A 230,686-nucleotide genomic window follows, 5' to 3' on the forward strand; every position below is an offset into this window, starting at 1 on the left:
GGCTTCTTGGCCGCAGGCTTCTTGGCCGCAGGCTTCTTGGCCGCAGGCTTCTTGGCCGCAGGCTTCTTGGTGGCCACGCTCATTCCTCCATTGGGCGTCCCGATCCTGGCGTCGGGATCTCGCGACCGATTGTAGGGCCGAGGTCAGGTCCAGCGGGGAGCTTCAGGCGCATTACTCCATCGGCTCATCTTTGCGGCGCGCGGCCTTGAGTTGGGCGCCGGGTTGGGCCTAGACTCGGAGGATCAAGCAGGCACCAGAAGGAAGGTCACACGTGGCCCGGACACCCCTCATGCGCGCGCTGCAGCAGATGGCCGCCGATCACGCCGAGGCCGAGCGACGAGGCGTGGATGTCCACCGGATCCGCGAGGAGCGGCTCACCGCGGGCGAACCACAGCGCGACCGGCTGACGCGCCGGGAGTTCCTCACTGGCAGCGCGGCCCTGGGCGCGGCTGCCATGTTCGGTGGGCGCCTCCTGTTTCCCACCCGGACGAGAGCGGCAAGCCCGCGGATCGCAATCGTCGGAGGCGGCATCGCCGGCCTGACCGCCGCGCTCACCCTGGCCGACAAGGGCCTCTCCTCCACCGTCTACGAGTCGTCGACGGAGCGGGTGGGCGGGCGGATGTTCACCGATCACAGCGGCTACTGGGACGCCGGCCAGATCACCGAGTGGGGCGGCGAGCTGATCGACACCGGCCATAAGACGGTCCGGTTCCTCGCCCAGCGGTTCAGGCTGAAGCTCGTCGACCTCGTCCGCGCTGAGCCAAACGGATCCGAGCCGACTTACTTCTTCGATGGCTCCTACTACCCGAAGGCGCAGGCTGATCGGGACTTCCAGCCCGTGCACCGGGCGCTTTCGAGGGACACCTGGGCGGCGAGCTACCCCACGACCTTCGAGATCAACACGCCGGAGGGGGTCGTCCTCGACAACATGAGTGTCTACGACTGGATCGATTCGCGCGTCCCGGGCGGTCACGGCTCGCCGTTGGGACGGCTCCTCGACGTGGCGTATGACATCGAGTTCGGGGCCCCCACCACCGACCAGTCCTCGCTCAACCTCATCTACCTGCTCGGGTACAACGCGTCACCGGGCAACTTCGCGCTCTTTGGCGGGAGCGACGAGCGCTACCACATCCTTGCCGGCAACCAGAGCCTACCGGATGCAATCCGCGGCGCCCTCCCGCCGGACGCGGTTCAGATGGGCTGGCGGATGACTTCGATCGCCCAGGGCGGCGGGGCGTATGCCGTGGATTTCGAGACGCCCCTGGGACCGCAGACCGTGACAGCCGACCACGTCATCCTCGCCTTCCACTTCGGCGTCCTGCGGACTCTGAACTACAGCGGCGCCGGCTTCGACGCGCTGAAGGTGCAGGCCATCGAAGAGCTGGGCCTGGGCCACAACGGGAAACTCAACGTCCAGTTCACCGACCGCTTGTGGAACACCGACGGTCCGTGGCCTGCGATCAGCAACGGGGAGTCGTACGCGGACACCGGCTACCAGAACACGTGGGACGTCACGCGCGGCCAACCGGAGGCTCCCGGCATCCTGGTCAACTACACCGGCGGCAACGTGACCGATGCGATCGCCGCCGCGGGACCGTACACGCGCGCGTCGGAGAGCGCGCAGGTGATCACGGCGACGCAGACGTTCCTTGGTCAGCTCGAGCCGGTGTACCCCGGCATCGGCAGCCGCTGGAATGGGCGCGCGTCGTTGTCGCTCCCCCACCTCGACCCGAACTACAACTGCTCGTACTCGTACTGGCGGGTGGGTCAGTACCACACCATCGCCGGCTACGAGGGGGTCCGCCAGGGCAACATCCATTTCGCGGGCGAGCACACATCGGTCGATTTCCAGGGCTGGATGGAAGGCGGCGCGATCACTGGCGTACGTGCCGCGAATGAGGTCTTGGCCGACCTGAAGTAGCCGGCTAGCTCCCGAAGAACCGCAGCTCCGCCGCGCCGCGGAGGTCGATCCGCGCTCCGGACGGGGCGAGCACGTAGCGCATCACGATCCCGTGGCACGTCGAGCAGCGCAGCACGGTGCCTGGGCCGTGAACGTAGGCGAGCAGGGTGGCCATCGGCCCCCGATGACCGCAATGTGCGCAGCGGTGCACGACCACCGTCAGGTCGATCCCGAACAGCTCCTCGAGGTCGCCCGCGACCGCGTTCGCGTCCAGGACCAGGCGTTCGTCGATCATGGCAGCACCTCAGCTCGTGGGCCCGAAGCGCTCGGTCCGGATTCGGCCCGGATCCACTCCAAGCTCGACCAGGCCGTTGGCGGCCGCCTCTACCAGGAGGGTCGGCCCGCAGATGTAGGTCAGCGGCTGGGAACCGAGGCCGTCCAGCGCCTCCTCCAGCATCGGTCTATCGATGCGCCGTGCGAATCCGGTCCAACCGGGAGGCTGGGCACGGGTCAGGGTGTGGAGGATCCGGAGCCGGTCGTCGGTCGTCGCCAAGCGGTCGAGCTCCTCGCGATAGATGACGTCGTCCCAGTTTCGTGAGCTGTACAGAAGCGTCGCGGAGGCGGCCACGTCGGCCGCAGCTCGTTCCCGCAGGATGGCCATCAGGGGCACGACCCCCGACCCGCCTGCGATCAGCAAGAGTGGACCCCCGAACGCAGGCTCCCAGACGAAATAGCCCCCGATCGGCCCCCGCACCTCGACCTCGTCCCCGGTGACGAGGACGTCGTGAAAGTACGGGGAGACCTCACCCTCAGCGATGCGCTCGACCGTCAGGTCGACGCGGCCATCGGGTCCCGGGGCGGAGGCGATGGAGTAGCTGCGCTGGGCCTGGTAGCCGTCCGGGGCGCTGAGTCGGACGTCGACGTGCTGCCCCGGGCGATGGGTCCGCCACTCCGGCACGAGCAGCGAGAAGGACTTCACCTCGGAGGTCTCATCGCGGATCTGGGCGACCGTGGCGATCTTCCATTCCAGCAGTTGCGACGGCATCGGTACGGATCGGGTTCAGTCGCCGGAGTAGCGCTCTTCGCGCCATGGGTCCCCCCGGTTGTGGTAGCCAAGGGACTCCCAGAAGCCCGGTTCGTCCTCCTCGATCAGCCGCAGTCCGCGGACCCACTTCGCGCTCTTCCAGAAGTACAGGTGCGGCACGACGAGCCGGGCCGGGCCGCCGTGCGCCGGCTCGAGCGGGGCGCTGTCGTACTGATACGCGACGAAGGCCTGGTTGTTGACGACATCGGTAAGGGGCAGGTTGGTCGTGTAGCCCCCGAACGAGTGAGCGGTGACGAATTGCGCCCGCGGGTCAAGCTCCACGGCCGCCAGCAGATCGTCGACGCTCACCCCATGCCAGCGCGTGTCGAGCTTGGTCCATTTGGTGACGCAGCTGATGTCAACCGTCCAGTCGCGCGCGGGCAGGGCAAGGAACTGCTCCCAGCTCCAGCGAACCGGCGCCCGCACCAGGCCCTCAATCGTGAACGCCCACTGGCCGAGTGGGATCTGTGGCGTGGGACCGGCGGACAGGACCGGGAAGCCGTCGGTGAGGTATTGGCCGGGTGGGATGCGCCCGGCGCGGTCGGCGTCCGTGTCCCGTGGGCGGCCGAGAAATCCGCGGGAGACGAAGCGGCCCGTCACGCGCCGAGTCTAGTCCCTGGCGCTACCGAGCCGCAGCCGCCTCGATCTCGTCCACGGCGTCCTGGAGGCGTGCCGCCATGTCCGAACCGATGCGCTCGTCCTGCTCGAACTCGTCGATCGCGCGGCGAATGTTGCGGAAGGCGCGATTGACGTCGCCCCCGGTGCCATCCTCCACCTCTTTGGCAACATCATCGGCGAGCTCATCGAGGTCGTGGGCGGCCTCGGATTCGATCAGACCCTCCTCCTCGCCGCTCTCCACCAGGTCCTTGAACGCATCGATCGCTTCGGAGAACGTGAGCGGGGCGGGCACGGGCGTCGGGGATGGACTGGCCGTAGGGGATGGGGATGGAGATGGCGATGGAGATGGGGTAGCGGACGCGGTTGGGGAAGGGCTGGACCCCGGCCCATCCGGAACCGTGACGGTCGCCAACAGCAGCACCAGCGCGACGAAGATCCCCAGCGCCGCGAGCACGACCGCCGTCGTCGGTGGCACGCTGCGTGGCCGCCTCGCTTCCCGGGCACCAGGTCCCGAACCGGCGGGCGCGGACGGGATCGGGGCTGCCTCGGGGGCGGCCGGAACAGGCAGGACGGGAGGTATGACCGGAAGGGGGATAGCCGGAAGGGTCGGCTCGTCGGGTGCGCTGTCGACGGCCCCTGGGGCCGCATCGGTCTCCAGCCAACGTCGCAATTGGGCGGCCAGCGCTCCCGCGGACGACGGACGACCATCCGGATCCGGGTCGAGGGTGGGGCGCACGATCTCCGATAGCGACGGCGGGGCGCCCTCGATCACCATCGGAGGCGTGCGCTGCGCCTCTGCCAGGGCGACCGGCGAGCTCACTTGATAGGGAGGCTGTCCGGTCAGCATCTCGGTCAGCAGGACGCCGACCGCATAGACGTCGGCCGGCGGTCCGGCCGGCTCGCCCCGCAGCTGCTCGGGGGCCAGATATCGCAGCGTGCCGGCAATCGTGCCGACATCGGTCAGCCGTTGGGCCTCGTCCGCCAGCAGGCGAGCGATCCCGAAATCCGCCAGGCGCGCTTCGCCATCCCCGCCGAGCAGCACGTTCGCAGCCTTGACGTCCCTGTGCACCACGCCGCGTTCGTGCGCGTGGGCCAGTGCCTCAGCGACCTCGGCCGCAATCCGCACCGCGGCCCGCGCCGGCAGGGCGCCCTCGCGCTTGAGCCGTTCGGCCAATGATTCGCCCTCGACCAGCTCGAGGATCACGGCCGCCGACGCCTCTTCGTCGATCGCCACGTCGTAGACGGCCACGATGCCGGGATGCGAAAGGGAGGCCGCGGCCCGCGCCTCCTGGATGAGGCGAGTGCGGGTGGTGGGATCGGCCAGCAGGTGGTGGTGGAGCACTTTGACGGCCACCGGACGCTCCAGAACCGTATCCCGTCCCCGCCAAACCTCCGCACTGCCGCCAGTCGCGAGCCGCTGTTCGAGGACGTATCGCTCAGCGAGGGATTCCGGGAGGCGTGGCGGCTCGGGCGCGGTCACCCGCACATGCTACGAGACCGGGACACTACCGCCGGTTCGAGGAGAGATGTCGCTGGTACTCTCACGCCATGAAGGGAGATCGGGTCGAGGCCGTGGTCGACACCGGCCAGGGCACGCAGACCTTCGTGATCGAGGCCACTCGCGCCGGCCGTCGCCTGGAAGTGGCCACCAGCCGGGGCGTGGTCGAGGTCAGCGAGGTGACCCGATCCGGGACGCCGGTGCGCACCGGCCGCTTCATGGCCAGCCGCTTGATTGCGTTGGTCGAGTTCCCGGCCCACGAGGGGAAAGAGTCGCAGGTCGAGGTCTCCACCCGCCGCCGGATCACGACCGTCGGCGAGGAGTGACCCAACCCGCCGACCTGGTGCTGGTCGGCGCGCGCGTCGAACCCATCGCTTCCCGATCCCAGGTCGCGGATGCGGTCGCGGTGAGCGCGGGGCGCATCAGCGCCGTCGGGACCGCCGCGGACGTGGAGGGGCTGGTCGGCCCGGAGACGCGCCTCATCCGCCTCCACGGGGAGACGCTGCTCCCCGGATTCCAGGACGCGCACGTCCACCCGGTGTACGGCGGTCTGACCCTGCGCAGCTGCAACCTCCACGGCCTTCCCGACCAGGATGCCTACCTGGCGGCCCTCGCCGCCTACGCCGGCGGGCACCCCGAGCTGGAGTGGCTGACCGGGGGCGGATGGACCTATGGTCCCTTTCCCGGCGGCATTCCGCGCCGGGAGACGCTGGATCGAGTGGTCGGCGACCGGCCGGTTTTCCTGACCGCATACGACGGACATTCGGCGTGGGTCAACACCCGGGCCCTGGAGCTGGCCGGTATCACGGCCGAGACCGCAGACCTCGAGTACGGCCGCATTGAGCGCGACCCCAACGGGACGCCGGTGGGGCTCCTGTCCGAGACGGCCCAGGGGTTGGTCGAACGCCTCGTCCCGGAGCCAACCCACGCTGAGCTGGTGGAATCCCTCCTTCACAGCCAGCGGCACCTCCATTCACTCGGCATCACCGCCTGGCACGACCCGGGCGTCAACCCCGAATGGCTGCCCGCCTATCGCGACCTGGCGGAGTCCGGCCGTCTCACCGCACGGGTGGTGGCCGCCCAGCAGTGGTGGCCGTGGGGCGAGGCCAAGGAGCCCGATCCCCTGCCCCGGCTGTTGGCGCAGCGCGAGGCGCTGCGCATCGGTTCATTGCGAGCGGACGTCGTGAAGTTCTGGCTGGACGGGGTGTTCGAGAGCGGGACCGCCGTCGTCCTCGAGCCATACCTGGGGACCGATGGAGCGGCCACTGATAATCGCGGGATCCCGAACTACGGCGTCGAGGAGCTCAACGCGGCGGTCATCGAGCTCGAGCGCCACGGGTTTGACAGCCACTTCCACGCCATCGGAGACGGGGCGGTCCGCCAGGCGCTGGACGCCGTGGCCGCCGCGCGGGCGACCAACGGCCCGCGAGACGTCCGGCACTCGATCGCCCATATCGAGCTGATCCATGCCGACGACATCGGCCGCTTCGCGGCGCTTGACGTGGCCGCCAACATGCAGCCCTTCTGGGCGACCTACGACCAGGACACACGCGAGATCCTGATGCCGCGGCTGGGCGCTGAGCGGGTCGGGGCCCGATATGCGTTCGCTGATCTCCACCGGTCAGGGGCCCGACTGGCGGGCGGCAGCGACTGGACGGTGACCACTGCCAATCCCCTGGAGGAAATCGAGGTCGCCATCCGACGGATCGACCCCAGCCAGCGCGATGCCGATCCTTTCCTTCCGGACCAGCGGCTGGACCTGGACACCGCGTTGGCGGCCTTCACCATCGGTTCGGCGTGGGTGAACCGATTGGAAACCGATACCGGGACGATCGAGGTGGGCAAGCTGGCTGACCTGGTCGTCCTCGACCGCGATCTGCGAGCCATCCCGGATGGGCGAACGGCGGACGCGAAGGTGGTGACCACCTTCGTCGCGGGGGCTGTCGTCTTCGGAGCCTAGAACCGGGCTACGGCGTGAAGGTCACCGCCAGGACGGCCATGTTGGTGACCTTGGCCGAGGTCCAGCTCATGGTCACCATCGGCGCGCCAGCCTCCTCGGACCCCGCGCCGCGGAGGTTCTCGAGGCTCTTCGTGGTGTTCGTGTCCCAATGCTCGGTTTGGCCCGCCCCGGCGGTGTAGGACGTCGTGCTGTTATTGCCGTATAGGACGTCAAGGACCACGCCGCCCGTCTGGGACGCCACGTTGACGCTGATGGAGGTGCTGTTGGTCGCGGCGCCGACCGGAGTCCCCACCGTCCCTGCACCGGCCAGGGCGTGGACGCCCATGACGCGCTTGGCGTTGGCACTCAGGACGTGATTCACGCTGGATCCGCTTACCGTGGGAGTCGGGTTGGCGAGTGTCCAGACTTCGACCGATCCGCCGGCGGGAGCGGTCTGGCGGCCGACGAACATCATCGCCTGGTCCTGGGCGGGGTTGCCCGCGTTGGGCCGCCACGTAACGGAGGTGAGCTGGGTCGACGTCGAGCTGATGCTGACCATGGCCACCAGGCGGTTGCTGCCCGCCGGCAGGGTGAAGGCGACCGAGCCGGTCCTGCTGGAGGCGGAGGCGAAGTTGCTGACCGTGCCGCCGGTGCGGGTCACCGGGGCGCTGGCCAGGGGCGTGGCCGACTGCTCGTTCGAGCGCGGGCCGGGGCCGACGCTGTTGACCGCGGCCACCTGGTAGAAGTAGGCCGTGCCGTTGGTGACGGTCGTATCGGTGAAGCTCGCCACGTTGCCGACCGTGGTCAGCAGCACCTCGGACCCGCTGGTCTCCCCGCGCCAGACCTCGTAGTTGGTGACCAGGCTGCCGCCGTCACTGGCGGGTGGGGTCCAGGCCAGAGCCACGCTCGCGTTGCCGCCGGTCGCGCTGGTCAGGTTCGGGGCGCTGGGCACCACTGGGACCGGGGCCTGCGGCGTGGCCGACTGCTCGTTCGAGCGCGGGCCGGGGCCGACGCTGTTGACCGCGGCCACCTGGTAGAAGTAGGCCGTGCCGTTGGTGACGGTCGTATCGGTGAAGCTCGCCACGTTGCCGACCGTGGTCAGCAGCACCTCGGACCCGCTGGTCTCCCCGCGCCAGACCTCGTAGTTGGTGACCAGGCTGCCGCCGTCACTGGCGGGTGGGGTCCAGGCCAGAGCCACGCTCGCGTTGCCGCCGGTCGCGCTGGTCAGGTTCGGGGCGCTGGGCACCACTGGGACCGGTGGTCCGCCACCGACGGCCTGGGCGGCTCGGAGGGCGTTGACCAGCGGTTCGGGGATCCCATCCGGGTCGTCGACCCAGGTGCCCTGCCCGCTGCAGGAGGCATCGACGCCGGACACGGAACCGTTGGGGCATTCGCCGGACTGGCGGAGCAGGGTGAGGACGGCGCCGGGACTCGGTGTCGGCGACAACGCCGCCATCAGCGCGGCCACTCCGCTGACGTGCGGCGTGGCCATGCTCGTCCCGCTATTGGTGGAGTACCCACCGCCGGCGTACGTCGAGTAGACACTGACGCCGGGGGCCATGACGTCGACCGACGCGCCATAGTTGCTGAAGAACGCGAAGGTGTCGTCGCAGTCGAACCAGCCCAGGTCGGGAACCAGGCCACATCCCGCCAGGCCACCGGGGGCGGCGTCGAAGTCCGCGAGCGCGGAAACGCCGATGACCTCGCTGAACGCGGCCGGCACGAAGCTGCCCGCATTGACAGCTGAGTTGCCGGCGCCGGCGACCATGGTGATCCCCGCCGCGTAGGCGTTGCAGACGGCCGTGTGGAGCGCATCGGTGACGCAGTCACCCCACGCTCGCTGCTCGCCAAAGCTCATGTTGAGGACGTCGACGTCGTTCGACGGGTCCCCATCCGCGTTCAGAGACAGGACGTGCTCGAATCCACACAGGACCAGGGACTCGCTCGAGTTGCCCGCATCGTCGAACACCTTGACGGCCACCAGGCGGGCTTCGGGCGCCACGCCCACGACGCCGACCCCGTTGAGCGGCGCGGCGGCCGTCCCGGCCACGTGGGTGCCATGCCCATACCCGTCATTCGGAGGCAGCGCAGGCGCCACGCAGTTCTTGCCCAGACCCTGGTCGATGGCGTTGACCAGGTCGGGGTGGTCGAGGTCGATGCCGGTGTCCATGATGGCGATCCGCGCGCCGTTGCCTCGGAAACCCAGGTGGAAGGCGCTACTGGATGGGGTGTCGTTGTCGAACGCCGAGATGCGCTCGATCCCGTTCGGAAGGGACTCGGTCAGGAACACGTCGTGATCCGGCGTGACCGACGCCACGTGCGGGTTGTTCCGCAGCGCCTCGGCGGCCTTTGCGGAGCCACGGAACTGGAAGCCGTGGAACGCATAGTGGTAGACGTGGCCCACGTGCCCGCCAGCCCCCCGGGCCAGGGAGTTGGCGTGACCAGCCGGGCTCCAGCCCGGATCCAGGGTCACGATCCACGAATCATGAGACGGGCCGCCGCCCGCCGCATGCGTCGCATCGCCGGGCCCGGAGCCGGCCACGGCAAGCGGCACCAGGGGACCGGCCAGCAGGGCCAGCCCCACCAGCGCGACGGAAAGAGTCCTGATGAATCTGCGCATATCTGGAGTGGGCCATTGTGCGACCCACGCAGCCCAAAAAGAAGGGGGCGGTGCTGCAAGGCACCAGAACATCGGAGCACCGCGGGTAGTGCTTTCGCCGCGGACCAACGCCGGGTCGGCCGCTCAGGAGCTATGCGGAGGCCGGGCGAGTGACGTACCGAACGGCGACCGTGGAGACCGCGATACTGAGCGCGACGGCAGCCAGGATGGCGGTGTACAGGATGGGGTCGATCACACCCGCCGCCAGCCCGACTGAGGCGAGTACGAAGCTGAACTCGCCGATCTGGCCCAGGCCGACGGCCAGTTGGCCCGCGTGCGCGTCGAGGCTCAGAACGCGTGCCAGGACGTAGATCACGGCCATCTTGCCGAAGATCAGCAGCCCCAGGACGGCCGCCAGCCAGGGCAGGGCCTCCGGTAGTCGGGCTGGGTCGATCAGGCTGCCGACCGCCACGAAGAACAGGATGGCAAACAGGTCGCGGAAGGGGAGGATCCGCCGCCGCGCCTCGGCCGCCTCGTGGCTCTCGCTGATGGCCAGCCCGCCGATGAAAGCGGCCAGGGCCATGGGGATCTGGAACACCAGGCCCCCCACGCCCGCGATCGCCAGCCCTGCCCCGACGGTCACGACCAGGAACAGGTCCTTGTCGGAGTGCACCACCCGCAGGACGCGCGGCAGGATCCAGGCTGTGAGCAAGGCAAGGCCGATGAACGCCGCCAGGCCGAAGACCGTCAGATACCAGGGCCGGCTGTCAGCGCCGATGGCCGCCACCAGGATCCCGGTCAGGATGATCCCGGTCACGTCTTGGAGAATGGACCACCCGACCAACGCCAATTCGGTGGGTGGATCGGTCGTTCGCCGCCGGCTGCGCGTGATGTTGATGACGACCACGCTCGACGAGAAGGCGACCGCCAGCCCCAGGACCGCGCCGGCCAGCAGGCCGATCCCGGTCACGAGCCCGATCCCGATCCCGGCCAGGGCAGTGATCCCCATCTGGAGGGGGGCCGCCCACACGAGCGCCCGCTGCTCACGGCGCAGGGTGAAGACGTCGATCTCGATCCCGACCTCGAATAGGAGCAGGATGACCCCGATGTCGGCGAGCAGGTACAGCTGTCCGGGGTCGGCCACGAATCCCGGCGTGAAGCCCGACACGGCCAGGCCGACGGCCAGGTAGCCGACGACCGCAGGCAGGTGGACCCGTCGCGCCGCCCAACCGGCGGCAGCAGCGGCCAGCAGGAGCGCGCCGATCTCCAGGATGGTGGGGGCGGTGAGCTCCACTCGGCCGCCCCGCAGCTACCGCTTGCGGGCCAGCGTCAGGCCGTCGGCGATTGGCACCATGGAAAGGCTGACACGCTCGTCGGTGGCGAGGATGCGGTTCAGCTCCCGGATGCCACGCACCGAGACGTTGTCGACCTCGGGCTGAGCGACTTCGCCGCCCCAGAACACGTTGTCGATGGCCATCAGCCCGCCGCGCCGAAGCAGGGTCAGGATGCGGTCGGCATAGGCGGGGTAGTTGTCCTTGTCCGCGTCCAGAAAGGCGAAGTCGAACGTCTCGGCTTGCCCTTCGGCCACCATCGCGTCCAGGGTGTCCAGGGCGGATCCCAGCCGCAGCTCGATCTTGTCGGCCACGCCCGCCTGGGTCCAGTAGCGGCGGGCGACATCGGTCCATTCGCGGCTGAGGTCGATGCACACGAGCCGGCCGTCAGCCGGCAGGGCCAAGGCCACGCTGAGCGACGAGTACCCGGTGAAGGTGCCCACCTCCAGACAACGACGGGCGCCGGTGAGCTCCACCAGGAGCGCCATCAGCGCGCCCTGCTCGGGGGCAATCTGCATGTCGTGCTCCGGCATGGCGGCCGTCTCGGCACGCAGCTGGCGGAGGAGATCCGGCTCTCGCACGCCCACGTCGAGCAGATAGGCGTGGAGCTCTTCCGGCAGGCCCAGGGTGGCGTTCGACACGGTCGGTGCTCAGCCCCCGGTGAGGGGCTCGGTGGGCGTTGCGACCTGCGCTCCCCACGACGGGGCAGCGGGTGGATGTCGCCGCTGCCAGGCCTCGGCCGCCGCCACGGTCATGGCCCCCAGGCCCAAGACGATGACGCACAGCTTGACGATGCCCCCGATCTCGGGCAGCGAGGTCGCTGCCACCACGATCAGCGCCCCAACGACCAGGAGGAAAAGCTCCTGCCATCGGCTGTGCGCCCAGCCGCGCGCCACCAGCTGGGCCAGGGCCAGGCCGACCACCGCATCCACGACGAACGAGGCGGCGACCACCAGGGCGAGGGTGCTGATCATCAGGTCGACGATCCCGGCCCAGATGGCGATCCCGGCCAGCCCATCCAGCGAGATCGATCCCAGGGCGACCGCGACCAGGATCATGAGGAGGATGACGGCGATGAACTGGATGATGTAGCCGACCAGGATGCCGATCCCCATCCCGACCGACGCCAGCGGGCGACGGCGGAGCGCGCCCTCCGAGGCACGGAGTGCGCCGGGGATGAGCCACAGCCCCACGGCGCCGAACAGGACGACGGTGAGCAGCTGGCGGAGGGCGTCGCCCGCGATTCGGACCGGTTCCGACGGCGCCGGTTCAGACGGCTCGGCGCCGGTTTCAAGGGTCACGTTCTCGCTGCCAACCACCGATCCAGTACGCGAATACGTCGTGGCACTGCCGTAGACACTTCCGTTGACAACGCCGGCGACCCGGACGTCACCCGCCCCGAAGATCAGGTCTTCCCCCACGCGCCCGTCGTCACCGATATCAATCTGGCCCGCTCCGGCCAGCAGGTCCTCCCCCACCAGGCCGGTAATGGTGATCTGGCCGGCGCCTACCCGAAGGTCGCCATCGACCACGCCGTTGACGTGCAGCTGCCCCGTGCCGGCCACCACGTCGCCTTCCACCAGGCCGTTGATGGTCACCGAGCCCGAGGCCACGACGAGGTCACCTTCGACCGTCCCGTCCACGATGACGTCCCCACCGAACACGTACAGGTCGTGCGGCACCACCTCGCCCGCGTCCACGGTCAAACTATCGCCGGTGCGCAGCTTGTCCGCGACGTCGCCACCGGCCAAAGCAACGCCGACGCCGGCCACGATCAGGGCTAACACGCCAAGAGCGGCAATCCGAACGCTTCGCGCCAGCATCAGGTCGTCACGACATGCCGATCGTACCCGGTTGGAAGGCCTCTCCTCCAACTGGTCCGCGGCCCGCCCGCGGACTACCCTGCACCAGTCGGTGTTGTAGGGGCGATGGAAACGATCGGGAGGGTGTCGTGAGCCTGGACATGATTGGCCAACTCAACTGGCTGGCGGTCATCGTGGGGGCCGTCATCTATTTCGTGCTGGGGGCCATCTGGTATGCCCCGCCCCTGCTGGGCCGAGCGTGGCAGCGTTCGATTGGGTGGGATCCGGAGGCGACGCCTCCCCAGGTCAAGATCACGACCTACGCGATCCCGCTGCTGGCGTACCTCGTGATGGCCGTGGCCACCGGCATGCTGGCCGCAGCCACGGGTTCCGACACGCTGGAGAGCGGGATCGTGCTTGGTCTGGTTGTGGGCATCGGATACGCGTTCGCGCGGACCGCCGTGGATGCCACCTTCACGCCCAATCTTCCCCAGCCATGGCTGTGGTTGGCGATCACCGGTACCTATCACCTGGTGGGGGCAGTCATCATGGCGGTGGTCGTGTCGGTCTGGGTTTGAGGGCCCCGGAACAGTCGACCTGGACCCCGACCTCGAACGTCGCGGCATGCCCGTCGCCGTCCTCGGTGACGGTGAGCAGGGTCTGCCCTCCGGACTGGTTGTAGATCGCGTCGCTGGCATCCGGCACGTCGGGTGATCCTTTCGACGCATACGGGTCGCGGGGGTAGACCGCGGCCGACTGGGCGGGTCACGCTAGCCCGCTAGCGGCATAATCCGTGCCGACGAGCTCCATTCGGTCCTATGCCGACGGCGGAGAGGTGTGCCTCCATGGGGTGGGGAGTCAGTCGGGCGATTGCGACCGCGGCGGTGGCCGCGGCGGTGGTGATAGCCGGATGCACGTCCTCGCCAAGTCAGGAAGGACCTTCCCCTTCTGTCTCTGAAACCGCCGCGAGTCCGACGCCAACCATCCCGTTAGGTGCCGCATTCGTGCGATTTGACTTGCATGTTCGCGCGGATCCCGCTCAGCCCCCGTTCGCGGTCATCGAGCCGTACAACCCGTACAACCAACTTGGTGTGCCCGTGTACGTTTGGCAGGGTCCCATTCCGCATGCGGGGAGCGATTGGTATCGGATCCAGTTCTCCTACATGGGTAGTTGGCCGGTGGCTGACGCGCAATCCATCTTCGGCTGGGTGTCAGGTGTGGAAGCCGCCACGGCATTGGTCCCGGCGCCGGCTGGCTGTCCGACGGATACGCTCGGCCTTACCTCCGTGTCGGACGAGATGCGCCTCGAATGCGCTGGTTCGACAGAGCTCACCTTGGCCGGCGAAATCTTCATTCAGGCCTCGGGTCCACCGCCCTATGTCGGTGAGCCAAACTGGCTTGCCGGAAAGACCTATTTCAGCCTCGGCGGGCAGGCGGGCTGGCTCCCAATCCATCTTCGGCACGACGAGCGCCTCTGGCGTCTCGCGACCAGCCTGGACGTCCGCGGCGGGGCAGAGGTTCAAGTCGTTGGCCATTTCGACGATCAAGCCGCCGGCGGCTGCACGTTGGAGCCGCGACTCGAAGGCTTCGTCGCGATGTCAACCGCCGAGCAGGAGCAGTGGTGCCGCCAGCGTTTCGTGGTGAGCGACATCGTCATCGTGGGAGAGCCGAGATGGTCGCCGGAGCCTGGCTGGCTTCCTCCGCCGGGGCTCCAGCCGTCCGGCGGTGATGGTTGGAGGATGCTGGCCTCTGCTAACTCGCCTCAAATCGCAATCGTGCCGGGAGACGCCGTGGACGTCGCCTTGAATCAGCAGAGCTACGAGATCCTGTGGTGGGGAATGGGATTGCCCGGCGAACCAGCTCTGATTGATTTCAATCAGGAGATCGTCGTTCGGTTCATCACGGGCGTGAGCGGCACCTGCCCGGAGATCGTCTTCGACGGCATCGGCGTGGCCCCCAGTGACCACGTGGTGTACGGGATGTTCTCGTATCCTGGCCCATTCCCCACGCCTCCGCCCGGCGTCACGTACGGCTGCACGACGGACTGGCACCCGCACGGCTTCCTGGTGGCCGTCTCGAGGGACGCGCTCCCGGGCAATCAGTTCACCTTAAGGCTGAGGAGAGACCCAATCTCGGTGGGGGAAGGCGGAACCGGCCTCGAAGAACTCGAGGTAACGCTGGACGACTAATTGGGCGGAAATGCCGATCGAGCAGCTCGACTTCATCTACATGCCCAGCACCGACGTCGCCGAGGACGTTCGCTACTTCACCGAGGTGTTGGGCGGGAGCCTGGTGTTCGCGGTCGAGGGAATGGGGACCCGGGTGGCCATGGTGGAGCTGGGCGACAAGTCGCCGCGGCTCCTGCTGGCGGGCCATCTCCACGGGGAGCGGCCAGTCCTCGTGTATCGGGTTCCCAGCCTGTCAGAGGCCCTCGAGGAGATGGAGGCGCGGGGCTGGCAGCGGGAAGGGACGTTCGAGATCCCCCACGGTCCGGTGTGCTCGTTTACGACGCCCGGCGGCCACCGCCTCGCGGTCTATGAGCTGACCCGCCCAGAAGCCGAGGAGCACTTCGCGGGCCGCCGCGACTTCTAGCCAGGCCGTCAGTAGCCGAAGCGCACCACCACCAGCTGGTCGGCGGCAGACTCTGCGCCCCATACCTCGCCCGGCCGGCCAAGGAGCTGGCGCACGTTCGCCGGCTGGCTCTGGAGCGGGAACGATTGGAACGTTTCGGTCTCGGGGTTGAAGCGGACGATGGCGTTGGCGCCGAAATCGGTCAGCCAGACCGCATCGGTCTCGTCGACGTACACCGCGTACGCCTGCGGCGCAGCCCCGGGCAGGGGCCACTCCTGCCACGCGCCGGTTGAGGGGTCGTAGACGGCGACCTGGCCGACAAACCATTCCGCCACCCAAATGCGCCCTCGCGAGTCCGACCAGGCCCGTCGCGCCCCCGCGCCCGCAGTTGGGGGATCCAGGACCGTGACGGCCCCGGTCGTCGTGTCGACCGCACCCAGGTAGCTTCCCGCCAGCGAGCTGTAGTAGATGTCCCCGGACGGCGTGGCCGTGATCCCATACGGCCCCGTCCCCTCCGGAGCGGCAAAGACCTCTATCGCGCCGCTCGCCGGGTCCAGGCGACCGTAGAAGCCGGCCTGACCCGTGAACCACAGGACCCCGTCGCCGTCGAAAGCAGCCGTGTTCAGGTTGGCTCCCGGCGTCGAGCCCGGCAGTCGGTAGATGGCAACCGCCAAGGTCTCCGGGTCGACGCGGACGATGGCGTTCAGCCCGCTGTCCGTGACCCACGGCGCCCCGTCGGGGCCGACGATCACGCCGTGCGGGGCCGAACCCGGCCCCAGCGCCAACTCGCGCACGTCGCCGGAGTCCGGGTCCAGCCAGCCAAGCTCGCCGCTGTGCTGGGCCGTGTACCAGACCCCGCCGTCGGCGGCGGGGGCGACGTCATGCGGCGCCGATCCTGCGGGGACCGGATAGGTCGTCACCGTGAACCTCAGCTCACCTACCGGCGTCGCGGATGGGCTGGACGTCGCCGCCGGACTCGGGGTGGGGACCGATGCGGAGGCCGAGCTGCCCGGCGTGGGCGACCCGGTCCCGGCCGTGCATGCCACGAGCGCGAGGCATGCGACGAGGCAGGACCAGGAAATACGCTTCATGACCTGCATAGGGTATTTCAGAGGCCACTCGCCAAGGACATCATGACCTTCGCGTCCACGTCAGAGTTGGTAGCGTTACCGGGGTGACGATGCGCACGCAGTCTCCCAGCCGCCTCTCTAAAGCTGCAGCCCTGGTGGCAGTCCTGATTGCGGCAGCGTGCACCTCTCCGGCCGGAGCGCCCCTGGACCAGCCGGACTGGCCCGCCCCCAACGATCCCTTGGCGCGAGCCGAAGCCGCGGGCCTGACCCCCGAGGCCGACGAGTTCCTCATTACCCACACCCATGCCCATCTCGACGTCTTCGTGGACGGCGAGCGGGTGGAGATCCCGGCCGCTATCGGGATAGACCTCAACGGCACCGGGATCGAGCCGGAACTCATGGACGACGAGGTCAACACCGCGTACTTCCTGACCAGTCTGTGTGACAGTCCATGCCTGTCGCCGCTGCACACCCATGACCCGTTTGGAGTAATCCACACCGAATCCAAGGTGGCCAACGCGCCCAGCTTCACGCTGGGTCAGTTCTTCACCGAGTGGGGAGTTCGGCTGGACGCCAGCTGCCTCGGGGAGTACTGCGCTCCCGACGTCCCCATCCAGGTCTACCTCGACGGCAAGCCGTTTCGAGGGGATGACCCATCGGAGATTGAGCTCACCAGCCACCTCGTGATTGCGATCGCGATCGGCTCCGCGCCCGGACTCATTCCGGAGACCTGGCAATGGGGCGACGAGCCGTGATCGAGGGGTGACCGAGACCGGTCGCCTGGAAACTTTTTCGGACGGGGTCTTTGCCATCGCGATCACCTTGCTGGTGCTGGGCATCGGGGTGCCCGAACCTGACAAGCCGCTGGTGGCTGCGCTGGTCGATCAATGGCCGGCCTTCATGGCGTACGTCGTGAGCTTCCTGACCATCGGCATCATGTGGATCAACCACCACCAGCTGTTCACCCTCATCGGTCGGTCGAATACGACGTTTGCGCTCATCCACGTCGTGTTCTTGATGTTCATCGCCTTCCTGCCCTACTCCACCGACGTGATGGCCGAGCGGCTGGGGAGCGGCGTGGACGAGGTGGCGGCCATGGTCCTGTACGGCGGCACCACCGTCGCCATCGCGGTCATGTACAACGTCATCTGGCTCTACGCTTCCGGCAAAGGCGGGCACCTGCTGCGCTCGGGCATCGACAATGAGATCCGGGAGGCTGGGGCTCGCGGCTACCAGTACGGCCCCCTCGTCTACCTGGGGATCACCCTGCTGGCGCTCGTCAACCCGCTCGTCAGCCTGATCGGCTTCGCGGTCTATGCCATCTATTGGGCCCTGCCGATCAGCGGCCCGCAGAGCCGACCCGAGGGCTAGGCTGGCTGCCCGGCTGGCAGCAGCGCGACGTCGAAGATCAGCTGACCGTGGGCTAACGGCACGACCAGCTCTTGCTTGACGCCGCTGATGGTGTCGTCGTCGAGGTAGGGCCCACCCGCGATGTATGCCTGGGTGACCAGCGACCGATAGCCATCGGCCGAGACCTGCAGGTGAATGTGGGCCGGGCGCCACGGATGCCGCTCGAGCGCGGCCAGCAGTCGACCGACGGGCCCATTGTCCTTGACCGTGTAGTGGCTGGGGCGGATCGTTTCGACCCAGTACCGTCCGTCGCCGTCGACGCGCTGTCGGCCGCGCAGGTTCCACGGCGGCAGTTGCCCGTCCTCGTTCGAGTACAGACCTTCGCCATTCGCCTGCCAGATGTCGACAATGGCTCCGGCGGCCGGCTGCCCGGTATTGGCGTCCGAGACACGACCCCCGAGGGTGATCCGGGCTGAGTCATCGGTCGGATCGACGATGGACCCCGGATTCTCGATCCACGGCGCGCCGGGCCGGTAGAAGGGACCCAGGACGTTGCTTGGCGTTCCACTCGCCGACGCGTGGGTCTGGTCGTCGACGATGCGGGACACGCCGAGCACATCGGACAGGAGGACGAACTCGTCGGCACGGCCCACCTCAGTCAGGAACGCCACCACGGCCATGAGCTCATCGTTGGTCAGATCCTGCTCACGAGCCGCCCGATGGAGGGCCTCGAGCAGTGCCGGCATCACGGTGGAGAGGCGATCCTTCGTGGTCATCGCGGTCGGCCTTCGGGGTGCCGGAAGGCATCGATTGGCTCAGCGCCGCCATCCGCGTCGGGCAGCGCCTGGCCGAGCAGGTCGGCCCGCGCCTTGGCGATATCGGCCTCGTACTTGAGTAGGACGTGAAGCGTTTCGGTCGCGTCGCCCGGTCCCACGCCGTCCAGTCCCAGCAGCACCAGCGTGCGGGCCCAGTCGATCGACTCCGAGATCGAGGGCGCTTTCTTCAGGTCGAGGCTCCGGATCCGATGCACGATTCGGGCCACCTGGCTCGCGAGATCCTCGGACAGCCCGCTGACCCGCGCCAGGAGGATGTCCCGCTCGCGTTCGGGAGACGGATACCCCAGGTGCAGGAACAGGCACCGGCGTTTGAGCGCCTCCGACAGGTCGCGGGTGTCGTTCGAGGTGAGGAAGACCATGGGCCGCGTCGCGGCCACAATGGTGCCCAGCTCGGGGATGGTGACCTGAAAGTCGGCCAGCACCTCGAGCATGAGTGCCTCCGCCTCGACCTCCACGCGGTCAATCTCATCGATGAGCAACACGACTGGCTTTGAGGCCCGGATAGCGCTCAGGAGGGGTCGCGACAGGAGGAACGACTCGCTGAAGATGTCGTCCTCGAGCTCCGACCAGGCCTCCCGCCGCTCATCGGCCTGGATCCGCAGCAGCTGCTTCTTGTAGTTCCATTCGTACAGCGCCTTCGATTCGTCGATGCCCTCGTAGCACTGGAGCCGGATAAGGGGAGCACCCGTTACGCGGGCGACGGATCGGGCAAGCTCAGTCTTTCCTACGCCCGCCGGACCTTCCAACAGGATGGGCTTTTCGAGGCGGTCGGCGAGGAAGACGGTGAGGCCGATCTGCGGGTCCGCCAAGTAGTCGTCAGAGCGGAGCCGTTCGACGACCTGCTCGGGTGACTCGAACCGGGCCGCGGCCGGCGCGTCGCCGGTCACGAGCGGTCCTCCGCCGGCACCAAGCGGCGCTGAATGCCGAACAGGGAGATCGGCCAGCGGGCGGTGACCAGGCCCCACAGGCCGCGCCGGGCAAACAGAACGACGACGATCATGACCAGTCCCAGAATGATCAAGTACGCACTCCCGAAGTCGGCCAGGGCTTCCTGGAGCCCGAGGACCACGATGGCGCCAATGATGGGGCCCTCGATACGTCCCAGGCCACCGATGACGACGACGAAGATCATCTGGACCGTCCAGTCCACGCTGAACGCGGCCGTCGGCTGGATTCTGAGCAGGTTCATGTAGTACACCGCGGCCGCGACCGCGCAGCCCACCGAGGCGATGACATACACCATTCGCTTGGTGCGGAGGACGTTGACCCCCAGTCCACTGGCCGCGACCTCGCTGTCACGAATCGCCCCCAGTGCCAAACCCAGGCGGGAGCGCATGACCAGGATGACCACGACTACCGCCCCGAAGCCAACTCCCAGGGCCAGCCAGTAGACGAGGTTGAGTCGCTCCTCGGGAGGCATCTGGACAAGAGTCTGGATGGTGACCCCGGTCCCGAGGCCGAGCGTTTCGACCTGCGAGACGACGATGCGGAAGATCTCGGCAATGACCCACGTCCCGACCGCGAAGTAGCCATCCCGAAGGCGGAAGGCGAACAGCGAGGTCAACAACGCAATGAGCACCGCGACAGCCGCGGTGGCGCCGATGGCCGCGATCGGTGGCAGGCCGGCCAGGTCGGTGAAATAGAACAGGCCATATGCACCGATTCCGACGAACGCCTGCTGACCAATGGAGACCAGGCCGGCATAGCCGGCCAGGAGGTTCCACATCTGGGCCATGGCCAGGAGCACGAAGAACTCGATGAGCAGGCGGAGGACGCCATCCGGGCCCCAGAAGGGCAGGACCGCCAGGCCGATGAAAAGGCCGATGCCCACGATCGCGGTCACCCGACTGGCTCGCGTTGCCCAGCGTGTCCGGAATCGATGCGAGCGTGGAGTCGCGGGCGTCACAGTTGCCGCGCTCCGCGTCGCGAGAACAGACCGGTCGGACGGAACAGCAGGACAGCGAGGAACACCAGGTGGCCGGCGAGCACCTGGTAGGCCGGACTGATTTGGCCGCCGACCGTCTGGGCGACGCCCAGGATCACGCCGCCGACCAGGGTGCCCCAGAGGGAGCCAAGGCCGCCGATGATGACCGCCTCGAACGCGAAGATCAGGCGAGCGGGGCCGTCCCCCGGACCAAAGGTGGTGCGGATCCCGAGAAAGACGCCCCCGATGGCTACCGTACCCAACGCGATGGCCATTGCGATCCCGTAGATGTGTCGGCTGTCGATCCCGACGATGCGCGCTGCTTCACCGTCGTCTGAGGTGGCCCGCAGCGCCCGCCCGAGCCTCGTTCGGCTGATCAGAAGTTGCAGCCCGATCAAGATGGCCACGGCGACCACCAATGTCAGGAGTGGCAGCCAGCCAACCGTGATCTGGTCCGTGATGGGCAGGCTCGCGATCTCGATGGGACCGGCGTCAAGTCCCTGCGAATCGGCGCTGAAGATCGTCAGCTGCGCGTTCTGGATGATGACCGAAAGTCCAAAGGTCACCAGCAACGGCGGCAACACGCCGCCGGTCAGGGTGAAGTTCAGCAAGCTGCGCTGAAGGACGTACCCGAGGACCATCATTACCGGCACGACGACGACCAGGCTCTCCAGGGGCCCGATACCGGCGACGCTCACGATTACGACCGACACATAGGCCGCCAGCATGCCCAGGTCCCCATGGGCCAGATTGACGAGGCGCATAACCCCGAAGATGAGGGACAGGCCGGTGGCCAGCAGGGCGTACAGCCCACCGAGCAGGACACCCTGGATGACGGCGTTCGCCCATTCCATGGTCAGAGGCCGAAGTACGCAGCCACGATATCCGAGCGGACGAGTTCGCTCGGCCTGCCCGTCAGTGAGACTCGGCCCTCGAGCAGGCAATAGACCCGATCAGAAGCGACCAGCGCCTGGTTGGTGTTCTGCTCCACCAAGAGGATGGTGGTCCCTGCCGCGCCGATCTGTGGGATGGCCGCGTACAGCTGACTGACCACGATCGGCGCCAGCCCGAGGGATACCTCGTCCATCAGCAAAAGCCTGGGGTTGGCCATCAGCGCTCGCCCGATCGCCAACGCCTGTTGCTCACCGCCGGACAGGACCGCGGCGCTGCGGCGCCCGACCTGTCCCAGCATCGGGAACAAGTCCTTGACCGCCGCCACCGTCCACGGCCCGTCTCGGTTGGCGTGCGATCCGACCTGCAGATTCTCATCCACGCTCAGGCTGGGGAAGATCCGACGGCCCTCGGGCACGAGCGAGATTCCCTCGCGCACGCGCCGGTGAGCAAGGACCTGACCGATTGCCCGACCGTCGTAGGCCAACCGACCATTGCGGAGTGGGTGCAGGCCGGCGATCAGGCGAAGGAGGGTGGACTTTCCTGCGCCGTTGGCGCCGATGATCGCCACCGTCTCGCCTTCATCGACCTCCAGAGACACGTCAAACAGGGCCTGGAAGTCGCCGTAGAACGCGCTGGCATCCTCAAGCTGGAGGAACGTCACCCGAGATCCTCCTGTCCCAGGTATACCGCCCGAACCGCGGGCCGCGAAAGGACCTCGCGCGGCTCACCTTCGGCCAGCTTGCGACCGACATCCATGGCAAGCAGTCGGTCGACGACGGACATGAGTGCTTCGACAATGTGCTCTATCCAAAGAATCGTCAGGCCGTCCGCCTTGAGCGCCAGGATCGTGCCAGTAAGTTCCTGAACTTCCGGCTCGGTCAATCCACCGGCGATCTCGTCCAGGAGCAGGAGCCGGGGCTGGGCGGCAAGGGTGCGGGCCAACTCGAGGCGCTTGCGGTCGAGAAGGGGCAGGGACCCGGCCATATGGTTCGCCTGGCCGAGCAGCTGGGTCTGTTCCAGTGCGTGGACGCTGATCGCGGTGGCATCGGTTCCGTTGTGCTGCTCGGGACTCGCATAGGTCGCCGCCAGCAGCACGTTCTCGAACACGGTCATCCCGGCGAACGGGAGCGGAATCTGGTACGTCCGACCGATGCCGAGCTTGGCGCGGGCATGGGCGGGGAGTCGGGAGATATCGGCGCCATCCAGGAGGATCCGACCCCGGTCAACGGGGATCCCGCCCGTAATGAGGTTCAGAACGCTGGTCTTGCCGGCCCCGTTCGGGCCGACGATGCCCAGTGTTTCACCCGAATCGATGGAGAACGAGAGGTCGTCCGCCACGACCACTCGACCGAAGGCCTTATGAAGCCCCTCGAGTTCGAGCAGCGCGGTCAATCGCCTTTCGCCCTCCCCGCTTCTGGTTTCCGCGGTCAGCTGCCCGGGATCGGCTCCATGGTCGCCGCCGTCGGGATCTCGGGATGGTCCTTGTTGCTCACGATGACGAGGTCGTAGTCAAAGTCGGTGCCTCGGACCCACTGGCCGCCGACGACCGGGGTCTTGGCGACGTTCGTCGCCGCGAACGGGGGTAGACCAGCGCCGTCCCACTCGATATGGCCGACGACCGTGTCGAGCGCTGTTGCCGTGATGGCGTCGCGGATCGCCGCGTTGTCATCGACGCTTGCCGCGCGCGAGAGGACATCGGCAGCGACCTCGAACACCGCGTGGGCGAAGCCGATCGGCTGGGTCCATTGCCTGCCCGTCTCGGCGGTGTAGCCGTCGGCAAGCTCCTTGGCGCTGGCGCCGGTCAGTGACGAGCTGAACGGATGGTTCGGGCTCCACCAGACTTCGGACGAGAGTCCAAGGCCGAGGTCGGGCCCGAGGGCATCGACGGACGCCGGGAACAGGAGCGCCTTGCCGATGGAGGCAGCCTTCGGTATGAACCCCTGCTGCGCGGCCTGTGTCCAGAACGTCGTGAAGTCAGGCGGCAGCGGAACCCCGGTCATGATCTCGACCCCTGCCCCCTTGAAGCCCTCGATCATGTTGCTGTAGTCCTGGGTCAGGTTCTCGTACCGCCCAGGGTCCTCGATCGTATATCCGGCCGGCGTCAGCGTCGCTGGAAAGCCGACGTCCGGACTGCTCCAGGCGTTTCCGTCGCCGTCGTTGGGCATGAAGAAGCCGACGGTCTTGTTGTTGGGGACCTGGTCCCACATGTCCGTGAAGGCGATGATGATGTCCTCGAGCCCCCAGAAGAAGTGATACGTCCACTCGAAGGGCTGCGTGTCGGGCGGAGCGACGCCTGGCTGGCGGCCCAGGAAATAGGGCTGCCATGGCGCAACCGTCGAAATGCACGGCACGGCGTTCGCCTCACACTGGTCGGACACTGGATTCGTCGTTTCGGGGGTCGAGGCCACGAGCATGAGGTCGATCTCCTCGTCGAGGATGAGCTCACCGGCGACTTCCGCGGCGCGGGTCGGGTCGCCCTGGCTGTCCTTGACCAGGATTTCGATTGGGTACGTCGTTCCCCCGTTGACGATCCCCTTCCCGATGGCTTGCTCCACGCCGTTGCGGACGTAGTCATCCGCTTCGGCGAAGGCGGCGAAGGGGCCGGTGGTCGGCGTCACGTAGCCGAGCTTGAGCGTCCGCCCGGTCGGGGCGGCCGACGCACCAGCCGAGCCGCCCGGCGAGGGAGATCCTGAGGCGCTGATCCCACAGGCCGCGAGGAAGGCGCCCAGCGCCGCGCTGGCCCCCCCGTATGCGGTCAGGCGCAGGAAGTCGCGACGACGCATCGAGCGTTTCATCGTGCTCTCGAGCGAGAACAGTCGATCTTCCCGATTACCGCCTTCTTCAGCCATGAGTCTGCTCCTCCTTCTCCCGGCCGGGTTGGCCGGGCTACGCGGTGCTCGACCGCTGGATGACGCGGTCGAATGACGGTCGACGCCCCTCGAAGGCGTCACTCAGCAGGGATCGGACGGACGGCAAGTCCGCCGGCTGGGAGCTTGCGGAAACGGCATCCACGATCAGGCCGGCCGCCTCATCGAGGCGATCCGCCGGCAAGCCGATCGCGGCCAGGGAAGTCGGCGTCCCGAGTGCCACGGCCAGGTCGTATACGGCGCCGGGCACGTCAGGATTGCCCATCGCAGCGGCAATCCGGGCCATCGCCTCCGGCTCGGTGGGGGCGACCAGCGCCAGGGCGTGGGGCAGGATCACGGTATGGGTCTCGGCGTGGGGCAGATCGTAGGCGCCGCCCAAGACGTGACACATCTTGTGGTGAATCCCGGACCCCGCGGCAGCGAAGGCCGCGGCCGCCAGGTACGCCCCGAGCAGCACTTCGCCGCGCGCCTCGAGGTCATCCGGTGAGTTGGTCACGCGCGGCAGGCTCACCGCCAGGACCCGGATCCCCTCCTCGGCCATCAGCGAGGTGACCGGGTTGGCGCCGTCGGCATACAGCGCCTCGGCGCAGTGCGCCAACGCGTTCATCCCCGACGGCCCGGCGATGGCCGGAGGGAGGGAAAGGGTCAGGATCGGGTCGTAGATCACGGTCTTCGGCTGGACCACCGAATCACGACCGGTTCGCTTGCGGGCGCCCTCGGTTAGACCCCAGATCGGCGTCATTTCGGATCCGGCGTATGTGGTCGGGATAGCCAGGATCGGGAGGGGTAGTTCGAGGGCGACCGCCTTGGCCAGACCGGTGGTCGACCCACCGCCGATCGCGAGCATCGAATCGACCGCTGATTCGCGCGCCAGGGTTCGGGCGGCGGTCGCGCGTTCGATCGGAACATGAACTCGAACGTCGTCGATGCGGGCGACAACGCGATCGGCCAGCTGCTCCGTTAGGCGTTCCGCCCATGACTGCGCGGACCGATCCGCAATCAGCAGCACCCGACGGGCACCCAGCCGGTCGAGCTCGTCCGGGACTCGGTCGAAGGCGCCGTTGGCGAAGACGACTCGACCGGGGAGCGCGTCGTAGACGAAGCGTCGCATGGCGGTCTCTATCCGGCGCCCCTATGCCCGCTTGTAGAACGGCGGAATCTGGGCATCCACGTTGACCCACACCGACCGGGACTGGGTGTACTCATGAATGGCGTCGAAGCCCATTTCCCGGCCGTAGCCCGATGGACCGATTCCGCCGAATGGAGACCCCGGATTCACGCGTTTGTACGTGTTGATCCACACCATGCCGGCGCGGAGCTGTCGCGCCACGCGGTGGGCGCGCGACAGGTCGCGCGTCCACAGGCCGCCACCCAGCCCGTACTCCACGCCGTTGGCGATGTCGATCGCCTCTTCCTCGGACCGGAAGGTGGTGACCGTCACGAACGGCCCGAACACTTCCTCGCGGCAGACGCGCGCGTCGGGATCGGCCCGGACCACGGTCGGTTGTACGTAGAAGCCGTTGGCGAGCGTTGGCTCGGTTGGGACCTTCCCCCCGCTGAGGACCTCGCCACCGTCCTCGCGGGCCAGCTCGACGTAGTGCAGGACACGCTCGCGATGGGCGGCGGACGTGAGCGGGCCCATCTCGGTCGCGGGGTCCAGCGGGTTGCCGATCTTGATCGACTCGGATAGCGCGATGAATCGGCCAAGGAAGTCCTCGGCGATCGACTCATGGAGGATCAGCCGCGAGCCTGCGATGCAGGCCTGGCCCTGGTTGTGATAGATCGCGAAGGCTGAGCCGCCGACTGCGGCCTCGAGATCGGCGTCGGCGAAGATTATGTTGGCGCCCTTGCCGCCCAGCTCGAGCTGGACGCGCTTCACGTTCGAGGCCGACAGTTCGACGATCCGTTTCCCAATTGCTGTCGAGCCCGTGAAGGCGATCTTCCGCACATCGGGGTGAGCCGCCAACCGCTCGCCGGCCACCGCGCCCGGCCCGGGCACGATGTTGACGACCCCAGGCGGGAACCCCACCTCGACCATCAGCTCGGCGATCCGCAATGAGCTGAGAGGTGTCAATTCGGCAGGCTTCAGCACAACCGTGTTGCCGGCCGCCAGGGCCGGACCCATCTTCCAGCTGCAGAACATGAGCGGGAAGTTCCAGGGAACGATCATGCCCACCACGCCAACTGGTTCGCGGAGCACGTAGTTCAGAAAGCCAGGCTCCACCGGGATAACGTCGCCCTGGATCTTGTCGGCCATTCCCCCGAAATACCTGAAGGTGGCCGCCGTTCGGATGACGTCCAGGTTCCGGCTGTCGCGGATCGGATGACCCGTGTCCAGGGTTTCGATGGTCGCCAACTCGTCGGCCAGCTCCTCGATCCGGTCGGCTAGCTGGAGGAGCAGCCGGCCACGAGCCGCCGCCCCCGTGCGCGCCCAGGCGGGAAAGGCGTCCACCGCCGATGCAACGGCACGGTCGATATCCGCGGGTCCCGCCCGGGCCACCTCGGCCAGCTTCGACCCGTCGTGCGGATTCAGGCTGATGAAGGTGGCTCCATCGGCTGCGTCGACGAACTCGCCCCCGATGAACAGCCGATCCTGGAGGCGCAGGTCGATGGCGCCCTGGGCGATGGCCATGGCAGCGATCGACCCGGCCTCGCTACAGTTGGACGGCGGTCGAGGGCAGCTGGCCGCTCGAGATCAGTCCAGGCAGCTCGGGGTCGGCGTTCTCCCAGACAAGGAGCATCGAGCGCTTCGGGGCGTAGCCCTGGTGCCGGATGTCGGCCGGCATGGCGGCCACGTCGCCGGGGCGCATGACGACCTTCGCCCGCGCCGCGCCGGTGTCACGGTCCTCGACGTTCCAGTAGATCTCGTCTGAGAGCTGGACGAACCACTCGACCCGGTCATTGCCGTGGATGATGGGCAGGATGTATTCCTCGGTCGTCGGGCAGTAGAGGCTGTCACCGCACACTGAGACGACCGACGGATTCCACGTGACCTGCGAGCGCGAGAGATACGCGAACAGGTTGAACGCGATCACCTCGCCCTCGAACCCCGGCTCCGGGTGGAGCTCCGGCTCACCCTGGGGGACGTCCGCGAACTGGCGGTTGACGGGGTGTCCGTTGTCGTCGTTGCGGAGCGGCTCGTCGCCCGGGACGTTGACCATCCGGCGGGCGGTGACCCGGTGGCGCGTGATCGCCGGCCGGTTGTCGCCCGCCTTGATCCCGAACGCCGTCCCGGTCTCGGTGGGGCTGGCGAACGGATCGAATCCCGTGTTCGTCCAATTGTCGAGCATCTGCTCGAAGGTGGCCTTGATCAGCGGCGTCTCGAAATTCTCGAGGTGGTCCAGCTCGGCCTTGCGGTAGGCGTCGTTGTAGCGCCCGGCGAACAGGTCCACCGTGCCGTAGTGGTTCACCGTGCCGATCACGCCGTCGAAGTTCACGGTTCCGTAGAAGAATTGCCAGGCCACGTCCCGCTGCAAGGCGCGGAGGAAGGCATCCGCGGACATGACATGGCGACCGGTGGGCCACTCGACGTAGACGAAGTACTCGTCGCGGCTGAAGGTGAACTCGCCGAGCTTGAAGGACTGATAGCCGTACAGGTTGTCCTCGCTGGCGTCGACTCGGGCCGGAGCCTCGATGCTCATGTGAGCCTCCTGAACGTAGACGGTCGGGTGAAGACGAAGCCGGTCATGGCACGGTCTGGATGATCTCGGCCCATTTGTAGACCGTGTCCGGGCCATCCTGAGTCTGAAGCAGGATCACGGACGGGGAGTCGGCATGGAACTGGTAGGCCGCCCCGACCGGCAACAACGTCATGTGGCCGCGGCGTCCGACCACGCGTCCCATCGGCGGACCGCCGGGCTCGGCACTCAGTTGGTTCGAGCCACGTGGAGCGGTGGCTACCGGATCGTCGGGCCCGAGCTTCCGAAGCCGGATCTCGACCTCGCCGTCCATGACCAGGGCGAACTCGTCGTGCGGTGCGGTCCTCCAGCCGGATGTCCCCTCCGCGCGGATCGCCTCGAGGACGTACTGACGGTTCTTCCCGACCGCGATCTTCTCGTACGGACGCGATGTGGATGCCACTTCGAAGATGTTGGAGAACGCGTATCGCACCGGGTCGTCGTCGATCAAGTCGATTTCGCCCTTCCGATAGTCGTCGAGCGACCCGAAGACTGTGGTGTACGAGGGCAATCCTGGCATTCGTTCGCCTCCTGGTGCGATCGGTCGAGCACGATTGGGAGGGGCTGACGAGATGATTCAGGCGATACTGGTCTGTGCGAAGGGCCTTGTGTTCGCGTTGTGAACAGTTGTACGCTGGCCGAACCAGTATCCGGCCGGAGCAAAGCCGATGTCAAGGCAAACCAGCACACCGCGGGAGCCCATCAGCCCTCTCGAACCCGTGACGGTGGGGCGCTCCGAGCATGTCCAATCATTGGAACGTGGATTGGCCGTCCTGCGCGCTTTTTCGGCACCCGATGCCTCGCTGACCATCAGCGAAGTCGCCGATCGCACCGGGCTGTCGCGCGCCACCGCCCGGCGTCTGCTCCTTACGCTGCATGACCTCGGCTACCTGACCGCGTCCAAGCGCGCGTTCGCACTCACACCCCAGGTCCTCGAGCTGGCGAAGCCGTTCGTGTCCCACGACCCGTGGGAGTGGGCTCGGCCTTACCTGCAATCACTCACCGACCGGCTCGAGGAGTCGGCGTCCATCGCCGTCCTCGACGGATTCGACATCCTCTACGTGGCACGCACCCCGACGCGGCGACTCATGACGCTGGCCGTCGGCGTGGGGTCGCGCCTGCCGGCCCACGCCACGTCGAAGGGGCGCGTTTTGCTGGCCTTCCTGCCCGAAGCCGAACTGGCAACGTTCTTCCGGCGGGCGGCCATTGCGCGCTACACGGACCGGACGGTCATCGACGAGCAAGAGCTGCGCGGCATCCTGACCGAAATACGGAATCAGAGCTGGGCGATCGTCGACCAGCAGTTGGAGGAAGGGCTCTGCTCGGTGGCGGCGCCGATCATCGACGTCAACGGACGGGTCAGTGCTGCTCTCTCGGTGTGCGCTCACGCGGGGCGGGTCGACCCTGTCACCCTCCGCAACGAATTCCTCCCGCTGGTGCTTGAGACCGCGCGACGCGTCAGCGCCGTTTTGAGCCGCCGCTGATCCCAGGCTGAGGAGGCCGATCCGGGCGCCCACCCCAACCGACCGGTGGCGGCGGTGCTGGTGATCGCAAGGATCCCGGCCGGAGCACGTCGGTCGTTCCGACGGTCATGGCGGTCAGCTGCGCGATGACGTCGTGGACGTCGGGCGCCGCGGGGAGGATGCAGCGCACGTCCGTGACGCCGGCATGGGCGAGGGCGATCACCCGGTCCTGGCACTCCTCGAGCGTCCCGAAAATGCCGACTTCGGCCGGGTGGCCAAGGTGGCTGAAGAGCGGATCGCCATCGGCCCGCGCGCTGGCCTCGGCCCCCGTCCGCCCGATCGAGACGGGCACCAGGACTGCAACCCCCAGGCTGGAGGGATCACGGCCGGCCTCTGATGCCTCGGCCCGAGCCTCATCGGCGGCCGCCTCCAGGTCGGTGAATCGCCATCCGGGCAGCACGAGATCGTCGACGATCTCCAACAGCGCGCCGATCTCGCCAACGTCCATCGCCACCCCCGACAAGCGCGGCCGACGCTCAGGCAGGTGGGTCATCAGTGCCTCGCGGAGGTCCGCCAGGTAGCCCATCGTCGCAGGCCCATAGCTCAGAACGCCCAGCTCGAGAGTGGGCAACCCGGGACCATAGACCGTCGCTGCGGCCGCTGCCAGGACGGTCGGCGGGCGGTTCGCCAGGTCGACCATGGCTCCGATGCCACTCCGGCTCATCCGAGGCGACACGGCGGCAGCGCGCAACCACGCGTCGTCGTCCTCCGGCGGCCTTGGCCCGCCAATGCGGTCCATGAACCAGACGACCTCGATGCCAGCCCGCTCGCACATGGCGGCCAACGCGACGTGCTGCTCCGCCGGACTGCTGACGTGCAGGACCACCCCGAGTCGGGCCAGCCGACCACGGGGCGCGGGAGTTGGGTCGAAGGCAGGATTCATTGGCAATCCGGGGGGTGATGGACGGTGGCTGCGTACCGTACAGTCGGCAGCGATGGCCACGCAATCGGCCGCGTTACGACCTGGCGGCTTTGTGCTGCTGACTCCGTTGCTGCGGTTCGTCGGCCAGCTTCGCGAGGCGGGGATCCCGGTCTCGTCCTCGGAGGTCATCGACGCAACCGTGGCGCTGCGCACCGTTGACCTCATCGACCGTGGCCAGGTCAGGGGCGCTATGGCGGCAACCCTCATCAAGCAAGCAGAGGATCTGCTTACCTTCGATTTGCTGTTCGAGCTTCACTTCGCCGTGCGTCCGTTCACCCGCGACGGCGAGATCGCGGAAACCGGTGCGAACAACCCCGGCCTGCGCCAGATCACGACCAGCCTCGATCGAGTCAGCTTCGACCAGATGGGGACCGAGGGGTCGACCGCCTTGCTGGACGCCATCATGGAGGCCATCCAACGCGGGGATCCGGAGGCCTTGCGCGCGCTCGCCGAGATGACCGTCGCCCGCCTCGGCGGGATCGGCACTCAGCCCGGAGCGTCGGAGCGGTACTTCATGTATCGGATCCTGCGAGCGTTGGAGCTCTCCAAGCTGATGGGTCAGATGATCGCCACCGCCCGGGCCGAGGCCGGACCATCGGGGGTCGATGAGCGCGCCCTCCGGGAGCAACTCGCGGAGCGTATCGAGGCATTCAAGCAGATGTTGGCGGCCCATATCCGGGGAAGCCTGGCAGGCCTCCGTGGCGCCGAGGCATCGGTTCGAGCCATCGAGATGCTGGGCACCGACGAAATCGACTTCCTCGGCGCGTCACCCCGTCAAATGGCGGCGATGCGGGAGGCGATTCGGCCATTGGCTCGGGCGCTGGCAACCAAGATGGCGCGGCGCCGGCGCCGCCGTGACCGCGGTCGCCTCGATGTGCGGAGGACCGTCCGCCGCTCGCTGTCATCGGGCGGGGTTCTCCTCGACCCGGCGTTCAAGCGGCCGAAGGTGGCCCGTCCCGACCTGTACCTGCTGTGTGACGTGTCCGGCTCGGTCGCCGAGTTCGCCTCGTTCACCCTCACCCTGCTCCAGGCCATGACGACCGAGTTCAGCCGGATGCGGTCCTTCGCGTTCGTGGATGGCATCGATGAGGTGACCGACCATCTGAAGGATGTCGCGTCGTTCCTAGAAGTTCGTCACGTCCTGTACCGGGCAGACGTGGTACGCGATGAGGGGCACTCGGACTACGGCGCGGTGTTTGGTCGATTCTGGGAGCGATTCGGAAGCGGCATCGACTCACGCTCGACGGTGATCATCACCGGGGATGCCCGGTCCAACTACCGAGCGCCCCAGATCGAGGCCCTCCGCTCCCTCCACGCACGCGCGCGCAAGGTGTACCTCCTGAATCCTGAACCCGAGAACGAGTGGGACACCAGCGACTCGATCGTGTCGGAGTACGCCCCGCTGCTGGACAGCGTGTTCGAGGTCCGCAACCTCCGCCAGCTGGCCGAGGCGGTATTCCGCATCACATAGGTCGCCTGGAAACGGCTCACGCCGGTTCGCTCTTCGCGCCCTTGTTCGCTATGTGATCATTGGTGCGGCCAGCGAGCATGACCGGTCAAGAAAGCGGCAGGCCAGACCCACCTTGAAGGAGAGCGACGATGCGTGCGGTTCGGTTCGATGAGTACGGGGGCTACGACGTCCTGAAGGTCGTCGACGTCCCGACCCCTGAACCGGGGCCCGACGAGGTGCTGGTCAAATTGACCGCCGCGGCGGTCAACCCGTTCGACAACACCTGTCGCAATGGTTGGGTCGCCGCCGTCAAGCCGGGCACGATCCAGGGCAACGAGGGGTCCGGCGTTGTCGTCGGCGACGGGAGCGAGGCCTTTCCGACCGGGACGCGGGTGATGGTGGTCGGCACCTACGGCTACGCCCGTCCGGGTACCTGGCAGGAATACGTGACAGCGAACGCCAACGAGGCCATCCGCGTGCCGGACAACCTGACGGATGTCGAAGCCGCCGCTGTGCCTGTGGCGTACCTGGGGGCGCAACTCGCGCTGACGCACGGGGTGGGACTCAAGCCGGGCATGTCCCTGTTGATTCCAGGGATCGGCGGTTCGGTCGGGAACGCCGCCGTGCAGCTCGCCCGTATCCACGGCGCCGGTCGCGTCATCACCTCGGCCGGACGCACGGAGAAGGCAGAACGGGCCCGCGCCGAGGGCTATGAGGACGTCATCGACCTGTCGCAAGAGTCGCTCAGTGAAGGCGTAATGCGGCTCACGGACGGCAAGGGCGTCGAGGTCGCCCTGGATTCGATCGGCGGACGGATCACCGGGGAGGCCTTGAAGTCACTGAGTCCTGGCGGACGCCTGATTCAGATGGGGTATCCGGCCGGGACTGACTTGACCGTGGACTCGATCGTCCTCATCTGGGGCCCGGCGGGGACGGGTTCGACCAGCATCCACGGCTTCAACATCTACTTCCAGCCGGGCGAGGCGTGGTCCGCTGCGTGGGACGTCCTGGTGCCGCTACTGAGCTCCGGCCAGATCAAGCCGCTGCTGGACGATCACACCTATCCACTGGAGGAGGCGGCCGAGGCGACCCGCCACCTGATCGAGGACCGCCCGTATGGCAAGGTCGTGCTGACCATCGGGTGATCCGCCCGAAGACGGTGGGGGGCATTCGCCGGTACTCTGAGCGCCGAATGATCATCGAGGTCGACGGCCTCGCCAAGCACTTCGGCGAGATCGAGGCGGTCAAGGGCGTGACGTTCGGCGTGGAGCCGGGCGAGATCTTCGGCTTCCTGGGCCCCAATGGGGCAGGCAAGACGACGACCATCAACATGCTCTGTACCCTCATCGCCCCCAGCGCGGGGTCCGCGCGGGTCAACGGTTTCGACGTGCGGCGTGAGCGCAGCGAAGTCCGCCGCTCCATCGGTCTGGTCTTCCAGCAGACGACCCTGGACGAGTACCTGTCCGCCGAGCAGAACCTCCGCTTCCACGCCTATGCCTACGGCATCCCTGCCGAGCTGCGGGAGCAGCGCATGACCGAGCTGCTGGCCATGGTCGACCTGACTGACCGACGGAAGGGCGACGTGCGGAAGTACTCGGGCGGCATGAAGCGTCGGCTGGAGATCGCTCGCGGCCTGCTCCACCACCCGCAAGTGTTATTCCTGGACGAGCCCACCCTGGGCCTGGACCCGCAGACCCGACGCCTGATCTGGGACTACCTGCGCGCGCTGCGCGAGCAGGAGGGGCTGACCATCTTCCTGACCACCCACTACATGGACGAGGCCGAGCACAGCGACCGGATCGCGGTCATCGACCACGGCCGAATCGTGGGCCTGGACACGCCCAACGGGTTGAAGCGTTCCGTGGGAGGAGACCTGGTCACGATCGCGGCCGCCGACAACCAGGCCGCGGCGCTCGAGATCGGCGATCGGTACGGGACCGAGGCCGCCGTCCGCGACGGGACGGTGAGCTTCACCGTGTCCCACGGGCCCGAGTTCTTGCCCGAGTTCATTCGCAGCTTCAGCCAGCCGCTGGCATCGGTCACGGTGCGGCAGCCGACCCTGGACGACGTGTTCCTGCACCTGACCGGTCGCGAGATTCGCGACGAGGAGCTGGACTCACAGGAGCAGCTCGTGGCGCGCATGGCGCGCTTCCGAGGCCGCCAAAGCCGATGACCGAGATCTGGCGCGGAACCTGGGTCGTGTCCTACCGCGAGCTGCTCCGCTTCGTCAACGAACGGTCGCGGCTCGTCGGCTCGTTCGCCCAGCCGCTGCTGTTCCTGGTCATCTTCGGGGCCGGATTCGGGAACCTGATCGGCTCGCTGGCGCCGGGGGTGGATTTCATCCAGTTCATGTATCCCGGGATCATCGCCATGGGCGTGCTGACCACGTCCCTGTTCGCAGGCGTGAGCGTGGTCTGGGACCGCGAGTTCGGCTTCCTGCGCGAGCTGCTGGTGGCTCCCCTGGGGCGGGCCGGGATCGTGCTCGGCAAGGCGATCGGCGCCTGCGTGGTGGCGGTCCTCCAGGTGTTCCTGATGCTGCTCATCGCGCCCGTCGTTGGCGTGGACCTGAATGTCGGGATGGTGGCCCTCCTCGTCCCGGTCGTCTTCGTGCTGTCCATTGCCCTGTCCGGGCTGGGGATCCTGGTCGCCAGCTTCATGCGCTCGCAGCAGGGCTTCCAGCTCATCATCCAGCTGCTGATCTTCCCGCTCATCTTCCTGGCCGGGGTCTTCTTCCCGGTCAACCAGGCGCCGGATTGGCTCCAGGTGTTGAGCAAGTTCAACCCGCTAACCTACGGGGTGGACGCCATCCGCCAGGTGTTCCTGGGGAGCGACGCCGCCGCGTCACTGGGCGTCACGGTGGGCGGCCACGTCATGACCCTGCCCGAGGAGGTGGCCCTGATGGCGGTCTTCGCGATCGTGCTGCTGGGCGCCGCGGTGTGGGGCTTCAACCGCCAGGAGTAGTCGCCATGCCGCCACCCTCCACGCACCGCCGTTCCGCGCCCCGCCTCCGACTCGTGGCCGACGCAATCGACGCCAGCCTGCCTGCCTCGCGCGCAACTCCCCCGGAGGCTGACACCGACCCGCTCGATGCGTACTCACGCATCGTGACCGCCGTTGCGGAGCGCCTCCTGCGCCAGGTCGTCCTGCTCCGGGTGGAGGGCGGGAACGGTCGCCGGGCCCGATCCGGGGTGGGATCGGGCGTGGTGGTCAGCCAGGACGGGTTCATCCTGACCTCGGCCCACGTCCTGGCCGGCGCCCGGGAGGGTGTGGCGGCGTTCTCGGACGGGCGGGAGCTCAAGATCGAGATCGTCGGCCGCGATCCTCTGTCCGACATGGCGGTCGTCCGGGTGGATGGCGGCCGGCTCGAGGCCGCCGAGCTGGGGGATGCGGACCGGCTCAAGGTGGGCCAGCTGGTGGTGGCCGTGGGCTCTCCGCTCGGGCTGGCGGGCTCCGTCACGGCAGGCGTGGTGAGCGCCCTGGGCCGGTCATTGCCGACCCAGACCGGCAGCGCGACGCGGATTGTCGAGAACGTCATCCAGACCGACGCCGCCCTGAACCCGGGTAACTCCGGCGGCGCACTGGCCGATGCCGGTGGCCAGGTCGTGGGCATCAACACGGCGGTGGCCGCGATCGGGGTGGGCCTGGCCGTGCCCATCAACGCCGCGACCCGGCGCATCATTGGCGCCCTGATGCGAGATGGACGGTTCCGGCGCGCGTTCCTGGGGATAGCCGGAATGCGGCGGCCGCTTCCACCGCGCGTGGCGCGGGCCCTGGGTCGGGCGGCGGGGATCGGCCTGACCGAGGTCGTCCGCAGCAGCCCGGCCGAGGCAGCCGGCTTGCGCGACGGCGATCTGATCCTCGACGTTGACGGTCAGCCGGTGGGCGATGCGAGCGACCTTCAGCGCCTTATGGTGGGCGAGACGATCGGGCGTCCGCTGCCGATCCGTATCCTGCGCATCGGGGAGGTTCGCGATTTGACTATCGTCCCAGTGGAGCTGAAGCCGTGAGCGCCGCCGATCCGTTCCCGCGCCAACGGTTCGGGGCGCTTGTCCGGCGTCTGCCGCGCTACGCCCGCCTGGCGTGGACCCTCAGCCGTCATCCGAAGGTCACTGGCCGGCGTCGGGCGGCCCTGGTGGCCGCCGCGGTGTACGTCCTGTCACCGATCGACCTCGTGCCGGGTTTCATTCCGGTGGCGGGCCAGCTTGACGACGCCGCTGTCGTGCTGATCGGCCTCAGCCTGGCGTTGCGGAGCCTGACACCGGCGGAGCGGGCGGCCGCGCTGGCCTCGGCCAATCTGGCCGCGGGCGATATCCAGGACGACTTGGCCACCATTCGCGCCTGCTACACCTGGATGGGGCGTACCGGGTTTCGGCTGGGGCGCCGCGGGGCGGGCTTGCTGGCCAGGGGAGCTGGCCGGGTCGCGCGCCGGGTGGCATCCGGCGTGAGCGGCCGCCTGCGCCGAACCAACGAGGACGACGCGGGCTAGGTCAGCCGATCCCCAGCTCGTCCAGCGAGGCGTCCAGCTCGGCGGGGTCGCGGTAGACCCTGAACGCGCCGGCAGCCAACAGCTCGTCCCCGCCGTAGCCGCCGGTCAGCAAACCCACCGACAGCATCCCCGCCCGTCGCGCAGCAAGCAGGTCCCACACCGCGTCGCCGACCACGGTCACGTCGCGGATCTGGACCCCCATCCGCTCCTGGCAGGCGAGGAACAGGTCCGGCTCCGGCTTGGCCCGCATGACATCTCCACGCTCGACGACGACTACCCCCTGGGCCACTCCCAGCGCCTCGAGAGAGTCGTTGATCTCCGGCCGGCGTCCTGAGGTGGCGATCCCGTACGGCACGCCGCCCTCGGTCAGGTGGCGCAGTAGATCCGCGGCTCCAGGCAGCGGGCGTCGCTCGGGCAGCAGCTCGCGAAACAGCTGGCCGTGGCGCTGCTGGACGTCCTCGATTTCCTGGTCGCTGAGCGGGCGCCCCAGCTCGCGAGCGACGGCCCGCGTGAACAGCCCGCCGCTCATCCCCATCCGCCGATGGATCCGCCAGCCCTCGATGGGCATGCCGGCCTCGGCCAGCGCGCGCTGCCAGGCGAACACGTGGGCGTAGACGGTGTCGATGAGGGTTCCGTCCAGGTCGAAGATGAGCGCCCGCACGGCGACAGGGTAGCGCTCGCGGACCGATACGAGGTAGCCGAGACTGATCTAGCGCCGACCCGCGCCGGCGGTACCTCCCACGATCTCCGCCCGGCCTGCCGGAAGCAGGAGCGCTGCGGCACCGACGGCCGCGGTCAGCACCAGCGACAGACGGGCCAGCAGCGAAGCCGCGATCGCCGATTCGGCCGGCAGGCCGATGCCGACGAACAGCAACGTCAGGGCGGCTTCCTGGACGCCGAGGCCACTCGGGGTGAGCGGAATGAGGAGGCTGACCCGGGCGACCGCGACCGCGGCCAGAGCCGCCAGCGACGCCGCGCCCGGGTCGACCGCCAGGACGACGAGGAAGGTCAGGCCGACGCCCATCGCATGAAAGAGGACCCCGAGCGCCAGACCGATGCCCACCGCGCCCGCCAACCGCCGGCGGTCTTGCGCACCCGGGCCGAGAAGTCGATCACGCAGGGGCCGCAGCCGGCCGGGACCCACTGACACCAGACTGGCGATGCCGAGCACAACCCCGGCGAGGACCAGGGCGCCGATGGTCACGCCCACCGCGAAGTCGGTCGGTCGGGATGCGATGAGGAGCGCGGCTGCGCCCACGAGGCTGACCGCCAGGTAGCTCGTCGCGCGCTGGACCACGATCGGCAGTACTGCAGTCCGGACGCCCTCCCCCGAGCCGCGCACCACAGCCACCCGGTATGCGTCGCTCCCGAGGTTGGCCGGCGTGAACCCGCCCAGCGCCTGCGCCGCGTAGTAGAGGCGGACCGTCGGCCACCAGTCGAGTCGGAGCCCGACCAGGCGCCGCGCCAGGGTTCGCCATGTGGCGGCCCCAAGCAGGTGCAGGGATGACAGGCCGACCACCCCGAATAGCACCAACGGCAGGTTGGCGTCCCCCAAGCGGCCACCGATGCCCGTCGCGTCGAAGGTCAGGACCAGGGCCACCAGGATCGCGATCCCGATCCCCCAGCGCGCCAGGTTCCGCGCCGTCACGAGGCCGCCTTGCGGACCGGCACCAGTCGTCGGATGTGACCGATCAACGCCGCAGCGTCAGGTTCGACCGCCGTCTGGCCGCGCTCGGCCAGCCAGGTCCGACACTTGTCCGCGTAGGCGATCGGGATGGTCGGAACGCCGGCCCGAGTCGCGAACAGGAGGCTGTGGTACCGCATGCACACCGCGGCGGCCAGGTGCCCAAAGGCCGCCAGCACCTGCGCAGGATGGGGTGTGCCCTCGAGGACGCGGAGGCGCGGCTCCCGCGCCTGGAGCTGGCGCGCCATCAGGAGATCGTTGTGCCCGGCTACGAACGGGTGCTGGCTCATCGGGATGAAGCAGAACTGCAGCTCAGGAAGCGCGTCGATGCATTCCGCCACCGCGGCCAGCACCGCCCCGGACACCTCCGGATTCACGGCGGTCAGGCTCAGTCCCACGATCGGTCGCCGGGGGTCAAGCCCCGCGGATCGCAGCAGCGCGGCCCCGACGGCTGGAGGAGCTGCCGGCAGCCAGGCTGACAGGTCGGGGCCGACCGCGGCGTCGACCCCCCAATCGCGCAGCACCTCAGCCGAGCGTCGGTCCCGAACGAGGACCTGAGTGGCGCGCCGGGCGAGGTGCCGCAGTGCGAGTGCCGTGGTGGCAGGGAGGGCTCGGTCGACACCCACCCCGTGCAGCACGACCGTGACGCCGATCACGGAGGCAGCCAGACCGTACGCCGGCAGCAGTCGTCCCACCAGGCCCATGTCCGCGCCGAACAGCCCGCCGCCGCCGATGACCAGCGTCCGATGGCGGAGGAGCTCGCGGGGTGCCGCGGCGATGGGGACGGCCCGAACCTCGTGCATCGCCGCCGTCTCGGCGGGCAGGCGCGAAACGACGGTTACCCGCCGCCCGTCCAGGGTGCGTAGCAGGCTCGAGAGGATCGCTTCGTCACCGACGTTCCGGTAGCCGTATCCACCGACCACCAGGATCGGTTCCGGGAGACCCGTCGACCGCGACGCGGAACTCACCGTCGTGCGCCCGGCGCGAGGAGATCGTCGCGAACGAGGACGGCATACGGACCCGAGGTGTGCATCACGTGGAAGCCGAGGGCCTCGAGTCGCTGGCGCCGAAACGCGAACGACGGATCGGAGGCGAGCATGAGGGCTGCGCCAACCTGGTGAGTTGCCACCAGCCCCTCTGGATCGAGCACCCCCAGCCCGACCGACGGCCCCGACCCGGTCAACGCCGTGACGAGTACATCCAGGCGCGACGAGCCCGCGGTTCGGATCCGCAACCCGCCGCTGGTGGTCGGCTCGATGACCGCATCGGCCTGTACGGCAAAGATCCGCAGGCACGGATCCTGGGCGCCGATCCGGGTGAAGCAGACGCGTGCTCCTCGGCCGGTGATGTCGATCAGCGTGAAGCTCATGCCCTGCGGCGGCGACAGGACGCTCTCGAGCCCCACCCCACTCGTCAGGTCGGCGAGTCGCAGCGTAGCCCCGTCCTGCCACAGCCGGACGGTCCGCACCAGCGTCACCGGAGTGGTGCCCGCCACGCCCTGCCAGTCGGTGCGCATGCTGGCAACGCGATCGGTCCATTCTCGCCGGACGTCGACTGCCGTCAGCTCAGCCGCGGTTGCCTCGCCGTCGACCGAGAAGACCCGGGTGGCGGATGGCGGCAGGCGCAGCAGCTCGACGTACTCGCCGCCGTGGTTGGCGCCCAGCAGCAGGCCGGTGGGCACTGCCAGCTCCCCGGCCATGGCCTGGTCGGTGAACTTGAGGAAGAAGAACTCGTTGGTCAGGGCCGCGGTGGAGCGCAGCAGCGCATCCGCGTCGACGCTGCGCTGCCACTCGACCGGCCGGAAGGCGTACCGGACCGGCAGGCTGAAAAGCGCCTCGCGGCCGGTCAGCCCCTCGAGCCACTTCCCGTCACGGACCGCGGTCAGCACCGCCAGGTCGCTGTCAGGCAACGCCTGGTCGACCCACAGGACAGCTTCGGTCAGCGCGTCGGCGTCGCGCGGCTGGTAGGTCGTTGCCTGGCGGTCGTAGCGCGAGACCGCGAACGGAATGGCGGCCAGGACCACGACCCCGGCAGCCGCCAGGACCCATGCCGATGGCCGGCTGCGGGGCGCCACGGCATGCAGGTAGAGGCCGAACCAGCGGGCAAGTCCGAGGAGCGCGAGGGCGGACGCCACGACCAGCGGGGCCAGCAGGACCGGCGCGAAGCGGGGGTAGTCAGTCGAGGCACCGATCACGACCGCGGCCAGCAGCGACCCCCACGTGACGCCGGTCCAGGCCAGCAGGACCATGAACCGATCCACCGTGCGGCGGAGGGCTTCGGTCAGCGCACCGAGGCCCACGGTCGCCATCCCGACCACGATCACGACACCGGTCGGCCAGTAGTCGAACAGGGCACTGAACAGCCGCTCCGGGCCTCGATAGCCAAGGCTGGCCGGGTTGGTGACGTAGTCGCCGCTGGCGGGCAGGAGGACCACCAGCCAGTAGGCGGCAATGGCCGCCAGGCCGATGGCCACCGGCACCAGCGCATTGCGCAGCAGCGGCCAGCCCAGCCGCCGCAGCCGGAAGACGCCGACTCCTGCAACCGCGAGACCCACCGGCACCGCCACCGTTCCGGCGCCGACGTGCGAGAGGGCAGCCAAGGCAAGGGCCACGCTGCCGAGCGCCCACCACGACCGCTCCAGCCGCGGGCCACGACCAGCCCGCACGAAGGCGGCCACGCTGAGCGAGGTGAACATCACCGAGCCTGCCTGCAGGAGGCCACCGAACGCGAACAGCTCCAGGTAGCGGTCGGTCACCAGGAGGCCGATCACCACGGCGAACACCCCGGCCAGGGGACGGCGCCCAAGAGCCAGCCCGGCCACGAAGAAGCTCAAACCCAGGCCCGCCATCAGCAGCACGTTGACGATCTGGAGGGCCCACACCGGGTCCGGCACAAAGAACTGGACCATGGCCAGGAACAGCGGGATCATCGGCGGCAGCGCCGAGATCGTCCGGTATTCCGGGACGTCCTGACCCAGGTAGAAGCGCGAGGTCATGAGCCACTGGCCGTAGTCGCCCCGCGCCGCTATCGGGGTACTTGCCAACACCAGGGCCAATCCACCGAGGACGGCGAGCAAGAGGAGCGCAGAGGCGAGTGGCTCGACCCGCGGCAATCGGGCCATCCCAATCCGCCCGACCTGCCCGACCCGCGTGGTCATCGCCCGCGCGGTCATCGCCATGACAACCTCCGCAGTCGAGCCTCGGCCGACTCCTCGGGTTGTGCCACCTCGAGGTAGACCTGCTCCATGTCGAGGGCAACCCGATCCCAATCCCAGCGCTGCGCCGACTGGGTCGCGGCCGCACGCATGAGGTCCATCCGGAACTGATCGCCGAGGAGGGAGCGCAGCGCGCCGGCCAGCGCATCGGCGCTCGGATCGCACACCAGCCCATCCACCCCGTCACGAATCAGGCCCGGCGCCGCGCTGAACGGGCTGCGGATCACGATCGGCACTAGGCCAGCCGCCTGGCCCTCGACGGCCGCGATGCCAAAGCCCTCGCGCACCGATGGCAGGACCAGTATCCGAGAAGCCTTGAGCAGGGAGAGCTTCTCGGCTTCGCTGACGTGGCCCAGGAACCAGACTTGCTGCCCCAGGCTGAGCTCGGCGACCTGGGCTTCCAGCTGCCGGCGTTCGGGACCATCCCCGATCACGAGGCAGCGAAGGGTGGGGAACTGAGCTCGCAGGCGGTCCACCGCGTCGATCAGGAGATCGACCCGCTTGTCTTCGATCAGGCGACCCACAAAGACGATGTCGGAGGTGACCCCGGAGCTCCGCGCGGTGGCGAACGCCTCCAGGGGAAGTCCGTTGCCCACCACCCGGATCCGTTCCTCCGGCAACCCCGCGTCCGCCAACCGGTCCGCGGTGAACGGAGACACCGCCACCTGCTGGTGACCGAGGCGCACGGCTCCGGCCTCGGTCGATCGGGCAACCCGGGCCACAAGGCCCCGATGGCCGAGGTACTCCACCCAGTGGTCGCCCCAGAATTCGTGCCACGTCGCCACGATCCGCGTCTTCGTGAAGCGCGCCGCGAGCGAGCAGGCGTACAGGGGCACGTACGGCGTGGCGGCGCAATCGATCACGTCGTAGCGACCACTTCGGACGGCGGGCATGAGGCGAGCGGCAAAGCTGACCGCCTCGCGCACGGTCCGCTTCCCATCGGCCCCGTACATGCGCGCAGGCGTGCCCACCCCGTGCAGGGCGATCCCGTCCTGGGTCAGGTCCGCGGGGCCGTCCCAGAATTGCCAGGTGATGTAGTGAACCTCGTGCCGGGCGCTGAGCCGTTGGGCCAGCTCGAGAAAACGTCGCTCAGCGCCCCCCATCAGGAAGGGGTACAGCGCGTCGTAGACGTAGGCGATCCGCAGCCGCCGGCGATATAGGTCACTCACGGCGGGTCGATCGTCACGACCAGGAACGCGGCCATGCCCAGCTCGGCACCAACGATGAGCAGGGTCTGGGCCAGCGACGCGAGCTGGAGTCCGAGCGGGTGGTGCATCTCCGAAGCCCAGACCCAGAACAGCCCCGCGTCGACGGCGGCACCCACCAGGAGCATGAGGGCCGCCAGGGCGAGCACACCCTCGAGCCGAAACAGGCGCCGATAGAGCTTGACCCAGCGGTCCTCGTGGAGCAGGCCCATGGCGCAACCGTGCAGCTTGGCGATCATGCCCAGCAGCAATGTGTTGGCGCCGATGGCCAGGAAGATGGTGGCCGCGAACACCGGCTGCCACGTCAGCGAGCCGATCTGCACCCCGACCGGAGTGGCGAACGAGATGACGAACGTTGCCACGCCGAGGAAGGCCAGCGTCAGGCCGGGCAGGATGAACAGGAAGTCGGGCGCTGCCAGGAGCAGGAACCGGAGATGTCGCCAGCCATCCCGGACGGTGCTCAGCTTGCTCTCGCCGCGCCGCGTGCCGTACGAAGCCGGGACCTCGGTGATCTTCAGCCCGGCCCGGGCGGCCCGCACGATCATCTCGGAGGCAAACTCCATCCCTCCCGATCGAAGGCGGAGGCGCTCGGCCAGGTTGCCCTTGAAGGCGCGAAATCCGCTCTGGCTGTCCCCGATGTCTGCGCCGATGAACAGCCGGATGAGGTAGTTGATGATCGGGCTGCCGATGTACCGATGCGCCCAGGGCATCGCCCCATCCTGGATCCCACCCGTGAACCGATTCCCGAGGACGAGGTCGGAGCCATGGTTCAGTGGTTCCAGCAGGGGGGTGAGGTTGCTGAAGTCATACGTGTCGTCGGAGTCGCCCATCACGATGAACTCGCCGCGCGCCTCGGCGAAGCCGCGTTGGTACGCCTGTCCGTAGCCGGGCACCGGCTCCTGCACCACGCGTGCGCCGGCCCGGGCGGCCACCTCGATGGATCGGTCAGTGGACCCGTTGTCCACGACGATCACCTCGCCCAGGACTCCGGATTCCGACAGCCATCCGCGCGCCTTGGTGACGCACACGCCCACCGTCTCCTCCTCGTTGAGGCAGGGCATGACGATGGACACGGTCGGAACGGTCACCGGTGTATTCATGGGCACGGGTGTGTTGACGGGCACGGTCAGAAGCACCCCCGAGGGCTTGAGACGCCAGTGGCGCCCGGGAGGGCGCCACTGGGTGGAGATCGTTCAGCGCGCGGGCTGGACTACGGGCAGTCCCCGTACTCGTCGGCGAGGACATCGCCATGGCGCAGGTGCGCGGGCATGGCGTTCTCGGAAACGCTGATCTGGACGTACTTGTGGTTCGCCCAGTGGCAAATGTCGACTTTCCCGCCGGGAGCCGCCAGGGCGCTGGCGGAGAAGGCGATCATGACGATCACTGGCAGGAGGAGGGCGAGCAGGGCTCGCGGCAGCTTATGAAACAAGGGGGCCTCCTTTCCGCTGTGGGATCGGGACCCAACCTAGCAGCGCCCAGCAGACGGCCACAACCCTGACGCGGCCCGTACCTTTCTGCCCTAGGTCATCGGTTTCGGTTTTGGGGGTGACGACGGTTTGCCGCCTTACGTCCGGATTAGGTACATATGCCGCGAAAGCGCAGCAGCCGCGCGCTCAAGCGGGGCAAGATAGCCCGTGTCCCATAGCGTCGATCACCTCGCCAACCTCATGGACGAGGTGGCCGTGCTCCTGCGCGATCACGGCGAGGAGCACTGGGCGGAGTGGATCGAGGCGGATGCCCGGGCGGTCCGCGCCCGGGACGGATGGGGCCTGGACCACTTCCTGGCTGCCTTCGGATCCGCCGGCAGCCTGTACGACCTGGTCTTCCACCCCTTCAACGGCAACGCCGAAACCGAGGAGCAGGGCCGGGCCTTGACCGATCGGTTCCACGAACTGATAACCGAGGCGCACTCCATCGCGTTGGATCTCTCGCGCGAGCTGGCTGCCGCCGACTGACGCCCATGTCTGCCCAGCTGGCCGGCTCCGCGCGTCGCTACCTGTGGGCCCTGTTCGCGGCCATCGAGGTCAGCGTCGGGGGCTCCACCTGGCGCCAGGTGGTGTGGGTCTCCTGCCGTCCCGGCAGCTAGGACCCTGGCCAAGCCGGCCTACCGGAGCCGCCTGCCCGGGTTAGGCCTGGCCAGGCACAGCCGTCGTCCAACAGGAGGCCAGCCCTCATGTCTTTCAACGCTCGTTTCGTCGCTACGCTTCCGGCCGCCGACCTGGCCCGCGCCAAGGCCTGGTACGCGGACAAGCTCGGCCTAAACCCGAGCACCGAGTTCCCGGGCGGGATGAACTACACGACGCCCGGAGGGGAGTTCGCTATCTACGAGACCATGTTCGCTGGGACCGCCCAGAAAGCCGCCACCTGGATGGTGGAGGACTTTGACGCCGCGGTGGCGGACCTCCGAGCCCGAGGTGTTGTCTTCGAGGAGTACGACCTGCCCGGGCTGAGGACGGACGAGGGCGTCGCGACCGATACCGATGGTTTCAAGGCTGCTTGGTTCAAGGACTCGGAGGGCAACATCCACGGCGTCGTGCAGTCGCGACCTGGAATGTAGGCTGCCGTTGCCTCTGGTCCGACGCTACCATGAGCTCGCACGAATAGGAGGAGCGTTCAGGTGAACAGGTGGCGGAGATTCGGTGCCGTCGGCACTGTCGCAGTCGCGATCATCATCCTGGTGTCCGGGTGCCAGGCCGCAGCATCAGGCAGCCCGACCGGCAGCGTGGAGGCCAGCGCCGGGTCGGGCGAGGCGTCCCTCGAGGCGCCCGACGAAGTCGAGGCCGGAGCCGATTTCGAGGTGTCGTGGACCGGTCCCGACGGACAGGGCGACTACATCACGATCGTGGCGCTCGGTGCCACGGGGTGGACCGATGAGCCCTACTTCTACACCTCCTCTGGCAGCACCGGCACGCTGGTGGCATCGACCGAGGACGGCGACTACGAGCTGTGGTACGTCACGGGGGACGACGAGGAGGTCCTCGCCCGCCGGCCCATCACCGTCACGCCGTTCACGGGCGCCCTGACGGCACCCGGCGAGGTCATGGCAGGCTCACGTTTCGATGTCGGCTGGAACGGCCCCGACGGGCCGGGGGACTACGTCACAGTCGTGGCGGTTGGCGCCACGGCGTGGCTTGACGAGAGCTTCTTCTACACCTCGGTCGGACCAACCGGCACGCTGACAGCGGCGATCGATCCCGGACAGTACGAGATCTGGTACGTGGCCGGGACGGACCGCACGGTATTCGCCCGCCGACCCATCACCGTCACCGAGATGATCATCACGCTGGAGGCGCCGGTAGCGGTGGACGCGGGGGCCGACTTCCAGGTGGAATGGACCGGCCCGGACGGGCCCCAGGACTACATCACCGTCGTTCCAGCCGGCTCCCCGGACGGGACGTACCTGGACTACGCATACACCGCCGAAGGGAGTCCGATCACCTTGACGGCTCCGAACGAGCCGGGCAACTACGAGGTCTGGTACGCCTCCGACCGGGAGGACGGCACCTTCGCACGCTTCGACATCATCGTGAGGTAGTTCTCCGGGAGAGCGCGATCGCAGAGGTCGACCGGTCGGACGTCCACGTGGCGTTGCTGCGCGGGATCAACGTCGGAGGGAAGAACCGCCTGCCGATGAAGAGCCTCAGCGCGCTCTTTACCGATGCGGGCTGCACCGATGTCCAGACCTACGTCCAGAGCGGCAACGTCATCTTCCGGGCGACCCCGAGCCTCGCCCGTCGGATTCCCGCCGCCATCCAGAAGGCCATCTCGGTCCAATTTGGACTCACCATCCCTGTGGTCACCTGCACGGCAGCGGAACTTCACGATGCCGCGAAGAACAACCCGTTCCTTCCAAAGGAGTCCGACACCGGAACGCTGCATGTCGCGTTCCTGGCCGCCAGACCGACGCCTGCAAAGGTCGGAACGCTGGACCCGGACCGCTCGCCGCCCGACGAGTTTGCGGTTCGCGGTCGGGAGATCTATCTCCGCCTTCCCAACGGTGTGGCCCGATCCAGGCTCACCAACGCGTACTTCGACTCCCGCCTGGGGACGACCAGCACGCTGCGGAATTGGAGAACCGTCCTCAAGCTCGTCGAGCTGACCTGATGCGACCGACTAGGCGTTCATCGCCGATGGGCTTAGAGTTCACAGGAACGCGCAGCGAGGGGGCATGAGCCAAGCGACGCAGTCGGCCCTTCCAGCGGCCAGGGAAGCCATGGTCCGTCATGCCTGGGACGAGGCGCGCGACCTGTTTCGCGAAGCCGACAAGGCTGAGCCGCTTTCCGTGGCCGACCTCGAGCTGATGGCTGAGGCTGGGTGGTGGTCCGGCCACCCGGATGAGCGCGATGACGCCTTCGAGCGAGCGTACGCCGCGTACGTGGAGGCGGGAGACAAGAAGCAGGCGGCAGGGCTCGCGCTCCGGCTCGCCGAGTTCGCATTCCAGCGGCTGGCAGGCCCGATTGGCGCCGGTTGGATGGGCCGGGCCGAGCGCCTCCTCGACGGCGAGTCGGAATCGGCCATGAACGGCTTCTTCGCATGCCTGATGGCCTTCCGCATGATCGTGGGGGGCGAGCTTGAGGAGGGTATGCGCTTCGCCGACAAGGGACTCGAGTTGGGTCGCGCGTATGGCAATCGCGACGTGGAGGCCTTGAGTCTCAACCTGAAGGGTCGCGCCCTGGTCAAGCAGGGAGAGGTCGCCAAGGGACTGGCGCTCATCGATGAGTCCACCGTAGCGGCCATGGCAGGTGAGCTGCACCCCTGGGCCACGGCCAACGTCTACTGCAGCACCATCGACGCCTGTCGCGATCTGTCCGACTGGCGGCGCGCCTTGGAATGGACCGAGGAGGCGGATCGGCAGATGCGCCGCCAGCGCATTGGCGGCTACCCCGGCATCTGCCGGGTGCATCGGGCCGAGATCATGCGTCTGCGCGGAACCTGGCCTGAGGCCGAGCAGGAGGCCCGCGAGGCGTGTACCGAGCTGGAGCGCTTCCGCCTACTCGTGCCAGCCGGTTGGGGCTACTACGAGGTCGGGGAGGTCCGGCTCCGCATGGGCGACTTCGCCGCCGCCGAGGAGGCGTTCCAGCGCGCATTCGAATTGGGACGAGATCCTGAGCCCGGTCTTGCCCTCCTCCGGCTGGCCCAGGGGGACCAGTCCGCGGCGGCAAGCTCGATCCGGCGCGCCCTGTCGGAGACGGAGGAACCTCTTGCATTCACCGGCGACAGCGCCAAGGACCCACTGGGGCGCGGCCATCTGCTCCCCGCCCAGGTGGAGATCGCGTTGGCAACCGGAGACCCAGAGACCGCGAACGCGGCAGCCACCGAGCTGGAGTCCACTGCCGGTCACTATGGCTCCACGGCTCTCCAGGCCGCCGCAGCCACCGCCCGCGGATCCGTGCAGCTGGCACAGGGAGACGCCGCGGCCGCCATCGCGAGCCTCGAGCGTGGGCAGCAGCTGTGGCAGGCGATCGGGGCCCCGTATGAAGGCGCTCAGGTCAGGGCTCGCCTGGCCGAGGCCTATCGGGCCACGGGCGACGAGACGGCGTCCATCCAGGTGCTCGAGGCCGCCCGGTCGACCTTCGAACGGCTGGGCGCACAGCCCGATCTCCACCGGGTCGATGCGCTGTTGGAACGCCACGGCGCTGGTCAGGCAGCGACCGGAGAACGACAGGTCAGGACGTTCATGTTTACCGACATGGTCAGCTCCACCGACCTCATCGAGGCCATCGGAGATCAAGCCTGGGAGGAGCTCATCAGCTGGCACGACAAGACCCTCCGATCGCTGTTCGCTCGGCACGGAGGGGAAGAGGTCAGCCACGCCGGCGACGGATTCTTCGTGGCCTTCGAGGAGCCGCGAGCCGCGGTTGAAAGCGCGGTAGCCATCCAGCGAGCACTGACCGCTCATCGGAGAAAGCACGGATTCGCCCCGTGGGTGCGGATCGGGCTCCATACCGCCGAGGCCACCCACAGCGGAGTGAACTATCGGGGCAAGGCGGTCCACGAGGCAGCTCGGGTGGGGGCGCTGGCGGACCGGGACGAGATCCTGGTGACCACGCAGACCCTCCAGGCGGCCGGCGCCATTACCTTTTCGGTCTCTGAGACCCGGTCTGTGAACTTGAAAGGGATCAAGGGTGCGGCCGAGGTCGCCTCAGTTCACTGGCAGGTCTAGGCCCGGCCGCCGGAGGCGCGCACGTAGTCCGGCTCGATCACGAAGATCTCGCGGGGGCGTTCCCGGAATCGGTACGGCTGGCCCGTATAGCGCACGGACATCTTGTCGATGAATGCCAGCCCCTCGTCGGGGCGGGTATCGACAACTCGGCCGCGAATGATCAGGAAGCGCCAGTCGTCGTCGCGATCCACCACCGAGAGGCTGACCTGGGGATTGCGCCGCCAATTGGCGGCCTTGCGCGAGCCGACCATCGAGCTGGTCAGGACGTGCTTCCCGTCGTAGTCGACCCACATCAGGTACTGCGCGATCGTGCCGTCGCGCCGGATCGCGGATACGTGGCCCAGGACGTTCGTGGTCAGGAGGTCGGTGAGGTCTTTGGGGATCGATTCAGGCATGGCAGCCCGATGGTAGCCGCCATCGCCGTTCGTCGACCGGGACTACGCTTGGGACCAGGTCGTCAGCACGATCTCGGCGTCGTAGGGATGCATGCGGTAGCCCTCCGCCGCGGCATCCCAGACCAGGAGATCCCGACGAGCCACCCGACGCATCACCTTGTTGGGGCCGGCCACGATCCCGGCGAATGCCGTACCGGTGCTCTTCCCGTACCGCTGCCGCAGGGCTTCGTCCAGGACGAGGACCTCATTGTTCAGCGACAGTTCGGCGACCTCGCGCACCAGGCGGCGACTGTCCACCCCGCGGATGGCGTGCAGCACCTCCAGCAGCTGGCGACGGCGGAGCTCTGATTCATCAACGCCGGCTCCCGCAGGACCGTCATCGGGCTCGCGCCGTGGCCCCATCACCCATCGCCAGGCGAGGTTGACGAGCTCCTGCTCGGTATCGGCCTCGAACTCGACCCTAGGCACCTGTATCTCCTCTGCTAGGCACCTGTATCTCCTCTGAAAGACTAGAAGCAGATTTGTCACTAGACTATCACAGGCTACTTGTGCTATGATTCCCATCAACGGCTGCAAGGCTGCGAACCGTTTGATCTCATGACCTTCGAACGAAGTCGGTCACGAGCGAACTTCGCTTCGTATCGACTGGCCGAATCCCTACAAGGAGAACATCGTGAAGCACATTCGACTTGCGATCTACGACATCACCAAGGGCAGCTTCCAGGAGCTGGCCGGCCTGACCAAGGACGGCATGCTCCCCCGCTTCTCGACGGAGCCTGGCTTCATCGAGTACGGAGTCGCGGACATCGGCAGCCGCAAGGCCTGCTCTGTCACCGTCTGGGAGACCCGTGAGCAGGCTGAGAAGTCTGTCACCCTGTCCTCGACCTGGGTCAAGGAGAACGTCTCCGACCGGGTCCGGCTGATCACCAGCTACGTCGGCGACCTGGCCTTCCTGCACGGAACGCCTGTCCTCGCGTAACCCTAACCCCTGTAGGCCACGACTCCCCCGGAACGGGCAACCGCTCCGGCTCGGGAGTCGTGGCCTCCCCATGTCCGGGAGGCCCCTACTCAGCCACGGATAGCCCTTGGCGGACCGGGATCACCTTTGGTTCTGGTCCCTAACGGAAGCACCGTAGAGCGATGACCGAGGAGGCGCGCCATCAGGAAAGCCCACGCCGGCAGCAGGATTAGGTAGGCGATTCCGCCCAGGGACGTCCACCCGGTGTCCACACCGCCGAGCAGCAGGCCTGCCGCGTATAACACCCCGGCAACCCCGGCCGCCACACCCAGCCAACGCAGCTGGTTCAGCCATGGTCCCGCCAGCAGGTTGGCGCCCGCGATCCACAGACCGATATAAACGAGCGCCCCGCTCCCCACCCCGAACGCGCCACGGGCGGCGGTGTCCCAGTCGATGACCACCGCGCCAGCCATCTGGAGCACCTGGATCACGCAGAAAGTCAACACCGAGACCCAGCCGAGCGTCTGGGCCAACTGCGCGAGCCGGGTCGGCGTTCGACCACCCAGCTCGTAGAAAGAAAGCATGAGCGGGGCGAGGGCCGCGGTCAGCACCAGCAGGGCGCCGTCGTTCAGCGTCCCCCACGGCTGGTCGGCCATGAAGGACAGGCCGGCGGTCACCAGCCCCACCAGCCCGGCACCTGCGACGACGTAAGCCGCGAGGGAGGCGCTGCTCACGATTCGCTGGGTGCGACTCGACATGGATCCGCTCAATGAGGGCCGTCAGCCCACCATGTACTGGTCATGGCGAGCCCAGAGCTCGGTCCACTCCGCGTCGCTCAGCTGCTTGCCGGATCTGGCAATCTCATCAACCTCCATGAAGTAGCGCTCGCGGGGCGCGCCTGGGGCGAAGAGGATCAGCATCGAAGCCGGCTTGTCGGAGTCGTGGCTGAAGGCGTGAATTCCGCCTTTCGGCACATACAGGAAGTCCCCGGCGGTCGCGTCTACCCAACCCGTCCCGTCATAGAAGCGGACTGTTCCCCGCAGGACATAGAAGGACTCGGAGAAGGTCCGATGGATATGGGCATCGGGGCCGCCGGACCGCGCCTTCATGTCGCGTCGGAACATGCCGAACTGGCGTCTCGTCATCGATCCCGGCGCCACGAACAACATCGAGCTATTCGGGCCGCGAATGCGCGGAACGGCTGCCGCGGCTTGGTAGATCGCGCTGATCTCTCCGACGTTGCTCTCGTACGACACGCCGCCAGCCTATCAGCCGCGTGGGGCCGAGCAGGTGCCCGCCTCGCCTCGGCGGTCGAGGACAACGCAGAACGCCTGAGAGGACACCCCTCAACCCTGTGTTTGCCGATACAACGGCGGAGGCGTAGGCTTCGCGGCCAGCACATGACCAGTTCGCGAACGCACGCCACCTGCTCTTGCGCCTGTCGCTAGGCGGGAGGATCCCTCTCGCCTGACCCGCGCCGCGTGTGCGCGAACGTCGCTCCAAGCGACGCCCTGGCCTCTCCTCCCGCCCGCTCGAGACCGATCCCGGTCGGTTCGCTGCCTTCTCTCCACGTGCCCCAGCGAGGCGATATGCCCCCTTCAGTCCTTCGAACCGCAGATCCCTACCGCGACCTCGACGTCATCGACGCCCGTGCGCCGCGATTCAACCAGGCCGCCATCGGCAGCCTCTCGTTGCTCGCGGTGCTCACCGGCTGGTGGCCGATCCTGGCCATGCTCGCGCTGCAGCTCGCGATCGGCCTTCGGTTCGGGCGCCGCTATTGCGTGGCCTGCGTGGCCTACTTCGAACTGGTCCAGCCGCGTATCGGTGAGGGACCCATCGAGGACAGTCGCCCGCCCCGCTTCGCCAACCAGGTCGGCCTGCTGGTGCTGGGCACCGCCACCCTCGCATACGCCGTTGGACTGCCGGCCGTGGGTGCGGCACTCGGCCTGCTGGTAGCCGGGCTGGCACTGCTGGCCGCGAGCACCGGGCTGTGCGTCGGCTGCGAGATGTACCGGATTGGCGCGCGTCTGCGCGGGATCCGGGCCCACCAGTTCGACCGCATTGAGCTGGCGGACATGGGTGCCGCGTTCCCGGTCGGTGGCGAGCTGGTGGTGGCCTTCAGCCATCCGCTGTGCACGGACTGCCGCGACATGGTCGATGACCTCCAAGCCGACGGCCGTCACCTGGTGACCGTGGACGTTCGCGAACGTCCCGAGCTGGCGCGAAAATACGGAATCGCCCTGGTGCCGACCGCGGTGTCCGTCAACGCTGACGGCCGCGTGACAGCACGCCTGGTCGGCTGACCCGGCGCTCGTGGACGGGGAGGCTGAGGAGCAGCGGTGGCCGAATACAAAGTCAACAAGCGCGCGGTAACGCATGCCCGGAAGCTCATCGATGCCGGCCGCTATGTGGTCGATAGCGACTGGGGCGAGGCGCAGCCGACCGCCAGGGATGAGAACAGGTACCTGAAGTCCCACTCATGGGCCGAGTACGCCGCGTGGCACCTCGGGCTGACCGAAGGTGCCGAGGACGAGACCAAGGCCCGATACGGCTTCGTCTTTGGCGACTTCATCCGCATCCACCGCACTGGCCTGATCGCCTGCGTGTACCGAGCCGCCGAGTGGCGGCACAAGGAGGTTGAGCTGGCCGCTCACCGACTCCTGCAGCGACTGGACAAGGTCAGCAGCTGATCCAGTCGGCTGAGCTGGACGAGGGGATCAAGGACAGTCGACGCCGCCTCGGGCTCCGGCGCAAATATGCCCTTGGCATCCTTCTCGTTCACGGCATTGGCGAGCAGATGCGCGGCGACACCCTGACCGAGGAGGGTGATTACATTTTCAGATGGCTCAGGCGGCGAGTTGAGAGCCCGGGAGGGCCCGGCGGCGCCCAGGTGGACGTGCTCGACGTCGCCCTTCGGCAGGCATCCAGTGATGCCATCCCGACCGCCCATGCGGTGGTCCGGATCACACCGCCGACCGGCACGGGCGCGCCGGCACACTGGGTCGTCGCCGAATCCTCATGGGCCGACGTCTTCCGACCGGCAACCTACGCTGAGCTTGCTGGATGGGCCGTCACCGTCGGCCCGTGGGTCTTTGCCACCCAGGTGGCGGGCATCGTGCAACGAATGGAGATCGGGGAATCGGTCCCCCGACTTCTTCGCATCGCGCTCATCCCCATCACGCTGCTTGCCGGCACGGTCATGCTGCTGGGAGCCGCGATCGTGGGGCTGGTGGTAACCGCGCTGGCCATGGCATTCGTTCTGCTCGCGGTCACGCGTCTCCCCTTCATCGCGGAGTTCGCCCGCGCGCTGCAGCGAGGCCTGGCGAACGGGTTCGGCGACGCCTACGTCCTCACCCGGAGTCCCATGCGCTTCGGCGCCATGGCAACCCAGGTGCGGTCAGATCTGCAGGTCCTGCTCCGCGAATGCGCCACGGTCGCGGTGGTCGCCCACTCCCAGGGGACGGCCGTGTCCTGGTACGCCCTGAAGCATGAGCTGATCGGTCGTCCGCCTGTCGCCAAGGAGGGGTCGCCGAAGCCGGCGCCCATCGGTCTGTTCGTCACCTACGGCCAGGCCGTGCGAAAGCTCACGTTCGTCCTGACCATGGCACGGGGATCGCAGACGGGAGTGCAGACCCTTTCTGCGGTGGGCGGTGCGGCCTTCCTCGGGATAGCGGTGCTGGCGTTCTTGGCCGAGGCTCCCTGGCCGCTCATCGCCGTGCCCGTTCTCCTCGCCGTCATTGCCGAATTCGCCCTGCTCAACTCCGCCAGACGGATCTGGACCGAATCCGGGGAGGACATCGAGTCGGACTGGGCGAAGGTGGTTGCGGTGGAGCCGGGGCTGGAGTGGCTGGACCTGTGGGCATCGGCGGACCCGGCGCCGGTGGGGCCATTGGACGTGGCCGGGAAGCAGATCCGCTCATACAAGATCCGAAACCTCGCGTCGACGATTTGGGATCACGTCGTGTACTGGAGGAACCCCACCGAGTTTGTCGCCATCGTGGCGTCACGCCTCTTCGCGCTCGGCGGCCCGAAGGCGTACGCGGCACCACTCACGGACCCGCGACTCCAGGTCGCCGCCATGCGACGGCACGCGCGCGTGCTCCTGTTGCTGACGATGCGGGTGTTCGTGGCGAGCGGAATCGTGGCCGGATTGCTGCATGCCTCGCTGATTCCTGACTTCGGCAGCGGCGTGATGGCGTGGGTGGACAGCCTCAACCTCCCGCTCGCCGACGGGTTCTTTCACACGCCTCCCGAATGGGCATCCGCCGTAGCCGGCTTCGCCGCTGTCCTGCTAATGGGCGCCCTCGCCTGGTTGCCCGTCACGTTCGGCTGGAACGCGTTGATGAGCGCCGATGAAACAACCTACTTCCGCGGTCTCCGACGCCCACTGTGGACGCTTCCCTGGTACGCCCTCGGAGCTCTGGCAGCCCTCATTGCGGGCCCCGTCGTCGCTCTCCTATGGCTTGCCGATGATCCGACCATCGCCACGGGATACCTGTTCGTCAGCGTCTTCGCAGCCCTGCTCTTCCTCACGGTCCTCGCCAGCGGCGGGGCGACCTTCGCCGGCGCCGAAGACAACGAAAGCATGACGATCGCAACCAGCAAGATCACCGGCGCCACCGGATCGAGCTTCCTGGTCGCAGGCCTGATTGCCGCCCTCATCGTTGCGGTCCCGGTTGTGGTGGGATTCATTTGGCCCGATGCGCTCGGCTGGACGCTGGTCGTGGAATCCGTGGTCCTATCGGGAGTGCTTGCCGTCGAAGGGATCCGCGAGTATCGGCTGTTTCAGACGCGATTCAACGCCCAGAACGCGAAGCTTCCCAAGTCGGACGATGGCCATAACAAGTGAACACCTCGGACCTGAAGCGGGCGCGCATCGTGGTCGTGCCGTTCCTTCTTCCCGGCATCGCCGGGACGACCGTGGGTCGGTGGGTCCTGATCGCACGTGGCCATGAGCGCGACAAACGCTTGCTCGCGCACGAGCTCGTCCACGTCGGGCAATGGCAAGAGCTCGGCGCCGTGCGCTTCGTACTGACCTATCTCGGAGCCTACGTCAGCGGTCGGCTGCGTGGGCTGGGGCACCTCGCCGCGTACGAAGCGATCCCCCAAGAGCGCGAGGCGCGAGCCCTGACGGCGATTCGGACCGAAAAGGGGGCGTGATCCGATGAAGGCAGTTGTACCCCGCTGGAGGACGTGATCGAGGCAACCCGTTACGTTGAAACGGGCCAGAAAACCGGAAACGTCGTCCTGACCGTCACCGGCGCAGGCGACACTGATACGAGGTAGACCAATGTCTGAAGAACCCGAGCGTCCCCAACGACTCCCGCCACGCTGGTTCATCCGCTTCTTCTGGGTGATGCATCGTGCCGTGTACGCCATCACCGGCGGAAGGATCGGCTTGCGGAAGCCGACTGCCGAAAACTGGGGCATGATGCGGCTCCGAACGGTCGGCCGGCGCACGGGCGCGGAGCGGGTAGCCATCCTCGGCTACTTCGAGGACGGCCCCAACCTGGTCACGATGGCCATGAACGGCTGGGGCGATCCGGAGCCCGCGTGGTGGCTCAACGTTCAGGCTCGCCCGGACGTCACCGTCGACCTGACCGATGGATCGCGCCCCGTCCACATACGTGCCGCCGAAGGGGACGAGCGCTCTCGCCTGTGGGACCGGTGGGCCGTCTACGACAAGGGTCTCGATGAATTGGCCGCCCGCCGGTCACGACAGACGCAGGTCGTCATCCTCGAACCACGGGACACATGATTCAGCTCGCCGCTTGACCCCGCGGCGCACCATACCGATGAGCCGACGCGCAGTGTCGACAGTCCAAACCCGAGGAGACTGACATGGGCGACAAGGGACCTGGCTCAAAGAGCAAGGCCACGAAGAAGAAGAAGAAGAAGGACACCGCTAAGTCCGGGACCACGAAGAAGTAGACGCTCTCTCGCCACGGCGGCACCTGAGGCCATACTCAACCCGTGGCCTCAACGGATGAGCCCGTCGAGGAGACCGCGCACTACGCCAACGGCCGGATCAAGTACACCGGCTTCCGACTGAACGGCGAGATGCACGGCGCGTGGTCCTTCTATCGGACCGATGGCTCCCTCATGCGTAGCGGCGCGTTCGACCGCGGCAAGGAGGTCGGCACGTGGCGCACGTTCGATCGTTCCGGCACGGTCGTCAAGGAGACTTCGTTCGGAGATTAGGAACTCTAACCGCAGTCGCGCCGCGACCGGGATCCAGGACGCTGGTACCGCCGGGCTATGGGACCTAAGGCGCGCTAGGCCCAGCGACGGTGCGCGCGGACAATGCGTGGGTGACGCTCGAAGGGAGACGGGCAGCCAGCCGCGAACTCGCGCAGGTCCTGTCGGCCAAGTCCGGCCTCGGGCGTGCAGACCGCACAAGTTGGCGGGCGCTCGCCGCGGCAGCGCTGATCCCCCTCACCGGCCTCATGGCGTTAGTCGCGGTTCGCCTGACGGGCGGTTCGCCCAACCCGCTGAACCACCTGGGCTATCTGCCGATCCTCATCGCCGCCTACGCCTACGGCTGGCGGGGGGCGTTGCCGGTGAGCCTCGCGGTGTCGGTGCTGCTCGGACCGCTTGCCCAGTGGCTGAGGCTGCCGGGCGGGACCGAGCAGGTCGATGCATGGCTCATCCGTGCCGTGATGTTCGTGGCCGTCGGCGCGATCACCGGCGTCCTCTTTGACCGCGCCCGACAAGCGGCTCTCGGCTGGCGGACCGCGGCCATCGAAATCGCGCAGCGCGAGCGGGACGGCATGGTGGCCCTGGCCCGGGGAGCGGAGGCCAAGGACTCCGACACCGGCGATCACATTGTCCGCGTTCAGCTGCTTGCCGAGGAGGTGGCCACCGCGGCCGGCCTCAGGCCGGAAGATGCGGCGAATATCGGCTGGAGCGCGATGCTCCACGACGTTGGCAAGCTGCACATTCCCGACGCCCTCCTGCTCAAGCCCGGCCCACTTACCGCCGACGAATGGGTCCTCATGCGCCAGCACCCGATCTTTGGCGAGGCGATCCTGTCCCAGGGGGTCGGCTTCGAGACCGCGCGGCGCATTGCGCGCTGGCATCATGAGAACCTGGACGGCAGCGGCTATCCCGATGGCCTGAAGGGCGACCGGATCCCGCTCGAGGCGCGGATCGTCCGCGTCGTGGATGCGTTCGATGCCATCACCAGTCGCCGGCCCTACAAGCCGGCCCGCAGCGTCGAATGGGCCATGGCAGAGCTCCAGCGGCATGCCGGCCGACAGTTCGACCCTGAACTGGTCCGGATCCTGCGCGACCTGGTAGCAGCCAATCCTCGGCTCCTGAGCCGCCTAATCGCCCGCCGCGTGTCGAACCTGGAGCAGCAGCAGTCGCTCGCATCTGTGCGCTGACGCCTTGGCACCTGCGGTCAGGCGCGGACCCCGATGATGCACTGGGTCAGGTTGCTGAAATGGCGAGCCTGGCTGGGGTCGGGCCACATCGTGTCCTGGATCGCCTGCTGGGCTTGCCGCTGAAGGTCCGGGGTCAGCGATGCCGCGGTGACGCCGGCGAGCACGTCCCACGCGAAGGTCAGATTCGGGAAGTCGAACCCGGTCATCTCGGTTTCCACGCGTGCCTCGATGCCGACCCGTGCCAGCTCGTCAAGGAATGGCTGCGGATCCGCAAGCGCGCCGGGACCAACACCCCGAACCGGGGGCGGAGGGGCGAACTGGCTGACCGTCCGCTGGAAGAGGACGAGATCGCAATGTTCGGGCCCCGCCCACACCGAGGCGACCAGGCGACCGCCTGACCTCAGGACGCGCGCCATCTCCTGCGCAGCAGCGGCTCGGTCGATGACGAACATCAACGACAGCGATGCGAGGATCACATCGAAGGACCCGTCGGCTGCGGGTATGTTCTCCCCGGACCCTTCAGCCAGCTGGAACCTGACCGATGCCTGGTCGGCCCGTCGCCCGGCCAGTGCGAGCATCTCGGGGCTGGGGTCGACAGCGAGGACGTGCCCATCAACCCCCACCGCGAGGGCAGCCTTCTCCGCCACGGCCCCCGTCCCTGTCCCCAGGTCGAGGACCCGCTCGCCCGGCTGTAATCCAGCCCGGGCAAGCAGCTGGTCCACCACGGGCGTCAGCCGACTGTCGATCTCACGCCGATAGACCTGGGACATGCGATCCCAGACCCCAACCTGCCAGGCCAGTCCTTCTTCCAGGTCGCTCACGATCCGCTGGGTGCGACTGGACATGGATCCTCCCACTCCACCAGAGATCTGAATCTCCGTGTGCGCCGATGCTACCCTCTCGAACCCGACCCAGGAGACCGATGACCATGACACCCAAGTCGACCGTCGAGATGCTCCAGGACATGGTCGTGGCCTTCAATCGACACGACCTTGACGCATTCATGGTCTATTTCGCCGATGACGCCGTCTTCGAATCGCCACGCGGACCGGAGCCCTGGGGACGCCGCTACGAGGGCAAGCAGGCCGTCCGTGAGGCCATGGAAGGACGGATCCGAGACATTCCCAACGTCCACTACGGCCAGGACACGCACTTCGTCACCGGAGACCGCGGCGTCTCGGAGTGGACCCTGACCGGCATCACACCCGACGGACAGCGGCTTGAGTACCGCGGCTGCGACCTGTGGACGTTCCGCGACGGCCTCGTGACGCGCAAGGACTCCTTCTGGAAGATGGTCGTTCGCTGACGAGTGTGGGCACCCCACCGATGCCCAGTTGCTCGCCTCCGAGGACACCTGGCAAGGCCAATCCGGTGCCGCCAAAGTCTGGCTGGCTGATGTCGAGGTCGCGTCATCGCGGGCGTACACTGCACGACAGCTACGGCAGATCCTTGAGATCGTGGAGGACCACCGGGACGAGTTCCTGGCCAGATGGAATGACTATTTCGGCACGTAGTCTGCGTATCGAGCCGGCCTTGGCCACGAGCGTGCGCTTCACCCGCGCCAGACTGTTCGTGGCCCTGAGCGACGGGCGCGAGATCAGCGTGCCGCTGTCCCGCTTTCCGCGACTCCAAGGCGCCAGTGAAAGTCAGCGCCGGAATTGGAAGATCACGGCGTTCGGGACCGGGATTCGGTGGCCGGACATTGATGAGGACATTGGGGTGGCCGGCCTATTGGGGATTCCCGAGGAACTCGTCGACGAGGCCGCAGGCTTCACGATCCACCGCCCGTAGGCATTGCCCCCGCTGCTACCCTCTCCCCAGGCTCCGGCGCCCACCTGAGCCCATACCCGCAGGGCCCACGCGGGGGGACCGATGACCGAGCTCGCCACCAACGTCCCCCGTTCAATTCGAACCGCGACTCCAACGTCATCTTCCGCGACGAGTCCGGCAACCCGACCGATGCCCAGTTCCTGCCTTCGAGGCCACCTGGCCCTGTGCGCGTACCCGGCTGGTCGTAGTCGCTCAGATCTGAACGATGGGCTCGTCGCCCGCCTGCCGTCCCAGCTCAAGGCGCGCAACCGGACGGGCGGCCGCGTCTCGAGGGGGCGGCCCTCCCCAGATCAGGGTTTCTGGATCGATATCGAGGTCACGTCCCCAGACGATCGTTCCCCACCGGACACGAACCGTCCGGAACCGCTCGTAGTCGCGGCGAAGCGGCTCGAAGACCGGTCCCCACAGAGCGTCTCGCAGACCTCGCTCGACCTCCTGCCCATTGCTCAGCCGCAGCCTGACCCAGTAGTCGTCGAGTGGTGTCACAGCCTGGATGGTCAACACGGCCCGATGCTAGCCGAGCGGCGCAATCTTGTGCGGTGGCAGCTGTTGTCGCGCGAGTTCCCAGTCGGACTCCAGCTCCGCCTGGTGCATAACCGCCCACTCGATGACCAACCCCAGCACGCGGCCGGGCAACTCTCCGCGCAGCACTGACAACGAACGAATGTCGATCGCCGCACGACTGCCGGCGTACTCGGCATGGAAATGCGGTGGCTCGTGATCGTCGTAGTTCATCCGGATCACGATGCCGAAGAACCGGCTGACCTCGGGCACGCAGCCCATCGTCCGCATGGGCGCTGACCGCTCGATTACCAGCCGATCCCTTGCCTCCGCTGCTAGGCTCTCCGCACATACCCGCCAGGCCCACGCGGGAGGACCGATGAGTGAGCTCGCCACCACGCCGGATACCTGATTGGTCGCAGCGCGCATCTCCAACCCACGGCGTCTCGCGTTCACGGTCTTGGCCGCGCTCTTGGTTGTCCTGTTCGGGTTCATCTTCTTCGGCCTGACATCGCTGGTGATCGGATGGTTCGGTGACCTGGAGGGCGTCGCGGGGCCAGTCACCGAGATCGGCTATGGGGCGCTGGTGGGCCTCATCCTCACGGTTGGGGTGGCCTCCCAGCTGCGCCACCCGGAGCGCAGGATCGCGGGACTCCAGCAGGCGGCTCTGGTCATCCCATCGTTTGCCGCGGGCTCGGTGTTGGCCCGGGATTCCCAGAACCTGGAACCCCTCGTGATCCTCGTCCCCGCGCTGGCGCTGCTATGGGCGCTCCATCCCGCCCGCGCCGAATTCCTCCGGCCACCAAACCGGATCAGTCCAAGGCTATTGGCGATCGCGCTGCTCGGCGCCGTCCCCCTGATCGCCTACGCGGTGGCGATGGGCACGGCCGCGCAGGAGCTTTCGGGGCCTCCACACCACGTCCAGCGCCTGTCCGACATGGCGGCCCTGGCGGTTGGCATCGAGCTGACCGCCCTGCTCGCCGCGCTCCGCACGCCGGGCTGGCAAATCCCGACCTGGAGCGCCGCGACGGCCCTGAGCGTGTTCGGCGTCGCATCGGTCCTGTTCCCAGACCACCCAGCCGCCGTCGGCTCGGTGTGGGGAGGACTGGCCATCGCGGGCGGTCTCCTGTTCGTGGCGGTCGCCGAGTGGGAGGCGCGCCGCTCGACGGCTAGCTTGCCGGCTACCCCCGCGGCTTGAGCGCTAGCGCCTCGCGGTAGAGCTCGACCGCCTCGGCCGGCTTGCCCATCTGGCCAAACAGCTCCGCCCATTCGGAGAGCACCGGGCGCAGGCGGCCGGTGAAACCAAGATCCCGATACGCCTGCGCGGCTAGGTCGTACTCGACCAGGGCCTGATCGGTCTGACCCTGGGCAGCCAATACGCGAGCCCGGGTGTGGTGAATCGCGGCCGCCGCCTCGGGATTCCTCCCACCCTCGGCATCTCGCGCCGCTTCGGCCAGCTTGTCCAGCGCCACCTCGGGCTCCCCCCGGGCCAGCGCGATCTGTGCCTCGGTGTCCAGCACATGGGGCAGGAATGTCGCGTCCAGCATTAGGTCCGCATGCGCATGGGCCTGATCGGCGAAGTCGCGAGCGCGGTCCAGGTTGCCGAGCCGGAGCATGGTCAGGGCAAGGGTGTTCTCCAGTGAAGCGACTTCCTGTCTGGCCTCCAGCATCTTGAAGATGCCCAGAGCCTGGCTGCCCGCCCGGTACGAGGCTTCGTTGTCTCCCACGTCTCCATAGCTCCGGGACAGGTTCAGAAGCAGGATCGCCCTCCGGAAATCATCGAGGTCGGCGACCTGACCGCGGGCCTCCTCCAGGTAGGCGAGCGCGCGGTCGTGCTCTCCCTCCCAGTTCTCGACGTCCGCCAACGCGACCAGGACCCGGAATTTGAATTCGGGGAGCACATCCAACCCTTGCCGAACCCGGTCCAGCAGCCCCTTGAGGATGGCACGGGCCTCGGCCGAGCTGTCCGCCAGGTGATGTGCATAGGCCAGCCAGTAGCTCGCGTAGGCGAGATCGGCGTCCCGATGCAGCCGCTCGAAGATGACCACCGATTCGGCCGCCAGACCGATGGCCTCGCCGCCACGCCGGAGCCGGCACAGGCTCTCAGCCATGCCGCGCAGGATCTCCGCCCGAGCCCGTTCGCCGGTCGCCGAATCGAGCAGGCCCCGATATGCCGATAGGGCGCTCTCATGGTCGCCTGACGCCAGCCGGAGATCCGCCTCCAACCGATCCGCTAGACCCGGTTCCGAGGGCAGAAACGCGCCGATCGGGACCGCCAACCGTTCAGCGAAGTACTGGAGCGCGGCCATGGACGGCTTCGCGAGTCCATTCTCCAGGGCACTGACGTAGGCCGGTGTGAAGCGCGGTTCGGCGAGCCCTCGCTGCGTGAGCTTGGCCGCGGTCCGCAGTCGACGCACATTCGCGCCGATGGCCCGTGCCAATGGCCGGTTGTCGACCACGTTGATCACCCGAGCCTTGCGCTGGGTGGACCGGGGAGACCCCATCGACGCCACTATACCGCCACTTGATTGCACGTCTGCCCCGCGCCCATCTCCAGACTATAGAAATACTTGACACCGCCCGAATCATCCCCATACGCTGCCGCAGAGTGGTCGCCTGAGCGACCCCTCGAATCGGGGGCCGGGCCACGAGGCGCGCCGGGAAGGAGCCCGCCCATGGTCACCAGGATCCGGAAGATCCGTGCCATTGTCTTTGCGTGGTCACTTGCTGTGCTCATGGCGTTGGCCTCCGTGGCCACCGTCCTGGCTGACAACGGAAAGGGCAGCTGGCCATAAACCGGCACCCAAACCACGAGTTGATCCCCGCCCAATAGCAGCGGCGCGCGGCCCGGCCCCTCCTTCAGCATGTTGGGAGGTTCTCGAGGTTATTCGTGGGGGTGTGGTCCGGCGCGGTCGTGAGGTACGGGAACGTGAGACAGCCCTGGACCGGGCAGTAGGGAGCCTTGTGGATCCGCGCGTGTGTGCCTTCGGCTTCTGACCACCACTCTTCTCCAGCGTCGATCGCGCTCGCCACGTCCTGACGCGAGAAGTACGTGCCCTCGGCCGTGCACACGCCCGCAATGTGCTCGTGCTTCCCCTCGGGCGCCTGGACCATCCTGACCCGCGTCACGACAGGCATCAGCTACCCCCGCATCCATCCAGAGCCCCCGGAGTTCCCTGGAGTTCGTCGAGGTACAGTATCATCAATATTGACACGCGGGATCGGCCAAGGTGCGCCCAGACTATGGACCAGTCGGGCACCGCCAGCAGCGTTGACCCTCCTCAAAGGCCGGGAAGGCTGGTCGCAGTGGCGCCAGAGCGATGTCGATGCCTCATTCGAAGGAATCGGAGGGACGAGTCAGATGGCTACCGAATCAATCTCCCCCGAAGAGGTGCAACCAGGCGACAACTGTTCGTTTGCTCGTGACCGCCATGCCAACAAGCTAATGTGGCTGAATCTCTGGACGATCTTGTTGTTCGTGTTGGGCGCGGCAGTCGTGCTGCTCCTGATCGTGGCACTTGTCCTCTTCTTCCGTCAGGACCTGGCCTCCGGAGCCATCAGCGTTGCAGGCAGTGCAGTGAGCGGACTCGGAGCCGGGTACGTGATTGGACAGCGAAAGGTCGCAAAAGAAGAGGAAGAAACCGCTGACCGGATAGCTCGTCGTGAATGCAAGGACGTGCCTGCGTCGCCAGGCACACGAAATACTCGCGTGCGGCCGCTGGGGCTCGGCTGACGCCCAGCGACTGGGCGCGAACCTAGGAAGGCGCGGTGAGGATCTCGGGTCGTGCCGTCCGCTTCTCGTGCTGCTTGCGGCCATACTTGCTGGTGATGGTGAAACGTGAGACCCGCCGATCCCCGGTGGGTCCTTGCCGCCGCTGCTAGGCTCTGCCCAAACACCCGCAGGCCCACGCGGGGGAACCGATGACCGAGCTCGCCACCAACGTCCTCTACTACGGCCGACAACCTGGACATCCTGCGCCGCTACCTGCCCGACGCCAGCGTCGACCTGATCTACCTCGACCCCCCGTTCAACTCGAACCGCCACTCCAACGTCATCTTCAAGGACGAGCCCGGCAACCCGACCGATGCCCAGCTCCTCATCGTCGATGACACGTGGCACTAGCGTGGAGCCCATGTCGACGAGATCGAACATCCCGCACCTGGTGAATTGGGCCCCTATTGGCGCTTCCTTGGCAATCACAATCGGAAGCGCGTAGTCGAACGGAGGACCAATGGCGGATCTGCGGATGACTCTTGAGGTAGTTCGATCGCGGGTCGAGCAGCACTCGGGCAAGGGGATCGGCGAGCAGAACACCAAAGCTGTCCTCATCAATCCCATCCTTCGAGCTTTGGGATGGGACCTGGAGGATCTTGAGGAGGTAGTCCTGGAGTACAAGCGTAAAGCCATGGACAACCCGGTGGACTACGCCCTCATGCTGCAGAGGACTCCTCGGATGTTTATCGAGGCTAAACCCCTCGACGGCAACCTGAACGATCCGAAGTGGGTTGGCCAAATCATGGCCTACGCCACTGTCGCTGGGGTTCAGTGGGTTGCTCTCACGGACGGGAATGAGTACCGCATCTACAACTCGCACGCGCCGGTCCCAGTTGAGGAAAAGCTGTTCAAGAAGGTCCAGTTGTCAGATGACGACGTGGCCGAGACGCTGCAGCTGCTGTCGAAGGACCGGATGCAGCAGGGGCTAATCGGAGCGTTGTGGCATGCGCACTTCGTTGACGAACAGGTGCAGTCCGGAATGAACCGCCTTTTGAAGCCCGAGCCAACTCCTGGCCTTATCCGGCTAGTCCGGACGAAGGCGCCAAACCTTGGACCCGCCGAGATTCGGGACGGATTGGCACGCATGCAAGTCCGATTCGACTTCCCATCACCACCCAGTGCGCCTGTCGCACCTCCGTCGTCGGGCGCTCCCGCCAAGTTCCCAAACAAGAAAGCTCCCTTGAAGGTTGGCACACCGTGGCGAGACATGACTATGACCGACCTGTTCGCGGAAGGGCTCCTAAAGCCACCTGTGGAACTTAAAAAGCACTACAAAGGGAAGCTCCTGACGGGACGCATTGAGCTGGACGGCCAAGTGTCTTTCGGCGGCAAACGATATCAATCGCTATCTGTCGCGGCAGGTCAGGCTAGGCGGACAGTCATCGGGAGTCCGCAGGGTCGCGTCTATCCGCAGACCAATGGGTGGACCTTCTGGCATTTCCTCGACTACAACGGCAGGTGGGAGGAGCTCGACCAATTACGGCGTCGGCTGTGGGCTAAGAAGCAGCAATCATGATCGGCTGGCGGTGGTCCGATCCGCTCAGCGAGGACAACTCGCGGTCCAGGAAAGGAACCCTAGTTCTATGGATATGACAGCCAGCGAGCGGGAGCGATTGGACGAGCTTCTCAAGTTCTTGGGTGACAACGAGATTGAGAAGGACAGCCGGGCGCTCATTCAGTTCCTCCTAGATCTAAAGGATACGGACGTCGCGGGTGAGGCCTTAGAGCGTGCGCTTCCAATTCGCGACTGACCCGAACGCGCGCATCCGACCGATACCGGAGTTACCTGACTTTCCAGTCAGTCGGATCGAGGGCCGAAACGGCATAGGAAAGAGCCTGGCAATCAGGCTCCTCCAGTTGGTGACGGGAGATCAACCCTATTTGACCATGCCTGCTGCATGGAACTCGCTCAAACATGGACTGGCGCCTTTCGAGTTGGTGGTGACCAGCCTTCGTGGCGCTTCAGAAATTCGCTGTCGCGTCGATCCCGGGCGATGGCCAGAGAATGTGGAGGCAGTCGGTGATTGGGTCGCGGATTACCTCATCGACGGGCGCGCGGCCACGCTGAACGATGTCCGAGCCCTTCTGACTGTCTACCGAATTGCCGGCGACGAATCGCTGCTAGAGACCATTTCGGCTCGCATAACGGAAGACGCAGCACTTACGAGCCGGGTTGGCGGGTTGATTCGATCACGGGCAGACGCGGTGGATGTGTTGCTTGGCGGTGCGGCCTTCGAGATCGAACGTGCAAATCCACGCCACTACCTCGAGCTAGTACGACTGCTGGCAACCGAGGATCGGGAACTGAGCGCGCTGCGCGGAAAAGTCGAGCGAGCTAAAGCACAACACGACCAACTCGCCCGTGCGCGACAGTTATTGGCTGACTTGGAGGCCACCGAGGCTGAAGGCCCAGAGCTTGACGCGGCGATTGAGGTACACGACCGACGGATCGCGGAGTTGCGGAAGCGTGTTGAAGATCTGGACACAAAGAGAAGCAGATTCCAGGCATCCCTCTATCACGTAGAGGAACTCCAGACCCAGGCGAAGAAAGCAGCCACCTCCGCCAAGGCTGCTGCTACCCGACTCCGCAACCTCCGAGTGACGGTCCAGCAGATGTGTGCCGAGCTTGCGGTGCCATCCGATGCCGTCGCTGTTCTGGAGCACTCCGCAGCGGCGCGCAGTGACTTGATAGAAGCGGTTCGGGAGCGGGGTGAGATCGACGCAACACCCAAAGTGCTGCACGTGGTAAGAGCCCTGGGAATCGAGCTGAAATCGGCGCTGGACAGAGGGATTGGGGACCGCGAGGTCGCTGAGCTCTCCGACGCGAGGACCGTGTCCGCCGCTGAGCTTCGTGACGGAGTGACACTCGTTCGCCGAAAGCTCATCGGACAGCCGCCACCAGAGGAAGCGAAGCGCCTGGATGAGACGATCATCGCGCTGCGCAAGCGCCGCGATGCATTGGACGATCTACGGGGCAAGATCTTGGCATCGGGACGTGCGGAGAAGGCCCTTGAGAAGCACGAGAAGAGACTGGCGGAATTGCAAGGTGAACTCGACGCCCGGGACGCCGAGCGCCTGATCGTCCTCACGAGAGAACTGGAGAAGGCGCGCTCCGAACAGATCGAGGCCGAAATTGGCCGGGCCGACCTTATTCGGCGGCGAGCGATGCTTGCTGGAGGTCGCTCTAGGACTGACTTGCGCCGAGAACTGAGGAAACTGCTCGAACGGCCAAAGATGCCCCGGCAGGATCAACTGAATCGAGCGTTTCTAGTGGCATCGAGCGAATGGGAGACCCACCGAACCGAACTGGATGTGCGGTTGGCCGCGATGGATTCGCTGTCGGAAGAGCGATCCACCGTAGAGGAAGAGATGCGCACCCTATTACGCCGCCTTACCGTGGGTGACGAATACGGATGGCTGCGCGCCCGCTGGTCGACCACGAAACTTGCAGAAGACGACTTACTCACCGCGGCTACGAGCGTCGATCGCCTCGCCGACGCGATCGAACGCGCGAGAAACGCGGTCAGCGGTGCGGCAGCGGCCGTTCAGTCGCTGGGCCCCCCATTGGAGATCATGGCGACAGCGGTCTTAAGCGGCCAACGACCAAGTGCCCGCGTTGCTGAGATTGACGACCGTATTCAGGCACTACGCCCATGGTATGAGCTGAGTTTCGGCGACCACTTCCGAGAGCCGGCAATTCAAGCGGCGCTCTTCGAGAGTGGCGAATTCGTCAGACTTGACCTCGGTTACCCCAGCGTGACTTGGAGAACAGAGGACGGCCAGGAGCAGTCCAGGCCGCTGGAGGCTTTTTCGAGTGGCGAGCGTGTCTTTGCATACACGTTGGCGCGACTAGTGTCGTTCGCGCGTCCCCGAGCGGCGAATACCCTTATCGTTCTCGACGAATTCGGCGCCTTTGTAGCAGGTGACCGATTCTCTCGTCTTGAGCGGTACCTGCACCGAAGGGTGCTTGGGCAGATAGCCGACCAGGTGGCAGTCATCCTGCCGCTTAGAGTCGACTACGAATCGGTACCAGATCCGAGCCCCTCGGACACGGGTCGCGCGATTGCGATACGCGAGCGAGGTTACTTCGCCGAGCCAGTGAGTGCCGGATGAGCTTGCCCCGTCGACCGAGCGATCTTTTCGGTATTCCAACCGGCCTCGAACGCGAAGCGGCTGAACGGCTGCTGGTTGCGCTTACCGACGCCTGGATGGGTTTGGGAGCAGCCGTGCCGAGACAGGTCGACGAGGCCGTAGATTGGCTCTTCAAGCAGTATTTTGACCCGCTTGCGCGTGGAGCGAGGCTACGCAAGGCTCTGGAATCGATCCAGGCGCAAAGACGAGATGCGCCCTTCCTTACTGAACAGCTCGTAATGGACCTTGGCAACGGTCGAGGCCTCATCACTCCGGAAGGGCGAGTCGCAATGTGGGCGCTGCAAGAGAGCATCAGACCGACAGGAAGCACTGTCGTCCTGCGAGACGACACCATTCTGGCTGCGGAAAGCTTCCTCCTTGACCGATACCGTGGTTATGGACGCGCTCGCCTTGAACAGGTAGTCCGCCTTGGGAAGGGCACGGGCAACCCAATGCTGCCTGCGGCAGCAGCAATACCGCTATTGCTGCTGGTCAATCGGTCCACCAGCCCGGAAAGGTCGCTACGCCGGCCTACGCAGGCGGATCAGCGGCAGGAACTTGACCAGGCCGTCGGCAAGATCGTCGCCGCTTTCGCCGAGGTAATAGACGAGTCAACATCTCGGCGACATAGAGGGCGGAGTGCCGATCACATGTCCCTGTACGGTGGTTACCCGCTGACCGAGGCACGCCGCCGATTGGGTGCCCAGCTCTCGGAGGATCCAGGTGACCTCTTTGTCCGCCCAGGGCAACAAGACGCAGTGCTGCGGTTCGTTGCGTCAGATCTGGCCCGACGCAGACTTCCGCCCGAACAGATAGCACAAGCCTACGACGCACTGCTGGCAACTTATCGAGCCCAGATTCCCATATTGACCGCGCTACGAATTTCATTCGAACGCCCAGCCGATAGCAATGCCCTTCGCGCCCAACTACTGAACGAGTACCGCGAGGCGTGTCCAGCGTGTTAACACGCTCGCTCCTCCAATTGCTTGACAACCTCTTGTCGGAGGCTGAAAACGAGGCGGGAGAGGTGCGGGTGGTCCCAGTGCTGGTTTCGGACCTTCCGTTCCATCTAGCCACGCTCCGGGCCATCATCCATCACGCTGGAGGCGTATTTCTCAACGCCGAGGAAGCCGCGGAAGAGGGCGCCGACGGCCCAATCGACGCGAGAATCGCCGCCATTGTCGAGGCTGCCATCCGGATGCCACGTCCAGAAGGAGGTGAGCTAACCGTCCGAGTCGGGACGGACGACACCGGGCGGATCGCTGTCGAAGTGCAGGGCGCTACAGACGAAGTGCTCCCGCCAGGCTTAGCCACTCTCCGTGGCGTTGCGACCGCAGTTCTCGATAGGCGCCTTCAATCAGCGACGATCGGGGCCATCGCATATGGGGAAGCGGATCTGGAGCCAGCTGGTCAGATCGCGGCCTGGAGCCTGTTGACTGAGCAGCTCCCGCGGCAGCCATTGGGCAGCCTTCGCACGCTCGTGATCTTCTTGGGGGTGGGCCAAGTAGAGTATCGGCGACATCTTGGTGGTGACGTTGCCGCACGCTACCGGCTAAATAGCGCTGGCTGGTCTAGGCGCAACTCCCGGGCGGTGAGTGTCAACGCTGTCGTCCACACAACGAACAATCAAGCCCCTTGGAACGTTTTCTTCCTCGGCGCCGGATTTGCCGCTTCGTCTGAGCTCCCTCTCGGCGATGAGTTGCGCGACCATGCACTGGCCGATCTGCTTGGTGACGATGGTTCGGCAACCGCAGTAGGCCTTGCCGAGAGGTTCCACACCCAACTCGTTGAGAACGATCGTCTGCTCGTCGAGGAGCGAGCGATGCCCCGCCGGCAGTTCGTCGACCAGCTAACGGCAGAGCGGGTCCTGCGTGAGGAGCGCCGGTGGCACCAGCCGGCTGCTATGCCGACACTCATATATTTTCGGGATCGCAACGATACGGCGGTCGCAGACCGCGGTGAAGCTGTCCGTATGCTAGGGGAATGGCTCCGATCAGACCGCACGCCGCCTAGGTTGGTGCTTGTAACGGTCAACTTCGACACGCTAATTGAGGCCGAGGCCGGAGACATGGTCGAAGTATTTGCGACCGAGGCCAGGTTTGCCACTTGTGGAGACTATCTAACCGAATACCGAGCAAACGGCGGGCCCATTCCGTTGCTGAAGCTGCATGGGACGATAACTGATCCCCCTTCGGTCGTTGCAAATGTGGATGAAACGGTGCTAGGGCTCACAGCGTCTCGCCAGTCGTCACTACGAAGGCTCGCGGAACCCGCCGATGATCTTTCCCCCTGGACCTACGTTGGCTACAGCATGCGGGACCTCGATATCGTCCCCGTTCTGCGTGAGTTGGGATTCGCTGAAACCGTCGAAGAGAGGTGGGTAAGCCCGTTCCCAGACGAGAATGCCCGCCGTTTTGCCGAGGTTTATCGCTCTGACATTTGGATGCGGAATCAGCGCGCGAACTTCAGCGAGCGGACTATTGCTTTGAGCGCCGACGCCTTCTTCACCCGCCTGTCAGAACTCAGCCACGAAGGACAATGAGGCGTTCCGACAAGGCTCGATGGTGCCGACTGCCGTTGCTAACCCACCGCTCACCCCGGCTCCGGAGTCTTCGATCCTGGACTGCGTGGAGTCCGACCATCTCCGCCATTCGCGAGACGAAGGCTGGGGTGTCCACTAACACGCCGTATGGTGCGCTGTCGCCGACGACCCAGGCGAGAACGCCGTCCTTTTCCAGGTGGGCGCGGACATTCTTCAATACGTTCATGAGGTCTAGGAAGTACATCGGGATGAGACTGTCGTATTCCTTGCCCCGCGCTCGCCGTCTTCTCTCCCGGGACACGCGATCCCGCACGAGCAGGATCTCTCGTCCAAGGTTGCCCCACCCAGCAACGGCGTTTCCTGCATCCCGTGCTTTCGCGATCGATGTCTGTTGCGTGGAGGCAGTCACCATGTTTGCGCGTACGACTGTCGTCAGCTCGGCCCAGGACCCGACCGTCTTCCAGAAATACAATTCAAGGCGGGTCGCATCAGCGTAGTCATAGTTGTTGAGGTACGGCGGGGAGGAAACGCAAGCCTGCGCCAGAGTCGATCCCAGCAGTCTTTGCCAAACCGCTTCGTCTCGTGAATCGCCGCAGCTTACGAGGGCGTCCGGTGGTTCTGGGCTCAGAGCGAGGTCGTGGGCCATCTGCTCGGCCCGTTCAACGAACCTAGATCGTGGGCTCTTGTGAGGGGCTTGGCGTTCGACATCCGGGCGTTGGTAGGGCCAGCCGACCTTCACTGCCGCTACATCCCTGAGGGTGGCAAGCAGTGCCCACTTCAGATGTAATTGCCATTTCCTAGAGCCCTTCTCGATCGAGCTGCGCAACCCGACCAGTGATGCAAGGACCTCCGGGGCGAAGGACTTTTGGATCATGGCATGCTCCGCGGACCATTCGCCATCTGGAGCATCCTGCGCGATCGCTCGCGCCACGTCGGCGAGCTCGTTAGGGTCGCCAGGTCGGCTGAGTTTCAACGACGCAATTTCGGCAATCGCAGGGTGAACTTCGATACCGCGAAACCGCCATCCTGCGCGCGCCAGGGGAATTGCAGAGGTCGCCACACCTGCGAATGGATCTACGGCAAGGCCGGCCGTGTTCCCAATAGCTTGGAGCGTCGCCGAGAGAGCTTCGGGGCTGAATCCCGCCGGATAGCGAAACCACCGGTTGAACGCGGCATTTTCAGGTCCGTTGGCTCGGCCAGATCGCGCCATGGTGGGGGCTAGGTCGCCATGGTGCATCCGAGGAATTGTACGCTGCCTAGTGGCCCCTAGGTGGCGCCTCGGATCATTCCAGCGCCCGAACTGGTCGCCGCCCCGCCATCATCTAACTACACCCGCTCGTTGAGCCGCAGTTGAGGCACTTGTAGCAGCTTCCGTTGCGGACCATGATCGAGCCGCATTCGAAGCAGGCCGGCGAATCGGCTGTATCAAAGATCACGGTTGGCTGACCGGCTGACAAACGCTCCTCCCGGGCACGGGACCCGTTCTGGGCCACGATCTTCAACCCATCCATCAACCCCGGCAACGGCTCAGGTACTGCCTCGTCCTGAACATCGGTATCGGTCTGTGACTCGCTGACCCGGTCGGAACCACCAACGCCCCGTGCCGGAGCCGAGGCGGACTGTGGTTCTGCCGCCGCCGGGGCTGCCCCCTCGCTTGCCGAGGGGGTGCCCATGGCGGCGTGCTCCCCACTCACTGCATCCGCTTCTGCGAGGGTCATCTGCCGGTTGATCACCCCCACCTGGTCCTGCTCGTCCCGGCTCAGGAACTTGGTGGCCAAGTACCGGAAGATGTAGTCGATCAGCGACTTGGCCATGGGCACGTCCGGGTTGGTCGTGAATCCCGCCGGCTCGAAGCGCAGGTGGCTGAACTTGTTCACCAGGTCCCGCAGCGGGACCCCGTACTGGAGCGCGATGCTGACCGCGGTCGCGAACGCGTCCATCAGCCCGCTGATGGTCGACCCCTCCTTGGCCATGCGCAGGAAGATCTCGCCCGGCTGCCCGTCCTCATAGAGGCCCACCGTGAGATACCCCTCGTGGCCGGCCACGTTGAACTTGTGGGTGATGCTGGCCCGCTCATCGGGCAGGCGGCGTCGGTAGGGTTTGGGGGGAGCGGCGGCGGCCGTTGTGCCCGCAACGGCCGTGGTGCCCGCCGCTCCCTGGGAGCCTTCTTTCTTCACGTTCAGCGGCTGCGAACGCTTCGAGTTGTCGCGGTAGATGGCGATGGCCTTCAGGCCCAGCTTCCAGCCATCGATGTACACCTGGGCAATCTCCTCCGGGGTACTGGCCTCCGGCATGTTCACCGTCTTGGAGATGGCCCCGCTGATGAACGGCTGAACCGCGGCCATCATCTTGAGATGGCCGTTGTAGTGAATGGACCGATGCCCGTTGGCAGGCTTGAAGGCGCAGTCGAACACCGCCAGGTGCTCCTCGCGCAGGTGCGGCGCCCCCTCGATCGTCTCCTGCTCGTCGATGTAGGCGACGATTTCCTCCGCCTGCGCGGCGCTGTAGCCGAGGCGTTTGAGAGCGTGGGGGACGGTGTTGTTGACGATCTTCAGATAGCCGCCACCCACCAGGCGCTTGTACTTGATGAGCGCGATGTCGGGCTCCACCCCGGTCGTGTCGCAGTCCATCAGGAACGCGATGGTGCCGGTGGGCGCCAGGACCGATACCTGCCCGTTGCGGAAGCCGTGCTCCTTGCCCGCCGCGACCACCTCGTCCCAGGTGTTGAGGGTGGCGTCCAGCAGGTCGGCGGGGATGAGCCGCCGATCCAGCCGATAGGCCGCATCGCGGTGCATGCCCATGACCTTGAGGTACGGCTTGGCGTTGCGGGCGTAGCCCGCGAACGGGCCGCCCTGGTCGCGGCTGATCCGCGCTGACTGCAGCTCCGCCTCGGCCTGCATGAGGGCCGTGATGCCGGCGCTGTACGACCGCCCCTCGTCGGAGTCGTAGGCCAGTCCGCGGTTCATGAGCAGGGCGCCCAGGTTGGCGTAGCCCAGCCCCAGCGGCCGATAGGCGTGGCTGTTGTCCCCGATCCGCTGGGTGGGGTAGCTCGCGTTGTCGACGATGATCTCCTGCGCGGTGAGGACCACGCGAACCGCGTGCTTGAAGTCCTCGACCGCGAATTCGCCGCCATCGGCCACGAACTTCATGAGGTTCAGGCTGGCCAGATTGCAGGCCGAGTCGTCGAGGTACATGTACTCGCTGCATGGGTTACTGGCGTTGATGGGGGCCGTGTTGGCGCTGGTGTGCCAGCGGTTCACCGTGTCGTGGTACTGGATCCCCGGGTCGCCGCAGATCCAGGCCGCCTGGGCCATCTTGTTCAGCAGGTATCGGGCCTTGACCGTGTCCATCGCCCGCCCATCGGTCACCGCTTTGGTGGTCCAGTCGGCGTCCTGCTCGACCGCCTCCATGAAGGCATCGGTCACGCGGACGGAGTTGTTCGAGTTCTGGAAGAAGACCGAGTCGTACGCCTCGCCCCCGTTGAAGTTGCCGTCATAGCCGGCGTCGATGAGGGCCCAGGCCTTCTTCTCTTCCTTCATCTTGCAGTCGATGAACTCCTCCACGTCGGGGTGGTCGACGTTGAGGATCACCATCTTGGCCGCGCGCCGGGTCTTGCCACCGGACTTGATGACGCCCGCGAACGCGTCGAAGCCCTTCATGAAGCTCACCGGGCCGGAGGCCGATCCTCCACCCCGGAGCCCTTCGCGCCTGCTGCGCAGGGTTGACAGGTTGCTTCCCGTGCCGCTGCCGAACTTGAAGAGCATGCCCTCGGTGTGGGCCAGGGTCAGGATGGAGTCCATGGTGTCGTCGACGCTGTTGATGAAGCAGGCGCTGCACTGCGGATGGGCGTCGATGCCCACGTTGAACCAGACCGGCGAGTTGAAGGCCGCGCGCTGCTTGAGCAGGATGTCGGTCAGCTCGGCGTGGAAGGTGTCGGCATCTTCGGGGGTGGCGAAGTAGGCGTCCGTGCGGCCCCATCCGGTGATGGTGTCGGCCACCCGGCCGATCATCTGCTTGACGCTTGTCTCGCGCTCCGGCGTGTCCAGCGTGCCGCGGAAGTACTTGGAGGCGACCACGTTGGTGGCCAGCGCGGACCAGCTCTTGGGGAACTCGAGGCCCTTCTGCTCGAACACGACCTCGCCGTGCTCGTTGGTGATGGTCGCCTCGCGCGCGTCCCACTCGACCGTGTCGTACGGGTCCACACCGGGGCGCGTGAAGCGCCGCTCGACGCTGATCCCCTTCCAGGTGGGTTGCTCGCCCGACTGGAGCTGGTGGTAGCCGGCGGCCTTGCCCTTTTCGGCTTTGCCCGGTCCGGTCGCCCTGGCCTGGCCCGGTCCTGTGGCCTTGGCTGCCCCCTTGTGCCCGTTGCCATTTCCGTTGGTCTTGGACGGGACGGGGGCTGCGCTGCGTGCCATGGGTCCGGTGCCTCCTGTGGTCGGATAGGTGTCGGTTGTAGGACGGGCGGACCTCTCGGAGGAGTTGGGAGAGGTCCGCCCCGCTCGATTCGGGAGGCGCCGCGAACCGGTCCGGCCGCTTCGTCTCAGTGGCCTTGAAGTCTACTCCTCGCATAGGGCCGGGTCAAGGCAAAATCACAACATGTAGTGGTGGGCCCTCGAATCTGCCCCTACATCCTGCGTAATCGGCCAAACCGATGTGGACGGCCTGTGGACCGTCTGTTATCGGTCTGTGGACAGCCGTCTGCGCTGCCTCGGCGTCCGAGATTGGGCTGACCGATGTATGACACGGCCCTCGGGGGCAGGGGCAGCCGCGTTGGACGCGGGGCGGGGCCCCGGATTGGACGCGAGTCGGGCCGGGGGGTAGGGTGGGCGAGGTGACCGGGCGCCACATATTTCAGTGGTCCGCGGTCGCGGCGCTCGTCGGCGTCGCCGCCTGTAGGCCCGCGCCCGGGCAGAGCACGGAGGCATCGAGCCACATGAGCAGCGTCATCACTCAGGTCAGACTGACCAGTTCCGCATTCGCCGACGGCGAGGCAATCCCCCGTCAATACACCTGCGATGGCGACAACATCTCGCCCCCGCTGACCTGGGGGCCGGCGCCAGAGGGCACCGCGGCATGGGTCCTCATCGCCGAGGACATCGATGCGCGTCTGTGGGTCCACTGGCTTGTCGTCAACCTTCCCGCCGGCGTGATCTCGCTGCCGGAAGGCGCCTCCCGCAACATGCCTCAGGGAGCCGTGGAGGGCGGCACCGACTTCGGTCCGGCCACATGGGGCGGTCCGTGCCCGCCGTCCGGGGAGCATCGGTATGTCTTCACCGTGTATGCGCTGGCCGAGCCATTGGTGCTTGGGCCGGAGCTCGCCGCGACCCAGATCCGGGCCGACATGTACGGGAAGGTCCTCGCCGAGGCGAAGCTGACCGGGACGTATCAGCGCAAAGCCTAGGCCGGCGCGACTAGGTCTGCGCGGCGGGGCGGGCCAGTCGGGGAGCAGAGCGGGCTGGCGTAGTCGCCGGCGTCCGCGAAGCGCGGCGCGGTGGTGCGGCGGCAGGCGCCGGACGGAGGTATCGGCGCAGTTCGGCGGCGGGCATGGGGCGCGCGAAATGGAATCCCTGTCCGTATTCGCAGCCGATCTCCCGCAGACGGGCAACCTGCTCCCCGTTCTCGATCCCCTCGGCCACCACCGAGATCCCCAGGTTGCGGGCCAGGTCCACGACCCCGGAGATGAGCGACTCGGCGCGTGAGCCGGGGGACAGCCTCGCGACGAAGGAACGCTCGATCTTCACGATGTCGAACGGGATTCGGCTGAGCTGGCTGAGCGAGGCGTAGCCAGTCCCGAAGTCATCGATCGCCAAGCGCGTGCCGAGCCCCCGAAGCTGCAGCAGGTTGGCCGCAGCCGCCGCGTGGTCCAGCCGAACGGACTCAGTCAGCTCCAGCAGGAGCTGACGCGGGGCAAGGCCGGAGGAGGCCAGCATCTTGGCGACCTGGTCGGCGAACCCAGATTGCACCAGCTGGAGGGCGGACAGGTTGACGCTCATGAAGAGATCGGCCGCTCCCTGCCCCTTCGCGGTCCACCGAGCGGCCTCGCGGCAGGCCTCCCCCAGGATCCATCGGCCCAGCGGCACGATCGCTCCGGTGATCTCGGCCAGCGGGATGAACTCGGCCGGCGCCAGGAGCCCACGCGTCGGGTGGCGCCAGCGGACCAGGGCCTCGACGCCGACGACGGCACCGGTGGCAAGGTTCAGGACCGGTTGGTAATGCAGCTCGAACTGCTGGTCGCGGATGGCGCGTTCCAGGTCGCCTCGCAACTCCATGCCACGGACCACGGCCTCGTGGGCGGCGTCCTCGAAGACGGTGAAGCGGCCCTTGCCCTGGCCCTTGGCAACGTACATGGCGATATCCGCATCGCGCATCAGGTCCTCGGCCGTCGAAAGCGCGCTGGTGCCCAGGCTGATGCCGATGCTGGCGCCGATCGAGTGTTGATGGCCGGCGATCGATATCGGTTTCTCCAACGCGGAGATGAGGCGGCCGGCGACCAGGCCGGCTGCGTACACGTCGGGGTTGTCGTCCAGCAGCACGGCGAATTCGTCGCCGCCAAGTCGGGCGACCGTGTCTGCCGGTCGGACGGTGCGACGCAGGGAGTCGGCAACCGCCGTGAGAACCGCGTCACCGGCTTCATGGCCCGAGGTGTCGTTCACGGTCTTGAAGTCGTCGAGGTCCAGGAAGAGCACGGCGACCGAGTGGTTCCGGCGGGCCAGGGCATGCTGCAGGCGGTCACGGAACAAGACCCGGTTGGCGAGCCCGGTGAGGGGGTCGTGCAAGGCCCGCCGTTCCAGCTCCGCTTCGAGGATCTTGCGTTGGTGCAGGGTCGTCCGCAGGTCGCTGACGACGCCGCTCAGGCGGGCGACCACCAGGAGGAAGAGGACGACGCAGCCCACTGCGATCACCGGGATGTTGATAGGCACACCGGTCACCCCTTCGATCACCAGTACGGCCGGCGCCATCAGCGATGCGCCGGCCAACAGGACCAGGCGCCCGGCGGAGAAGGGCACGTCGCCCGGCTCGACCGGGTCGGCCACGTGGCGCATGGAAGGATGGAGTGCGGCGGCGCCCCAGAACGCCGCGCCCAGGAGCCGACCCGCATCCACCAGCTGGCCGGTCTCATAGGTGCCCTGGAGCGCGAGGAACGCATACGGGTAGTCAGCTAGCAGGAAGGCGACAACGGCCGCGATGAGGAACTGCAACGAGGTGACACGCCGGCCCGGGGCGAGGAAGAGTCGGGCCATGACGCAGAGCAGGAGGATGTCGAGCACCGGATAGGCGAGGGCCACCGCAATCTCGCCGAATGACTGGGACGTGTCGGCCACGATCGGAGCCATCAGGAAGACCCAGCTCGCCATGCCGAAGCCGACGGCCACGATGAGCGCGTCGATCACGCCGGCACGATCTCCGCCCGGGACGCGGCCACGGACCAGCCACAGCAGGGCCATGACGACCAGGCCCATGCCCGCGAGATAGAAGGCGTCGGCGACCGACGGGAACGGGTCGAGCCCGTAGACCCGCTCCAGGATCACCCAGGTCCAGTCACCCGCCGAGGAGAGTGCGAGGCCAACCGCCAAGATGAGCCACGGTCGACGATCCGGCGGCCGATGGATCGCGGCGCCGGCCAGGACGGCGAATGCGGCGAGCATCCCGGGCACCTGGTAGAGGAGGTCCTGGAGGTCCTGTGTGGGAAGCGCGAAATAGGCGACGACCATGGCCAGGCCAAGTGCCAACCACGCCTTCCAGGCGGCCACCCGGATGGTGCGTTGGTGCCGCTCGCCCGTGTCCGCCAGATCGACGCTCATTTGGCGATCCATGCTACGCACGGCCCGAGGCGTCGCCAGTCGCTCGATGGTCCCAGTCGCCAACCGAAATGGCCACCCTGGCCGCGGCCGGGACCGCGTCCCCCGAGGGGGTGGGCCGATATGCCCACGCCGGGGGCTACCCCCCAGGCGTGTCGCTACGCCGGCGCTTGGGTGGCCGGCTTGACCGCGCGGATGATGGCCGAGTACATGCCAGGCGCCGCGTCGTGGGTGGGGGTGACCGAGACATCGGTAAGGCCGACCTCGCGGAGCCCATCCGCGAACTCCGAGACCGATAGCGCGCCCGCGATGCAGCCGGCGTAGGAGCCGCGTTCCGCGCGCTCGTCGGGCGTGAGGGAGTCATCGGCCACGATGTCGGTGATGCCGATCCGGCCGCCGGGGCGCAGGACGCGGGCGACTTCCCGGAAGACGGCGGGCTTGTCGGCCGCCAGGTTGACGACGCAGTTGCTGATCACGACGTCGATCGAGGCCGCCGGCAGCGGGATGGCCTCGATGTGGCCCTTCAGGAACTCGACGTTGGTGGCGCCCGCCTCGGCCGAGTTGCGCTGGGCGAGGGCCAGCATCTCATCGGTCATGTCCAGGCCGAACGCCCGACCGGTGGGGCCGACCCGCTTGGCCGACAGCAGGACGTCGATCCCGCCGCCCGAGCCCAGGTCCAGGACCCGCTCCCCGGGGTTGAGGTCGGCGACTGCGATGGGGTTTCCGCAGCCGAGGGATGCGAGCACGGCCGCTTCCGGCAGCTCGTCACGCTCGAGGGTCGAGTAGAAGGCGACCCCGGCGGTCACGCCGCCGCAGCATTCGGCGCCGCAACAGGCCGCCTGGGCATCGTCGTCGAGGACCTCGAGGGCGGCCTTGGCGTAATGGTCGCGCACGATCTCGTGGATCTGGTTGGTCATCGGTTCTCCTTCGGGGTCACTGGCTACGCGAGCGGGACGAGGCCTGCTAGGGAGGTGCCGATCCCCGCCCAGCGGTGGGCGAAATCGGGCGCGAGCTCGTAGTAGATGTAGGTGCCGCGCCGTTCGGTCGTGACGACGCCCGCCTCGCGGAGCACCTTCAGGTGGTGACTCACGGTCGGCTGGCTGACGGGGCAGCAGTCGGTGAAGTCGCACGCGCACACCGAACCGGGCGAGGAGGCGAGTTGGCGGAGGATCGACAGCCGCACAGGGTCGGCGATTGCCTGGAGGAGCTCGACGTCGGGATCGGTGGCTTTCACAGCCGCAGTATATAGATCATTGTCAATATATGCGCCGCGGAACGCTTCCAGCAGCTCGCCGGCGAGGTGACTGGGCGGCTACGGCCGGGTCCTGCAACGACCGCAGCCGCCCGAATGAACATCCACAAAACGCAGAAATGGGCGCGGGATTACAGCTCCGATAGGAACCGGGGCCGAGGCAGCGGTGTAGGGAAGACGACGGAACCTGTATCTGAGGCTGTCCCCGTGTCTCGACTGACGCTGTCGTTCATCGCCGCCGTCCTGCTGGTGCTTGCCACCGCGGGCGCCGCGCTCGCCAAATGCCCTCCCGGGTCGACCGAGGAGCAATGCCAGGGCGTGATCGCCAATATCGACATGTCCGGACCTCTGCAGGCCGGCACCTCCACCGAGGTCGGCTTCTGGATCCACGAGGGTGGGGAGCCCGTTCGGGTCACCAGCGTGAACATCATCTTTGCTCGTGTCGCCGATGGGACGGTCCTCCGCTTCGAGGCCCTACCGAGCGGACCGGATGGCCGATACGCTGCCCAGGTCGAGCTCCCCGCCGGGGGCGGGTGGACGATGGCGCTCGAGGGCCGCGCCCTGGAGGGCTACACGTTCAGCTTGCCGCTGGAGACGATTCGGGTGACCGACTTGCCGACCGCGCCGGCTGACGACAGCTCGCCGACCCCGGCCGGTCCATACCCGATCCCGACCTGGGGTTGGGCGGCCCTGGCGGCCACGCTGCTGGCGGTGGTCGTCGGGACGGCCCTGATGGGGCGCCGGCGACCCGCCACCGCCTGACTCGCCGCTCCTCGCCGCTCGCTGACGGCTTGCCCGCGGCCTTCTAGAGGTCGCGGGCGAGCATGTCGTCGAGGGTCTCCCGCCGGCGGCTGAGCGACAGCTCCCCGTGGTCGAGCACCGCCTCCGCGGGACGCGGTCGCCCGTTGTAGACCGATGCCATGGCGGCGCCGTAGGCGCCGACCTGACCGATGCCGATGAGCGCACCCGTTCCGGCGTGCCGCAGATCCCCCGGGGATAACCAGCGGCCGATGTCACGGGCAAGGGTGTCCCCGGCCTCGCACACCGGCCCGGCCAGGTGCACGGTTGCCGGCCCCGTCTCGATGGCAGGTAGCGGCTTCCCCGGCTCGAGGAGACTCACCGGGTGGTCCGCGCCGTACAGGACCGGGCGGATCAGCTCGGCCATGCCGGCATCGGCTACCAGGTAGGTGAGCCCAGCCTCGGGCCGGGGCTGGACGCGGACCACCCGGGTCACGAGCCACCCCGCGTCCGCCACCAGGCTACGTCCCGGCTCCAGGATGAGGCGCGTGGGGTCGGGCAGATGGGGGCGCACCGCCTCGGCCAGGGCGGGTACGGACAACGCGATTCCCGCTCCCCCACCCAGGTTGACGCGTTCCGCGCCCGCGCGGCCGGCCGCCTGGGCCAGGCGCTCCGCGAGGGAGGAGTAGGTGCCGACGTCATCGATCGCCGACCCGACGTGCGCGCCCACGCTTTCGAGCTTGCGGCCGGCCGAGCGGCATCGGTCCAGGGCGTCATCAAGATCGGACCAGGCGATGCCGAACTTGCTGTCCGCCGCGCCGGTGGCCAGAAGAGCGTGCGTGTCCGGCGCGAGGCCCGGATTGAGGCGCAGGCCGATCCGCGGGGCGTCGAGCGCCAGCAGAGCGTCCAGCTCCTCGAGCGACTCCGCGTTCAGGAGCGCGCCGGCGTCGCGGGCCGCGGCGTGATCGGTATCGGTCTTGCCGACTCCGTTCATGACGATGCGCTCCGGTGAGCAGCCCGCCCGCTGGGCCAGCGCGAGCTCTATAGCCGTCACGACCTCGCACCCGGCACCCGCGGCCACGAAACGCGCAAGCAGCCGCGGGTCGGGGTTGGCCTTCAAGGCATACGCGATCAGGGCGCCGGGAAATGCGGCCTGGTATTCGGCGAGATGGGCCGCCGCGGCGTCAAGATCGGTGACGTACAGCGGCGTGCCCCAGCGGGCCGCCGCGTCCCGCAATGCGTCCCCGGGGAGCGTCAGGCGGGCTGCTCCGCGTCGACCGGGACCGCCGCCTGCCGTGGCGCGGATCCGGCCGCAGGCAGGGGCGGGGCGGGCGTGCCCTTGAAGGCCGCCCGGTAGCGGTCCACGAAGCCAGCGGCGCCGTTGGATGCAAATAGCGCCTCGGCATCCATCCCAGCCTGGCGTGCGTCCTCGAAGCGTTGCCCGAGGTAGGCGTCGAACTGGAGCCCGGCCAATGCCTTCCAGAATCCCATGCCCAGGGCGTCATAACCTCCCAGCGCGTTGCCATATGCCGCACGCGCCTCTTCCCACCGACCCGCCGAGACTCCGACCAACGCCGCGATCTGATCCTGTGCCGCCGCGATGACCCTGGTCTGCGGACGGGCGTGCAGGGCCGCCGTCAGCTCATCGGCCCGATCGGGCTCAAGGGCACCGATGGCGGTGACGGCGATGATGGGAGGTGCGTAATCCGGACTGTCTGCCAGGGCCGCCGGCATCGCCATCTCGGCCGCTCGCGCCATCTCGCCCATCCCGACCAGGGACAGCGCATGCCACGCCGCCTTGCTGGAGGCGTGGAAGGTGTCAACGCCTCGGACCAGCTCCTCCGCCTTCGCGAAGTTCCCCTCCGCCTCGGATCGCTCACCCCGGAACGCCTGGAAGGTGCCAAAGTCTATGAGGTACCAGGTCATGCGGAACGAGTCGAGATCCATGCTCGCGAGTTCTGCCTGGGCGGCATCTGCGTCGGACCAGGTTCCGGCCTCCGTGGCCGTGTCGACCAGCGACAAGAGCATCTGTCCGAGCATGTGGGAGTCGCCGCCCCGACGGGCAACTTCGGCTGACTCGGCGAGGTAACGCCTCTGCTCGTCCAGGGGGAGCTCACCCGCCTGAATGGACATCAGGTTATTCCGGGCTCGCATTAGGGTCGGGATGTGGCCCGCGCGTTCCGCCAGGGCTACGGCGCCGCGAAGGATGGCCTCCGCTTCGTCGGGCCGCTCCTGGAGGGCGGTCCCCCTGGTGACAAGGATGTCCGCGGTAATCCGTGGCAGCCGCCGGGGACCGATGGCCGCCAGGGCCCGGTCCGCCGTGGCTACCGCATCCTCGTCGCGTGCCGTGAGCATATAGGCGCGGGCTAGTTCGCCCATCGCCTCGGCCCAATCGGTCGCGTTCTCCGGGGTAGCAGCCAAAACGCCTTCCAGGGCGTTGACCGCATCCGAGCCGTGGCCGAGCGAGAGGTGTGCATGAGCAGCGACCACGGTCGATCTGAGCGCGCCGTCAGCGTCGGCGGCTTGCCCGTACAGCGCGATCGCCTGCTCGGCATGACCAATGGCCTCGTGCACATTGAAGAGGTAAGCCGAGTGTGCGGCGCGCTCGTGGAGCGCAGCCTGCTCACCGGCATCATCCGTAACGGTCAGCGCATCTTCCAGGTAGTGGACCGCGCTGGCGTGGGAGTGGAGCGCAGCGGCCCGCTCCGCGGCTCCGCGCAAAGCGATCCGCGCCTGGGCTCCCAGTGCATCGGCCTCGGGGCCGGCAGAGGTTGCCCGGTAGGCTTCGACGTAGTGGCTGGCGAGGACCCCGGCCAACTCGTCGTCCCCGAGAGACTCCAGGTGCCGGGCGGCAGCCAGGTGTTTCGTGCGGCGGTCCTTCTTGGCCAGTGATTCGTACGCGACTTCGCGGACGACGGCCTGGAGGAACCGATATTGGCCGCGCTCCGGGGAGCGGGGGTCGTCGTCGCGCAGCAGCAGCTCGCGACGGACGAGGCGATCGAGGCCCTGCTCCAGGTCGCTCTTCTCCCGGCCGGTCATGCCCGACAGCCCGGCCATGGTGAAGCTCAGGCCCAGCACGGCGGCATCGGTCAGGAGGGCGCGATCGGCGGGGTCATTCGCATCCAGCCGCGCAGCCACCAACGCGCGCAGCGTCTCGGGCACCTGGAGATCGGTCAGTGGCCCGGCCATGGCGAAGCCGTCGCCCTCCGGGCGGAGCCGCCCCGTGTCGAGCAGCATCCGGACCGTCTCGACCGCATACAGCGGGATGCCCTCCGAACGCGCCACGATGCCGGCCACCGCGTCTTCCGGCAGGCCCGGCACCAGCCCGCGCAGCAGCTCGACCACCGCCTCGGCGGGCAGGGGCTCGAGGGTGATGGTGACCCCGTTGCGGACGGTCGTGCCCCATCCCGGGCGGCGCTCCAGCAGCTCGGGCCGGGCCAGGGCGATGACGAGGATGGGGTGGGCGCGAGACCAGGTCAGGAGGTGTTCGATGAAGTCCATGAGGCCCTGGTCGGCCCAGTGCAGGTCGCCGAAAACCATGATCACCGGGTCGCGATCGGCGATCCGCTCGAAGAATGTCCGCCATGCCGCGAACAGCTCGTCTTTCTCGCCCGAGGGCATGGGCTCCAGGCCCAGCAGGCCCGCCAGCCGGGGCTCGATCCAGCGCCGCTCCTCGGCATCGGTAACGAACTCATTCACGCTGGCCGCCAGCAGGCGACGGGCTTCGTCGGGGTCGACGCCCTCGGCGATCCGCGCCCGCTCACGGACCATCTCGGCCAGGGCCCAGAAGCTGATCCCCTCCCCGTAGGCCGGCGAGCGGCCCGAGTGCCAGTACCCGGTCTCGCTGATCCCGTCGAGGTACTTCTCGAACTCCCAGGCCAACCGATGTTTCCCGATACCCGCCTGACCGATGATCGAGACCAGCCGCGGCTTGCGCTCGCGTCCGGTGGCGTGGAACAGGTCCTTGACCAGGCGCAGCTCCTCGTCGCGGCCCACGAATGGCGGCTCGAGCGTGCCTGTCCGGCCGGCTCCGCCCCGCAAGGCCTGGACGTGGAGGGCGTGCCATGCCTGGATTGGTGCCGCTTTGCCCTTCAGCAGCTGCTCGCCGGCCTTCTCGTAGGCGATGGCCTCGTTCGTCGCTCGCCAGGTGGCCTCGCCGACCAGGACCGATCCAGCCGGCGCGGCACCCTGGAGGCGTGACGCGGTGTTCACCAGATCGCCGGCAACCATGGACTGACCGGACGCGCCGATGGTGGCCGCGGCCTCCCCGGTCAGGACTGCCGCCCGGAGGGCGAGGGCTGCGCCGGCATCGGTCATGTTCCCAACCGCGGCGACGAGATCGAGGGCGGCGCGAACGGCGCGCTCGGCGTCGTCCTCGTGGGCAACGGGGACGCCCCAGACGGCCATCACGGCGTCGCCGATGAACTTCTCGACCGACCCGCCGTAGCGGGCGATGATTTCGTTGCACGTGTCGAAGTAACGCGTCAGGAGCTCGCGCGTCTCCTCCGGGTCACGATCCTCGGCCAGGGTCGTCGACCCGACGAGGTCCGCGAACAGGATCGACACGAGACGGCGCTCGGCTGAACCGGTCGCGGGAACCGGCTGTTTCGGGGCCGCGGGTACAGGGCCCGTCGCCGTGAGGTTGGTACCGCATTCGACGCAGAATTTCGCGCTTGCCACGTTCCGCGCTCCGCACGAGGGGCAGCCCGCCGCCAACTGCGTCCCGCACTCGGCGCAGAACTTGGTGCCGGCGATGGCGGGCGTCTCGCAGGACGGGCAGTTCACGCGGGCTGCTCCGCGTCGACGGGGATGGCCTTGGGACCCACCCCCATTCGCGTCGCCGGTGGGGCCGGCGTGCCCTTGAAGGCGGCACGGTAGCGCTCAACGACGCCTTGAGCGCCGCGCTCCGCGAACCAGGCCTCGGCCTCGGCGCCAGCGGTTCGCGCCTCCTCGAATCGGTCCCCGAGATACGAGGCGTACTCCAGGCTGAGCATCGAGGCGTCTAGATGGAACTCCAGGTCGCGGAAGGCGGAAAGCGCCTGCGGGTATGTGGCCTGGGCCTCGTCCCACCGTTCGGCGGTGGCGGCCGTGGCCGCTCGGAGTTGGAGGCGAACGGCGAGGGCGAGCGCAGATGCCCGGTGCTCCGCGAAGCTCTGGGTGATTCGCTCCACGGAGGCCCGGTCACCCAGCTGTGCCGCGGCCAACGCGCCGATCGATGCCATGAAGACGTCCTGTCCGCCACCACCGGGATATGCCTGGATCCGACGCAGCGCCTCGGCCGGGTCGCCCAGCAAGTGCAACGCGCGAGTGATCTCAACCTCGAGGCCGGCCCGCTGGGGCAGGGTGTCGATCGATTGGAGTTGCTCAACCGCCTCTTCGAGGGCTGCTCGACTGGACGAGGGGTCACCGCGCAGGGCCAGCAGTTGAGCGCGATAGCTGGCGGCGAATCCCGCCCGGTAGACCTTCGCGTGCTCGGACTGCTCGGCCGAGGCGATCTCCGCTGCCTCCCAGTCGCCCAGCGCGATAAGCGTCGGGAGCCGATGGGTAAGGAATTGGGTCAGCCACCCGAGATACCCGAACCTCCGCGCAAGCTCGAGCCCCTCATCCACGAGAGCGAGCATGTCCGATGCCGTGACGTCCTCGACAATGGTCGATTGCAGGTTGTTTCGCGCTCGCAGGGCCGACCAGTAGTGGCCGTTGCGGTCGGCGAGGATGATGGCCCCGCGGAGCATGGCTTCGGCTTCGTCGATGCGCTGGGCGTCGGCGATAGCCGGGCCACGGGTGACGAGCGCCTCTACGATGACCTCCGTCTCGCGCGCGGTAGCCGCCGCGCGAAGCGCCTTGTCGGCCATCTCGACAGCCTCCAGGTTGCGGTCGGTCAACATGTAGACCCGGGCCAGCTCGGCGAACGCGGCAGCCGCTCCCGGCTCGTCCTCGGACAGCCCGGCCGTCAGCGGCTCGAGGATGGCGATGGATTCGACGCCGTGCCCATAGTTGGTGTTGAACTTGGCGGCCAGGGTCGCGGCCCGGGTCGCGGCGGGCCGGTCCCCCGACTTCGACGCCAGCTCTGCCGACGTGCGCGCGTAGTCCACGGAGTTCGTGTCTCCGGAACTGTCCGCGGAGATCGCGGCGTCCCGGTAGAGCGCGGCCTGCTCGGCCGGATCGGACGTGATGGTCAGGGCATCCTGGAGGTGGCGGAGCGCAACGGCGTGGGAGTGGAGCGCCGTGGCGCGGTCGGCGGCCGCGCGCAGCGCGATGCGAGCCTGCGCCGCCAATGCGTCGGCCTCGGGTCCCGCCGGCGTGGCCCTCAGCGCCTCGAGGTAGTGGCTGGCCAGAATCCCGGCCACCTCCTCATCGCCCAGCGCCTCGAAGTACCGGGCCGCGGCCAGGTGCTTGGCGCGGCGGTCCTTCTTCGACAGGGTTTCGTAGGAGATCTCTCGCACGATGGCCTGCACAAACCGGTACTGGCCGCGTTCCGGCGAGCGCGGGTCGTCGTCGCGGATCAGGAGCTCGCGCCGAACCAGGCGCTCCAAGACGTCGGGCAGGGCGGCCTCGTCCTTTCCCGTCACACCGGCCAGCGCGGCCAGGGTGAAGCTCTGGCCCAGGATTGCCGCATCGGCCAGCAGGGCGCGATCCTCCGGGTCGTTGGCATCGATGCGGGCCGCCACCAGCGCCTGGAGCGTCTCCGGCACCGCCAGCTTCTCGATCGGGCCGGAAAGCACGTACCCGTCCCCTTCCGCGACCACCCGCCCCTGGTCGATGAGCATCCGAACGGTCTCAACCGCGTAGAGCGGAATCCCCTCCGCGCGCTGCAGGATGGTCGCGACCGCGTCGTCGGGCAGACCGGGCACCAGGCCATGCAGGAGCTCGCGCATCGGTCCATCGCCGAGAGGCTCGAGGGCCAGGGTTGTCGCGTTGCGGACGGCGCTGCCGCCCCACGCCGGATGGCGCTCGAACAGGTCGGGCCGGGTCATGGCCAGCACATAGATAGGATGGCTGCGCGACCAGGTCAGGACGTGTTCGATGAACTCCAGGAGGGCGGCGTCGGCCCAGTGCAGGTCCTTGAAGACCAGGACCACCGGGTCTCGGTCGGCCATCCGCTCGAAGAACGTGCGCCAGGCCGCGAACAGCTCCTCGCGTTGCCCGGTGGGCATCTCCTCCAGGCCCAGCAGGCCCGCCAGGCGGGGCTCGACCCAACGCCGCTCCTCCGCATCGGTCAGCCATTCCTCGGCGCAGGCGGCCAGCTTGCGGCGGGTGGAGTCGGGGTCATCGGTCTCGGCGATACCGGCTCGCTCGCGGATCATCTCGGCCAGCGCCCAGAAGCTGATCCCCTCGCCGTACGACGGGGAACGTCCTGCGTGCCAGTAGGCGGTCAGGGTCACGCCGTCGATGTACTTCTCGAACTCCCACCCCAGTCGGCTCTTCCCGATCCCGGCCTGGCCGACCACGGTCACCAGACGCGGCTTCCGCTCGCGGATGGTGGCGTGGAACAGGTCCTTGATCAGGCGCAGCTCGTCGTCGCGGCCGACGAACGGCGGCTCCAGGGCCGTGCGGCGCCCGGCGCCACCCCGCATGCCCATGACGCGGACGGCCCGCCAGGCGGCGATCGGGGCGGTCTTGCCCTTGAGCACCTGCTCACCGGCCTCCTCGTAGCTGATCGCCCCCGACGTGGCGCGGTAGGTGGACTCGCCGACCAGGACCGTCCCAGGGGGCGCAGCGCCCTGGAGGCGCGAGGCGGTGTTCACCAGGTCGCCCGCGACCATGCCCTGGCCGCTGGCGCCGATGGTTGCCGCCGCCTCCCCGGTGAGCACCGCAGCCCGGAGTTGGAGTGGGCTACCGGCGTCCGTCATGCCACCAACGGCTGCAACGAGATCCAGCGCGGCGCGCACCGCCCGCTCGGCATCGTCCTCGTGCGCGGTGGGTACGCCCCAGACCGCCATCACCGCGTCCCCGATGAACTTCTCGATGCTGCCTCCGTAGCGGCCGATCAGCTCCGAGGCGATGTCGAAGTAGCGCGACAGCAGGTCGCGGGATTCCTCCGGATCGCGGTCCTCGGCCAGGGTGGTCGAGCCCACCAGGTCGGCGAACAGGACCGACACCAGGCGTCGTTCCGCCCCGGCGGCCGAGGCGCTGGCGGGTGCCGGAGTCGGCGGCGAGGTCGAGGCAGGCGCCGCCGCGGTGGCCTCACCGAGCAGCGCTGTCCCGCACTCCCCGCAGAACTTCGTGTTGGGCTGGTTGGCCATCCCGCACGCCGGGCAGGCCGCGCTCAGGCGCGCGCCGCACTCGCCGCAGAATTTGCGGCCGGGCTCGTTGGACGTTCCGCAGGTGGCACAGTTCACGGTGGGTCCCCGATCGGTCCGCCAACTGTAGCGCGCGCGGCCACCGCCGAGGAATACCTGGCCGTCCCCAAACTAGACGCCCGCGAACAGGCTGGTCTCGGCCAATTCGTCCCGCGGCCGAGCGCCGTCCCACTCACGCAGGACGTAGACCTCCAGGCCCAGGGCCGCCGCCTGCAGGTCCTCGGGTAGCTCGAGGGCCCAGCCCAGGTCCTGGCGCTGGGTGCGGTGGCAGGCCATGGCCGCGCGCTTGGCGTCCAGCCAGCCGGTCACGTCGACCCGCGTGCTGAGCTGCGACTCGGAGGTCCCGAATCCCTCAGCCGGCTCTCCCTCAGCCAGCGCCTCCCCGACCTGGCGCAGGGCCTCGACGTCAGCGGGATACAGCTGGTCGAATTCGCGCCCGGCAGCCAGGCGGACCACTTCGTCCTCGAAGTTCCACGGCAGATCGATGCCGCGGGCGTTCATGGCGACCATCAGTCCCAGCCAGCGCTCGCGGCTGAAGGCGGTCTCGTAGCGCTTGCGGATCCGATGCGGTGGCCCGGCTTCGGGATACCGATCCGGGTCGGCGGCCGCCTCGCACGCAGCCACCGCGAGGCGGTGGGCCTGGATGTGATCGGGGTGCCCATATCCGCCGTGCTCGTCGTAATGGACCAGGACCGATGGTCGGACGGTACGGATGAAAGCCACCGTCCCGGCGACCACGGTATCCAGGTCGACGCGCCAGAAGCTGTCCGGATGATCGTTCGGCGACGTGCCCATCATCCCGCTGTCCCGGAAGCCAAGAAGATGCTCCTGGAGGACGCCGCCCGAGTCGGCGGCCGCCGCCCCGAGTGCCGCCAGCGAGCAGCGCAGCTCGGCCTCGCGGATCTCGCGCAGCCTCGGCTGCGCCTCGGCCGGGTCGAGGTCCGGGTCGTGGATCTCCCCCTCCTCCCCGCCGGTGCACACCATGAGGTCTACCCGCCGGCCCTCGGCCACGGCCCGGGCGATCGTCCCGCCGGTGGACATCACCTCGTCGTCGGGGTGGGCGTGGATCAGGAGCAGCCCGCCCTTCGGCCCGGACCCGGTCACGCCGAAACGACCGCGTCGGCGGTCTCTTCAGCGGTCTCGGTGCCGGTCTTCGAACGGGCGAGCGGCATCCCTGCCAGCGCTCGTTGGGCGGCCTGGTACCCGCGCCGGCGGGGAGTCTCCACGTCGCTGAATCGCACCCAGCTCACCCCGCGCAGGTTGGGCACGATCAGCAGGTCCGCCCTGGCATCCACCACCGGGTCCGTGATGCGCGCCGCGAGCAGGGCGGCATAGCGGCGCGCGCCCAGCCGCTCCCCCAGGCGCTCCCCGCGCGCCTGCGTCCCGAGCATGCGGGCGCCCACGCGCAGCGACCACGCGATGGGCGATGACGCGAACCAGCCCGGCTTGGGCGCGATGACCTGGACCCCGACCACCGGCTCGGACGACAGGCCGCGGGCCAGCGAGATGGGCACCACCTCCCACACCCCGGCATCGGCCCAGATGGCGTCACCGTCGGCCACCGGCGCAAAGACGACCGAGATCGCGCAGCTGCGGATCAGCGCTTCGGAGACCAGCCCGCTGGTGATGAGCTCGTGCCGCCCGCTCACCAGGTCGAACGTCGCGGCCCCGAACGGGATGGGCAGGTCCTCGATCCGCGGGTGGCCGACCTCGGCCACCACCTGCTCCATCAGCGGTCGGTGGTCGAAGATACCCAGCCGCGCCGGCCGGCGCGCCATCCGCCACGGGTCGAAGCGCGAGGCCAGTTCCACGATCCGCTCCGTGGTCAGCCCAGCCGCGAGCCCGGCCCCGATGACCGACCCCATGGAGGTGCCGACGATGCGCCCCGGGACGAGGCCTCGCTCGGCGAGCGCCTCGGCCACGCCCAGGTGCGCGAATCCCCGCGCGCCACCCCCGCCCAGGGCCAGGCTGAAGCCGGAGGCCAGGGCCATGGGGAGCGGCCGAGCGGATCGGCTCATGGAGTGGCGTGCTCGCCGCAGGCGCACATGGATCGGAGCTTGGTGTAGGTGAACAGGCCTGTGTCGTGGCCGTCCGCCCAGATGGGGGCCAGGGCGTATCGGCCAATCCATTTCACGCGTTCTACGGTCACCGCCGCCGGGGGGAACACCGTCTCGAGCGACACCACACCGGGCAGGTTGCCCTCGCCCGCGCACAGCGCGCACGGGCAGGCGCGGCGCAGCTCGGTCCAGCCCCAGACGCCCAGGTGGCCGTCGTCCCACCGGATCCGCATCAGGCGCGCCGTCTCGTCCAGCTCGACCGCGATGGGGTTGACGATGTCGCTGATCACGGCTTCCAGCGTTCCTGCACGCCGCGGAACATGCCGCCCATGGACCGCAGGTCCTGGGTCAGGCGCACCGCGTTGGACCCGGTCCTCACCTCCCACAGGTACAGGTCCTGTGAAACGCCGCCTCCCGACGTCCCTTGGCTGATGGTGAACACGATCTGGTTGTTCAACGACGACCAGCGGACGTGGCTGACATAGCCCGAGACCCCCGCGGAGGCCCGTGCCTCATTGGCCAGGCCGCGGACGGTGAGCGTGCTGTTACCCCCCGACTCGGTGACCTCAACCCGGAGCTGACCATTCGGCGACCACAAGATGGGCGCCCGGTCCGTCGTGCCCGCGGCACCCGTGGCCGGGTCATAGGTGTAGATCTGGGGCGCCCCTAGGATCCAGACCACGACCCGGCCGTCGTCCAGGACGTGCACCCGGTTGAAGCCGCCTTCGTCGGCGAACTGTGCTTCCAGAACCGCGGCCTGCAGGAAGGTGACGGGGTGGGGGTAGGTCCATACTGCGAGTGACTGAACCGATCCGCTGGCCATGTCGATGCCGAGCAGCTCGGCCCGATCGTTCGAACCGGCGAGCGTGGCGCGAATGGCATAGGCCGTCGCGGAGTTTGGGGCGAAGGTGATCCCGTCGAATCCGTCGCCCAGGTCGCGGGCCGAGTTGCCCGGGTTCAGGGCCAGCGGGTCACCCTCGACCAGAGCAATCCCCCACGCCCCGTTCGGCGACCAGGCGTATTGGTCGACTCCTCGGTCGTCGCGGGCCAGAGGCTCCGGGGTCTCCTGACCGGCGAAGTCGTGCGAGAAGAGGTGCACCGGGCCCGAAGTCGAGGTCCGCTGCATGAAGACGATCTCGAGGGCCGGGAATGCCGGCGTCGGCGCGGGGGTTGGGGTCGGCTCCGGGGTGACGGTTGGTTCGGCGCTCCGCTCCGGCGTGCGGGTGGGCCGCGGCGTCGGCGTCAATGCCAGTGACGGCTCGGGCGATGCGGATCCGAACGCGGGCAGCAGTCCGTCGGTGCTCGAGAAGATCAGGGCCAGCATCACGATCAGCATGCCGGCCAGGGCCAGCACCAGGCCGATGAGCCACGGCACGGCCTGCTCGGCGGTCGTGGGCCGGCGGCGGTTGCCATCGAGCTTGAGGTCCCAGGGAGGCTCGGCCCCGACGTCCTGCCCCGGCCCGATCCCGCTCACCGCCGCGCCACGCGGGTTGCGAGGCTCACCATCGCATCATATCGGAGGCCCACGATGGCGATCCCGAGCACGACCAGCCGGGTGCCCAGCAGGAGGCCCAGTAAGATGAAGGCCGCCGGCACGAGCCAGCGGCCTTCGGACGCGCGGTTCAGCACGCGCGGCAGCCTATCAGAGCGGTGGACGGATGACGATTCGGGTGGCGGCTTGTCAGATCGACCCCCAGCTGGGCGAGGTCGACCGCAACCTCGAGCACATCGAGCGTGTCGTGGCCGAAGCCGCGACCGCCGGCGCCAGGCTCGTCGTCCTGCCCGAGGCCGCGGTCACGGGGTACGTGTTCGAGAACCTCGACGAAGCCCTGACCGTGGCCCAGCGGGCGGGCGCGGTGGCCGAGCAGCGGCTCGCGGACGCCGCGGTGGGGGCCGGCGTGGCGCTCATCGTGGGCACCCTGGAGGCCGAGGCGCGCGAGGTCTTCAACACCGCGCTCATCTTCACCGGTGATGGTCGGCGCTTCCGGTACCGGAAGATGCATCTCCCCTACCTCGGGGTCGACCGCTTCGCCACCCCGGGACCGGATGCGCCCGAGGTCTACGACCTGGCCGGGATGCGGGTCGGGGTCCTGATCTGCTACGACCTCCGCTTCCCGGAGGCGGCCCGGATCTGCGCCCTGGAGGGTGCCGACCTGGTTGCGCTGCCCACCAACTGGCCGGTCGGGGTCCAGTTCCACCCCGGAATCTTCGCCCCGGCCCGCGCGGCAGAGAATCACGTCTACCTGCTCGCCTGCGACCGGGTGGGCGAGGAGCGCGGCACCACGTTCATCGGGCGTTCCATCCTGCTCGACTGCAACGGGAAGGAGCTGGCGGTGGCCAGCGATACCGAGGAAGCGATCCTGTTCGGCGAGGTCGACCCCGACCTGGCGCGCCAGACCCATCACCGCCGCATCCCGGGCGAGCACGAATGGGACACCATCAACGACCGGCGCCCCGGCCTGTACGGGCGCCTCCTCCTGCCGGCGCGCGACCGCCTCCACCCGCCGAGCGCGGACCTGTACTCCGGGGACACCGACTAGGCGTGAACCCGGATTGGTGGCAGCGCGGGGTCGTCTACCAGCTGTACCTCCGCAGCTTCGCCGACAGCGATGGGGACGGCGTTGGCGACCTGCCTGGTGTGATTGACCACCTGGACCACCTCAATGACGGCACGCCCGCGTCGTTGGGGGTGGATGCCATCCTCCTCTCGCCGATGTACCCGTCGCCGGGTTTCGACGTCGGCTACGACGTGTCCGACTACCGGGCCATCGACCCCGCTTTCGGCACGATGCACGACTTCACCAGCCTGCTGGATGCAGCGCACCGTCGGGGCACCGCGGTGATCGTGGACCTGGTCATGAACCACACCAGCCATCTCCACCCGTGGTTCGTCGCCTCGCGCGAGAGCCGGACCGGGCCCTACGCCGACTGGTACCTGTGGCGCGATCCAATACGGCGCGGCTGGCGCGGGCGGCGCCGCCCCCCAAACAACTGGGTCTCGTTCTTCGGCGGACGAGCATGGACGTGGGATCCCGGCCGCGGCCAGTATTACCTGCATACCTTCCTGCCCCAGCAGCCGGACCTGAACTGGCGCAGCCCCGACGTACGGGCGGCCATGCTGGACATGGTCGGCTTCTGGCTGAACCTGGGCGTTGACGGGTTCCGACTCGACGTGTTCAACGTGTTCTTCAAGGACCGCGACCTGACGTCCAATCCGCGGCACTTGAGGGGCGGGATACGGAGATGGGATCGACAGCGACACCTGCACAACAAGGACCAGCCGGAGCTGAACGAATTCCTGATGGAGTTTCGGTCCCTGCTCGACGCGGCCGCCGGTCGGATGAGCGTGGGAGAGCTCTTCTTCGGCGATCCGGCCGGCGCCGCGCGCTACGCCTCCCCGCGGCATCTCGTCTTTGACTTCCGGCTCAGTGAACCGGCGTGGCGGGCGGACGCGCTGGCGGCGGCCATCGACGAGCGCGAAGCGGCTTTCGGCCCGGATCGATGGCCCACGGTCGTGCTCTCCAATCACGATCAGCCCAGGCATGCGAGCCGGTTCTCGCGCGGACCGGAGCGCGACGCGGTGGCCAAGGCCGCAGCCGTGCTGTTGCTGACCCTGCGCGGGACTCCGTTCCTCTATTACGGCGAAGAGATCGGCCTTGGAAACGTGCGTGTGCCGCGCCGCGAGATCGTCGACCCGCCGGCTCGCCGCTACTGGCCACTCCCCGTCTGGCAGAACCGCGACGCATCCCGTGCGCCGCTGCCGTGGACCGCTGAGCGGCCCGCCCGAACCTGGATGCGGAGGACGCCCGACGCGGCCACCCGGAACGTGGAGCGTCAGGCCGCGAGTCCCGACTCGGTCCTGGCGTGCTATCGGCGGCTCATCTGGCTTCGGAAATCGTCACCGGCGCTCCAGACCGGGGGATTCGCGTGGGAGGTGCGTGGCCGGCTCGGCGTCCTGGCCTACTGGCGGACGGCTCCCGACGAGCGCCTGCTGGTGGCCATCAACACGCGGTCAACACCCGCCGCGGTTTCCGTGACCGACGGCGTCTGGGAGGTCCTGTTTTCCACATCTCCCGCCCGGGCCGGGCACACCGGGTCCGGGAAGGTGGAGCTGGATGCCTACGAAGCCGTCATCCTGCGACCGAATCCGGCTGACTGACCGATGACGACCGGGGTTCAGGTCGTCCGGGTGACCTTGCGGAGGTGGCGCGGAGCGTCGGGATCCAACCCCCGCGCGCGTGCCAGGTGCAGGGCATGGAGCTGGCATGGAACGATGCTGACGATCGGCATCAGCCACTCGGGGATACCGCCCGGGACGGCGAGCCACCGCGCGCCCGCCTCGCGCAACGCGCGCCGGTTGGACACGACCAGCAGGTCCGCCCCCAGCTTTCGCAACCGCCGCAGGACCGCGGCGATGTCCGCCGAGGCGGCGCCTCCCGAAACCACCGCAAATACCGGCAGGCCCGGCCCGGTCAGGGCGATCGGTCCATGCTGGAAGTCCGCCGCGGAGTAGGGCGCGGTCAGGACCTGGGTCAGCTCCTGGAGCTTGAGCGCCCACTCGCGCGCGGTCGCGTACTCGTAGCCGCGTCCAAGCACGACCGCGTGGCTGATCGAGCGCTGGGCGGCCGCCGCGCGTTCGGCATCCGCTTCCGCCTCGAGCGCGCGCCCCAGGGCCGCGGGGAGCCGGTCCATGGCAGCGCTATCGGCCTTATGCCCCAGCAGGGCGCTTGACAGCAGAGCAACGGCCGCCAGCTCGGCGGTGTAGGTCTTGGTCGCGGCAACCGCCCGCTCTGGGCCGGCGGCCAGGTCCACCATTTCATCGGCCGCCTGCGCCAGAGCAGAGCCCGGATCGTTGGTGATGGCAATCGTCGGCGCGCCCTGGGCGCGGGCCGCTTCGAGGATGCCCACGACGTCGGGCGAGGCGCCGGATTGGCTGATTCCCACCACGAGCGCGCGCCGGAAGCGCGGCGCCGTGCCGTACAGCGACAGCACCGACGGGGCGGCCAGCGCCACCGGCAGCCGGTGCCGGGTGCCGAGAACGTATTGGGCATAGACGGCCGCGTGGTCCGAGGTGCCACGGGCCGCGATCACGACCGAATCGATGGCTCGCCGGCGGAGGCGGGAAGCGAGCCTGGCCATTGGCAGGCGTTGCTGCTCCAGCAGCCGCGCGACGACCGCCGGTTGCTCGAGGATCTCGTCTCGCATTCCCATCGCCGACCGCCTCAGCCCGCCGCCCAGGCCGCCAGGCCATGGCCGGTCGGATGGAGCCCGGGGATCGCAGCCGGCAGCCGACCCCGGAATGGGAGATCACCCCACATGGCGCCGACCAGTGCGTCCAGCGAAGGCGGCAGGATCGAGTAGGTGCACACGTGGGTGGCGGCCGCCGGGTAGCGGGCCAGGTCCCACGGGACCCGGAGGGCGACGGTAACCACCGGAACGCCGCTGGTCAAAAACTCGTTCACCAGATCCACTTGCCCGCTGTCGAACCACGCGTTGATCGTCCCGACCACCACCAGCTCGTATTCGGCGGCCCGCTGCCGCAGGGCGGCGATCTCGGGCGGCGTTGGCGGCAGGCCGGTCACCACCTCGTCGACATGCGGGTGGCGGGATCGAATGGCGGCGGCCAGTCCCGGCGCCACGCTGGCCGAGGTGTCGGCCGGAGTCATGTTGGCCGGCTGTGGCATGACGGCCAGCACCCGACCATCGGCCGGGAGGCGCAGGGGCAGGAGTCCGGCATCGTTCCGGACCAGCGTCACCGACCGCTCGGCCACCTCGCGGGACAGGGCCACGTGCTCCGCGGAGCCCACGACCTCCAGATCCGGCTGGGCTGCCGACCTCAGCCAGTGGCGGAGCGCCAGGATGCGGTTCGTGCTGGCGGCCAGGACATCGGCGTCGAAGAGTTCACGCCGGGCCGCCAGGCGCAGCGCTTCCTCGGTCTGCTCGAGGCTCGACCGATCCGGCGCGCAGAGCAGCAGGTCGACCCCGGCCCGGAGGGCGGCGATCAGGTCCACGATCTGGGTCGCGCCCTGCGCCAGGGCGCGCATGTCGAGCGCGTCGCTGATGACCAGCCCGTCGAACCCGAGCTCATCGCGCAGCAGGTCGTGCATGACCGCCCGCGACACGGTGGCCGGCAGGGTCGGATTGTGGGTCAGGGCCGGGATCGCGAAGTGGCCCGACATCACGACCCGCACCCCGGCTTCGATGGCGGCGCGGAACGGCGCCAGCTCCACCGCGTCCAGCCGCGCCCGGTCGTGACCGATGGCGCCGAGCTGGTAGTGGGTGTCGACACCAACATCGCCCTTGCCGGGGAAGTGCTTGGCCGTGGCGGCCATCCCAGCGGCCTGCAGCCCGCGTACGGTCGCTGCCGCGAGGCGGGACACGGCCGCGGGATCGTCGCCGAACGACCGGATGCCGAGCCCGGGGCTGTCCGGGTTGGACGCGACGTCGCAATCAGGCGCGTAGTTCACGTTGACCCCCACCGCCCGCAGCTCGCGCCCAATGGCCTGGCCGACCCGTTCTGCGAGCTCCGGATCGCCGGTGGCGCCCAGCGCCATGTTGCCGGCGAACGGCGTCCCCTCGCCCAGCGCCATCAGCTGCCCGCCCTCCTGGTCCGCGGCCACGAGCAGCGGCGGGCCGGGCTGGCGCGCGGCCTGCAGCGCGTCGGTGAGCGTGCGCACCTGGCTCGCGTTCTCGACGTTCACGTGCCGGAACAGGGTCACCCCTGCCGCCGGCGCCGAAGCCAGCCGCTCGCTCATCCAGGGCGGGACCCCAAAGCCCTCGAACGCGAGCATCAGGCGACCCAGGATCGCGTCTTCAGCGGCGGTCCGGCCGACGCCGGTCGTCGAACCGGTCCCCGCCGGGTGTTGGGTCACGCCGGGATCACCCCTTGACGGATCCGGTCAGGATCCCGCGCACGAAGTAGCGCTGCAGGGCGAGGAAGACGATGAGCGGCACGACCATGGTCACGAATGCCGCGGCGGTGAGGATGTGCCACTGGTCGCCGCGGGTGCCGACCAACTCGTTCAGCCGGGCCGGCATCACCGCCACGTCGGAACTTACGCCCAGATAGACCAGGGCCACCAGCAGGTCATTCCAGACCCACAGGAACTGGAAGATGGCGAACGCGGCCAGGGCCGGGATGGAGAGCGGCAGGATCAGTCGCATGAACACGGTGAGGTGGGACGCCCCATCGATGAAGGCCGACTCCAGCAGGTCCTTGGGCAATTGGCTGATGAAGTTGTAGAGCAGGAAGATGGCCAGCGGCAGGCCGAAGCCGGTATGCGCGAGCCACACGCCGAGGAACGTTCCGTTCAGGTCCAGGTTCCCGTAGAGCCGCAGGATCGGGACCAGCGACATCTGAAGCGGGACCACCAGCAAGCCGACCACGATCGCGAACAGGACGGTGCGCCCGGGGAAGCGCATCCAGGCGAACGCGTAGGCCGCGAAGGCGGCGATGGTGATGGGGATGACGGTGGCCGGGACCGTGACGATGATCGAGTTGACGAACGCCTCGCCCATCCCTTCGGCCCCGAGGGTCGTGGCGTAGTTGGCCAGCGTCCACTGCTGGGCGGACTCGAACGGGTGCAGGACCGCGTCCCACCACCCGGTCTCGACAAGCGCATCCGAGTCGCGAAGCGACGAGATGAGGAGGCCGGCCGTCGGCAGCGACCAGAGGAAGACGATGAACACGATCGCCACGCGGACCCCGAGGTACCCCAGCCAGCGGCTCCCGGGGGACGGTCCGGCCTCGGTCAAAGTGGCGGGGAGTGCGCGCTCGGTCATGCGCCGATGCCCTGGCGGCGCAGGTTGCGGATGTTGATGATCATGATGGGGATCACCGCCAGGAACAGAATCACCGCCAACGCCGACGCGCGGCCCAGGTCCCGGAACAGGAACATCTCGTTGAACATCCGGTTGGCCACCACCTCCGTTTCAAACCGCCCCCCGGTCGTCACGTACACGATGTCGAAGACCTTCAGGACGGCGACCGCGATGGTGGTGGCGACCACGATGATCGAACCCCGGATCATGGGCACGATCACCCGGAAGAAGATCCGTGACTCGCCGGCGCCGTCGCAGCGGGCCGCCTCGATGACCTCACTGGGAATGCCCTTGATGGCAGCCGACAGGACGACCATGGCGAAGCCGGTCTGCAGCCAGACCATGATCAGGATGAGCAGGAAGGTGTTGACCCCCGGTGTCTGGAGCCACGGAACCGGCTCGTTGCCGAGGGCGGTCCAACCGGCGTTGAGCAGGCCGATCTGCGCCTCCTGGGGTGGCTGCCAGGCGTACACGAATCGCCAGATGACGGCCGCTCCGGCCATCGAGATGGCCAGCGGCAGGAAGATGAAGGTCTTGGCCAGCGCCTCGGCTCTGACCCGATCCACGAGGCTGGCGATGACGAGGCCGATGATGACGCTGCCCCCCGTGACGAGGACCAGCCACAGCGCGTTGTTGCGGAGCGCGATGAGCATGTCCGCGTCGGTGAAGACGAACCCGAAGTTTGCGATGAAGCCGTCCCCCTCGGTGAAGCTGGTGATGATCGTGGTGATCGATGGAAAGACGAGGAAGACCCCCACCAGCAACAACGCCGGACCGATGAAAACCCACGGGACCAGGCGGGACAGCCATCTCGGCCCCAGCAGCTCGAGCACCGAGTGGGCGCCGATGTAGATCAGCCAGATGCCGCCAACCCCGATCGCGAGGCCGACCACGGCGATGATCGCCTTGGACAGGATCGGGTCCAGCCCTTCCTGGGCCAGCGCCTCCGCCTGGCCGGTGAGGCCGAGGGCGTTGTAGAGCCCGATCAGCGCGTTCTGCGGCCCGTCGGGGTCCGCCAGGAATCCCAGGCTCAAGACCATGACCGCCACCGCCAGGACGGCGCCCACAGGTGCAGCCAGGCGCGCCGCGAGTCCGCGCCAGTCGGTGGGTCGCTCGATTGGGACGGCTGGACTGGTCATCGGTTCTAGTCAGAAAAATACAGATGGGGGCGTGCCAGGTGGCACGCCCCCATCATCGGTCAACTTATGGCCAGCTGGCCTCGATTTCGGCAAAGACGTCCTCGGTGTTGGCCCCATCGGCCGCCACCCAGTCGACCATGCCATCCCAGAAGCTGCGCTGCCCGACTTCGGCGGGCATGAGGTCCGAGGCATCGAACTTCAGGACCGTCGCAGTGCGCAGGATCTCGGCCAGGCCAGAGGCCGGGTACACGCTGTACCACTCCTCCGGCACGGCAAGGTTCGGGGAGACGAAGGAACCCGTGGCAATCCATGACTCGGCCGCCTCAGGCGTGGCCAGGAACTCGATCACCGCGCGGACTTCGTCGCGGTCGTTGAACATCATGAACATGTCGCCGGCGCCCAGGACCGGGCTTCCAAATTCGGGATCGATGGGCGGGAAGTAGAAGAACGACGAGTCGACGCCCGGCTCATTCTCCACGACTGCCGGTTCGGTCTCGGTCGCGGCGACATACCCCGGCCAGAATGTGTAGATCCAGGATGCCTGCTTGTGGAAGAAGCAGTCCGGTCCGCCCTCGGCGAACATCGGGTTCTGGGTGTCGCCCACAAAGGTGTTGTTGATGGCGGTGCTGCCGCCGTACACGTTGCCCTCGGTGAACCAGATCTCGGCCATCAGGTCGGCTGCGTGCAGCACGGCCGGATCGTTGAACGCGATCTCATGGTTGACCCAGGCGTCATAGGTCTCGGGCGGCGCCGTCCGGAGCAGGATGTCCTCGATCCAGTCGGTGGCCACCCAGCCGGTGGCGTCCCCGTGCTCAATGCTGGTGCACCATGGCGTGACGCCGGTGCCCCTGATCTCATCGGTGAGGGCGACCAGGTCATCCCAGGTCTCCGGAATTGTGTATCCGGCATCCTCGAAGGCGGCGTTCGGGTACCACACGATGGACTTCAGGTCCGCCTTGTAGGGGATGCCGTAGATGCCACCGTCCACCGTCACCAGATCCACGAACGAGGGGAAGTTCGCCTCGAATGCGGCCGTGTCGATGAACTCGGACAGGTTGATGAGCTTGCCCTCCCCCTGGAATTCGCGCATCCTGCCCGGCTGGGCGATCTGGGCGATATCTGGGGCCTGGTCGGCGTCGACCTGACGGATGAGATACGACTCGTAGTCGGTGACGCCCTCGTACTGGACGTCGATCCCGGTGCGCTCGGCGAAGGCCGTCAGGTTGGCCTCGAAGTTGTCGCCCTCGGCGTCAATCCACTGGGCCAGGATCTGGACCGAGGTGCCGTCGAATTCGCCGGCCTCCGCCCGCTCGAGGTAGGACCCGGTCGGCCCGCCGGTCGCCGACTCGGTCGGGGACCCGCTGGCGCTTGGTTGGCAGGCTGCGGCGAGCAGTGACAGCACCGCTACCCCGACAAGAAATCTGTGTCTTGGCATGAACTCCCTCTCTCCGTGTGCGGTGATCGCGTGGCGGGGCTGCGCCCCGTCCTGAAGGCTGCTCCCCCTGCACTACCTCCTTGCCCCAACTCTTTCCCGGCGCCGGCTCACCAATACCGGTCGGGCGCGCGTGGGTCTCGCTTGGGTCGTGCGCCAGGGTGGGAGTCCGAGTCTACCACCGCGCTCGTGATTAGCGAAGCAGGGCCACGCTCGCCCTAGCGGAGCAGCGCGAGCTCGGTGCTGGGGTCGAACAGGTGCAGCTTGTCGAGTCCCAGCCGGAACTCGACCCGGTCCCCTGGCTTCACCCGGTGGTCGGAGCTGACCAGTGCCAGCATCTCGCCGCCGGCCGCCTGGGCGTGGAGCAGCTCCTGATCGCCCATGAACTCGACCACGTCCACGCTGGCCGGGATTTTGACGGCCGGGCCCGCGACGCCGTTGCCCAGTTCCAGGTGCTCGGGCCGAAAGCCGATGGTCACCTCCGAGCCTGCGGGACGGTCAGCGACCACCTCGGCCGCCTTGTCGGCCAGCTCCAGCCGGAGCTCGCCGGCCACGAGGTCGGAGCCATCGGTCCGAGCCTTCATGAAGTTCATGGCCGGTGACCCGATGAACCCGGCCACGAAGACGTTGGCCGGATGGTCATACAGCTGCTGGGGGGTGCCGACCTGCTGGAGGACACCATCCTTCATGACCGCGATCCTGTCACCCATGGTCATGGCCTCGACCTGGTCGTGGGTGACGTAGATCACCGTGGTCTTGAGCCGCTGGTGGAGGCGCAGGATTTCGGCCCGGGTCTGGACCCGGAGCTTGGCGTCGAGATTCGACAGCGGCTCATCCATCAGGAAGACCTGCGGCTCGCGCACGATCGCCCGGCCCAGGGCCACCCGCTGCCGCTGGCCGCCCGAGAGCGCCTTGGGCTTGCGGTCGAGCAATCGCTCCATGTCCAGGATGGCGGCCGCCTCCCGGACGCGCCGGTCGATCTCGGCCTTCGGAACCTTCCGCAGCTTCAGGCCAAAGGCCAGGTTGTCATAGACCGACATGTGCGGGTACAGCGCGTAGCTCTGGAACACCATGGCGATGTCACGGTCCTTGGGCGCGACGTCGTTGACGACCCGCTCGCCAATCAGCAACCGGCCATCGCTGATCGTTTCGAGCCCGGCCACGCACCGCAGCGCGGTCGTCTTACCGCATCCCGACGGGCCGACCAGGACCAGGAACTCCCCGTCGCTGACCTCGAGGTTGAAGTCCTGAACGGCCACCATCTCATCGGTGAATCGCTTGGTGATGTGGTCGAACGTGACGGTCGCCAATGGTGTGATCCTGGGTGGGGTGGGCGACGATTATCGTCTGCTCGGATGCGTCTGGCTACCCCGTCCGACGAGTCTCAGTCGGAGATGGCCCACATGATGAAGCCGGTTACGAAGAAGCCACTCAGGAGCCCCACGAAGGCGGCCGCACCGAAAGGCCCCTCCCCTTCTACTGTCGGGAACACGGTGTTGATGACGGCCAGGCCGACGACCATGTAGCCCAGCCACAGCGCGCTGGACACCACCGCCAGGATCACCTTGCGGGAGCGCGTCCAGAAGGGGGTGCGGGTCATGCGTGGCGCATCCTACTCGTCCTCGCCGGCCCCCGACTGCTCGCGGATGGTGGCCACGATTCCCGCGTCGGCGAGGGTCGTGACGTCCCCCAGGACCCGCTGCTCGGCGATGTCGCGCAGCAGGCGGCGCATGATCTTGCCCGATCGGGTCTTCGGCAGGTCCGGGGTGAACAGCACCTGCTTGGGTCGCGCCAGCTTGCCGATCACGGTGGCCACGTGCTCGCGCAGCTCCTCGCCCAGCTCCTCGGACGGCTCATGGCCGACGCGCAGGATGACGTAGCTGAAGATGGCCTGGCCGGTGATCGGGTCGGAGCGGCCCACGACCGCGGCCTCGGCCACGGACGGGTGGGAGACGAGGGCCGATTCCACTTCGGTGGTGCTGATCCGATGGCCGCTCACGTTCATGACGTCGTCCACCCGGCCCAGCAGCCAGAAGTAGCCCTCGCCGTCGCGCTTGCATCCGTCGCCGGCGAAGTAGCGGCCCGGGTAGCGGGTCCAGTACGTCTGGCGGTAGCGTTCCGGGTCGCCGTAGATGCCACGCAGCATGGCCGGCCACGGGCGATCCAGGACCAGGTAGCCGCCACCGCCCAGGGGCACGGAATTCCCCGCCTCATCCACCACGTCGGCCTTGACGCCCGGGAACGGGAAGGTGGCGCTCCCCGGCTTGAGGGTCGTGATCCCGGGCAGCGGGGTGATGAGGATCATCCCGGTCTCGGTCTGCCACCACGTGTCCACGATGGGGCAGCGCCCGCCCCCGATGTGCTGCCAGTACCAGGCCCAGGCCTCCGGGTTGATCGGCTCACCCACGCTGCCCAGCAGGCGCAGCGCGGACAAGTCGTCGTGCTCGAAGGCGGACGCGCCGTACTTCATCAAGGCCCGGATGGCCGTCGGGGCGGTGTACAGGATGGTGACCCCGTGGCGGGCTGCGATCTGGGCCCATCGGTCCTTGTCCGGGAAGTCGATGGCGCCCTCGTAGATGACACCGGTCGTGGCGTTGGCCAGGGGTCCGTACACGATGTACGAATGGCCGGTCACCCAGCCGATATCGGCCATGCACCAGTACACGTCGTCGGGCTGGATGTCGAAGATGTACCGATGGGTGCTGGCCGTCCCGACCAGGTAGCCGGCCGTGGTGTGCATGATCCCCTTCGGCTTGGCCGTGGTGCCGCTGGTGTACAGCAGGTACAGCAGGTCCTCGGCGTCCATGACCTCCGGCTCGGCGGTCGTGGGCTGGCGGGCGACCAGTTCGTGGTACCAGTGGTCGCGCCCGTCCTGCCATGCCACGTCCTGCGCGGTGCGACGGACGACGATGCAGTGCTTGACCGATGGCGAGCGGCCCATCGCGTCGTCGGCGTTGTCCTTGAGGGGCACGGTGGCGCCCTTGCGATAGCCGCCATCGGCCGTGATGACCGTCGTGCACTGGGCGTCATCCAGCCGTCCGGCCAGGGCATCGGCCGAGAAGCCGCCGAAGACGACGCTGTGCGGCGCGCCGATCCGGGCGCAGGCCAGCATCGCCACCGGCAGCTCGGGGATCATCGGCATGTAGATCGCCACCCGATCGCCCTTGCGCACCCCGAGCTCGCGGAGGGCATTCGCCATCTGGCACGTGTCAGCCAGCAGCTCCGCGTAGGTGATCGTCCGCTGGTCCCCCGGCTCGCCTTCCCAGTAGTAGGCCACCTTGGCGCCCAGGCCATTGGCCACGTGCCGGTCGAGACAGTTGGCGCTGACGTTCAGCTTGCCCCCGACGAACCACTCGGCGAACGGCGGATCCCACTGGAGAACCTGGCGCCACGGCGCGATCCAGTCGATCCGGCGCGACTCCTCGGCCCAGAAGGCCTCGAAGCCCTCGTCGGTGGCGGTGCGGGCGTAGATGTCCGGGTCGTTGGCGATGGCACGGGCCGTGAAAGCCGGTGGCGGCGGGAAGGTGCGGTCCTCGACGAGGAGGTTCTCGATGGTCGCGGCGTCGGCCGGTGGCTGGGTCGTGGCCATGTCCGCCGATTCTAGCCGTCCGCGCTCGGCGGGCGGTCGCGGACGGAGGAGATGAGGATGGCCCCGGCAACATAGGACGCGGCCATCACCACGAAGGCCGGGGCATAGCCCACCCCGGCCACGATTGTGCCGATGACGATGGCCCACAGCGCGCCAATCCCAAACGCGGCGGTGAAATAGATCGAGAACGCCACGTCGCGCAACGGGCCCACGGCCCGATCGGCCATGAAGGCCTGCAGGACCGGTCCCTCGCTGAAGACTGCCGTCCCGAAGGGGAGCAGCAGCGGGGCCAGGAACAGCAGGTTCCCGCCGGCCAGGACCACGGCCAGGATCCCCACCGCCGACAGGAGGTAGTACACGATCAGCGTCCGCCGCCGCCCGTATCGGTCAGACAGGATGCCGGCCAGGACCGGGCCCACCACTGCGCCCACCAGGAGCAGGGCGTACAGCCACAGGACCGTGTCATCGTCGATCCCCAGCGGACCTCGGAAGTACAGAAGCAGAAACGGCGCCGCGATGTCCAACCCACGCCCGCCGGCGGACACCACCGCCGCGCCCAGGATCCGCATCAGGTCGCCGCGGCCCAGGACCTCGCGCACCTGTCCAATCCAGCTCCCCGAGGCCCGCGCCTCGCGCCGGTAGGCCTGGTGGTCCTCGCGGATGAACCACAGGACCAGCACGCCGACCAGCAGCGGCGGGAGCCCGAACAGCAGGAGCGTGGTATTCCACCCCACCGCGGCCAGCAGCGCTCCGCCGATGAACGGCACAAGCACGGTTCCCACGTTGCCGCCCGCGATGTGGGTGCTGATCGCGAACCCGCGCCGTTCGGCGGGGTAGGCATCGGCCAGGATGCCGTTCCCGACCGGGTGCTGGGGGCTGGCCCCGATCCGCGCCGCGCTGATGGCCGCCAGCAGCTGCCCGACGGTCGACGCCAGCCCCGCCAGGACCAGGCTGAGGCCGAAGACGATCTGTCCGACCCCGATCAGGACGGGGCGTGCCACGTACCGGGTCAGCAGCCCATATGACAGCTGCATGCCACCGCCGACCGCGGTGGTGACCGCGATGAAGAGGCCGATGGCCGCCTCGTTGAGCCCGAACTCGTCGATGACCGCGATGTACACCAGCGGCATGAGGGCGGACTGCATGTGAATCAGGGAGTGGGCGAGCGCCAGCAGGCCCAGGGTCAAATTGGGACGGGGGGCGGGACCGCTCACTCGGCCGGCACGCCAAACGGCCGCTGTATGTCTGAGCGGAACACACCCAGGCCCCAGGCGGCCAGGACCAGGAAGATGGACGCCAACACGGCGCCCAGGACGAATCCGGCCGGTGGCCCCAACAGCTGGGCCACCCCGCCCGCGAAGAGCCCGCCGAGGGGTCCCGAACCGGCGAATACCGTGACGTACAGGGCCATCACCCGACCCCGCAGCGCGTCGGGCACGGAGCGCTGGACCGAGGCGTTGATGGTGTTGACCATGAGCATCGAGAACAGCCCGACCAGGGCCACCACCGGGTAGGCGATGGCCGGCACGCGGACCAGCCCCAGGACGACCTCCGCGGCCAGGAACGCCACGCCGCCGCCCAGGATCAACCGCAGCCGCGGACGGCGATCGCCCATGAAGGCCAGCACCAGCGAGCCACCCAGCGACCCGATGCCCATCACCGCAAACAGGGCCCCAAAGCCGGTGGCGTCCAGCCCCAGCGTGAAGCGCGCAAAGAGCGGGAGCAGGACCTGGAAGTTCATGGCGAAGATGCTCATCCCGCCCAACAGGACCAGCAGCCACAGCACGTTCGGGTTGCCGACCGCGTAGCGCACGCCCTCGGCCAGGCTGAACCGGATGCTGGGCCGGACCAATGGGACCGGCACACGGTGCAGGGTCGTACCGTCGATCAGCAGCAGGCAACCCAGGACCGCGGTGTAGGTCAGAGTGTTGACCCCGAAGTTGAAGGCGCTGCCGAACACGGCCAGGGCGACGCCGGCGATCGCGGGCCCTACCACGCGCGCCAGGTTGAACGATGCGCTGTTCAGGGCGATGGCCTGCAGCAGGTCCTCACGCGGCACGACCTCGGCCACGAACGACTGACGCACCGGCATGTCAAAGGCGCTGGTCACGCCCAGGATCAGTGCCAGGACCTGGATGTGCCAGATCTCGACCACGCCACTGAACGTGAGCCCGAACAGGGTGGCGGCCTGGAGCATGGCAAAGACCTGGGTGAGGAGCAGCAGGCCGCGCTTGTCGAACCGATCGGCCAGGACCCCGCCGATCGGGGCCAGGAACAGCGCCGGCGCGAACTGGAGGGCGATGACGGTTCCCACCTGGAAGGCCGATCCGCCCAGCTCCAGGACGAGCCACGGCTGTGAGACGCTCTGCATCCAGGTCCCGATCAGGCTGACCACCTGGCCGGACCAGTAGAGCCGGAAGTTCGTATGCCGCAGCGCTCCGAAGCCGCGGCCCATGGGCTCAGGCGCCTCCGAACAGGATGTCGCGGATTACCGGCGTGGGCGGCGTGCCATGGGCCAGCACGGACTCCAGGAAGGGGCGCCAGCGGAAGGAGGTGCCCTCGGCCTGCGCCCGCCGCCGCGCCTCGCGCTCGAGTTCAGTGATCTCGGTGTAGCCCAGGAAGTACTCGCACAGCTGGGTGCTCGACAGGCGGGCCCGATCCCACTTGGCGGCCGCCTCGGACTCCTCCTGGAATCCCTGTTCGACCATGAGCTTCATCGCCTCCTCGCGCTCCATGGCGCCGGTGTGGATGGCGATGTCCATCATCGTGTTGGTGATGGCCCGCAGGTAGAACTTCCAGTGGACCAGCATGAGGGCCGGGTCGTCGGCCCCGTAGCCGACGTCCATCATGACCTGGGTCACGTACACCGCCCATCCCTCGGCGAAGACGCCGGACTGGAAGATGGCCCGCACCAGCGAGGGGCATCGGTTCGAGTACGCCAGCTGGAGGTAGTGGCCCGGCACCGCCTCGTGGATGGTGAGCAGGCGAAGCATCCGGGCGTTGTCCTCGCGCAGGTACGACGCGCGCTGCTCATCGGTCCAGTCGTCGGGCATGGGCGTGATGGCGAAGAAGCTGGACAGCCCGCGGTCCAGCGGCCCGGGCGGAATCAGCATGGCGCCTCCGAAGGAGCGCATGAACTCGGGGGTCCACATGATCTCCAACGGTTCGTCCGCCAGGCCGATGAGCCCGATCTCGCGGCAGAAGGCCTCGATCCGCTCGTTCTCGGCGCGGCAGTACTCGAGCAGCTCGTCGGCGGCCGGGTGGTCCGCGGCGATGGCATCCAGGACGGCGCGGACTGCGACGTCGGGGTTGTCCGGCATGGGCTCCTTGCCCTTCCACGTCGGCCACAGTTCGCGGGCCAGGCGCTGCATCTCGGACCGCACCGCCTCGAAGGCCCCCAGCGCCCGCTCGCGCAGCTCGGACGGCTCCATCTCGACCCGCAGCGCGTGCCGGAACTTGGACCGGTACAGCGCCGTTCCCAACCGGAAATCCCCGGTCGCGTTTGGCAGCAGCTCGTCGCGGAGCCAGGCCCCGAATGCGTCGAGTGCCGTCTTGGCGTCCGCGGCGGCCGCCTCCAGCTCGGCGCGGAGCTCGGCCTGGACGGCGGAGTCCTCGATCTTGCCCGTCTCGGCGACCAGGGAGTCGGCCAGGTTGACGATGCCGGGCAGGCGCTCGATGGCCTTCTCGGTGTGGAACTGGGCCACCGGGCGCTCCCCGGGCTGGGACAGCGTGGCGCGCGCGGCCTCGATCGCCGCCGGCAACCCGCGCAGCCGCGCAGCGCCGCTGCGCAGCCGCTCGGGGAGTGGCGCGAACGGCCGTGCCAGGAGCGCGAACAGGCCGTTCCCGAACAGGTAGACGAAGACCAGCGGGTTCCAACGCTCCTCCTGGAGCGTCCCCTCGCTGAAGCGCATCGCGTCAGCCGCGCCGACCAGGATCCGGTGGTCGATGCGGTCGTCCCGCGACAGGGTGGTCGGATCGATGGCGCGCAGACGCTCCAGCGCCCCTTCGGCGAACGCCAGCCGGCCCGCCCGCCCGGCATCGGTCATGTCCGGCCACAGGCCGTCGTACTGGTGGTGCCCGATGTCGGTGGCATGCACCGGATGCAGGCGGAAGTACTCGGCCAGAAGCTCGTCAACCAGGGCGCGGAATTCCATCGCTACCTCGCGTGCGGGACGGGCCACTCATGGTAACGGCGTATCCTCCGCCGATGCCAACCCCGGACGCGGATGACCTCCGGCGAGCGCGGGAATTGCTGGCCCGCCACCCCCTCATCGACGGCCACAACGACCTGCCCTGGACGATCCGCAAATACCCAGCGGCGCCGGGAGATCTGGACGCATATGACCTGCATCGCCCCGCCCCACCGCCTGGACAGACCGATCTGCCGCGTCTGCGAGCAGGTGGGGTAGGGGGCCAGTTCTGGTCGGTCTACGTCCCTGGGGAAGGCCCGGGCAGCCGCGCACTCCTCCAGCTCGAGCAGCTGGACCTGGCGCGCCGTCTGATCCAGCGCTATCCCGAGGAGCTGCAGCTGTGTCGCACCGCGGACGAGGTCGAGCAGGCCATGGGCGCGGGTCGGATCGCGTCATTGCTGGGAATGGAGGGTGGCCACGTCCTGGAGGGATCGCTGGGGGCGCTGCGGGCATTCTGGGAGCTCGGCGCGCGCTACCTGACCCTGACCCACAACACCACCAACGAGATTGGCGACTCGGCCACCGGCGAGCCCCAGCACGGTGGCCTGTCGCCGTTCGGGCGCCAGGTCGTGGCCGAGATGAACCGGCTGGGCATGCTGGTCGACCTGTCCCACGTGGCGACGTCGACCATGGCCGATGCGCTCGACGCCAGCCAGGCCCCGGTCATCTTCAGCCACTCGTCGGCGCGCGCGCTGTGCGACGTGGCGCGCAACGTGCCCGACGAGATCCTGCGCCGCGTGCCGGCCAACGGCGGGGTGGTGATGGTCACCTTTGTATCGGGGTTTGTCAGCCCTGAGGCGGCGGCGATCCTGGTTCCGGCCATCGCGGAGTTCTATCGGCGTGCGGCCGGCCTGACCGACCTGGACGCCCGCCAGGCGCTCGAGGAGGAGATCATCGACTCGCTGGAGCCACCGAGCCCGCCCCTGAGCATGGTCGCCGATCACGTGGACCATGTGGCCATGGTGGCCGGGCACGATCATGTCGGGATCGGCGGCGACTACGACGGCAACCGGTTCTGGCCCATCGGCCTGGAGGACGTCTCCGGCTACCCGCACCTGTTCGCCGAGCTGCTGCGTCGCGGCTGGACGGAGGACAACCTGGCCAGGTTGGCCAACGGCAACGTCCTGCGCGTCATGCGCGATGCGGAGTCGGTCGCCGGCTGAGCTCAGTCCGGGCGACGCTCCATCAGGAACAGCGTCCGCAGGCTGTCCGTAACCGGCGCCTCGTCAAGGGTGACGAAGCGCTCCCCGAACGCGGCCCGGAATCCGTCGAGGGAGTAGTCGGTGAAGATGTCACGCCGCGAGGCGAGCAGCTGCTGGACCATGGGGTCCTCGCGCGGCACGAACTCGACCACCAACCGACGCCCGGCCCGGGCGAGCACGTCCGCCAGGCGTGGGAGCGGCACGTTGTTGGCAATCACCAGGTGGTGGACGAGGGCCAGCGCCATGGCCACGTCGGCCGGGCCACGCTCGAGGAGGGACCGCCGCTCCTGGTGTGCCCAGCCCAGTGCCGGGCTGGGGTTTGTCAGGTCCATGACGAGGGGGAGGACCGAAGCGCGCGCATCGGGCGCCAGGTTGCGCCAGTGGTGCTCGACTACCGACGGGTCCTGGTCGAAGGCGATGACCTGGCGGCCCGGCCCAGCGGCCAGGTCGGAGTAGGTCCCAACGTTGGCGCCCAGGTCCCAGACGACCTGGCCGCCGGCGGCGGCCAGCATGCGCTCCACGATCTGGCGCTTCGATTCGGCCGCCTGCGGCGTGTACGTCGAGTGGCGGGTGTACGACAGCCAGTGGCCGCCCGGCTCCAGGGGGAGCCCTTCAACGGTGCGACGGAGGCTGTCCAGGAGGGCCAGGTGGCGGGTGGCGGACATCGCCCGGCCCCGGCTTGGTGCGCTGGGCCCGGTGGCGGCGCTGGGAATCTGCATCTTCTGCGCGCGTCGGTTGGCGCCGGCGTGGAGGTGGAGGTGGGGCAGGAGCCCGCCGAATCGAGTCCGGCCCGGAAGCAGGCCCGCCGCCAGGTCCAGCGGCACACCGTCGATGAAGTCGCGGAGCAGGAGGCCACACCGCAGGTCCCGGTGGGCCATCAGGGCCAGCGGGGCGAGGAAGTGCTTGCAAAACTGCTGGTAGGCCGGCCACGGGGCCGACGGGTCGGCCACCTCGAAAGAGAGGCTGTCAATCAGGATCGGTCGCCCACGGTCGAACTGGACGTTGTAGGCCGAGGCGTCGCGCAGCCACATCCCGACCCCGAGCGCTCGGCGCTGGACCTCGAGGGTCAGGAGCGCCGCCTCGCGGAGCTGCGAGAAGGCCCACTCGTACGGATACGAGATGAGCGCAAGCTCACGGGGCTGAATCACGAACGCCGCGCCGGGGAGGGGGGCCAGGTCCAGCGGCGCCGGCGCGTGGCTGACCAGGAGCCCGTCATTGATAAGCGCCGCCGCCAGTCCACGCTCCTCGAAGGCGGTCCAGTCGGCGGTCGCCATGGGCTGAATGGCGCGGTACAGGACACCGTCGCGGCGAAAGACGTACCCGGAGGGGTCGCGGAAGGATGCGGGGTCGATCATCCCCGGCTCAGCGTGGGCGCCCGGCGGCGCCACCGGCTGTCAGCTGTGGCCGGGATTTGGCTTGTCAGACGAGCGGACCTTGGAAGGCGCCGGCTCGTCCACACGCTCACCTCGCAACCGATGCCAGAATCCGCCGATCGTGCGCCGGAAGACAAACGGGAGGGCCAAGATGGCGGCCAGCAGGGCCTGCAGGAGCAGGCTGCCCGACCCGGGGTCGATGTACCCGATGGGTGGCATGGGCGATGAGGATGCCTCGGTGCGGCTAGTGTTTCGATCATGTTAACCCCAGCCCCGGCCACCGGCGCAAGTAGCCGCTGGTGGTCCTGGCCCTGGCATGCGCTCCTGATCGCCGCGTTCCCGGTCCTGTTCCTGTTTGCCGGGAACGCGACCCAGCAGGTGACCCTCGATCCACTGTGGATTCCGCTGGCTATCTGCCTGGTAGGTGCCGCCACGCTGCTCCTGCTGTGCTTCGGCATCCGCCGCGACTGGGCCCGGGCCGGGCTCATGAGCAGCGCCCTGCTGGGACTGTTCTTCTCATTCGGGCATGTGTGGAACGTCGCCGACGAGTTCCTCCAGCAGCGCTGGCTCCTGGTGGCGCTCTGGGTGGTGTGGGGGGCAGCCCTCGTCCGGCTGGCATGGCATGGTGGACGCTGGGTGCGCCCGGCCACGCAGTTCCTGAACATCGCCACCGCCATCCTGGTCCTGTTCAACCTGTTCCGGATCGGCGAATACGTGGTCAGCACCCGCCTGTTCCCCGACACCACCGGTGAGGTTCCCACGGTCGCCGTTGGCGAGGCGGGCCGGCCCGACATCTACTACATCATCCTCGACCGCTACGCCGGGGACGAGACGTTGCGCGACGTATATGACTTCGACAACGGCCCATTCCTCGAGGCCCTCGAGGAACGCGGGTTCACCATCGCCCACGACTCGTGGGCCAACTACTTCAAGACCGCCCCGTCAGCGGTCAGCACGTTGAGCATGGACTACCTCGACCCGGATCAATACAACCAGGTCACCCCTCACACGTTCGGCCCCATCCATGCGGCGCTCCAGCATCGGCTGGCAGCTCCGGCCGCCCTGAAGTCGCTGGGTTACGAGTACGTCCACATCGCCAATTGGTGGCAGCCCAGCTCCAAGAACGTGGACGCCGACGTCATTTATCGGTACACCCAGTTCAGCCAGTTCAGCACGATCCTGGCCGCAACCACCATGCTGCTGGCCCTGACGCCGGAGGTGGGCGCCTCACCGGAGGAAAGCGATCCGGAGTCCATCACCTACCCGGAGCTCGCGCGGCGCCACATCCTGTACGGCTTCGACGCCATCAAGCAGGCCTCCCGTCGGGCGGGCCCGACGTTCACCTTCGCCCACCTGACGATTCCTCACTCGCCGTATGTGTTCAACCCCGACGGATCCATGCCGACCGCCGCCGAGACCAAGGAGCGGAGCGACGGCGAGGAATATGTACTCCAGCTGGAGTACGCCAACCGCCGATCGTTGGAGGTCATCGACACGATCCTGGACGTGGAGCCGGGCCAGCCGGATCCGGTCATCATCCTCGCCGCGGACGAGGGCCCCTGGCCGCCCGGCTTCCGCGCCGACCAGGAGGACTTCCAGTGGCTGGAGGCATCCGATGCCGACATCGCGTGGAAGTTCGGCATCCTGAACGCGTACCGGATGCCGGGCGTCGACCTTGAGGCCGAGGGCTTCTACGATGGGATCAGTCCCGTGAACGCATTCCGGATCCTGTTCAACGCCTACTTCGGCACGCATCTCGAGCTGCTGCCCGACGTGACGTATCTGTCCCCCGACTACGACCACATGTACGACTTCGTGGAGTACCCCCGCTAGGGCGAGGCCGATGGCAGCGGGGTAGGAGTGGGCGGAGGCGGCGCGGTGGTGGGCCGCAGGAACGGCTGGCCCTCGGTGCCTGCCGCCACGTACCCGGTCACCGGTTCACCGCTCTGGATGACCACCGTCTCGACCCGATACCAGGCGAAGCCCTCGGCCACCTGGGCGGGCGCCAGGATGCGCACGACGTCGCCCGAGAACAGCGCGCCGATGACGGTGGCGGTGGGCGAGGGCGCGATCCGGACCCGGACGCCGTCGGCGATCACCTCCGCATAGCCCCCGGCCGACAGGTCGGTGGGCGGGGTGGGGCTGGGGTCGTGGGTGAGCTCGATGGTGACCCGCACCTCGGTCTCGCACACCCGCGGTGGCAGGCTCCCGAAATCCCCGGGGGCCTCGGCTGCGTCCCAGCCGATGACGGTCCAGGTCAACGACCCGCGCTCGAGGTCCGGCGGTGCCGGATAGGCGTCGCCCGGGACGGGGGCGAGGGTGTAGGTGAAGCTGCCCGAGGGATCGCTGACGAAGTCCACGGCCGTGCCGGTGAGGACGAGGGTCATCCCCGAACTCCCCGGGAAGCCGGTGCCGGCCAGGAACACTATCGCGTCCTCCGCAAGACCCGTCTCAGGGTTCACCACGATCGTGGTGGGCGTGACGCTGACCTCGCACGAGAATCCTGCTGGCGAGGTGGGAGACGGGCTGGGCGTGGCAGTCGGACCGCGAGAGGAAACGGCCAACGCGTAGCCGATGGCCGCGGCGCCAATGCCCAGAACGACGGCCAGGGCCGCCACCAGGACCCGCCGCCGACTCATCGGGGTGGCGGGAGCAACCCGCCGAATCGGGCTGGATCGACGGCCGCGGCGACCTGGATGGCGTTCAATGCGGCGCCCTTGCGCAGGTTGTCGCTGGCCAGGAACATCGCGAAGCCCCGTTCGCGGCCGGGAATGGCTCGCAGGCGCCCCACCAGCACCGGGTCGCGCCCCTCCACGTCGAGCGGCATGGGGTGGCGCTCAGAGCCATCGGCGGCCCTGTATTCGACTCCCGGCGCGTGGCGGAGCGCCTCCTCGAGCTCGGTCACGTTGGTCGGACGCCCGGTCCGGAAGTGGAGCGCGACGGAGTGGCCGGTGTGGACCGCGACGCGGACCGTGGTGGCGGCCACGTCGAGCTCGGGCAGGTCAAGGATCTTGCGCAGCTCGGCACTGACCTTGCGTTCCTCCCCGCTCCAGCCGTCCGGGTCGAGGCGGTCGATCTGCGGGACCACCGAGTCGGCAATCCGCCCGTGGAACGGCGAATCCGGCGCCGCAGCGCGGCCATCGCCCGCGCGCTCGGTGACGAAGGCATCCACGCCTGCTCGCCCGGCACCACTCACCGCCTGGTACGACGCCAGGTCGACGCTCTCCAGCCCGGCCAGGTCGCGGATCGGGGCGAGCGCCACGACGGCCGCCGCAGTCGTGCAATTGGGATTCGCCACCAGGTGTCCGGCGTAGCCCGCCAGGACGCCGGCGTTGGCCTCGGGAACGACCAGCGGGACGCCCGGATCGAGCCGATACGCGCTCGAGTTGTCGATGATAAGCGGCACATCGCGCGCCGGACCCTCCACCAGCTGCCGCGACACATCGCCGTCGGTGGCCAGGAACAGGACCTCCAGCTTCGCGGCCGCATCGGCGTCGAGGACCCGGACCGGAACCTCGGTCCCGAGGTAAGCGACTCGCCCCTCCTCCGTGCCGAAGGCACGCAGCGAGCCGGCCGGCAGGCCGGCATCGGCCAGGATCGAGAGGAACACGCCACCGACCAGCCCGCGGGCCCCGGCGACGCCCACCACCGGCCAGTCAGGCATGAGGCCAGCCGCCGAGGATGGGCCGCTCCCCACGCACCAGGCGCGCCAGGTCCGCGTACACCGCGCCCGCCGAGACGGGGCCCGCCCCAGGCCCGCGAATGGTGATGCTCTCCGCCCCCTCGAGCTCGATCTCGAGCAGGCACTCGACGCCTCGCAGCTCAGCCAGCGGCGACCCGGAGTCGAGGGCGACCGGCCCGACCGACAGCTCGTCGGGCGTAGCCTCCGCGACCAGCCGCACGACCTCGCCGGGCGCCACTGCCAGGCCCACGATTCCCGCCCGGCGCACCTCGCCCTCCGAGCGCCAGCGACCCCACGCCACCCAGGACAGCAGGGCGAGCTTCTGGGCTGCGTCGAGCCCGTCCACGTCCAGCGACGGATCGGCCTCCGCGTAGCCGGCGGCCTGCGCCGCGGCCAGCGAATCGTCGTATGACCGGCCCTCGCCCATGGCCGCCAGGATGAAGGTCGTGGTCGCGTTCAGCAGGCCCCGCAGCCGCCGGACCCGGCCGGACGCGGCCAGGTGCTCGGTGACCTCCAGCATCGGCGTTCCACCGCCGACCGAAGCCGATGCCAGCAGCGCCCCACCGTGGCGAGCGGCAAGCTCGGCCAGCTCACCACCGTGCGCGGCCAGGAGCGCCTTGTTGGCCGTCACGTACGGCAGGCCCGCGGAAAGCGCTGCCTCGGCCCAGCGACGCGGTTGGGACACGCTGCCGGCCAGCTCCACCAGCGCGTCGATCTCGTCGAGCGGGCCGGGTTCCCCGGCCACGGGCACGCCCTGGGGGAGCGCCAGCCCGCGCTCGCGGCGAGGCTCGCGGACCGCCACCCAGGCCAGCCGCATCGCCAACGGACCGCGTTCCACCAACGCTCCGAGCGCCGATCCCACGGTCCCCCAGCCCACCAGCCCGATGCGGAGCGGTTCCATCGACCCCACGGTATCCTTCGCGGGCCATGGGCGCCACCGAGACCATCGACCTGTTCCTGGAGCTCATCAACGACGATGAGCGCGAGCGCGCCGTCGACCTGTTTTCGGAGTTCGCCGTGATGGGCATCTCGACACCCGGCTCGGACGAGCGGACCAACCTGCGCGGCCGCGACCGGGTGGGCGGCTGGTTCATTCGGGCCGGTGACGGGTTCCGGATGTACGTCAACGACAGCCGCAATATGGGCGCGTCGCTGATCGCCGACGTGACCGTCATCCGGCCAGGCATTCAGCCGCTTCACGTGGAGGCCAACTTCCGGGTCGAGAACGGCGAAATCGTCTCGCTCTTTCTCCAACCGGCGCGTTAGGGGAACAGATCGCGGGCGCGGTCCATGATGAGCGGCCGGGCTCCCGGGTCTTCGCCCACCGGCCGCGCGTACGGGTAGCCGCGGACCAGCACCACCGGCCGGCCGGACGCTTTTCCGGCCGCCAGCTCGGCCGCGGAGGCCAGCTCGTCCGCCACCGCCACCACCGTCGCGTGCAGCTCACGCCCGTCCGCATCCGGCTGGCCGCGCAGGTCCGCCAGGACCTCGATCCCGGCCGCCCCGATTGTCACGTCTGTGATCCCGTCCCGCCATGGCCGCCCGAATGAGTCCGAGATGAGCACCGCCGGCCGCGCCCCGGCCAGCTCGCCCAGCCGCTCACGGATGAGCCGCGCCGATCGGTCCGGATCCTCGGGCAGGAGCGTGGCCCGCTCAGCCCCCCCCGGCCCCGTGTTCGAGAGGTCCACCCCAGCGTTGGCGCACACCAGGCCGTGGCGGGTGCGGCTGATGATCAGCCCGCCCTCGGCCATGCGCACGACCTCGACGCTCTCACGCAGCACGAGCTCCACCTGCCGCGGGTCCTTGCCCCAGCGCTCTCCCCATTCGACCGCCCGGGCCGACGGCTGCACCGATGCCAGGTCCAGCACTCGCCCCTCGGCCTTGGACACGATCTTCTGGGTCACGACCAGGACATCGTCTTCGGACAGGCCGATGGAGGCGGCGCCCAGCGCCGCCGCGATGAGCGACCCCAGGTCATCGCCCGGCGCCACCTCCGGGATGCCGTCGAGGGGAATGAGCTGGATCACGCGGCGTGACCCCTCGCCAGCCACGCGGCCAGGTCCTGCGGCGTGTCGACGTCGAACGCCAGACCCGGTCGCTCAACCACGGCGAACCGCGCCCCGGATCGTTCGGCGGCGGTCCGGTGGGCCGCGAAGCTGTCGCGACCGAACTGGAAGCCGATCACGTCTGGAGGCGTCAAGGCCAGGCCATTGGTCCCGCGACCGGCCGCGTCCGGCGCAATCGCAACTGCCGGCCCCCGGGGGCTGACCGCGGCCAGCATGGCGGTGACGTCAGCCGGGGACAGGTCCGGCAGGTCGCCGTGGAGCACGGCCAGCACCGCTACCCCATCCCGGAGCGCCTCGTCGCGGGCCTGCGCCAGTCCGGCGTTCAGTCCCAGCCCGTGCTGGACGGCCAGCTGGGCGCCGGCGGCCATCGCCAGCGGTTCCAGGCTCGCGTCCGGGGAGATGACCACCACCTCGTGCTCCGTCGCCACCGCCGCGTCCAGGACGTGGCGCAGGAGCCACTCGGCCAGCGCCGCCCGTTGGGCCGGGTCCAGCACGCCGGCCAGCCGCGTCTTGGCCTGCTCCAGCCCTCGGTGCGGAACGATGATCCGAGTTGACACGCGGGCAGGTTAGCCCGATGCGGCGTCGATCAGGAACTGGGCCAGCGCGGCGCGGTCGGCATCGGTCTTCATCACCGTCGGCGCCACCAGGGGCTCCATGCCCAGGGCAGCCACTCCGGGCGCCAGCTCGGCATCGGCTTCATCCAAGACGTATCGGTCGAGCATTCCCGCATACAGGCGGGCCACGCCCAGCGCGCTGACCTCGTGGCCCAGGGTAGCCAGCATCCGGTCGGTAGGACCCTTGAGCGCTCGGCCGGCCACGATGGGGCTGACACCAATCTTGCGACCGGGGGCGGTGGCCACCGCCTCACGCAGCCCCGGGATGGCCAGGGTGGGCTCGATGCTCACGATCGGGTTCGAGGGGCCGATGACCACCAGTTCCGCGTTCTGCAGCGCCTCGAGCACGGCAGCCGTCGGGCGGGCCTCGGCGGCGCCCTCGAAGCTGATGCCGCGCACCTCGTCGCGCTGGCCGCGCTCGACGAAATAGCGCTGGAACTCCAGGTCACCGTCATCGGTCAGGACCCGCGTCCGGAGCCGGTCGTCGGTGGGGGGCAGGATGCGGCTCGGGATGCCCAGCGCGGCCGCCATGTCCGTGGTGACCTGGGTCAGGGAGGCACCCCGACGGAGCTGCGCCGTGCGCCGGACGAGGGTTCCGAGATCGGCGTCGCCGATCCAGAACCAGGTCTCCTCCCCGTACCGCTCCAGCATGGTCAGGGCGCGGTCGGTGTCACCGGCCACACCCCAGCCGCGCACCGGGTCGACCAGGCCGGCCAGCGTGTACATGACGCTGTCCAGGTCCGGGCTGACGTGGAGGCCGAACAGCTCCAGGTCGTCGCCCACGTTGACGATGACGTCGAGCGCGCCGGCGGGCAGGACCTGCTGGAAGCCGTGCGCCAATTTGGCCCCACCCGTCCCCCCTGACAGCAGCGCGACCCGCACGACCGGTAGCGTACCTATTCGCGCCGCGACACACAGCGGCCGGGGCCCCGGCCGCGCCGTCGTCGGGTCAATGCGCGGGCGAGTCACACATGACTCGCATCGCTCGCCAAAGGCGCTGAGGGCGCCGATTCAGTCACTAGTGACTGGTGGCCCGTCGATTCAGGCCCCCGCCCTCGTTACCAGTCATCTCTGAATCGGATTCGCGGTGCGAGCGCGACCCCACGTCACCGCGGCAGCGTATCGGATGCGGTCAGACGGCCTCGACCATCGGTCTGACTTCGCCGGCCAGGCGCTCCATCGACTCGCGGTCGAACGGCGCCGGGAAGCCGCCGATCAGGTGGCGGTACCCAATCGCCACGAAGCGCACGAGCTCTTCGGCGACCTGCTCGGGCGTCCCGACCAGCTGGTTGGGCCACGCCCGCGCCCCACCGTTGTGAGCGGCCAGCTCCCCCAGCACGCGGCGCGCCTCGGCCTCCGTGTCGCGAATCACCACCACCCCCAGGTTCGCGGTGCGCTCGATCTCGGCTGGGTCGCGACCCACCTCGGCGCAGTGCTGCAGCAGGATCTCCTCCTTGCGCCGCACTTTCTCGAAGCCGCCGCCCAAGTTGTTGGCGTCGGCGTACTTGGCCACGATCCGGAGGGTTTTCCGCTCCCCGCCGCCTCCGACTAGGATCGGCAGATGGGCCTGGACCGGCGGCGGGTCATTCCGAACCGAGCGCACCGCATAGTGATCGGTCCCCGACGGCTTGGTCCCGTCGAACATCCCGCGCAGGATGATCACCGCCTCCTCCAGCCAGCGCAGCCGCTCCCCCACCGACGCGCCGAAGTCGAACCCAAAGTCGTGATGCTCCTCCCCGAACCACGCGGCGCCGATCCCGCAGATCATCCGCCCCCCGCTCATGTGGTCCAGCTGGGTGACCATCTTGCCGACCAGGGCGGGGTTACGGAACGGGTTGGCGCCGACCATCAGCCCGATCCGGATCCGGCTGGTGCCGGCCACCCAGCCCGCCAGGCTGAGGTACCCCTCGAACATCGGCCCGTGGTGGCTTCCGACGATCGGGTACAGGTGATCCCAGGTCCACAGGCTGTCGTACCCGAACTCCTCGGCCCGGATCCCTGCCGCTCGCAACGCATCCCAGTCGGTGTACTGCGGCCAAGGCAGGGCGCCCAGCTGGATGCTGCCCGATCCCCCGGTCACGGATGCCAGATGACGCGGTCGATGCGGATCAGGAAGGTCCGCCGATCCTGGCCGTTGAAGCGCTCCGGATCGGAGCCGTAGCGGACGGCCAGGGCCTTGATGTCGGCCAGGCCGCGGATGGGGTCCTCGACGACCCGCCCGCGGCCCTCTACTGCCAGGTACTGCCAGCCGTCTTCAAACAGCAGGGAGACGCGCGGATCGCGGCGCAGATGCTTGGTCTTGAGCCGCTCGTTGCGGCTGTTGACCAGGATGACATCGTCGCCTTCGGGTGCGAAGTCGTACCAGACCACGCTCTGCTTCGGGTTGCCCGCTGAGTCGAGGGTGGCCATCACCGGATACCGCAGCTCGGCCGCCAGCCAGGCGCGATTCTCATCGGTCAGGCGGTCGGCGACGTCAATCCGGACGGTCATCGGCTGCCCATCCTATCCGGGATGACACACCGATGCGCCCGCGGCCGATGGCCGCGGGCTAGTAGCCGCGGGCTGAGTACGGAGTGGATAACCTCGAGGCCCGCCGGCGGACCGGCGGGCCTCGAGTATCGGTTCAGGTCAGGTTACGGAGGCGGAATCTGACCGTCGGCCCTCTCAAACCCGTTCACCATCAGGCTGTACGGCGCATAGGTGCCGGCCTGGTCGTCCTCGGGCGTTAGAGCGGTGATGATCGCCACCACCTGGGTGCTTCCAGAGAGTGTCCCCAACTCAGCTCCGCTGAACGCGTACGTGTTGCCCGCGCCCAATGTCGGCCGAAGGATGACGACGTTTCCGCCGGTGAGGATGTCACCGTAGGCGTCGACGGTCCCGCTGAGCCCGACCAGCTGGACCAACCAGCCGAACCCGAGCGGGCTCGGGTCGTAGAACTGGATGTTGTTCCAGTCCAATAGCTCGCCGGGAGTCGGGTCGACGGGATTCACGCCGATCATGGCGTTCCTGACGAACCACCCGTCGAACTCGACGGATGGGTCGCTGATCATCCTGAATGCCAGGAGGAAGGTCCCGGTCGGCAGATCACAGGTCGAGCTGACCGGCAATAGCGCCGAGCCGACGTATCCCAAGCCAGTCTCGTCTGGGCCAGTGAACCCAGGCAGGTTGGCCACGATGGTGGCGATGGCATCGGGGTTGTGATCCGATGTCGTGCCAGTGCACGCCAAAGAGGTCCAGTTCGCCCCGCTGTCGGTCGAGACCTGCACGAAGCCGAAGTCCCAGCTGTTCTCCATCTGGTAGTAGTGCTCGAAGGTGAGCACATCGGTTTCGGCTGCGGTCACCTGACGCGCGATGCTCGCGTCGAGGTTCGAAAGGTACGGATCGCCGGCCGGATCCGGCGTCCAGTACCCACCCTCGACGATCCACTGCGGGCCGCCGGGGGCGGTGAAGAACTCCGAGCCATTGAAGTCGATCGACGTCAGTCCGGATGCTGGGCCGAGCTGGATGTAGTCCGACCCGTACGGCGGAGCGCCGGGCGTGTCGTTCGCATCTCCAGCGGCGTTGAAGAAAACCGTTGCCTCGGTGGTTGAGTTCTGCAGATCGGCCAGGAGTGCCCCAGTCACCGATGCACCGTTGTCGATGTATCCGTCAACCAGGACCGACGCGACGATGTCGCGGAACAACGAGTCAAACGTGTCACTGCTTCCGAAGGCGGCAAGCGTGTCGTTCAGGCCCGCGATGCTGTTGAGCGGGTTGTGGTGCCAGGCCGTGAAGAAGGACTGGCCGTAGCCCTGACTCTGCATGTAGGTCATGAAGAAGTAGGCGAACCCGTAATCCTCGAAGATCTCAGCTGGGCCGGGTTGGTCCTCCCAAACCGTCAGACTGTTTTCCGGGCCCGTGTCATCCGGCAGCGAATTCCAGTCGGGATGGAAGACGCTCAGCCAGCCCAGGAAGCCCTGGGTATGGGAGTCGAATCCCATTTCGTCGACGTGCAGGCTCGGGTCGTTGTAGCCGGTAAGGATCTCCGCGAAGTCGCTCATTCCCTCGTTGACCCAGCTCACCTCGTCGGCGTCGTAGTCAGCGTGGATGAGGTGCTGATACTCGTGCGCGAACACGCTCTCGTACAGAAATGGCCGAGCCGGCATGCTCAAGCACGGATCTGTGGATGGGCTATGAGGCGGGTTTGCCCCTGTCCGGTGTACCCAGTCGAACGCGTCAATGGTCATGACGTTTCGCTGGGTGTAGAACGAGAGGGTCGAGCTGAAGAAGCCCGCGATATAGGGCAACGTGTTGGCGTTGTCCGTGTCGAAGTAGTTGTCATCCCGGACGTTGTCCACCAGGATCACATCCCGCCCGGCGGGGTTGCGGTAGGCGTTCTTGTGAGTGGGAACCCCAATCCCATTCAACAGATCGACCAGCGGCGCGGAGTCGCCGCGCCGGACGTTCGGTTCTCCAAACCAGGCGGTGTCCGTGGGCCTGATGTTCCCGCTGAACTGCTGGAGCAGGTACGCCACCTGGGCGTTGGTGATGACGTTCCGAACGCCATCGTTCCGGCAGTCGTTGTCTGGCCCATCCGGATCAGGAAAATTGATGTTGTTGGCCACCCACAGCTCGGCATCCTTGCTGGTGCCGCGCAGGGTGAAGAACTTCAGGTAGAAGCCGGTGGCGTCGTTCAACGCAAGGAAGACGCGCTGGTCGCCGACCTTCGGCGGGCGGTTCTGGTCGCCCTGGGATTGGACCGGCGCCGGCTTCTTCCAGTCGACGTGAACGCCGGTGCCGCGCAGCTCCTCGCGCAGCTCCTTGATGTCGTTGCCCTCGAATGGGCTGCCGGCGGCCACGGGGACAGCGTTAGCCATCAGGAGGCTGCCGACCATGGCAGCCAGGAGGAGGGCACGGAGCCCTCGCTGTAGTGCACTTGATCTCATCGGTCTCCTCTCTCATTGCCACACATGGATGGAGACGGGCGCCGTGTAGAGCGCGCCGCAGGTTGGGCACGGTCGTGGGCGCGCTGATCCTAGCCCCTGGCAGGCCGACTGGCAAATCGTGGAGACAAATACGTGTTGACCGCTAACAAAGGGGAATCCGGCCTCAGTTCAGGTGCGATCTGCCCCTTGGCTAGCCGGCCGGCAAATCGTGGAGACAAATAAGTGTTGACCACCATCAACGGCGGGTCCGCCTCAGATTCACGCGCGACTCGAACCGGGGCGCGGCCGCTACGGCAGGAAGGCGAGGATCTCCTGGGTGGCATTGGCGTCGGTGGAGGAGACGAAGTACAGAACCTCGCCGGTCGCATACAGCGTCACCGGGGTCGGGAAGTCGAGGTTCGTATCCGACAGCTCCACCGACTTGCCGCCGATCGTCTCGGCATGCCACACCAGCGGGTCGGCGCCCTCGTCCGCAGTGGCCTTGAACTCGTCGACCAGGTCGGAAGCGGTTGCGCCGATGACCTGGAAGGCGAGGATGCTGGCCGTCTGCGTGCCACCTGCGTTGGCTCCGAATGCAATCGCCACCGACACTTCCTGGATGTCGGCCCCCAGGGATTCGATGAAGGTGACGAACCGTTCATCGACCTCGCCCGCGATAAAGTCGGGGCCGCTCATCGAGAACGCCTGGAACGTGATGCCGGCTGCCTCGCTGGGCAGCGTGGCCTCCAGGTCGGCCGCGCCGAAGAACGACGGGAGTGGGCCGCCGGACGTGGCCGGCTCCGACGGGGATGGGCTGGCGACCGGGGAGGCGGAAGCCTGACAGGCGGCGAGGAGCAGCGCCGCGACGGCGGCGCTCAGCACGTGGCGTGGTCGCATCGGTCTAGCGCAGGACCTCGCTGCGGGCGCGCTTGAGGAACTTGCCGTCGCCCTTGGCGCCCAGCCACTGATCCCCGTCCACGATGACCTTGCCGCGGGACAGGACGACGTCGCTCCCACCCTGGACCTCCCGCCCCTCGTAGCACGAGTAGTCGACGTCCATGTGGTGGGTCGCGGCACTGATGGTGTGGCGTCGGTTGGGGTCGTAGACCACCAGGTCGGCATCCGCTCCCACGGCCACGGCGCCCTTCTGGGGCAGGCCGAACATGCGGGCCGGGGCGGTGGACAGCACCTCCACCCAGCGGTTGGGCGTGAGGTGGCCGCCCACCACTCCGCCGTCGTGGAGCAGATCGACCCGGTTCTCGACCCCCGGCAGGCCGTTGGGAACCTTGCGGAAATCGCCGCGGCCCATCTCCTTCTGGCCGTGGAAGTCGAACGGGCAATGGTCGGTGGACACGACCTGGAGGTCGTCGTGGACCAGTCCCTTCCACAGCTCCGGCGCATGGTCGGCGGGGCGCAGTGGCGGCGAGCAGACGAACTTGGCGCCCTCGAACCCGTTGCCCATGTCCTCCAGGGTCAGGAACAGGTACTGGGGGCACGTCTCGGCGAAGGCGGGCAGCCCCTCGTCCCGGGCCTGGCGAACCTCGTCCAGTGCCTGGCGTGCCGAGAGGTGCACGATGTACACCGGCGCACCGGCGGCCTCCGCCAGCCGGATGACCCGGTTGGTGGCCTCCCCCTCCAGGACCGGTGACCGCGAGACTCCGTGGTAGTACGGGTCCGTATTGCCGGCTTCGGCGGCCTGCGCCGCCACGACGTCGATGGCCAGGCCGTTCTCGGCGTGCATCATGATCAGCCCACCGTTGCGCACGGTCTGCTGCATGGCCCGGAAGATGGCCCCGTCATCGGAGAAGAAGACGCCGGGGTAGGCGGTGAACAGCTTGAAGGTGGTCACCCCCTCGTCCACCAGGGTGTCCATCTCGGCCAGGACGTCGTCGCGGACGTCGCTGATGATCATGTGGAAGCCGTAGTCGGTGGTCGCGTTGCCATCGGCCTTGGCGTGCCAGGCATCCAGGCCATCGCGGAGGCTGCCTCCGCGGGGCTGGACCGCGAAGTCGATGATCGTGGTCGTCCCGCCGAACGCCGCCGCCCGCGTTCCGGTCTCGAACGTGTCCTTGGCGAAGGTCCCGCCGAAGGGCAGCTCCATGTGGGTGTGGACGTCGATGGCGCCCGGGATCACCCACTTGCCGGTGGCATCGATGGTCCGATCGGCGCCGGCTCCCGCACCCGCCGACAGGTCTTGACCGATGAGGGCAATCTGCTCCCCGTCCACGAGGACATCCGCCTTCGTCGTGGCGTCGGCGTTGACGATGGTGCCGTTCGTGATCAGGGTGCGCATGGACCGATGGTAGCGCCGACTGGAGGCCTAGGCCGAAGCCTCCGCGTATGCGGCCACGAATCCGGGGATGCCGCGCTCGACCATGTCGTCGGTCGCGGTCAGGCTGATCCGGAACCCGTTAACGCTGAGCAGCGGCGATGGCGCCCAACAGCACGGTCTTGGGCGGGAAATCCTCGCAGTACTGATAGCGGTGGGTCAGGACGAGGCGGCCGTCGGTGGCCACCACGAACTCCCCGGGGAGCTGCCACGGGGAGTCCACGACCGCCCGCTCCGTCCCTCTCCGCGGCTCCACGAACATCGTCCGCGCCGTCTCCGAGTCACCCGGCCGCCACGGGAAGTCGTGGAGGATCTGCGGTGCTTCTCCCTCCAGCAAGCCGTACGCGCGATAGGCCTCGCGCTCCGGGTCGCAGAGCAACGGAAACCGATATCCACGGCGGGTGGCGACGTGAGCGGCGCGTTCGGGCTCGGCCTGGCACACCGCCACCACTGTGCCGCCCGCCTCGGCATAGGTGTCCAACTGGTCGCGGAGGCCCTCCCAACGCTCCATCAAGCATGAGCAGCCGAAGTGGCGCATGAAGATGATCAGCGCCGGGCCGTAGGCCCAGAACTCCGACAGCCGCCGATGGCTGCCCGATGTGTCCGGCAGCTCCAGGTCCGGGGCGCCGTCGCCCGGCTGCACCGGCAGTCGGTCGTATCGGGTCCAGGTTGGCCCCGCCAACCAGCCCGCCACCCATCGGTCCTCGGCTGCCTGCTGCAGGCTGTCGACATCGGTCATGCCTGGCGATCTCGCAGGTAGCTGTACCCGGTCAGGACGACGCCCACCGCCACGATCCCGAAGACGACCATGAAGAACGGATCCCTGCTGATGGCGAACAGGAATGAGAAGCCGACCAGGAAGAAGACCCGGATGATGACCGTGGTCGTGTACAGGGCCTCGATCCGGAGCCGGATGATCTGGCCGACCATGATCGCCAGGCCGATGAGAACCATTCCCGCCAGCCGGGGGAACACGTCGCCGTAATCGCCGTTGGACAGCAGCAGCGGAAGCGCAATGCTGGGAACAAGGAACAGCGCCAGCCCGGCCACCGCGAGATAGCTCACCAGGTAGTAGAGGCTCAGCCGGGTCCGCGTCACGAGCCGTGCTCCTCATGGCCCTCGTGGTCGTGGCCCTCGTGGTCGTGGCCCTCGTGGTCGAGAGCCTCATGTTCGTGGTCGGCGTGGTGCTCGTGGTGCATCCACGGCGTGTACGCGATGCCGACCAGCAGACCCTCCGGACTGAGCAGGCGCGCGACGGTCTGGCCCCACGGTTCGACGCCCGCCTTTCGGAGGAGCCGATGACCGGCGGCCTCCAGCTCGGCGGCAGCCTCCTCCACCGCCTCGGGAGTTGCCACGTCCAGCTCCAGCCAGGCATGCGGCGCGGCCACGTCGGCCGGCCAGGCATCGGTTCCGAAGCAGGATTCGGCTGCCTGGGTGAGAGGCCACGCGGCGAAGGCGTTCACCCCGGGCAGGTTATCGGTCCCGAAGTAGTCGGGCGAGATTTCCTCCATCGGGATGCCCAGGTGACCGGCCCAGAATGCCCGGCTGTTGCCGGGATCAGTCGTAATCGGTCCGAACCCGGCGACGAACTGGATCCTCATGCGGACGCCCCCTCGCGGTTGGCGGCCATGCCTCGCAGCGCGGGCACGATCTCGCGGCCGTATCGGTCCAGCTGGTCCTCCTCGTCTCCGTTCATGAGGTACATGTTGAACTGGTCGACCCCCGCATCGGCGAGCTGGTGGAGCTTGGCCACGTGCTCGGCCGGCTCGCCCAGGACGCAGAACCGGTCGGTGACCTCGTCGCCGACGAACGCCGCGTTGGCGGAGCCGACTTCTGCGTGGTGGTGGTAGTCGTAGCCCTCGCGTTCGGTGACGTAGCCGGTCAGCGCCTCGGGGAGCTGCTCGCGCGGATACTTGTTCACCAGATCCACGACGTGGTTGCTGACCAGGGCGGGGAACCAGCGGGTCCGGTCCTGGCCAAGATCCCGAGGCCCTACGTGTGCGGGCGCGGCGGCCTGGACCTTGATCGAGCCCGGCGGGCGGCCGGCGGCGGCCTCGGCCTCGCGGAGCTGGGAGACGAACCAGCGGATGAGGTCCGGATCAGCCAGCTGAAGGATCAGACCGTCGGCCACGCGGCCCGTCATGGCCAGCGCCATGGGTCCGTAGCCCGCCACCCAGACCGGGAGCTGCCATCGCCCGGCCCAGGTCAGCCGGAGCTCGGTGCCCTCGTACGTGACCGCGCGGCCCTCGACCAGGTCGCGGATGACGCCGATGGCCTCTTCCAGGGTCTTCATGGTCGTCGGGGGCTTTCCCAGCACCCGCCGGGCGCTGTCCCCGCGGCCAATCCCCAGGTTCATCCTGCCCCCGCTGATCTCGTTCAACGCGGCGAGGGCAGAGGCGGTGACGGAGGGCTCGCGGGTGGCCGGGTTGGTGACGCAGGTTCCCAGCCGCATCCGCTCGGTGGCCCCCACCATGAGCGTCAGCAGCGGGTAGGGGTCGCGCCACAGGACGTGGGAATCGAAGACCCAGCCGTGGGTGAACCCGTTCGCCTCGGCGCGCCGGGTCAGGTCCAGCGTCCGGGCGGGGTCGTGCTCGAGCTTGAGGGTGAACGCGAAGTCCATGAAACCTACGGGCGGACGAGGTCGTCGTAGGCGTCCGGCCGGCGATCGCGGAAGAACTGCCAGGTCTGGCGCACCTCGAGGATCTGGTCGAGGTCCAGGTCGCGGACGATCAGCTCCTCATCGTGCGCATCCCCGACTTCGCCCACGAACTGGCCGCGCGGATCCACGAAGTACGACTGGCCGTAGAAGTCGTCATCCCCCAGCGGTTCGATCCCGACCCGGTTGATGGTGCCCACGAAATACCCGTTCGCCAGCGCATGGCTGACCTGCTCGACCCGCCACAGGTACTCCGACAGGCCGCGGGACGTTGCCGACGGGATGAACACCAGCTCGGCGCCGTTCAGGCCCAACGCTCGCGCGCCCTCCGGGAAGTGGCGGTCGTAACAGATGTAGACCCCCACCTTGCCGACCTTGGTATCGAACACGGGGTACCCCAGGTTCCCGGGACGGAAGTAGAACTTCTCCCAGAAGCCCTTGACGTGGGGGATGTGGGTCTTGCGGTACTTCCCCAGGTACGAACCGTCGGCATCGATGACCGATGCGGTGTTGTAGTAGATGCCGGCGGTGTCCGCGTCCTCCTCGTACATCGGCACGATGAGGACCATCCCCGTTTCCTTGGCCAGCGCCTGCATGCGCTTGGTGGTCGGCCCGTCGGGGATCTTCTCGGTGTAGCTGTAGTACTGCGGGTCCTGGACCTGGCAGAAGTAGGGACCGTAGAACAGCTCCTGGAAGCACATGACCTGGGCGCCCTGCTTGGCCGCTTCGCGCGCGTACTTCTCGTGCTTGGCGATCATGGTTTCCTTGTCGCCGGTCCACTCGGCCTGCAGCAGCGCTGCCCGGACGATGCGCGCCATCGGTGTATTCAACCCTCCGTGAGAGAGCAGAGTCGGGTGGGAAGGTGCGTACTTTACACCCGGCTGTAGGCCTGGCCGCTACCCTGTCCCTGTGCCCTGGAGCCGCCCGGCCAAGATCGCGTTTATCGGCTCGCACTCGGTGCGCAAGACGAATGCGGTCCATGCCTTTGCCAGCACCGTGGGCCGCGCCGGACGCTCCGTCGAGGTAGGCCGCGAGCTCATCCGCTTCAACCCGCTGGGCCTCAACGAGGGCGCCACGCCGGAGGCCCAGTTGTGGGTCCTGATGGCCCAGGTCCAGCAGGAGCTGGAGCTCCGGGGCCGGGCCGACATCCTGGTCACCGACCGCAGCGTGGTCGACAACTTCGCGTACTTCCTGCGCGTCACCGATGGCGCCGATCCGTTCGGGGTGGAACCTCTCGTCCGGCGCTGGGCTCAGACGTATGACCTGTTCGTGCGGCTGCTCCCCGACGTCGCGCTCCTCCCCGATGGCGTCCGCTCCACCAGCGACGCGTTCCGCGACGAGATCGAGGCCATCCTGGACAGGATCATCCCCACCTACGTCTCCACGGACCGATATTTCCGGCTCCCCGCCAGCCAGGTGACCGAGGCCTACGACTGGTGGGCACTCGCCGAACGCCTGGCTCAGCTTGTGGGCCAGCCCCTCCGCGACCCGGTCCAGGCATAGGCACGCCGGCGTCAGCCCTGGATTTGGTCCTCACGGCGGGCGGGGCGGAATCTGAAGTAGGCCCAGAAGAGAATCGAGAAGGCGCCGAACAGCGCGAAAACGCCGAGGGCCGCGATCAACGCTGGGACCGACAGGTCGGACAGGTAGCCGGTGTTGGGGCCGATCAGGATGTGAATGAAGCCGAACACGGACAGGCCGAAGAGGACCGCCCACACCGGCCGACGCCATCGGTAAACCACCCAGCCCGGCATGAACCGGAAGGGCATCAGGCCAAAGGCCACCGCCTCGAGGCCGGCGACCACCACCGCCGCCAGCGCCGTCTCGACGACGATCCGACCCAGGTCGCCTTCCGGGAGCCCCGCGGTTCGCACCCAGCCCAACCCCCACCAGGCGACCACGGCCACCACCAAGGTCCAGGCCGCACCGGCGGCAGCTTCCCGACCCTCGTCGCGCTGGGACACCGACTGCATGAAGATCACGCCCAGGACCACGCCGTAGAGGTAGCCGGGCTGGAGTTGGACGACCCTCGAGACGAGCACGAAGACGGCCGCGATGACGATGGCCCAGGGCAGGACCCGCAGGCGGCCCGTCTCACCGGCCAGGCGGCGGTGGAGGACCAGGCCGGGGAACTCAAGGCTGATCAGGACAATCCCGATCGCGAGGAGGAAGCCGAGGTAGACGGCCAGGCCCTCGAGGCTGAGGGACAGGTTGGGGTTCAGGAAGGCGCTGATCAGCGCCACCAGGGCAACGGCCAACAGGAGGCGGGCAGCGATCACGGTCCGGCCTTCCATAGCCCGCCCCAGGCGGCAGCCAGGCGACCGAGCCAACCCTTCTGCCACCAGCCACGGATCTCGTCGTAGTGGACCTTCACCGTGTTGTTGAACAGCTCCCCGATGAAGCCCATGAACAGGAGGAGGAGGAGGGCCAGCAGGGCACTGACGCCCATCGCGGCGGGATCGGTGCTCACGTCAGCCGGGCCATGAACCGATGTCGCCCAGCCTGTCGGGTCGTCAGCGATGTCCGGCGGCGCTAGTGAGGGCTGCGGCGCGAAAGTGATGCCAGCCACCGTCTGCTCCGGGGTAGCGCTGGGCCGCGGAGTCCGGGTCGGCGAAGCCGTTGGGGTGGGGCTCGGGGTGGGCGAAGCCGTCGGCGTCGGGCTGGGGGTTGGCGTCGGCGATGGCGTCGCGGTTGGGATAAGCGTGGGCGTCGGAGGAGGCGTCACTACCGGCGGAGGCGTCACTACCGGGGGAGGCGTCGGTGCGGGCGTCGGCGTCGGGAAGGCCCCGCCGAGGATGGTGCCCGTAACTGAGTAGTAGCAATCGGTCGATGGGCACGTTGCGCGGAGGTTCTGCACGAGCGTCCCATACAGCGAACACTCGCCGACCACCTCCGGTCCCCAGGTTCCCGGTGCGGTGAGCTGGGAGACCATGGTGTCGACGAACTTCCCGACGCCGTTCGAGTCCACACAGCCAACGGACTGGACTCGGACGATCCAATCACGGTCGCCGACATCCATGAAATACCCAACCTCGATGTACGCCGGGACCTGTTGGTAGACACCCGCCAGCGGACCGGTATTGGGGCTGACTCGCCCATACCGCCACTGGTAATTGACGCTGGTCGGCGTGCAGTCGAGGACGGCGCCGGCCGGGGAGCACTCCATGGTTCCGTCTGCCACCATGGCGGCAGCTGCTTGCTCCGCAGTCGGGCCATGAGTCGCATGCGCGAACGAGAGCGGTAGCACGACCAGAACGAACAGCAGGGCGAGGACCCGCAGGGCGAGACGGGTGGGCATTGGTCCGCCCAGTATCGGAGGGGGCGCAAGAGGTGCCGGAACGCACCGGCCGAGCCATGGCCGGCGAGGTGCCACCGCGCATCCCGTTGTGGTGTAATCGGCCGCATGACCGTCACGCCCACCCGCCGGTTGACCGCCGAGGAGGTCGTCGCGCTCAACCGGGAGTACACCTTCTTCAGCTGGTCGGCCCAGGCCAAGATCAATCCCATCGCCATCGACCATGGCGAGGGGATCTATTTCTGGGATCCGGACGGCAAGCGCTACATCGATTTCAACAGCCAGCTGATGAGCGTCAACATCGGTCATGGCGACAAGCGGGTGGCGGACGCAATTTCGGAGCAGGCCCATCAGCTGGCATTCGCTGCCCCTCAGTTCGCGACCGAAGTCCGGGGCAGGCTGGGCGAGCTGCTGGCCACCCTGACCCCGGGCAACCTCAACAAGTTCTTCTTCACCCTGGGCGGGTCGGAAGCCAACGAGAACGCTCTGCGCCTGGCGCGGATCACTACCGGGCGGCAGAAGGTCATCGCCCACCATCGGTCGTACCACGGCGCCACGGCAGGCTCAATCAGCGTGACCGGCGACCCTCGCCGCTGGGCCAACGAACCAGGCGTCCCGGGCGTGATCCGGGTCCTCGACCCGTGGCGCTGGGGCCAGACCGAGCCGGAGCCGGTTGATCGCCAGCTGGAGTACCTGGAGGAGGTCATCCAGTACGAGGGTCCGCACACCATCGCGGCCTTCATCCTGGAGACGGTCACCGGCACCAACGGCGTCCTGATCCCGCCCGACGGCTACCTGCAGGGCATCCGCGAACTGTGCACCCGGCACGGGATCCTGATGATCTGCGACGAGGTGATGGCCGGCTTCGGCCGCACCGGACGCTGGTTCGCGGTCGACCACTGGGACGTGGTCCCCGACCTGCTAACCATGGCCAAGGGCCTGACCAGCTCGTACCTGCCGCTGGGGGCGGTGGCCATGACGCCGGAGCTCGCCGAATACTTCGACGACCGCGTCTACTACGGCGGATTGACCTACTCCGCCCACCCGGTCAGCTGCGCGGCTGCCATCGCCGCGGTGGGCGTCCTGCGCGACGACGACCTGGTGGGCAATGCGGCCCGCCTGGGCGTGGTCATGCACGAGCTGCTGACCGATCTGCAGGCGCGCCACCCGAGTGTGGGCACCACCCGCAACATCGGCCTGTTCGGGGTAATCGAGCTGATCCGCAACAGGCAGACCATGGAGCCGATGACCGCCTTCAACGCCTCGTCCCCAGAGATGGCCGCCCTCGACGCCCGGCTGCGAGCGGACGGCCTGTACACCATGCAGCACTGGCACCAGGTCTTCACTAATCCCCCCCTGTGCATCACCGAGGAGCAGCTGCGCGAGGGCTTCGCGATCATCGATCGCGCCCTCGAGGTGACCGATGCCGCGGTCGCCTGAGCGACCGCAGAGCCTCTCCCCCGCCCGATGACGGACCAATGACCGCCGGGCCAGGTACTGGATCGCCGCGACTCAGCCGGCGCAGGAGGCTGACCTTCTTCCTGCTGTTCATCGTCGGGTTGATCGCGCTGTGGGAGGGGACCAAGCTGCTGGGCGGCGACCCGTACCGGATCGACGGGGAGGTCGTCTGGACGCCCCCGATGGACATCGGCATGGCCAGCGACGTCAACATGCCGCACTTCTGGGTGATCTTCGAGCGCCTCTTTCAGCCGTTGACCTCGGGCGCTGAGCAGACCCTGGCCGGTTATCTCTTCGACCAGGCCGTGTACACCCTCCGCTCCGCGTTCATCGGCTTCACCCTCGGGGGCCTGCTGGGAATCGGGCTGGCGGTGGCCTTCGTCCACTTCGGGCTCATCGAGCGTGCGTTTGTCCCCTATGTCGTCGCCAGCCAGACGATCCCCATCATCGCCCTCGCCCCGCTCATCGTGTACCTGGTTGGGCAGAACGTGACGAGCGTCGTCATCGTGGCCACCTACCTGAGCTTCTTCCCGGTGACGATCGCCATGCTCCGCGGCCTTCGCTCCCCGGACCCGCGGGCGCTGGAGCTGATGCGCTCGTATGCCGCGTCCCGGAGGGCGGTGCTCTGGAAGGTGCGGTTCCCGGCCTCGCTGCCCTACCTGATGACGGCCTTGAAGATCACCGCCACGGCCAGCATCGTGGGCGCCATCGTGGGCGAGGGATCTGGCAGCCTCCAGGCCGGGCTGGGGCGGGCCCTGGTGTTCTTCTCCCAGCAGTACACGGTCGCTCCGGAGAAGCTGTGGGGAGCGATCCTGTTCTCCTCCGCGGTCGGGATCGTCTGTTTCGGGCTCGTGCGCCTCGTTGAGCTCCGGGTGGTGCGGGCGCAGCCCGGCGTGGAGCTCTGATGACCGCGAGCGCGCCAGAGGCACCCGTTGTTCGGCTGACGGGCGTCAGCAAGGCATTCGGTGTCACCGGATCGTCCGCTGCGACGCCAACCGTGGCCCTGAGCGACATCAGCCTGGACATCCATCGCGGCGAGTTCGTCTCGCTGATCGGTCCGTCCGGCTGCGGCAAGTCGACCCTCCTCCGCCTGGTCGGCGACCTCACCGAGCCAACCGGTGGCACCGTCCAGGTCAACGGCAAGCCGGCCGGCCAGGCCCGCCTCGACCGCGATTACGGGATGGTGTTCCAATCCCCCACCCTGTTCGACTGGCGGACCGTGGAGGAGAACGTCCGTCTCCCGCTCGAGCTGTTCGGCTACGACAAGGCGGCGAAGACCGAGCGAACGAGCGAGATGCTCGAGCTGGTCAGGCTGACCGATTTCGCCCGCCATCGCCCCTACCAGCTGTCGGGCGGCATGCAGCAGCGGGTGGCCATCGCCCGAGCACTGGCCTTTTCCCCATCCCTGCTGCTCATGGACGAGCCCTTCGGGGCCCTGGATGAGATGACCCGCGAGCGAATGAACTCCGAGGTGCTGAGCATCTGGGCCCGGACCGGGATCACAGTCATCTTCGTCACGCACTCCATCCCAGAGGCGGTGTTCCTGTCGAGTCGGGTCGCGGTCATGAGCGCCCGTCCGGGTCGCATCACCCGGGTCGTGGACGTCGACCTGCCCCGCCCGCGGGGATTGGCGACGCGCGAAAGCCCCGCGTATTTCTCCTTCATCACCGAGGTGCGCGAGGCACTCCGTGCCGGGGAGGGAACCGAGACCGATCTCGCCTCCGCCGAGCGAACGGCGGCCGAAGGGCTCATCGGCTAGGCGGTCGAGGAGCCGAAGGCAGCACCGATGGATGCCCTGCGCCGATATCTCCCAGCCGCGCTCATCCTCGTCGGTGTCCTGGTGGCGTGGGAGGTCGGGGTCCAGGTCTCCGGGGTGCAGGGATTCATCCTTCCGGCCCCCTCCGCCATCTGGGCCGCCCTGGTCGAGAACTGGACCGAGGCCTACGCCATCCTGCCCGCCGCCCGAGTGACGCTCTTCGAGGCCATGGGCGGCCTCATCCTGGGTACGGTCCTGGGCGTTATCACCGCGTTTGTCGTGTCGCGCTTCCCGGCGTCCCGCGACACCGTGCTGCCGCTGGCGATCGCGATCAACGCCATCCCGATCATCGCCTTCGCTCCTGTCGCGAACAACTGGTTCGGGATCCTGAGTCCGCTCTCGAAGATGGCCATCGCGGCCGCCCTCGTCTACTTCCCGATCATGATCAACGTCCTGCGTGGCCTGACCCAGGTGGAGGCGTCGGCCCTCGAGCTGATGCGCTCCTACGCCGCCGGGCCGACGGCCGTCACGCGCAAGGTCCGCGTCCCCAACGCCCTGCCGTTCTTCCTCACCGGACTCAAGGTGGCGACCACCCTGAGTCTGATCGGTGCGGTCGTTGGCGAGTACTTCGGTGGCCTGTCGGCCACCCTCGGCCGGGTCGTGGTGGCGGCGGCCAGCGAGCTGCGGTTCGATGTGACCTGGGCGGCCATCCTGATCGTGTCGTTGATCGGGATCGTCCTGTACCTGGGGGTCGTCGTGCTTGAGCGTCTGCTCATCCCCTGGCATCCATCGGTGCGAGGCGAGAGACCAGCCTGATCACGACCTCACTTGCGCCGAGTGCTGGCCACAGTGGTCAGTCGCCCGTAGAATTGCCCTTCACGGACGGCCCCTGCCCGGGCCATCACATTGAGGAGTGGAGATGAGGGTTTTACGTGTCTTTGCGGCGCTGGGATTCAGCGCCTTGCTGCTCGCGGCTTGTCAGCCGAGCGCGAGCGAGAGCCCAACGGGGAACGGCACTGAACCGAGTGCCGACGAGAGCCAGATCACCTACGAGCCGGCCAGCGTGCGGCTCCAGCTGCAGTGGACAGACCAGGCCCAGTTCGCCGGCTACTACGCGGCGGTCGAGCAGGGCTACTACGACGACGTTGCCCTGACGGTGGAGATCCTCGCTGGCGGCGGGACCATCGTTCCGCAGCAGGTGGGATCGGCCCCGGATGGCCCGGAGTTCACGATCGCCTGGATGCCGAAGGTGCTCGAGGCGCGCGAGGCTGATTCAGACCTCGTCCACCTGGCGCAGATCTTCCAGCGCTCCGCCACCCTCTCGGTGGCATGGGCCGACAGCGGCATCACCGAGGTGTCCGACTGGGAGGGCAAGCGCATCGGCGCCTGGCCGTTCGGCAACGAGCTGGAGGTCCTGGCCTCGGCCCCGATCCTGGCCGACCTGGCCGACGGCGTGGACTTCACCCGAGTCGAGCAGGACTTCGACATGAACGAGCTCATCGCGGCCCAGGATGGGTGCGCGGCGAGCGACCAGGACTGCGTCGACGTCGCCGAGGCGATGATCTACAACGAGTGGGCGCAGCTGCTGGAAACGACCGACCCGAACACCGGCGAGCTGTTCCAGCCGGACCAGTTCACCGTCTTCGACTACAACGACCTCGGCACTGCCATGCTGCAGGACGGGCTGTGGGCCCGACAGTCGTGGCTGGAGGAGGGGAACAACGAGGAAGTCACGATGCGCTTCCTGCAGGCATCGTTCCGTGGCTGGATGTACTGCCGCGACAATCCCGATGACTGCGTCCAGTACTCCGTGGACCGGGGCAGCATCTGGGGTCGGGGCCACCTGGCCTGGATGATGAACGAGATCAACAAGCTGGTCTGGCCGGCGCCGGACGGCATTGGTGCGCTGGACCAGGACGTCCTGGCCCAGACCGTCGACACGGCCACCGCGGCGGGGATCCTCGCCGGGGCTCCCGACGACGCGGCGTTCCGCTCCGACCTGCGCGAGGCGGCCCTCGCCGGGATCGACGGCGACACGACCGGCGCCGACTGGGAGGCTCCCGTGGTGGAGATCACCCCCGCCGGCGAGTAAGCCCATCGCGGGCGGGCTCGCTGAGCCCGCTCATCCCAGAGACCGATGGAGGCCCCTCGTCCGCGAGGGGCCTCCGGCTATGTCACGACCGGAGGCGAAGCGGCGTCCGGTTCCGCGCGGCGGACCAGCCGCGGCATGAGGGGCGGGACCAGAAGGCTGGTGATGACGACCATCCCTACCACCACCAGGTAGAGATCCGGCCCAAATGCCCCGGCTGCCAGAGCCAGCCCGGCCACGATGATCTCGACCTCCCCACGCGGGACCATGGCCCAGCCGATGAGCGCGGCCCGGTGGCGCCCCGTCCGCAGTGCGCCCAGGAACGAGCCGGCGAACTTGGTGACCACCGCCAGGGCCGTGATTCCCACCAGCAGCGCGACGGTCGCACCGGAGCCGAAAACGGTCAGGTCGATCTGAGCGCCGACGAACCCGAAGAAGAACGGTGTGAAGAAGGCCGCCACGGGTGCTGTCTCGTTCTCCAGCGCGTCACGCTCGGCGGACTCCCCCACCACCATGCCGGCCAGGAATGCGCCGATGATGGCCGCCAGGCCAATGGCCGCGCTGAGCGCGGCAAGCCCGAGCATGACGATCATGCCCGGCAGGAACGGCGTCTCGGCGAAGCGCGGCGCGGTCAGGATCGACGGGCGGCGGGACAGGATGCCGGCGCCCGCCACAACCACGATAACGATGAACGCGGCCGCGAGCCCCAGGGTGACCAGGATCTCCCCCGAATCCACGCCGCCGCTCGCCATGCCCACCGCCACGGCCACGATCAGCATGGCCAGCACGTCGTCGATGATGGCCGCCCCCAGCACGATCCGCCCGGAAACGGTCTGCAGCGCGCCAAGGTGGTCCAGCGTGCGGGAGGTGATGCCCACCGATGTGGCGGTCAGGGCCGCGGCCAGGAACACGCGCCCCTCCAGCGGCAGGTCCAGGGCGCTGGCCACCGCGAATCCGCCCAGGAAGGGCAGGATCACGCCCAGGACCGCCACTGTGAAAGCCGTTCCCCCGACCCGGACCAGATCGCCAACGCGGGTGTGAACCCCCACCTCGAACAGCAGGAGGACGGCGCCGATCTGCGCAAACAGCTCGGTCTCAGGGGTAATGCTGTACCAGCCCAGCAGCGCCGGACCCACGATCACCCCGGCCAGGATCTCCCCCACCAGGGTCGGCTGGCCCAGGCGCTTGAAGATCTCGTCGCCGACCTTGGCCGCGGCCAGCAGGACGAAGAGCTGGAACAGAACCCCTGCGAGGTGATCCACGGCTGCCTTTCCGCCCAGATGCCAAGAGACTGCGCAACGGCTGCGCAGTCTCCACCTTGACCGGCGATACGGGCCCGGTCCGGCCCTATCTCGAGTCTAGACCGATGTCGGCGCGGGCGGCAAGGCCGCAAAGGCCTCTTCGAGGTGGGCACCGAGCTCGGCCAGCGAGTCGATCACCGCAGCCGGTCGCGCGCCATCTGGGAGACGTTGGATCAAGCCCCATGGACCGCGCCGGATCCAGATCGATCGGAAGCCGGCGGTCATGGCCGGGATGACGTCGTTGTCGACCCGATCTCCCACGTGGGCCACCGAAGCCGGATCCGGGTCACCCAGCAGCTCGAGGACGCGGCGGAAGTAGGCGGGCGCGGGCTTGGCAACCCCCATCTCCTCCGACATCGCGATCACCTCGGCCGGCAGGTCCAGCGCCCGCAGCTCCGAGGTGCGATGGGCAGGCTGGTTGCCGAAGATCGCCAGCCGATATCCGTCCGCGCGCATCGCGGCCAGGGTGGGCCGCACGTCGGGATACAGGTCCTCCTCGCGGAAGCCGCCGTAGGCCGCTTCCAGCTGGTCGCGATGCCGCTCCCAGTGCGGCGAGCCAACGGCCGCGAACACCTCCGGGTGCGCGCCCCCGCGGGCAATGACTGCGCCCAGGAGGGCCATGAACGTCAACCGGGGCACGCCGACGACGTCGGCCCACATTCCCCACACCCGGGTTTCATCGACGAGCGTCTCGCCGACGTCAAAGACCACCCATCGGTTGCCACCATGAGTCATAGAAGAATGGTATCCGGCTGGATTGGCCCGTCCGTCCGCCTTTGAATCACGTGTGACTGTGAATGCCAGATATCGGCCCTTCAGTCTGGTTCTCAGTTACGTGAGAATCGAATTCGGCGCCGGTCCCTTCGTGCCTACCGGGACGACCTGACGCACCGCCCGGTCCGAGCGGGTAGCATCGGCGGCCCATGACCCTGGTCGTCGACAGCATCACCAAGCGCTTCGGCGAGATCGTGGCCCTGGACGGGGTCAGCTTCTCCGCCGAGCCGGGCCGCATCTTCGGCCTGCTGGGGGCCAACGGGGCGGGCAAGACGACCAGCATGCGGATCGTGCTGGACATTCTCCGCGCCGATTCGGGGACGGTCACCTGGCAGGGGCGCGCCAACACCGAGGTCCCGCGCCGGACGTGGGGCTACCTGCCCGAAGAGCGCGGGCTGTACCTCCAGATGACGGTGATGGAGGTGCTCCGCTTCTTCGCCGCCCTGTACGGCGTGCCGGGCCGCGAGGCCACCGCGGACGTGGAGGACTGGCTGGAGCGCTTCCGGATCCCGGACTACCGCGACCGCAAGGTCCAGGAGCTGTCCAAGGGCAACCAGCAGAAGATCCAGTTCATCGCGGCCATCCTCCACGACCCCGACGTCCTGATCATGGACGAGCCGTTCAACGGCCTGGACCCGGTCAACGTCCAGCTGTTGAAGGAGGCGTTCCTCGAGATGCGCGGCCGGGGCAAGGCGCTCATCTTCTCCACCCACCAGATGGAGACGGTCGAGGAGCTGTGCGAGTCGATCGTGATCGTTGACCAGGGGCGGGTGGTGGTGGCCGGCCACGTTCGCGACGTCAAGCGGGCCATGGGCCGCCAGGTCGTCCGACTGGCCGCCGAGGGCGTGAACGGTACCGATGGGCTGGCGTGGGTCGAGCAGATGCCCGGCGTCAGCCTTACCCGGCGCGGCGAGGACTACCTGGAGCTTCATGTCCGGACCGGTACCGATCCCGCCTCGCTGCTGCAGGCCGCACTGGAGCGCGGCGAGCGCGTGACGCGCTTCGAGATCACCGATCCGTCGCTCGAGGAGGTGTTCATCGAGCACGTTGGCCGCCCGGCCGAGTTTGCCGAGGAGCGGCATCTGGCGCCGGGGCAGACGCGGGACGGCGCTCCGAAGGAAGGGCCGTGATCGGCGGACTGTTCCCCAACGCGTGGACCGTGGCGGTCCGGGAGTTCCGCCTCCGCGTGCGAACCCGCGTATTCCAGGTGGTGACCCTGATCCTGGCGCTGGTGGGCGTCACGCTGGCGCTCCTCCCGGTGGGCATCAGCGCCCTGGGATTCGACGAGCCTGCTTCAGTGGCGGTGTATGTCGCCGGCCCCGAGGCCGACGTGGAGGCCGACGCACTTGTCGCCATCCTCAACCAGACGGAGCAGTCAGGTGTCGAGGCCGAGGTCACGAGGGACGCGGATGCGGCGCGCGCAGCCGTCGAGGCCGGCGAGCGGGACGGGCTGGTCACCGTGGACCGCGGGGCGGACGGCGACCTGGCGTTCGACCTCTACACCGCCGAGGGGCCAACGAGCGGCCTCGTCTTCTCCGTCAACACCGCTGCCGGACAGGTGGCCGTCGCCGACCGCCTGCAGCGCGCCGGCGTGGATCCAGGCCAAATGGGCGAGATCTTCGCCCCCACCGCATTCGAGGTGACCCCGGTCGACCCGAATGCGATCGATCCCGAGGAGAATTTCGGCGCGCGCTACGTCTTGGCCACGGCCCTGGTGGTCCTCATGTTCATGGCCATCATCACTTATGGCCAATGGGTCGCCACCAGCGTTGCGGAGGAGAAGGCCAGCCGGGTCATGGAGCTGTTGATCACCGCGGCCACGCCCCGGCAGCTGTTGCTGGGCAAAGTCATGGGCGCCGGGGGCGCCGGGCTGGCCCAATACGTGGTCGTCGTGGCGGCTGCCCTGGGCGGCCTGGTGCTCCAGGGCCCGGTCAGTGAGTTCGTCCTCGGCGATGCGGCCGGTCCAGCGCTGGAAGTCCAGGGCCTGGATCCAATCCTGCTGGCGGTGGTCGGACTGTTCTTCCTCGGCGGGTTTGGGTTGTACGCCACGCTGTACGCGGCGCTGGGGTCGACCGCTTCACGCCAGGAGGAGGTGCAGAACATCACCGGGCCGATGATCCTGGTCGGGGTTGCCGGATACCTCGCCGCATTCACGGCCCTCAATGTCCCCGATGCTGACTGGGTCCGCGCCCTGTCATTCGTTCCGTTCTTCAGCCCATACCTGGTCCCGATTCGGCTGGTGATGGGCCAGATTCAGCCATGGGAGATCGGCCTGTCGTTCGCCTTCCTGATCGTCGGCGTGGCCGGCGCGCTGTGGGTGGCCGCCCGCATCTACTCCGCGGGCGTCCTGCTCTACGGGCAGCGCGCCGGCCTGCGCGCCGTGTGGCGGGCGGTCCGCGTCAACCGCTAGCCGCGCCACGGTGCGCCGACCTAGACGGCCAGCCGCGGCTCGTTGTACACGAGGCGTACATATCGGCCAAACAGGGGCAGGGTGGAGGCGTGAATCGTCCAATATTGGCCATTTTGTTCGCGGAGCGATCATTTGTGCCAAGAAAGGCGAGGCACCGGGTGGTATGGGGCCGGATATTGGCCGTTATGTACACCGGGTGGACATTCACCCCGCGAGCCGCGCCGTCGGGCCGGAGACGGTGGCGGTCAGGCGGCTTTGACCCCTGATACCAGCGCCTGGACGGTGTCCTTGGCGTCGCCGAACAACATGGCGGTCTTGGGATCCGCGTACAGGGGGTTGTCGATCCCCGCGAAGCCGGAAGCCATGCTGCGCTTCAGGACGATGACGTTCTGGGCATGATCCACGTTGAGGATGGGCATGCCGTAGATCGGCGAGGTCGTATCGGTCCGGGCGGCCGGGTTGGTCACGTCGTTGGCGCCGATGACCAGGGCCACGTCGGCGTTCGCGAAGGCGTCGTTGATCTCATCCAGTTCCTTGAGCCGCTCGTACGGGACGTTGGCCTCGGCCAGCAGCACGTTCATATGGCCCGGCATGCGACCGGCCACCGGGTGGATCGCGAACTGGACGTCCACCCCGCGGGCCAGGAGCAGGTCCATCAGCTCGCGGACCGGAGCCTGGGCCTGCGCCACCGCCATCCCGTAGCCCGGAACGATGATCACGCTCTTGCCATACGCCATGAGGACCGCGGCGTCCTCGGCGCTGATGGTCCGCACCTCCTGATCGCCGGCTGCCCCGGCCACCGCGGCCCCGCCACCGGTTCCGAACGCCCCGAACAAAACGTTGAGAATTGACCGGTTCATGGCGCGGCACATGAGCTGGGTCAGGATCGCGCCCGACGCTCCGACCAGGGTGCCGGCGATAAGCAGCGCGTAATTGCCCAGTACAAAGCCCGTGGCGGCCACCGCAATGCCGGTGTACGCGTTGAGCAGGCTGATGACGACCGGCATGTCCGCCCCGCCGATGGGCATCACAATCAGCACCCCGGCCACCAGGGCGAGCCCAACGAAGACCAGGAACAGGGTCGTGTCGTTGGTCACAGAGGCGAGGGCCGCGGCCATCACCAGCAGGGTGGCCAGCAGCAGTCCCGCCACAACCCGCGAGCCGGGGTAGGTCACCGGGCGACCGGCGATGAACCCCTGGAGCTTGCCGAAGGCAACGGCCGAGCCGGTCAATGACACGGAGCCGATGACGGCGCCCAGCAGGGTGGCGATCATCGGGATGGTGGGCAGGAGCTCGCCGCCCGTGCCGCGCTCCGCAGTCGCGGTCAGGAACTCGGACACCGCGACCACGGTGGCTGCCCCGCCGCCGGCGCCGTTGAAGATGGCCACCATCTGGGGCATGGCGGTCATCGGCACCCGTCGGGCACCGACCACGCCGATGACCGAGCCGATCAGCCCACCACCAACGAGCACCCACCAGTTGCCGAACAGGCCGGGCTCGGTGAACACGGTCCATGCCACCACCAGGGCCATGCCGGCCGCGCCGATTAGGTTTCCCGTGCGGGCCGTCCGAGGCGAGGCCAGGAACTTCAGGGCCAGGATGAAGCTGACCGAACCGATCAGGTAGACCCCGAACGTGGCCAACTGCAGCAGGGTCACGGCTTGTCCCCCGGTTCCCCCGGTCGGCGGCGGAACATCTCCAGCATCCGGTCGGTGACAACGAAGCCGCCGACCACATTGACGGTGCCCAGGATCACCCCCAGCAGGCCCAGGCCCAGCTGAAGCGGGGTGTCGGCCGTCGCGGTCACGACGATGGCGCCGACCACGATCACGCCGTGCACTGCGTTGGCGCCCGACATGAGCGGGGTGTGGAGCATGGTCGGCACCTTGCTGACCACCTCGTAGCCCACGAACGCGGTCAGGACCAGGATGAGCAGGGCGTCGACCAGGGCCCGCGGGTCCAACGCCTCGGTCATGCCTTCGCCTCGCCGGCCTGCCCGCCCTCTGCCTGGGCGGCGAGGGCCGCAGCGGTTGCCTCGTGAATGATCTTGCCGCCGTGGGTGATGGTCGCTCCGCGCGTGATCTCGTCTTCGAGATCAAGGGTCAGCTTGCCGTCGTGGACCAGGTGGTCGACCAGGGTCTGGACGTTCTTGGCGTACATCTGGGTGGCGTGGGTCGGGACGGTGGCCGGGAGGTTGGTCAAACCAATGATCGTCACGTCGTTGTCGACCACCTCGCGCCCGGGTTCGGTAAGCTCACAGTTCCCACCCGCCTCCGCGGCCATGTCAACGATCACGCTCCCCGGTTGCATGGTGCGCACCATGTCGGCGGTTATCAGGCGCGGTGCCGGGCGGCCTGGAATGAGGGCCGTGGTGATGACGAAGTCGGCGGCCTTGACCCGTTCCGCAATGAGCTCGCTCTGGCGGCGTTGGTAGTCCTCGCTCATCTCGCGCGCGTACCCGCCCGCCGTCTCGGCGGACGCCTTCTCCTCCTCATTCATGGGCACCTCGACGAACGTGGCGCCCAGGCTCTCGACCTGCTCTCTGACCACCGGCCGGACGTCGAAGGCCTCCACCACCGCGCCCAGCCGACGGGCAGTTCCGATCGCCGTCAGGCCCGCCACTCCGGCGCCCATGATCAGGCCTCGGGCCGGACGGACGGTGCCCGCGGCCGTGGTGAGCAGCGGGAAGAACTTCGGCAGCCGGCCGGCTGCCAGCAGGACAGCCTTGTAGCCGCCGACCGTGCTCTGGCTGGAGAGCGAGTCCATGCTCTGGGCGCGGGTGATGCGCGGGATGGCGTCCATGCTGATGGCCGTAATCCCCCGCTCGGCCAGGCGCTCAGCGAGCCGGGGGTTGGCCAGCGTCCCCAGCGTGCCGATCAGCACGGCCTTGGGCCGCAGCATCTCGATCTCCTCGTCGCTGGGCCGCCCCACCCGCAGCACGAGCTCCGCCTTCCCATACAGGGCCGCCACGTCGGGAACCAGGGTAGCTCCCGCCTCGGCATAGGCCGCATCGGGAAAATGGGCGGCCTCCCCGGCCCCGGCCTGGATCAGGACCTGGTTGCCGCTGGCAACCAGCAGACCGGCGATCTGGGGGGTCAACGCGGCGCGCGTCTCGCCTTCGGCGGTCTCGCGCGGGACGGCGATCTTCATGCGGGCGTCAAGCAGCCTTCATGCGGGCGAAAGCCTAGCCGGGTAGAGGCGAGTAAGGGACAGAACGACGACCGTGCCCGCAATGGGCGACGGCCGGAGCCTGAGTCTACTCCAGCGACACCGCCACGCGCAGCGCGGCTTCGAGGCTGGGAGCCCCCTCCACCCGCAGTACCAGGCCGTTTTCCTCCCAGATCAGGGCGCTGGTGACGAGGCGCAGACTGGTGTCCACGAAATTCCCGTCCACGTCCCGGTAGAAGAAGGCGTGGGAACCGCCCTCGACCCACCACCCCGCCTGCCCGTTCACGGACACCGGCTCCACGCGGGTGCCCGAGGTGATCATCTTCTCGAACGTGTCCGGACCGATGTCGGCGCTGAACTGGGTCACGACCAGCTCGCCCCAGACCAGGGTCACGGTGCCGCCCTTGGGCACGTCGGCCAGGAACACGGCATCCGGCTGGCCCAGCTCCGCATCCGCCGGCAGCCGGATGGCGAACGGGACGGCGGCCTGGGCCTGGGCCAGGCTGGTCTGCGTCCCGTAGCCGCGGTTGGCGACCGACGCGATGGGCGTCGGCAACGGGGTGCCGTCGGCAAAGCGGATCTGGATGGCGCCGATGCCGATACCGATGGCTCCGGCAATGCCCCGATCGCCAACAGCCCGACCACGGCCAGCACCAGCGCGCGCTGGAGGGAACCGAACCGAGGCCACCAGCCGGCGCGCGGCTGGGCGACCAGCTGGGCGACCAGCTGGGCGGCGATCCCAGAGGCCAGCGGCGGCGTGGACGGGAACCGGATGGCGGCCGCCAGGTCGGACAGGGCGGCCTCCAGGGCTGGGTCGTATCGGTCAGACATCGCTATCGATCTCGGTGCGGAGGCGGGCCATGGCCCGCGAGAGGCGTGATTTCACCGTTCCGCGTGCCACGTTCATCACCGCCGCCATGCTCGCTTCGTCCATGTCCACGAACCAGCGCAACCCAATGACCAGTCGGTCATCGGCGCTCAGGCGGCCGATGGCTGCCAGAAGCGTCTCGCGACGCTCCTGGGCCAGGATCGACCCCTCGGGTGATGGGGCTGCACCACCCGAGAGGGGATCCTCCGCCAGGCGCAGGCCCAGGGCGGCCTGCCGCGACGAACGGCGCCGACGGTTGCGCGCGGCGTTGGCCACGATCCGCAGCATCCATGGTCGTGCCTCGGCCCCGCCCCGGAAGCTGGGCAGGGCGCGCCAGGCTCGTACGAAGCACTCCTGGGCCGCGTCGCGCGCTTCGTCGGCGTCGCCGCATACCAGGAATGCGGTGCGGAAGGCGATTTGCTCGTAGCGTCGCACCAGCTCCTCAAAGGCCGCGACATCTCCCTGCCGCGCCCGCTCCATCAGTTCCGCGTCGGACAGTGGACAGCCCTCCACCCGGCATCATCGATACACCGACGGTCGCCTTCCGGTTCCCGGTCCAGAGTATGGGGGCCGCTAAGCCGCGACCGACCGAGCAGGACCGACCGTACCTGCCGCCATGCGCTAGGCTGCCGGGACGTTGGTCGCACGCGAAACGCCCCACCCGGGAACCTCCGCCGAACCGGTTATCCGCACCGATCGGCTCACCAAGCACTACGGCGGGGGCCTCCACCGGCCGGGCCACGGGAGCGGAACGATCCGGGCCCTGAACGCCGTCAGCCTGGATGTCGAGTCGGGCGAGATCTTCGGGTTCCTCGGCCCCAACGGGGCGGGCAAGACGACCATGATCCGCACCCTGCTCGGGTACCTGCACGCGACGAGCGGGTCGGCGACCGTGCTGGGCCTGGACGTGGTGACGGATTCGGTGGCGCTCCGTCGGCGGGTGGGATATCTGCCGGGTGGGATGGCCGTGTACGGGTCCCTGAGCGGCTCCGCTTCGCTCGACTACTACGCCGACCTCCAGCAGCGCGAGCCGGTCCGCCGCGCGGAGCTCGCCGAGCGGCTGCAGATGCCCGAATCGGACCTGCGTCGGAGGGTGCGGGACTACTCGCGCGGGATGCGCCAGAAGCTGGGCGTCATCCAGGCCCTCCAGCACGACCCCGAGCTGGCGATCCTCGATGAGCCGACCGAGGGCCTGGACCCGCTCATGCAGCTCGCGTTCTACGAGATCCTCGAGGACCTCCGAGATGAGGGCCGGACGATCTTCATGAGCTCGCACTACCTGTCCGAGGTCGAGCGGATCTGCAACCGGGTCGCCATCATCCGCGCGGGGCACCTGATGGCCCTCCAGCATGTCGACGAGCTGCTCGCCCGTCGTAAGCGGCGGGTCACCCTGCGCTGGCGCGGCGGCACGCCCGACCTGTCCGAGGTTCCCGGCATCGCCGACGTGGTCGTCTTCCGCGACCGGATCACGGCCACCCTGTCGGGAGACGTGGCCCCGTTCGTGCGGGCCGTGGCTTCCCCGTCCCTGGTGGACCTGCTGATCGAGCCGGCTCGCCTGGAGGAGGTCTTCTTCGAGTTCTACGCCGGCGAGGACGCCGAGGGTCCCGGAGGCGCGGTGTGAGCTGGCGGATCTTGCGGCAAACGCTGTACTGGCAGCGCATCCGGCTGGTGGTGGTTGGCCTTGTCGCCTTTGCGTGGGGAGCCCTGGTGCCCACCTTCTACACGACCTTCCAGGACCTGTTCGCCGGCCTGGTTGAGGGCGGATTCCCCGAGAACCTGCTGAACTTCGGCTCGGGCAGCCTGTTCACGCTGGGTGGCGCGATGACCATCGGTGTTCAGCACCCGCTGGCCATCGGGTTCGTGGGAATCTTCGCGGTGGGCGCGGCTGCGGGCGCCGTGGCCGGAGAGCGCGAGGCGGGGACACTGGAGGTGCTCCTCGCCCGACCCCTGTCGCGGCGGCGGCTCTACGTGTCCGTGGGCGTCGCGATCATGGTCGCCATCGGCGTCACCTTGGCGTTCCTGCTTGCTGGCCAGGTGCTGACCATCAACCTGCTGGGCGTGGCGGACGAGATCGACCAGTGGCAGGTCCCCCTGGTCTGGGTGAACGGCATGCTGCTGTGGGGCGCCTTCGCCGCGTTCTCACTAGCGGCCAGCGTGAGCTTCGACCGCCGCGGCCCGGCCATCGGCCTGAGCCTGGCGTACCTGGGGATCAATTACTTCTTCGAGATCCTGGGGAGCTTCCTGCCCGACCTGGATTGGACCCAGGAGTACTCGCTGTTCCACCACTTCAACCCGGGCGAGATCGTGACCGGCAAGCTCGATCCGTTCGACCTGGCCCTGCTGGGGGTGGCTGTCGTCCTGCCCGTCCTGTGGGCGCTGATCTTGTTCCCGCGTCGCGACCTGGCGGCTCCCGCCTAGCCCTACTCCTCCCGCAGGGCGAGCCGCACCGCGCGCTCGATGTCCATCTGCTGGCCTTCGGCATACGCCGTGGCGTATTCGGGCGACTCCATCAACTTTTCGGGAAAGAATCCCGCGTACCCTCGGTTCAGAGCGCCCAGTCCACCCCCGGCCAGTCGCTCGGTAGCCGCGGCGTATCCGGCCAGGAGCATGGCGCGAATCGTGTCCCCCCCGGCATGGGCCGCTGCTGCGAACGCGTCGAACACGAGCGCATACCCCGAAACGTCATCGGTCTGGCGGAAGAGGTCGAGAGCCTCGCTCAGCACCTCATGCAGCCGATCCCGGTCAGTCTCGAGGAACGTCAGGCCCTGCATGTACAGGGTCCACGCGAGCATGAACCGATCTCCGAGGGGACGGAAGATGCCGAGCGCCTCCTCCAGGTCCTTCGCGGCGCCGGCGAAATCGCTGAAGAAGTACTCCGCGCCGGCCCGCGCCCACAGCGCGCGTCCGATCCCGAGCTGGTCACCCAGCCGTCGGTTGACCTCCAGGGCCTGGTTGGCGAGCTTGAGGGCTTCCTCCTGCTCCCCGGGATTCCAGGTGTAGGAGAAGGCCAGGTTGTACAAGGCATTGGCTTCCGCCCGGTCGTCCTGGCGTGCACGGGCAAGATCCAGGGTTTCCTGGTACCAGACCCGCGCGACGTCAAAGTCGCCCTGCCAGTACGCGATGCCCCCGGCCGCCTCGAGCGCAGCCTCGCGGGCAGCCGGGAACGCGGTGGCGTCCGGGAGCACCACCACGCGATCGGCGTACTTGCGCGCCTCGATGAGGTAGCCGCGCATCTGCCAGTAGCGCCAACAGGCGGTCAACAAGCGAAGCGCGGTCTCGGTCGCTCCCGACTCCACGGCCCAGCTCATGGCCGCCCGGATGTTGTCGCGCTCCAGCTCGTACCGATCCAGCCACTCTCCGGCCGCCGATCCCATCACCTCGCTTGCGCCGCGCTCGACAAAGGCGAGGATGCTGGCCGCATGGCGTTGCTGGTAGGTCTGCGCGTCGCCGCCGGCCGCCAACTGCTCGGCGGCGAACTGGCGAATGGTGTGCAGCATCTGGAACCGCGGCTCACCTCCGGGCGGGGACTCCTCCCGCAGCAGGCTCTTGTCGACCAGAGACGACACGACGTCGAGGGCGAGATTCCGATCGGTGGGCTCGAAGCACACCTCCTCGATCTGCTCCAGGCGCGCACCTCCCGCGAAGACGGACAAATGAGCGAAGGCGCGCTTGTCGTCGTCCTCCAGGAGGTCATGGCTCCACGCGATGGCGCCGCGCAGGGTCTGCTGCCGCTCCGGCAGGTCGCGGGCGCCACCCGAGAGGAGCCCCAACCGGTCGCTGAGCCGATCCAGGATGGCCTGCGGTGGGAGCACCCGGACCCGCGCCGCGGCCAGCTCGATGGCCAGCGGCAGGCCATCCAGGCGGACGCAGATCTCCGCCACCGCCGGCGCGTTGGCGTTGTCCACCCGGAAGTCCGGGCGCACCGCCATGGCGCGTTCAATGAACAGGGCAACCGACTCGAACTGGGTGAACTGTTGGAGCTCGGGAAGGTGTCGCGGGTCCGGCAGGCCCAATGGCGGGACGGGGTACTCCCGCTCCCCGTAGACGCGCAGCGGTCTGCGGCTGGTCGCCAGGACGGAGAGGCGCGGCGCCCGCGCCAGCAGCTCTCCGACCAGCGGGGCGGCCGCGTCGACCTGCTCGAAGTTGTCGAGGACCAGCAGAAACGCTCGGTCCCCGAAATGCTCCGCCAGCCGATCCACGGACGCGGCGCCCGGATCCATGAGGCCCATCGCTTGGGCCATGGTCGGCAGCAGCAGCTCGGGACGGGTAATGGGCTCCAGCGCCACGAAGTACACCCCGTCGGGGTACCGGTCGCTGGCCTCCGCCGCGACCTGCAGGGCGAGCCGCGTCTTGCCCGTGCCACCGGGGCCGGTGAGCGTCACGAGTCGATGCTCCGCCAGCAGCGCCAGCGCGTCGGCCACCTCCCGCTGCCGGCCGAGGAATGAGGTCAGCTGGAGGGGCAGATTGTTGGGCGTCGCATCCAGCGTCCGTGGAGCGGGGAACGAGGCCGGCAGGCCTTCGATGGCGAGCTGCCACAGGCGCTCCGGGCGCGAGAGGTCCTTGAGCCGATGCTGTCCGAGGTCCATGAGGCTGACACCTGGCGGCAGGCTGCCGGCGGTCAAGGCCTGGGTCGCGCCCGACACGAGCACCTGCCCGCCGTGGCCTGCGGCGGCCACCCGCGCCGCGCGGTGGACGTCAAGGCCGACGTAGTTGTCGCCGCCGAGCGTCCCTTCCCCGGTGTGGAGGCCCATCCGGACCTTCACCGTCGCGCCGCTTGGCCACGGTTCGGCGGCCAGGGCTCGCTGGGCCGAGGCGGCGGCGGCCGCCGCTCTGGGCGCGGAGGGGAAGACCGCGAAGAAGGCATCCCCCTCGGTGCTGACCTCGGTCCCTTCCCCGACCGCGATAGCCTCCCGCAGCAGGGCGTGGTGGCGTTCGAGCACCGGCGTGAGGGCATCACCCAGCGCTTCAAGCAGGCGGGTGCTGCCCTCGATGTCGGTGAAGAGGAACGTCAGGGTGCCGGTCGGCAGGGTGGGCATCGGGGCGCCTAGAGTAGCCGCCATGAGCAACGAGCTGGCGTCGCCGCTGCACCTGCTCGGCTCACGGCCGGTGCTGGCCGCCCTGCTGGGCGGGCTGACGATCGCGTTCACCGGGATCCTGGTGCGGGTGGCCGATGTGGAGCCTGCCACCGCCGCCGTCTTCCGCTGCCTGTACGCCCTGCCGGTGCTGTGGTGGTTGGCGCGCGCCGAGCAGCGACGGTTCGGACCCCGGGCTCCGGGCCAACGCCGGCTGGCGCTCATCGCCGGCCTGTTCTTCGCCGCCGACCTGGTGAGCTGGCACTACGCGATCGCCATGGTCGGGGCCGGGCTGGCGACCGTGCTGGGCAACACCCAGGTCGTCTTCGTGGCGGTCGCCGCCTGGCTGTTCTTCGGGGAGCGCCTCACCGCGCGGCTGGTGGGGGCACTGGTCATCGCGCTGGTCGGGGTGGTGCTCATCTCCGGCGTCATCGGCTCCGACGCCTACGGGGAGAACCCCCTGGCCGGGGTCGTCCTGGGCCTGTTCACCGGCGCCACCTACGCCGGGTTCCTGCTCGTCCAGCGCATGGGCAACCGCGACCCGCGGCGCCCCGCCGGTCCGCTGTTCGACGCCACTGCCTCTGCCGCGGCGGGGTCCGCACTGGCAGGCGTGGTCCTCGGCCAGGTCACGTTCCTTCCCACCTTGCCGGCCCACGGATGGCTCGTGATCCTGGCCCTCAGCGCCCAGGTGGTGGGGTACCTGCTCATCAGCGTCGCGCTCCCCCGCCTGCCGTCGGCACTGACCTCGATCGTCCTCCTCATCCAGCCGGTGGCCGCCGTCGGGTTGGCCATGCTCATCCTGGGCGAAGCGCCGTCGACGACCCAGCTGTTTGGGGTGGGCCTGGTGGTGGCCGGCGTGGTGCTGGCCACGGCCCGCGCGCCGCGTAGCGGGCAGGCCGCCGTGGCCGAGGCGGCGGAGGGTCCGTAGGGGTCGGCTATGGTTCGCGGCATGCCACCCGGACAGTTGCTCCTGTCGGGCACGGGCCGGCTGCTTGTGGCCCAGCCGCACGCCGCTGAGCCTCCAACCACGCTCTCGCCCTGGGCGCTGCTGATCCGGGACGGCCGGATCGGGTGGGTCGGGTCACCCGACGCAGCGCCGGCGGTGGACCGCTGGGAGGACCTGGGCTCCGCCCTGGTCAGCCCCGGGCTGGTGGATTCGCATACCCATCCCGTGTACGCCGGTGACCGCGCCGATGAAGCAGCTGCCCGGCTGGAGGGCCAGCCATACGCGGCGGGCGGCATCCTGCGCACCGTCGCCGCAACCCGGAAGGCCCCCGACGCCGACCTCCAGGCGCTGGTGGAGGGCCGATTTCGCGCTGCCCTGGCCGGCGGCACCACCACGTTGGAGGCGAAGTCGGGCTATGGGCTGACCACGGTCGAGGAGCTCCGCGCCCTGCGCATCATCGGTGCTGCTGCCGCCGCAGCCGGCATCCGGGTGGTCCGCACCTTCCTTGGCGCCCACGCCGTTCCCCCCGAAGCCGCATCGCTTGAGGCATACGTCGCCACTGTGATCGAGGACATGCTGCCCGCCGTGGCGGGCGAGGCCGAATTCTGCGACGTGTTCTGCGACCGCGGATTCTTCACGCCGGCCCAGGCGGAGGCGATCTTGACCGCTGCCCGCGGCCACGGAATGGGGTTGAAGCTGCACGCCGATCAACTGGCCCGAACCGGGGCTGCGGAGCTGGGAATCCAGCTGGGCGCGACGTCGGTGGACCATCTCGAGCAGCTCGACGCCGCGGGTGTGCGCGCCCTCGCGGCGTCGGCGACGGTCGCCACCCTGCTTCCCGGGCCGGCGGTGGCCATGCGCGACCGGCTCCCCCAGGCACGCGCGCTGCTGGACGCCGGGGCCAGCGTGGCGTTGGCCACCGATGCCAACGCCGGGACGTACGCCAACCCCTCCATGCCGCTGGTAATCGGCCTGGGAGCGACCGTCCTCGGCATGACCATGCAGGAGGCGATCGCGGCGGCCACCGCTGGCGGCGCCGCCGCCATCGGTCTGTCACATGAGATTGGTGTCCTGCGGGAGGGCATGACGGCTGACCTGGTGGCGTGGGATGCAGAGCACGAAGGCGCCTTCGCTCTCCGGTTGGGCGGCGTCGCACCGGCCAGAATCTGGATTGGGGGCGAGGAGCGAGCGCTTGGCTGACGCGAGAGGAGTGATGGATCGGTTCGATTTCGTCGTGATCGGGGCCGGGGTGGCCGGCGAGGCTGCCGCCAACCTGGCACGTCAGCGTGGGGCGAGCGTCGCGATCGTCGACCGCGACCTGGTGGGCGGCTCCTGCGCGTTCTGGGCCTGTATCCCGTCCAAGTCCCTCCTCCACTCCGCCGCGGTGCACGCGGGGGGCGGGGACTACCCGTGGTCCAGAGCATCCGACCGGCGGGACTGGAACATCAACCGCGAGGGAATCCCGTACCCGGACGACACCGGACACGCACAGCGCCTGGAAGCGGTGGGCGCGGTGGTCGTTCGCGGCTCCGCCCGACTGGACGGCCCGGGGCGGGTGGTTGTCCGCCACGAGGACGTGGAGCATGAGCTGGTAGCGGCCAACGTGGTCGTGGCGGTGGGCTCTGAGTCGCGGATCCCGGACCTGCCCGGACTGGACCAGATCCCCTACTGGACCAACCGCGAAGCGACCTCCGCCCGCGAACTGCCCAAGAGCCTGCTGGTCCTGGGCGGCGGCCCGACCGGGGTGGAGCTGGCCCAGGTCTACGCCCGCTACGGCGTTCCGGTGACCATGGTGGAGTCGCATCCCCGGATCCTGGCCCGCGACCATCCGCGCAACTCCGCCATCCTCCAGCGCGCCCTGGAGCGGGCGGGGGCGACCGTGCGGGTGGGCGTGCGGGCCGTCCGGGTGCATCCCGCAGCCGGCACCAAGGGCGCCCACCAGGTGGAGCTGGACGATAGGACCCGGGTCGGGGGGTCAGCGGTCCTGCTGGCCATCGGGCGCTCCTTCCCGCTCGAGGGGCTGGGATTGGAGACCGTCGGGGTTGATCCATCCGGGGGCCACCTACGCCCCGACGAGCGACTCCAGATCGCGCCCGGGGTATGGGTCGCGGGCGACCCCGCGGGTCCGGAGCTGCACACCCACGTGGCCCACTACGAGGGTGAGATGGTGGTCCGGATGGCCCTCGGCGACGACGTCCGGCCCGACCTGCGAGCCATCCCGCGGGCCACCTACACCGATCCGGAGACCGCATCGGTTGGTCTTCAGGTGGAGGAGGCCCAGAAGGCCGGAACGGACGCGGTGGAGTTCGAGGAGGACCTGGCCCGCAGCGCAAAGGGGTACACCGCCGAAGCCGAGGGCCACGTCATCGTCGTCGTCGACCGGGCGCGCAAGACCGTCGTGGGAGTGTTCCTGGCCGGTCCCGGCGCCTCGGAAGCGGTCCACGAGGCCGTGCTGGCCGTGAAGCTGCAGACCCCACTCGATGTCCTATCGGACACGATCCATGCCTTCCCAACGCTGTCCCGGGTGATGGGAGGAGTGTTCAACCGCGCGGCGCGCGAGCTGGGCACGGGATGAATCGGGAGATCGGTCGCTAGGCATGCGGGTCATGGAGCTGCGCCAACCGGCACCAGTCGCCAGCGGTCCACTGATCGCGGCCGAGCGCGCCACGCCGGAGCCCGGTCCGGGTGAGCTGCGCCTGGCCGTCGCCGCCACGGCCGTGTGCCGCACCGACCTCCAGCTGGTCGAGGGCGACCTGGAAGCCCGTCGCCTGCCCATCGTGCCTGGGCACCAGGTGGTGGGGCGGGTGACGGCCATAGGGGGAGGGGCCTCAGGCTGGGAGCTCGGCGACCGCGCCGGTGTCACCTGGCTGGCAGGATCAGATGGCACCTGCCGATACTGTCGGTCCGGGCGCGAGAACCTCTGTCTCCAGGCCACCTTCACCGGGTGGGACCGGGATGGGGGCTACGCGGAGGAGATGACGGTCCGGGCCGACGTCGCGGTCCGCCTTCCGGACACCTTTGCCGATGCCGATGCCGCCCCGCTGCTGTGTGGTGGTGTGGTCGGCCATCGGGCGCTGCGGCTGGCGGGCGTGCCGGCCCTGGCGGGGGACGCCTGGGCCGCGGCCGAAGATCGGTCCGAGCCGTTTCGGCTGGGCCTGTACGGTTTTGGGGCTTCCGCCTCGCTGGTCATCCAGGAGGCCATCCACCTGGGCTGCGTGGTCCACGTCGCCAGCCGCTCGGCGGAAGAGCGGGAGCGCGCCGTGGAGCTGGGCGCGGCCTCCGTCGGGGGCTACGCCGAGCCGCCGGCCCAGCCGCTGGACGCCGCCATCACGTTCGCCCCGGTGGGCTCGGTGGTGGTGTTCGCGCTCCACGATCTGGCCCCCGGGGGGACAGTGGTCATCAACGCCATCCACCTCGACCAGATCCCGGCATTCCCGTACCGGCTTTTGTGGGAGGAGCGCGGCCTGCGCAGCGTGGCCAACGTCACCCACCGAGATGCAATCGAGTACCTCGAACTGGCCGCCGCCATCCCGATCCGCACGTCCATCCGGCGCTATGGCCTGACGGAAGCAAACGCCGCGCTGGCGGACCTGGCCGCAGGTCAGATCGGCGCCGCGGCCGCCGTCCTGATTCCGGAGCGCTAGCATCGACTCGTGCGTTCGCTGCTAGCACGGCGCCTGCCGGGCTACCTCTTCGCCCTGGGCGGGGTGGCGGTCGTGACGCTCGGCATCCTCCAGCTGGGGGGCCTGAACCTGGGCAACGCGTCGATGTTGTACCTGGTGGTGGTGCTGCTGTCTGCCGCCGTGCTCGGCCGTGGGCCCGCCATATTCGCGTCGGTCGCGGCCTTCCTGGCCTCGAACTTCTTCCTGGTCGAACCGCGCTTCACACTTCGGGTGGCCGACCCCGATGAGTGGATCGCTCTCGTGCTGTTCCTCCTGGCGGCGGTCATCACCGGCCAGGTGGCGGCCAGCCAGCGTTCGCGGACCCAGCAGGCCGAAGAGCATGCCCGCCAGGCCCGGCTTCTGTACGACCTGGCGGTCCTGATGGCAGAGCCGAGCCTGGCCAAGGCGTTGGAGGCAGTCGCCGACCGAATGCGGCATGAGCTGGGTGTTGCCGCGGTCCGGATCGAGGTCAGCAATCGCGATGGGCGCAGCCTCGGCAGCGCCGGGGTCGGAGAGGCGGATGCCCTGGCCGCGCTGAAGAACGTGAGCACGATCAGCGCCGAGGTCCTGGGCAGCGGCCAGCTGCCGAGCGGCGAGGCGGCCGGGCAGCCGGGGAAATGGATACGGGTCTCGGCGCCGCACCCACCGGGCGATCCAGCTCCTGACTGGCGCGTGCTGCGGGCGCCCATCCGCAGCCCGGAGGGGGTCGTGGGGGAAGTCGCATTGGCCGCGAAGCTGGGCGCCGAGCTCGACGAAGCAGCCACCCGCCTGCTCGGAGCGCTCACCGCACAGCTGTGGCTCGCCATCGAACGGGCGAGGCTGCGCGAGGAAGCGACCGCCGCCGAGGTACTGCGCCGCACTGACGAGGCGAAGTCGGTGCTGCTCGACGCGGTGTCCCACGATCTGCGGACGCCGCTGGCCTCGATCATGGCCTCCGCCGGGAGCCTGCGCCAGGCCGATGTCGACTGGTCCGCCGATGAGCGACGGTCGTTCGCCGCCACGATCGAGCAGGAGGCGGAACGCCTGAATCGGATCGTGGGTAATCTGCTGAACCTGAGTCGGATCCAGGCCGGCATGCTGGTCCCCGACCGCTCGTGGTACGAGCCGGCGATCCTGATCCAGGAGACCCTGGATCGGCTGCGGCCGGCGACCGCGCGCCATCGGATCCGGGTCGAGCTGCCCCCGGACGAGTTGCCGCCGGTCCTGCTGGACTACTCGGAGATGGACCAGGTGCTCACCAACCTGATCGAGAACGCGGTGAAGTACTCGCCGGTCGGGTCCGAGATCGTGGTTTCGGCCCGGCTGGCGGATGGTCAGCTGCGGGTGACCGTCGAGGATTCCGGACCGGGCGTTGCAGCGGTCGCGCTGCCACACCTGTTCGAGCCGTTTTACCGCGCCGGCGAAGTGCGGCGGGGCGGCGGCAGCGGACTGGGGCTCGCGGTCGCGCGTGGCCTGGTCGAGGCCCATGGCGGCCGGATCTGGGCCGAGAACCGGCCCGAAGGTGGCGCTCGGTTCTGGTTCGCCATTCCCAGCCCCGCGGGCGCGGCATGAGACCGGCGCCGGGGGCGCGGATCCTGGTGGTCGACGACGAGCCGGGCATTCGGGAGACACTGGCGCGCAACCTGGAAGGTCACGGCTACCAGGTGCGCAGCGCCGAGACCGGGGCGCAGGCGCTCGAGGCGGCCGCGCGTTTCCAGCCGGATCTCGTCCTTCTCGACCTCGGCCTGCCCGACCTGGACGGGACCGAGGTCATCGAGCGCATCCGGAGCCGGACCAGCACCCCGATCGTCGTGCTCTCCGTGCGGGGCGCGGAGCGGGACAAGGTTCGGGCCCTGGAGCTGGGAGCGGACGACTACCTGACCAAGCCGTTCGGCATCGACGAGCTGCTGGCTAGGGTCAAGGTCGCCCTTCGCCACGCGTCGCGAACCCGGCAGGGTGCGGATCCGGTCTTCCGCAGCGGAGAGCTGGCGGTCGACCTCGACCGGCGCGAAGTGACGGCCGATGGCCGGCCGGTTCACCTGACCCCCACCGAGTACGCTCTTCTCGGCGCGCTGATCGCCGCCGGCGGCCGGGTGCTCACCGACCGCGCCCTTCTGCAGCGGGTGTGGGGGCCGGAGTACGGCTCCGAGAACCACTACCTGCACGTCTACGTCGGACGGCTCCGCAAGAAGCTGGAGCCCGATCCAGCGCGGCCGCGGTACCTGCGGACCGAGCCGGGAGTGGGATACCGCCTGGTCGAGCTGGAGGCGGATGAGTAGCCGGTCCTTTCAGGGCCGGGTCCGATATTGAGCCGATATTGAGCCGATAGCGCTCGCCCGTTGACACCCCGTTGAGGGGCGGCAGGCCAGGATCGAGCCATGACCGGCCATCAGGAGACGCCCGAGTCCGGCGTTGAGCGAAAGTTGCGTGTCGTCGACGACACGCACGTGCCGCTGCAGGCGCTCGCGTCGTTGCAAGCTGCCTGCGAGATTCTGCGCGACGCACGCGAGCCCTTGACCTCCATCAGCGTCAGCGGACGGCTTCCGGATGCCGCTGTCGGCGCCATGCCGGTCCTCTCCGCGGCCGAACGGCTGGCGGTCGAGTACGGCCTCGCCGTCGACCTGCGCCTGGACGGCGCCGCCTACGAAGTCCACTTCCACCGGCGAGCGAGTTGACCGAAGGCGGCAAACCCCAGGGCTCGCGCCCTAGACGGGTAGATCCCTACCTCGAGGTCCGCGAGTCTCGCCCCGGCCGACGGCCCGGCGATGCGTACATCCGCATCGTGCGCCCCTTCGACGAGGAGTTCGAGCGCACCGAATCGGGACACCTGATGGCGACCGAGGAGACGCTGCTGGAGCGCGCCGGTTGGCAGCGGCAGGTGGGCCGTATCCGCGCCGCCCTCTTCGGCCGCCCGATCTCAAGCGAGCATGAGGAGCACGAGCGGCTGACCAAGACGAAGGCCTTGGCGGTGTTCAGCAGCGACAACATCAGCTCGTCGGCCTATGCCACCGAGGAGATGATGCGGGTCCTGCTGGTTGCCGGCGTCGGCGCCTTCAGCCTGATCATGCCGCTGACCATCGTGATCGCCGTGGTGCTGGCCGTGGTGGCCACCTCCTACCGGCAGACCATCAAGGCCTACCCCAACGGTGCCAGCAGCTACATCGTCGCCAGCGACAACCTCGGCCCCCCAGCCGGCCTGGTGGCCGGCGCCGCGCTCCTCATCGACTACACCCTGACCGTCGCGGTATCGGTCTCGGCCGGTGTGGCGGCCGTTACCTCGATCGTCCCATCGCTGTTCGGCGAGCGGGTCTTGATTTCGGTCGTCATGGTGATCGCGCTGACGATCGGCAACCTGCGGGGCGTGCGGGAGTCGGGGACCATCTTCATGGCGCCAACCTACCTGTATCTCGTCGTCGTGTTGGGCATGATCGGATTCGGCCTGGTGGCGGTCGCCACCGGATCCATCCCTCCGTACCACCCGCCCGAGGCATGGCTGGCGGCCGAGGCCGGCACCGAGACCCTGGGGTTGTTCCTCATCCTGCGGGCCTTCTCGTCAGGGGCGGTGGCCTTGACCGGGGTCGAGGCCGTCTCGGACGGGGTGCCGGCCTTCAAGCCGCCGGAGTGGCGCAATGCACGCGTCACTCTCACCTGGGCGGCCGCCCTGTTCGCGGTCCTGTTCATCGGGATCAGCCTGCTGGTCAGCGCGCTGGGCATCGTGCCCGATCCCAGCGAGGAGCAGACCGTGCTCAGCATCCTGGCCCGCCATCTGACCGGGGATGGGCCGTTCCTAGTGCTGGTCCAGGTCTCAACCGCCCTGCTCTTGATCCTGGCCGCCAACACCAGCTTCGCCGACTTCCCACGACTCTCGTCGTTCCTGGCCCGGGATGGGTTCATGCCCCGCCAGTTCGGCCTTCGGGGAGATCGGCTCGCGTTCTCGACCGGGATCCTCGCGCTGGCGGGCTTGGCCATCGTCCTGCTCATCGCGTTCCAGGCCAGCGTCACGGCCCTGATTCCGCTCTACACCCTGGGCGTGTTCGTGGCCTTCACCCTCTCCCAGTCGGGGATGGTTCGACGCTGGTGGCACCGCCGCGAACCCGGGTGGCGCCGGGGCCTGCTCATCAATGGACTGGGAGCGACTACCACCGCCGTCATCGTCCTCATCGTGGCGTCCAGCAAGTTCCTCCAGGGCGCCTGGTTGGTGATGATCATGGTTCCGTTCCTGGTCGGGCTGATGCTCGCCATCCGGCGCCACTACCGCGCCATGTCGCTCGCGATCGAGGCCACGGCCACGATTCAGCCGAAAATCGCCGCCAGGCCGATCGTCGTGGTTCCGGTCGCCCGCCTGGACAGCCCGGCCCTCGACGCCCTCGGGTTCGCCCGTTCGATCAGCGACGATGCGCTGGCCGTCCACGTGGCCTACGACCCCGAGACGGCGCGCGAGCTCACCGAGCGCTGGGGTGAGGTCGGCGGCAACACCGAGCTGGTCATTGTCGAGTCGCCGTATCGGGCCATGATCGGCCCGTTCCTGCGCTACCTCGATGCCCTTCAGCAGCAGGACCCGGACCGCCGCATCCTCGTCATCCTGAACGAGGTGGTCCCCCGCCACTGGTGGGACATCCTGCTCCACAACCAGACCGCCCTCCGGCTCAAGCTTCGGCTGTTCTTCCGGCACAACACGATCGTGGCCGACGTGCCGTACCACATCCCCGACACCCACTAGATCTCATCTCCTTCTCATCTTCATCGGCCTAGGCTTATCCGATGCATTCGTTCCGAAGCTCCTCGGTCACGCTTGGGCTGCTGAGCGCTTTCCTGGTCAGCGCTTGCACCAGCACGAGCACCATTCCGCAGCCCGACGCGGGTGATCTCCCGGTCGCGCCCGAGAGCGCGCGGGTCGACCTCGCGATGCCGACGTTTTCGAACCCGACCAACGTGACGAACCCGCTCTTCCCGGTCTCGTCCCAGGCGTCGGTCCTCCTGGTGGGAACGGTCGACGGCATGGCGTTCCGCACCGAGGTGACCCTCCTGGCGGAGAATCGGATCATCGAGTGGGGCGGGCAGAGCGTGGAAGTCCTGGTATCCCAATACGTGGCGTACCTCGATGGACGGATCCACGAGGTCGCCTTCGACTTCTACGCGCAGGCCGACGACGGGTCGGTCTGGTATTTCGGCGAGGATGTCTTCAACTTCGCCGATGGCGCCATCGCCAACACGCACGGGACCTGGATCGCCGGTCGGGATGGCCCGGCGGCCATGATCATGCCGGCGGACCCCAAGGTGGGTGACGTGTATCGGCCCGAGAACATCCCGGGCCTTGTCTTCGAAGAAGTCACGGTCCAGCAGGTGGGCCAGACGCTGGATGGTCCGCTCGGATCGATCGAGGGCGGGATCGTGGTCCAGGAGCTCCACATGGATGGGGGGACCGAGGACAAGACATTCGCTCCCGCCTACGGGGAGTTCTTCACCAGCGACGGCGTCGACACCGAAGCGCTGGCCATGGCCGTACCGACCGACGCGGCGTCAGAACCGGTGCCGGACAGCCTGGTCACGATCACCGAAGGGGCCGCCACGGTCTTTGCGGCAGCCGACGCCGGGAGCTGGGACGCAGCGTCAGCCGCAATCGAGGACATGACCACCGCCTGGACCGACTACGCCGCGGGCGACGTGCCACGCCTGGTCGAGCCCTTGATGGCAGAGGCGCTCGACGCCCTGAACCAGGCGATTGACGCTCAGGACGCCGAGGGGGCACGCCAGGCTGCGATCAACGTCGCGCAATGGAGCCTCGACCTGCAGCTCCGCTATCGACCGGCCACCGAGGTTGACCTCGGCCGCTTCGACCTGTGGCTGGCGCAGCTCCAGCTCGACGCGGCGGCCGAGGATGCTGACGGGGTCAACGGCGACCTGCTCACTCTGGACTACGTCCGCGACCGGATCCTGCATGCGATGGACGCGTCAACGGTCGCGGAGCTGAACCTGGCCCTGGAGGAGCTCCAGACCTCAGTCACGGATGGAGATTTCGCGACGGCGACCGAGATTGCCCAGGGACTACGAGACCTCGTGGCGGGGCTGTGACTCAGTCGGCCGTGGGGAGCCGCGCGAACAGGTCCACGCCGTTCCCGTCCGGGTCGCGGACAGTCGCGTAACGCTGGCCCCAGAACGCGTCCCAGGGCTCGAGGTGCCCCTCGTAGCCGGCGCTGACCAGATCGGCATAGATCTGGTCCACCTCGGCCGGATCGGCACACAGAAACGCCAGACCGATGCGGTGTCCGCCGCCAGTCGGCGGCGTCCAGGTCGGATCGAACGATTTGATGTTCTCGACCGTGTCCCATGCCATCCGCAGCCCACCGGGCAGTGTCGCCTCGACGTGATCCTCCGCGTCCACATCGTTCGCGATCTCCAACCCGAGCTTGCGGTAGAACGCCAGCGATCGGGCCAGGTCGTCGACCACCAGGCCGATCAAGTCGAATCGCGCAGTCATGTGGTCACCTACTGGTCCTCCGTGGACTCGGTCTGCGCGCCTTCCTCGATTGGTTCCTCGTGGACTCGGCTCGCCTCCACCATCGTCGGCCGGCCGTCGCGATCCTTCCACCGGGTAACGAGATGGATCGTGTCACCCTCCCCCACGAGGCGCATCACAGCCCGATAGCCGGTAGCTGTCGTCTCCACCGACTCGATGCCGGCCTCGGTCAGAGGGAGCGGCAGCATGGCCACGATCGGGCCCAGGTTCGACCGCAGTTGGCTACTCAGCTCCTCGGCGGCCTGACCGATGTCGCCGGCAAGAAGCGCGTCGAAAAATGCCTGGGCGTGATCCCGTACGGCCTGCTCATCCATCGGCTCGGGTCATTATGCCCAACGCACTGCGATCCGAGTGTCACACGGTTATGACGACTTTCCCTTCGGCGTGTCCTTCTTCCAGATACCGGATGGCGTCGGGGACCTCACTCAGCGGGTAACGCCTGGCTATGACCGGGGTTAGTTTTCCGCCTTCAATGAGCTCTGTCAGCGCGAGCAGGTCCGCGCTACTGTTCTGCGACAGGAACGGGAGCATCCTCTGGCTCCCGAACCGTGACAGAAGGACCGCTCTGAGGATGCGAGTCACAGGTCCGATCCAATTGCCGGCCCCGGGGCCGACCATCACGAGAGTCCCATTCGGTTCCAAGACGCGCCTGCAATCAGGCAGCGAGCGGTTGGCCGCGACATCGAGCATCAGGTCATACCGCGCCCCGCTTCGCGTGAAGTCCTCTCGGCTATAGTCGATGACATGGTCGGCGCCGATCGATCGGACCATGTCCACGTTCCTCGTGCTGCAGACCCCGGTCACGACCCCTCCGAACACCTTGGCAAGCTGCACCGCGAAGGTGCCCACGCCTCCCGCCGCACCATTGATCAAGATCTTCTGCCCTGGCTGAATCTGTCCTTTGTCACGCAGACCCTGCAGGGCGGTCATCCCCGCGACGGGTACGGCCGCAGCTTGCTCGAACGTCAGGTTGGCCGGCTTCAGGGCGAAGTCTTGCTCTGTACCGCGAACGTACTCCGCAAATGCGCCGCCGCGGGTGCCGAACACCTCATCACCGGTCTGAAATTGGGTCACGTTCTTGCCAACCGCCTCGACGCGTCCTGCCACGTCAACGCCCGGAACTTTCCTGGTTGGTTTGCGCAGCCCTTCCCCCATCCGCGCGAGGTAGGGCAGGCCTCTCAAGAGGTGCCAGTCAAGGGCATTGACAGAAGCCGCATGCACCCGTACGAGGACGCTGTCATCGTCGACCACCGGCTTGTCGATGTCCTTCAGGCTCAGGACATCCGGGGATCCGTACCTGTCGTAGACGATCGCTTTCATGGGGTGGGTCCAATCCTTGCTGACTGCTGATTCGTACGTTGTAAGATAAGTCGTACGCTGTAAGATTGTCAAGGCCCATGGCTACCCAAACCGAACCGAGCGCAAAGACCCGATTTCCCTTGAGCAGGGACCGGGTGTTGCGCGCCGCCATCGGCCTTGCCGATGAACGCGGAATCGAGTCGGTCACCATGCGCAAGCTCGCCCAGGAGCTCGGGGTCGAGGCCATGTCGCTGTACTACTACGTGGCCAAGAAGGACGACATCCTGAACGCCATCGTCGATCTCGTCGTGAGCGAGATCGAGCTGCCGTCACCGGGAGCCGATTGGAAGGCGGCCATCCGCAAGACCGCGATCTCGGCCCACGACGTGTTGGTGCGACACCCCTGGGCGGCGAGCCTCATGTTGTCGGCAACCGGGGCCAGTCCAGCGCGATGGCGATATGTGGACGCGATTCTCGGATGCCTTCGGGGAGCGGACTTCTCGGCCGACATGACCGATGATGCGTATCACGCGCTGGACAGCCACATCACGGGGTTCACGTTGTGGGAGGTGCAGTTCCAGATCGACCCGGAGACGCTACCCGACTTGGCGGCGACCTTCCTCCGGGAGCTCCCGGCCGACAAGTACCCCCACCTCGTCGAGCATGTCCATCAGCATCTCCAAGAGCGCAGCCCGGACGATGAAGGCGCGTTCGCGTTCGGGCTCGATCTGATCCTGGACGGCCTAGAGAGAATCCGCGACACGGCCGGAGATTTGGCTGGGGCGGAAGGATTCGAACCTTCGATCTCCTGATCCAGAATCAGGCGCCGCCCCGGAGGCCCTCAGCGGCCGTCTTTAGCCAAGATTCGTGCTCAGACTCGGCCCACGCCTCGTCCTCGCATCTTCCCCTTGACAGTCGCCAGTCCTATCGGCGTTACTTGTCAGAACAACCTGTACGGACATACGGACAGAAGCCGTCTCGTGCACAGCTCCGAACCACCCAGGGTAATCATCGTGACCGGCGCGACGAGTGGCATCGGCCGAGCGGCCGCCGTGGCGCTTGCGCGCCGCGAATGGCACGTCATCGCATCGGGCCGCGACGCCGAGCGGGGTGATGCCGTCGCCGAGGAGATCTCGTCCGTTGGCAACGGCGAGTTCATCGCAGCGGACCTGTCGAAGCCCGACGCGCCGGAGCGCCTCGTCGCGGAGGTTGTCCGGCGCCATCAACGTCTCGATGGCCTCGTAAACGACGCCGGCATACATACGCTCGCGGACACCGTCGAAACCAGGCCGGAGGACTGGGACGCAATTCTCGGGGTGAACCTGCGAGCGGTATTCCTGCTCTGCCGGGCGGCCATCCCGGTAATGGCCCGTTCGGGGGGCGGCGTGATCGTCAACGTGGCGAGCGAAGCCGGTCTCGCCGCGATCCCCCGCCAGGTCGCGTACAACGTATCCAAGGCGGGCATGCTGATGCTTTCCCGCAGCATCGCCGTGGACCACGCAACGCAGGGAATCCGCGCGGTTTCCGTGTGCCCAGGGGCAACCATGACCCCCCTCGTGCGCGAGGCTATCCGGTCGGCCCCCGATCCCGAAGCGCACGAGCGCAGCCTTGCGTTCAGTCGACCTGCGCGGCGGCTAGGAACCGTCGAAGAGATCGCCACTGCCATCGCGCTCGTGGCAAGCCCGGAGTTGGAGTTCATGACCGGCTCGGAACTGGTCATCGATGGCGGCTTCACCGCCACGTGAGTAGAGGAGGACAAAGGATGTACATCATGTCGGACCGCAGCGCGACGGGTGCCGTGCTGCTGATGGTCGTGCTCGTGCTCGCCGCCTGCACCCCCAGCGCGTCTGCGCCGGCCACCGGCGACGACGCGACCCCGGGGGCGACCGAAGGCGTCAGGAAGATCGTGATCGGCTGGACGCCGCCTGACATCACGGGCGTTTTTCAGACCGCGACGGATTTCTTCGAGCTGGCTGCCGCCCAAGCGGGTGAGCACGGCATCGAGGTCGAGGTGATCTCGCGCTCGCCTGCCACACACGTGGACTTCGCCGACCAGCTCGCCATCGTCGAGGATTTCATCACGCAAGGTGTCGACGTCATCGCCATCTCGCCGGCCGATACAGAGGCCATCAAGCCTGCGATCCAGCAGGCAAATGATGCCGGCATCCCGGTGATCATGGTCAACCTGCTCGAGGAGCAGGAGGGGGTGGAGATCGCGTCGTATGTCGGGTTCGACAACACCGAAGCAGCAATGGTCTCTGGCTACGCGGTGCTCGACTACTTCGGCGGCCCTGGGGTGCTCGGAGACGGTGAGCAGATCGAGGTCGCCGATGACCAGTATCTCGATCTTGAGTGGTGGGAGTCGATCTATGAGGGGGTCGATCTCTCGGGCATCGAGGCGCGTGGGGTCATCATCGAAGGCATCGCCGGCACCTTCTTCTCGCAGACGCGAGTAGACGGGTTCAACACCGTTGTCGGAATGGCCGAGGGCGTCGAGATCCTCGCCGAGCCGATCGCCGCGGACTGGAATCGAGAGAAGGGCATTGCGGCGGCGGAGGACTTCCTGTCGCGATTCGGACCCGATGAGCTCGACTTTATCTGGGCCGCGTCGAACGAGATGGGCCTCGGCGCTATGCTCACCGCGGAGCGCCAGGGTCGTCTCGACGCGAGCGGCGGCTCGACGCCGCCGGAAGCCGGCAAAGTGTCGATCTTCACCAACGACGTGACCCCGGAGTCGACCGACGCCATCCGCGAGGGGCGCCTGATCGCGGAAACGCACCATGGGTTCCCCGAGTGGGGATGGTTCGGCACGGCCTTCGCGGTGCGTCTGGCATGCGGCCTCGACGTACCGCAGTTCGAGGACATCCGCCCACGAACGGTGTGGGAGGCGAACGCTGACCAGTTCTATCCGGAACCGCTGCTGCCGGAGATTGACTGGGACGACATCCGAGCCAACTGCGAGCGCTGACGCGATCTCGTGTCTGTCCTTGAGCTTCGCGAGATCTCGAAGGCATACCCGGGAACAGTAGCCCTCGCCGGCGTCGACCTCGATGTCGACGCCGGCGAGGTTCATGCCCTGCTCGGGGAGAACGGCGCCGGCAAGTCGACGTTGATGAAGGTAGTAGCGGGCGCCGTCCGCCCCGACGCCGGGTCGATGCGCATCGACGGTCGCGAGATACCGCTCGGGTCCCCCGCGGTCGCGCGCAGGCACGGGATCGGGATCGTGTTCCAGGAGCTGAGCCTCGTGCCCACGATGTCCGTGGGAGAGAACGTGATGCTCGGCCAATGGGAGGAGCGCCGATTCGGCGGCGTCGATGTCAGCCGAACCATCGGGCGAGCGCGCGAGTACTTAGCGCGCGTCGGTGTAGACGTAGCGCCCGAGCGTCGCGTGCGCCACCTCGGGATGGCCGAGCGCCAGCTCGTTGAGATCGCCAAGGCGCTCTCTCGCGAGGTGAAGGTCCTTCTCCTCGATGAACCCACTTCCGCCCTGTCGGAGCGCGAGTCGCACAGGCTTTTTCAGGTCGTCCGTGACCTCACGGCCCAGAACGTCGCCGTGATCTATGTCAGCCATCGTCTTCCGGAGGTTCTCGAGATCTCGAATCGGGTCACGGTCCTCCGCGATGGCAAGCTGGTGGGGTCGCTGGCCACCTCGCAGGCGTCCGAGGCCGAGCTCGCACGGCTGATGGTCGGCACCGCGCTCGATCTCAATCGGCGCACCGCCGACAGTCGGTGGCCAGCCGACCACGGTCAGCCGGTCGTTCGTGCGCGCGGTCTCGCGCGCCCGCCGCGCCTCAAGCCCTTCGATCTGGACCTGCGCGCCGGCGAAATCGCCGCCGTCTTCGGCCTCGTCGGTGCGGGCCGTTCGCGTCTGGCGCGGACGCTTTTCGGTATCGAGCCCAGCACCCAGGGGTCGCTCGAGCTGTTCGGCAGGCGCGCCGTGGTGCGATCGCCGGCTGACGCGATCGCGCTCGGCGTCGGGTACGTTGGCGAAGATCGCGCGGTCGGCTTGGTTCCTCGGATGACGGTCGCCCAGAACATCACACTGGCGTCGCTTGCGCGCCTCGGGCGCCGAGGACTACTGGATCACACCACGGAACACGAGCTCGGGAGTCGCTATGTCCGCGAGCTCAATATCCGCACGCCTTCGCTCGAGCAGCCCGTCTCGGCGCTGTCAGGTGGCAATCAGCAGAAGATCCTGCTCGCGCGCTGCCTCTGTTCGGGCGCCCGGTTCCTCATCCTCGACGATCCGGTGCGCGGGGTCGACGTGGGAGCCAAGGAAGAAGTGTTCCGCATCATTCGAAACCTCGCCGACGACGGAGTGACGATCCTGTATCTGACGTCGGAACTGCGCGAGGCGCGTGCTCTCGGTCATCGCGTGCTGGTCATGGCAGGTGGTGGAATCGTGGCTGGGTTGCCACCCAGCGCCAGCGAGGACGAGATCATGACTCTCGCAGGAGGTGCACGTGTCTGATCCCGGCTTCCGGCCCATCACGGATCGCATCCAGGCGCGTGCGGCGAAGGTGCTGCTCGGATCGGGCGGTCTGGGCGGCGCCATCTTCATCCTGGTCGTGCTGATCCTCGTCTTCGCCGTAGCGGCACCGGGATTCATTGGGACCGGCAACCTGCTCAACATCCTTCGCCAGTACTCGGTGGTCCTCATCCTGGCCGTCGGCCAGACCCTCGTCATCATTTGCGCCGGGATCGATCTCTCGGTCGCGGCGGTGGCAGCGCTTTCAGGCAGCGTCATGGGAGTGGCATACGCGCACCTTGGACTCCCCGCGCCGGTCGCCATCGGGCTGGGGCTCGCTTCGGGCTTCCTGGTCGGCGCGTTCAACGGTCTCGTGATCACCAAGTGGGGGGTCCCGGACATCATCGCGACGCTGGGGACACTCACCGCGGTCCGCGGTATCGCGCTCCTCACGACCGGCGGCCTGCCGGTCCCGGATTTCTCGCAGGTCGTCGAGGGTCGCCGCATGCCGCCAGAGGTGACTCTCTTCGGCTCCGGCGACGTCTATGGCTTCCCCTTGATCATCGTCGTGGCCGCTGCTTGCGTGCTCATCGGCTGGTTCATCCTCAACCGGACGAAGCTCGGGCGCACCATCATCGCCGTGGGCGGCAACCGCGAGGCGGCCCGGGTCTCCGGCATCGACGTCGACCGCACCAGGTTCTGGGTGTACGTCATCTCGGCGACGCTGGCGGCGGTCGGCGGGATGTTGCTCGCCGGCCGGCTCGCGTCGGCGAACGCGCTCATGGCCAACCTCATGGAGCTCGATACGATCGCTGCGGTGGTCATCGGTGGCACGGCGCTGTTCGGCGGCGAGGGACGGGTGAGCGGCACGGTCATCGGGATCTTCATCATCGGAGTTCTCGCCAACGGCTTGAACATCCTTGGCCTGTCAGACTTCTGGCAGCGCGTCGTGACCGGGCTCATCATCATCATCGTCGTGGCGATCGACCAGTGGCGGCGCCGGGTCGGCGCACGGGAATCGACATGAGCGAGCTTGGCGTCGCCCTCATCGGAGCCGGCCGAGCCGGCCTCGTCCACGGGCGAAACTTCGCAGCCGGGATCCGAGAAGCGAGGCTGCTGGCGATCGCAGATCCGGATACCGAGCGGCGAGCGGCAGCGGCCGCCGAGCTGGGCGTCGATCTGAGCTTCGCCGACCCGCTGGCGGCGGCTACGCACGATGCTATCGACGCGGTTGTCATCGCCAGCCCCACGTTCGCACACCACGACGTCGCGCTCGCCGCGCTCGAGGCGGGAAAGCACGTCTTATGCGAGAAGCCCATTGCCTCGACGCTGCAGGATGCGGTGGCGATGGCCGACGCGGCAGAGCGCTCCGGCCGGACGTTCCTCATGGGCTTCGTGCGGCGCTTCGATGCCCGCTTCCGGCGCGTCGCCGAGCGCATCGCGGCGGGTGACATCGGTGAACCGCTGTACGTGCACTCGACCGGCCGCGGACCTGGCCTCCCACCCGAATGGGCGTGGAACCCGGAGCGCTCCGGTGGACTCATCGCCGAGGTGAACTCGCACGACATCGACAGCATCCGTTGGCTTTCCGGCCAGGAGGCGACCCGCGTCTACGCCGTCGGCCGCGCCGGCAAGCGTCCCGACCTGGCGGCGTCCCACCCGGGCTTCGTGGACCTTGTGGCGGCCACGATCGAGCTGTCGGCGGGTGCGGTCGCCCACCTCGACGGCGCCTGTCCGTCGGAGTACGGCTACGACGCGCGTGTCGAGGTCTACGGAACGGAAGGCACGATTCTGGTGGGCGGGCCTACCGAGGCGACCGCCATGCTCGTACGAAAGGGCGCGGCCATCACCGATGCCGTCCGGTCGTGGCGCACGCTCTTCAGCGACGCCTATCGTGAGGAGGATCGTCACTTCATTGCCGCTGCCCTCGGGCAGGAAGAGCCGCGAACGTGCGCGCGGGACGGAGTGGACGCGCTGCGCGTCGTTATCGCGGCGAACCGCTCGATGCAGACCGGGCAACCGGTATCCATCGACGAGGTCGCGCCGTGAGAGCGGCCCGGATCGTCGGCCCGGGCGTGGCTGAGGTGGCCGAACTGCCTGACCCCACCCCTGCCGCCAACGAGGTCGTCATCGAGGTCGCGTTCGCCGCAGTGTGCAGCACCGACCGCAGGCTCGTGCGCCGTGGAGAGCTTGTCGGGCGGATTCCCGGCCACGAAATCGCGGGCCGCCTGGGTGACGGCACGCTCGTTGGCGTTCATCCGGACACGGGCTGCGGCCGCTGCCCACGGTGCGATGCAGGTCAGACGAACCGGTGTGCGCAGCGCCGCTCGGTTGGAATCGACCGGGACGGCGGGTTCGCCGAGAGGGTCGTCGTGCCTGCGGCGCACGTGATTCCCGTCGATGGTGTGCCTGCGGAGCTCGTGCCGCTGCTCGAGCCGCTCGCCTGCACGCTGCACGCCGCGACTCGCCTGCGGGCCGCGGCGGGGGAATCCGCCGTCGTCGTCGGTGGCGGGGCGATGGGGATCTTCGCGATGTGGGCGCTCCAAGCGCGCGGCCTACGCGTCTTCGTTCGCCAGCGCAGCCCACAGCGACGCCGCCAAGCCCAGGAGCTCGGTGCGACCGGCGTCATCGAGGCATCCGACGACGTGAGCGCCACCATGGATATGCCGCCGGACGTCGTCGTCGTCACCGCACCCGGTCCTGAGCCGCTCGCGTGGGCGCTGGCGCACGTTGCGGAGGGGGGTCGGGTGCACGCGTTTACCGGCAGCCCTGACGGCGCACTGGTGGACGCGAACATCATCCACTACCGACATCTCGACCTCGTCGGCAGCACTGGCTCGGGTCTTGTCGACTATCGCGATGCACTCGAACTGGTTCGCTCCGGCGCCATCGACCTCGCGCGACTGCCGAGGACGGAGATCGACCTGGAGGGTCTCCCGGCCGCCATTGCGGCACCGGGCGTCGGCGCCGCACTTCGCACCGTCGTTCGTCTGAGGAGGCAGGCCGCATGATCCCGAACATGGAGCCGTTTACGAGATCGATCGACCTGCTGTCCGGCGCGATCGCCGCGGACGCGGTCGTCGAGGACCGACGCGTCGCGGATCTGCGCGGCTACTACCTCGACGACTCTGGTGCCGAGCCAGATCGCATCATCTACCGCGTTTACGCCGTACCGGTTCCGGAGGCCAACAGCGAACTCCAATGCTCGACGACGGTGATCGAGCCCGGCCGCATCGGCCGTGAATACCACATGACTAAGGGGCACTTCCATGCGCATCGGGACCGATCGGAGGTTTACCTCGGCCTTGCGGGCGATGGATTGCTCATTCTCGCCACCGAGGACGGACGCCATCGGGTCGAGCCGATCCGCAAAGGGAGCCTGTCCTACGTGCCCGGCGGCTGGGCGCACCGGAGCGTCAACCTCGGCGATGAGCCGCTCGCGTTCTTCGCGGTCTATGTCGGAGATGCGGGCCACGACTACGCGACCGTGGCGGAGCATGGGTTCCCGGTGCGCGTGATCGAGGGCGATGACGGGGCTCCGCTGGTCAAGCAGCACCCCGGACATCGGCGCTGAGGTGCCATGCCAGTCTTCGTCGGATGCGATCTCGGAACGATGGGGAGTAAGGCCGCGGTGGTCGGGGATGATGGAACGATCCTGGGTGCGGCGCTCGAGGAGGTTCCTCTGCATCGACCGCGAGCCGGTTGGGTCGAACAGGATCCGCTTGAGATCGAGGCGTCTGCCCACCGGGTGATCCGCCGCGCGCTGGATGAGTCGGGGGAGCGCGGGGAGATCGCCGGCATCGCGTTCAGTGGCCAGATGTCGGGCATCGGGACGATCGGCGCCGGCTTCGAGCCCGTCACGCACTACGACTCCTGGCTGGATACCCGCTGCGAACCGTACATCGACCGAATGGCTGAGTGGGCAGGACGGGTTGTGGAGCTGTCCGGCTGCCCGCCGACCTACTCGCACGGTCCGAAGATGCTGTGGTGGCGGCACGAGCGCCCCGACGCGTATGCGCAGATCGAGCGCTTCGTTCCGATCGGATCGTTCGTCGCCGCGCGTCTGGCCGGCCTCCAGGTCGCCGACGCCTTCATGGATCGGACGTACCTCCACTTCACCAACCTCGCCGACACCGCCAGCGGTCAGTGGTCAGATGAACTGATCGCGCTCTTCGAGGTCGATCCGGCGCGGCTGCCCCGTCTCGTCGAACCGGTCGACGTCATCGGTGAGGTCACCGCCGAGGCGAGCTCCGCGAGCGGCCTGCCGCGCGGCACGCCGATCGCGGCCGGCGCCGGAGATACCGCGGCCTCCGCGCTGGGGGCGGCGGTCGTCCGTCCCGGACAGGCCTTCGACGCGGCCGGAACGGCCAGTGTGTTCGGCATTTGCGTGGACGGCTTCCGCCCCGATACCGCGGCGCGGACGCTGATGGCGACGCGGGGGGTCGCGCCGGGCACATTCGTCAACCTCGCGTTCGTCAACGGCGGCGGACTCGCCCTGCGCTGGTTTCGCGACGAGATTGCGTCGGACCTTGCCTCGGAGCCGGACGCCTACGCAACCCTCGATGCGCTGGCCGCGAGCGTCCCTCCGGGGAGCGAGGGCTTGCTCTGGTTCCCGCACTTTCAGGGGCGGGTGCTGCCGCCGCAGCCTCATGCTCGGGGCAGCTGGGTGGGCCTCACGTCGAGACACACCCGGGGCCATCTCTTCCGGTCACTGCTCGAGGGGATCGCCTTCGAGTACGCCGAGTGGGCACGGCTGGCGGCTGAGGCGGGCAGCGGCGACCTCCGCGAGACGCGGGCGATCGGTGGCGGTGCGGCGAGTACTTTATGGAACCAGATCAAGGCGGACGTGCTGGGCATCGACTGGATTCCTGTCGTGACGCAGGAGTGCGGCGTCCTGGGCGACGCGATCATCGCCGCCGCCGCCACCGGGCACGTGCGCGATGTGGCTTCGGCGGCAGACTCGTGGCAGAGAGCCGGCACGGCTGTGCGGCCCGATGCCGAACGCCACGCAATCTATGACCAGCTACGTAGCGCCTACCGGGCACTGGGCGTGGCGCTCACGCCGGTCTTCCGCGCGATGGTAGACGCGCCGCGGGGCGCATCGGTCGAGGAACGGAGCTGAACGTCATGCGAGTCACGGTTTTCGACATCGTCACCGGCGAGGTCAGCGCCGACGTCCGTGAGGCACCGGATTTGGATCCGGTGCCGCACCTCGACGGGCAGCCGCTCCACGGGGTCCGCGTCTACCGCATCGAGGATCGCGGCGAAGTCGAGCTTCAGCTGGTCGAGATCGCCGCCGGCGGCGACTACGTCCTGCACTCCAGTCCCAAGCTTGCCTTTTGTCACGTCGTTCACGGGCGCGGCAAGCTGGGGCTTCCCACCGGGCGCGCCCTCGACTATGTAGGCCCCGAGACCTACGTCTTCCATCCCGGCACGTTGCATGACTGGCACGACATCGAGGAGGACACGCTCCTGGCGGTGGCGATCGTCCCCGATGGCGTGACCCCCGACATGGCTGTTCGGAGCGACGGTGATTCGGATGGCTGATCAGGCGCGATCACCCGGACGATTGCGGCAGATCGACCGCACCGCGCCGACGCCGCTCTATCACCAGCTCGAGCAGATCATTCGCGCCGAGATCGACGCAGGGCTGTATCGACCCGGCGATCTCCTCCCTTCGGAGAAGGAGATCTGTGCCACGTACGATGTATCGCGCAGCGTGACGCGCCAGACGCTCCGCAACCTCGCGCATGCTGGCTTCATCCGCACCGTCCGCGGTCGCGGCAGCTTCGTCGCCGAAAAGAAGCTCTCCGAGCGATTCGTCCAGCGCGCCACCGGTTTCTACGATGACGTGACGCGTATGGGGCTCGAGGTCAGCACCCGTGTCCTGCGCCAGGGGGTCACGGAGGTACCGCTCGAGGTGGGGGAGTTCTTGGGCGTCACCCATGCGATCCGCATCGAACGTGTACGCTCGGTCGCTGGCCGCGTGCTCGCGTACGTGGTTACGTACCTGCCGCGCGAGCGGTGTCCGGGCCTCGAGACTTTCGACCTCACGGATCGATCGCTCTATGCGCACCTTCGGAGTGCGTATGGTCTGCGAGTCCATTCCGGCGAGCGCACCGTGGAGGCCGTCCCCGCCGAGGGCGAGGTCGCCCACCACTTGGAGGTCGCCGAGGGGACGCCACTCCTGCTCCTGCGAAGTGCGGGCCGAACACACGACGGGGCGCCGCTCGAGTGGTTCGAGGCGTGGCATCGGGCTGATCGGACGCGCTTCGAGGTGGAGATGATCCCTGGCGAGCCGACGCTCCTATTCCAGCCGACCGTGGTTCCGTTGCCGGGGGGAGATCGTTCGCCGATACGGGTCGACCGCCTCGGGTCGGGCCCTGGCGTGGACGTGTGGTCCACGCCGTTCGGCGAGCGGCTGCAGGCCGACCGCATCGTCGCTGTCGTTCGCGCTCCTCGCTACGCTGATGGTCGCGTCATCGCCGGCGCTCTCGCTCAGGGGGGGGTCGGTCTCGTCGAGTTCACGCTGACCGGAGAGAACGCACTGGAGGCGATCGAGCAGGCGCGAGCGCTCGGAGACGTCGTCGTGGGCGCGGGGTCAGTCCTCGACGCTGGATCGGCTCGCCTGGCGATCGAGGCCGGCGCGCAGTTCCTCGTCTGCCCGGCCTTGGTGCCGGAGGTGGCGTCTGCGGGTGCCGCTGTCCCGGTCATCCTCGCCGGTCAGACGCCGTCCGAGCTCCTGGCCGCCTATCGGCTCACGGGCGGCCCCGTCAAGCTCTTTCCTGCTTCCCTCGGTGGTCCCGCCTACGTGCGCGCGGTGGCGGCACCGATGCCCCACGTGCCGCTCATGCCGTCGGGCGGCGTCGACGCTTCGAACATCGCCGCGTATCTCGAGGCCGGCGCCGTGGCGGTGAACGTAGGGGGCCCACTGTGTCCGCCCGACGCGGTGGCTGCCGGCGACGCTCGGGAGCTCGCTCGTCGCGCGGCGGCACTTCGTGCCGTCATCGATAAGGTGCCGCGTGGATGAGGACCGGACCGTCCTCGTTACGACGCGGTCGTTCGGCGGCGGCGACAAGGATCCAGAGGCTCTGCTTCGCGCAGAGGGCCTGAGCGTCGTCCGCGGCGATCCGGGCCATGAGCTGGCCGCGCTCCTGCCGCACCTCGCCCGCGCCGAGGGATGGATCGCCGGCACCGCTCCGATCGGCGCGGAGCATCTCGACGCAGCGCCGATGCTGAGGATCGTGGCCCGCTACGGGGTCGGCGTCGACGGCGTCGACCTCAACGCCGCTCGTCGCCGAGGCGTGATCGTCACCAACACCCCCGGCGCGAACGCCGAGGCCGTCGCCGACTTGACTATCGGCCTCGCACTTGCCGCCCTGCGCGGCATCGTCGAGGGTGACCGAGCGGTGCGGGCGGGCCATTGGTCCGGCCGGGTGGGGCGCGAGCTCGGTGAGTGCACGGTCGGGATCGTCGGCTACGGCCGGATCGGTCGGGCCGTCCACCGGCGCCTCAACGGCTTCGGGTCGCGAGTGGTGGCGCACGATCCATATGCCGTTGACGTCGACATCCCGCTCGTTTCGCTCGCGGAGCTGGTCCGTGTGGCCGACATCGTCACGCTCCACGCCCCCGCAACGCCCAGGCCCCTCATCGACGCCACGCTGCTCAAGGCCATGAGACCCGGCGCCATCCTCGTGAACACGGCGCGCGCGGCGCTCATCGACGAGGCCGCCGTCGCGGAGCTGCTGCGCACGGGCCGGCTCGGAGCGCTGGCGACCGACGTCCTCAGCACGGAAGAACGTGGCCGGAGCCCGCTCCTCGACGCGCCGAATGTCATTGTCACGCCGCATATCGCAGGGCAGAGTGTTCAGGCCGTCGACCGAATGGGGATGAGTGCCGCACGTGAGTGCGTGCGGGTCCTCGTGCGCGGCGAGGCTCCGGAGCATCCGGTCACCGCAGGAGCCCCGGCGTGACGCGGACTGCCGACACGCTCGCCTTCGTCGGCGTGACCGCGACGCGCAGCTCGATCAACCGTCTCTTCCCGCAGTGGGCCAGCGCCCTTGGCATCACCGGTACGGTGCTCGAGCCCATCGACTTGCCGCTCGACACCAATCCGGCGGCCTACCGGGCGGTGATCGCCGATCTTCGCGATGACACCTGCGTACGCGGTGCGCTCGTCACCACGCACAAGGTCCGCATCCTCGACGCGGCAAGCGATCTCTTCGACGAGCTTGACGAGCACGCGCGACTTCTCGGCGAGGTGTCGTGCATCTCGAAACGCGACGGACGATTCATCGGGCAGGCGAAGGATGTGATCACCGGCGGACGAGCGCTCGACGCGTTCGTGCCTCCCGGGCACTTTGCGTCAGGCGCAGAGGTTCTGTGCTTCGGGGCGGGCGGCGCCGGCCTAGCGATCGCCGTCCATCTTCTTACGGAGCGACCCGCGGCGGACCGCCCTCGACGCGTGGCGCTCGTGAACCGGACAGCGCCTAGGCTTGACGCCTGCCGATCGGTCTTCGAGTGGCTCGGCGTCGCCGATCGCGTCGAGCTCGTCTGCAACGAGGTCCCGGAGAAGAACGATCGACTCATGGCCGCGCTGCCTGGCGGATCGCTCGTCATCAACGCCACCGGCATGGGGAAGGACCGTCCGGGCTCACCGCTCACCGACGCCGCACGGTTCCCCGAGGGTGGCATCGCGTGGGAGCTCAACTATCGCGGCAAGCTTCGGTTCCTCGAGCAGGCTTCGAGGCAGCGTGCGCAGCTCGAGGCGGTGGAGGATGGCTGGCGCTACTTCGTCCATGGGTGGAGCGAGGTGATCGGAGAGGTCTTCGGAATCCGGATCGACAGGGCGATGCTCAGGCGGCTGTCGGTGATCGCAAAGGCCGAACGCCTGTGACGGCATCATTCGTCCGGACCGTGACGGGCGACATACCCGCTGGATCGCTCGGGCGCACCGACTACCACGAGCACCTCCTCCAGAGTAGTCCTCTGATGCGTGGCGACGAGTTGGATGACGTGGCCCGCTCCACTCGCGAAGCGACCGCGCTCCGGTCGGCGGGAATCGATGCTCTCGTCGAGCTAACGCCCATCGGCCTCGGCAGGCGTCCGGAGGGCCTGCGAGACATCGCCATGGGGTCAGGCATCACGATCGTCGCGAGCACAGGCGTGCATCAAGAAGTGCATTACCCGGACAGGCATTGGCTTCGCGAGATGACCGCCGACGACCTGGCGGAGCGCTTCATTCGTGACCTCATGGAGGGCATGAACGCCGATGACCAATCTTCGACTCCGCCACCGGCGACCGACGTGCGTGCCGGTGTCATCAAGGTCGGCATTGGCTACTGGCATATATCGACGTTCGAGCGCAACGTGTTGGCGGCGGCGGGCGCTGCGCACCGACGAACCGGCGCGCCGGTCGTTTGCCATCTTGAGCAGGGGACGGCGGGCTTCGAGGTCGCGGCCCTCCTCGAAGAGGAAGGCGTCCCTCGCCACCGACTCGCGCTCGCTCACGTCGACCGCAACCCCGACGCGGGGCTCCACCTCGAGCTCGCCGCCTCGGGAATGTACCTGGGCTATGACGGAGCGGGACGGGCGAAGTATTGGCCAGACTCCGTCCTCGTTGAGTGCATTCTTGCAGTTGCGCGGGGCGGAGCTGCCGACCACATTCTGCTCGGTGGTGACGTCGCGCGGCGCTCCTCGTTCGCGTCCTATGGGGGGCTCCCGGGGATGGCATACCTTCCGACCCGCTTCATCCCACGCCTCACCGCAGCTGCCGGTCCGGCCCTGCTGGATGCCGTGCTCGTGACGAACCCCGCACGCCTGTTGGCGTGGCCGGCTTAAGTTCTGCGTAATGGACGACGAGCGATGTCCCATTTGTCAGAGGTGTCAGGTGCCTATTGCACGGTTGCGGTCCTCCACCGGAGAATCGCAACTCAAGCGAGGGACACAACATCTGCGCCGAGCGGAGCAGGACCACAACCCCTTGTGGTCTCGGCGTCAGATTGGCTGGGGCGGAAGGATTCGAACCTTCGATCTCCTGATCCAGAATCAGGCGCCTTACCGCTTGGCCACACCCCAGCGAGGCTCGGCGATTCTAACAAAGGAGCCGTTCGCCACCGAGGGTTGAGGTATACACGGACCGTGCTGGGGCGCCTAGCATCTTGGGTCCTGCGATGAAGGCCCATGCCCCGGTGATCATCGCGACCCTGGCTGCTGCCTCGGTGCTGCTCGCAAGCGCCGCACTCGTTGGGACGCCGTCCGCCGCGCTTACCCACGATTCATCGGCGACCGTCTCGGCCAAGCCGGTGGCGACGCTGGCTTCGCCAATCCGGCTACATCGGATGCCTTCGCCGATTCCGGCCCCCGGCCCCACTCCCGAACGGGCATCAATCCGGTTCCTGACCCCGGCCGCGACGCCGCCGCCCGCCCCACCTTTGACGCCGGTTCTGATTCCCCTCCCCGTCCCCCGCCAGCCCCTGACCCTCCCTGTCCTGTACATGCACCAGGTCGTGCCGATCCCGCCTGACATCGTCAACTGGTCCGGCGCCTCCCAGCAGGCATTCCTCCGGCAGTCCGTCCCGGTCTGCGCATTCATGGCGCAAATGGATTGGCTGGCAGCCCACAGTTATCACACCGTCCTACCGAGGGACGTGGTTGCGTTCTGGGACCAGGGGGCGCCTCTGCCCGCGAACCCGATCATCCTGACTTTCGACGACGGCTCGCCCGACTGGTACTCGACGATTCTCCCAATCCTTCAGGGGCATGGCTTCACCGCCGAGTTCTACGTGGCGCTCGACCACATCGGCACGTCGATCAGCTGGGATCAGCTTCGCGAGATGGTGGCCGCGGGGATGGGCATCGGCGCCCACGACGTAAACCATGTCCAGCTCACCGGAGGGTCGGTCGTCCCGGCATCACCCGAAGTCATGCGCTTCGAGGTAGGTGAAGCGAAGCGCGTCCTGGAGAACCAACTGGGCGTGCCGGTCGACTCGATGTCCTATGTCGGGGGTGGCTATGACGCCACCCTCATGGGAATCGTCCAGGAGTCGGGCTATTCCTCGGCACGTGCCGTCAACCGAGGGGTGTGGCAGGAACCCGGTGCTCGCTATCGACTCCGCGTCAGCCGGATCGGGATCTGGGACGACATCGTGGGCGGGACGTTGGACAACGCCATCAACTGCATCCTCGACCCGGCCATGTCGACCTTCGAGAGCCGCGTCACCGGGACCAATCCGGGCTGATTGGTCCCCGATCGTCCGGGTGGCCATAGGCCGACCGGCCGACTACGCGGCTGCCACCGATATCGGTACGGTCAGACCATCAATCAATTCTTGCCAAGGGGTGTCCTGCAGACCATGTCAACCCGCGTTGAGCCCGGAACCTGGCGCGAATACGGCCTCGGTGGGCCGCCGGAGCCGTGGGAGCACGGTGACCAGCTGGATCTGGATCGGCTGGCGACCTCGTATTACGTCGACGTGCTCGAGTCCCGGCGACGGATGATCGAGTCGGCCGAGGCGGGCGATGCGGACGACGAGGTGGAGGCAGAGGAGCTGTTCACCCTGGCCACCGGCCACAAGCAGGAGATCGACTTCTCGCTGCGCCACGAGGTCACGCCCGCGGAGCGAGGCCGGGTCGAGGATCGCCTGCAGGCCCTCATGCGCATCAGCCGCCGGCTGCGAGAGCTCGCCGAGCGAGTGGCAGTCGACCCGGTCCCCTGAGCACCGGGCGGCCCACGGGGCGCACCCAGCCCTAGACTGCGGGGGTGGCCCCACCCCCCCTTCCGACTCCCCTCGACGTCCTCCGCGCCCGGCAGCGGATTGGTGATGCCGCCGGCCGAACGCCGCTAGCCGGATCGCTGGCGCTGGCCCAGGCCTGCGGCGCGGACGAGGTCCGGCTGAAGCTCGAGCACCTCCAGCCCACCGGCTCGTTCAAGGTCCGCGGTTCGGAGTCCCGAGTCGCATCCATCGCGGCCTCCGGCAGCGGCGCGCGGCTCGTCACCGCCAGCAGCGGCAACCACGGGATCGCGGTCGCACGCGCGGCCGCGCGGCACGGCCTGGCGGTCACGATCCTGGTTGGCGGATCCGTGTCGCCAGCCAAGCTGGCGCACCTGCGCGAGCTCGAAACGGACCGATGCACGGTCGAGATCTTCGGTCGCGACACGGATGACACCGAACCGGAGGCCCGCCGCCGCCATGAGCTGGGGGCAGCCGTATACGTGTCGCCGTACAACGATCCGGAGGTGGTGGCTGGACAGGGAACGGTGGGGCTCGAGATCCTCGAGGACTGGCCCGATGTCGACACCCTGGTGGTTCCCGTCGGCGGCGGCGGGCTGATCAGTGGCATCGGGCTGTGGGTCAAGTCGATCAGCCCCACCGTCCGCCTGGTCGGGGTGCAGCCGGAGGCGTCGTTCCCGATGCATGCGTTTCTCGTCACCGGCAGCGCGCGCCGGGTACCCATCGGGCCGACTATGGCCGATGGGGTGGCTGGCAACATCGAGCGTGGCTCGATCACACTGCGCCTGGCACGGCGGCTGGTGGATGAGGTCGTGCTGGTCGACGAGGACGCCATCGCGGCCGCCATGCGCTGGGCGTGGAACGGGCCCCGCCATCGGCTGGAGGGAAGCGGCGCCCTGGGCATCGCGGCTCTCCTGACCGGCCGGCTGGGAAAGCTGGCCGGCCATCGCGTGGCCGTGGTGACGACCGGCGGAAACGTGGACGAGGCCACCTTTGAGGCGGCCCTGACCGGTAGCATGGGCAGGTGAGCGTGGATCGTCAGGCGCCGCCCGGCGCCGTGCTGGGGGCGATCCTGATCTTCATCGGTCTGGCCTTCCTCGCCGTCCGGTACCTCGACGTATTCGCGGGCGCCGACGTATGGCCACTCTTCATCATCGGCCCCGGTCTCGCGCTCCTCGTGCTCGGGCTGTTTCTGCCCAATCTGGGGATGCTGGTCGGGGGTTCGGTGGTCACCACGGTGGGCCTGGTCCTGGCCTGGCAGAACATGACCGGCCGCTGGGAGAGCTGGGCCTATGCGTGGGCCCTGGTGGGTCCCACCGCCTCCGGCGTCGGGTCGTTCCTGGGCGGACTGCGGACCGGGAATCCGCGGCTTCGCGACGCCGGGATGTGGCAGATCGCGGTCGGCCTGGCCCTGTTTGGCGGGTTCTACCTGTTCTTCGAGCAGGTGATCGGCCTCAGTGGCGACCCGCTTCCCCTGCCCGAGTGGGTCATACCGGCGGCGCTGATCGGGATTGGAGTGCTCATCCTGCTGCGCGGGATCTTCGGACCGCGGGAAGCCGACAAGCCGCGGGACGCCGACCAGCCGATATGACCTCGGGGGGACTGGAGGTCCACCCCCTGACCGCCGACCGCTGGGACGACCTGGTCGCCCTGTTCGGAGCCAGCGGGGCGTTCGGGAATTGCTGGTGCACGTGGTGGCGCCAGACGGGCGGCGAGTTCGGACGCGGCATTCGCCAGCGCGCCGCCGGGAACCGGGCCCTTCTGAGCAGCTTGACGACGGAGGGGCGCCAGCCGGGGCTCATTGCGTACCGCGACGGCCGGCCTGTGGGCTGGATCAGCGTCGCGCCGCGACCGGACTACGGGAGGGTCATCCGCTCACCGAGCATCGGTCCAGGGCGGCGCAGCCCGGACGCGGCTGACAGCGGCGTGTGGTCGGTGGTGTGCTTCTGGATGCCGCGCGCTCAGCGCGGCAAGGGCATCGCCATGGCCCTGCTCCGGGCGGCGGTCGAGCACGCCCGTTCTGGCGGAGCCCGGGTGCTCGAGGCCTACCCGATCGACACCGGCGAGGAGCGCCACCCGCAGTCGACCGTCTTCACCGGCACGCTGGCCATGTTCCAACGAGTGGGGTTTACCGAGGTCGAGCGCCGGGCCGAAGGCCGGCCCATCGTCCGCCTGCCCCTGGATTAGGCGTACCCAGTCGGCCTCCTTGAGGGTCCCTACCCTCAGTCACAGGAGACTGGTAACTCGCTCGAGCGGCTGTTCTGGCGGGCGCCCAGTTACCTGTGCATGAAAGGCCCGAGAATGACCACGCGCGGCCGTTCTATGCGCTATGCGAGCTACCTGTGATTGAAGATCCGGGCGCTGCTGACGTATCGGTCAGTCCAGGTTGTGCCAGGCGACCTCGTAGTGCTCGACAAAGGGAGTCATCTCGAGGAGGTAATTGGGATCCTCGGGGTAGTACCGGGCCCGTTCTGGCTCGTCGCCGGCGAAGCGGCGGATGGCGTCCATGGAGTCCCACAGGGTCAGGGTCGTGAACTCCGCCACACCGTCCGATACGCGGCGCAAGAGGAGGACACCCCGGTTGCCTTCCGTGTTTTGGTAGTCGCGCAGGCCGGTGCGCTCCAGGAAGGACACGTATTCGTCGGACTTACTGGCCGCCGTTCGCCCCCGCCAAATACGGGCAATCATGGAAATCGCCTCCGATTCGGTGGATCGAGCCACTCTATTCTTAGCGTGTGCCGCCCGACGACACGAATGGCCGCTCTCCGCTGGACGACGCCCTGGAAGGGTTGAACGCCGGCTACGTCGCAGCAGTGTACGAGCAATACCGATCCGATCCGGCCAGTGTCGAGCCCGAATGGCGACGCCTGTTCGATACAGGATTGGCTGGATTCGAGCCCGTGCGGCCCGCAGTGCCATCCGCGCCGGCGGTGGTGCCAACGGCGCCGGCCGCAGCTTCCACCGTGCCGCCGGCGACACACAACGCCCCGGCCCCGCCGGAGCGCCCAAGCGCCGCTGCTGAGGAGCCGCCGCCCGGCGCCACGCCGCTGCGCGGACCGGCCGCCCGACTGGCGGCCAACATGGCGGCGTCGCTGGGAGTTCCCACCGCCACCTCGTTCCGCGACATCCCGGTGGCAGTCCTGGTAGCCCGCCACCGCCAGCTCAACACGCGGATCGCGCCTCGCAAGATGAGCTACACCCCGCTGATCGGATTCGCCATCTCGCGGGCCGCGGCCGAATTCCCGACCATGACCCGCGCCTACCTGGAGGTGGATGGCAAGCCGCACGCCCGCGACCCGGGCGCGGTCAACCTGGGATTAGCGGTCGACGTCGAGCGGCCCGACGGCAGCCGTTCCCTGATGGTCCCTGTCATCCGCAGCGCCCAGGCCCTTGACTTCGCCGCCTTCCATGCCCGACTCGAGGAGCTCGTCGCCGGCGCACGGGCCGGCAGCCTGGGTCCCGACGACTATGCGGGGGCGACGATGACCCTGACCAACCCGGGGACCCTGGGCACCACGGCCTCGGTTCCCCGCCTGATGATGGGCCAGGGCTCCATCATCGCCACGGGCGCCATCCGCGACGTGGGTGAGGCTCGGGTGATGACGATCACCTCCACCTACGACCACCGGGTGATCCAGGGCGCCGAATCGGGCGCCTTCCTCCGACGAGTGGCCGCCCTGCTTGACGGTGCCGACGGTTTCTACGAATCGGTCGCCGACAGCCTGGGCGTCGCGCCGCTCCCGGACCTGGCGGCCACCGGGCCGGAAGCGGCCGTCGAGCCGGAGGCCCAGCCGGAAGCAGTCGCCGAACCTGCGGCCGCGCCAGAACCCGCTCCCCCGTCGGCGCCGATCCTGACCGGGCCGCCCGGCCCGGCGGTGACCGTGTCGGGCGCCGACCTGCGGCGCATGGCATCCGCCATGGCCCTCATCGACGCGTACCGGCTGTATGGCCACCTCGCCGCCCAGCTCGACCCGCTCGGCAGCCCACCGCCCGGCGACCCTGCCCTCGACCCTGCCTTCCACGGCCTGGACCCGAGCAGCCTGGATCGGATCAGCGCCGACCTGCTCGACGTCCAGGTCTGGGGCGACACCTTGGCCGAGGTCCTCGAAGGCTTGCGCCGAACGTACAGCGGGACGATCGCGTACGAGGTCGAGCACATCGCCAACCACACCCAGCGGGTCTGGCTGCGGCAGGCGATCGAGTCTGGGGAGCATCGGTCCGCTCTCGAGCGCAAGGAGCAGAGGCGCCTCCTGGCCCGGCTGACCGCCGTGGAGGGCCTCGAGCACTTCCTGCACAAGGCGTACCTGGGCCAGAAGCGATTCAGCATCGAGGGCCTCGACACCATGGTGCCGATGCTCGACCTGGTGCTGGAGAGGGCCGCGGATGAAGGCACGCGGCGCGCGGTCATCGGTATGGCACACCGGGGACGTCTGAACGTGCTGGCCCACATCGTGGGCCTGCCGGTGGAGTCCATCCTGGCCGAGTTCGAGGCCGGCAAGGGCGTGGAGCGGGCGCGGTCTGCCGACGTCGAGATTGACGACGTGAAATACCACCTGGGAGCGACCGGGAAGCATGGAACCGGGCGCGGCCGCGTCGACGTCACCCTCATGCCCAACCCGTCCCACCTGGAGGCCGTCGACCCGGTGGTCGAGGGCCGCGCCCGCGCTGAGCAGACCGATCACTCCGGGCCGCTCGTGCGCCAGGACACGAGCCGCACGATCCCGATCCTGATCCACGGCGACGCCGCCTTCGCGGCCCAGGGCGTGGTGGCCGAGACCTTCAACCTGTCGCGCCTGGTCGGCTATGCCAACGGCGGGACCGTGCACCTGATCGCCAATAACCAGGTCGGCTTCACGACCTCGGTTGAGGAGGCTCGCAGCACGACCTGGGCGTCGGACCTGGCCAAGGGCTTCGACGTCCCGATCATCCACGTCAACGCCGATGACCCCGAGGCGTGCCTGGACGCCGTCCGGCTGGCGATGGCCTACCGCGCCGAGTTCGACGGCGACGTGGTCATCGACCTGGTCGGCTACCGCCGCTATGGCCACAACGAGGCCGATGAGCCCGCCTACACCCAGCCGCGGATGTACGACGCCATTAGGCGCCAGCGTTCGGTTCGCGCCCAGTACGCCGAGCAACTGGTTGCGGCCGGGGTGGTGTCCGCCAAGCGGGCCGAGGAGTTGGTCGACGAGTCACGGCGCGACTTGCTGGGTCGCCAGGCCGCGGTGCGCAAGGACCAGGCGGAGCCGCAGCTCGACCGGGGCGCCGAGGCGCTGTCCGTCGAGGAGATGGACGAGCCACGCACCGCGGTGGAGATGGACGTGCTGCGGGCGCTCAACGAGCAGCTCCACTCGGTGCCGAAGAACTTCACGGTTCACCCCAAACTGGTGCGCCAGATCCGTCGCCGTCGCGAGGCGCTGGCCGCGGATGAGGCGGCCGTCGAGTGGGGTCATGCCGAGACGCTGGCGTTCGGCTCGCTGCTCCGCGACCGGGTCGCGATCCGGCTGACCGGCCAGGACACGGTGCGCGGCACGTTCAGCCAGCGACACCAGACCCTGGTCGACGCGGCCAACGGCGCCACCTGGACTCCGATTCAGCACCTGGATGGGTCGAAGGCCAGCTTCGAGATCCACAACTCCCCGTTGAGCGAGTACGCCTGCCTGGGCTTCGAGTACGGGTACGCGGTGACGGTGCCCGAGGTCCTCGTCTTGTGGGAGGCGCAGTTCGGCGACTTCGTCAACGCCGCCGAGATCGTGATCGACCAGTTCCTGATCGCGGGGTTGGCCAAGTGGAACCAGACGTCGCGCCTGACCCTGCTTTTGCCCCACGGATACGAAGGCCAGGGCCCGGAGCATTCGAGCGCCCGGTTGGAGCGGTTCCTGGCCCTGGGGGCCGAGGGCAACATCCGGGTCGCCTACCCCACCACCGCGGCCCAGTACTTCCACCTCCTGCGTCGCCAGGGGCTGCACGCCGAGCCTCGGCCGCTGGTGGTGATGACCCCCAAGTCGCTGCTCCGCCTGGCCGAGGCGGCTTCGCGCCCGTCCGAACTGGCGGACGGCGGCTGGGCGCCGGTGGTGGATGACCCGGATCGCCAGACCGATGCGGAGGCGGCCGCCGTAAGTCGCGTGATCCTGTGCAGCGGGAAGGTCTACTACGACCTAGTCATGTCCGAGCTCCGGGCGGCCGCCCCCGAGACAGCCGTCATCCGCGTCGAGCAACTGTATCCGTTCCCCACCGACGCCCTGCGGGCGGTGCTCGCCCGCTACCCGCACATCGCCCGCGTGAGCTGGGTTCAGGAGGAGCCACGCAACATGGGGGCTCGTAAGTTCGTGCTGCCCAAGATCCGGCCCCTGGTGGCGTCCGAGATTCCGCTGGGCGACGTGTCCCGCCCCGAGCGGTCCCGTCCGGCCGAGGGTTATTCGGGCGCGCACCGGGCCGAGCAGGCCCGCATCGTCCGCGACGCCTTCGCGTAGGGTGGCGCCCCCGACTCCCCTCCTGGAGCGCTACCGCGACCGGTTGGCGCGCCCGGGCGAGTCGTTCCCGATCTCGCTCGGGGAAGGCGGTACGCCGCTGGTCCACGCCCGGCGGCTCGGCGCGGCGATCGGTCTGGATCACCTGTACCTGAAGTTCGAGGGCACCAACCCCACCGGGTCGTTCAAGGACCGCGGCATGGTGCTGGCCGTGAACCGCGCGCTGGGGAGCGGCGCCCGGATGGTTCTGTGCGCCTCGACCGGCAACACCAGCGCGTCGGCCGCCGCGTACGCCGCGGCGGCGGGATTGACCTGTGGCGTCGTGCTGCCCGCAGGCAAGGTGGCGCGCGGGAAGCTGGTTCAGGCTGTGGCTGCCGGGGCGCGGCTGGTCATGGTGTCGGGCAACTTCGATGCCGCCCTGGACGCGGTGCGTGCGCTGGGCGAGGCCGGCGATGGGGTGGTGGTCAACTCCACCAACCCCGACCGCCTGGAAGGCCAGCAAACCGTGGCCTGGGAGATCGCCGACGCGCTGGAAGGCGCCCCGGACGCGGTGGCGCTGCCGGTGGGCAACGCAGGCAACATCACCGCCGCCTGGCGCGGCTTCGTCCGCGTCGGGCAGCGTCCGCGGATGCTCGGCTTCCAGGCGACCGGCGCGGCGCCCATCGTGAATGGCGCGCCGGTGCCCGAGCCGGAGACGGTGGCCACCGCCATCCGGATCGGCAACCCCGCATCGTGGGAGGGGGCCACGACCGCGCGCGACGAATCCGGCGGGCTGATCGAATCAGTCACCGATCCCCAGATCCTGGCCGCGCAGGGCGACATCGCCCGCCTGGAGGGGATCTTCTGTGAGCCGGCCTCGGCCGCGGGCGTGGCCGGCGTCCGGCAGCTGGTCGAGGCCGGCCGCCTGGATCGGTCCACCTCGGTGGTCTGCATCCTGACCGGCCACGGGCTGAAGGACCCCGACACGGCGCCCGGCGAGCTGGGCGATCTCGCCCCGGTCTCAGCAACGGCCGACGCCATTCGCCGCGCCATCGGTGCCTGACCGCTGTTCCTGGGCCGCCGGCTCGGCCCCGAACATGCTCGCCTACCACGACACCGAGTGGGGCGTCCCGCTCCACGAGGATCAGGCCCTGTTCGAGCTCCTGATTCTGGAGGGCGCCCAGGCCGGGCTGAGCTGGACGACCATCCTGAATCGGCGCGAGGGCTACCGGAAAGCCTTCGCCGGCTTCGACCTGGCCACCGTGGCCGCCTTCGGCCCCGACGACGAAACTCGACTTCTGGCGGACGCCGGGATCATCCGCAACCGGGCCAAGGTCAGATCCGCCATCGGCAACGCGCAAGCCGCCCTCCGGGTGACGGCCGAGCAGGGCAGCCTGGATCGGTGCCTGTGGACGTTCGTGGACGGCAGGCCGCTCCAGAACCGATGGGAACGCCTGGGCGAACTGCCGGCCGAGACCGATGCCTCGCGGGCCATGTCGCGCGACCTGCGGCGGCGCGGCTTCTCGTTCGTGGGTCCCACCATCTGCTACGCCTTCATGCAGTCCGCTGGGCTCGTCAATGACCACCAGGTCGGCTGCTTCCGATACCTCGAGGTGGCGCGCCTCGCCTGACCGATACACTCGGCCGCGTGGCGACGCCCATTGCATCGGTCGATGTTCCGGCCAGCAGCGCCAACCTGGGGAGCGGGTTCGACTGCTTCGCGGCGGCCCTGAGCCTGAAGCTGCGGGCCGAGCTGCATCCGGGGAACCTGCCCGGGATCGTGCTGACCGCCCACGGCGAGGGAGCGGCCGAGGCCGACCGTTCCGGTTCCGACAGCCTGGTCGTCCGCGCCTTCCGGGAGGGCCTGCGCGCGGCGGGCGGTCCGCCGGGTGGCAACGCCGCGTGGAAGATCGAAGTCTCGAGCATGATCCCCGCCGCCCGCGGTCTGGGGAGCAGCGCGGCGGCCATCCTGGCCGGCATCCTGCTGGGGGCCAGCGCCGGCCGCCTCCCGACCAACGCCGACCAGCTGCTGGCCCTCGCCGCGCGGCTGGAGGGGCATCCCGACAACGTGGCGGCCGCCCTGTACGGCGGCTTCACCCTGGCCGTCACGGACCGGCAGGGCGAGGTCACCCTGCGCCGCTTCCGCGTCCCGGAGGCGTGGATCCCGGTCCTGTTCATCGCCCAGGCCGAGAGCCACACCGCGGACATGCGAGCAGCCCTGCCGGGACGGGTGCTCCACCCCGACGCGGCCGCGCAGGCCGGCCGGGCCGCCCTCCTGGCGACCGCCATCCTGACCAGCGACGCCTCGCTCCTCCGCACCGCCATGGACGACCGGCTCCACCAGCCCTACCGGCTGCCGTTGCTCCCCGGCGCCTCCGAGTTGATTGAAACCGCGTACCAGATCGGGGCGGCCGGCGCCTGCCTGTCGGGCGCCGGGCCATCGGTGCTGGCCATCTGCGACTCGCCCCTGACCGCGCATTCGGTCGAAAAGGCCTGGAACACCGCGGGACAACCGGGGATGGCCACCCGGCTCCGCTTCGACACGTCCGGCGCGCGCCTGAACGCTACCGAACCGCGCGAATCGTCGGGCTAGGTGAGCCGGACATGAGCCTCGTCTCGCTGTCCGGGGTATCGAAGAGCCACGGCGCCCAGCACCTCTTTTCCGACGTCAGCCTCCAGGTCAGCGCCGGGCGGCGGATCGCGATCGTGGGGGCCAACGGGACGGGCAAGACGACCCTGCTCGAGATCATCACCGGCGACCAGCAGGCCGACACGGGCTCGGTCGCAAAGGGCAAAGACGTCGTCATCGGTTACCTGCGCCAGGAGGTGGCCGAGACCCGCGGGCACACGGTCCTGGCCGAGGTCATCTCCGGCGCCGGCAAGATCACCGGCATCGGCCGACGCATGCGGCACATCGAGCAGGAGATGGCCGAGCTCGGGGGCCTGGCCGCGGCTTCCGCCGCCAACCAGGCCGACAGCGAAGCCGAGCTGGCGGAGCTGATGGACGAGTACGGGCGGCTCCAGCATCGGTTCGAGCAGTTGGGCGGCTGGTCCCTGGAGGCGGAGGCCCGGCGCATCCTGGCTGGCCTGGGTTTCGCCGATGCGGACGCCGAGCGCGACATCGGTGAGTTCTCCGGTGGCTGGATGATGCGGGTGGCCCTGGCTCGGCTCCTGCTGGCCAACCCGGACCTTCTGCTGCTGGACGAGCCGAGCAACCACCTCGACCTGGCATCGGTCGAGTGGCTCCAGGGGTTCCTGGCCGAATACGCCGGTGCGCTGATCCTGGTCAGCCACGACCGCGACTTCATCAACGTCGTGGCCAATCGGGTGGGCGAGCTGAGCCGGCACATGCTCACCGAGTACGTGGGCGACTACGCCGATTTCGTCGAGCAGCGCGACACCCGCCTGGCAGAGCTGGAACGTCAGGCCAGGGTCCAGGGCCGCAAGATCGCCCAGTCGGAAAGGTTCATCGAGCGCTTCCGGTACAAGAAGACCAAGGCCCGGCAGGTCCAGAGCCGGATCAAGATGCTGGATCGCATGGAGCGGGTGGTGGTGCCCGAAACGCGGACCAAATCGATCCGGTTCCGCTTCCCGCAACCCGCCCGAAGCGGCCGGACGGTCATCACCTTAAACGGCATCACCAAGCGCTACGGCGACCACACCGTGTACGACGGGCTGGACCTGGTCCTGGAACGTGGACAGAAAGTGGCGCTCATCGGTCCCAACGGGGCGGGCAAGAGCACTTTGCTGAAGATCCTGGCCGGCGCCCTGGAGTTCGACGCCGGGACGCGCGAGCTGGGCCACAACGTGCGAGTCGCGTACTTCGCGCAGCACCAGATCGAGGCCCTCAACCCGGCCAACTCGGTCCTTGAGGAGCTGGAGGAGGCCGCCCCGCGGCTCACCTCCGCCGAGCAGCGCCGGCTGCTGGGGACGTTCCTGTTCTCTGGGGACGACATCGGCAAGCCGGTGAAGGTCCTGTCCGGCGGGGAGCAGACCCGCCTGGCACTGGCCAAGCTGATGGCCGACCCGGCCAACCTGCTGTGCCTGGACGAGCCCACCAACCATCTCGACATCGCCAGCCGCGACGTGCTCGAGGATGCGCTGAACGCCTTTGGCGGGACCCTGGTCCTGATCACCCATGACCGATACCTGATCCGCACCGTGGCCAATGCTATTTGCGAGGTCAACGGCGGCACGGCGGTCCTGTACCCAGGCGATTTCGAGTCGTATGCCGATGCGCGCGGAATTGACGTCGAGCGGCCTGGGGCGACCGAGGGCGTGGCCACTCCCCGGGGAGTCGTGGCGACCCGCTCGCGCCGCGAGACGACCGACGAGGCCACGGCCCGCAAGCGCACCGAGGCCGAAGCGCGCAACCGTCGCCACCGCCTGACCCGCGACGTACGGGCCGCCTTGGAACGGACCGAGGCTGACCTGGCAGCCACCCAAACCGAATTGACCGATCTCACCCAGCGGCTGGCGGATCCATCGGTCTATGCCGATCCCGCGCAGGTACGCCGCCTCATCGAGAGCCACAACCAGGCGCTGGACCGGTCCGCGGGGCTGGCCGCCGAACGCGATCGGTTGGCTGCCGAGCTGTCGACCGCCCAGACCGCCTCGTGAGCGCCGACCCCCCGCGGAGCAACGGCGTTGGTGCCGGCCTGGTGGTCCTGGCCGCAGTGTGCTTCGCGACGCTTGGGCCTGCTTCTCGCTTCGCGTTCGCGGCGGACGTTGATGCGTTGACCCTGGTCACCTGGCGAGCGGTCATCGGCGGACTGTTCGTAGCGGCCACGGCCCTGGTCTTGAGCCGCCTGGGCCACGTCGTGACGCGGCCGCTGCGCGAGATCCCATGGCGCCATCGGGTGATGAATATGACGGCGGGCATCATCGGTGCCGCCCTGAATCTGGCCGTGCTGATTGCGATCAGCCGGATCAGCATCGCGCTGACCCTGCTGGTGTTCTACACGTACCCCGCCCTCGTGGCCCTCGTCGCAACCGCCTTCTTCGGGGAGCGGCTGGACGCGCTGCGCTGGACGGCCCTGGCGGTGAGTCTGTTCGGCCTGGCGCTCGTGGTCATCGGGGCTGGCGACGTTGGGCAGCTCGACCTGGTGGGCGTGGGGCTCGCCTTCTTCGGTGCGCTATGCCAGGTGGTGTACGCGCTTTCGGCGCAGCGCGGTTTCCCATCGGTCCCGGCGCCGCAGGCGGGTGGAATTACCTTCGCGGTGGCCGCCCTCGCCTACGTCGTGTTCGCCGGACTGACCGGCCAACTGGGGGTCATGGACGCCCCGCTTGCCTCGAGTGCCGCTCTGCTGCCGGTGCTCTTTGCGGGCGTGGTGGGGGCCGGCATCCCGACCATGGCTTGGATCATGGGCATCCGGATCCTGGGCGCGCCGCGTGCGGCGATCATCTCGACCCTCGAGCCGGTGGTCGGAGTCGCCCTGGCCGCGCTGGTGCTGGCCGAGATCCCGACCCCGCTCCAGGTGGTCGGCGGGGCCTGCATCATCGGGGCCGCCATCGTGGTCCAACGCCGACCCGGTGTCAGACCTGCTGAGCACGAAGCCGTGGCGGATGGCTCTATCCTGCCCTCGTGACGGTCGGACGGAACCTTCAGGACCATTGGTCTATGGTCGCCGGTGTACACAAGACCCACCCTAACCACCTCGTGACCGATAAGAGCCGCCGCCTCGTCTGGCTGACCCTCGTCTGCCTCGCGCTGGCCGCCTGCACCCCGGGCGCGGCAGGCGCGCCTGGATCGAGCGGGACTTCCACTCCGACCGCCGTCGCCACCCCGGAGCCGACGCCTGAGCCTACGCCAACCCCAGCCATTCCCGATGGCGCCCTGCTCCCCAACCTGGTCATGGAGCCGCTGACCGACTGGCGTGTCGAGTTCCGCGATGGCCATCGCCTGCTGCGGGTGACGACCATCTTCAGCAACTACGGGGACGGGCCCTTCGAGCTGCGCGGCAGCCGGGCGAGCGCGGACGAGCCGTCCATGCTGATGATGGATCAGATCGTGTACACCGCCTCGGGCGGCTTCCGCCGGGTATCGACCACCGTGGACGCTCGCTACGCCGGGGACGGCCACGACCACTGGCATGCTCAGCAGGTCGTGACCATGGAGCTGAGCCCGGTGTTGGGTCCTGGATCGGTCCGCACCGGGAACAAGATCCACTTCTGCTTCTTCGACAACACCGCCACCAACCATGAGCTGGCGGGGTTCGAGAACCATGCCTACTACCTGATCAGCTGGTGCGGCGAGCCGGAGTCGTTCGGGGTCCGAATGGGCCTGTCGGTGGGATGGGGCGACCGATACGGGTGGGACTTCGCCAACCAGTGGCTCGACATCACCGACATGGCGGGCGGCACCTACACCCTGAAGGCCACCGTCGACTGGGCGAACGACTTCTACGAGACCGATGACACGGACAACTGCATCATGAGCCGGATCCAGATTCCGGCCGCCGGCGAGGGCCAGATCGTCACCGTCGAAGCCGACAGCCAGCCCTGTCCGTCTTAGGCCATCAGGGCGGCGTGGACGGCCTGGGCGGCCTGGGCAGCCCGCGCTACCGGGACCTCAGCCCATACGACGCGGAGGCCGCCCTCGTCGAAGGAGCCCTCCCCGTGGGCCGGCAGCGGCAGCAGTTCGGGCATTCGTGACGCAGGACCGATCAAGCTGATGCGCGCGATCCGTTCCTTGCGGTCCACTGCCAGCAGCATCGCACCATCCGCGCCGCGCGCGGGACGGGGCGGCACTTCGGTAGATGGCGCCTCGTCGTCCAGCGACCGGACAACCAGCCGCAGCCGGCCCCGGCGCGCGCGGCGCACCGCTACGGGGTGGACGACCTCTGCGCCGAGCTCCCCCAGCAGCTCCAGCTGAAGCGCGTCGACCACGGGCATCAGCCGCGCCGCGGGGACCAGATGGGGATCGGCCTCCCAGACGCCTCCTGTGTCCTTGAACAGCTCGCAGCGGTCGGCGCGCAGGGCGACCGCCAGGGCCACGGCTGAGAGGTCCGTCCCTCCCCGCCCCAGGGTGGTCAGCTCCCCGTGGGCCCCGATCCCCTGGAATCCGGCCACGACCGGTACCAGGCCGTCCGCCACCGCTGTCCGCAGCGGACGCGAGTAGACGCGGCGAACGGCCGCGCCCAGGTGAGCGGCCGCGGTCCGGATCCCGGCCTCGGCGCCGCTGAACGATCGGGCGGGTATGCCGCGCGCCTCGAGGCCCAGCGCAAAAAGGGCCGCCGACAACGCCTCCCCGGTGGCCAGGGCGCGATCCGTCTCGCGGGCCAGCGCGGAGTCCGGCGCATGGGCCGAGTCCCCCCGCAAGATGGCCCCGCCATCGGGCAACAGGACCGAGGCGGACGACAGGATCGCATCGGTTACACCCTCGAAGGCAGAGACGACCACGACCGGACGCAGCCCGGCGGCCCGCTGGCGAACCACGACTTCCACCGCCGCAGCCACGTCCTCCGGCCGGGTCAGCACCGAGCCGCCGAACTTGTCGACCACGATCGCTCCCGCTGGCGTCATGGAGCGGACTGTAGCGCTACCCTCGCCGGGTGCCTCCCCGCGCTCGCGCTGCCACGCTCCGCGCCGTCCGACGGCGGATCCTCGGGTGGTACCTGGCCGATCACCGCGACCTGCCGTTCCGGCGCAGCCGGGAGCTCTGGCCCGTGCTGGTGGCCGAGGTCATGCTCCAACAGACCCAGGCTTCGCGTATCTCCGAACGCTTTGACGCCTTCCTGGACCGATATCCGTCGCCCGCGGCCATGGCCGCCGCGACTCCTGCTCAGGTGCTTACCGACTGGAGCGGTCTCGGCTACAACCGCCGTGCCCTGAACCTGCACGCCGCGGCCGTACACATCGCCCGCGACGGTTGGCCAGAGACAGTCGAGGAGCTGGAGCGGCTGCCGGGGATCGGCCCCTACTCGGCTCGTGCCATTGCGTCCATTGCGTTCGGCCAGCCGGTTGGCGCCGTTGACACCAACGTCCGACGTTGGATCGTCCGCCGCTTCGCGGCGGACGCGGCCGATCGTCGCGCCCTGCAAGACCTGGCCGACCGGCTGGCCGCCGCGGCGCGGTCCCGCGACCCGGAAGAAGCCGGCACCTGGACCCACGCCACGATGGAGTTCGGGGCGCGGATCTGCACCGCCCGCGCGCCGCGCTGCGACATCTGCCCCGTATCCCGGGGCTGTCCGTCCCGATCCGATCCGCGCCGAGTCCCGGTTCCCCGCCAATCGTCATCTACAGCGGCCACCCGCGCGGCGCGCGGCGCGGTTCTGCGGGCGCTGGCGACAGCGCCCGACCACCGGCTCAGTTGGACGAAGGCGAGCCAGACCGAGAACGGTGAGGCCAACGCCGTCGATTACCGGGAGATTACCGAGGGGTTAGAGCGAGACGGCCTTCTTCATCGGTCTGAGACAGACCTCATCCTCGGTCCGCGCTAGCGCTCGACAATGCCCTCGGTCAGCGGATCGGGGTTTGAGTGGTGTCTTCACGACGACAGTATCTGCGTCAAATATTGTCTCGCCCTTGTCGTTCGATCTCAAATATCTTCCCCAACATGTTCGGAATGACGGCCGCGACCGCCTGGGAGCTCGAAGCCGAGCGCCGGGTTGAGCTGGCCTCCCGGAGCAGGCCTGCTTCCAGCTCGGAGGTCCGCGTCGGTCGCGACGGTGTGCTCCTCGCCACCCTGCGTCGGTTGACCGGTTCGCTGCGGCAGGCAGCACCGGCTGGCCTCAAGAACCTGCGAACCTGATTTCTGGACTCCCGCCCCGCCAAGTAGCCGAGCCCGGCCCGGATACAATCGGTCCGTGAGCGGAACCACGGCCAGCCTGAGCGTGCAGGTGGGCGACCCCATCCCGTCCATCGGCCTGCGCGCCACCGACGGGTACCTCCTGAACCTGCGTTCGTGGGTGAGCAAGACACCGGTGGCCCACGTGTTCTTCGCCGGACCGACGCTCAGCGGAGCCGCGCGCTCCGAGGCGGAAGTCCTGGCCCGCGAGTTGGCGGCTGCCGTCCCGCGCCTGGACGCGGCCGGGATCGCGGTGACCGGGATCACGACCGACAACGAGCGCCAGCAGAAGGACTACGCGACGGAGCTGAACCTGCCGTTCCTGCTGCTCAGCGACGAGCGGCTGATCGCTGCACAGGCATTAGGCGTGCCGGTGGCCGAGAAGCGCGGCAATACGAACGTGGCGCAGCCGGTGCTGATCGGCGTCGACGAGACAGGGCTGGTTCGGGGCATTTACCACAAGCCCGATCCGCGCCTGGTGGCGGCGATCATCCTCGAAACCTTCCGAGAACCTCTCCCGGCCTGAACCGATGCTGGCCGTCCGGACATACGCCGCCGGCGAGCCACTGCGACTCGAGGAGCTGCCCGTCCCCGTCCCTCACGGCACCGAGGTGCTGGTTCGAGTGGCCGGCGCAGGGGTGTGCCACACCGACCTCCACATCGCCCGGACCGATCTCATCAAGGTCGAACGGCCGATCACGCTGGGCCACGAAGTAGCCGGCTCGTTGGCGGCGGTCGGGCATGGGGCAGCACCGCTCCTGCGCCGGGTGAAGGTGCGCGAAGGCGATGCGGTGGCGGTATTCGGCGGCTGGGGTTGCGGGGAGTGCCGGGAGTGCCGCCGGGGAGAGGAGCAGCGCTGCGCGAGCGGCCGCTCCCCGGGGTTCCAGGTGGACGGCGGATACGCCGAGTACCTCTTGGTCCCCCATCCCCGCCACCTCATCCCGTTGGGCCAGCTGGATCCGGTGGAGGCCGCTCCCCTGGCTGACGCCGGGGTGACCTCGTTCCGCGCGGTCCGCCGCGCCGTTCCATGGCTGGCCGATGGGTCTCGGGCATTGCTCATCGGTCTGGGCGGGCTGGGCCAGTTCGCGCTCCAGTTCCTGCGACGGCTGCCGGAGGTGGTGGTGGGCGTGCGGGAGATCGACCCCGACAAGATCCAGATCGCGTCGCGGCTGGGCGCGGACGTGGGGTTCCTCGCCGGCGACGAGGAGCTTGTCTTCGCGGGGATGGGCGGGCCGGCGGACGTGGTGTTCGACTTCGTGGGATCCGATGAGACGCTGGCCCTGGCCGCGCGGTTCGTGGCTCCCGGCGGGCTCGTGTCGCTGGTCGGCGAGGCGGGCGGGCAGATGACGTTCTCGTTCGCGGCGCTCCCCGTGGAGGCGTCGCTCACCACCACGTCCTGGGGGTCACCTGACGACCTGCGCGACGTGGTCCAGCTGGCCCGCCGCGGCCGCCTCCGCTGGTCCGTGGATCGCATGCCGCTCCGCGAAGCCGCCGCCGCCCACGACCGACTGGCCGCCGGCCAGGTCCCCGGAAGACTGGTGCTCGTCCCCTAGGCTTCAGGCGCTGGACTGGTCACCTTACGCAACTGGGTCTGCGTCCGCTCGGCCATGACGAGGTTGCCCTTCCGCTGATAGAGATCCAGCGCCACCTCCAGCTCCGCCGCGGCTTCGGTATCCCGCCCTGCAAGATGAAGCACGTCCGCAAAATCGCCGTGGGCGTCGCCGATCATTTCCAGGAAGTCAGAACCCGCAACTGCCGCCACGGCTTCCCGACCCAGCTGCTCCGCGGCCTCGTACTCGCCGCGTCGGGCGAGGGCGCGCGCCGCCACGCCGAGCGCCGGTCCCAGGGCAGCGGGGTCGTCCTCCAGCCCCATCTCCCGGGCCAGCGTTGCCCAGTGCTCCGCTTCCTCATCGCGGCCGAGTTCGAGCATTGAGCGCGAGAGGTGGGCGGCCACGGTATTGGCGAAACCCCGATACCCAAAGGCCGTCATGGTTTCGTAGCCGGCGAGTTCCAGCTCGGCAGCTCGCGCGGTATTCCCCGCCAGCAGCTCGGCGGGGCCCATGTGATGACCTTGGAGCGAGGCGAGATACACGCGGGCTCCGAGTTGCTCGAGAATCGCCCATTCCTCGTCGAACGCCTTCCGAGCTTCGTCGAACTGACCCTGCTGCGACAGCATCGCGCCGTACTGGCGCGCAATTCGGATCGCTCCCAGACTCCGCGGATCGCTCATATCAGCGCGAAGCCGCTGCACCAGGTCGATCCCTTCTGGGACGGGGGTGGGACCCCAATATGCGAACGCTGCGATCCAACGTCGGATCTCGTCGCCAAGCCGTCCGAGTCCTATCGGAGTGGGCAGCAGCTCCTGCGCCAGACCCAAGGCACTCTGCGCCTCCCCACCCCAGAAGCGCAGCTTGGCGAGTTCAAGGCCGGCACGGGCCGCGCCCGCGTGGTCGCTGAGGGACGTAAGCGTTTGGCGGAGCCGGGCGGCGTCCTCCTGGAGCGCCAGAAGTGGATCGATCCCCATCGAGACGCGCGGGTGCAGGCGCAGCGTCTCGGCAATGGCGGCAGACCGCTCGTCGCCGATTCGCTCGGCGCTCAGGCGTGTCGCGACCAGGAAGGCATTGGCCTCTTCCGCTACACCCACCGAGGCCAGCGCCTCCCCGGCAAGCAATCGCCAGGCCATCGCTGAGGTCTCATCGGTCTCTAGGAGCGCGACCGCACGCTGGAGGAGGTTGGCTGCCGCGATGTTGTCGCCGCGCTCCAGCGCAGCGGCTCCCGCTGCTCCAAGGTGTGGCGCAGCCCGTCGCGCAAGGTCAGGCAGGCCAGGGTCCGCAAGATCCAGCTCGCGCCGGTAGCGCACGGCCTGCTCGAGGTGATAGCCGAGGATTGGGCGGTACTCATCGATTCGATCTCCGAGCGCCGGCTCCAGCCAGTCCGCGAACCGCTCGTGGAGCTCGGCTCGGCTCTGCTTGGCGATGGCCTGGTAGGCGGCATCACGAATGAGCTGGTGGCGGAACCGGAACGCCTCGCGGCCGGCGAGCTCTGCCCGGTCGGGGGCCACAAACTCCCGGCGAGTCAGGGTCAGGAGTGTCGGTCCAATCGATTCCCGCAGGCCGTCCGCAGTCAAGGCGGCCACCGCGTCGCGGTGGAAAACGGTCCCCTCCACCGCACCCCGCTCCAGGACGGCACGATCCGGCCCGGCCAGACCATCGAGCCGGGCTGAGAGGAGTGCCTGGATGGTCGGGGGGACCGCCAGGTTGGCAAGGTCCCGGCTGGCCGTCCAATTGCCGTTCGTCCTGGCCAGCGCCCCGTCGTCAATCAGCATCTCGAGCAGCTCCTCGACAAACAGAGGATTCCCCTCGGCCGCCGAGCGGATCCGGTCGAAGACCGTCGCCGGGAGCTCGGCCTCACCGAGCAGGTTGTCGATGAGGCGCCCCGTCTCGTCCGCGTTCAACGGCTCAAGCGAGATGATCGTCGCCGAGCGCTTGCCACCACCCCACGCCGGGCGCAATTCGAGCAGCTCCTGGCGGGCCAGCACGATGAGCAGGATGGGTGCTTCGCGAGACCAATCGGCGATGTGCTCGACCAGGTCCAGCAGCAGTGGCTGCCCCCACTGGAGATCCTCGAGAACGACGACTAACGGCCGGTCCCTGGCTAGACCCTCGAGGAATGAGCGGATAGCCCACGGGGTCTCGTCAGGCGCGGGCTCACCCCGGGTCAGACCGATGGCCTCGCCAACCCGCTCGGCAATCCGGTCGCGGTCGTCGTTCTCGCCCAACACGGCCGCGATGCGGGCCAGGTCGGTGGCCGGATCCCCTCCGGGGGCCTGACCGATGCCGGTCGACGCGCGCACGATCTCGGCGATCGGCCAGTAGGTGATCCCCTCGCCGTACGACAGACAACGGCCATGCACGACCCGAGCGCGGTCGCCGAGGGATGTGACGAACTCGTTGACCAGTCGCGTCTTCCCCACGCCCGCCGAGCCCAGAATCGTGAAGAGGTGTACTACCCGCTCATCCCGCACCTCCGCGAATGCCTCGTCCAGAAGGCGGCGGGGCCGCTCGCGGCCCACCATCGGCGAGTCCAGACGCCGTTCGTGGCCGGCGGCGGATCGGTCCACCACCAGGAGGCGGAACGTCTCGATGGGCGCCTGGCGACCCTTGACCGTCACCTCGCCCAAGGGCTCGACCTGGACGGCATCTCGCACGAGCTGATGCGTCTCGGCCGTGATCAGGATCTCGCCGGGTTGAGCGGTCTGCTGGAGGCGAGCCGCGACGTTCACCGCATCGCCGGTGACCAGTCGGGAGCCAGCCGTCGCGTCGCCGGCCACCACCTCGCCAGTGGCAATCCCGGTCCGCCAGGCAACGGCAGCCGACCCGCCGGTGATCGCGATCTCGCCCAGGGCTTCGCGGATCTCGGCGGCCGCTCGAACCGCTCGGAGGGCATCGTCCTCGTGGACGCGTGGGATGCCGAATACGGCCATGGCTGCGTCGCCGATGAATTTCTCGACCACGCCCCCATGGCTCTCGATGATGGCACTGACCTTGTCGAAAGAGCGGCTCAGCAGGCTGCGCAGCGTCTCGGGGTCGAGCTGCTCGCCCATGGCTGTCGACCCGACCAGGTCGCAGAACAGGACGGTCACGGTCTTGCGCGTCTCAGCGGATGGGGCTGCCACCATCTCGAGGGCTGCCCCGCAGGAGAAACAGAACCGAGCTTCGGCGGGGTTCTCCGTCCCGCAGTTGACGCATACGCGTCCTTGCTCAGCCATCACACGGTCCACTCGTCGATCAGGCGTTGTGTCCGCTCGATGAGGAAGGTCGCGCCCTTCTGCTCGTAGAGCGCCAGCGCCTCGCGAGCCGCGGCCAAGGCGTCGTCGGTCTTTCCTCGTTCCCGGAGAACGTGCGCCAGGTGGACTACCACGTCGCCGTGTTGGACGAGGTAGTCGGTCGTGGCCATGATCGCGGCCGCCTCCCGGGCCAAATCCTCAGCCGCGATGTGGTCGCCCCGGCGAGAGAGCACCCTCGCCTGCACCGCCCGGCCGCTGGCCTGCGAGGTCACGTCGTCGGTCGACGATGTGTCGCGGGCGATCGCGCCAAACCGCCACGCCTCGTCGTCGTCACCAAGATCGAGGAGGACCTCACCAAGCTCTGCGCCGAACGTCGAGGCGAATGACCGATCCCCAATCGCGGTCATGACCTCGTACGACTCCCGGATCAGACGAGCGGCCTCGGCGAAGTTGCCGGCCAGGTGCTCAATCTTGCCTTCCGCGCCAAAATTCGAGGCAAGCTGAACCCGGTTGCCAAGTTCCTCAAAAGCGGCGCGGGCCCGGGCACACAGCTCGCGGGCCTCGGCGAACCGCCCTTGGAGGCCTCGCAGGCGGCCGATGCCGCGGTTGGCGCCCTCCATTGACGGCGCTCCCCGGCCGCGGTCAACCTGAGCCTGAAGTCCGGCAACGGCGTCCTCAACCAGCGTCGGGCCATGGACCAGGGAAATGCCCCATGCCATCCGGGCCTCACGCTGCCATAGCTCATCCCCGTCGCCCAGCTCGACCAGGGCCTGCGCCAGTCGCGTCGCCTCGCCTGCCCGGCCCATGGCGAATAGCAGGAATGCGGCCCATGCCTGCGCCAGGCGCGCTCCCGCATCGTCACCGACCCGTGCCAGGATGGCGGCCAGCCGCTCCGTTTCGCGGAGTGATTCGGCTTGCTCGGTGGACCGGGTCGACGCACGAACCGCAATCAGCGCGAGGGCGGCCAGCGCGCTCGACCCCTCGTCACCGGCGCGATCGGCCTCGACGATGGCGTCGGTCAGGATCCGCTCGGCGCGCGGCCCATCGCCAGCTTCGTAGCACCGGTCACCGAGTCGGAAGAGCAGCCGTCGTCGTCGTGGCAGGTCGTCCGGCAGCAGCTCGACGGCACGACCCAGGAGGTCGACGGTGGCTGGGGCGTCACCGCGGGCATCGGCCCGTTCTCCGGCGTCCGCCAGCAGCGTTCCGGCCCGGAGCGCAAGGTCCTGCGCGTGGGCGTCCGGCGGGCCCAGCTCGGCGCGGTAGCGGTAGGCCTGCTCGAGGTGGTATGCGACGATCTCCTCGTACTCGGCCAAACGGTCGGCCGCCACGCGCTCAAGCCACGCCGCGAACCGCTCATGCAGCTCGGATCGGGTCTGCTTGGCGAGAGCCTGGTAGGCAGCATCGCGGATCAGCAGATGGCGGAACCGATAGGCCTCCTCGCCCGCGAAAGAGGCCTGGTCGGGTCGGACCAGCTCCATGCGCATCAGGCTTGCCAGGCGATCGCGTACCTGCCCTCGCATCGGTTCGGGTGCCAGCTCGGTAACGGCCCCGCGATGGAACACCTTGCCTTCCACTGAGGCGCGCTCGATGACCGTCCGCTCCTCGCTGTTGAGCCCGTCCAGGCGGGCCGCGAGCAGGGCCTGGATGGTAGGTGGGATGGCCAGCTGGCGCAGGTCGGCCAGTGCGGACCACCCTTCACCGGCCGTCACCAGGAAACCATCGTCTATCAGCTTGCCGAGCAGTTCCTCGACGAACAGAGGGTTCCCCTCGGCGGCGTGGCTGATCTGGGCTCGGAGCTCGGCCGGTAGCTCGACCCGTCCCAGCAGGCTGGTGACCAGCTCCTCGCTCTCGACCTCGGAAAGCGGCTCGAGCGACATGGTGGTCACCCACCGCTTGCCGCCGCCCCAGGCCGGCCGTTTCTCCAGCAGCTCGGCGCGGGCCATGACAATCAGCAGGATCGGCGCATCGCGCGTCCAATCGGCCATGTGCTCGATCAAGTCCAGGAAGGTGGGCTCGCCCCAATGCACGTCGTCGAAGATGAGGACCAGGGGTCGGCCGCGAGCCAGGCCCTCGAAAGTCTTGCGGATGGCCCAGAAGATCTCGTCCGGCGCAGGTGGGCTGTCCTCGATGCCGAGCAAGCCACCCACGATGGCCGCGACCCGCTCGGCCTCCGGCTCGGTTCCCAGCACTTCGCGAAGCCGAGTCACTGCCGTCTCTGAGGGGGCACCTTCGGCGATTCCGGCTCCATGACGGATTGCCTCGGCCACCGGCCAGTAGGTGATGCCGTGGCCGTAGGCGAGGCACCGACCGGTGGCAACCTGGGCCTGGTCGCCAAGGGAACCGATGAATTCGTCCACGAGGCGCGACTTGCCGACCCCGGCGACTCCGAGAATGGTGAAGAGGTGGCAGATCCGCTCCTCGACTGCTTCGTGGAACGCGTCATCCAGGAGGCGCAACGGGCGGCGGCGCCCAACCAGGGGCGCCTCGAGTGGGCGAGTGTGGCGGCGCACCTCATCGGTCACGCCAACCAGCCGCCAGGCTGGAACCGGCTCGGTCTTGCCTTTGAGGGTCAACGGCTCGACCGAATCGGCTGTGACTGAGTTGCGAACCAGCGCGTGCGTGTCGGCGCCCAGCAGGATCTCGCCCGGCGCCGCCGCTCCCTCGAGGCGAGCCGCGACGTTCACGGCATCCCCGGTCACGATCCGCTGACCCCCACTGGCGTCCCCGGCCACGACCTCGCCCGTATTGATGCCCATCCGCCATTCGACTGTGGCTCCCCGATCGGCGCGGATCTCGGTGTCGAGCGCGGCCAGCCGGTCACGGATCTCGACAGCCGCGCGGCAGGCACGCAGCGCGTCGTCTTCGTGGACCACCGGCACCCCGAACACGGCCATCACCGCGTCGCCGATGAACTTCTCCACGACCCCGCCGTGGAACTCAATGACCTCGCGCATGACGTCGAAATAGCGAGTCATCAGGTTCCGCAGCGATTCGGGATCGATCCGCTCCCCGAGGGCGGTGGACGAGATGGCATCGCAGTACAGAACCGTCACTGTCTTGCGGGTTTCCGCCGCGGGAGGTGACGCGGCCTCGAGCGCGGCCCCGCATCCGTTGCAGAATCGCGAGCCGGCCGGATTTTCGGTCTCGCAGTTGGCGCAGACGCGTCCCGGTTCAGCCATCCGTCGTCCAATCGCCGATCAAGCGACCCGTCTGTTCAACGTAGAAGGTCGCGCCCTTCTGCTCATACAGGGCCAGTGCTTCGCGAACCGCCGACAAAGCCTCGTCCTCCTTGCCGGCCTCTCGGAGCACGTGGGCCAAGTGGACGAGCACCTCGCCGTGCGCGAGCAAGTAATCCGTCGGGCCGACCATGGCCGCCGCCTCGCGGGCCACGTCCTCCGCCTCCGGGTGCTGCCCGCGGGCCGATAGGACGCGCGCCTGCACCCCGCGCCCGCCGGCCTGCGACGTGATGTCGTCACTGGCCGACGTTTCGCGAGCGACCGTCGCAAACCGCCACGCCTCGTCAAGGTCACCATCCGCCAGGAGCGCGGTGGACAGCCCGACCGCGGTGGTTGAGGCATACCCCCGATCACCCAGGCCGATCTTCCGATCGTAGGACTCGCGGTAGTGGCGAACCGCCGACGCAGCGTCTCCCGAGAGCAGGGCGACGTGGCCCAGGGCCGCGTCCGTCTCCGTCAGCAGGAAACGATCGCCCAGCTCCTCCAGGCCGCGCGCCGCTCTCGCGATCCGCTCGCGCGCATCCTCGAAAGCGCCCTGCACGGTCAACAGCCGACCGATCCCAAGGTCTGCGCCGGGGCTGTACTCGTTGCTGACCAGGTCTTCAATGAGCCGAATTGCCTCGTCACACGGCGTGGGCCCGAATACCGCGGCCGCTCCAATCTGGACCCGCGCCTCGCGTTGCCAGGGGCCCACACTTCCCGGCCGGTCGAGAGCCGCCCGCGCTCGCGTGGAGGCTTCGCCCGCTCGACCCATGGTGAACAGGGCCCACGTGGCGACGAGCTCGGCCAGGCTGGCCCCGACCACATCGCCCAGGGAGGCGAGGACGTCTCGCAGGCGTTCCGCCTCACGCATCGCGTCAGACGCGGACTTCGACTCGGTGGAGCTACGCAACTCGACCAACGCAAGTTCGGCCCACGCGCGCGCCCGGTCATCGCCAGCCTGTGTCGCGTCGGCCACGGCTTCCACCAGCAGACGGTCAGCCCGGGCAGCCTCGCCGACGGCCGGCAGGCGGCGGGCCAGCAACACCATGATGACGCCCCGTTCGGGAGCGTCATGCGGCATGAGGTCGATGGCCCGGCCCAGCAGGTCCGCGGCGGCGGCGGCATCCGCGCGGAGGTCGGCGCGACGTCCGGCAGCCGCCAATAGGCCGCTGGCGCGGACGGCCAGCTCGCGCGCTCGAGCATCGGGGGGCCCCAGCTCGGCCCGATATCGGTAGGCCTGCTCAAGGTGATACGCCACAATTTCCTCGTACTCGGCGACCCGCTCGGCGGCGATGCGCTCGAGCCAGTCCGCAAACCGTTCGTGGAGCTCGGAGCGAGTCTGCTTGGCGAGGGCCTGATAGGCCGCATCGCGGATGAGCAGATGGCGGAACCGATAGGCCTCCTCTCCGGCGAATGAGGCCTGGTCGGGTCGGACCAGCTCCATTCGAAGCAGGGACGTCAGCCGATCGCTCACCCGCAGCTTGATCGGCTCAGGCGCCAGCTCGATGACCGCGCCGCGATGGAACGTGTTGCCCTCCACCGAGGCGCGCTCGATGACGGTCCGCTCCTCGCTGTCCAGGCCGTCCAAGCGGGCCGACAACAGCGCCTGAATGGTTGGCGGGATCGCCAGCTCACCGAGGTCACGAGCGGCGAGCCAGCTGCCATCGGCCTTGGTCAGGAAGCCGTCGTCGATGAGCTTGGCGAGCAGCTCCTCCACGAACAAGGGATTGCCCTCGGCAGCGCGGCTCACCCGACGTCGCACGTCGGGCGGCAGCTGCGCCTGCCCGAGCAGGCTGGTCAGCAGCTCCTCGCTCTCACCTTCGGACAGGGGCTCGAGCTGAACGGTGGTCGACCAGCGTTTGCCGCCGCCCCACGCCGGCCGTTTCTCGATCAGCTCCGACCTGGCCATCACGAGGAGCAGGATTGGGGCGTCTCGGGTCCAGTCGGCGATGTGCTCCACGAGGTCCAGGAACGTCGGCTCGCCCCATTGGCAGTCGTCGAACACGAGCACCAACGGACGTTGACGGGCAAGACGCTCGAAGGTCTTGCGAATGGCCCAGAAGATCTGCTCGGGCGCCGGGCTGGCAGCCTCCAGGCCGATGATGCCCGCCACGCTCTCGACGATTCGCTCGGCCTCGGGTTCCTCGGCCAGGAGGTGGTTCAGCCGATCACGGGCAACCTCCGCTCCATCCTCCTCCCGAATGCCGGCCCCGTTCCGGATGGCCTCTGCAACGGGCCAGTACGTGATCCCGTGGCCATACGCGATGCATCGGCCGGTCGCCACCTGTGCCTGCTCACCCAATGAGCCGATGAACTCGTCCACAAGCCGTGACTTTCCGACTCCGGCCACCCCCAGGATCGTGAACAGGTGGCAAATGTGCTCGTCGATCGCCTCACGGAACGCCTCGTCCAGGAGGCGCAGGGGCCGTTGTCGACCGACCAGCGGCGCCTCGAGCGGGCGGGTGTGGCGGCCGACGGTGTCGACGACGTCGGAGAGGCGCCAGGCATGAACCGGCTCGGCCTTGCCCTTCAGGATGAGTGGCTCGACGGCCTCGGCCGAGACGGCCGAGCGAACCAGGGCGTACGTGTCAGCGCCCATCAGGATCTCGCCGGGGGCGGCCGCACCCTCCATGCGCGCCGCGACATTCACCGCATCCCCCGTCACGATCCGCTGCGCCGCGCTCCCGTCTCCCGCCACCACCTCCCCGGTGTTGATCCCCATCCGCCACTCCACGGTGGCGCCCCGCTCGGCGTTGATGCCGGCGTCGAGGCCCGCCAGCCGGTCGCGGATCTCCACCGCTGCCCGACAGGCGCGCAGCGCGTCATCCTCGTGGACCGTCGGCACCCCGAACACGGCCATGACGGCGTCGCCGATGAACTTTTCGACCACCCCGCCATGGAACTCGATCACCTCGCGCATGACGTGGAAGTAGCGGGTCATGAGCGACCGCAGGGACTCGGGATCGATCCGCTCCCCGAGCGCCGTGGACGAGATGGCATCGCAGTACAGGATCGTGACCGTCTTCCGGGTCTCGGCCTGGGGAGCGGAAGCCTCGAACGGCATAGCGCACGAGGAGCAGAACCGCGAACCGGGCAGGTTTGCTGCTCCGCAGGACGGACAGGCGACGGTCGCGGTCACCGGAGCCGGGCCCTCACGCCAGAGCCCCGGCCCGCAGCCGCTCCAGCGCCGCATCCAGGCGGGCCAAGGTTCGCTCGCGGCCCAACAGGACCATGGAGCCGAAGAGGGGCGGCGAGACGGCCTTCCCCGTTACCGCCAGCCGGAGGGGTCGGAAGAAGTCGCCGGCCTTCCAGCCCAGCGCGTCGGCAGCACCACGTGCGGCCGCCTCCAGCACCTCGGCCGACCACTCCCCGCACGCCACCAGCGCATCGCGCGCGACCCCCAGCGCGTTAGCCACCTCGGCGGCGTCCCGGCCCTTGGGCAGGAGTGCGTCCACGCTCCACCAAGAGGCCACCACGTCGTCGGATTCGGCCAGGAACCCGGACAGCTCGACCGCATCGGTCAGGCGCACCATCCGCTCGCGCAGCAGGGGCACCAGCCCGGCGAGTGTCGCGTCCGAGATCGCCTCCGGCAGCGGCGGCCGCAGCCGCGACGCCAGGTCCGCATCGGTCAGGGAGCGGATGTAGACCCCGTTGAGGTGGTCGAGCCGGCCGCGATCGAAGACCGCTCCCGCTTTGTGGACCGCCCCGATCTCGAACCGCGCGGCCAGCTCGTCCAGGCTGAAGATCTCCTCCTCGGTCCCCGGCGACCAGCCCAGGAAGGCCAGGAAGTTGACCATCGCCTCGGGCACGTAACCCTCAGCCCGGTAGTCGCTGATCGCGGTCTGCGACTTCCGCTTGCTCATCTTGGACCGATCCGGATTCAGGATGAGCGGGATGTGCCCAAAGACCGGCTCCCGATAGCCAAGGGCGCGGATGAGGGCGATGTGCTTGGGGGTGTTCGAGAGGTGGTCCTCGCCCCGAATGACGTGGCTGATCTCCATCGCCTCATCGTCAATGACCACTACGAAGTGGTAGAGCGGCACGCCATCCGCCCGCACGATCACGAAGTCGCCCAGGAGGGCGTTGTCGAACTCGACCTCGCCCCGGATCAGGTCGTCGAAGCGGATGGTCTCCGGCGGGACCCGGAAGCGGAGGGCTGGGCGGCGACCCTCGGCCACGAAGGCGGCCCGATCGGCATCGGTCAGGCGCAGGCAGCGCCCGTTGTAACGGGGGGCTTCCCGGTGGGCCTCCTGCTCGCGCCGGACGGCGTCCAGCTCTTCGGGGGTGCACCAGCAGTGATAGGCGGCTCCGCTCTGCAGGAGCCGATCCGCCTCGCGGGCGTATCGGTCCATGCGCAGGCTCTGACGGTAGGGTCCGAATGGACCGATGTCCTCGCCGCCTGCCGCCTGCGGACCCTCGTCCCAGGTGATCCCCAGCCAGTGGAGGTTGTCGAGGATGTCGTGCTCGAATTCGGGCGTGCTGCGGGCCTGGTCCGTGTCCTCGATGCGGAGCACGTAGGTCCCGCCGGTCGCGCGCGCGAACAGGTAGTTGTAAAGGCTGGTCCGCGCCGTGCCGATGTGCAGCGGCCCGGTGGGGCTGGGCGCCATCCGGACCCGGATTGGTCGCTCGTCAGGGTTTGGTGGGCGGGGCACGCTCATGGGCTCCGCGATGGTACCGCCCGGCCCGCCGCAATAGACATACGGAGGCACTGCCATGGTGCAGCGTCGGAGGCGCCCACCACGGTTGAGCGTCGCATCACGGGCATTCGTGCTATCGCGCTATCGCGCTGCACGATGTCCCGAATGGTTGTGACAGGAGGTAGGCGCGAGGCAAGAGCCAGCGCCGCGGTTCGCAGCGACCGCCCTGTAACTCACGACCCGGCCAGCAACTCCTGGACGACGGGCTGGATGGCATCGACCCACAGGGCGTACTGGGCCCCGCTGGGGTGGAGTCCGTCGCCGGCCACGAGCGAAGGATCCGAGGCGACGCGGCGCGAGATCTCATATATGTCCGGCACGAAGACGATGCCCCGCGCCTCGGCCGCCACGCGGAGCACGTCGTTGAAGCGGGCGATCTCTGCGCTCTGCTGGGCGGGGTTGCCAAACGAAGAGCCCGCGGGCGTCAGCGTGTAGTCCGGAGTCGCCACGGCCACGATGCGCGTGGGCGGCAGCCGCTCGAGCAGCGCATCCAGGATGAGGTCGACATTTGCTGCGTAGGTCGCTTGTGGAACGCCGCGCACCACGTCGTTGACGCCGATCTGGACGGTGACGAACTCCGGATGGAGGTCATCGAGGGCTGGCAGCTCGGCGGCGATCAGATCATCGGTGCTGTACCCGTTGACCCCCAGGTTGGCGGCCAGCTCGAGGCGGCCGTCCAGGCGGGCCACCAACTGGCTGGGCCAGCTGTCGGTCGAGGAGACTGCGGTGCCGATGGTGTACGAATCCCCAAGCGCGACATAGCGCGCGCCCATTAACGACGGGGTCGGCTCGGCGGTCACGGTGCACGCGGCGCCGACGAGCAGCGCGACGGCCAGCGCGGTGAGGTCACGTCCGCTCATCACCCTGGGGCGTCAGCGGGCCAGGGTGAACGCGGCCCTCACCTCCCCGACCACCTCGCCACGGGCCAGGTCGCGGATCGGCGGGGCGGCATAGGCGGCCAGCTGGGACAGCTCCACTTCCCCCAGGAGGCCGATCTGGCGCAGCGTCTCGCAGGTGGCGGCGGCGCCTGCCCGGCGGGCCGCGTCGCCGTCCTCGATCTTCACCGCCACCCCGGCCGCGGGCGCATCGGCGCCCATCCCACCCGGCAGCAGGCCCACGCAGCGCAGCCCCTCGGCACCGCCCTTGGCCACCAGCCGCCCGGCCGCGGCCCGCATGAGATCGGTGTCGAATTGCCGGCGCTCCCCGGACACCAGCTCGGGATGGGCCAGCATTGCGTCGCGGATGCGGGTCAGCGCATCGCGCAAGGTGGCATCGGTCAGGCCGGTCGGATCAGCCAGGCGCGCGTAGGCGCGCGCGATGGCGTGCAGGGGTATCGCGAAGCTGACCACGCCGCAGCCGTCGGTCGCGGTCGCGATCCGGCGGGCCGGGACGCCGGACACCGCTGCCACGGTCTCCAGGGCCAGCTGCTGGATCGGGTGGTCGGGCTGCCAGTAGGTGTCCACGTCCCAGCCGGCGGCCTTGGCATGCAGGGCCATGGCGGCGTGCTTACCGGAGCAGTTGTGGCGCAGTTCGTTCGGCGGTTCACCGTCACGGGCCAGGCGCTGGGCGGTCTCCGCATCGAACGGGGTATGCGTTCCGCATTGGAGGGCGGATCGGCTCAGTCCGCCGGCCCGCAGCGCGCCCTGGACGAGGCGCACGTGGCGGTCCTCGCCGGCGTGGCTGGCGGCCATCACGGCCAGCGTCTGGACCGGATCGGGGAAGTTGTAGGCGTCGAAGCGCCCGGACGCGACAAACGGGGCCAACTGGAACGGCTTGGCTGAGGAGCGGAGGAAAGTCGGCTCCTCCGGGTCGCCCAGATGGGCGACGCGCGCGCCGTCGGCGTTGACGACGGCGATGGACCCGCGATGCCGGGACTCGACCCGATCTCCGCGAGTGACCTCGACGGTGAGTGCGGGGCTACCGGTCGGCGTCGCCGGGACCGGTGGGCTGCCGGGCATTGCCGGCGCCGGCTCGGGCCGGTTCGCCAAGGATCTCCTTGGAGAACAGGGCGTCGGCATCAGCGGATTCGGCGAGCTTGGCGGAGCCGGCGGAGGCCGGTGAGGCTGCCCCGCCGCTCCCCGACTTGGCCGATGCGGATCCACTCTCGGCGCTTGCCCCCGCGCCGGGACCCGGAGCGCCCTCGGCCGGCGTCTTGCGGGTCATGATGACCGACCCCTCGAAGAAGGCGCCTTCCTTGATGACCAGGACCTGGGTCTTGATCTCGCCCTTGACCCGCCCGGTCGAGCCGATCTCGAAGCGGCCACCGGAGTCCACGTTGCCCTCGTAGTCACCATTTACGACGACGTTGTGGGCCTTGATGCTGGCGCGCACTCGGGCTTGGGGACTGAGGACCAGGGTTCCCTGGCACTCGATCTCGCCCTGCGCCTCGCCGTCGATGCGCAGGTCACGGTCGCTGACGAACTTGCCGTTGAAGCGCGCATGGGAATCGAGGATGCCCTCGCTCGCATCCCGACGTGAGTCGGCCGGCGAGCCCGTCGACGGCTCGCCCGGAGCGTCTGAGTACAGGGATCCGATCAACTCTTCCTGCGGCGCGTCCCGTGGGTCACGTTTCCCAAAGACCATGTGCACATCCTCTCGCTGCGGGCGGGCGGGCACGCGAGGCGCACGCACGCGATTCGTGTGGATGAATAGCGTATCAGCCTCACGCGCTGTCGGGTAGTCCGCCGGCCACAACCCCGGCCGTATTCCGGCGGGGCTAGAATCGCCGCCGATGCCCGAGCCTCTCCCCGCCACCGTGCACGCCTCTTCTCACCCGCTGGTTGCCCACAAGCTGTCGCTCCTGCGGGAGCGGAACACCGAACCCAAGGTGTTCCGCGAGCTGGTCCGCGAGCTGTCGTGGCTGCTGGGCTACGAGGCCATGGCCGACCTGACCACCGAGTCGTATCGGCTGGAGACGCCGCTGGAGCCGATGACCGGTGCGCGACTGGAAACCAAAGTCGGCCTGGTCCCGGTATTGCGTGCGGGTCTGGGGATGGTGGAGGCCATGCTGGAGCTGATGCCCATGGCCGAGGTCTGGCATATCGGCCTGTACCGTGACGAGCGGACCCTCAAGCCGGTCGAGTACTACAACAAGCTCCCTGATGCGGCCACCGTGCAGGTCTGTCTCATCCTGGATCCGATGCTGGCCACCGGCGGCTCGAGCGCGGCGACGGTTGACATCCTGAAGGCCTGGGGTGCGGCGCGCATCAAGCAGGTCTCGCTGATCGCCGCGCCGGAAGGGATTGCCACGTTGAACACGGCGCATCCCGACGTCGAGATCCACGTGGGGGCGGTCGACCGCCAGCTGAATGAGCGGGGCTACATCATGCCGGGCCTGGGCGACGCCGGCGACCGCCAGTTCGGGACCTTCCCGCCCTCGTCAGGAGCTTGACCGCGTATCACAACCATTCGTGATATCGCGCTATCGCGCTGCACGATGTCACGAAGTCATGTGAGGCGGAGTTGGATGCCCTGGCGAGCGGAGCGCGCCGTAGACGACGAAATGTCCCGAAGTGACCGCCCTCAGGCCGTTGATGTGACTCGACGGCACCGTTGGCTGCCCCTTCGGGACGGGGGTAACGTTAGCGGCAGGTCGTGTGGGACGGCAATCGGCTTATCCCCGACTTTGAAAAGAGCGTTGACAATTGTCCACAGCCTATCCCCAGCAACGCACTTTGAACCGCGGTACGCTCTGAAAAACTGATGGCGCCCCACCGAATCCTGTTCCTGTGCCAGCACAACTCGGCACGCTCCCAGATGGCGGAAGCCATGCTCCGCGCCTGGGGAGAAGGCCACTTCGACGCGCATTCGGCGGGCATGGAGGCCACCGCGGTTCGACCCGAGGCAATTGCCGTCATGGACGAGCTCGGGATCGACATCCGCCACCAGGCGAGCAAGACCGTGGAGCGGTACATCGGGCAGTCATGGGAGGCCCTGATCCCAGTCTGCGAGGAGGCCTGCGAGGCATGCCCCTGGATTCCGGGGGCCAGACGTGTCGAGCGATGGATGTTCGACGATCCGTCGGCCGCAAGCGGCGACCAGGCGGCTCGGTTGGCGGAGTTCCGCCGGATCCGGGACGAGATCGCATTGGCGGTCCGCGATTTCATCGCGCGGGGCTGACCCATCCGAACGGGGGCAGGCGGAGGGGATACACTCGGGCCTCGCAAGGAGATCCGATGCCCGACCAGCGTGTGACGGTGGCGGTCACCGGCGCGGCCGGCCAGATCGGCTACGCGCTTGTGTTCCGCATCGCATCGGGCCAGATGTTCGGACCCCAGACCAGCGTCGAGCTGCGCCTGCTGGAGCTGGAGGCGGCCCTCCCGTCCCTGGACGGAGTGGCCATGGAGCTTGAGGACTGCGCATTCCCGCTCCTGGCCGGTGTGGTGACCACCGCCCGGCCCGATGAGGCGTTCCGCGGCGCCAATTGGGCCCTGCTGGTGGGCGCCGTCCCTCGTAGGCCGGGCATGGAGCGCAAGGACCTGCTGGGCGTAAATGCCGGCATCTTCGGCGCCCAGGGTCGGTCACTGGCCGCCAATGCCGCGGACGACGTCCGGGTTCTGGTGGTGGGCAATCCGTGCAATACGAACTGCCTGATCGCGTCCACGGCCGCTCCAGACATCCCTCGCGACCGGTGGTTCGCCATGACCATGTTGGACGAGACGCGGGGTCGAGCCCTGCTGGCCCGCCGCGCCGGTGCGAGCGTGGCCGAGGTGCGGGACCTGGTGATCTGGGGCAACCACTCTGCGACGCAGTTCCCCGACGCGTTCCACGCCACGATCGGTGGGCGTGCAGCCGCGGAAGTTATCAGCGACGACGTCTGGCTGCGGGGCGACTTCATCAGCACCGTCCAGCAGCGGGGAGCGGCCATCATCGCGGCCCGTGGCGCATCGTCGGCGGCCTCGGCCGCCAATGCGGTCATCGAGACGGTCCGCAACGTGGCCGCACCGACCGGGCAGATCTTCTCGGCCGCGGTTCCGTCTCCGGGCCGTGAAACCGGCTACGGCGTGCCGGCCGGGATCGTGTTCGGCTACCCGCTGCGCGGCGCCGGACCCGGCCAAGTCGAGATCGTGCAGGGCATCCAGCACGAGGAGTGGGCGGCGCAGCGGATCGCAACCACCCTCAACGAGCTGGTGGAGGAGCGGGACGCGGTGGGAGCGCTGGCCGCATGAGCGGCGACGGCCTGGGGGACGGCAAGGGCGACGGTCGGACCAGCGGCGAGACGCTGACCCGCCCCGACAAGGCATCGGTCAGGGTCGGCGACCAGGCAGCTGAACTGCCCATCGTGCGGGGCCGCGAGGGCGACGACGCGGTCGACATCGGTCAGTTGCGGTCAGAGACCGGCCTTGTCACCTTCGATCCCGGCTACAAGAACACCGCCGTCTCGACCTCCGCCATCACCTTCCTCGACGGCGAGGCCGGGATCCTCCGCTATCGGGGTTATCCGATCGAGCAGATCGCGGCTCGGTCCAGCTTCCTCGAGACGGCCTATCTCCTGATCTACGGGGAGCTACCCACCAAGGCGGAATACGGGGCCTGGCTGGACGACATCGTTCATCACACCCTCATCCACGAGGAAATGCGCCGCTTCTTCGACTCGTTCCCGTACGACGCCCATCCCATGGCGGTCCTGGCCTCCGGCACCGTGGGGCTATCGACCTTCTACCAGGGCAGCCACGACCCGTTCGACCGCACCGCGGTGGAGCTCACGATCCGGCGCCTGATCGCCAAGGTCCCCACCCTGGCCGCGTGGGCCTTCAAGAAGAGCATCGGCCAGCCGTACGTGTATCCCCGCAACGACCTGGACTACGCCCCGAACTTCCTGAACATGATGTTCGCGGTCCCGGCCGAGCCATACCAGGTCAGCTCGGTTGTCAGCGCCGCCCTGGAGCAGCTGCTGGTCATGCACGCCGATCACGAGCAGAACCTGTCCACCGCGACGGTCCGCAACGTGGGCAGCGGCCAGGGGAACCTGTACGCCTGCATCAGCGCCGGGATGAGCGCCCTGTGGGGGCCGCTGCATGGCGGAGCCAACGAGACGGTCATCAAGACCCTGGAGCGGATTGCGGCCGACGGCGGCAACGTCGCCAAATGGGTGGCCAGGGCCAAGGACCCCGAGGACCGCTTCAAGCTGCCCGGCTTCGGCCACCCGGTGTACCGCAACTTCGACCCGCGGGCTAACCTCATCAAGGCCACCGCTGACCAGGTCCTGGCCGCCCTGGGCGCCGACGGGGAGCTGTTCGAGATCGCCAAGCGGCTGGAGGAGACCGCGCTCAGCGACGAGTACTTCATCGAGCGCCGCCTGTACCCCAACGTCGACTTCTACTCGGGCCTCATCTACCGCGCCATCGGCTTCCCGAAGAACATGTTCACCGCGCTGTTCGCCATGGGACGGCTGCCCGGCTGGATCGCCCAGTGGAAGGAGATGATCGAGGACCCCGAGACCAAGATCGCCCGCCCCCGCCAGGTATACACCGGCGTGCCGGCGCGCGATTACGTTCCGATCGAGTCCCGCTGAGCGCACCGCGGATCCGTGCGCTTTACAGTCCTTGGGCGCTCGCCCGCCGTCCCGAACCCGGGTGAGGCGTGCGCCGGCTACCTGGTGGCCGGCGGGCGGAGCCGGGTCATGGTCGACATCGGTCCGGGCACGGTGGCCCAGCTGCTCCGACTCTGCAATCCGTCCGAATTGGATGCCGTCGTCATCAGCCACATGCATACCGATCACTTCCTCGACCTGGTGACCATGCGCTACTCGTTCCCCTGGAAGGACGAGGCCAATCCCAAGCTCCGGGTGTACCTCCCGCCGGGCGCGACGGGCCAGATGGAGATGGTGGCCCGCGGGGCAGGGTTTCCAGACTACTTCGCGCGCAGTTTTGCGTTCATCGAGCACGATGGGGCCGCCGCGCTGGAGATCGGCGACCTGCGCTTCGAGCCCACGCCGACCATCCATTTCGTCCCGACCTGGGGCTTCCGGGTCAGTTCGCGCGGACCCGATGACGGCGGGCGGGCGATCGCCTATTCAGCCGATTCCGCGCCCACGCCGACGCTGGACACGCTCGCCGACCGGGCCGATCTGTTCATCTGCGAGGCGGCCAACCGCACGCTGGCCGATGACGCCCCGCCCCCCGAGCGGCGCGGGCACCTCCTCCCAACCGAGGCAGGTGAAGTGGCCCAGCGCGCGGGCGTGGGACGCATGGTCCTGACCCACCTGCCGGTCGACTCGAACGGCGGGATGTGGGCCGTCAGCCAGGCGGCAACCACCTTCGAGGGCCCGGTCGAGGTGGCCGATACCCTCAAGGCTTGGGAGGTTTGAGCATGGAAGTCAAGGAGCTGGGCCACATCGTTCTGTACGTCGGTGACCTGAAGCGATCGCGGCACTTCTATGGAGACGTCCTGGGCTGGAAGCAGGTCGTGGAAATGGGCGACATGGCGGCCATCTTCTCGTCCGGGCGCACCCACCACGAGCTGCTGCTGCTGGAGGTCGGGCCATCTGCGGCTCCAGTGCCTGCCGGCCGACGGTTGGGCATGTACCACTTCGGGCTCAAGGTCGGCGAGACCGATGACGAGCTGCGCGAGGTGATCGACACGCTGCGGCGGGAGGAGGTGCCGATCACCGGGATGGCCGACCATACGGTCACCCATAGCGTGTACATCACCGATCCTGACGGCAACGAGATCGAGTTGTACATCGATGTGCAACCGGAGACCTGGCGCGACGACCCCACCGCCATCGTCGCCTCGACCAAGCCCCTCCGCCTTTAGCCCCCCAGCCGGGCCTGGGCGATCCAGCGGTCCCCGGCCCAGGTGGCCAGCCCCCACAGCACGCTGATGGCCAGGGTGGCCACCAGGATCGCGGCTCCCAGGACCAGGGTCCCGGCGCCGAACCCAGCCCCCAGCCCGAACGTCACCAGGCTCCCGAACACGATCGTCAGCATGGCCATGAACAGACCGATGCGGGCCGCGGTGAACACGAACCATGCCGCCGTGTGACCCTGGGCGCGGCCCGACAGCCACAGGACGGTGGGTCCAGTGGCGCCGTACAGGGCGACGTAGAACCCGAAATCGCTGAACAACGCTCCCGCTCCCAGCCGCTCCCCGAGGACCACGTTCGCGACCACCCAGGCCGCCAGCAGGGCGCTGCCCGCACCGACGAGTAGCAGCCACGCCAGGAGTAGCGTGGCGGTGCCGGCCGACAGCCGCTCCACCAGCTCCCCGGAGTCGGTTTCGACCAACTCGGTGGGGCCTTCCGGATTCGGCTCGGGGTCGGTGCTCATCGGTCCGGTCGGCAGGTCAGGTTGACGTCAGGGCCTGCTCCAGGTCGGCGACCAGGTCCTCGGCCGCCTCGATCCCGACCGACAGCCGCACCAGGTCGGCGGGGACCTCGAGCGGAGACCCGGCCACAGACGCGTGGGTCATGACGGCGGGCACTTCGACCAGCGACTCCACGGCTCCAAGCGACTCGGCCAGGGTGAAGACCCGCATCGCGCCGGCGACCCGGTTGGCCTCCGCCGCGCCGCCGGCCAGCTGGAACGAGAGCATGGCCCCGGGGAGGCGCATCTGGCGCTCGACCAGCTCGCGCTGCGGGTGGTTGGCCAGGCCGGGATAGTGGACCGCGCTGACCTCCGTCCGGCCGGTCAGCCAGTCGGCCAGGAGGGCGGCGTTGGCGCAGGCGCGGTCCATCCGGATCGCCAACGTGCGGAGGCCGCGCAGCACGAGCCAGCAGTCGAATGGGCTGGGTACCGCGCCGGCCGCGTTCTGGTGGTACCGCAGCTTCTCGGCCAGCTCAGCCGACCGGGTGGCGATCACGCCGCTCACCACGTCCGAGTGGCCGCCCAGGTACTTGGTTGCCGAGTGGAGGACCACGTCGGCGCCGAACTCCAGCGGTCGCTGGAGGTACGGCGTGGCGAAGGTGTTGTCGACCACGGTCAGCGCGCCGGCGGTGGCGGCCAGGCGGGTCACGGCGCTGATGTCCACCACCTTCAGCAGAGGGTTGGTCGGACTCTCCAACCAGACCATCCGGGTCTGATCGGTCAGTGCGGACGCCACCGCGTCGAGGTCCCGGAGGTCGACGACATCGACATTGACCCCGTATCGGGCCCAGACCTTCTGGGCGAGGCGCCAGGTGCCGCCATATACGTCGTCGCCGAGCAGGATGCGCTGGCCCGGATCAAGGAGATACAGCAGGTTCTGGGTGGCGGCCATGCCGGACGCGTACGCGACGCCGTGGGCCCCTCCCTCCAGCTCCGCCACCGCGCGCTCCAGGACGTCGCGGGTCGGGTTGCCGGTGCGGGCGTACTCGTACCCCATCCGCGGGCTGCCGACCGCGTCCTGTTGGAAGGTGGCCGCCGGCTGGATGGCCGGCACGACCGCGCCGGTCATGGGATCCGATTCGAACCCCGCGTGGACGGCAAGCGTCTCGAAGTGACGCTTGCCCGGGTCGCTCACGGGTAGCGGCGGGCTATCGGGTACGCGGGAAGCCGAGGTCGACCTTGCTGGTGCCCGGGTCGGGCCAGCGGGCGGTGACCACCTTGGCGCGGGTATAGAACTGGATGCCCTCGGGACCGTACATGTGCAGGTCCCCGAACAGCGAGTTCCTCCAGCCGCCGAACGAGTAGTACGCGACCGGGACCGGGATCGGGACGTTGATGCCCACCATGCCCACGTCGATGTCGAACTGGAACTGGCGGGCCGCCCCGCCATCCCGGGTGAAGATTGCCGTGCCGTTGGCATACGGGTTGTCATTGATCAGGCCCACCGCATCGGCGTACGAGTCAGCACGCACGACCTCCATCACCGGGCCGAAGATCTCGTTGCGGTAGCAGTCCATGTCGGGCGTGACCTTGTCCAGCAGCGACACGCCCAGGAAGAAGCCTTTGCCGTCCTGGTACAGCGGATGCTCGCGGCCGTCGACGACCAGGTCGGCCCCCTGGGCCGGCCCGCTGTCGAGGTAGGTGGCCACCTTGTCGCGATGCTCGCGGGTGATCAGCGGTCCCATCTCGGCCCCCGGCTCGTCACCGGGCGCGACCTTGATTTTCGGGAGGCGGAGCTTGATGGCATCGACCAGCGGTTCGGCCACGCCGCCCACGGCGACCACGACACTGATGGCCATGCAGCGCTCGCCGGCTGAGCCGTACGCTGCGGAGACCGCAGCATCGGCGGCCATGTCGATGTCCGCGTCGGGCAGGACCACCATGTGGTTCTTGGCACCGCCCAGGGCCTGGACCCGCTTCCCGTGGCGAGTGCCGGTCTCGTAGATGTGGCGCGCCACCGGCGTGGAGCCCACGAAGCTCACCGCCGCGATGCCCGGGTGCTCGAGGATGGCGTCGACCGCGACCTTGTCGCCTTGCACGACGTTGAACACCCCGTCCGGGACGCCGGCCTCCTTGAGCAGCTCACCGAGATAGACCGATGCGGACGGGTCCTTCTCCGACGGCTTCAGGACGAAGGTATTCCCGCACGCGATGGCGTTGCCGAACATCCACATCGGGACCATGGCCGGGAAGTTGAACGGCGTGATGCCGGCGGCCACGCCGAGCGGCTGGCGGATCTGGTACACGTCGATCCCGCCGCTCACTTGCTCGCTGAACGAGCCCTTGAGCAGGTGCGGGACGCCGGTCGCGAACTCCAGGTTTTCCAGGCCGCGGGCCACCTCGCCCATGGCGTCGGTGTGGACCTTGCCGTGCTCGGCGGTGAGGAAGGCGGCGATGTCGCCCCGGTGCTGGTCGACCAGGTTGCGGATGCGGAACAGGATCTCGGTGCGGCGGCTCAGGGACGTCGCGCGCCATGCCGGAAAGGCGGCCGCGGCAGCTTTGACTGCGGCGTCAACTTCCTCGACCGATGCGAAGTCGACCTCGCGCGCCAGCTGCCCGGTGGCCGGGTTGTAGACCGGGCCCCTGCGCCCCGAGGTGCCGGCCACGCGCTTGCCGCCGATCCAGTGGCTGACGCGCTCCAACGCCGGCCCCTTGGCCTGGTCAGCGGTGGGCGGCTGGGCAAGACGGGTCATACGTTGAACGGCTCCTGTTCGGTGCCGCTCAAGGGTACTGCGCCGCGCCCCCTGCGGCTATCGGTACCCGTGGGTCTCACCACGGCGGACGACGACCTCGGGGTGGGTGGCGCGCCAGTCGTAGTCGGCGACCTGCTCCTCCGCACCGAGGATCCCAGCCTCGCGCAGCCACGCGTCGTTGTAGAGCTTGCCGATGTAGTTGCGCCCCGAATCGGGCAGCAGCACCACGAATAGCGAATCGGGATCGTCCAGGTCCCGGGCAAGTTGCAACGCAGCCCACAGCGCGGTCCCGCCCGACTCCCCGACCAGGATGCCCTCGGCCTTGGTGGCGGCTCGAGCGGTGAGGAAGGCATCGCGGTCCGACACGCGCACGATGACATCGGCCATGTCGGGGTCGTAGGTGCCCGGCCAGAAGTCCTCGCCGACGCCCTCGGTCAGGTAGGGCCGGATCGGTCCACCGCTGAAGACCGAGCCCTCCGTATCGGCGCCGACCACCACCAGGTCAGGCTTCTGCTCCTTCAGGAAGCGGCCCGCTCCCGAGATGGTGCCGCCGGTCCCCAAGCCGGCGACGAAATGCGTGATCCGCCCCTCGGTTGCTTCCCAAATCTCGGGTCCGGTGGTCAGGTAGTGCGCCTCCGGGTTGGCGGGGTTCGAGTACTGGTCCGGCTTCCAGGCGCCTGGCGTCTCGCGCATCAGACGGTCGCTGACCTTGTAGTAGCTCCGCTCGTCCTCGGGATCGACGTCGGTGGGGCAGACCACCACCTCGGCACCGTAGGCGCGCAGCAACGCCCGCTTCTCCTCGCTCTGCTTGTCGGCCATCACGAAGATGCACCGATACCCCTTCACCGCGGCCGCCATGGCCAGTCCGACCCCGGTGTTGCCACTGGTGGGCTCCACGATCACGCCACCCGGCTTGAGCAGCCCTGCTCGCTCGGCGGCCTCGATCATGGGCAGTGCGATTCGATCCTTGACCGATCCGCCCGGATTGAAGGCCTCGAGCTTGGCAACGATGCGGGGCGTGACCCCCTCCGCCAGTCGGTCCAGCGCCACGATGGGCGTGCCGCCCACCGCCGCGGTGATGGAGGGCAGGACGCCCGGCCACTCAGCCAGTCTGGGGCTCCAGGGCGTCAGGCTGCGCTTCGACGGCCTGGCGCGCTTCCACCTCCGCGAGGTACGCGCCGGGCGTCCCCCACCCCCGGGCGTGCCGAATGATGATCACGGCTGCGCCGATCACCGCCGCGCCCACGCCGATGAGGATGGCCACCGGAATGCCGCCCACCTCCCAGTTCCCGGTACGGAAGGTCTCCAACACGGTCCGCACCGACCCGTACCACACGAAATACAGCATCGCGACGTCGCCGTCGTACAGGCGGCGGGCGAAGCGGCGGCCGACCCACAGCAGGACCCCCATCCCAACCAGGTTCAGGATCGCCTCGTAGGCGAACAGGGGGTGGAACAACGTGGAATCGACCGGGTACTGGTCAAGGTTGGTCCAGGGTGGGACGCGGTGTCCCTGGTCGATCGGAATGCCCCACGGCAGGTCGGTGGGGGGCCCGTACAGCTCCTGGTTGACGAAGTTGCCGATGCGGCCGATGGCCTGGGCCAGGAGCATGGCCGGCGCCCCGATGTCGATCCAACGCAAGAAGTTCAGGTGGTTGAATCGAGTGTAGGCGAAGAGCACGACCATCCCGCCGGCCACCCCGCCCGGGATCCCCAATCCGCCGTTCCAGACCTGTGGAATGAGCGCCGGGTCGGCGGAATAGAACTCCCACTGGTGGATGACGTGGTAGAGGCGGGAGCCGATGATCCCGCCCACGGCGGCGACCAGGAGCATGGTCCACACCCGCTCCGGATCCTCTCCCCGACGCCTCGCCTCGCGGGTGGCCAGCCAGGCGGCGGCCACGGCCGCCACCGCGAACAGGATGCCGTACCAGTGGATGTTGAAGGGGCCGATCCGGAGGGCGATCGGGTCGATGAACACTGCCCGCGGATTCTACCCGCAGACCTCCGCGGCCTTGCCACGGCAGCCTTCACAGCGCTGCGCGCTGCGCGTATCGTTCGGCGCCAGCCCCCCACCACGATGTGAGGCCAGCAATGAGCAGCGAGCGACCTGCGCTTCCCATGCGACTGCTGGTGACGCTGTCGGTCTATTGGTTGGGGATCCTCACCATCCAATACGGGCTGGGAACCGTAGTGGTGCCCAGCATGGTCGAGGACGAGCTGGGACCCGGAAACGCCGGGACCGGGCTGGCCGTGATCAATGCGGTGGCCGTGATCGCATCCATCTTCGTTCAGCCCACGGTCGGTGTGGTGAGCGACTACACCATTACCCGTTGGGGGCGGCGGAAGCCGTACATCTTCATTGGCGGCCTGCTGGACATGGTCTTCCTGTACGGCATCGCCACGTCGAACACCTTCGTCGCGCTGGTGGCCTTCTACTTCCTGATCCAGGTCTCGTCGAACTTCGCCCAGGGGCCTTTCCAGGGCTATGTCCCGGACCTCGTGCCAGCCCGACAGGTGGGGACCGCCAGCGGGCTGATGGGGCTGATGATCGTCCTGGGAGCGATCGTGGGTTCGGGGATCGCCATGACCGGCCTGCAGGAGGGAGGGTCGCTACTTGTCGCGACCCTGGCGCTGGGCGCGGTGGAGATCGTGGCCATGCTCATCGTGGTGACCCAGGTCCACGAGGGTACGACCGGGCCCAAGCGCACGATGTCCTGGCCCCGGGTCGCGATGTCCGCATGGGGCGCCGACATCCTGCGCGAGAAAAGCGTCCTGTGGCTGCTCCTTGTCCGCCTCCTGTTCTTGGGCGCCGCGGCGGCGGCCACCTCCCTGGGCCTGTACTACTTCCAACGAACCCACGGGCTTAGCCAGGCGGAGGCGAGCCAGTTCGTCTTCTGGACCACCGTCATCGTGGCTGGGATGTCTGGCCTGGCCTCCCTGCCCGGTGCTCGCCTCTCGGACCGATACGGTCGGAAACCGGTCATCTACGGCGGGATGGTCCTCACGGCGATCGGCCTGCTCGGTCTGGCGCTGGCTTCCACCCCCTACCTGGCGGTGGCTCTGTTCGTGCCCGCCGGCATCGGTATCGGTGCGTTCCTTTCGGTCGACTGGGCCCTGATGACCGATGTCATCCCCAAGCACACCTCGGCGCGCTATATGGGGATCCTGAACGCCGGAACAGCGATGGCTACGCCGGTGTTCCTCATCGTCGGCGGTCTGACAATGGACGCCATTGGGCGCGCGACCAACGATCCGTCCGCGCCCGGCGGGCCGGTGGCGGCCATGTACGTGGCCATCGGATTCCTCGTCCTGGCGGCGCTGGCCCTGCGCCAGGTCGATGCTCGTCGGCGAGAGTTGGGCGAGGTTACCGAGCTGGCGGCGGCGTGATCGACCCTGGCGCCGGCGGTGGGCGGCAGATCGGGCCCCACCTGCTGGGCGTAACCGTCACCTGGCGGTACCGCGTGCAATGGGTGGCGGTGCGGATCCTGGTTCGAACCCTGTTCCGGATGGAGGTGGAGGGTCTGGAGCACTGGCCCAAGGCGCCTTTCCAGATCACCGCCAACCACCACTCGGGGTGGGACCCATTCCTGATCCACTCCGTCAGCCCGCTGCGACCGCGGGTGACCTGGTTCGGGCCGAAGGAGGCGGATTTCTCGAAGGGCACCAGGAACCGGGTGATGGGCTTCTTCGGGGGCATGATCCCGTTCAACCCGCGGAAGACGAATCTGCCGTCCTCGGTGCGCGCCGTTCAGCGCGTGTTCGACGCCGGCGGCGTGCTGGCCATCACGCCCGAGGGCACGCTGGGCTTTCGCGAGACCGAGCTCTTACCCCTTCAAGAGGGCGCAACGCTGTTCGCCGTCATCTCCGGAGTCCCCATCGTTCCATGTGCCGTCATCGGCAGCTCAACCTTGTGGCTGGGCAAGCGGATCGTGGTCCGGTTTGGCGACCCCATCCAGGTCGTCCGGGGAGCCGGGCGAACCGCGCGTCAGGCGCTGGCTGGACGCGTGCGGGAAGGCATGCTGGCGTTGCTGCCGGACGTGGAGCCAACCTACCCTCAAAGGCGGCCCGGCGGCGACTATTTGAGCGATGTGTTCAACGGCCGGCGAGAGGCCGCGAACCGACGGGAATACATGGCCGAGCTGGAGCGAAGCGCTCCGGGCTAGACCGCGGCACCGATTAGCATCGGTCCATGCTGCCCTTCGTCTGGGCCCTCATGGTGCTGGCCGTGGTGGCCGGGTTCGTGATGATCGTTGCGTACTGGCTCGACATCCAGGACCGAGCCGATCTCAAGCCGCAGGCCAAGATCGGTTGGTCGGCGGGCATCATCGTCTTCCCGGTTTCGATCCCGCTGTATGCCTTCATCGGCGGCGGCCGCTGGCCTCCACTGCTGCGAGCCGCGTCGCTAATCCCGGGATTGGCCCTGGGCCTGTTCCTTCTCTTTGTTTTGGGGGTCGTGGGGTAGGCTCACCGATGGCGCCCCTATGATGCGCAACGCATGACCGTGACCGAACGCGGGGTCGAGGACGCGCTGGGCTATCTGCGCGCGCACGCCGATGAGCATCTGCGCGGCCTGGATGAGTTCCTCCGGATGGAATCGGTCAGCGCGGATCCCGCCAAGAACGACGAGACCCGGCGCACGGCGCAGTGGATCGCGGACGATCTCACCCGGATCGGCTTCGAACATGCCCAGCTGAACGAGACGCGCAGCCATCCGGTGGTCACGGCCGACTGGCTGCACGCCGGCCCGGACAAGCCCACCGTCCTGGTCTATTGCCACTACGACGTCCAGCCCACTGACCCGCTCGACGAGTGGGTGCGGCCGCCGTTCGAACCTCGCTACGAGAACGACAACGTGTACGCCCGTGGCTGCGGCGACGACAAGGGGCAGCTGTACATGCACCTTTGCGCCGCCGAGGCCTGGCTCCGCGGCGTGGGCCGGCTGCCGCTCAACCTGCGGGTCATCTTCGAGGGCGACGAGGAGTACATCAGCGAGCCGGTGACCGAGTTCATCTCTGTCCACCCGGAGCTGCTGGCTGCCGACGTGTGCATCGTGTCCGACTCCGACATGCAGGACGATCACGGGACGCCCGCCATCACCTACGGCTTGCGCGGGATCGCGTACTGGGAGGTCCGGGTCCACGGCCCGTTCCAGGACGTCCACTCCGGATCGTACGGCGGCGGGGTCGAGAACCCGGCCAACGTCCTGGTCCGCATGCTGGCCTCGCTGGTCGACGGCGACGGGCGGGTCACCGTCCCCGGCTTCTACGACCGCGTTCTCGATCTGACCGATGCCGAACGTGCCGCCTACGCAGCCGTGCCGTTCGACGTGACCGAATGGCTTTCAGTGACCGGGGTATCGGAGCCCATGCTCGGCGAGCGCGGCTGGACCCTGTTCGAGCGCCTGTCCGGACGGCCCACGTTCGACATCAACGGTCTGTGGGGCGGCTACCAGGGCGAGGGCTCCAAGACGATCATCCCCGGCTGGGCAGCGGCCAAGATCAGCACGCGGCTGGTGCCCGACCAGGACCCCCGCGAGATCGAGGGCCTCATGATCGCGCACCTGGAGAGCCTCGCCCTGCCCACCGTCCGAGTGACGGTGAAGAGCCTGTCCAATGGCTGGCCGGTGCTGACTCCCATCGACCACCCCGCGGTCGGAGCGGCGGCTCGGGCTTCCGAGAAGGCGTTCGGCAAGGCCGCCGCGTTCCACCGCTCGGGTGGGAGCATTCCGTTCGTCCCGGAGCTCGACCGCCAGCTGGGAATCAAGAGCGTGATGGTCGGCTGGGCCTCTCCCAACGGCAACTTCCATGCGCCCAACGAGTGGATGCCGATGGCCAACTACCGGGGCGGGCTGGACGCGATCGTCCACCTGTGGGACGAGCTGGGCAGGCTCACCGCTGACGAGATGCGGCACTCCGGCCAGGAGACGGGTTAGCCGACGATCCGTAGGTCGCGGCTCGTCAAGTTGATGCGTTCTCCGCCGGTAGCGGTGCAGACCACGATGTCCTCGATCCGGGCGCCCCAGCGTCCTTCGACGTAGATCCCCGGCTCCACGCTGAACGCGTCGCCTTCGCGAAGGGGATCCGGGTTGGACTCGACCAGGTACGGCTCCTCGTGGGTTTCCAGACCGATGCCGTGGCCGGTCCGATGGGTGAACAGCGCCCCGTATCCGGCATCGGCAATGATCTCGCGTGCCGCCCGGTCCACGTCCCGCGCCGGGATGCCGGGCCGTACCGCCTCACAGGCGGCCGCCTGGGCCTCTTGGAGGACGGCGTACAGGTCCTGGAACTCCTCGGGCGGCAGCCCGACGAAGGCGGTGCGGGTCGTGTCACTCGCGTATCCGTTGGCCGTGCCACCGATGTCCAGGACGATCGCGTCGCCGGCCTGAATGATCCGATCGCCGGGGGTGTGGTGCGGGCTGGCGGCATTCGGGCCGGAGGCGACGATCGCCCAGTCGGCTGTGTCATGGCCCGCGTCACGCAGGAGCTGGCGGATGTGGGCGCTGACCTCGGCCTCGGTCCGCCCGCTGAGCCGTTCCGCGGTAATTGCCTCCATGGCCTGGTCAGCGGCTGCCGCCGCTGTGCGCAGGCGGTCGATCTCCTCGGGGCTTTTGGTGCGGCGCAGGGCGTTGATGGCCGGGCCTGCCTCCACGAGCTCGGATCCGTTCAGCGCGGCCTGGAGTCGAAGCACGAAACGGGCCCACATCTGGTCCTGAACGGCGACCCGGCCGACCCTTCCCAAGAGCCGGGAAACAACGGCGAACGGGTCATCGGTCTCCTCCCAGGGGACGAGCCCGACGGCATCAGCGAGCTCGCCCATTTCGTGGCGGGCGAGCGGCTCTTCCAGGTGAGGAAGAACGAGCGTGGCTCCGACCTCCGGACGCACGATGAGGCAGGTCAGCCGCTCGAGCGGCGGGGCGTTATAGCCGAGCAGGTACAGGTAGTCCGACGAGGGCGTGACCAGCAGCGCATCCAGGCCGCGCGACGTCGCTTCCGCCGCGGCAGCGTCGAGTCGCTGCCGATGGACAGTTGGCGCGAACGCGGTCACATCGCAAGCCTACTAGGGCCGAAACGAGGGTGAGCCTTCCAAGTTGCTCTGCCTCAGGGCTGCTGCCTCGCTAGAGCACGAGGTAAAGCCGCCACTCGTCCGGGACTCCCTTCAGCACGTGCGTGCCGCGATCCGCGAAGTTGATTCCCGACCCAGCTACGAGATCCTTCACCGTGCTCGACACGACGACCTCGTCGGCACCGGCAGTGGCCATGACGCGTGAGCCGATATGCACCGCCAGCCCGTCCACCCGGCCGCCGTGCCGCTCGATCTCGCCGGTATGCAGTCCTGCCCGGACTTGGAGTCCTGCCTTCCCGGCGGCATCTCGGATCGTGAGGGCGCAGCGTACCGCTCGCGCAGGGCCATCGAACACAGCGAGGAATCCATCGCCGGGGTTGTCAATCTCCTCGCCGCGCCAGTGGGCGAGTGCGCTGCGTACCTGTGCACGATGAGTCTCCAGCACCTCGCGCCAGCGGCGGTCGCCGAGGCGCACGGCCATCTCGGTGGAGGCAACCACATCGGTGAACAGGACCGTGGCCAGCACCCGGTTGGGCTCCGGTGCGGGGCGCACGCCGGTCAGGAAGCCCTCGATCTCGGCGAGAACGGCGTCGGTGTCGCCCACCCAGAAGAGGTGATCGCCACCGGCCAGCTCGACGAACGACGCCCCCGGGATCTGCGAGGCGATCCAGCGGCCCTCTTCTACCAGAGCGTCCCGATCATCGGTGCGGTGCAGCACGAGCGCGGGGACGCGGATGGCTGACAGGACGGCGCGGACGTCGATCTCGGTGTTCATGCGCAACAGCTGAGCCGCGGCGCCCGGGCTGGCTGAGCGCCGAAAGTAGGTGGCGAGCTGGCCGAGAAATGTTGGATCGTCTGCGCGGCTGGGAACAAGCGGACGGAGCATGTCCTCGGTGACCCACTCGTCCTCGACCTGGTCGATGGTCGCCTGCCGATCCGCGTCGCTCGGGGCCCACGGATAGTCATGGCTGCGGCGTCGACGAGCGAACACTCCGAATGTGATCAGGGCCCGTGTGCGGTGCGGGAAAGTGGCGGCAAACAGAAGGCTCATGCTGCCTCCCTCGGAGTGGCCGAAGATCGCAGCCTGCTGGGATCCTGTCGCATCGAGTACGGCGCGGACGTCGTCCATCCGCTCTTCGAGTGTGGGGAGGCGGTCGGTGGCGACCGGGTCAGACAGACCTGTGCCTCGCTTGTCGAAGAGGATGAGGCGGGTGAATGTTGTAAGGCGCTCGAGGAACGCGGCGAGTCCAGGGAGCTCCCAGCACTCCTCAATGTTTGAGACCCAGCCGGGGACGAAGACCAGATCGATTGGCGCATCGCCAACGAGCTGATAGGCGATGTGAAACTGCCCCGATCGTGCATATCGAGTCTGCGGTGGCATCGTCGCAACGTAGGCTAACGATTGTTGGAAGCCTGGGCGGCGACGCCCGCTCTACCCGATCCTGAGCGGCGCTTCGGTGGCCTCGCCGTCGCGGATACGCCAGGCGCGGAGCGCCTGCATCGGTACGACGTCGGGATCCAACATGCTGGCCAGCAGGTAGAACGCGTCGGGGTACATCGCCTGGCGGCGGTCGGTGGGCGATGGGACGGCCGGAGACTGGGTGTGGGAATGGAAGATGGCCACGAGGTCCTGGCCGGCATCCTCGATGCCCAGCACGATGCGGACCAGGTCGTCGGGGTGGACGGTGTAGACGAACGGTGACGCCTCGGCGTTGCGGGCAGGATGGTAGGCGGTCGCCCGCCCGTCGGCCAGGGATCCGGCCAGGATGCCGCACGCCTCGTTCGGCGCCTCGGCCGCGGCGTGGGCCAGCAGCTCGTCGGCCAGGGCGGTCGAGAGGATGAGCGCACCGTCGGTCGGCTCGCTCACCACAGGACGGAGCCCTCCATCTCGGTCTCGAGCGTGTCGAGGTCGCGATCCCACAGCCCGGCTGACAGGTACTTCGAGCCGTCGTCGGCCAGCAGCACGACGATCGACCCTCGATCCATTTCGGCTGCGACCCGGAGCGCGACGGCCAGCGCGGCCCCGGATGACAGTCCGGCGAAGATGCCTTCTTCGGCGATCAAGCGCCGCACTCCGACGACCGACTCGCGGTTGCTGACCAGGTAGCGGTCATCGAGGACCGACTGGTCCAGGACCGGGGGCACGAATCCCTCGTCCAGGGAGCGGAGTCCCTGCACCTGCTCCCCGGGGAGCGGCTCCGCGGCCACGACCCGCACGCCCGGTCGCGCCGCCTTCAGCGCGCGCCCCACCCCGGTCAGCGTCCCGCCCGTCCCCAGCCCCGCCACGAAGACATCTACTTCGGGCACGGCCGTGAGGATCTCCGGGCCGGTTTCCTCCTCGTGGGCGCGCGGGTTGGCCTGATTGCCGTACTGGAACGGCATGTAGACCGACGGATCCTCCTTGGCAAGGCCATGCGCCATCCGGATTGCGCCGTTCGATCCCTCGGCTCCTGGCGAGAACACGATCTCGGCTCCGAACAGGCGCAGCAGCTGCTCCCGCTCGGGGGTGGTGTTGTCCGGCATCACGATCCGCACCGGATGGCCCATCAGCGACCCGATCATGGCCAGGCTGATGCCCGTGTTGCCGCTCGACGGCTCGAGGATGGTCTGCGCCGGCTGCAGCGCCCCCGACGCGACCGCGTCGGCCAGCATGGAGCGCGCGATCCGGTCCTTGACCGATCCGGTCGGGTTGGCACCTTCGATCTTGGCGAACAGCCGCACGCCGGGATGCGGCGCCATCCGCCGCAGCTCGACCATCGGCGTGTGGCCGATGGCGGCGACGATGTCGCCGAGGATCATCGGTCTAGCTTGACCCTCCGGCCATGGCGGGCAGCATGATCACCTGGTCGTCCGGCCTGACCGGCGTGGCAAGGCCGGTGGTGTACCGAACGTCGCGACCGTTGACGTACACGTTGACGAAAGGCGACAGCTTGCCGTCGGTGGTCACCCGTTCACGGAGGTTCGGGTGGTTCGCAAACAGGTCGTCAAGCACCTCGAGCACCGTGGTGCCGGCCGCCTCCAGCTCGCGGGCGCCGCCCACCGTCTCGCGCAGGACAGGCGGGATGCGGACTCGGCTCACGAGGCGGCAACGGCCTGGGCCGCGGCGGCGGCGACCGGTTGCGGCTGGGCGACCGCGTCCCCGCAGGCGGGGCATGCCGGGTCGCGCCACAGCCGGATCTCGTCGAAGGAGGTTGTCATGGCGTCGAAGAGGAGCATGCGTCCGGCCAGGGACTCCCCCACTCCCAGCACCAGCTTGACCGTCTCATTGGCCTGGAGGAGTCCGATGATCCCCGGCAGAACGCCCAGCACCCCCGCCACCGCACAGGCAGGAGCCAGCTCCTCGGGCGGCTGAGTGGGGTACAGGCAGCGGTAGCACGGCCCCGCGAAGGGCACAAAGGTCGTCACCTGGCCATCCCAGCGGTAGATCGAGCCGTGGACGACGGGCTTGCGAAGCGCGACCGATACATCGTTGAGCAGGTAACGGGTCTCGAAGTTGTCCGTGCCGTCCACGATGACGTCGTACTCGCCAACCAGCCGCTCGACGTTGGCGGCGCCCAGGCGCTCCTGGTGGCGAACCACGCTGACATCGGGATTGAGAGCCGTCAGCGTCATCTCGGCGCTCTCGGTCTTGGGCATCCCCACTCGGTCCGCGGTGTGCAGGACCTGGCGCTGGAGGTTCGATTCGTCGACCACGTCGTCATCCACGATCCCCAGCGTGCCGACTCCGGCCGCGGCCAGGTACAGCGCGGCCGGCGACCCGAGGCCACCGGCCCCGATGAGGAGGACGCGGGCGTCCAACAGCCGGCGCTGGCCTTCCTGGCCGATTTCGGGGATCAGGACCTGCCGGCTGTAGCGCCGCCGCTCCGCCTCGGACAGGATCGGGGTGGGGACTTCCCAGGCGCCGCCGAGCGCCTTCCATTCGGCCAGGCGGCCCTGGAGGTTGACCACGTCGGTGTAGCCCACCTGGGACAGGTACAGGGCCGCGCGCCGTGAGCGGGCCCCGACCGCGCAGTGGACCAGGAGTGGGGTGGCCTTGTCCGGCACCACCTCTTCGATCCGGCCCGCCAGGTCGGCGAGCGGTACGAGGGTGGCCTCGGGAATGTGCCCCTCCTTCCATTCGACCAGCTCGCGAACGTCGATGATCCGCCGCTCCCCGCTGATCCGCAGCGCATCGGCGACCGAGATCTCCAGCACCGACCCGGGCTCCGCCATCAGACCGCCTCCGCCTCCGCGGGCCAGTCCACCGACTCCCCGGCCACGGCGCCCTGGAGGACCTTGTACCCGAGCAGGGCGCACTTCAGCCGTGCGGGGCCGATGGGCACGCCCAGGTCGTCGAGGACTGCCTTCGGATCGATGGCCCGCACCGCGTCGAGGGTCATCCCGCGCAGCGTATCGGTCAGGATCGAGGCCGACGCCTGGCTGATGGCGCACCCGCGTCCCTCGAACGCGACTTCCTCGATCTGCGCCCGGCCCCCGTCCAGGCGCAGGGTCATGGACAGCTCGTCCCCACAGGTGGGGTTCGAATCGGCAAAGTGGAGGTCGTGAGGATCGAGAACCCCCTGGTTGTGGGGGTTCCGGTAGTGCTCCAGGATGAAGTCGCGGTACAGGTTGTCCATCAGCCCGCGAACAGGGTCACCGCCGCGCGAACCGCATCGGCCAAGGCCTCGACGTCGTCGAGGTCGTTGTAGACGTAGAAGCTGGCCCGGGTGGTGGCCGGGATGTCGTAGCGCTGCATGACCGGCTGGGCGCAGTGGTGCCCCGCCCGCACCGCCACCCCGTGGTGGTCGAGGATGGTCGCCATGTCGTGGGGATGAACGGCGTCCAGGACGAAGCTGATGACCCCGGCGTGAATGTCCGGATCGTCGGGGCCGAATCGGCGGACATCGGGGATCTCCGCCAGAGCGGCCCAGGCATGCTCGAACAGGTAACGCTCATGCTCACGGACGTTCGGCATACCGATTTCGGTCAGGTAATCGATGGCGGCCCCCAGGCCGATGGCCTCCACGATGGCCGGGGTGCCGGCCTCGAACTTCTGGGGCACCTCGTTCCACTCGGCGCCCTCCATGGTGACCCGGATGATCATGTTGCCGCCGGTCATGAAGGGCGGCATGGCCTCCAGCAGATCGCGCCGGGCCCACAGCGCGCCGATCCCCGACGGCCCCAGCATCTTGTGGCCGCTGATGGCGAGGAAGTCGCAGCCGATGGCCTGAACGTCGATGGGCATGTGAGGCGCGGCCTGGGCCGCGTCGACGAGGACCAGCGCGCCCGCGGCATGCGCCCGTTGGGTGATGTCGCGGACCGGGTTGATCGTCCCCAGCGCGTTGCTGACCGCGGCCACCGCCACCAGCTTGGGACGGGCGGCCAGGAGGCGGTCCAGATCCTCGAGGTCCAGGCGTCCGTCGTCGGTGATGGCCACGTACCGCAGATCGGCACCGACCTCTTGGGTCAGCTGCTGCCACGGAACGATGTTGGCGTGGTGTTCCATCTGGGTGGTGACCATCGTGTCGCCGGCGCGCAGGTTGGTCCGGCCCCACGAGTAGGCAACCAGGTTGATGGCCTCGGTCGCGTTGCGCACGAACACGATCTCGCGCTCGGACGGCGCGTTCAGGAAGGCGGCCACCTTGCGGCGGGCGGCCTCGAAGCGCTGAGTGGCGTCCTCGCTGAGCTCGTAGATGCCGCGGTGAACGTTGGCGTAGTGGTGGCCGTAGGCGTCCCCCATGGCCTCGATCACGACCCGCGGCTTGGGGGCCGAGGCGGCCGCGTCGAGGTACACCAGCCGGTTGCCGGTCGAGGTCGGTCGCTCGAAGACCGGGAAATCGGCGCGCCGAGCGGTCCCGCTGAAGGCGCCGGGGATGGCCTGGGGCTCGGCGCGAACGGTCATCGGTCTACTTCGCTGTTTCCGCCACCGGCTCGGCGGCCTCGGCGGCCTCGTCGCCCACGTCCGCCGGCAGGCCGACCTGCTCGCGGACCCAGTCGTAGCCGTTGGCCTCGAGCTGATGCGAGAGCTCCTCGCCGCCCGACATCACCACCCGCCCGTCCAGCAGGACGTGGACCCGGTCAGGCTTCACGTAGTTCAGCATGCGCTGATAGTGGGTGATCATGAGGACCCCCATCTCCGGGGAGAGGGTGGCGTTGATCCCCTCCGCCACGTTGCGCAGGGCGTCGATGTCGAGACCCGAATCGGTTTCGTCCAGGATCGCCATCTTTGGTGACTGGACGGCCATCTGGAGCATCTCGAGCCGCTTCTTCTCGCCGCCCGAGAACCCGTCGTTCACGTAGCGGGTGGCGAACCCCGGATCCATGTTGAGGAGCGCCATCTTCTCCTCCATCAGGCGCCGGAACTTGGCCAGCGGGATTCCGGTGTACTTCGTCGCCGCCGCCCCGTCGCCGTCGGCGTCCGGCTGGCGCGGGTGGTGGACCGCGTTGTAGATGTTGCGCAGGAAGCTGGCCACCGTGACGCCCGGGACGGCGCTCGGGTACTGGAATGCGAGGAACAGCCCGGCCCGCGCCCGCTTGTCCGGGGACAGCTTGAGCAGGCTCACTCCCTGCCAGGTGATGTCACCCGCGTCGACCTTGTAGTCCGGGTGGCCGAGCAAGGCATAGGCCAGGCTCGTCTTGCCCGA

The 230,686-nt window shown here is 68.4% G+C and carries 218 protein-coding genes, 1 tRNA gene and 1 pseudogene (1 of these 220 only partly in view); 103 read left to right on the forward strand and 117 right to left on the reverse strand.

What is annotated here, in order from left to right; genetic code table 11:
* Positions 1–271 precede the first annotated feature (271 nt).
* Positions 272–1,921, forward strand: coding sequence for an NAD(P)/FAD-dependent oxidoreductase (locus tag AABM41_00785; GenBank protein ID MEK6190840.1), 1,650 nt, complete (start codon positions 272–274; stop codon positions 1,919–1,921).
* 4 nt (positions 1,922–1,925) lie between these two features.
* Here AABM41_00785 and AABM41_00790 read toward each other — a convergent pair whose 3' ends face one another.
* From AABM41_00790 to AABM41_00805, 4 genes are read right to left on the reverse strand one after another with little or no spacing between them, the layout of a single operon-like run.
* The gene (locus AABM41_00790; GenBank protein MEK6190841.1) at positions 1,926–2,195 is read right to left on the reverse strand and encodes a DUF6510 family protein; all 270 of its coding nucleotides are present in this window, start codon (positions 2,193–2,195) and stop codon (positions 1,926–1,928) included.
* Positions 2,196–2,204: 9 nt separating this feature from the next.
* On the reverse strand, positions 2,205–2,945 hold the full coding sequence (locus tag AABM41_00795) for a ferredoxin reductase (GenBank protein ID MEK6190842.1): 741 nt from the start codon (positions 2,943–2,945) through the stop codon (positions 2,205–2,207).
* Between the two features lie 15 nt (positions 2,946–2,960).
* A complete protein-coding gene (locus tag AABM41_00800; GenBank protein MEK6190843.1) occupies positions 2,961–3,584 on the reverse strand; it encodes a sulfite oxidase-like oxidoreductase in 624 nt (207 codons plus the stop codon).
* A gap of 22 nt (positions 3,585–3,606) precedes the next feature.
* A complete protein-coding gene (locus tag AABM41_00805; GenBank protein MEK6190844.1) occupies positions 3,607–5,082 on the reverse strand; it encodes a serine/threonine-protein kinase in 1,476 nt (491 codons plus the stop codon).
* Between the two features lie 68 nt (positions 5,083–5,150).
* Here AABM41_00805 and AABM41_00810 point away from each other — a divergent pair, with 68 nt between their 5' ends.
* Both AABM41_00810 and AABM41_00815 read left to right on the forward strand, forming a co-directional pair.
* Positions 5,151–5,426, forward strand: coding sequence for a hypothetical protein (locus tag AABM41_00810; protein ID MEK6190845.1), 276 nt, complete (start codon positions 5,151–5,153; stop codon positions 5,424–5,426).
* Entirely contained in the window at positions 5,423–7,060 is a 1,638-nt protein-coding gene (locus AABM41_00815) for an amidohydrolase (protein ID MEK6190846.1), read from the forward strand. Before AABM41_00810 ends, AABM41_00815 begins: the two co-directional genes overlap by 4 nt.
* A gap of 7 nt (positions 7,061–7,067) precedes the next feature.
* Here the strand turns inward: AABM41_00815 and AABM41_00820 are convergent, their stop codons facing one another.
* From AABM41_00820 to AABM41_00835, 4 genes are all read right to left on the reverse strand, one after another.
* Positions 7,068–9,659, reverse strand: coding sequence for a S8 family serine peptidase (locus AABM41_00820; GenBank protein MEK6190847.1), 2,592 nt, complete (start codon positions 9,657–9,659; stop codon positions 7,068–7,070).
* Between the two features lie 130 nt (positions 9,660–9,789).
* Positions 9,790–10,932, reverse strand: a complete 1,143-nt coding sequence (locus AABM41_00825; protein ID MEK6190848.1) for a cation:proton antiporter — start codon at positions 10,930–10,932, stop codon at positions 9,790–9,792.
* Positions 10,933–10,947: 15 nt separating this feature from the next.
* Positions 10,948–11,610, reverse strand: a complete 663-nt coding sequence (locus AABM41_00830; GenBank protein MEK6190849.1) for a class I SAM-dependent methyltransferase — start codon at positions 11,608–11,610, stop codon at positions 10,948–10,950.
* Between the two features lie 9 nt (positions 11,611–11,619).
* Positions 11,620–12,792 carry a hypothetical protein gene (locus tag AABM41_00835; GenBank protein ID MEK6190850.1) on the reverse strand — a complete coding sequence of 391 codons (1,173 nt, stop codon included), beginning with the start codon at positions 12,790–12,792 and terminating at the stop codon, positions 11,620–11,622.
* Positions 12,793–12,920: 128 nt separating this feature from the next.
* Here AABM41_00835 and AABM41_00840 point away from each other — a divergent pair, with 128 nt between their 5' ends.
* The 3 genes from AABM41_00840 to AABM41_00850 all read left to right on the forward strand — a co-directional run bounded on the left by AABM41_00840 (position 12,921) and on the right by AABM41_00850 (position 15,363).
* Positions 12,921–13,349: a DUF1761 domain-containing protein gene (locus AABM41_00840; protein MEK6190851.1), complete on the forward strand. Its 429-nt coding sequence runs from the start codon at positions 12,921–12,923 to the stop codon at positions 13,347–13,349.
* A 708-nt stretch (positions 13,350–14,057) separates the two neighbouring features.
* Positions 14,058–14,960: a hypothetical protein gene (locus AABM41_00845; protein MEK6190852.1), complete on the forward strand. Its 903-nt coding sequence runs from the start codon at positions 14,058–14,060 to the stop codon at positions 14,958–14,960.
* A 10-nt stretch (positions 14,961–14,970) separates the two neighbouring features.
* On the forward strand, positions 14,971–15,363 hold the full coding sequence (locus tag AABM41_00850) for a hypothetical protein (GenBank protein MEK6190853.1): 393 nt from the start codon (positions 14,971–14,973) through the stop codon (positions 15,361–15,363).
* Positions 15,364–15,371: 8 nt separating this feature from the next.
* On the opposite strand, the gene AABM41_00855 is transcribed toward AABM41_00850, so the two are convergent.
* Together AABM41_00855 and AABM41_00860 are read right to left on the reverse strand one after the other, a co-directional pair.
* A complete protein-coding gene (locus AABM41_00855) occupies positions 15,372–16,262 on the reverse strand; it encodes a lyase (GenBank protein MEK6190854.1) in 891 nt (296 codons plus the stop codon).
* A gap of 13 nt (positions 16,263–16,275) precedes the next feature.
* The gene (locus AABM41_00860; protein MEK6190855.1) at positions 16,276–16,401 is read right to left on the reverse strand and encodes a hypothetical protein; all 126 of its coding nucleotides are present in this window, start codon (positions 16,399–16,401) and stop codon (positions 16,276–16,278) included.
* Between the two features lie 115 nt (positions 16,402–16,516).
* On the opposite strand from AABM41_00860, the gene AABM41_00865 reads away from it, so the two are divergent.
* Together AABM41_00865 and AABM41_00870 are read left to right on the forward strand one after the other, a co-directional pair.
* The gene (locus tag AABM41_00865; GenBank protein MEK6190856.1) at positions 16,517–17,167 is read left to right on the forward strand and encodes a hypothetical protein; all 651 of its coding nucleotides are present in this window, start codon (positions 16,517–16,519) and stop codon (positions 17,165–17,167) included.
* 7 nt (positions 17,168–17,174) lie between these two features.
* A complete protein-coding gene (locus tag AABM41_00870) occupies positions 17,175–17,783 on the forward strand; it encodes a TMEM175 family protein (GenBank protein MEK6190857.1) in 609 nt (202 codons plus the stop codon).
* On the opposite strand, the gene AABM41_00875 is transcribed toward AABM41_00870, so the two are convergent.
* From AABM41_00875 to AABM41_00925, 11 genes are all read right to left on the reverse strand, one after another.
* Positions 17,780–18,538, reverse strand: a complete 759-nt coding sequence (locus AABM41_00875; GenBank protein ID MEK6190858.1) for a dioxygenase — start codon at positions 18,536–18,538, stop codon at positions 17,780–17,782. The genes AABM41_00870 and AABM41_00875 overlap by 4 nt on opposite strands.
* The gene (locus AABM41_00880) at positions 18,535–19,485 is read right to left on the reverse strand and encodes a MoxR family ATPase (protein MEK6190859.1); all 951 of its coding nucleotides are present in this window, start codon (positions 19,483–19,485) and stop codon (positions 18,535–18,537) included. The genes AABM41_00875 and AABM41_00880 overlap by 4 nt, the downstream gene beginning before the upstream one ends.
* The gene (locus tag AABM41_00885; protein MEK6190860.1) at positions 19,482–20,441 is read right to left on the reverse strand and encodes a branched-chain amino acid ABC transporter permease; all 960 of its coding nucleotides are present in this window, start codon (positions 20,439–20,441) and stop codon (positions 19,482–19,484) included. The genes AABM41_00880 and AABM41_00885 overlap by 4 nt, the downstream gene beginning before the upstream one ends.
* Positions 20,442–20,500: 59 nt before the next feature.
* Positions 20,501–21,376: a branched-chain amino acid ABC transporter permease gene (locus AABM41_00890; GenBank protein ID MEK6190861.1), complete on the reverse strand. Its 876-nt coding sequence runs from the start codon at positions 21,374–21,376 to the stop codon at positions 20,501–20,503.
* Positions 21,377–21,378: 2 nt separating this feature from the next.
* Positions 21,379–22,077 carry an ABC transporter ATP-binding protein gene (locus tag AABM41_00895; GenBank protein MEK6190862.1) on the reverse strand — a complete coding sequence of 233 codons (699 nt, stop codon included), beginning with the start codon at positions 22,075–22,077 and terminating at the stop codon, positions 21,379–21,381.
* Positions 22,074–22,808, reverse strand: coding sequence for an ABC transporter ATP-binding protein (locus AABM41_00900; protein ID MEK6190863.1), 735 nt, complete (start codon positions 22,806–22,808; stop codon positions 22,074–22,076). Before AABM41_00900 ends, AABM41_00895 begins: the two co-directional genes overlap by 4 nt.
* A gap of 35 nt (positions 22,809–22,843) precedes the next feature.
* Positions 22,844–24,211, reverse strand: coding sequence for an ABC transporter substrate-binding protein (locus AABM41_00905; GenBank protein ID MEK6190864.1), 1,368 nt, complete (start codon positions 24,209–24,211; stop codon positions 22,844–22,846).
* Positions 24,212–24,302: 91 nt separating this feature from the next.
* Positions 24,303–25,394: a maleylacetate reductase gene (locus AABM41_00910; GenBank protein ID MEK6190865.1), complete on the reverse strand. Its 1,092-nt coding sequence runs from the start codon at positions 25,392–25,394 to the stop codon at positions 24,303–24,305.
* Positions 25,395–25,415: 21 nt separating this feature from the next.
* Positions 25,416–26,915, reverse strand: coding sequence for an aldehyde dehydrogenase family protein (locus AABM41_00915; GenBank protein MEK6190866.1), 1,500 nt, complete (start codon positions 26,913–26,915; stop codon positions 25,416–25,418).
* A 22-nt stretch (positions 26,916–26,937) separates the two neighbouring features.
* Positions 26,938–27,924: a hydroxyquinol 1,2-dioxygenase gene (locus tag AABM41_00920; GenBank protein ID MEK6190867.1), complete on the reverse strand. Its 987-nt coding sequence runs from the start codon at positions 27,922–27,924 to the stop codon at positions 26,938–26,940.
* Positions 27,925–27,967: 43 nt separating this feature from the next.
* Positions 27,968–28,480 carry a hydroxyquinol 1,2-dioxygenase gene (locus AABM41_00925; GenBank protein MEK6190868.1) on the reverse strand — a complete coding sequence of 171 codons (513 nt, stop codon included), beginning with the start codon at positions 28,478–28,480 and terminating at the stop codon, positions 27,968–27,970.
* Positions 28,481–28,628: 148 nt separating this feature from the next.
* On the opposite strand from AABM41_00925, the gene AABM41_00930 reads away from it, so the two are divergent.
* Positions 28,629–29,444, forward strand: coding sequence for an IclR family transcriptional regulator C-terminal domain-containing protein (locus AABM41_00930; GenBank protein ID MEK6190869.1), 816 nt, complete (start codon positions 28,629–28,631; stop codon positions 29,442–29,444).
* On the opposite strand, the gene AABM41_00935 is transcribed toward AABM41_00930, so the two are convergent.
* Entirely contained in the window at positions 29,419–30,366 is a 948-nt protein-coding gene (locus tag AABM41_00935; protein ID MEK6190870.1) for an LLM class flavin-dependent oxidoreductase, read from the reverse strand. The two genes, AABM41_00930 and AABM41_00935, sit on opposite strands and share 26 nt — an antisense overlap.
* Before the next feature lie 52 nt (positions 30,367–30,418).
* Here AABM41_00935 and AABM41_00940 point away from each other — a divergent pair, with 52 nt between their 5' ends.
* The 6 genes from AABM41_00940 (at position 30,419) to AABM41_00965 (ending at position 36,341) form a co-directional block, all read left to right on the forward strand.
* Positions 30,419–31,876 (forward strand): VWA domain-containing protein, encoded by a 1,458-nt coding sequence (locus AABM41_00940; protein ID MEK6190871.1) that lies wholly within the window; start codon positions 30,419–30,421, stop codon positions 31,874–31,876.
* 128 nt (positions 31,877–32,004) lie between these two features.
* Entirely contained in the window at positions 32,005–33,000 is a 996-nt protein-coding gene (locus AABM41_00945; GenBank protein ID MEK6190872.1) for a zinc-binding alcohol dehydrogenase family protein, read from the forward strand.
* A gap of 47 nt (positions 33,001–33,047) precedes the next feature.
* A complete protein-coding gene (locus tag AABM41_00950; protein MEK6190873.1) occupies positions 33,048–34,028 on the forward strand; it encodes an ATP-binding cassette domain-containing protein in 981 nt (326 codons plus the stop codon).
* Positions 34,025–34,816 carry an ABC transporter permease gene (locus AABM41_00955; protein ID MEK6190874.1) on the forward strand — a complete coding sequence of 264 codons (792 nt, stop codon included), beginning with the start codon at positions 34,025–34,027 and terminating at the stop codon, positions 34,814–34,816. The genes AABM41_00950 and AABM41_00955 overlap by 4 nt, the downstream gene beginning before the upstream one ends.
* 5 nt (positions 34,817–34,821) lie before the next feature.
* Positions 34,822–35,862 (forward strand): trypsin-like peptidase domain-containing protein, encoded by a 1,041-nt coding sequence (locus AABM41_00960; GenBank protein ID MEK6190875.1) that lies wholly within the window; start codon positions 34,822–34,824, stop codon positions 35,860–35,862.
* The gene (locus AABM41_00965; GenBank protein MEK6190876.1) at positions 35,859–36,341 is read left to right on the forward strand and encodes a DUF1232 domain-containing protein; all 483 of its coding nucleotides are present in this window, start codon (positions 35,859–35,861) and stop codon (positions 36,339–36,341) included. The genes AABM41_00960 and AABM41_00965 overlap by 4 nt, the downstream gene beginning before the upstream one ends.
* Before the next feature lies 1 nt (position 36,342).
* On the opposite strand, the gene AABM41_00970 is transcribed toward AABM41_00965, so the two are convergent.
* From AABM41_00970 to AABM41_01000, 7 genes are all read right to left on the reverse strand, one after another.
* On the reverse strand, positions 36,343–37,002 hold the full coding sequence (locus AABM41_00970; protein ID MEK6190877.1) for an HAD family hydrolase: 660 nt from the start codon (positions 37,000–37,002) through the stop codon (positions 36,343–36,345).
* A gap of 48 nt (positions 37,003–37,050) precedes the next feature.
* Positions 37,051–37,989, reverse strand: a complete 939-nt coding sequence (locus tag AABM41_00975) for a lysylphosphatidylglycerol synthase transmembrane domain-containing protein (protein ID MEK6190878.1) — start codon at positions 37,987–37,989, stop codon at positions 37,051–37,053.
* A complete protein-coding gene (locus AABM41_00980) occupies positions 37,986–38,993 on the reverse strand; it encodes a polysaccharide pyruvyl transferase family protein (GenBank protein MEK6190879.1) in 1,008 nt (335 codons plus the stop codon). Before AABM41_00980 ends, AABM41_00975 begins: the two co-directional genes overlap by 4 nt.
* Positions 38,990–41,197 carry a hypothetical protein gene (locus AABM41_00985; protein ID MEK6190880.1) on the reverse strand — a complete coding sequence of 736 codons (2,208 nt, stop codon included), beginning with the start codon at positions 41,195–41,197 and terminating at the stop codon, positions 38,990–38,992. The genes AABM41_00980 and AABM41_00985 overlap by 4 nt, the downstream gene beginning before the upstream one ends.
* Positions 41,194–42,408, reverse strand: coding sequence for a glycosyltransferase family 4 protein (locus AABM41_00990; protein ID MEK6190881.1), 1,215 nt, complete (start codon positions 42,406–42,408; stop codon positions 41,194–41,196). The genes AABM41_00985 and AABM41_00990 overlap by 4 nt, the downstream gene beginning before the upstream one ends.
* Positions 42,405–43,532, reverse strand: coding sequence for a glycosyltransferase family 2 protein (locus AABM41_00995; GenBank protein MEK6190882.1), 1,128 nt, complete (start codon positions 43,530–43,532; stop codon positions 42,405–42,407). The genes AABM41_00990 and AABM41_00995 overlap by 4 nt, the downstream gene beginning before the upstream one ends.
* A 122-nt stretch (positions 43,533–43,654) precedes the next feature.
* A complete protein-coding gene (locus AABM41_01000; protein MEK6190883.1) occupies positions 43,655–43,873 on the reverse strand; it encodes a hypothetical protein in 219 nt (72 codons plus the stop codon).
* A gap of 205 nt (positions 43,874–44,078) precedes the next feature.
* Between AABM41_01000 and AABM41_01005 the strand changes: the two genes are divergently transcribed.
* From AABM41_01005 to AABM41_01030, 6 genes are all read left to right on the forward strand, one after another.
* Positions 44,079–44,399, forward strand: a complete 321-nt coding sequence (locus tag AABM41_01005; GenBank protein MEK6190884.1) for a hypothetical protein — start codon at positions 44,079–44,081, stop codon at positions 44,397–44,399.
* A gap of 5 nt (positions 44,400–44,404) precedes the next feature.
* Positions 44,405–44,530 carry a hypothetical protein gene (locus tag AABM41_01010; protein ID MEK6190885.1) on the forward strand — a complete coding sequence of 42 codons (126 nt, stop codon included), beginning with the start codon at positions 44,405–44,407 and terminating at the stop codon, positions 44,528–44,530.
* 87 nt (positions 44,531–44,617) lie between these two features.
* Complete coding sequence (locus tag AABM41_01015) at positions 44,618–45,001, forward strand: VOC family protein (protein ID MEK6190886.1); 384 nt, start codon at positions 44,618–44,620, stop codon at positions 44,999–45,001.
* A gap of 60 nt (positions 45,002–45,061) precedes the next feature.
* Positions 45,062–45,979, forward strand: coding sequence for a hypothetical protein (locus tag AABM41_01020; protein MEK6190887.1), 918 nt, complete (start codon positions 45,062–45,064; stop codon positions 45,977–45,979).
* A 47-nt stretch (positions 45,980–46,026) separates the two neighbouring features.
* Positions 46,027–46,548: a DUF1697 domain-containing protein gene (locus AABM41_01025; protein ID MEK6190888.1), complete on the forward strand. Its 522-nt coding sequence runs from the start codon at positions 46,027–46,029 to the stop codon at positions 46,546–46,548.
* A gap of 64 nt (positions 46,549–46,612) precedes the next feature.
* Complete coding sequence (locus AABM41_01030) at positions 46,613–48,607, forward strand: adenylate/guanylate cyclase domain-containing protein (GenBank protein ID MEK6190889.1); 1,995 nt, start codon at positions 46,613–46,615, stop codon at positions 48,605–48,607.
* Here AABM41_01030 and AABM41_01035 read toward each other — a convergent pair.
* Both AABM41_01035 and AABM41_01040 read right to left on the reverse strand, forming a co-directional pair.
* Entirely contained in the window at positions 48,604–49,002 is a 399-nt protein-coding gene (locus AABM41_01035; protein MEK6190890.1) for a pyridoxamine 5'-phosphate oxidase family protein, read from the reverse strand. The genes AABM41_01030 and AABM41_01035 overlap by 4 nt on opposite strands.
* A 42-nt stretch (positions 49,003–49,044) precedes the next feature.
* On the reverse strand, positions 49,045–49,470 hold the full coding sequence (locus tag AABM41_01040; protein MEK6190891.1) for a hypothetical protein: 426 nt from the start codon (positions 49,468–49,470) through the stop codon (positions 49,045–49,047).
* A gap of 205 nt (positions 49,471–49,675) precedes the next feature.
* On the opposite strand from AABM41_01040, the gene AABM41_01045 reads away from it, so the two are divergent.
* Positions 49,676–49,981 (forward strand): hypothetical protein, encoded by a 306-nt coding sequence (locus AABM41_01045; GenBank protein MEK6190892.1) that lies wholly within the window; start codon positions 49,676–49,678, stop codon positions 49,979–49,981.
* Positions 49,982–50,070: 89 nt separating this feature from the next.
* On the opposite strand, the gene AABM41_01050 is transcribed toward AABM41_01045, so the two are convergent.
* Together AABM41_01050 and AABM41_01055 are read right to left on the reverse strand one after the other, a co-directional pair.
* The gene (locus AABM41_01050) at positions 50,071–50,694 is read right to left on the reverse strand and encodes a hypothetical protein (GenBank protein ID MEK6190893.1); all 624 of its coding nucleotides are present in this window, start codon (positions 50,692–50,694) and stop codon (positions 50,071–50,073) included.
* 45 nt (positions 50,695–50,739) lie between these two features.
* Positions 50,740–51,216, reverse strand: coding sequence for a cupin domain-containing protein (locus AABM41_01055; protein ID MEK6190894.1), 477 nt, complete (start codon positions 51,214–51,216; stop codon positions 50,740–50,742).
* A gap of 333 nt (positions 51,217–51,549) precedes the next feature.
* On the opposite strand from AABM41_01055, the gene AABM41_01060 reads away from it, so the two are divergent.
* From AABM41_01060 to AABM41_01090, 7 genes are all read left to right on the forward strand, one after another.
* On the forward strand, positions 51,550–52,263 hold the full coding sequence (locus AABM41_01060; GenBank protein MEK6190895.1) for a DUF4395 family protein: 714 nt from the start codon (positions 51,550–51,552) through the stop codon (positions 52,261–52,263).
* A gap of 36 nt (positions 52,264–52,299) precedes the next feature.
* A complete protein-coding gene (locus tag AABM41_01065; GenBank protein ID MEK6190896.1) occupies positions 52,300–52,650 on the forward strand; it encodes a hypothetical protein in 351 nt (116 codons plus the stop codon).
* Between the two features lie 107 nt (positions 52,651–52,757).
* Entirely contained in the window at positions 52,758–54,809 is a 2,052-nt protein-coding gene (locus tag AABM41_01070; protein MEK6190897.1) for a hypothetical protein, read from the forward strand.
* Complete coding sequence (locus AABM41_01075; GenBank protein MEK6190898.1) at positions 54,806–55,120, forward strand: DUF4157 domain-containing protein; 315 nt, start codon at positions 54,806–54,808, stop codon at positions 55,118–55,120. The genes AABM41_01070 and AABM41_01075 overlap by 4 nt, the downstream gene beginning before the upstream one ends.
* Positions 55,121–55,250: 130 nt before the next feature.
* On the forward strand, positions 55,251–55,718 hold the full coding sequence (locus AABM41_01080) for a nitroreductase/quinone reductase family protein (protein ID MEK6190899.1): 468 nt from the start codon (positions 55,251–55,253) through the stop codon (positions 55,716–55,718).
* Between the two features lie 215 nt (positions 55,719–55,933).
* Positions 55,934–56,161, forward strand: coding sequence for a hypothetical protein (locus AABM41_01085; GenBank protein ID MEK6190900.1), 228 nt, complete (start codon positions 55,934–55,936; stop codon positions 56,159–56,161).
* A gap of 110 nt (positions 56,162–56,271) precedes the next feature.
* Positions 56,272–57,345 (forward strand): HD-GYP domain-containing protein, encoded by a 1,074-nt coding sequence (locus tag AABM41_01090; protein MEK6190901.1) that lies wholly within the window; start codon positions 56,272–56,274, stop codon positions 57,343–57,345.
* A gap of 17 nt (positions 57,346–57,362) precedes the next feature.
* Here the strand turns inward: AABM41_01090 and AABM41_01095 are convergent, their stop codons facing one another.
* On the reverse strand, positions 57,363–58,190 hold the full coding sequence (locus tag AABM41_01095) for a class I SAM-dependent methyltransferase (GenBank protein MEK6190902.1): 828 nt from the start codon (positions 58,188–58,190) through the stop codon (positions 57,363–57,365).
* A gap of 77 nt (positions 58,191–58,267) precedes the next feature.
* Between AABM41_01095 and AABM41_01100 the strand changes: the two genes are divergently transcribed.
* A complete protein-coding gene (locus AABM41_01100) occupies positions 58,268–58,651 on the forward strand; it encodes a nuclear transport factor 2 family protein (GenBank protein ID MEK6190903.1) in 384 nt (127 codons plus the stop codon).
* A 227-nt stretch (positions 58,652–58,878) separates the two neighbouring features.
* Positions 58,879–59,136 carry a DUF2442 domain-containing protein gene (locus AABM41_01105; protein MEK6190904.1) on the forward strand — a complete coding sequence of 86 codons (258 nt, stop codon included), beginning with the start codon at positions 58,879–58,881 and terminating at the stop codon, positions 59,134–59,136.
* 231 nt (positions 59,137–59,367) lie between these two features.
* On the opposite strand, the gene AABM41_01110 is transcribed toward AABM41_01105, so the two are convergent.
* Positions 59,368–59,676 carry a DUF2442 domain-containing protein gene (locus AABM41_01110; protein ID MEK6190905.1) on the reverse strand — a complete coding sequence of 103 codons (309 nt, stop codon included), beginning with the start codon at positions 59,674–59,676 and terminating at the stop codon, positions 59,368–59,370.
* A 12-nt stretch (positions 59,677–59,688) separates the two neighbouring features.
* Complete coding sequence (locus AABM41_01115) at positions 59,689–59,949, reverse strand: DUF4160 domain-containing protein (protein ID MEK6190906.1); 261 nt, start codon at positions 59,947–59,949, stop codon at positions 59,689–59,691.
* Positions 59,950–60,088: 139 nt separating this feature from the next.
* On the opposite strand from AABM41_01115, the gene AABM41_01120 reads away from it, so the two are divergent.
* On the forward strand, positions 60,089–60,874 hold the full coding sequence (locus AABM41_01120) for a hypothetical protein (GenBank protein MEK6190907.1): 786 nt from the start codon (positions 60,089–60,091) through the stop codon (positions 60,872–60,874).
* On the opposite strand, the gene AABM41_01125 is transcribed toward AABM41_01120, so the two are convergent.
* On the reverse strand, positions 60,858–62,180 hold the full coding sequence (locus AABM41_01125) for a helix-turn-helix transcriptional regulator (protein MEK6190908.1): 1,323 nt from the start codon (positions 62,178–62,180) through the stop codon (positions 60,858–60,860). The two genes, AABM41_01120 and AABM41_01125, sit on opposite strands and share 17 nt — an antisense overlap.
* A gap of 355 nt (positions 62,181–62,535) precedes the next feature.
* Positions 62,536–62,814: a DUF3892 domain-containing protein gene (locus tag AABM41_01130; protein MEK6190909.1), complete on the reverse strand. Its 279-nt coding sequence runs from the start codon at positions 62,812–62,814 to the stop codon at positions 62,536–62,538.
* A 133-nt stretch (positions 62,815–62,947) separates the two neighbouring features.
* Here AABM41_01130 and AABM41_01135 point away from each other — a divergent pair, with 133 nt between their 5' ends.
* The 5 genes from AABM41_01135 (at position 62,948) to AABM41_01155 (ending at position 70,124) form a co-directional block, all read left to right on the forward strand.
* Positions 62,948–63,409, forward strand: a complete 462-nt coding sequence (locus AABM41_01135) for a hypothetical protein (GenBank protein MEK6190910.1) — start codon at positions 62,948–62,950, stop codon at positions 63,407–63,409.
* 499 nt (positions 63,410–63,908) lie between these two features.
* Positions 63,909–64,967, forward strand: a complete 1,059-nt coding sequence (locus AABM41_01140) for a restriction endonuclease (GenBank protein ID MEK6190911.1) — start codon at positions 63,909–63,911, stop codon at positions 64,965–64,967.
* Between the two features lie 212 nt (positions 64,968–65,179).
* On the forward strand, positions 65,180–67,564 hold the full coding sequence (locus tag AABM41_01145; protein ID MEK6190912.1) for a hypothetical protein: 2,385 nt from the start codon (positions 65,180–65,182) through the stop codon (positions 67,562–67,564).
* On the forward strand, positions 67,561–68,547 hold the full coding sequence (locus AABM41_01150) for a hypothetical protein (GenBank protein ID MEK6190913.1): 987 nt from the start codon (positions 67,561–67,563) through the stop codon (positions 68,545–68,547). Before AABM41_01145 ends, AABM41_01150 begins: the two co-directional genes overlap by 4 nt.
* 17 nt (positions 68,548–68,564) lie before the next feature.
* Positions 68,565–70,124 carry an SIR2 family protein gene (locus tag AABM41_01155; protein ID MEK6190914.1) on the forward strand — a complete coding sequence of 520 codons (1,560 nt, stop codon included), beginning with the start codon at positions 68,565–68,567 and terminating at the stop codon, positions 70,122–70,124.
* On the opposite strand, the gene AABM41_01160 is transcribed toward AABM41_01155, so the two are convergent.
* Both AABM41_01160 and AABM41_01165 read right to left on the reverse strand, forming a co-directional pair.
* Positions 70,105–71,361 (reverse strand): hypothetical protein, encoded by a 1,257-nt coding sequence (locus AABM41_01160; GenBank protein MEK6190915.1) that lies wholly within the window; start codon positions 71,359–71,361, stop codon positions 70,105–70,107. The genes AABM41_01155 and AABM41_01160 overlap by 20 nt on opposite strands.
* A gap of 85 nt (positions 71,362–71,446) precedes the next feature.
* Positions 71,447–74,539 carry a vitamin B12-dependent ribonucleotide reductase gene (locus tag AABM41_01165; protein ID MEK6190916.1) on the reverse strand — a complete coding sequence of 1,031 codons (3,093 nt, stop codon included), beginning with the start codon at positions 74,537–74,539 and terminating at the stop codon, positions 71,447–71,449.
* A gap of 518 nt (positions 74,540–75,057) precedes the next feature.
* Here AABM41_01165 and AABM41_01170 point away from each other — a divergent pair.
* The gene (locus tag AABM41_01170) at positions 75,058–75,525 is read left to right on the forward strand and encodes a YbhB/YbcL family Raf kinase inhibitor-like protein (protein ID MEK6190917.1); all 468 of its coding nucleotides are present in this window, start codon (positions 75,058–75,060) and stop codon (positions 75,523–75,525) included.
* Between the two features lie 10 nt (positions 75,526–75,535).
* Here the strand turns inward: AABM41_01170 and AABM41_01175 are convergent, their stop codons facing one another.
* From AABM41_01175 to AABM41_01185, 3 genes are all read right to left on the reverse strand, one after another.
* Positions 75,536–77,926 carry an EAL domain-containing protein gene (locus AABM41_01175; GenBank protein MEK6190918.1) on the reverse strand — a complete coding sequence of 797 codons (2,391 nt, stop codon included), beginning with the start codon at positions 77,924–77,926 and terminating at the stop codon, positions 75,536–75,538.
* Between the two features lie 155 nt (positions 77,927–78,081).
* Positions 78,082–78,840, reverse strand: coding sequence for an arsenite methyltransferase (arsM, locus tag AABM41_01180; protein MEK6190919.1), 759 nt, complete (start codon positions 78,838–78,840; stop codon positions 78,082–78,084).
* Between the two features lie 23 nt (positions 78,841–78,863).
* Complete coding sequence (locus AABM41_01185; protein MEK6190920.1) at positions 78,864–79,157, reverse strand: metalloregulator ArsR/SmtB family transcription factor; 294 nt, start codon at positions 79,155–79,157, stop codon at positions 78,864–78,866.
* Between the two features lie 225 nt (positions 79,158–79,382).
* Between AABM41_01185 and AABM41_01190 the strand changes: the two genes are divergently transcribed.
* Complete coding sequence (locus tag AABM41_01190) at positions 79,383–79,937, forward strand: hypothetical protein (GenBank protein MEK6190921.1); 555 nt, start codon at positions 79,383–79,385, stop codon at positions 79,935–79,937.
* 43 nt (positions 79,938–79,980) lie between these two features.
* Here the strand turns inward: AABM41_01190 and AABM41_01195 are convergent, their stop codons facing one another.
* The 8 genes from AABM41_01195 to AABM41_01230 form a co-directional block, all read right to left on the reverse strand.
* A complete protein-coding gene (locus AABM41_01195; protein MEK6190922.1) occupies positions 79,981–81,150 on the reverse strand; it encodes a diaminopimelate decarboxylase in 1,170 nt (389 codons plus the stop codon).
* A 17-nt stretch (positions 81,151–81,167) separates the two neighbouring features.
* On the reverse strand, positions 81,168–84,479 hold the full coding sequence (locus tag AABM41_01200; GenBank protein MEK6190923.1) for an adenylate/guanylate cyclase domain-containing protein: 3,312 nt from the start codon (positions 84,477–84,479) through the stop codon (positions 81,168–81,170).
* A 215-nt stretch (positions 84,480–84,694) separates the two neighbouring features.
* A complete protein-coding gene (locus tag AABM41_01205) occupies positions 84,695–88,252 on the reverse strand; it encodes an adenylate/guanylate cyclase domain-containing protein (GenBank protein MEK6190924.1) in 3,558 nt (1,185 codons plus the stop codon).
* A 72-nt stretch (positions 88,253–88,324) separates the two neighbouring features.
* Positions 88,325–89,317 (reverse strand): PIG-L family deacetylase, encoded by a 993-nt coding sequence (locus AABM41_01210; GenBank protein ID MEK6190925.1) that lies wholly within the window; start codon positions 89,315–89,317, stop codon positions 88,325–88,327.
* The gene (locus AABM41_01215) at positions 89,314–90,231 is read right to left on the reverse strand and encodes a patatin-like phospholipase family protein (protein ID MEK6190926.1); all 918 of its coding nucleotides are present in this window, start codon (positions 90,229–90,231) and stop codon (positions 89,314–89,316) included. The genes AABM41_01210 and AABM41_01215 overlap by 4 nt, the downstream gene beginning before the upstream one ends.
* The gene (locus AABM41_01220) at positions 90,228–90,560 is read right to left on the reverse strand and encodes a DUF971 domain-containing protein (protein MEK6190927.1); all 333 of its coding nucleotides are present in this window, start codon (positions 90,558–90,560) and stop codon (positions 90,228–90,230) included. The genes AABM41_01215 and AABM41_01220 overlap by 4 nt, the downstream gene beginning before the upstream one ends.
* A complete protein-coding gene (locus AABM41_01225) occupies positions 90,557–91,744 on the reverse strand; it encodes a hypothetical protein (GenBank protein ID MEK6190928.1) in 1,188 nt (395 codons plus the stop codon). The genes AABM41_01220 and AABM41_01225 overlap by 4 nt, the downstream gene beginning before the upstream one ends.
* Positions 91,741–91,899, reverse strand: coding sequence for a hypothetical protein (locus AABM41_01230; protein MEK6190929.1), 159 nt, complete (start codon positions 91,897–91,899; stop codon positions 91,741–91,743). Before AABM41_01230 ends, AABM41_01225 begins: the two co-directional genes overlap by 4 nt.
* A gap of 29 nt (positions 91,900–91,928) precedes the next feature.
* Here AABM41_01230 and AABM41_01235 point away from each other — a divergent pair, with 29 nt between their 5' ends.
* Positions 91,929–92,810 (forward strand): carbon-nitrogen hydrolase family protein, encoded by an 882-nt coding sequence (locus AABM41_01235; GenBank protein MEK6190930.1) that lies wholly within the window; start codon positions 91,929–91,931, stop codon positions 92,808–92,810.
* A gap of 2 nt (positions 92,811–92,812) precedes the next feature.
* The gene (locus tag AABM41_01240) at positions 92,813–94,429 is read left to right on the forward strand and encodes an alpha-amylase family glycosyl hydrolase (protein MEK6190931.1); all 1,617 of its coding nucleotides are present in this window, start codon (positions 92,813–92,815) and stop codon (positions 94,427–94,429) included.
* A 17-nt stretch (positions 94,430–94,446) separates the two neighbouring features.
* Here AABM41_01240 and AABM41_01245 read toward each other — a convergent pair whose 3' ends face one another.
* The 11 genes from AABM41_01245 to AABM41_01295 all read right to left on the reverse strand — a co-directional run bounded on the left by AABM41_01245 (position 94,447) and on the right by AABM41_01295 (position 108,405).
* Positions 94,447–95,481, reverse strand: a complete 1,035-nt coding sequence (locus AABM41_01245) for an SIS domain-containing protein (protein ID MEK6190932.1) — start codon at positions 95,479–95,481, stop codon at positions 94,447–94,449.
* Between the two features lie 11 nt (positions 95,482–95,492).
* Complete coding sequence (locus AABM41_01250; GenBank protein ID MEK6190933.1) at positions 95,493–97,142, reverse strand: glycoside hydrolase family 3 N-terminal domain-containing protein; 1,650 nt, start codon at positions 97,140–97,142, stop codon at positions 95,493–95,495.
* A 7-nt stretch (positions 97,143–97,149) separates the two neighbouring features.
* Positions 97,150–98,052 (reverse strand): carbohydrate ABC transporter permease, encoded by a 903-nt coding sequence (locus AABM41_01255; protein ID MEK6190934.1) that lies wholly within the window; start codon positions 98,050–98,052, stop codon positions 97,150–97,152.
* Positions 98,049–99,230: a sugar ABC transporter permease gene (locus tag AABM41_01260; GenBank protein MEK6190935.1), complete on the reverse strand. Its 1,182-nt coding sequence runs from the start codon at positions 99,228–99,230 to the stop codon at positions 98,049–98,051. The genes AABM41_01255 and AABM41_01260 overlap by 4 nt, the downstream gene beginning before the upstream one ends.
* A gap of 64 nt (positions 99,231–99,294) precedes the next feature.
* Positions 99,295–100,665: an ABC transporter substrate-binding protein gene (locus tag AABM41_01265; protein MEK6190936.1), complete on the reverse strand. Its 1,371-nt coding sequence runs from the start codon at positions 100,663–100,665 to the stop codon at positions 99,295–99,297.
* A 215-nt stretch (positions 100,666–100,880) separates the two neighbouring features.
* Positions 100,881–101,972 (reverse strand): sn-glycerol-3-phosphate ABC transporter ATP-binding protein UgpC, encoded by a 1,092-nt coding sequence (gene ugpC / locus AABM41_01270; protein ID MEK6190937.1) that lies wholly within the window; start codon positions 101,970–101,972, stop codon positions 100,881–100,883.
* Between the two features lie 74 nt (positions 101,973–102,046).
* Positions 102,047–102,262, reverse strand: a complete 216-nt coding sequence (locus AABM41_01275) for a hypothetical protein (GenBank protein MEK6190938.1) — start codon at positions 102,260–102,262, stop codon at positions 102,047–102,049.
* Between the two features lie 12 nt (positions 102,263–102,274).
* Positions 102,275–104,251 (reverse strand): acetate--CoA ligase, encoded by a 1,977-nt coding sequence (gene acs / locus AABM41_01280; GenBank protein ID MEK6190939.1) that lies wholly within the window; start codon positions 104,249–104,251, stop codon positions 102,275–102,277.
* A gap of 11 nt (positions 104,252–104,262) precedes the next feature.
* Entirely contained in the window at positions 104,263–105,465 is a 1,203-nt protein-coding gene (locus tag AABM41_01285; GenBank protein MEK6190940.1) for an MFS transporter, read from the reverse strand.
* Positions 105,462–106,706 (reverse strand): MFS transporter, encoded by a 1,245-nt coding sequence (locus tag AABM41_01290; GenBank protein ID MEK6190941.1) that lies wholly within the window; start codon positions 106,704–106,706, stop codon positions 105,462–105,464. The genes AABM41_01285 and AABM41_01290 overlap by 4 nt, the downstream gene beginning before the upstream one ends.
* Before the next feature lie 4 nt (positions 106,707–106,710).
* The gene (locus AABM41_01295) at positions 106,711–108,405 is read right to left on the reverse strand and encodes a DUF885 domain-containing protein (GenBank protein MEK6190942.1); all 1,695 of its coding nucleotides are present in this window, start codon (positions 108,403–108,405) and stop codon (positions 106,711–106,713) included.
* A 53-nt stretch (positions 108,406–108,458) separates the two neighbouring features.
* Between AABM41_01295 and AABM41_01300 the strand changes: the two genes are divergently transcribed.
* Positions 108,459–109,604, forward strand: coding sequence for a dipeptidase (locus tag AABM41_01300; GenBank protein MEK6190943.1), 1,146 nt, complete (start codon positions 108,459–108,461; stop codon positions 109,602–109,604).
* 2 nt (positions 109,605–109,606) lie between these two features.
* Here AABM41_01300 and AABM41_01305 read toward each other — a convergent pair whose 3' ends face one another.
* Entirely contained in the window at positions 109,607–110,998 is a 1,392-nt protein-coding gene (locus AABM41_01305; protein ID MEK6190944.1) for a class I SAM-dependent methyltransferase, read from the reverse strand.
* Between the two features lie 39 nt (positions 110,999–111,037).
* Positions 111,038–111,235, reverse strand: a complete 198-nt coding sequence (locus tag AABM41_01310; GenBank protein MEK6190945.1) for a hypothetical protein — start codon at positions 111,233–111,235, stop codon at positions 111,038–111,040.
* A 39-nt stretch (positions 111,236–111,274) separates the two neighbouring features.
* Here AABM41_01310 and AABM41_01315 point away from each other — a divergent pair, with 39 nt between their 5' ends.
* Positions 111,275–112,849 carry a hypothetical protein gene (locus tag AABM41_01315; protein MEK6190946.1) on the forward strand — a complete coding sequence of 525 codons (1,575 nt, stop codon included), beginning with the start codon at positions 111,275–111,277 and terminating at the stop codon, positions 112,847–112,849.
* On the opposite strand, the gene AABM41_01320 is transcribed toward AABM41_01315, so the two are convergent.
* The 3 genes from AABM41_01320 to AABM41_01330 are packed head-to-tail and all read right to left on the reverse strand — an operon-like array spanning position 112,846 to position 115,599.
* On the reverse strand, positions 112,846–113,655 hold the full coding sequence (locus tag AABM41_01320; GenBank protein MEK6190947.1) for an SH3 domain-containing protein: 810 nt from the start codon (positions 113,653–113,655) through the stop codon (positions 112,846–112,848). The two genes, AABM41_01315 and AABM41_01320, sit on opposite strands and share 4 nt — an antisense overlap.
* Positions 113,652–114,680, reverse strand: a complete 1,029-nt coding sequence (locus AABM41_01325; GenBank protein MEK6190948.1) for an aspartate-semialdehyde dehydrogenase — start codon at positions 114,678–114,680, stop codon at positions 113,652–113,654. The genes AABM41_01320 and AABM41_01325 overlap by 4 nt, the downstream gene beginning before the upstream one ends.
* Complete coding sequence (locus tag AABM41_01330; GenBank protein MEK6190949.1) at positions 114,673–115,599, reverse strand: hypothetical protein; 927 nt, start codon at positions 115,597–115,599, stop codon at positions 114,673–114,675. The genes AABM41_01325 and AABM41_01330 overlap by 8 nt, the downstream gene beginning before the upstream one ends.
* 26 nt (positions 115,600–115,625) lie before the next feature.
* On the opposite strand from AABM41_01330, the gene AABM41_01335 reads away from it, so the two are divergent.
* The gene (locus AABM41_01335; protein ID MEK6190950.1) at positions 115,626–115,964 is read left to right on the forward strand and encodes a hypothetical protein; all 339 of its coding nucleotides are present in this window, start codon (positions 115,626–115,628) and stop codon (positions 115,962–115,964) included.
* Here AABM41_01335 and cofE read toward each other — a convergent pair.
* The 13 genes from cofE to AABM41_01400 form a co-directional block, all read right to left on the reverse strand.
* Complete coding sequence (cofE, locus tag AABM41_01340; protein MEK6190951.1) at positions 115,961–116,725, reverse strand: coenzyme F420-0:L-glutamate ligase; 765 nt, start codon at positions 116,723–116,725, stop codon at positions 115,961–115,963. The genes AABM41_01335 and cofE overlap by 4 nt on opposite strands.
* On the reverse strand, positions 116,722–117,321 hold the full coding sequence (gene cofC, locus AABM41_01345) for a 2-phospho-L-lactate guanylyltransferase (protein MEK6190952.1): 600 nt from the start codon (positions 117,319–117,321) through the stop codon (positions 116,722–116,724). The genes cofE and cofC overlap by 4 nt, the downstream gene beginning before the upstream one ends.
* A 9-nt stretch (positions 117,322–117,330) precedes the next feature.
* Entirely contained in the window at positions 117,331–118,260 is a 930-nt protein-coding gene (cofD, locus tag AABM41_01350) for a 2-phospho-L-lactate transferase (protein MEK6190953.1), read from the reverse strand.
* A 250-nt stretch (positions 118,261–118,510) separates the two neighbouring features.
* Positions 118,511–119,458 carry an LLM class flavin-dependent oxidoreductase gene (locus AABM41_01355; protein ID MEK6190954.1) on the reverse strand — a complete coding sequence of 316 codons (948 nt, stop codon included), beginning with the start codon at positions 119,456–119,458 and terminating at the stop codon, positions 118,511–118,513.
* The gene (locus AABM41_01360; protein ID MEK6190955.1) at positions 119,455–119,868 is read right to left on the reverse strand and encodes a pyridoxamine 5'-phosphate oxidase family protein; all 414 of its coding nucleotides are present in this window, start codon (positions 119,866–119,868) and stop codon (positions 119,455–119,457) included. The genes AABM41_01355 and AABM41_01360 overlap by 4 nt, the downstream gene beginning before the upstream one ends.
* Before the next feature lie 143 nt (positions 119,869–120,011).
* Positions 120,012–122,303, reverse strand: coding sequence for a hypothetical protein (locus tag AABM41_01365; GenBank protein ID MEK6190956.1), 2,292 nt, complete (start codon positions 122,301–122,303; stop codon positions 120,012–120,014).
* Between the two features lie 288 nt (positions 122,304–122,591).
* Positions 122,592–123,179 (reverse strand): hypothetical protein, encoded by a 588-nt coding sequence (locus tag AABM41_01370; protein MEK6190957.1) that lies wholly within the window; start codon positions 123,177–123,179, stop codon positions 122,592–122,594.
* 4 nt (positions 123,180–123,183) lie between these two features.
* Positions 123,184–124,575, reverse strand: a complete 1,392-nt coding sequence (gene hydA / locus AABM41_01375; protein ID MEK6190958.1) for a dihydropyrimidinase — start codon at positions 124,573–124,575, stop codon at positions 123,184–123,186.
* Positions 124,576–124,693: 118 nt separating this feature from the next.
* Positions 124,694–125,350 carry a peroxiredoxin-like family protein gene (locus tag AABM41_01380; protein MEK6190959.1) on the reverse strand — a complete coding sequence of 219 codons (657 nt, stop codon included), beginning with the start codon at positions 125,348–125,350 and terminating at the stop codon, positions 124,694–124,696.
* A complete protein-coding gene (locus AABM41_01385; GenBank protein ID MEK6190960.1) occupies positions 125,347–125,709 on the reverse strand; it encodes a hypothetical protein in 363 nt (120 codons plus the stop codon). Before AABM41_01385 ends, AABM41_01380 begins: the two co-directional genes overlap by 4 nt.
* Positions 125,706–126,212, reverse strand: coding sequence for a glyoxalase (locus AABM41_01390; protein MEK6190961.1), 507 nt, complete (start codon positions 126,210–126,212; stop codon positions 125,706–125,708). The genes AABM41_01385 and AABM41_01390 overlap by 4 nt, the downstream gene beginning before the upstream one ends.
* Entirely contained in the window at positions 126,209–127,231 is a 1,023-nt protein-coding gene (locus AABM41_01395) for a TIGR03842 family LLM class F420-dependent oxidoreductase (GenBank protein ID MEK6190962.1), read from the reverse strand. Before AABM41_01395 ends, AABM41_01390 begins: the two co-directional genes overlap by 4 nt.
* A gap of 5 nt (positions 127,232–127,236) precedes the next feature.
* A complete protein-coding gene (locus AABM41_01400) occupies positions 127,237–128,085 on the reverse strand; it encodes a nitrilase-related carbon-nitrogen hydrolase (GenBank protein ID MEK6190963.1) in 849 nt (282 codons plus the stop codon).
* Positions 128,086–128,176: 91 nt separating this feature from the next.
* On the opposite strand from AABM41_01400, the gene AABM41_01405 reads away from it, so the two are divergent.
* A complete protein-coding gene (locus tag AABM41_01405) occupies positions 128,177–128,770 on the forward strand; it encodes an AAA family ATPase (protein MEK6190964.1) in 594 nt (197 codons plus the stop codon).
* Between the two features lie 11 nt (positions 128,771–128,781).
* Here the strand turns inward: AABM41_01405 and AABM41_01410 are convergent, their stop codons facing one another.
* Positions 128,782–129,546, reverse strand: coding sequence for an FGLLP motif-containing membrane protein (locus tag AABM41_01410; GenBank protein ID MEK6190965.1), 765 nt, complete (start codon positions 129,544–129,546; stop codon positions 128,782–128,784).
* Positions 129,543–130,565, reverse strand: a complete 1,023-nt coding sequence (locus tag AABM41_01415; protein ID MEK6190966.1) for a hypothetical protein — start codon at positions 130,563–130,565, stop codon at positions 129,543–129,545. The genes AABM41_01410 and AABM41_01415 overlap by 4 nt, the downstream gene beginning before the upstream one ends.
* A gap of 105 nt (positions 130,566–130,670) precedes the next feature.
* On the opposite strand from AABM41_01415, the gene AABM41_01420 reads away from it, so the two are divergent.
* The 5 genes from AABM41_01420 (at position 130,671) to AABM41_01440 (ending at position 135,868) form a co-directional block, all read left to right on the forward strand.
* Positions 130,671–132,002: an aminotransferase class III-fold pyridoxal phosphate-dependent enzyme gene (locus tag AABM41_01420; GenBank protein MEK6190967.1), complete on the forward strand. Its 1,332-nt coding sequence runs from the start codon at positions 130,671–130,673 to the stop codon at positions 132,000–132,002.
* 38 nt (positions 132,003–132,040) lie between these two features.
* The gene (locus AABM41_01425; GenBank protein ID MEK6190968.1) at positions 132,041–132,925 is read left to right on the forward strand and encodes an ABC transporter permease subunit; all 885 of its coding nucleotides are present in this window, start codon (positions 132,041–132,043) and stop codon (positions 132,923–132,925) included.
* Entirely contained in the window at positions 132,925–133,779 is an 855-nt protein-coding gene (locus tag AABM41_01430) for an ABC transporter ATP-binding protein (protein ID MEK6190969.1), read from the forward strand. The genes AABM41_01425 and AABM41_01430 overlap by 1 nt, the downstream gene beginning before the upstream one ends.
* Before the next feature lie 27 nt (positions 133,780–133,806).
* Complete coding sequence (locus AABM41_01435; GenBank protein ID MEK6190970.1) at positions 133,807–134,592, forward strand: ABC transporter permease; 786 nt, start codon at positions 133,807–133,809, stop codon at positions 134,590–134,592.
* A gap of 103 nt (positions 134,593–134,695) precedes the next feature.
* A complete protein-coding gene (locus tag AABM41_01440; protein MEK6190971.1) occupies positions 134,696–135,868 on the forward strand; it encodes an ABC transporter substrate-binding protein in 1,173 nt (390 codons plus the stop codon).
* Between the two features lie 77 nt (positions 135,869–135,945).
* Here AABM41_01440 and AABM41_01445 read toward each other — a convergent pair whose 3' ends face one another.
* Together AABM41_01445 and AABM41_01450 are read right to left on the reverse strand one after the other, a co-directional pair.
* Positions 135,946–137,127, reverse strand: a complete 1,182-nt coding sequence (locus AABM41_01445) for a cation:proton antiporter (GenBank protein MEK6190972.1) — start codon at positions 137,125–137,127, stop codon at positions 135,946–135,948.
* 96 nt (positions 137,128–137,223) lie between these two features.
* Positions 137,224–137,901 carry an HAD family hydrolase gene (locus AABM41_01450; protein ID MEK6190973.1) on the reverse strand — a complete coding sequence of 226 codons (678 nt, stop codon included), beginning with the start codon at positions 137,899–137,901 and terminating at the stop codon, positions 137,224–137,226.
* A 188-nt stretch (positions 137,902–138,089) separates the two neighbouring features.
* Between AABM41_01450 and AABM41_01455 the strand changes: the two genes are divergently transcribed.
* Positions 138,090–139,070 (forward strand): ATP-binding cassette domain-containing protein, encoded by a 981-nt coding sequence (locus tag AABM41_01455; GenBank protein ID MEK6190974.1) that lies wholly within the window; start codon positions 138,090–138,092, stop codon positions 139,068–139,070.
* A complete protein-coding gene (locus AABM41_01460; GenBank protein ID MEK6190975.1) occupies positions 139,067–140,350 on the forward strand; it encodes an ABC transporter permease in 1,284 nt (427 codons plus the stop codon). Before AABM41_01455 ends, AABM41_01460 begins: the two co-directional genes overlap by 4 nt.
* A 245-nt stretch (positions 140,351–140,595) precedes the next feature.
* Here AABM41_01460 and AABM41_01465 read toward each other — a convergent pair whose 3' ends face one another.
* The 5 genes from AABM41_01465 to AABM41_01485 all read right to left on the reverse strand — a co-directional run bounded on the left by AABM41_01465 (position 140,596) and on the right by AABM41_01485 (position 144,899).
* Positions 140,596–142,008, reverse strand: a complete 1,413-nt coding sequence (locus AABM41_01465) for an NAD(P)(+) transhydrogenase (Re/Si-specific) subunit beta (protein ID MEK6190976.1) — start codon at positions 142,006–142,008, stop codon at positions 140,596–140,598.
* Positions 142,005–142,325: an NAD(P) transhydrogenase subunit alpha gene (locus tag AABM41_01470; protein MEK6190977.1), complete on the reverse strand. Its 321-nt coding sequence runs from the start codon at positions 142,323–142,325 to the stop codon at positions 142,005–142,007. The genes AABM41_01465 and AABM41_01470 overlap by 4 nt, the downstream gene beginning before the upstream one ends.
* Complete coding sequence (locus tag AABM41_01475; protein ID MEK6190978.1) at positions 142,322–143,500, reverse strand: Re/Si-specific NAD(P)(+) transhydrogenase subunit alpha; 1,179 nt, start codon at positions 143,498–143,500, stop codon at positions 142,322–142,324. The genes AABM41_01470 and AABM41_01475 overlap by 4 nt, the downstream gene beginning before the upstream one ends.
* 106 nt (positions 143,501–143,606) lie before the next feature.
* Entirely contained in the window at positions 143,607–144,206 is a 600-nt protein-coding gene (locus AABM41_01480; protein ID MEK6190979.1) for a hypothetical protein, read from the reverse strand.
* Positions 144,207–144,341: 135 nt separating this feature from the next.
* Entirely contained in the window at positions 144,342–144,899 is a 558-nt protein-coding gene (locus AABM41_01485) for a sigma-70 family RNA polymerase sigma factor (protein MEK6190980.1), read from the reverse strand.
* A gap of 124 nt (positions 144,900–145,023) precedes the next feature.
* On the opposite strand from AABM41_01485, the gene AABM41_01490 reads away from it, so the two are divergent.
* Together AABM41_01490 and AABM41_01495 are read left to right on the forward strand one after the other, a co-directional pair.
* A complete protein-coding gene (locus tag AABM41_01490; GenBank protein MEK6190981.1) occupies positions 145,024–146,007 on the forward strand; it encodes an ABC transporter ATP-binding protein in 984 nt (327 codons plus the stop codon).
* Positions 146,004–146,804: an ABC transporter permease subunit gene (locus tag AABM41_01495; GenBank protein ID MEK6190982.1), complete on the forward strand. Its 801-nt coding sequence runs from the start codon at positions 146,004–146,006 to the stop codon at positions 146,802–146,804. The genes AABM41_01490 and AABM41_01495 overlap by 4 nt, the downstream gene beginning before the upstream one ends.
* A 2-nt stretch (positions 146,805–146,806) precedes the next feature.
* On the opposite strand, the gene AABM41_01500 is transcribed toward AABM41_01495, so the two are convergent.
* Positions 146,807–149,422 (reverse strand): adenylate/guanylate cyclase domain-containing protein, encoded by a 2,616-nt coding sequence (locus tag AABM41_01500; GenBank protein ID MEK6190983.1) that lies wholly within the window; start codon positions 149,420–149,422, stop codon positions 146,807–146,809.
* Positions 149,423–149,444: 22 nt separating this feature from the next.
* Between AABM41_01500 and AABM41_01505 the strand changes: the two genes are divergently transcribed.
* The 9 genes from AABM41_01505 to AABM41_01545 all read left to right on the forward strand — a co-directional run bounded on the left by AABM41_01505 (position 149,445) and on the right by AABM41_01545 (position 160,117).
* Entirely contained in the window at positions 149,445–150,386 is a 942-nt protein-coding gene (locus AABM41_01505) for a DMT family transporter (GenBank protein ID MEK6190984.1), read from the forward strand.
* A 21-nt stretch (positions 150,387–150,407) separates the two neighbouring features.
* Positions 150,408–151,604 carry an imidazolonepropionase gene (gene hutI, locus AABM41_01510; protein ID MEK6190985.1) on the forward strand — a complete coding sequence of 399 codons (1,197 nt, stop codon included), beginning with the start codon at positions 150,408–150,410 and terminating at the stop codon, positions 151,602–151,604.
* Positions 151,597–152,979 carry an NAD(P)/FAD-dependent oxidoreductase gene (locus AABM41_01515; protein MEK6190986.1) on the forward strand — a complete coding sequence of 461 codons (1,383 nt, stop codon included), beginning with the start codon at positions 151,597–151,599 and terminating at the stop codon, positions 152,977–152,979. Before hutI ends, AABM41_01515 begins: the two co-directional genes overlap by 8 nt.
* 31 nt (positions 152,980–153,010) lie before the next feature.
* On the forward strand, positions 153,011–154,048 hold the full coding sequence (locus AABM41_01520; GenBank protein ID MEK6190987.1) for a zinc-binding alcohol dehydrogenase family protein: 1,038 nt from the start codon (positions 153,011–153,013) through the stop codon (positions 154,046–154,048).
* 9 nt (positions 154,049–154,057) lie between these two features.
* Complete coding sequence (locus AABM41_01525) at positions 154,058–155,617, forward strand: ATP-binding protein (GenBank protein ID MEK6190988.1); 1,560 nt, start codon at positions 154,058–154,060, stop codon at positions 155,615–155,617.
* Positions 155,614–156,324 (forward strand): response regulator transcription factor, encoded by a 711-nt coding sequence (locus AABM41_01530; GenBank protein MEK6190989.1) that lies wholly within the window; start codon positions 155,614–155,616, stop codon positions 156,322–156,324. The genes AABM41_01525 and AABM41_01530 overlap by 4 nt, the downstream gene beginning before the upstream one ends.
* Positions 156,325–156,423: 99 nt before the next feature.
* Positions 156,424–156,720, forward strand: a complete 297-nt coding sequence (locus tag AABM41_01535) for a hypothetical protein (protein ID MEK6190990.1) — start codon at positions 156,424–156,426, stop codon at positions 156,718–156,720.
* A gap of 107 nt (positions 156,721–156,827) precedes the next feature.
* Positions 156,828–158,765, forward strand: a complete 1,938-nt coding sequence (locus AABM41_01540; GenBank protein ID MEK6190991.1) for an APC family permease — start codon at positions 156,828–156,830, stop codon at positions 158,763–158,765.
* Between the two features lie 41 nt (positions 158,766–158,806).
* Positions 158,807–160,117: a hypothetical protein gene (locus AABM41_01545; protein MEK6190992.1), complete on the forward strand. Its 1,311-nt coding sequence runs from the start codon at positions 158,807–158,809 to the stop codon at positions 160,115–160,117.
* A gap of 1 nt (position 160,118) precedes the next feature.
* Here the strand turns inward: AABM41_01545 and AABM41_01550 are convergent, their stop codons facing one another.
* Genes AABM41_01550 through AABM41_01560 form a run of 3 tightly spaced genes read right to left on the reverse strand, consistent with a single transcriptional unit; the run spans position 160,119 to position 161,882 of the window.
* Positions 160,119–160,523 carry a VOC family protein gene (locus AABM41_01550; GenBank protein MEK6190993.1) on the reverse strand — a complete coding sequence of 135 codons (405 nt, stop codon included), beginning with the start codon at positions 160,521–160,523 and terminating at the stop codon, positions 160,119–160,121.
* A gap of 8 nt (positions 160,524–160,531) precedes the next feature.
* Entirely contained in the window at positions 160,532–160,876 is a 345-nt protein-coding gene (locus tag AABM41_01555) for a hypothetical protein (protein MEK6190994.1), read from the reverse strand.
* 40 nt (positions 160,877–160,916) lie between these two features.
* Positions 160,917–161,882, reverse strand: a complete 966-nt coding sequence (locus tag AABM41_01560) for an NAD(P)-dependent alcohol dehydrogenase (protein MEK6190995.1) — start codon at positions 161,880–161,882, stop codon at positions 160,917–160,919.
* Between the two features lie 134 nt (positions 161,883–162,016).
* Here AABM41_01560 and AABM41_01565 point away from each other — a divergent pair, with 134 nt between their 5' ends.
* From AABM41_01565 to AABM41_01630, 14 genes are all read left to right on the forward strand, one after another.
* Positions 162,017–162,673, forward strand: a complete 657-nt coding sequence (locus AABM41_01565) for a TetR/AcrR family transcriptional regulator C-terminal domain-containing protein (GenBank protein ID MEK6190996.1) — start codon at positions 162,017–162,019, stop codon at positions 162,671–162,673.
* Positions 162,674–162,874: 201 nt separating this feature from the next.
* Complete coding sequence (locus AABM41_01570; protein MEK6190997.1) at positions 162,875–163,606, forward strand: SDR family oxidoreductase; 732 nt, start codon at positions 162,875–162,877, stop codon at positions 163,604–163,606.
* 26 nt (positions 163,607–163,632) lie between these two features.
* The gene (locus AABM41_01575; protein MEK6190998.1) at positions 163,633–164,829 is read left to right on the forward strand and encodes a sugar ABC transporter substrate-binding protein; all 1,197 of its coding nucleotides are present in this window, start codon (positions 163,633–163,635) and stop codon (positions 164,827–164,829) included.
* Positions 164,830–164,838: 9 nt separating this feature from the next.
* Positions 164,839–166,332 carry a sugar ABC transporter ATP-binding protein gene (locus tag AABM41_01580; protein MEK6190999.1) on the forward strand — a complete coding sequence of 498 codons (1,494 nt, stop codon included), beginning with the start codon at positions 164,839–164,841 and terminating at the stop codon, positions 166,330–166,332.
* Entirely contained in the window at positions 166,325–167,356 is a 1,032-nt protein-coding gene (locus tag AABM41_01585; GenBank protein MEK6191000.1) for an ABC transporter permease, read from the forward strand. Before AABM41_01580 ends, AABM41_01585 begins: the two co-directional genes overlap by 8 nt.
* Positions 167,353–168,378, forward strand: a complete 1,026-nt coding sequence (locus tag AABM41_01590) for a Gfo/Idh/MocA family oxidoreductase (GenBank protein ID MEK6191001.1) — start codon at positions 167,353–167,355, stop codon at positions 168,376–168,378. The genes AABM41_01585 and AABM41_01590 overlap by 4 nt, the downstream gene beginning before the upstream one ends.
* A gap of 26 nt (positions 168,379–168,404) precedes the next feature.
* A complete protein-coding gene (locus AABM41_01595) occupies positions 168,405–169,340 on the forward strand; it encodes an alcohol dehydrogenase catalytic domain-containing protein (GenBank protein ID MEK6191002.1) in 936 nt (311 codons plus the stop codon).
* Positions 169,337–169,903 (forward strand): glucose-6-phosphate isomerase family protein, encoded by a 567-nt coding sequence (locus AABM41_01600; protein ID MEK6191003.1) that lies wholly within the window; start codon positions 169,337–169,339, stop codon positions 169,901–169,903. The genes AABM41_01595 and AABM41_01600 overlap by 4 nt, the downstream gene beginning before the upstream one ends.
* A 6-nt stretch (positions 169,904–169,909) precedes the next feature.
* Positions 169,910–171,451, forward strand: a complete 1,542-nt coding sequence (locus AABM41_01605) for an FGGY family carbohydrate kinase (protein ID MEK6191004.1) — start codon at positions 169,910–169,912, stop codon at positions 171,449–171,451.
* A gap of 5 nt (positions 171,452–171,456) precedes the next feature.
* Positions 171,457–171,876, forward strand: coding sequence for a hypothetical protein (locus tag AABM41_01610; GenBank protein ID MEK6191005.1), 420 nt, complete (start codon positions 171,457–171,459; stop codon positions 171,874–171,876).
* Positions 171,869–173,359 carry a UTRA domain-containing protein gene (locus tag AABM41_01615; GenBank protein ID MEK6191006.1) on the forward strand — a complete coding sequence of 497 codons (1,491 nt, stop codon included), beginning with the start codon at positions 171,869–171,871 and terminating at the stop codon, positions 173,357–173,359. The genes AABM41_01610 and AABM41_01615 overlap by 8 nt, the downstream gene beginning before the upstream one ends.
* Positions 173,352–174,302: a phosphoglycerate dehydrogenase gene (locus AABM41_01620; GenBank protein ID MEK6191007.1), complete on the forward strand. Its 951-nt coding sequence runs from the start codon at positions 173,352–173,354 to the stop codon at positions 174,300–174,302. Before AABM41_01615 ends, AABM41_01620 begins: the two co-directional genes overlap by 8 nt.
* The gene (locus AABM41_01625; GenBank protein MEK6191008.1) at positions 174,299–175,225 is read left to right on the forward strand and encodes a shikimate dehydrogenase; all 927 of its coding nucleotides are present in this window, start codon (positions 174,299–174,301) and stop codon (positions 175,223–175,225) included. Before AABM41_01620 ends, AABM41_01625 begins: the two co-directional genes overlap by 4 nt.
* 20 nt (positions 175,226–175,245) lie before the next feature.
* Positions 175,246–176,169: an aryldialkylphosphatase gene (locus tag AABM41_01630; protein MEK6191009.1), complete on the forward strand. Its 924-nt coding sequence runs from the start codon at positions 175,246–175,248 to the stop codon at positions 176,167–176,169.
* A gap of 162 nt (positions 176,170–176,331) precedes the next feature.
* Here AABM41_01630 and AABM41_01635 read toward each other — a convergent pair.
* A tRNA-Gln gene (locus AABM41_01635) sits at positions 176,332–176,406 on the reverse strand.
* 95 nt (positions 176,407–176,501) lie between these two features.
* On the opposite strand from AABM41_01635, the gene AABM41_01640 reads away from it, so the two are divergent.
* From AABM41_01640 to AABM41_01660, 5 genes are all read left to right on the forward strand, one after another.
* A complete protein-coding gene (locus AABM41_01640; protein ID MEK6191010.1) occupies positions 176,502–177,569 on the forward strand; it encodes a polysaccharide deacetylase family protein in 1,068 nt (355 codons plus the stop codon).
* 114 nt (positions 177,570–177,683) lie between these two features.
* The gene (locus AABM41_01645; GenBank protein MEK6191011.1) at positions 177,684–178,046 is read left to right on the forward strand and encodes a hypothetical protein; all 363 of its coding nucleotides are present in this window, start codon (positions 177,684–177,686) and stop codon (positions 178,044–178,046) included.
* Between the two features lie 44 nt (positions 178,047–178,090).
* Positions 178,091–179,089: a pyridoxal-phosphate dependent enzyme gene (locus AABM41_01650; protein ID MEK6191012.1), complete on the forward strand. Its 999-nt coding sequence runs from the start codon at positions 178,091–178,093 to the stop codon at positions 179,087–179,089.
* A complete protein-coding gene (locus tag AABM41_01655) occupies positions 179,086–179,652 on the forward strand; it encodes a hypothetical protein (GenBank protein MEK6191013.1) in 567 nt (188 codons plus the stop codon). The genes AABM41_01650 and AABM41_01655 overlap by 4 nt, the downstream gene beginning before the upstream one ends.
* Entirely contained in the window at positions 179,649–180,248 is a 600-nt protein-coding gene (locus tag AABM41_01660; protein ID MEK6191014.1) for a GNAT family N-acetyltransferase, read from the forward strand. The genes AABM41_01655 and AABM41_01660 overlap by 4 nt, the downstream gene beginning before the upstream one ends.
* Before the next feature lie 189 nt (positions 180,249–180,437).
* On the opposite strand, the gene AABM41_01665 is transcribed toward AABM41_01660, so the two are convergent.
* A complete protein-coding gene (locus tag AABM41_01665; GenBank protein ID MEK6191015.1) occupies positions 180,438–180,749 on the reverse strand; it encodes a hypothetical protein in 312 nt (103 codons plus the stop codon).
* Positions 180,750–180,796: 47 nt separating this feature from the next.
* Between AABM41_01665 and AABM41_01670 the strand changes: the two genes are divergently transcribed.
* The 7 genes from AABM41_01670 to AABM41_01700 all read left to right on the forward strand — a co-directional run bounded on the left by AABM41_01670 (position 180,797) and on the right by AABM41_01700 (position 191,024).
* Positions 180,797–184,534, forward strand: a complete 3,738-nt coding sequence (locus AABM41_01670; GenBank protein ID MEK6191016.1) for a multifunctional oxoglutarate decarboxylase/oxoglutarate dehydrogenase thiamine pyrophosphate-binding subunit/dihydrolipoyllysine-residue succinyltransferase subunit — start codon at positions 180,797–180,799, stop codon at positions 184,532–184,534.
* 1 nt (position 184,535) lies between these two features.
* Entirely contained in the window at positions 184,536–185,573 is a 1,038-nt protein-coding gene (gene thrC, locus AABM41_01675) for a threonine synthase (protein ID MEK6191017.1), read from the forward strand.
* A complete protein-coding gene (locus AABM41_01680; GenBank protein ID MEK6191018.1) occupies positions 185,566–186,141 on the forward strand; it encodes a DNA-3-methyladenine glycosylase I in 576 nt (191 codons plus the stop codon). The genes thrC and AABM41_01680 overlap by 8 nt, the downstream gene beginning before the upstream one ends.
* A 17-nt stretch (positions 186,142–186,158) precedes the next feature.
* Positions 186,159–187,103 (forward strand): homoserine kinase, encoded by a 945-nt coding sequence (gene thrB, locus AABM41_01685; GenBank protein MEK6191019.1) that lies wholly within the window; start codon positions 186,159–186,161, stop codon positions 187,101–187,103.
* Between the two features lie 11 nt (positions 187,104–187,114).
* Complete coding sequence (locus AABM41_01690; GenBank protein MEK6191020.1) at positions 187,115–189,130, forward strand: ABC-F family ATP-binding cassette domain-containing protein; 2,016 nt, start codon at positions 187,115–187,117, stop codon at positions 189,128–189,130.
* A complete protein-coding gene (locus AABM41_01695; GenBank protein ID MEK6191021.1) occupies positions 189,127–190,098 on the forward strand; it encodes a DMT family transporter in 972 nt (323 codons plus the stop codon). Before AABM41_01690 ends, AABM41_01695 begins: the two co-directional genes overlap by 4 nt.
* Before the next feature lie 71 nt (positions 190,099–190,169).
* On the forward strand, positions 190,170–191,024 hold the full coding sequence (locus AABM41_01700; GenBank protein ID MEK6191022.1) for a lysyl oxidase family protein: 855 nt from the start codon (positions 190,170–190,172) through the stop codon (positions 191,022–191,024).
* Here the strand turns inward: AABM41_01700 and AABM41_01705 are convergent.
* Positions 191,021–192,034 (reverse strand): aspartate kinase, encoded by a 1,014-nt coding sequence (locus AABM41_01705; protein ID MEK6191023.1) that lies wholly within the window; start codon positions 192,032–192,034, stop codon positions 191,021–191,023. The genes AABM41_01700 and AABM41_01705 overlap by 4 nt on opposite strands.
* Positions 192,035–192,063: 29 nt before the next feature.
* On the opposite strand from AABM41_01705, the gene AABM41_01710 reads away from it, so the two are divergent.
* The 4 genes from AABM41_01710 (at position 192,064) to AABM41_01725 (ending at position 194,851) form a co-directional block, all read left to right on the forward strand.
* Positions 192,064–192,951, forward strand: a complete 888-nt coding sequence (locus tag AABM41_01710) for an A/G-specific adenine glycosylase (GenBank protein MEK6191024.1) — start codon at positions 192,064–192,066, stop codon at positions 192,949–192,951.
* A gap of 125 nt (positions 192,952–193,076) precedes the next feature.
* Positions 193,077–193,262 (forward strand): hypothetical protein, encoded by a 186-nt coding sequence (locus AABM41_01715; GenBank protein ID MEK6191025.1) that lies wholly within the window; start codon positions 193,077–193,079, stop codon positions 193,260–193,262.
* A 55-nt stretch (positions 193,263–193,317) separates the two neighbouring features.
* Positions 193,318–193,824 (forward strand): redoxin family protein, encoded by a 507-nt coding sequence (locus tag AABM41_01720; protein ID MEK6191026.1) that lies wholly within the window; start codon positions 193,318–193,320, stop codon positions 193,822–193,824.
* A 4-nt stretch (positions 193,825–193,828) separates the two neighbouring features.
* Positions 193,829–194,851 (forward strand): alcohol dehydrogenase catalytic domain-containing protein, encoded by a 1,023-nt coding sequence (locus tag AABM41_01725; protein ID MEK6191027.1) that lies wholly within the window; start codon positions 193,829–193,831, stop codon positions 194,849–194,851.
* Here AABM41_01725 and AABM41_01730 read toward each other — a convergent pair.
* The 7 genes from AABM41_01730 to AABM41_01760 form a co-directional block, all read right to left on the reverse strand.
* Positions 194,848–198,066, reverse strand: a complete 3,219-nt coding sequence (locus AABM41_01730) for an adenylate/guanylate cyclase domain-containing protein (GenBank protein ID MEK6191028.1) — start codon at positions 198,064–198,066, stop codon at positions 194,848–194,850. The genes AABM41_01725 and AABM41_01730 overlap by 4 nt on opposite strands.
* Positions 198,066–201,263, reverse strand: coding sequence for an adenylate/guanylate cyclase domain-containing protein (locus tag AABM41_01735; GenBank protein MEK6191029.1), 3,198 nt, complete (start codon positions 201,261–201,263; stop codon positions 198,066–198,068). Before AABM41_01735 ends, AABM41_01730 begins: the two co-directional genes overlap by 1 nt.
* Positions 201,256–204,366: an adenylate/guanylate cyclase domain-containing protein gene (locus tag AABM41_01740; protein ID MEK6191030.1), complete on the reverse strand. Its 3,111-nt coding sequence runs from the start codon at positions 204,364–204,366 to the stop codon at positions 201,256–201,258. The genes AABM41_01735 and AABM41_01740 overlap by 8 nt, the downstream gene beginning before the upstream one ends.
* 88 nt (positions 204,367–204,454) lie before the next feature.
* Entirely contained in the window at positions 204,455–205,960 is a 1,506-nt protein-coding gene (gltX, locus tag AABM41_01745) for a glutamate--tRNA ligase (protein MEK6191031.1), read from the reverse strand.
* A gap of 212 nt (positions 205,961–206,172) precedes the next feature.
* Positions 206,173–206,859, reverse strand: a complete 687-nt coding sequence (locus AABM41_01750) for an SGNH/GDSL hydrolase family protein (protein ID MEK6191032.1) — start codon at positions 206,857–206,859, stop codon at positions 206,173–206,175.
* Positions 206,860–206,871: 12 nt separating this feature from the next.
* Positions 206,872–207,957, reverse strand: coding sequence for an asparaginase (locus AABM41_01755; protein MEK6191033.1), 1,086 nt, complete (start codon positions 207,955–207,957; stop codon positions 206,872–206,874).
* On the reverse strand, positions 207,917–208,582 hold the full coding sequence (locus AABM41_01760) for a polymer-forming cytoskeletal protein (protein MEK6191034.1): 666 nt from the start codon (positions 208,580–208,582) through the stop codon (positions 207,917–207,919). The genes AABM41_01755 and AABM41_01760 overlap by 41 nt, the downstream gene beginning before the upstream one ends.
* A gap of 148 nt (positions 208,583–208,730) precedes the next feature.
* On the opposite strand from AABM41_01760, the gene upp reads away from it, so the two are divergent.
* The 6 genes from upp (at position 208,731) to AABM41_01790 (ending at position 213,757) form a co-directional block, all read left to right on the forward strand.
* Complete coding sequence (gene upp, locus AABM41_01765) at positions 208,731–209,390, forward strand: uracil phosphoribosyltransferase (GenBank protein MEK6191035.1); 660 nt, start codon at positions 208,731–208,733, stop codon at positions 209,388–209,390.
* Positions 209,391–209,701: 311 nt separating this feature from the next.
* The gene (locus AABM41_01770; protein ID MEK6191036.1) at positions 209,702–210,118 is read left to right on the forward strand and encodes an arsenate reductase ArsC; all 417 of its coding nucleotides are present in this window, start codon (positions 209,702–209,704) and stop codon (positions 210,116–210,118) included.
* Positions 210,119–210,174: 56 nt separating this feature from the next.
* Entirely contained in the window at positions 210,175–211,167 is a 993-nt protein-coding gene (locus AABM41_01775) for a malate dehydrogenase (protein MEK6191037.1), read from the forward strand.
* Positions 211,164–212,513, forward strand: a complete 1,350-nt coding sequence (locus tag AABM41_01780) for a citrate synthase (protein MEK6191038.1) — start codon at positions 211,164–211,166, stop codon at positions 212,511–212,513. The genes AABM41_01775 and AABM41_01780 overlap by 4 nt, the downstream gene beginning before the upstream one ends.
* Positions 212,514–212,528: 15 nt before the next feature.
* A complete protein-coding gene (locus AABM41_01785; GenBank protein ID MEK6191039.1) occupies positions 212,529–213,308 on the forward strand; it encodes an MBL fold metallo-hydrolase in 780 nt (259 codons plus the stop codon).
* Positions 213,309–213,310: 2 nt separating this feature from the next.
* The gene (locus tag AABM41_01790) at positions 213,311–213,757 is read left to right on the forward strand and encodes a VOC family protein (GenBank protein ID MEK6191040.1); all 447 of its coding nucleotides are present in this window, start codon (positions 213,311–213,313) and stop codon (positions 213,755–213,757) included.
* On the opposite strand, the gene AABM41_01795 is transcribed toward AABM41_01790, so the two are convergent.
* From AABM41_01795 to lgt, 5 genes and pseudogenes are all read right to left on the reverse strand, one after another.
* Positions 213,754–214,269, reverse strand: a complete 516-nt coding sequence (locus AABM41_01795) for a hypothetical protein (protein MEK6191041.1) — start codon at positions 214,267–214,269, stop codon at positions 213,754–213,756. The genes AABM41_01790 and AABM41_01795 overlap by 4 nt on opposite strands.
* Positions 214,270–214,285: 16 nt before the next feature.
* Positions 214,286–215,440 (reverse strand): cystathionine gamma-synthase, encoded by a 1,155-nt coding sequence (locus AABM41_01800; protein MEK6191042.1) that lies wholly within the window; start codon positions 215,438–215,440, stop codon positions 214,286–214,288.
* A 13-nt stretch (positions 215,441–215,453) separates the two neighbouring features.
* A complete protein-coding gene (locus tag AABM41_01805; GenBank protein MEK6191043.1) occupies positions 215,454–216,998 on the reverse strand; it encodes a CoA-acylating methylmalonate-semialdehyde dehydrogenase in 1,545 nt (514 codons plus the stop codon).
* Between the two features lie 147 nt (positions 216,999–217,145).
* Positions 217,146–218,087 (reverse strand): annotated as a pseudogene (locus tag AABM41_01810) (pyridoxal-phosphate dependent enzyme).
* Positions 218,088–218,100: 13 nt separating this feature from the next.
* Positions 218,101–218,979: a prolipoprotein diacylglyceryl transferase gene (gene lgt / locus AABM41_01815; protein MEK6191044.1), complete on the reverse strand. Its 879-nt coding sequence runs from the start codon at positions 218,977–218,979 to the stop codon at positions 218,101–218,103.
* Between the two features lie 113 nt (positions 218,980–219,092).
* Between lgt and AABM41_01820 the strand changes: the two genes are divergently transcribed.
* From AABM41_01820 to AABM41_01835, 4 genes are read left to right on the forward strand one after another with little or no spacing between them, the layout of a single operon-like run.
* A complete protein-coding gene (locus tag AABM41_01820) occupies positions 219,093–220,388 on the forward strand; it encodes an MFS transporter (protein ID MEK6191045.1) in 1,296 nt (431 codons plus the stop codon).
* Positions 220,385–221,164 (forward strand): lysophospholipid acyltransferase family protein, encoded by a 780-nt coding sequence (locus AABM41_01825; protein MEK6191046.1) that lies wholly within the window; start codon positions 220,385–220,387, stop codon positions 221,162–221,164. Before AABM41_01820 ends, AABM41_01825 begins: the two co-directional genes overlap by 4 nt.
* Before the next feature lie 26 nt (positions 221,165–221,190).
* Positions 221,191–221,463 (forward strand): hypothetical protein, encoded by a 273-nt coding sequence (locus AABM41_01830; GenBank protein MEK6191047.1) that lies wholly within the window; start codon positions 221,191–221,193, stop codon positions 221,461–221,463.
* 33 nt (positions 221,464–221,496) lie between these two features.
* On the forward strand, positions 221,497–222,933 hold the full coding sequence (locus AABM41_01835) for a dipeptidase (GenBank protein ID MEK6191048.1): 1,437 nt from the start codon (positions 221,497–221,499) through the stop codon (positions 222,931–222,933).
* Here AABM41_01835 and AABM41_01840 read toward each other — a convergent pair.
* The 9 genes from AABM41_01840 to sufC all read right to left on the reverse strand — a co-directional run.
* Positions 222,930–224,045 (reverse strand): Xaa-Pro peptidase family protein, encoded by a 1,116-nt coding sequence (locus tag AABM41_01840; protein ID MEK6191049.1) that lies wholly within the window; start codon positions 224,043–224,045, stop codon positions 222,930–222,932. The genes AABM41_01835 and AABM41_01840 overlap by 4 nt on opposite strands.
* A 70-nt stretch (positions 224,046–224,115) precedes the next feature.
* Positions 224,116–225,444: an adenylate/guanylate cyclase domain-containing protein gene (locus AABM41_01845; protein ID MEK6191050.1), complete on the reverse strand. Its 1,329-nt coding sequence runs from the start codon at positions 225,442–225,444 to the stop codon at positions 224,116–224,118.
* 51 nt (positions 225,445–225,495) lie between these two features.
* Positions 225,496–225,930, reverse strand: a complete 435-nt coding sequence (locus AABM41_01850; GenBank protein ID MEK6191051.1) for a M67 family metallopeptidase — start codon at positions 225,928–225,930, stop codon at positions 225,496–225,498.
* Entirely contained in the window at positions 225,927–226,862 is a 936-nt protein-coding gene (locus AABM41_01855) for a cysteine synthase family protein (protein ID MEK6191052.1), read from the reverse strand. The genes AABM41_01850 and AABM41_01855 overlap by 4 nt, the downstream gene beginning before the upstream one ends.
* A 4-nt stretch (positions 226,863–226,866) precedes the next feature.
* Positions 226,867–227,142, reverse strand: a complete 276-nt coding sequence (locus AABM41_01860; GenBank protein MEK6191053.1) for a ubiquitin-like small modifier protein 1 — start codon at positions 227,140–227,142, stop codon at positions 226,867–226,869.
* Positions 227,139–228,275: a molybdopterin-synthase adenylyltransferase MoeB gene (gene moeB, locus AABM41_01865; GenBank protein ID MEK6191054.1), complete on the reverse strand. Its 1,137-nt coding sequence runs from the start codon at positions 228,273–228,275 to the stop codon at positions 227,139–227,141. Before moeB ends, AABM41_01860 begins: the two co-directional genes overlap by 4 nt.
* Complete coding sequence (gene sufU, locus AABM41_01870) at positions 228,275–228,679, reverse strand: Fe-S cluster assembly sulfur transfer protein SufU (GenBank protein ID MEK6191055.1); 405 nt, start codon at positions 228,677–228,679, stop codon at positions 228,275–228,277. Before sufU ends, moeB begins: the two co-directional genes overlap by 1 nt.
* Positions 228,679–229,944 carry a SufS family cysteine desulfurase gene (locus AABM41_01875; protein MEK6191056.1) on the reverse strand — a complete coding sequence of 422 codons (1,266 nt, stop codon included), beginning with the start codon at positions 229,942–229,944 and terminating at the stop codon, positions 228,679–228,681. The genes sufU and AABM41_01875 overlap by 1 nt, the downstream gene beginning before the upstream one ends.
* Positions 229,945–229,948: 4 nt before the next feature.
* Positions 229,949–230,686, reverse strand: the 3' portion of a protein-coding gene (gene sufC / locus AABM41_01880; protein ID MEK6191057.1) for a Fe-S cluster assembly ATPase SufC. Its footprint extends 120 nt past the window's final position; 738 of the gene's 858 nt are visible here — the last part of the coding sequence; the start codon falls outside the window, past its right edge — the gene reads right to left on this strand; it ends in the stop codon at positions 229,949–229,951.

Source organism: Chloroflexota bacterium (genome assembly GCA_038040195.1).
Taxonomy (GTDB): domain Bacteria; phylum Chloroflexota; class Limnocylindria; order QHBO01; family QHBO01; genus DASTEQ01.

Excerpts from the sequence above, each read along its gene's own strand:
- AABM41_01435 (MEK6190970.1), top strand. The coding sequence starts at position 133,807 with ATGGATGCCCTGCGCCGATATCTCCCAGCCGCGCTCATCCTCGTCGGT.
- AABM41_01140 (MEK6190911.1), top strand. The coding sequence starts at position 63,909 with ATGGCGGATCTGCGGATGACTCTTGAGGTAGTTCGATCGCGGGTCGAG.
- AABM41_01160 (MEK6190915.1), bottom strand. The coding sequence starts at position 71,361 with ATGCACCATGGCGACCTAGCCCCCACCATGGCGCGATCTGGCCGAGCC.
- AABM41_01365 (MEK6190956.1), bottom strand. The coding sequence starts at position 122,303 with ATGAGATCAAGTGCACTACAGCGAGGGCTCCGTGCCCTCCTCCTGGCT.
- AABM41_01430 (MEK6190969.1), top strand. The coding sequence starts at position 132,925 with ATGACCGCGAGCGCGCCAGAGGCACCCGTTGTTCGGCTGACGGGCGTC.
- AABM41_01775 (MEK6191037.1), top strand. The coding sequence starts at position 210,175 with ATGCCCGACCAGCGTGTGACGGTGGCGGTCACCGGCGCGGCCGGCCAG.
- AABM41_01415 (MEK6190966.1), bottom strand. The coding sequence starts at position 130,565 with ATGCCCACCCGTCTCGCCCTGCGGGTCCTCGCCCTGCTGTTCGTTCTG.
- AABM41_01015 (MEK6190886.1), top strand. The coding sequence starts at position 44,618 with ATGTCTTTCAACGCTCGTTTCGTCGCTACGCTTCCGGCCGCCGACCTG.
- AABM41_01555 (MEK6190994.1), bottom strand. The coding sequence starts at position 160,876 with ATGGATGAGCAGGCCGTACGGGATCACGCCCAGGCATTTTTCGACGCG.
- AABM41_01305 (MEK6190944.1), bottom strand. The coding sequence starts at position 110,998 with ATGATCGACCCCGCATCCTTCCGCGACCCCTCCGGGTACGTCTTTCGC.
- AABM41_01335 (MEK6190950.1), top strand. The coding sequence starts at position 115,626 with ATGGGCGCCACCGAGACCATCGACCTGTTCCTGGAGCTCATCAACGAC.
- moeB (MEK6191054.1), bottom strand. The coding sequence starts at position 228,275 with ATGGCGGAGCCCGGGTCGGTGCTGGAGATCTCGGTCGCCGATGCGCTG.
- AABM41_01615 (MEK6191006.1), top strand. The coding sequence starts at position 171,869 with ATGGCTGATCAGGCGCGATCACCCGGACGATTGCGGCAGATCGACCGC.
- AABM41_00890 (MEK6190861.1), bottom strand. The coding sequence starts at position 21,376 with ATGGAATGGGCGAACGCCGTCATCCAGGGTGTCCTGCTCGGTGGGCTG.
- AABM41_00910 (MEK6190865.1), bottom strand. The coding sequence starts at position 25,394 with ATGCGACGCTTCGTCTACGACGCGCTCCCCGGTCGAGTCGTCTTCGCC.
- AABM41_01750 (MEK6191032.1), bottom strand. The coding sequence starts at position 206,859 with ATGAGCGGACGTGACCTCACCGCGCTGGCCGTCGCGCTGCTCGTCGGC.
- AABM41_01300 (MEK6190943.1), top strand. The coding sequence starts at position 108,459 with ATGCCAACCCCGGACGCGGATGACCTCCGGCGAGCGCGGGAATTGCTG.
- AABM41_01165 (MEK6190916.1), bottom strand. The coding sequence starts at position 74,539 with ATGGCACGCAGCGCAGCCCCCGTCCCGTCCAAGACCAACGGAAATGGC.
- AABM41_01645 (MEK6191011.1), top strand. The coding sequence starts at position 177,684 with ATGTCAACCCGCGTTGAGCCCGGAACCTGGCGCGAATACGGCCTCGGT.
- AABM41_01125 (MEK6190908.1), bottom strand. The coding sequence starts at position 62,180 with ATGGGGTCTCCCCGGTCCACCCAGCGCAAGGCTCGGGTGATCAACGTG.
- AABM41_01730 (MEK6191028.1), bottom strand. The coding sequence starts at position 198,066 with ATGGCTGAGCAAGGACGCGTATGCGTCAACTGCGGGACGGAGAACCCC.
- AABM41_01440 (MEK6190971.1), top strand. The coding sequence starts at position 134,696 with ATGAGGGTTTTACGTGTCTTTGCGGCGCTGGGATTCAGCGCCTTGCTG.
- AABM41_01725 (MEK6191027.1), top strand. The coding sequence starts at position 193,829 with ATGCTGGCCGTCCGGACATACGCCGCCGGCGAGCCACTGCGACTCGAG.
- AABM41_01295 (MEK6190942.1), bottom strand. The coding sequence starts at position 108,405 with ATGGAATTCCGCGCCCTGGTTGACGAGCTTCTGGCCGAGTACTTCCGC.
- AABM41_01820 (MEK6191045.1), top strand. The coding sequence starts at position 219,093 with ATGAGCAGCGAGCGACCTGCGCTTCCCATGCGACTGCTGGTGACGCTG.
- AABM41_00905 (MEK6190864.1), bottom strand. The coding sequence starts at position 24,211 with ATGAAACGCTCGATGCGTCGTCGCGACTTCCTGCGCCTGACCGCATAC.
- AABM41_01255 (MEK6190934.1), bottom strand. The coding sequence starts at position 98,052 with ATGACCGAGCGCGCACTCCCCGCCACTTTGACCGAGGCCGGACCGTCC.
- AABM41_01740 (MEK6191030.1), bottom strand. The coding sequence starts at position 204,366 with ATGCCGTTCGAGGCTTCCGCTCCCCAGGCCGAGACCCGGAAGACGGTC.
- AABM41_01575 (MEK6190998.1), top strand. The coding sequence starts at position 163,633 with ATGTCGGACCGCAGCGCGACGGGTGCCGTGCTGCTGATGGTCGTGCTC.
- acs (MEK6190939.1), bottom strand. The coding sequence starts at position 104,251 with ATGGCCACGACCCAGCCACCGGCCGACGCCGCGACCATCGAGAACCTC.
- AABM41_01400 (MEK6190963.1), bottom strand. The coding sequence starts at position 128,085 with ATGGCGCGCATCGTCCGGGCAGCGCTGCTGCAGGCCGAGTGGACCGGC.
- AABM41_01330 (MEK6190949.1), bottom strand. The coding sequence starts at position 115,599 with ATGGAACCGCTCCGCATCGGGCTGGTGGGCTGGGGGACCGTGGGATCG.
- AABM41_01590 (MEK6191001.1), top strand. The coding sequence starts at position 167,353 with ATGAGCGAGCTTGGCGTCGCCCTCATCGGAGCCGGCCGAGCCGGCCTC.
- AABM41_00930 (MEK6190869.1), top strand. The coding sequence starts at position 28,629 with ATGTCAAGGCAAACCAGCACACCGCGGGAGCCCATCAGCCCTCTCGAA.
- AABM41_00820 (MEK6190847.1), bottom strand. The coding sequence starts at position 9,659 with ATGCGCAGATTCATCAGGACTCTTTCCGTCGCGCTGGTGGGGCTGGCC.
- hydA (MEK6190958.1), bottom strand. The coding sequence starts at position 124,575 with ATGCGCACCCTGATCACGAACGGCACCATCGTCAACGCCGACGCCACG.
- AABM41_01260 (MEK6190935.1), bottom strand. The coding sequence starts at position 99,230 with ATGACCAGTCCAGCCGTCCCAATCGAGCGACCCACCGACTGGCGCGGA.
- AABM41_01170 (MEK6190917.1), top strand. The coding sequence starts at position 75,058 with ATGAGCAGCGTCATCACTCAGGTCAGACTGACCAGTTCCGCATTCGCC.
- AABM41_01150 (MEK6190913.1), top strand. The coding sequence starts at position 67,561 with ATGAGCTTGCCCCGTCGACCGAGCGATCTTTTCGGTATTCCAACCGGC.
- AABM41_00950 (MEK6190873.1), top strand. The coding sequence starts at position 33,048 with ATGATCATCGAGGTCGACGGCCTCGCCAAGCACTTCGGCGAGATCGAG.
- AABM41_00955 (MEK6190874.1), top strand. The coding sequence starts at position 34,025 with ATGACCGAGATCTGGCGCGGAACCTGGGTCGTGTCCTACCGCGAGCTG.
- AABM41_01360 (MEK6190955.1), bottom strand. The coding sequence starts at position 119,868 with ATGACCGTCCGGATTGACGTCGCCGACCGCCTGACCGATGAGAATCGC.
- AABM41_01760 (MEK6191034.1), bottom strand. The coding sequence starts at position 208,582 with ATGGTCTTTGGGAAACGTGACCCACGGGACGCGCCGCAGGAAGAGTTG.
- gltX (MEK6191031.1), bottom strand. The coding sequence starts at position 205,960 with ATGAGCGTGCCCCGCCCACCAAACCCTGACGAGCGACCAATCCGGGTC.
- AABM41_01380 (MEK6190959.1), bottom strand. The coding sequence starts at position 125,350 with ATGACCGATGTCGACAGCCTGCAGCAGGCAGCCGAGGACCGATGGGTG.
- AABM41_01715 (MEK6191025.1), top strand. The coding sequence starts at position 193,077 with ATGACGGCCGCGACCGCCTGGGAGCTCGAAGCCGAGCGCCGGGTTGAG.
- AABM41_01550 (MEK6190993.1), bottom strand. The coding sequence starts at position 160,523 with ATGACTGCGCGATTCGACTTGATCGGCCTGGTGGTCGACGACCTGGCC.
- AABM41_01665 (MEK6191015.1), bottom strand. The coding sequence starts at position 180,749 with ATGATTGCCCGTATTTGGCGGGGGCGAACGGCGGCCAGTAAGTCCGAC.
- AABM41_01390 (MEK6190961.1), bottom strand. The coding sequence starts at position 126,212 with ATGAGGATCCAGTTCGTCGCCGGGTTCGGACCGATTACGACTGATCCC.
- AABM41_01275 (MEK6190938.1), bottom strand. The coding sequence starts at position 102,262 with ATGACCCGCACCCCCTTCTGGACGCGCTCCCGCAAGGTGATCCTGGCG.
- AABM41_01010 (MEK6190885.1), top strand. The coding sequence starts at position 44,405 with ATGTCTGCCCAGCTGGCCGGCTCCGCGCGTCGCTACCTGTGGGCCCTG.
- AABM41_01505 (MEK6190984.1), top strand. The coding sequence starts at position 149,445 with ATGAGCAACGAGCTGGCGTCGCCGCTGCACCTGCTCGGCTCACGGCCG.
- AABM41_01470 (MEK6190977.1), bottom strand. The coding sequence starts at position 142,325 with ATGACCGAGGCGTTGGACCCGCGGGCCCTGGTCGACGCCCTGCTCATC.
- AABM41_01600 (MEK6191003.1), top strand. The coding sequence starts at position 169,337 with ATGATCCCGAACATGGAGCCGTTTACGAGATCGATCGACCTGCTGTCC.
- AABM41_01500 (MEK6190983.1), bottom strand. The coding sequence starts at position 149,422 with ATGCCCACCCTGCCGACCGGCACCCTGACGTTCCTCTTCACCGACATC.
- AABM41_01425 (MEK6190968.1), top strand. The coding sequence starts at position 132,041 with ATGACCGCCGGGCCAGGTACTGGATCGCCGCGACTCAGCCGGCGCAGG.
- AABM41_01605 (MEK6191004.1), top strand. The coding sequence starts at position 169,910 with ATGCCAGTCTTCGTCGGATGCGATCTCGGAACGATGGGGAGTAAGGCC.
- AABM41_01705 (MEK6191023.1), bottom strand. The coding sequence starts at position 192,034 with ATGACGCCAGCGGGAGCGATCGTGGTCGACAAGTTCGGCGGCTCGGTG.
- AABM41_01535 (MEK6190990.1), top strand. The coding sequence starts at position 156,424 with ATGACCGGCCATCAGGAGACGCCCGAGTCCGGCGTTGAGCGAAAGTTG.
- AABM41_01830 (MEK6191047.1), top strand. The coding sequence starts at position 221,191 with ATGCTGCCCTTCGTCTGGGCCCTCATGGTGCTGGCCGTGGTGGCCGGG.
- AABM41_01690 (MEK6191020.1), top strand. The coding sequence starts at position 187,115 with ATGAGCCTCGTCTCGCTGTCCGGGGTATCGAAGAGCCACGGCGCCCAG.
- AABM41_01805 (MEK6191043.1), bottom strand. The coding sequence starts at position 216,998 with ATGACCCGTCTTGCCCAGCCGCCCACCGCTGACCAGGCCAAGGGGCCG.
- AABM41_01560 (MEK6190995.1), bottom strand. The coding sequence starts at position 161,882 with ATGAAAGCGATCGTCTACGACAGGTACGGATCCCCGGATGTCCTGAGC.
- AABM41_00850 (MEK6190853.1), top strand. The coding sequence starts at position 14,971 with ATGCCGATCGAGCAGCTCGACTTCATCTACATGCCCAGCACCGACGTC.
- upp (MEK6191035.1), top strand. The coding sequence starts at position 208,731 with ATGCCCGAGCCTCTCCCCGCCACCGTGCACGCCTCTTCTCACCCGCTG.
- AABM41_01310 (MEK6190945.1), bottom strand. The coding sequence starts at position 111,235 with ATGCCACCCATCGGGTACATCGACCCCGGGTCGGGCAGCCTGCTCCTG.
- AABM41_01290 (MEK6190941.1), bottom strand. The coding sequence starts at position 106,706 with ATGGGCCGCGGCTTCGGAGCGCTGCGGCATACGAACTTCCGGCTCTAC.
- AABM41_01315 (MEK6190946.1), top strand. The coding sequence starts at position 111,275 with ATGTTAACCCCAGCCCCGGCCACCGGCGCAAGTAGCCGCTGGTGGTCC.
- AABM41_01455 (MEK6190974.1), top strand. The coding sequence starts at position 138,090 with ATGACCCTGGTCGTCGACAGCATCACCAAGCGCTTCGGCGAGATCGTG.
- AABM41_01610 (MEK6191005.1), top strand. The coding sequence starts at position 171,457 with ATGCGAGTCACGGTTTTCGACATCGTCACCGGCGAGGTCAGCGCCGAC.
- AABM41_01640 (MEK6191010.1), top strand. The coding sequence starts at position 176,502 with ATGAAGGCCCATGCCCCGGTGATCATCGCGACCCTGGCTGCTGCCTCG.
- AABM41_01080 (MEK6190899.1), top strand. The coding sequence starts at position 55,251 with ATGTCTGAAGAACCCGAGCGTCCCCAACGACTCCCGCCACGCTGGTTC.
- AABM41_01735 (MEK6191029.1), bottom strand. The coding sequence starts at position 201,263 with ATGGCTGAACCGGGACGCGTCTGCGCCAACTGCGAGACCGAAAATCCG.
- AABM41_01420 (MEK6190967.1), top strand. The coding sequence starts at position 130,671 with ATGACCGTCACGCCCACCCGCCGGTTGACCGCCGAGGAGGTCGTCGCG.
- AABM41_01520 (MEK6190987.1), top strand. The coding sequence starts at position 153,011 with ATGGAGCTGCGCCAACCGGCACCAGTCGCCAGCGGTCCACTGATCGCG.
- AABM41_01100 (MEK6190903.1), top strand. The coding sequence starts at position 58,268 with ATGACCATGACACCCAAGTCGACCGTCGAGATGCTCCAGGACATGGTC.
- AABM41_01790 (MEK6191040.1), top strand. The coding sequence starts at position 213,311 with ATGGAAGTCAAGGAGCTGGGCCACATCGTTCTGTACGTCGGTGACCTG.
- AABM41_01060 (MEK6190895.1), top strand. The coding sequence starts at position 51,550 with ATGCCCCCTTCAGTCCTTCGAACCGCAGATCCCTACCGCGACCTCGAC.
- AABM41_01215 (MEK6190926.1), bottom strand. The coding sequence starts at position 90,231 with ATGAGCCGATCCGCTCGGCCGCTCCCCATGGCCCTGGCCTCCGGCTTC.
- AABM41_01030 (MEK6190889.1), top strand. The coding sequence starts at position 46,613 with ATGAGCCAAGCGACGCAGTCGGCCCTTCCAGCGGCCAGGGAAGCCATG.
- AABM41_01070 (MEK6190897.1), top strand. The coding sequence starts at position 52,758 with ATGCGCGGCGACACCCTGACCGAGGAGGGTGATTACATTTTCAGATGG.
- AABM41_00915 (MEK6190866.1), bottom strand. The coding sequence starts at position 26,915 with ATGGCCATCGCCCAGGGCGCCATCGACCTGCGCCTCCAGGATCGGCTG.
- hutI (MEK6190985.1), top strand. The coding sequence starts at position 150,408 with ATGCCACCCGGACAGTTGCTCCTGTCGGGCACGGGCCGGCTGCTTGTG.
- AABM41_00835 (MEK6190850.1), bottom strand. The coding sequence starts at position 12,792 with ATGCTGGCGCGAAGCGTTCGGATTGCCGCTCTTGGCGTGTTAGCCCTG.
- AABM41_01235 (MEK6190930.1), top strand. The coding sequence starts at position 91,929 with ATGACGATTCGGGTGGCGGCTTGTCAGATCGACCCCCAGCTGGGCGAG.
- AABM41_01450 (MEK6190973.1), bottom strand. The coding sequence starts at position 137,901 with ATGACTCATGGTGGCAACCGATGGGTGGTCTTTGACGTCGGCGAGACG.
- AABM41_01660 (MEK6191014.1), top strand. The coding sequence starts at position 179,649 with ATGACCTCGGGGGGACTGGAGGTCCACCCCCTGACCGCCGACCGCTGG.
- AABM41_00795 (MEK6190842.1), bottom strand. The coding sequence starts at position 2,945 with ATGCCGTCGCAACTGCTGGAATGGAAGATCGCCACGGTCGCCCAGATC.
- AABM41_00940 (MEK6190871.1), top strand. The coding sequence starts at position 30,419 with ATGGCCACGCAATCGGCCGCGTTACGACCTGGCGGCTTTGTGCTGCTG.
- AABM41_01530 (MEK6190989.1), top strand. The coding sequence starts at position 155,614 with ATGAGACCGGCGCCGGGGGCGCGGATCCTGGTGGTCGACGACGAGCCG.
- AABM41_00790 (MEK6190841.1), bottom strand. The coding sequence starts at position 2,195 with ATGATCGACGAACGCCTGGTCCTGGACGCGAACGCGGTCGCGGGCGAC.
- AABM41_01325 (MEK6190948.1), bottom strand. The coding sequence starts at position 114,680 with ATGCCTGACTGGCCGGTGGTGGGCGTCGCCGGGGCCCGCGGGCTGGTC.
- AABM41_00860 (MEK6190855.1), bottom strand. The coding sequence starts at position 16,401 with ATGCCTCGCGCTCGTGGCATGCACGGCCGGGACCGGGTCGCCCACGCC.
- AABM41_01845 (MEK6191050.1), bottom strand. The coding sequence starts at position 225,444 with ATGCCACCGCAGACTCGATATGCACGATCGGGGCAGTTTCACATCGCC.
- AABM41_01770 (MEK6191036.1), top strand. The coding sequence starts at position 209,702 with ATGGCGCCCCACCGAATCCTGTTCCTGTGCCAGCACAACTCGGCACGC.
- AABM41_00925 (MEK6190868.1), bottom strand. The coding sequence starts at position 28,480 with ATGCCAGGATTGCCCTCGTACACCACAGTCTTCGGGTCGCTCGACGAC.
- AABM41_01755 (MEK6191033.1), bottom strand. The coding sequence starts at position 207,957 with ATGCCCGGCAGCCCACCGGTCCCGGCGACGCCGACCGGTAGCCCCGCA.
- AABM41_01475 (MEK6190978.1), bottom strand. The coding sequence starts at position 143,500 with ATGAAGATCGCCGTCCCGCGCGAGACCGCCGAAGGCGAGACGCGCGCC.
- AABM41_00960 (MEK6190875.1), top strand. The coding sequence starts at position 34,822 with ATGCCGCCACCCTCCACGCACCGCCGTTCCGCGCCCCGCCTCCGACTC.
- AABM41_01875 (MEK6191056.1), bottom strand. The coding sequence starts at position 229,944 with ATGACCGTTCGCGCCGAGCCCCAGGCCATCCCCGGCGCCTTCAGCGGG.
- AABM41_00920 (MEK6190867.1), bottom strand. The coding sequence starts at position 27,924 with ATGAGCATCGAGGCTCCGGCCCGAGTCGACGCCAGCGAGGACAACCTG.
- AABM41_01795 (MEK6191041.1), bottom strand. The coding sequence starts at position 214,269 with ATGAGCACCGACCCCGAGCCGAATCCGGAAGGCCCCACCGAGTTGGTC.
- AABM41_01245 (MEK6190932.1), bottom strand. The coding sequence starts at position 95,481 with ATGGGAATGCGAGACGAGATCCTCGAGCAACCGGCGGTCGTCGCGCGG.
- AABM41_01095 (MEK6190902.1), bottom strand. The coding sequence starts at position 58,190 with ATGTCCAGTCGCACCCAGCGGATCGTGAGCGACCTGGAAGAAGGACTG.
- AABM41_01780 (MEK6191038.1), top strand. The coding sequence starts at position 211,164 with ATGAGCGGCGACGGCCTGGGGGACGGCAAGGGCGACGGTCGGACCAGC.
- AABM41_01370 (MEK6190957.1), bottom strand. The coding sequence starts at position 123,179 with ATGCGACCACGCCACGTGCTGAGCGCCGCCGTCGCGGCGCTGCTCCTC.
- AABM41_01320 (MEK6190947.1), bottom strand. The coding sequence starts at position 113,655 with ATGAGTCGGCGGCGGGTCCTGGTGGCGGCCCTGGCCGTCGTTCTGGGC.
- AABM41_01395 (MEK6190962.1), bottom strand. The coding sequence starts at position 127,231 with ATGGACTTCGCGTTCACCCTCAAGCTCGAGCACGACCCCGCCCGGACG.
- AABM41_01835 (MEK6191048.1), top strand. The coding sequence starts at position 221,497 with ATGACCGTGACCGAACGCGGGGTCGAGGACGCGCTGGGCTATCTGCGC.
- arsM (MEK6190919.1), bottom strand. The coding sequence starts at position 78,840 with ATGACCAACCAGATCCACGAGATCGTGCGCGACCATTACGCCAAGGCC.
- AABM41_01545 (MEK6190992.1), top strand. The coding sequence starts at position 158,807 with ATGCATTCGTTCCGAAGCTCCTCGGTCACGCTTGGGCTGCTGAGCGCT.
- AABM41_00810 (MEK6190845.1), top strand. The coding sequence starts at position 5,151 with ATGAAGGGAGATCGGGTCGAGGCCGTGGTCGACACCGGCCAGGGCACG.
- AABM41_01265 (MEK6190936.1), bottom strand. The coding sequence starts at position 100,665 with ATGCCAAGACACAGATTTCTTGTCGGGGTAGCGGTGCTGTCACTGCTC.
- AABM41_01130 (MEK6190909.1), bottom strand. The coding sequence starts at position 62,814 with ATGCCTGTCGTGACGCGGGTCAGGATGGTCCAGGCGCCCGAGGGGAAG.
- AABM41_00985 (MEK6190880.1), bottom strand. The coding sequence starts at position 41,197 with ATGACCGCGCGGGCGATGACCACGCGGGTCGGGCAGGTCGGGCGGATT.
- AABM41_00935 (MEK6190870.1), bottom strand. The coding sequence starts at position 30,366 with ATGAATCCTGCCTTCGACCCAACTCCCGCGCCCCGTGGTCGGCTGGCC.
- sufU (MEK6191055.1), bottom strand. The coding sequence starts at position 228,679 with ATGGACAACCTGTACCGCGACTTCATCCTGGAGCACTACCGGAACCCC.
- AABM41_01175 (MEK6190918.1), bottom strand. The coding sequence starts at position 77,926 with ATGAGCGTCGATCTGGCGGACACGGGCGAGCGGCACCAACGCACCATC.
- AABM41_00875 (MEK6190858.1), bottom strand. The coding sequence starts at position 18,538 with ATGACCACGAAGGATCGCCTCTCCACCGTGATGCCGGCACTGCTCGAG.
- AABM41_01035 (MEK6190890.1), bottom strand. The coding sequence starts at position 49,002 with ATGCCTGAATCGATCCCCAAAGACCTCACCGACCTCCTGACCACGAAC.
- AABM41_01855 (MEK6191052.1), bottom strand. The coding sequence starts at position 226,862 with ATGATCCTCGGCGACATCGTCGCCGCCATCGGCCACACGCCGATGGTC.
- AABM41_00945 (MEK6190872.1), top strand. The coding sequence starts at position 32,005 with ATGCGTGCGGTTCGGTTCGATGAGTACGGGGGCTACGACGTCCTGAAG.